Raw genomic sequence first — 228,821 nt, 5'->3', positions numbered from 1 at the left:
CCTCGTAGGAGACCCACGCGGGGTCCAGCAGGACGACCTCGTCGCCGTCCTGGACGAGCGCGCTGACGATCTCGTACAGCGCCTGCTTCGCGCCGGGAGTGACGATGATCTCGTCGGTGCCGTGATCCAGGCCGTCGTCCGCGAGCTTCTGCGAGATCGCTTCGCGTAGCTCGAGGATTCCTGCAGACGTGGTGTAGCCGGTGTGGCCGGCGTCCATCGCCTCCTGGCCGGCGTCGACGATGTTCTGTGGGGTCGGGAAATCTGGTTCGCCGACTGAGAGGTCGACGACGTCCGCGCCGTCGGCCTCGAGTTCGGTGGCCAGCGCGGAGATGGCGAGCGTTGCGGACGGTTCGACTCGGGTTACGCGGTCGGTGAATTCCATCGTCATCGTATCACTCGGGGCTCGGCAGTTCGGAAACGAGGTCGAGCGCGCCGTCGACGGCTTTCGCCGCGTTTTCGACGCGCTCGCGCGCTTCCGCGGCAGACATTCCGGGGCCCGTTACGCCGAGGGTAACGGGGGTATCACGCTCGAGACTGACGTCGGACAGCCGCTGGGCCGTCGCGTCGGAGATCACCTGATCGTGATCGGTGTCGCCGGTGATGACCGTGCCGACGACGACGACGGCGTCGATCTCCTCGAGACGAGCGAGGCGATCGGCAGCCAGCGGGGCGTCGTACGCGCCGGGAACGTGGACGGTGTCGTAAACCGCCGCGCCCGCGGCGTTCGCCGCCTCGAGAGCCGCCTCCTCCATCTGCTCGGTGATCGGGCGATTGAACTGCGCGACCACCAGTCCGAGCGTGGTCATACGCGAGCGGTAGAGAGGGTGAGTAAAAGAGGTACCGTTCTCCGCCGAACTCGCCGGATCGCTCGCGGCGGTTGGCTGGATCGCCTCCTCGTCTCGAGTTGGGCGTTTCACCGGGTCTCGAGGTCGAACTCTTCGATGGGGGTGGCCTCCTCGAACACCGTCGCGGTTGCATCGTACTCGTCGTCTATTTCTCCCATCTCGTCGGGAGGCGTCGTCTGTGCGGACTCGGTCGATCTTCTGACCTCCTCGGAAACGTCTCCGTGGATCCGATCGAACGAAAAGATGTTACCGGTTCCATCGTCAATCCGAACGAAAATCTCGTACGTTCCGCCAGAGCCCGTCCGCTCTAACTCGAGCATCGTCTCGAAGACGTCGTTCTCGCGTTCGACGTACCCGTCTACGACCGTTATCTCCGCACGACTCGAGTCAGCGAAACAACCGGCTGTTACACTCGCCGTCAGGACCGCCCCTGCCGAGAGAACGGATCGTCGATACACGCCAATAATTTCAGACCCACTGATATTGGTTCCATCGGTCTAGCACAGTTGTACTATCGCGCTCGAGGTTCGCGTCGAGATCGAGATTCGTTCCGTCGCCGTAGTCAATCTTGGCCGACAGTTCGTCGCACAGCCCGGGTGGTGAAATGTCATTAGTACCGATGGGATGTGACGTAGCCGAACTCTGCGTTGTAACAGTTCTACGACGCTCTCACGGTTACCGCAGCTATCGTGGAAGCGGAACGCTCCCAGAACGTGGTACTTTTCCTGGGGTATACATACGGACTGGACACTACTCGAGACCAATGAAACCGGTTCGATCTATCGTAGTGACGACCGAATCGACGGCCGGTCCCCGTCGCGAGGCACTCTTCCGAGCGTCGACGCACGGGTCGGATCTACCGAGCAGTACTCGTTCGATCCATCCGTTCAGGCTCGAGAGGCCAGTACGCGGTGCGTACTCGCGACATCCGGGTCGTTCGTTGCGCTCCCTCGACGAAGACGTGGGTGGGAACGTCCGACGGTTGCCCCCGTTGTCAGCGGTCTAAGCCGAAATGAAGGGGCGATCATCGACCGACAGTTCGAAAACGGGGCCGCTCGAGTCCGTCACCGACGGTCGACTCACCGTCGACCGGGAAGGGACGTGTACGGCGATCGACGACGGCGCACTCGCCACGTTCGACGAGACGCGCGGTGCACTCGTCGGTCGGGAGGTCTTTTCGCTGCTCTGTCGGCGACCGAACTCGGTCCGTCGAAAACTGAGAAACGCCATCGATGACGGCGTTCCGTCGTCGATCACCGTCCGAACGCCGAGTTCCGATCGTCCCGGCGCGGACGGGCGAACGGTTTACGGCTGGATCGTACCCGAGGAAACCGAGGCAACCGTGTTGTTAGTCGATCCGGAGACACGGAGGGAGAACGCGGAGACATCCTGCGAGGAGGATTCGACCGTCGATGGGCCTGACAAGCGAGGTCTGCTCGAGCAAACCGAGCGGCTCGCACGAACTGGCGGGTGGGAGTTCGACCTCGAGACGGAGCAACTGTTCTGGACGCGGGAGACGCGTCGAATTCACGGCGTCGACAAGCGGTACGAACCGACGCTCGAGGACGCACTCTCGTTTTACCATCCTGACGACCGTGACGCGATCGAAACCGCAGTCGAACGTGCGGTCGAACAGGGCGAGCGGTACGACCTCACCGCACGGATTCAGCCGTCGGCAGGCGAGTGGAAATGGGTTCGAACGATCGGCGAACCGGTGACCGTCAATGGAGAGCGGAACGTGATCAGAGGGGCGATTCGAGACGTCACGCCCGAAACGAAACTCGACAGGGATCTGGCGTTGCTTCGACGGGCAGTCGACAGTGCCCCGGTCGGGATCACGATCCGTGATGCGACTCGAGAGGGGGAACCGCTGGTCTACGCGAACGAGGCTTTCGCCGATCTTACGGGATACGACGTGGAGGAAGCGATCGGGCGAAGCTGTCGGTTCCTCCAGGGTGAGGGGACCGATCCGGAGACCGTGTCGGCGATCAGAGACGCACTCGACCAGAACGCCCCAATCAGGACCGAGATAAAAAACTATCGGGAGGACGGGAGCGCGTTCTGGAACCGTCTCACTATCGCCCCGATCGGTACTGACGACACCGTCACCCACTTCGTCGGCTTTCAGGAGGACGTTACGGAACGGAAGGAAACCGAACAGCGCCGCCGGCAGTTCGAGCGTGCGGTCGAACACGCGGGTCACGCGATCTACATCACTGATCGTGACGGCCACATCGAGTACGTCAACGACAGTTTCGTGGAGTTGACCGGGTACGAACGATCCGAGATCTACGGGAAAACACCGAACGTGCTCAACTCGGGCGATATGCCTCGATCGTACTTCGAACGTCTCTGGGAAACGATCCTCGCCGGAGAGACGTTCGAAGAACGGATCGTCGACGAGGGCAAGTCGGGCCATCGGTATCACGCACATCAGACGATCGCACCGCTTATCGACGAAGACGACGACGTGACGGGGTTCGTCGCGATACAGAGCGACATTACGGCCAAAATCGAACGCGAACAACGTATTGCAGTTCTCGATCGGGTGTTACGCCACAACATCAGAAACGACATGAACACCGTTCTCGGACACGCCGAAATGATCGCGGAGGAGACGTCTGGACCCCTCGCAGAGTCGGCCCGGACGATCGAAACGACTGCGCGCGACCTCGTGACCCTCGCAGAGAAAGAGCGTCGAGTCGCACAGTTACTCTCCGAAGAACCGGCGAGACACACGCGTCGGATAGCACCGCTCGTCGACGCTGCCGTCGAACGAATCGAATCGGCGTACCCCGATGCCGACGTTTCGGTCGTGACGGGACCATCCCCCGTCAGCGTCGTTGGCAGCGATCACCTCACCGATGCACTCGTCGAACTCCTCGAGAACGCGATCGTCCACGCCGAGTGTGATCGCCCCACCGTCGAGATCCAGGTCGAATCGAACGCCGACACGGTTACGATTTCGGTGATCGACGAGGGACCGGGCATTCCGACGACCGCCGAGGAACTGTTCTCGACGGAGATGCTCCCCGACTCGCTCTCTCACCAGGAGGGGATCGGGCTCTGGTTCGTACACTGGTTCGTCTCCCGCGCAGGCGGGTCACTCGAGTTCGACGACCACGAGTCGCGCGGCGCGGTCGTCTCGATCGAACTGCCGCGGGCGTAATCCACCGTCACGGATTTGTGACCAATTCTCGGTTGGTGCCTCTCGAAATCCGGATTCCCCCGTGTGTGACCCCTTCTCGAGGAGGAAGGGACTCTCCTCGAGTGTGTATTTGCGAATCCTTAAGCACAGCCGTCGTCAACCGCCGCGCAATGACTACGCTCGAGACGCCGGGACCGACGGTCGGGGTCGTCGGAGGCGGACAGCTCGGTCGAATGCTCGCGGAGGCTGCGTCACCGCTTGGCGTCGATCTGATCGTCCTCGACCCGACGCCGGACTGTCCGGCAGCGACGGTCGCTCGCGACCAGATCGTCGCCGACTTCGACGACGAGGATGGGATTCGAGAACTCGCCGACCGATCCGACGTCCTCACCTTCGAGATCGAACTGGCCGACCAGACCGTCCTCGAGCGCGTGGAGGCGGAGACCGGAACGCCGGTCCACCCGAAGCCGGCGACGCTCGAGACGATCCACGACAAGCTCGTCCAGAAACGCGAGCTCGCGGACGCTGGCGTTCCCGTCCCGCCGTTTCGCGGGGTCGAGAACGCCGACGATATCCGCGACGCCATCGACGACTACGGCGCGCCGGTGATGCTCAAGGCTCGCACGGGCGGCTACGACGGCCGCGGAAACGTTCCAGTCGAGTCGAAAGACGACGCCGACGCGGCCCTCGAGTCGGTCGCCGGCCCCGCGATGGTCGAGTCGTTCGTCGAGTTCGAACGCGAGGTATCGGTGATCGCGGTCAACGGCGTCGACGACGTCGCCACGTTTCCCCTGGGGGAGAACGTTCACGTCGACGAAATCCTGCGGGAGACGGTCGTCCCCGCTCGCTCGAGCGAGGCCGTCGAAAGGCGGGCGCTGGCCGTCGCGGAGGACGTTCTCTCCGTGATGGACGGCCGCGGTGTCTACGGTATCGAACTCTTCGAAACCACCGACGGAGACGTGTTGCTCAACGAGATCGCGCCGCGCCCGCACAACTCGGGTCACTGGACGATCGAGGGAGCCCAGAGCTCGCAGTTCGAGCAGCACGTCCGTGCCGTCCTCGGCTGGCCGCTCGGCTCGACCGAACTCCGCTCGCCGACGGCGCTCGCCAACCTGCTGGCGGACGTCGAGGAGAGTCGGGACGCACAGCTTCGAAACGTCGACCGCGTCCTCGAGACGCCCGGCGCACACCTCCACTGGTACGGCAAACGGGAGGCGCGTCCGGGCAGGAAGATGGGACACGTGACGGTGTCCGGACGCGACGAGAACACGGCCGTCGACGAGTTGCTGGAGACCGCCCGCGACCTCGAGGACGTCGTCACGTTCCGGGACTGACCGTCGCTTCGTATCGAACCCGACTCGCTTACGGTGCGCGTTCGCTTCGTTTACCGCCCATTGAAGTCACCTCCACGACCACCCTCGTGTATGAGCGACAGCGTTCGCGACCTGATCGATCGGTTGAACCGCGAAGCCGACCAGGATCGACCGTCCGAGGAGACACCCGACGTCGGCATCGTCATGGGCAGCGACTCGGACCTCGAGACGATGATGACGGGCGGAAAGCGCCGCGGCGCGTACGACGCCTTCGTCGACGAACTCGGCTTCGACGAGCAGACCGATTACGAAAATCCGCCCGACGAGCGATTCACCTTCGAGACGTACGTGACCTCGGCCCACCGGACGCCGGATCTCATGACCGCGTACGCCGAAACGGCAGAAGATCGCGGCCTCGAGGTGATCATCGCGGGTGCCGGCGGAAAGTCCGCGGATCTGCCGAACATGACGGCTTCGATCGCGTTCCCGCTGCCGATCATCGGCGTTCCCGTCCAGGAGAAGTCAGTCGACAGCGTGATCGGGATGCCGACGGGCGCGCCGATCGTCGCCGTCGACGCGGGCAAGTCGTTCAACGCGGCGCTGTCGGCGGCCCAGATTCTCGCCCGCCAGTACGACGAGGTTCGTGACAGACTCCTTGCCTACCACGAAGATCTTCGCGAAGCCGTGGGTACGGTCTCGAGGGATCTCCACGACGGCGGCACGGCTGCGTTTCAAGAACGCGAACGGTAATGGATTGATACTCCGTGTCGGGTGGGAAACACCGGTGCAGGTCGCCTATCTCGGCGGATGGCTCGACATCGCGTCTACTCCGTGTCAATACGGGACTTTCGTTCGGCACTGAAACCCCCGCTTGGCCTGCGTTTACCGGAAAAACGAACAATCAACCCTTATGTGGGTGCGGTTTGAACGTTCGGACGTTACGGAGATGAACGACTGGATAGCCATAGGGGCGTTGGCGTTCGTGGGGCTATTGATACCGCTCGGAATGATGGCGGTATCGTATCTCCTGCGGCCGAGCGTTCCAGAAACGAGCAAACGTGCCACCTACGAGAGTGGCGAGGTGCCGACCGGCGGGACGCGCATTCGGTTTAACATCCAGTACTACATGGTTGCGCTTCTGTTCGTCGTCTTCGATATCGAAACCGTCCTCCTGTTTCCGTGGGCGGTCGTGTATCTGGATGCGATCGAATCCGATGCCGTCTCGTTGCTCGAGATTCTCGGGCCGATGGTCGCGTTCGTCCTCATCCTGTTCGTCGGGCTCGCGTGGGCGTGGCGAAACGGCGCTGTACAGTGGGCACAGACGACTCGTCAGGTGGAGACAGAGAGTAACCGATCATGAGTAGCGACGAACCACGGCAAACGATCCACGGTAGCACCGCTCCGTCGACGGATACTCGCGAGGCGCGGATGGGCGAAGGCGTCGACGACCGGTTCAACTCGAAGCTTCGGGAGGCGTTCGGCACGTCGCCGTTCATCCTCACGAAGTTCGACCAGTTCATGAACTGGGTCCGCGGGAACTCGATGTTCATGCTGCAGTTCGGCATCGCCTGCTGTAGCATCGAGATGATCCACACGTACGCGATCAAACACGATGTCGACCGATACGGCGCGGGCGTTCCCCGCGCTTCCCCCCGCCAGGCCGACGTCATGATCGTTCCGGGAACGATCGTCTCGAAGTTCGGTCCCCGCATGAAGCGGGTCTACGATCAGATGCCCGAGCCCAAGTTCGTGGTCGGGATGGGATCGTGTACGATCTCTGGCGGCCCGTTCCAGGAGGGATACAACGTCGTCAAGGGCGCAGAGGAGATCATCCCGATCGACATTCACGTTCCGGGCTGTCCCCCTCGTCCCGAGGCGCTGATCTACGGCATCCTCAAACTGCAAGAGCGGATCCAGAACGGCGAATCCTCTCCCGTGGTGGTCAAACCGTACGAACTCGAGGAGTTCGGCGACCTCCCGGAGGACGAACTGGTACAGAAACTCGCGAGCGAAATCGACGAGGACGACCTCGTCATGCGATACAACTGGGCTGATTCGCCATGAGCACCGGAATCGAGACGCAGTCGGACGCCGAAACTGGCGAGGCCGAACTCGAGGCGTTGATCGGTGACCGCGCCCTCGCACGAGACGAACACCTCAACGCTCCAGGATTCGTCGTCAATCCCGACGACGTTCAGGACGTCCTGTTCGATCTGCGCGACGAGGCGGGCTACGACCACTGCTCCTGTGTCACCGCACAACAGTACGAGGACCGCTTCGAGACGATCTATCACCTCAAGAAGTACGCCGATCCGACCGACGAGGTCAGCATCGTCGTACCGACGCCGCTTTCCGATCCGGTGAGCAAAAGCGCCGAACCCGTCTACCGGACGGCCGACTGGCACGAGCGCGAGGCCTACGACCTCGTCGGAATCGGCTACGAGGGCCACCCCGATCTCCGCCGAATTCTGCTCCCGGAGACGTGGCAAGGTCACCCTCTGTCGGCCGATTACGACCAGGAGAAACCGCAGGTCGTCACACTCACCGAACACGCGAACCCGCTCGAGTCCGACCACAGAGATCCCGAGTCGGATACGATGTTCCTGAACGTCGGGCCCCACCACCCGGCGACTCACGGCGTCCTCCACGTCAAGACGGTCTTGGACGGGGAGACGATCGCCGACCTCGAGCCCGACATCGGCTACCTGCACCGCTGTGAAGAGCAGATGTGCCAGCAGGGAACCTACCGCCACCAGATCATGCCCTACCCCGACCGCTGGGACTACGTGTCGTCGGGGCTGCTCAACGAGTGGGCGTACGCGCGGGCGATCGAGGATCTCGCGGACATCGACGTCCCCGAGTACGCACAGATCGTCCGCACGCTCGGCGCGGAGCTGTGTCGGATCGCCTCGCACATGCTGGCACTCGGGACGTTCGCGCTGGACGTCTACGGGGAGTTCACCGCGACGTTCATGTACACGTTTCGCGACCGGGAGCTGGTCCAGGACATCCTGGAAGATCTGACCGGCCAGCGGATGATGTTCAACTACTTCCGCGTCGGCGGGGTTGCCTGGGACCTGCCCGAACCCCGCGAGGACTTTTTCGAGCAGACGCGGGACTTCCTCGACGAACTGCCGGCGAAAGTCGCGGAGTACAACGATCTGATCACGACCAACGAGATCTTCCAGACGCGGTGTATCGACACCGGCGTTCTCGAACCCGACGTCGCGAAAGACTACGGCTGTACGGGTCCCGTCGCTCGCGGCTCCGGTGTCGACTACGACCTCCGTCGAGACGACCCCTACGGCTACTACGAGAACCTGGAGTGGGACGTCGTTACGCGCGACGGCTGTGACAACTACGCTCGCGTCCTCTGTCGAATGGAGGAAGTCGAAGAGTCGGCAAAGATCGTCGAACAGTGTCTCGACCTGCTCGAGGACTGGCCGGAAGACGACCGCGAGGTACAGGCGAACGTTCCGCGGACGCTGAAGCCGGACGCGGATACGGAAACCTACCGCGCCGTCGAGGCAGCGAAGGGCGAACTCGGCATCTACATGCGCTCGGACGGAACGGACAAGCCGGCCCGGTTCAAGATCCGCAGCCCGTGCTTTTCGAACCTGCAAGCGTTAGGGGAGATGTCCGAAGGCGAGTACATTCCCGACCTGATCGCCTCGCTCGGTAGCCTCGACATCGTGCTCGGGGAGGTGGATCGATGAACGGGGCCGTCCCCCTACAAAACGGCGACACCGTGTTGTTGCCCGAGCGGATCGCGGATCTGACCGGTCTCGGGGAACTGGGCGTCGCCGGGGAGTTGCTCGCGGCGTTTCTCGGCGCGTTCATCATCGCCAATCTGATGTTGGCGATGACCGGCGTCGCCGGGCCGTGGGCGAAACGGAAGATTACCGCCGCTTTCACGGATCGAATCGCGGTTAACCACCTCGGTCCGGCCGGCATCTTCATCATCGTCGCCGACGCGGTCCGCCTTCTCTCGAAAGAAAACATCATTCCGGAGAACGCGGATCGCCCGGCGTACGACCTCGCCCCCATCGTCATCGCGGGCTCGGCGCTGCTCGGCTTCGCCGTGATCCCGATGGGAAGCGGCATCCACCTCGCAGATCCCGAGGTCGGTCTGGCGTTCGTCTTCGCTGTCGCCGGCATCGCCTCGATCGGCCTGATAATGGCCGGCTACGCGTCGGGCAACAAGTACTCGATGCTCGGTGGACTGCGCGCGGTCGCACAGAACATCGCCTACGAGATTCCGCTGGTCGTCACCGGGATGTCGGTCGTTCTCTTTGCGGGCTCACTGCGAATGAGCGAGATCGTTGCGGTCCAGACCGAGACGACGCTGTTTACGATTCCCGGCCTCGAGTGGGCGGTGCCGGCGTGGTTCGCGCTGGTCAACCCGTTCGCATTCGTGCTGTTCCTGATCGCGAACTTCGCCGAGGTCGGACGGAACCCATTCGACATGCCGGAAGCGCCGGCTGAGCTGATCGCCGGCTACCAGACCGAGTACTCCTCGGTCTACTTCGTGCTGGTCTACCTCGGCGAGTTCCTCCACATCTTCCTCGGCGGGGCGATCATCGCGACCATCTTCCTCGGCGGCCCGGCCGGACCCGGACCCGCTGAACTCGGAATCGTCTGGTTCCTGCTCAAGATCTGGGCGGTGTTCTTGCTCACCCAGTGGCTCCGCTCGGCGATTCCACGCGTCCGTATCGACCAGCTGATCGAGATCGGCTGGAAGGGACTGCTGGTTCTCTCCTTTGCGAATCTCGCTCTCACTGCGGCAATCGTAGGGGTGATCGCATGATCGGACTACTCAAATCCATGGCGACGACGATGAAACACGCACTGGACGGCTCGACGTTCACGGTCGAGTATCCCGAAACGGCACCGGACGTCTCCCCCCGATTCAGGGGCGTCCACAAGTTCAGCCAGGAACGGTGTATCTGGTGTCGCCAGTGTGAGAACGTCTGTCCGAACGATACGATTCAGATCGTGATGGACGACCAGCGAAACGGCGAACAGTACAACCTCCACATCGGACAGTGCATTTACTGTCGGCTCTGTGAAGAGGTGTGTCCGGTCGACGCCATTTTGCTCACGCAGAACTTCGAGTTTACGGCTGACACCAAACACGAGTTCGTCTACAACAAAGAACAGTTGAAATCGGTACCGTGGTACAAGGATATCGACCCGCTCGAGTCGCGCGAACCCGACCGGGGCGCGTGGATCGGGGAGGGTGAAGGGGAGGTCGACTACCAGTAACAATGTTGGATACGATCGCGTTCGCGCTGTTTGCGTTCGTGACGCTCACCAGCGCGCTGGGCGTGGTCCTCCTGAAGGACCCCTGGCACTCGGCGCTCATGCTCGGCGTTGCGTTACTGAGCGTCGCCGTCTTCTACGTGATGCTCGCGGCCGAGTTCGTCGCGATGATGCAGATCCTCGTCTACGTCGGCGGGGTGCTCATCCTCATCACGTTCGCGGTAATGCTGACCCAGCGTGAGGAACCGGAGACAGAGGCGGAGACGGACGAGGTGACTCGGACATGACGAACCGACCGGAACTCAGACTCGGCGGGGCGCTCGCACCCGGTATCCTCGCGGTCGTCCTGTTCGGACTCATGGCGATGATCGCTCTGAACACGGGCTTTTCGCCCGAGATGGAAGGCTTCGAGGGCGTCGACTCGATCACGGCCGAGATCGGCTACGCGATGTTCGATCTCGATGCGTTACAGTCGACCGAGGGCTCGATCCCCGACACCGAAGCCTTCCTCGCAGCGTTCTTGCTGATCGCCGTCACGCTCGATGCGGCACTCGACGCCTCGCTCGTCCTTGCCAAACGCGAGGAGGAGGGCGAACCGGTCACGCCGCTCGTGAGCCAGCGGCAGGGTCCCGGAGACGGAACCCGATCCGGTGCGGGCAGTTCCGACCGGACGACCGCCACCGACGGCGGCCGCGGGGACTCGAGCGACGATGCGGACGGGGCGGGCGAGACGGGAGGTGACACTCGATGACGGTCGCGATCGAGTACTACGTCCTGCTCTCGATGGCCCTGTTCTGCATCGGGCTGTTCGGCATCCTGACGCGTCGAAACGCACTGATGTTCCTGATGTCCGTCGAACTCATGTTGAACGCGGCGAACATCAATCTGATCGCGTTCGCGTTCTACCACGGCAACCTCACGGGGCAGGTGTTCGGCCTGTTCGTCATGGCGCTTGCCGCCGCAGAGGTCGCCGTCGGGCTCGGTATCATCCTGGTGTTGTACCGCAACTTCCGTGACGTCGACGTCACGGTTCCGACGACGATGAGGTGGTAAGATGGAAGGTGTATTCAACTACGCGCCGGCGATCGCGGTGTTCCCGCTCGTGGCGTTCGTCGTCGCCCTCGCCTTCGGCAACTACCTGCCGAAGAAGGGGGCCATTCCGGGCATCATCGCAACCGGAGGATCGTTGCTCCTCTCGGCGTTGATGCTCGCGGCGGTCGCGAGCGGCGAAGTGTATCACGAGACGCTGTACGAGTGGGCGATCGGCGACGCGACGAGCGCCACCGACGTCACGGGGATCGAGTTCACGTTCGGCATCCTGATCGATCCGCTGGCGGCGCTGATGCTCGTCATCGTTTCGCTGGTCGCATTCCTCGTCCACGTCTTCAGCCTCGGGTACATGAACGCCGAGGGCGAGACCGGGCTGCCGCGGTACTACGCCGGCCTCGGGCTCTTTACGTTCAGCATGCTCGCGTTCGTCTACGCGGACAACCTGCTGATGGCGTTTATGTTCTTCGAGCTCGTGGGCCTGTGTTCGTTCCTGTTGATCGGCTTCTGGTTCCGGACGAAATCCGCCCCGTCGGCGGCGAAGAAGGCGTTTCTCGTCACCCGGTTCGGTGACTACTTCTTCCTGGTCGGCGTCGTCGCCATCGCGGCGACGTTCGGAACGCTACAGTTTGCGGGCGACGACTCGTTCGTCGCCGCCGCACAGACTGCGATCGACGACGGCACGACCCTGTTCGGCTTCGACGCCCAGACGTGGGTGACGATCACGGGGCTGCTCGTGCTGGGCGGCGTGCTCGGCAAGTCCGCACAGTTCCCATTCCACACCTGGCTTCCCGACGCCATGGAAGGCCCGACCACCGTCTCCGCGCTCATTCACGCGGCGACGATGGTCGCGGCCGGCGTCTACCTCGTCGCCCGAATGTTCGGCTACTACGCGTTGAGCCCGACGGCGCTCGCGATCATCGCGTTCGTCGGCGGCTTCACCGCGCTCTTCGCCGCGACGATGGGCGTCGTCAAAGACGACATCAAGCAGGTGCTGGCGTACTCGACGATCAGCCAGTACGGCTATATGATGCTGGGACTGGGTGTCGGCGGCTACGTCGCCGGCGTCTTCCACCTGATGAACCACGCCTTCTTCAAGGCGCTTTTGTTCCTCGGGGCCGGTTCCGTCATCGTCCTCATGCACCACGAACAGGACATGTGGAAGATGGGCGGACTCAAGGAGAAAGCGCCCGTCACCTACTGGACCTTCCTCGCCGGTGCGCTCGCACTCGCGGGGATCATCCCGTTCTCTGGGTTCTGGTCCAAAGACGAAATTCTGTACGACGCGTTCATCGTCGGCCTCGAGGAGCCGATCATCCTCGCGGCGTACGCGATGGGGCTCGTCGCCGTCTTCTTCACCGGCTTCTACACGTTCCGGATGGTCTTTTTGACCTTCCACGGCGAACCGCGGTCGGACGCCGCCGAAGATCCGCATCCGATCGGCTGGTCGATCAAAGCGCCGCTCATCGTGCTGGGCGTTCTCGCCGTCGTCGCCGGAGCGGCTAACCTCGCACCGGTGTACAAGCTCACCGGGCTCGAGTTTACGTTCCTCGAGTCCTGGCTCGACGGCGAGTACGGCGCGATCGAAGGGGTCACGTACGGTGCGTACGCCGAGTTGGCCCACTACGACAGTGGCTTCATCGGAACCGAAGAGACGACCGTCCTGATCGCCGCCGGCCTCTCGTTGCTGCTCGCGTTCTCCGGCGCTGGGGCCGCCTGGAAACTGTACAACGTGCCCGAACCGGTCGTCTACCGGGATCGGCTCGGACGCATCGGCGACGTCGTCGAGGCGAACTACTACCAGGACGAGTACCAAGTCTGGCTCGCGGAGGGGCTTACGTTACCGCTGTCTCGAGCCGCTGACCGGTTCGATCAAACCGCGATCGACGGGGCCGTCGACGGTGTCTCGACCGCGAGTTTGTTCGGCAGTGATCGCATGAAACGACTGCAGACGGGTATCGTGACGAACTACGCGGCACTCATCGTGACCGGGTTCATCGTCTTACTGCTCGTCCTCGGCTACGCTGGAGGGTGGTTCATATGATGATCGAAGCACTGATCGGGGTCGCACTGATCGGCGCGCTCGTGACGTTTCTCGCGCCGAATCGCATCGCGGGCAAACTGGCGTTCGCGATCAGTCTGATCCCCGCGGCGCTGTCGCTGTGGATGTTCGCGACGTTCGACGGCAGCGGGAACGCCTTGCTGGGCGGCGAACTCGCCTTCGAATCCCAGGCGGAGTGGATTCAGTTCGGCGCGTACGCCATCTCGTGGTTCGTCGGGCTCGACGGGATTTCGCTGCCGCTGGTCGTGTTGACGACGATCCTCGTCTCGCTCGCGATCGTCAGCTCGTGGACGCCGATCGACGACCGCGAATCCCAGTTTTACGGACTCGTGTTGTTCATCGAGGCGAACCTGATCGGCGTCTTCGTGGCGCTTGATTTCTTCCTCTGGTTTATCTTCTGGGAGGCCGTCCTGATCCCGATGTATCTGTTGATCGGCATCTGGGGCGGTCCGCGTCGGAAGTACGCCGCGATCAAGTTCTTCGTCTACACGAACGTGGCGTCGCTTCTGATGTTCGGTGCCTTTATCGCGCTCGTCTTCGGTCTCGGCGACGCCGTCACGAGTTTCGCTCTGCCAGAGATCACGGCAGCGATGCTCGATGGGGGCCCCGACGGCTTCTTCGGGGTCGGCGGAACGACGCTCATGTCGGCGGTGTTCGTCGCGATGTTCATCGGGTTCGCGGTGAAGGTACCGGTGGTTCCGTTCCACACGTGGCTCCCCGACGCTCACGTCGAAGCGCCGACGCCGGCGTCGGTACTGTTGGCCGGCATTCTGTTGAAGATGGGGACCTACGCCCTGCTCAGATTCAACTTCACGATGTTCCCCACGGACGTCATCGAACCGTTCGTGGTTCCGATCGCGGTGATCGCGGTGATCAGCGTCATCTACGGCGCGATGCTCGCGCTGGCACAGACCGACCTGAAACGGATCGTCGCCTACTCCTCGGTGTCGTCGATGGGCTACGTTATTCTCGGCCTGATCGCGTTCACCCAGTTCGGCGTCGGGGGCGCGACGTTCCAGATGGTCAGTCACGGCCTCATCTCCGGACTGATGTTCATGGCCGTCGGCGTCATCTACAACGCGACCCACACCCGGATGGTCACCGACATGTCCGGGATGGCCGACCGAATGCCCGTCGCCGTCGGCATCCTCATCGCGGGCGCGTTCGGCTACATGGGTCTGCCGCTGATGAGCGGCTTCGCCGCGGAGTACTTCATCTTCTTCGGCGCGTTCGGCTCCGAGTTCCTCGAGTACGCGCCGATATTCACGGCGCTCGCGATGTTCGGCATCGTCGTCGTCGCTGGCTACCTGCTGTTTGCGATGCAGCGGGCCGTCTTCGGACCGTACAACTTAGAGACCGACTACGACGTCCGTCGGGCACCGCTTCACGACGTCGCGCCGATGTTCGTGTTGCTCGGACTGATCATCGCCCTAGGCGTCGCCCCCGACCTGATATTCGAGATGATAACCGACGCTGTCGATCCGATACTCGAGGGAGGTGAGCTATAATGGTACTCGTCGAGCTACCCGAGTGGGCCGCACTCGCACCGATGTTGCTCCTGGCCGGCACCGCGCTGGCGCTGTTCGTCATCGACAGCATCAGTCCGCGGTCGACGAACCGGACGATACTCGCCGGGACGGCGACCGCCGGCTCGCTTGCCGCACTCGCCGTCGCCGTCTGGTTCACCGCCGCCGGAGTCGGCGCGCCGGGGATGGACGGCTTCGGCGTCATCGAACTGTTCGACGGGCAGTTGATCGTCGACCAGATGGCGCTTTACTTCATGATCGTCGTCGCGGTCGTCACCGCACTCGTCTCGGTCGCGAGCTACGACTACATGGAGGGCCACGCCTACCAGGCCGAGTACTACTCGCTCGTCATGCTCGCGGCGACCGGGATGGCGACGATGGCCGCTGCGAACAGCCTCGTCACCATCTTCATCGCCCTCGAACTGGCGAGCCTGCCGTCGTACGCGCTCGTCTCGATCCTGAAGGACAACCGCGGCAGCGTCGAGGCCGGCCTGAAGTACTTCTTGGTCGGCGCGCTCTCGTCGGCGATCTTCGTCTACGGGATCTCGCTGGTCTACGGAGCGACCGGCTTCCTGCAACTCGACGCGATCGCGGTCGAACTCGAGGCGCTCGCGGCCGGCGACGGCGGCGACTTCGGCGGCTTGCTCGGCCTCGGCATCCTGATGTTGATCGGGGGCTTCGCGTTCAAGACCGCGAGCGTTCCGTTCCACTTCTGGGCCCCTGAAGCGTACGAGGGCGCGCCCGCTCCTATCAGCGCGTTCCTCTCGTCGGCCTCGAAGGCGGCCGGCTTCGTGATCGCGTTCCGCGTGTTCACGACCGCGTTCCCGCTCGACGTCACCACGGAACTCATCGGCGTCGACTGGACGGTCGCCTTCGTCATCCTCGCGGTCGTCACGATGACGGTCGGCAACTTCGCGGCCGCGACCCAGGACAACGTCAAACGCATGCTCGCGTACTCCTCGATCGGACACGCGGGCTACGCGCTAATCGGCCTCGCCGGCCTCGGCGCTGGCAGCGAGACCGTCATGGGTGCGGCGATGATGCACCTGCTCGTCTACGGCTTCATGAACACCGGCGCGTTCCTGTTCGTCGGACTGGCCGAACACTGGGGCGTCGGCAGGACGTTCGAGGACTACAACGGACTCGCGAAGCAAGCGCCGATCGCCTGCGCTGCGCTCGCGGTCTTCATGTTCAGTCTGGCCGGCATACCGCCCTTCGGCGGCTTCTTCAGCAAGTACTTCCTGTTTACCGGCGCGATCGAGGCCGGCTTGCTCGTCGTCGCCGCCGCGCTCGTCGTCAACAGCGCGCTCTCGCTTTATTACTACGCGCGGCTGGTCAAGGCCGTCTGGATCGACGATCCGGTCGTCGAACGCGACTCGCTGAGCCAGCCGACGGGGCTGTACGCGGCCATCGTCTTCGCCGCGGTGATGACGGTCGTCTTGCTCCCCGGTTTCGGTCCGGTCGTCGACACTGCACTGGACGCGGCGGCAGTCGTCGTCGCCTGATCCGTCCACGGAAACCCGGTAGTTTTTACCCGACGGGGTCGCAACCCGCGACACATGGTTTTCCGGCTCGTGCTCGGGTGTGGGACCGCGGGTCGCCACGTCGTCGAGCAGCTATCCGAGCGCGACGGGGCCGATCGGCTCCTGGTCATCACCGACGACGAGAGCGTCGTCGAAACGCTTCGTGATGAAAGCGTGCCCGCCCGACTCGACGACCCGACTGATCCGGCGGTCGTCGCGAACCTCGAGCGGCCGGACGTGATCGTCATCGGCGGGGATCGAACCGACCGCAATCGAACCGCACTCGAGGGAGCCAGAAGCCGATACCCGAACGCGTCGATCGTCGCGTTTCTGGGAGGGAATCCGACTGCCGGCGACCGTCGGGCGTTCGCTGACCTCGCGAATCACGTCGTCGACGCGGACAGTTCGATCGTCGACAACGTCCTCGAGGAGACTGCCCGACCGGCCGCCGAGACGACCATCGAACTCAGATCGCGCCTCGAGTCGATCGACGGTCGGCTGGCTGTGGTCATGCACGACAATCCGGACCCCGACGCGATCGCGAGCGCCGTCGCACTCACCAGGATCGCCGAATCGCTGGGCGTCGAGGCCGACGCCTGCTACTTCGGCGAGATATCCCACCAGGAAAATCGAGCGATGGTCAACTTACTCTCGCTCGATCTCCGGAACCTCGATCCCGACGCGTCCCTCGAAGCGTACGAAGCGTTCGCGCTGGTCGATCACTCGCGACCGGGGGTTAACGATCAACTCCCCGAGGACCTCTTCGTCGACGTCGTCATCGACCACCACCCGCCTCGAGGACCGGTTTCTGCCGCGTTCGTCGATCTGCGTGAACACGCCGGTGCGACCAGCACTGTGATGACCGAGTACGTCGATCGGATCGACCTGGCGTTCGATTCGACCACCGCAACCGCGTTACTGTACGGTATCAGGGTCGATACGAACGATTTCTCACGGGAAGTTTCACCGGCGGATTTCCGGGCAGCCTCGGTCCTCTGGCCCCACGTCGATACGGCCGTCCTCGAACAGATCGAACAGCCGACGATCGAGGGCGAAACGCTCGAGACGATCGCACGCGCGATCAAAAACCGAACGCAGGAGGGATCGATCGTCGTCGCGAGCGCCGGCCGAATCGCAAACCGCGACGCACTCCCGCAGGCTGCAGATCAGTTGCTCGCCATGGACGGCGTCGATACGACGCTCGTGTTCGGATTCAGAGACGAGATGGCGTTTCTCTCGGCCAGATCGCGAGCGAGCGACGTCGACCTCGGCGAGACGCTCCGAGACGCCTTCGACAGGATCGGGAGTGCGGGTGGCCACGCGGACATGGCCGGCGCACAGCTAAAGATCGGCATTCTCGGTGATATCGACGACGCAGACGAGGTCGAATCGATCGTCAGCGTCGTCGAAGAAGTGATCACGAACCGATTTTTCGAGGCCATCGAGACGCGACCCGGTGTTCCAGTCGGCGCGTACACCCAGACCAGCGAGTGGCTGTTTACACAACGGGAAAGCCCCGAGGGGAGCCCTTCGTTACGAACTGACTCGAGCGTAGACAGCGAGGAGTGATACGGATTGCTGTACCGATGTTCCGGCGAACCAAGCTGTCCGGGTCGCTGGTGTGCCGGAACTGACTTCCAGTAAACCGTATGAAACGGCCAGGTCCGCGAGCGGTCAACGTGAAAATCGGTTGCCATCGGCGGTGAAACTCGAGGGAGCGATCGGGGGCAGTCGGCATAGCAGTACTTTTGCGCGGGCGGCCGGTAGGATAGGCATGGACATCGCGTCGGACAGGAGGAAACCACAGGTCGAGGAGTATATGACTCGGGACGTGGTGACCGTCTCCCCCGATACCACCGTCGGGTCGGTCGCGACACGGATCGCCGAAAGCGAGGAACACAGTGGCTTTCCCGTCTGTGAACGTCGTCGCGTCGAGGGATTCGTCAGCGCCCGCGATCTGTTGCTCGCCGACGACGACGAACCCATCTTCAAAGTGATGACCACCGATCTGCTCGTCGCCCACCCCGATATGAAAGTAACCGACGCGGCGCGAGTCATTCTCCGATCCGGCATTCAGAAACTCCCCGTCGTCGACGATGCAGGCAATCTCGTCGGAATCATCTCTAACGCCGACGTCATTCGAAGCCAGATCGAACGTGCGACGCCCGAGAAAGTCGGCAAATTAAAGCAGACTCTCGAGGAGATCCACGAAATCGAACTCGCGGAGGAACGCCGGACCGTACCGCTCGCCGAACTCACGCCCACACAGGGGCGAGTGTACGCGGACGAACTCGAGGGTCGTCGATACGAACTCGAGCGCGGGCTGGCAGAGCCCCTGGTCGTTATCGATAACGCCGGGACGTTCTTGCTCGCGGACGGCCACCATCGCGTGCTCGCAGCCGATCGGCTCGGAATCGACGAGATGGACGCCTACGTCATCGTCATCGACCACGAAATCGAACTCGGGATGGCCAAAACGGCCGCAAAGGAGGGTCTCGAACGTATCCAGGACATCGAGGTCGTCGACTACGCGCGACATCCACTGGTACAGACGACAAAGCGCCTTCAGTCCGAAAGATGACGCCCCGACAGACGACAGGCAGCGTGGTTTGATATAGTAGCCACTGAACGTCATTGCACACCCGATCGCCAGACGAATCGGCGATCGGTGTGTACATCGTTTCATACGGTTTACTGTGAGTCGTTGCCGGCGCATCCGCGACCCGGGCGGCGGGTGCGGCGGTACACAGTCACAGTAATCCGTATCAGTTGTTATTACAGTGGGGCATCCGGCCGAGAAGGAACTCGGTCGAGTGACCGAAGAGACACAGGAACCGGGCGAGACGAGAGGTCTGCATACGCACTGGGCACGTCCCAGAACACACTCACCGTTACATAGTATTGTGAGCCATGTACGTGTATGGACAAAGATGACGTTCTCGTTCCACCAGATACGAGGGCTGCCCTTGATGCCCTCTCGTTGCTCTCGAAGAAGTGGGATCCGGTTGTACTGGTCGTTCTTCTGGAATCCGGGCCGCTCCGATTCAGTGAACTCGAGAGAACAATCCCTGGGATCTCACCGAATATGCTCACACAGACGCTCGAGTCGCTGTCGGAACACGGCCTCGTCGGGCGATCTGTCCTCAGCGAGTCACCGCTCAGGGTGACCTACGAGTTGACCGACGCTGGATACGAGATGCAACCCGTGTTCGATTCCCTCTCTCTGTGGGGGAACGAACACATCGATTCCGTCCAGCCGACGGTTGTTCTTGCCGACCGTGACCGTCGCCTGGTCGATCTCTACAGCGGATGGCTGCGCGACCGATTCGAGGTCATCGAAGTACGCGATCGGGAGCAACTCCAACGACGACTTCACGAAAACCCGGACGTCGTCGTTTTTGATACCGACCTGTGGGCAGATGAGCCTGCGATATTCGACGAACACTGCCCCGGGCCGACCCGGCGTATCGCTCTCGTCAGTGACCGTCCTGAACCGTCGCTCTGTGACTGGCCCGTCGACGATATTCTACGCAAGCTCCTTTCGAAAGACGTACTGATCACGGCAGTCGTCCGCCAAGTCGAACGGATCGGCCAAACACCTGCTGATCGGGATCGTGAAGCGATCGAATCGAAGCTCTCCCTGCTCGAATCGGAACACTCGAAACTGATCCTGGAGGACGATCCTCGAGTCGAAAACGCACACGCTAGACTGCGGGAGCTCGAAAGTAAGTCGGTTAGGGAAAGCTAAGTGGGGTACTACATTCACCCTAAGCAGAACGTTATTACACGCTGAATTTACTGCATAGTATGGTGATTTTGGGATGGAACACGTCCTGGCAACGATCGGACGTGTTCAACGTAATCGGGATTGTGGTGCTCTGTGGATTATTCCTCGTGGCTGGTGGTAGCGGTGTTGCGATTGCAGACGCCGACAGGGAGATAGCGACGGACCTCGCGGTGGCTGTGGACGGTGAACCGACGGCGGACGTCGAACTCGAGAGGGAGAAATCCTCGATCACCGGAGTGGTAGTCGACGGTGACGGGAAGTCGGTTTCGGGCGTGGAAGTCGGGATTGTTCATTTGGAGGATGATTTCTCCGAGACGACAACGACAGACGAACACGGTGAGTTCACCGTCGCCGTCCCCGAGGGCCGCCTCTCGGTCACCGCCGAGATGGATGGATATTTCGGCGATATAGCGGATGTCGACGTCTCGACTGGCGAGCAGAAAGCGGTCGAACTGGAGATTCACGCAATCGAGACAGGGACCGTCACCGGGCAGGTGACGACGGAGGACGGAGCCCCGATCTCGGATGCGGACGTCGAGGTGGTCGAACAGGTCGACGTTGGCCAACCAGATCCCGCCGAAGACGGGTTCACGACGACCACTTCGACCGACGAGAGCGGTGCGTTCGAGGTCGATGTGCCACCGGGCGCGTACAAAATAACCGTCGTGGCACTCGGGTACGACGACGGGTTCCGTCAGAATCTCGAGATCGGAGCAGGTGAACACGAGGACCTGGACTTCGAACTCTCGCCCGTACCGGTCCTCAGTGGTACGGTGACGGATTCAGAGACGGGCGACCCCATCGAAGGGGTCGAACTCGAATCACGATTGACGGGGAACAATCCGTTGTACACGGCCACGACGAACGCCGACGGCGAGTACTCGATCAACCTCCCTGAAGACACCCTGTCCACCGTGGAATTCGACGCTGACGGATACTTCACTAAACTCGTCGACGTCGACGAAGCACACGTCGGGGATGCTCCGACGATCGATGTTGAGCTCCATCCGGTGCCCGAAACCGGAACCGTCGAGGGGTACGTAACGACGGAAGACGGTACCCCCGTGTGGGGTGCGCAGGTCGTAGTGGCCGACAGCCAGATGCCGGGTGTGATAACCGACGAATCCGGCTGGTACGAACTCGAGGTCGAAACCGGGACGCACACGATCCAGGTCAACCACGAAAGTCCCGAGTTTCCCCAGACTGTCGAAGGCGTCGAAGTGACCGAAGGAGATACCACGAGGGTCGATATCGGCACAGACGATCCGGAACTGGAAGTCCTGGAGGTAGGCGGGTTGCCGGACGAACTCGAAACCGGAGAGAACGTCACGATCACTGCGACGGTCGAGAACGTCGGCGAGGCCGACGGCGAACTGGTCGTCCCACTCGAAGTCGACGGCGAGGTCGCCGATCACAGAACCGTCGACCTGGCTGTCGGTAACGAGACCGACGTCGAGTTCACACACGCGTTCGATTCGTCCGGTGAGTACGACGTCTCGGTGGGCGGGGTAGGTGCAGGCACCGTAACGGTCCTCGCGAGTGCGGACGTCACGATCTTCGGAGCCAGCGTGGATCGTTCGGAGCTACTCGTCGATGAGACGGCGACGATCACCGCGAACCTGTACAACAGCGGCGACGTCGATGGGACCCTGACGATCGAACTGCGTGCCGAGGGTGAACAGATCGGGGAAGAATCCATCGCGAACGAGACGTTCGACGACGTCGAACCCGGGATCACCCGCGACGCAGTCGAGTTCGAGTGGGATCTGGACGAGGAAGCGTTCGAGGTCGACAGCGATACCGTCACGCTGACGCTCAACGACCAGACCGTCGATACGCTCCCGCTCGAGCACTCGTTTACGGACATTCAGGTGATCGCGGCGTCGGCAGATGCAGAAGAGATCGTCCAGGACGAGACATTCTACGTGACCGGGAGCATCTACCAGGCGGGGACGATCGACGGGCCACAGGAGATCGCGCTGAACGCGACACACCAGGAGACCGAGGAGACGGTGCCGTTGACCACGACGGAGGAAATTTCGCTCACGCCGGGCTGGTACTACCTGGGCGGGCTAAATCTGTCCGCGTCGTTCGACGAGGAGATGGATCCGGGAACGTACGAACTCACCCTCGGTGACAGAAGCGCCGGCACGATCGAAGTGTCCGAAGCTTACTCGGACGTCCAGGTAATCGCGGCGTCGGCGGACGCAGAGGAGGTCGTCCAGAACGAGACCTTCCACGTGGTCGGCTCTATTTATCAGAACGGGACGACGGACGATCCACAGTCTCTGACGCTGAACGCGACGCACCAGGAGACCGAGGAGACGGTGCCGTTGAGCACGACGGAGGAGATCTCGCTCACGCCGGGCTGGTACTACCTGGGTGGGGTGAACGTCTCCGCGTCGTTCAACGAGGAGATGGAGCCGGGAACGTACGAACTCACGCTCGGTGACCGGGATGTCGGTGAGGTCGAGGTCCTCGAAGCCTACTCTGACCTCGAGGTGATCGCGGCGTCGGCGGACGCAGAGGAGGTCGTCCAGAACGAGACCTTCCACGTGGTCGGCTCTATTTATCAGAACGGGACGACGGACGATCCACAGCGTCTCGCGCTGAACGCGACGCCAGTCGGCGGTACCGACGGTGAGACGGAGACACTGAACTGGTCCGAGGAGACGGAACTGGGGCCGGGCTGGTACTACCTTGGTGGGGTGAACGTCTCCGCGTCGTTCGACGAGGAGATGGATCCGGGAACGTACGAACTCACGCTCGGTGACCGGGACGTCGGCGAGGTCGAGGTCCTCGAAGCCTACTCTGACCTCGAGGTGATCGCGGCGTCGGCGGACGCAGAAGAGGTCGTCCAGAACGAGACCTTCCACGTGGTCGGCTCCATCTACCAGAACGGGACGACGGACGATCCACAGACTCTCGCGCTGAACGCGACACACCAGGAAACCGAGAAGACTGAGACACTGAACTGGTCCGAGGAGACGGAACTGCGACCGGGCTGGTACCACCTGGGTGGAGTGAACGTCTCCGCATCGTTCGGCGAGGAGATGGAGCCGGGAACGTACGAACTCACGCTCGGTGACCGGGACGTCGGTGAGGTCGAGGTCCTCGAAGCCTACTCTGACCTCGAGGTGATCGCGGCGTCGGCGGACGCAGAGGAGGTCGTTCAGAACGAGACCTTCCACGTGGTCGGCTCCATCTACCAGAACGGGACGACGGACGATCCACAGCGTCTCGCGCTGAATGCGACGCCCGTGGGTGGTACCGACGGTGAGACGGAGACACTGAACTGGTCCGAGGAGACGGAACTGCGACCGGGCTGGTACCACCTGGGTGGAGTGAACGTCTCCGCGTCGTTCGACGAGGAGATGGATCCGGGAACGTACGAACTCACGCTCGGTGACCGGCACGTCGGGGAAATCGCGGTGATCGAAGCCTACTCGGATATTCAGGTGATCGCCGCCACTCCCTCCGAGATGAACGTCACGGAATCGGAGACTTTCCACGTGACCGGAAGCATCTACCAGAACGGGACGACCGACGGTCCGCAGGAAATCGCGCTGAACGCGACGCCCGTAGATGGCGAGGACGGCGAGACGGTGACCCTGAACGAGACCGAGGTGACGCTCGATCCGGGCTGGTACTACCTGGGTGGGGTGAACGTCTCCGCGTCGTTCGACGAGTTCGACCTCGGACCCGGGCGGTACGACCTCACTTTGGGCGGGCACGACGCTGGTACGATCGGCGTGGAGGAGTCGCCCTCCGACGTTCAGGTGATCGCAGCGTCGCTCTCGGAGATCGAAGTCGTCGAAGACGAGAATCTGAGCGTCGTCGGGAGCGTCTACCAGAACGGGACGGCAAACGGCGGCGACTGGACGGAGACCGTCCCGCTGACTGCGACGCCTACCGACGGGAACCGTGAACCGATGGAACTCGGAGCGCAGGAAGTCGACCTCGAGCCGGGTACGTACCACCTGGGTGCGATAAACATCTCATTCTCGATCGACGAGCCGGGCACCTACGATCTCGAGCTAGGCGGACACGACGCAGGAACGCTGGAGGTCCTCGAAGCGAAATCCGACATCCGTGTGATCGCGGCGTCGGCGGACGCGGAGGAGGTCGTTCAGGGCGATTCCTTCAACGTGGTCGGAAGCACCTACCAGAACGGGACGATCGAGGGTCCCCAGGAGATCGCACTGAACGCGACGCCCGTAGGCGGTTCTGCGGACGAGTCGGTGACGTTGACCACGACGGAGACGACGCTCGACCCAGGATTTTACCACCTGGGTGGGGTGAACGTGACGGCGGCGATCGACGAGGAGTTCCCCCCGGGAACGTACGAGTTGACGCTCGGCGACCGGAGCGTCGGTGAGGTCGAGGTGCTCGAGGCAGCCTCGGATATCACGGTGATCGCGGGGTCGGCAGACGTAGAGGAGGTCGTTCAGGGCGAATCCTTCAACGTGGTCGGAAGCACCTACCAGAACGGGACGATCGACGGACCCCAGGAGATCGCACTGAACGCGACGCACCAGGAGACTGAGGAGACGGTGGCGCTGAACGCGACGGAGGAGACGCTCACGCCGGGCTGGTACTACCTGGGTGGGCTAAACCTGTCCGCGACGATCGACGATGAGATGGATCCGGGAACGTACGACCTGGAACTCGGTGACCGGGACGTCGGTGAGATCGAGATCCTCGAAGCGAAATCCGACATCCGTGTGATCGCGGCGTCGGCTGACGCGGAGGAGGTCGTTCAGGGCGATTCCTTCCACGTAGTCGGAAGCACGTACCAGAACGGGACGATCGACGGACCCCAGGAGATCGCGCTGAATGCGACACGCCAGGGGACCGAGGAGACGCTGACGCTGAACGCGACGGAGGAGACGCTCACGCCGGGCTGGTACTACCTGGGTGGGCTAAATCTGTCCGCGACGATCGACGAGGAGATGGATCCGGGAACGTACGACCTGGAACTCGGTGACCGGGATGTCGGTGAGATCGAGGTCCTCGAAGCGGCCTCGGACGTCACGGTGATCGCGGCATCGGCGGACGCAGAAGACGTCGCACACGGTGAGACGTTTCACGTGGTCGGGAGCATCTACCAGAGTGGTACGATCGAAGGTCCCGACGAGGTCGCACTGACCGCGGTACACGACGATTCCGGTGAAACGGTGACGCTGAACACAGCAGAGGACGTCTCGCTTACGCCGGGCTGGTACCACCTGGGGGGGCTGAACGTATCCGCCGCGTTCGACTCCGACGCAGCTGGGACGTACGAACTCTTCCTCGGCGATCGAAACGCAGGAACGGTCACCGTCAGCGAACCCCAGGTCGAGGTCACTGCAGTCGACATCGAAGGAGCGAGCGCCGGCGTCGATCACGACCTCGAGTACGCGAGCGACGACCCGACCGTCTCCGTGACGGTCGACTCCGACCTCCCGATCGAGGAAGTCTACGTCTTCGTCGAGTCCCAGGAGACGACCTTCTTCCACGAGGTCGAAGCGACGCACGTCGCGGGCGAGGTGTGGTCGGCCGAGATTCCGATCGAGGGCGTCCTGGATGACGGTGCCTACGACGTCTCCGCACTCGCGATCGATGAGTTCGACACACCGGGTGAACTGGACGCCGACCGAACGCTCGTCGTCGACACCGAGGACCCGTCGTTGTCGGTCAGTATCGAGGACATCTCGAGTGAGGACGCGACGATCGTCGTCGAGAGCTCCGACCCACTCGAGGGGGTCCCCGACGTCGACGCGACGTTCGATGACGGAGGGGACGAGCCCACCGTGACGATGGATTCCGGTGGCATGGGTGGAACAACTTACACGGGGACCATCGAATTCGACGAGTCGGGTAACTACTCCATTACGGCCACCGGGACGGACCTGGCTGGAAACACCGCCGAGGACTCCACGTCGGCGGTCATCTTCACAGGCTTTTCGATCGCCGACGACGGGATCACGATCGACGCGACCGGGACGACGATCGAGTTCGACGTCGCCGACGATGCGGTGGTCTCCGACGAGTTGTTCCTCGCCTTCTCCGAGAGCGCCGTCGACGCGAACGTCGACGATAGCCACGTCGGTGTCGGATTCCTCTCCGCAGAGATGGACGACGTCCTTCACGACTACATGGACGACGGCACCGTAGCGGGCGCGACCATCTCGATGCCGATCGACGAAAGCGAACTCCCAGGGGACGCGGTTGCCGAAGACGTCAAACTCCAGTACTACGACGAGGTGAACGACGCCTGGGACCCCGTCGCCGGATCTGACGTCGATCGAGCCGGCGACGATCCGTTCGTCACTGCGACGGTCCCGCACTTCTCGACGTACGGCGCGGTGGTCCCGGACACGACTGATCCGGAACTCACCGTCGTCGAGAGCCCAGCTAACGGGGCTGTCTTCGATCCGGACACCGAAGGAGTCGACTTCGAGTTCACGTTCGAGGACCCGTACTCGGGAATCGATTCGAGCTCCGTGACGCTCGAGGTCGACGGCGTCGACCGCACCGAGGACTTCACGTACAACTCGTCGTGGCTCGAGGGAACGCTCGACGTCGAGGACGGCACCGCCTACGACGTGGTCCTCTCGGTCTCCGACGAGGCGGGCAACGAGGCGACCCACGAGGTGGACTTCGAGGTCGCATCATCATCGACCGGATCGCCCGGTGGCGGCAGTAATGGTGGGGGCAGTGGTGGCAGCGACGGCGGGTCATCTCCACCACCAGCAGATGATGATACGTCTCAAGTGGACGAGGATGAATCGCCTGTGTCCGATGACGACGGTGACGACTCGCCTGTGTCCGATGACGACGGTGACGACTCGTCTGTTTCGGACGACGACGATTCCGTCCGTGACGGCGCTTCTGCTCCCGGCGACGATTCCGCTACGAGCATCGACGAAACCGGACATGACGATGACAGCGAAACGCCGGGTGAGGGAGGCGATGATGTGGACGCAGATGGTGACTCGGACAGCGTTCCTGGCTTCGGAGTCGTCATCTCCATCTTCGTTGTGCTGCTTGCCGCTGTTCGGTTAGCGCATCACCCTAACAGAACGCGTTGACATCGACTCCCCGTGACATCAACTCCCGATTGATTCCACGCGTTCACGCGGAGGAGGTCAATCATTCATCCGACTCGAGTGAACGCTCGAGCGCCACCACAATCTCCGGACCAGGGGTCACCGAAATCGTCCCACCGAGCTGTTCGATCGCGGTCGTGGCGAGATACAGTCCGGTTCGCATTCGACGAGCGGCTTCCGGCGGCGTTCCCTGAGCGTTCAGGAACGCCTCTTGCCCGTCGGAGAGGGCGACTCCCTCTCCCTGGATCGTCACGGTGACGCTCTCGTCGTCGTCAGCGATGGCGACGTGTGGCCGAGGGTGTTCGTGGTCGTGGTGTCGGATGGCCTCGGCAAAGAGGTGCTCGAACACTGATCCCAGCATCGGCGTCGCGAGAACCGTCGCCTCGCTTTCCGTCCCGTCGACACTGAATTCGACGGTCGGATGTTCGCGCGTGAACCGGTCGACTTCCGCCTCGACGATGGCGTCGATCGACCTGCTCTCGAGGGCATCTTCGGCCCCCTGCTCGACGAGAGTCACGACGTCCGCGGCCGCATCGGTGAATTTGACGACGTTTTCGAGGGCGTCGTTTAAGGATTCGAACGCTTCGGTGTCGTCGGCGTCCATCTGTGTCCCGAGTTGGCCGGCCCGACCGACGGCGACGCTCATCTCGCGCTGGACGTCGTGACCGATGATCCGGTTGAGGAGCGCGAGTCGTCGGTTCGCCTCGACTAACTCGAGTTCGTGTTGCTTTCGCTGAATTGCATACCGGATCGCCCGCCCCACGAGTTCGCTTTCAACCTGCCCCTTGGCGATATAGTCCTGGGCACCAGCCTCGATCGTCTGTGTGCCGGCGACTGTCTCGTCGTGTGACGTCAGCGCGATGATCGGTACGGTCGGCGCGTGGCCAACCAGTGTGGCGATCGTATCGACTCCCCGACTGTCGGGAACCATGAGGTCAGAGAGCACGATGTCGACGGACGTCCGACCCAGGACGTCGACCGCCTCTTCGAGAGACACGGCGTGATGCCACTCTCCGACGTTTACGATCGCGTCCTGTCCGCGGGATTCGATCGCTCCGCTCCCGCGAACGACCCGTTCGACGAGCACTGCCTCGTCGGGATTGTCCTCGAGCAACAACACGTCGAGAGAGCTAGTTTCCGTCATCGTATCACCCGTGACGGCTGCGGGCAATCGGATGATGTCCCATCACGACTGTCCGGAGTCACCCCCAGACGTTTGGGGGAGAGGAACCTATCTCTTTCGACGACCGTCGGCGAGGACTCGGGTCTGGCCCTGATACCCACTCGCCTCTATGCGGTCACCGGTCCATCGCCTCACCCAGTCGATCACGTCGTGACGATTTCGAATCGCGCACCGCCATCGCGTCCGTCCTCGAGTGCGACGCGCCACCCGTGTGCTTTCACGACGTCACGGACGATGGCGAGACCGAACCCGGCTCCGTCGTCGCTCGTGGTGTGGCCACGCTCGAACACGAACGGGCGGATCGACTCCGGAATTCCCGCGCCGTCGTCCTCGACGAAGACGCCGAACGGATTCACGGTGGCGTTCCGTTCGTCTTCGTGAATTGACTCGTCTCCGTCCGGGGTCGAACAGCTCTCGGGACCGAGAGCTCCGACCCGAACGGTCACGGACCGATCGTTGTGGACGACGGCGTTACGAAAGAGGTTCTCGAAGACGTGGCGCAACCGATGGTAGTCGCCGTCGACCGTCCAGTCGGGCGGCAACTCACACTCGAGGGTCGACCCCTGTGTCGCCGTCGCGTCCCACGAATCCCTGGCGACGGAAGCAATCGATACCGGTTCGGTCTCGGTGATGGTCGTTCCCGCCCGGGCCATCGACAGAAACCGGTAGATCATCCGCTCCATGCGATCGAGGACGTCCTCGACCATCTGAACGTCCTCGGGGCGTCCCGACGTCCTGGCCAGTCGCGTGTAGTTTTTCGCCAATCCGAGTGGGTTCTGCAAGTCGTGGCTGATGAGGCCGACGAACTCGTCGAGACGCTGGTTCGTTCGCTCGAGTTCCCGCTCGCGCTCGTTGCGCTCGGTGACGTCACGGATACTGACGACGACTCCGCCGACGATATCGTTGTCGAGCAGGTCGACGGATCCTCCCTCGAGGCCGACCCAGGAGCCATCGCGGTGGCGACCTCGATACTCGAACCGCGTCTCCTCGGCGGGTCCCGTTCGGAGTTCGTCGAACGCGTCGATGGCACGCTGTCGATCCTCGTCGTGGACGAAGTCGAACACCGACTCACCGATAACGTCGGCAGGCTGGTAGCCGAGGACGGAGTGTACCGAGGGGCTTGCGTAGGTGATCTGACCGTCGCCAGTCACCACTATGACGACGTCGGTGACGTTCTCGATGAGCGCCTGGAATCGTCGCTCGGCCCGGCGCTGTTCGGTGACGTCTCTGAGCATCAACACCGCTCTCTCGGTTCGTTCGTCGCCGACGCTCGAGACGGTCGCGTCGACGATTGTCGTGCCACGAGAGATCGTTAGCTCGGTCCGTTCGCCGTCGAGCAGGGTGCCAGCTTCCGGGAGGACGGTCCGTATCGGCTCACCGATGGCGACGTCCTCGTCGACGATCGAACGGGCTGCAGCGTTGTAATCGACGACGCGCCGGTCGTCGTCGATCACGAGATAGCCGTCGCGCATCTCGTCGATGACTCGGTCGCGGGCGATCGGAACGAGGTCGAGCCACCGGTACCGGTAGAGGGCGATGGCGATGAGGATCCCCGTCGCACCAAACCCCCAGACCGAGTAGTTGACGCTGGTCACCTCGAGGAACGCGAAGACGTTCGCTGTCCCCGGGATGAGCGGTGCGAGTACAACCAGACGTGACTGTCTGTGATAAACGCCGCTCCCACGGGCGTTGACGTACTCGAGGAAAAAGAGGAAGATCCCCCCGGCCGAGAGCGACCAGTTCCAGAAGACGTAGAGCCAGTAGCCGGTGTTCTGGTATTCGACGACCGGGAGCAAGACCTCTGTATACTCCATCGGCTGGTGCATCCAGTGGTGGATCGGGTCCGTCCAGATCACGAGAAGCCAGAGACACGTGCCGAGGTAGATCAGGCCTATTCGATCCGGCCTGAGCCAGTCGGTGCGGCCCGTGTACGCAAGCGCGAAATGAAAGAGCCCCGTCGCCATGATTACGGCCCCCGAGTTGATCACGACCGACAGCGCGAACCCGATGGTAGGGTCGGTTTCGACGAGCAAGAACCCCTGCGGGATCGTCCACAACGCGATCCCGACGAGGAACGCGCCGAGGGGACGGACGTCCTGGTCCGACCGCGTCTCGAGAATCAGGGCGGCGAGTGCGAGGTTCAAGAGCCCGACGGAGACGAGAGAGGCCGCGTGAAGCGACGTGAACGCAAGAGGCACGACTCACAGAGGGAGCGTATTCGAGAAAAACGTTGTGGGGTGGTTTGACACCGTTCGGAGGGATTCGCGTTTAGCGCGAGGAGGATGTCACTCGTCACTCAGACGGACTATTGTACGTCGTTGCTGGTGGGTTCGCAGACGGATCGCGGTCTCGTCGGTACATCGTTTCAATAGACCGTATCACACGTCGCGATCGATAACGAACTGGGTGAACTCCCGAAGCTTTCGTGACGTCTCCGCATCGAAATCGAGCCCGTCGATCTCTTCGCGAGCCTGCGCTGCGAGTTCGAGGGCCCGTTCGCGGGCGTCCTCGATGCTCCCCGCCTCCTCGATGATCGACAGCGCTTCGAGCACTTCCTCGTCGGTGTTGGCGTTGGCCTCGAGAATCTCCTGGAGACGCTGGGCCCGATCCGGAGGACTCTCTTCGATGGCATGGATAACGAGCAACGTTTTCTTCCCCTCGCGGACGTCGTTTCCGAACTCCTTGCCGAACTCTCCGGCACGTCCAAGCGAGTTTTCGACGTCTAAAATATCGTCGCCGATCTGGAACGCGACCGCCGTCAGTTCGGCGTAGTTCGCAACGGCTTCCTCGACCTCGGGTGGTTGATCCGTGATTATCGCCGCCAGTCGAGCGACGATCCGTCCGAGGCAACCGGTCTTGCACGCACACATCTCGAGGTACTGGGCGGGGGTGACCCGCACCTCGTGTTCGTTGTGCCAGCAGATGTCCATTCCCTGACCGAGATGGGTGCGATTGAGTTCGTACATCAGCATCTCGTAGGCTGCCAGACGCTGCTCTGCCGGGAGGTCAGCCGGGTTCTCCGTCAGAATCTTCAACGGAAGGAAGTACATCGCGTTGCCAGCGTTCAGCGCGACGTCCTGTCCGTAGAGGTGATGGAGTGCCGGTTCGCCGCGGCGTATCGCAGCCTCGTCTTCCACGTCGTCGACGATGATCGTTCCGTTGTGAAGAATCTCGGGAATACACGCGTACGGCAAGTACTCCGCTGGATCCTCACCGAACCCCTCGACGAAGACGAGAAAGAGCACGGCCCGCCACCGTTTGCCGCCCCGGTCGAGCAAGTCCCAGAGCGGATCCGACAGTGCCCGCTGGATCCCATCCGGATCGTACTCGTAGGTCGGCTCGCCGAAAAACGACTCGAGGTATTCGGCGTCTATCTCCCGTGGAACGAGGTCGTCGATGGCCTCGTCTACGGCCGGCCGCCACTCGGCAAGCGTCTCCCGCATACCCGTCCCGAGAGGGAGCGAGGTAAAAAAGATTCAGTTATTCGTGTACGAAAACGTTAGGTGGGTTACGCTTAGCGGTCGGTCCGAAGCGACGCTTTCTCCTGGACGGTATAGTGACAAGTGAAATAATGTATACATCCATCGCCGATGCGACTGTCGATCAGGCGTGAGATGACGTGCAGTGGCTACTATAGTCCGTCTCACTCGAGGCGCTCTCGGTGTTCCTCGGCGAGGGTTCGAGATCGCTCGAGCGTGTGCGTTTCCGTCCATCGGACCCGGTCAGCGTCGCCGTAGGCGAGCGCCGTCTTCAGTTCGTCCCGGAGGACACCGTGATCGACCGCGAGCACGGTTCCAGATTCGTTTCCGAGTTCGTACGTCCCCGGCCGATCCGGCGCGCTCGCGACGGTGTCGCGATTCAGATCCCGCCAGGGTTTCTCGAGCGGCATCGATTACGCACCGTCCGTTCGGTCGGCGTCTCCCGACTTGCTCTCAGCACTCGGACCGTCTTCGCCGATCAGTTCGTAGGCGTGTTCGCTCATCTCGTCCTCGGCGAAGACGAACACTCGGCCGTCGACGACCGACGGCTCCGCCTCGACGCGAATCGAGTACGCTTCCGTCGACACCGTCACACCCGGAAACAGCACTTCCTCGTCGTCTCCGTCGAGCATTACGCGCCCGACGCCCGTCGTCTCGAGGATCCCGTCGTGTGTGTCCCGATCGTTGACGTAGGTCATGACGCCCTCGACGCCGTCAGGGTCGGTGACGAGAACGTGAACGTCCTTTCCCGGCGGCGTTCTGATCGATCGCTCGACCGGTTTCGGCGGACCGTGATAAAAGACATCCCGGCCGTCTAGATACTGGACGACGACGCCCCCCTCGACGAAGTCGACGCCGATCGTACTGGGTGCGACGTTGTTCCGTGTGCTCATAGGCCGATTTTCGGTCGCAGTCGGGAAAAACGGTCCGCTCTCGTCTGCACGAGGGGTGTCTGGTACAGGAACCCGTGGGGGTGAGACGCATCGAGACCGTCAGCCGTAAATACGCTCTCTGTGAGTGGTTTCGTATGGACGGCCGCGCCGTCGCTCCGGCAGCCGGGACGGTTCTCAACGCCCTCGCCACCGGGACTGGATCCGCGTTCGCGATCGACCTCGAGACGACCGCCACGGTCGAACTCACCGACGACGGGACGGTCGTCGGCGAAATCGAGGGGCAACCCGACGTAGACACGTCGCTCATCGAACGCTGCGTAGAACTGACGATCGACGAGTACGCCGGCATCGCAGGACTCGACGAAGCGACCATCGGCGCACACGTCAGAACCGAAAGCGAGGTTCCCCTGGCCGGCGGACTGAAAAGCTCCAGTGCGGCGGCCAACGCCACGGTGCTTGCAGCACTCGATGCCCTGGCAGTCGCCGACTCCGTCGACCGAATCACTGCCTGTCGACTCGGCGTCCGTGCCGCACGGGATGCGGGCGTGACGATCACCGGTTCGTTCGACGACGCCAGTGCGAGCATGCTCGGTGGCGTCACCGTCACCGACAATCGAACCGACGAACTGCTCGCCCGGGAGGAAGTCGATTGGTACGCGCTCGCGTACACGCCACCGGAACGCTCTTTCAGCGCCGACGCCGACGTCTCGGCGAGCAAACGGATTGCACCGATGGCCGAACTCGTCGAGGAACTCGCACTCGAGGGACGCTACGGCGAGGCGATGACGGTAAACGGTTTTGCGTTCTGTGGCGCACTCGGCTTTTCGACTGATCCAATGATCGAGGCGCTTCCGGACGTCGACGGCGTTTCGCTGTCGGGGACTGGACCGAGCTACGTCGCTATCGGCAACCGGGCGACGCTCGAGGAGGTCCAAGACCGGTGGAATGAACGCGACGGGTGGACGAAACTAGTTCGAACGCGAACGGACGGAACACGAACGATATGACTCGAGACGTAGATAAGACAGCAAACGATACGACGAATCGCACACCTGATGAGATGTCACTGGACCAGCTTCGCGAAGAGATCGAGGCGATCGATCAGGAGATCGTCGAACTGATCGCCCAGCGTACCTACGTCGCGGATACGATCGCCCAGGTCAAGGCCGAACACGATCTGCCGACCACGGACGAAAAACAGGAACAGCAGGTGATGGACCGTGCCGGACGCAACGCGAAGCAGTTCGACGTCGACGCGAATCTGGTGAAAGCCATCTTTCGACTCCTTATCGAACTGAACAAGGTCGAACAAAGGGATAGTAGATAACACTAAGCGAGTTTCTAATCGTCCGTAACGCTCAATAAGCGATTAGCAATCTTCCGGTTGCTGTTCAGTTGGTTCGTGTTGAACGGATTGAGCAGTAGACCGATCACCAGAACCAGCGGACACTACACGTGCGAATTGATCACTTAGAACCGGAACATGTATCGTAAATCTTGAAAAATAATAATACAATGCCTATAGATTCAGAGAGGCAGGGCGATATTTTACTGATGCTCTTTGCTGTACAGTTCACCCTACTTATCCTACTGGTTCCGTGGTTATGGCCACTTCTTCTCTTTCCGGTGCTTCTCACCCTACACGTAATGAAATCTGAGTATCACCGTCGATTAACCGAAGAAGAACTCCAGTAAGTCCTTCGCCTATACTGATCACAGCAGATGCGTCAGTCCAGTCCGAGACTCAGTTTCAACGCTTCGTCCACTGCCTCCATCGACTCTCTGTCGAGATTTCCAAGCACCGAGTGAATCCGTTTGTCGATGGAGACGACACGAATTTGATCGAGGCGAATCGAGGAATCTTTCTCGAACGGCGACTCCGCTGCTTCAACGAGAACCCCGAACGGATAGCCCCGATATATCCCCGTCGCAGGTGCAACGATAGTCATACTGTAGTAGCCACTGAACGTCATTGCACACCCGATCGCCAGACGGATCGGCGATCGGTGTGTACATCGTTTCAGTTGTTACTGTAGCATTTTTATTCCCAACATCGTTCTGGACGACTACCGCAGGACGAGTTTTCTTCACCTCGGAAGACCAGAGGTCTTCCGACGACTCATCGAAGTGGCTGTGGCACTTCGAGATCTCGTGCCCTTCCGCAGGATCGAGCCGAACGATAACACCGTCGCCGCGACGAATTTCCGAGTCCTCGCTCATTTATCCAGCTCGTTCCACGCCTCGTCCGATGGTTCGACCCACTCGTCCGCAAGTTCTTCCGCACTCTCATACGGATTACTGGAACTATTTACCGGCGCACCCGTCGGCCGGGTCGCGGGTGCGCCGGTAATGATTTACAGTAAACCGTATCAGAAGCCTCGCGGTACGCGGCAGCCAATTCATCTTCGTCGGGGCGATCAGATTCTACTTCGACGACAGCGACGGTTACACGCTTGTTCGCGTACTCCGTTCCGAGATAGATTCGACCTCGGTCATCGATCTCGTTAGTCGTGGGTCCCGAGCATCTACTTTCGTCATGTTACCGACTTGACCTACTGCTGAATGAGTTTTGGCCACTGATACCCACGACAGACATTTTCTGTGACTCGTACCATGGACTTCAACGAGTTAAACAAAGTTAAGCAGCGTGAAAATCGATAGCAGCAACCCTACCGAATTATTTCACTAGTACGACCGTACTTCGAGATCGGCGATACGGTTGAAATGGTTCGTGTTTCTCGTGACGATTGGCTCGTCGGTCAGAAGGGCAGTGGCCGCGATAATACAATCCTCCCGTTCGATCCGTTCGCCACCGATTATTAGTTCACCGGAGAGTTTTCCGGCTTTACGCATTACGGGCTGGTCGGCACTGACAACGTGCTTCGTTTCCAGCACGTCGAGGATACGCTCTCGTTTTGTTTCTGGTACGTGTGAACGGACGACACCTTCGTAGAGTTCGAGCACCGTTACAGAGGATACCTTCTGTGGTCGTGATTCCTTTTCAACGATGTCGAGAAGTCGTTTCGCGTTTTCATCTCCACGTAACAGGTCGATGATGAACGATGTATCCTGAATCATTCCGGCTTCTCGTTGCCAACAGCTTCGTCTAGCTCCGCTGTGAGGCGGTTACTCCGTCCTTTGGAGCGAGTGCGCCCCTCCTCGATAGCGCTTTCGAGGTCTCTGGCCTCTCCTTCAGAAAGGATACCTGCGACTTCGTTCCACGACCGTTCTCCTGCGAGACGTTTGACGGTTTCGCTGAAGCTTTCCCCCTCTTTCTTCCGAGCCTTCAGCCGCTCGTAGGCTTCTTCGTCGAGTGAAATCGTTTTCGTCGCCATTGTAGTACACAGTACTACATGTACACTTAAAAGCACTAGCGCGAAGCAAAATCGCTTGGGCACAGTGACCAACGTAGCAAAAAGCGATAACAGATACGAAACGTGGTAACGTGAGTCATAGACCTGAACAAAGTTGAGCAGCGCAGGAGTCGGTAACACGTGACGGAGATATTGCGACGCCATTCACCATCCCTTTCTCGCGGGCCGCAGCTTTCCCTTCTGCTTCGATGTCCGCACGAATACCGACGATGGACACATCACGTAACTCGCCTGCTGGCCCGTACTGCAGCGAGGGGTCGTCCGCAACCGAAGCGAGTTCGATTCTATCCTCGTACGTGACGATGTGGTACTTCTCGCCGTATTTTTCTCGTACGTCTTTGGAGATGTACAGCCTCCCTGTTCGTCCGTTTCTGCTGCTATAGACGTGACTACGGTTCTAAAAACGAAGCATCTCAGCGCACCTACTACGCTGGATGGACCGCTACGTCACCACTTCCGCGAACTGCAATGGAGTAGCCGGCGTACTCGAATTCGACCAGATCGACAGTTGGCTCACAACGGGATGTAAATAGCTTGTTCAATGCTTCCGGGTCGATAGCGTCGTAGAGTGGCGGCAAGTCGCCGACAGCAGAATCTTCGACCTCTGCAACAGCCGTAACAACGGCATACACCGGCGTGTTCTCGTCGTCGCGTCGCCATTCAGCCTCGTTGAGAACTGTCGTGTTAGTTGCAAAGTCAGGTTTCTTGATCTGCGTGCTACTCTTTGACATCGACTCGATATGCATCAGTTTGGTATAAAAGCCTTACCAAATCACGTGGGTTCTGGCATGATAGATGGTGTTGTTTGACAGAATAGGTCAGATATGTGGTGAGTGGTATATCCCATAATTTCTCGTTTAGAAGTATTTTTAGTACCTCTCTCCTGCATTCCACAGTAATTGATCGGGATATCGACTGGAGTTCCCACGGAAGCTACATCGTGGGGGACTGCCTCTCTGTCTGGGTTTTATATATCCCGTCGCCCCGCCGACCTGGTCGCGGGTGCGCCGGGAATGACGGACAGTACGGATCTCTCGAGGGGTTTCCATGGCTATTCCCAGCCAACTCAGTAACAGTGTGATGGATAAATAACACAACTTGTGGCTGATCCAGATGCGATCGTGCCCGTTTCAATCGAGTGAAAAACGCGTGAACTCTTGGTGGTCCCGCGACGGTTTGGTATAAACACCCCGGCGCTGTCGCTTGGATTCTACCCACGTGAAAGAAGGATGGGCGCTGCAGGCCTTCACCCCCACGCCTGCTGCCACTTTCGGGGTATCAACGGCTCCCGTCATCCTTGAATCTGCCTCCATCGCCGGTCAGCCTTTTCACGCTTTGATGCGCGGTCGTAGTGCTTATCGAGAACCTGCTCGGACGCATCGAGGCGATCGGAGACGATTCCCCGGTGAACGCCGTCGTTTCTGTACTTCGTGACGCGAGCCTTCCTCACGTCGTGAGGCGATCGGGATGACGGGCACTTACTCGCGGCATCGTGGGTCGCCGCTTCGCAGGTCGCAGGGTCTTCGTCGTGGGGACAGTCGATTCCGATGGCACAGGGGCGGCTCCACTTGTAGAGTGTATCTCGAATACAGGTCGGTGATGCACGTCCGAACCGAGTAGTGACGAGTGGCTGCCGGCCGCTGTCCTCCGTGATAGACTGTCTCGGACCTTCGATGTAATCTTGAAGCGCCTGAGCGACGCGCTCACTGACGCGATTGAACCGCTCTCCCTTCTCGTCGTTCTTCAGTGGAGTACCCGACTCCGGCCGGTGTACGTAGTCGACACCGGGTTTCCGCCCATCGAGGTCGCAATCCTGCAGATCAAGAGCACGGATTCCACCGATTCGGGCACCCGTATGCCACAGTAGCAGGAAGATCACGTGACTTCGACTCGCGTACTCGTACCGGTCGAGATACTCGAGAATCGGACCAACGCGTGAAGGGTCCATTTTGCTGTCGCTCACTTCCTCGCTGGGCGAAAGCGAAACGAGCGGGGCCTTCTCGTACAGATCCTCGGGAACGGCTTCGATTTGAGCACAGAACCGGAGGAACGCCCGAACCGTGGTCAACGCCGAATCGAGGGTTTTCGGGGCGATCGTCGCGTTCTGTCCCTTACTGTAGCCGCCCTCGCGACGCCAGACACGGAACTGGTAGAGGTCCCGGCCGTTCAGGTCGTTCATGTTGTCGATTCCGCCGTGTTCCCGACACCACTCCCGGAACGCCCGCAAGTGGCTCTTGTGAGAGGTTTGTGTCCACTCGGCTGAGTCGTCCTGCATGGAGTCGAGATACAATTCGATCGCTTCGGACGGTGGAATCGGCTGCAGGTCGCTCATCGTTCACCTCGAGCTTCCGAATCTCGCTCGCGCGCCTGCTCGTAGTGGACGGCGATCTCGGCGGCGCAAGTCTCGCAGACGTACCCTTCCGGGGTGATCGTCTCGGCGTCTCCGGTGCAGGACGGCGTGTCACACGCGCCGACGCGGGAGGGTTTGGAACTCATCGTCCCACCTCGAAGTTATTACTCTGATTACAGAATCCGGTACTCTTACCGTTGTGAAGCGTGCATTCGTGCATGGTCTCAGTGATTTGGGACCGCGGACTCACCGCGCGCGCCGCTTGGTGGAACTGGGGGCGTGCGCGGTTGCTGTCCGTCGGTGATTCGTATCGGTTGTCCCGGGGGGTATTAGTCTTGAGGGGACCGTTTCCGATATTTCCGATAACAGTGACAAGTGCTCGCGCAGCCCATTGCGCGGAGACGATTCGGCTCGACTGAGCGGGAGTTTTATCCCGCGCGTCTGTGTTGGCAAACATGCTTCTGTACCTTGGTTACGGAAGCTTCCCGCGGACCCGGTGACATCACCACCGGCCCGCTTCTCGTCAGGACCTACGACAGTCAGGTCCGCGTATAGCTTCCTTCTGGTGATAATGATGATACTATGTAATAAAGTTTGACCAAATATTTGGTCAGAGTGATCCACTATTTGTTCACTGGTCTGATTTATCGGTGATATTATACCAGTGATACGGGTATTCGCAAATGTGCGTTACCGCCCCCAATGGATGACAGATAGTGATGATACTATCTTGGAATTCTTGCGTGAAACAGGTGCAGCCTTCTCGAAACGAGGGATTCAGGTTAACTTTGAAAATCGGGGCGTCAAAGTTTCTTATTCGACGATCAAGAGACGGCTTGAACACTTGGAAAACGCTGACCTCATCGAATGTGTCGAAGAGAAAGGGGGGTACTACGAAATCACGGATCTCGGCAAACAGTATCTCGAGGGGGAGTTAGACGCGGAAGACCTCGAGCGGGACTGATTTCCGTTCGATACTGAGGTTTATTTACCATATCCTAGAGGTGATGCCTGGGTACTTCCCATGGCACTTAGCATACCAACGAAGTGGGTCCCGAACGGACTCAGACGAGACGATGGAATCGACCTGACAGACAGCCTGCTCGCGCCGCTTTTCGTCATCGCCACGATCTCGATGACCGGCCTGTTCGTCCTCGAGACGGGCACCCTCCCCTGGAACTGGTCGCTCGATGGCGTTCTCTGGAGCGCGCACGGCACCGAAATCACCTGGGCGTTCATCGTGACGATGGTCGTCATCGTCACCGCCTGGCTCACCAACGGCCAGGTGACGCGCAAGGAACTCACCGACATGGAGTTCGTCATCGTGTTGCTGATGTTCATTCTGAACATCCTGATCGCTCTCGTTCCCGCCGTGTCGGAGACGATCGCCGAACTGTGGTACTTCGGCGTTTTCATGGTGATGCTCAACGGGGCCGGCTTCTGGATTCTCGCGTACAAGTAAGGGGGATCGAATCATGCAAACACCACTATTCCACGGCAAGAGCGTCGAGTGGTACAGTTCCGTGATGACGGGATACATCGTCACCGGCTCGGCCGTCTCGATCGGCCTGACCGCGCTGATGGCGACGGGGGTGGTCTGAAGTGCCCGACAGTCTCTCGCGAGCGACGTACGACCTGTTCGCAGCGCTCGGCATTGCGACGGCTGGCGGCTGCGCTGGCTACGTTTCACTGGTTCTCGCGGGTGCGGCGGGGGTGATCTGAGTGCGGCCCATCCTGCCCACAGCCCACCGTCTCGGGACGGTGTTACTCGTCGTCCTGATGGTCGGCTCGCTCGTCGCACCAGCGGCGATGACACCGACCGCCGCAGACGACGGGAGCCTCACCGACGACACCGTACAGGAAGTCTGTGACTCCTCGGCGCGGTTCGTCTACGGCTACGCCTGCGGGGTCGCCGATCTCGATGACATCGACGACTCCCAGAGTACCGACAAAATCGAGGCGGACATCTGGTTGAACGCTCGCCAGACCGGCGAGTCGTGGGAGTCGACGGAAGTCCTGCTCGGCAACTACATGGAGGACACGCCGACGATCGCCTCGCTCGAGGCGCGTGATGCGATCGCGACCTCGTGGGAAGAGGGCGACGACGTCGACGAGGCCGATATTGCTGCGAAAGAGGCGATCAACGACTACTATAGTCAGTTGCAGATCCAGGTGATCGAAGAGGCGTCTGCTCACCAGCATGAACTCGCCTACCAGCAAAACCAATCCCGCGAAACAGACGATGTAAACGGTGATATGGTCCATCCCGCAGGCTCGCTTGGGTATTACGACGGGACACTCAAGGAGTTCTATTACACACACGAATCGGGGAATGCAACATATGACCTGCGCAACGGGACCGTCCACGAGTACGAGATGCCCGTGATGTACGGCTATATCGACGAACGTGACAACTCGTACAGTGATGATATTACGTGGACACCCGAACTTGGGGGGAACTACGACTCGCCTTCGTTCGAAATCGTCCACACCTCCAATAGTGTCGAATGGAACGGCAAGACAGTCACGCTGAATCAACCCGAATATAATCTCGAGAGTCGGGTTATGTACGACTTGTCCGATCCCGATGACAAACTCGACGAACTCCACGATCAGGCACAGGTCGCCGTCGAGAACTACGACGAACAGTTCGTCGACGACCTCTACACCGCACTTGATGAAGGCGAAATCGATCCCGAAGACGTCCGTGGCGCTGAAGGAACCGTCCGCTACATGTCTGGTGATTCGGACGTTACCGAAGAGCGCTTCCAGATCGCCCTTTCGTCGGTTCTCGGCCTCGAACACACTGAGTTCGATAGTACGATGGTCGTCTCCTACGACGGCTACACCGACATCGAGTACGAGTGGAACGAATCGGCTGAAACCCGCGAAGCGAACTACTCGAGTCACGTCTCAGAGACGTACAACGGGCTGTTGTTCGCTGGCGACGTTCCTGAGGGCGGATTCGAAGTGAACGAATCCTACCACACGGACGATCTCGACGGCACCCTGATGATGGTGACCGAGAACGAGTCGGTCTACTTCGAACACGGTGAGTTCACCATCGACGCGCTGTACGACTCGGCCGGTGATCCCGTCCAAAACGTCACCTGGGATCGGCCGTCCTACGACACCTACAACTCGAGTGAGTACGTCGAACTCATCGACGAAATTCAGGAGCTACACGACGAACTCGAAGACCGCGACGACGGTGGCGACGGGGTAACGCTTCCGGGCGTCGGCGACATCGAGGACGCACTCGGCGAGTACAGCGGTGTGATGGTCGGACTGGTCATCGTCGTCGGAGTTGTGTTCCTCGTCGTCGGGTTCGTGACTGACATCCTTCCGTGGACCTGATTCGTATGAAACGGATTTTTCTTGTTTCGATAGTCGTAGCCGTGGCGCTCGCGATGGGCATGGGCAGTATGGGCGCGGCAACCGCGATCGCCGACGATGGCACCGAGACGAACGAAACCGACGCCGGTGTAGTTGACCAGATCCGCGGCCTGCTCGAGGACGACCAGGAGGAACACGACGAAGACAACGAGAGCGAATCGGACGCCAGTGACTCGAGCAACCTACACTCGATTCTCGAGCGCACCGACGCCAAGAATGCGTCGTACCAGCAGGTCGAATCGGTCGACAATTGGGCGACCGACGAACAGCGCGACGAACTCACCGACGATGAACGCGAAGAACTCGAGGCGTGGTTAGCGGCCGCTCCCGATCCAGACGACCGGATTCCCGAGTACGTTCGGGAAATCGATTCGGAAACCTACATCACCGACTGGGAGTTCACCGACGGCCAGTTCGTCGTCCACATCTTCGCTCTCGAGTCGACGACGGTCACGATGGCCGAGAGCGCCGACTGGGAGGAAGGTAGCGGCGAGTATCGAACGATGGTCGAAGACGTCGACGAGGGGAATAACACGGTCTACGTGAACACCTTCGCCGGTGAGAACGACGGTGTGGCGCTGTCGTTCGCGACACCGCTCTCGATGGAAGAACAGCGCGGGCCGTACATCAGTACCGGTACGCAAGGCGAGCAAGACCCATTCCGCCACTTCGGCGGTACGAGCGGGCTGTTCTCTGGAGTCGTGATGACCACCGGACTGGCCGCTCTCGGCGCTGTCATCGTCGTTCGTGGCGAGGAAAGCGGGGTGGTCCAAGCGTGAGTGACGGTCTCAGCGGAACGTTCGGCTCCTGGTCGGACCGGCTGACGTACATCGCTGCCGAGGGCCAGCTCGTCGTCCTCGGGTTGCTCGTCTCGCTCGGTGCGGCGTTAGTCTGGATTCGTCCGTCAATTCCCGGCATTCCCCCGATCGCCTACGGCTGGCTGGCCGCGCTCTTGCTCCTGGGGCCGCCGCTGCTCGCCCTGTTCGTCACCGGCGCGCGCTGGCTCCGAAATAGACGGATGGTCGAAGTCTACCACATCAACGGCGTCACCGACGAGCGAGAGAAGTACTACGTCGAACCCGGTGTGTGGGACGAAAAGACCGTCGAGGGGCCGTCTCCGTACCGCTGCAACGATAACGAAGCGTTCGAAGTCCGCGAGTTCGACTGGCACGAAGACACCGAAACGCTCGTCGTCACTGGCTGTTTCTTCAGCCGACTCGCCGACAGCAAACTCACCACTGTCAAGGCCATGCTCGAGGACGTTCACGGCGACCTCATTCGAACGGCGATCGCCTACAATCGGCTCCGTGGGCGAATCTCGAAAATGGGCGTCGAGATCGAACGGGATTCGATCAACGCCCAGGCCGAGGCCGACGAACGGGGCTTGATGACGAAGAAAACCAGCGTGAAGGATCGATTCGAGGCAGCCGAAGACGACGCCGACGAGTGGTCCAGCGACGAAATCAAAGACGTCGGCGACTACGAACACGACTTCGATCCGACCGAGCCGATGGAACCGATCACGATGGACAGCGGCCAGCAGGCCGCGGCGACCGACGGAGGACACAATGAGTGAAGATTCTACAGCCGACCAGCAAGCACTATTCACGACTGCACAGGCGCGCGAGCACCAAGAAGGGTACAGCGACCGGGAGAACCGCGAGATTCACGATCACGGCGGGATCGTTCGGGACGAACACGTCTCGCGGGCGATGTCCATCCGATCGATTCACTACGATCCCCTCGAGTCCGACCGGCCGGACAAGATGCCCGGCCAGGCGAAAGACCTCGAGAAGCACCGCCAAATCCGGCTGGTCGAAGGAACTGAAACCTTCCGTAACGCGCTCGAGAACGGCGATATTCCCACAATCAAGCACATGGTCGGTGACTCGTCACAGCGGGCGGACGTGAGCGGACTGAAAGCGATCGGGAAGGTAGACGAACTGATTAACGGTCCGGCTCCGGTCGTGGTCGTACTCGGCGAGATGGGGGCCGGAAAGACCGATTTTGCCTGTCTGCTCGCCCAACGATGGCGAGCACTACACTCAGGGCAGTCGCTACTCGGGACGAATATCCAGAGTCTCGAAGAGAAAGACCGCTGGGTAGACGACGACGGCGACGTTCAAGACGGCTGGATTCCCGACTACGGCACCCTCATGGAGTGGGTCGAACAGGACGGCGATCCCCTCGAGCACAGCCAGCGGCCGAAGCTCTTCATCGGCGACGAGTTCTCGAGTGCAGCCAGCGGAACCGGCAAGCAGGGCTACGAAACCCGGCAGAAGATGGCTCCGCTCGTCTACAAGATCCGCAAGTACGGCGGGGCACTCATCTACATCGCTCACGGCGAGCGGTCTATCCATCCGATGCTGTGGCGCGTCGGCACGATCGTCAAGAAGGTGAGCAAGAAGAAAGCCGTCATCGCTGACTCGATTCGGAACGCCGAACTCGCCGACATTCACGGACAGGTCGAAGGCGTTCCGCCGACAGACTTCCGGTACAACACGAAAGAGGCGTCGGACTGGTCGTGGTCGGCTTACGGGGACGAAACCGACGATCTCGAGGCCGACGAAGCGGCGAAGATGACGGCGATCTGGACCGTGATCCGGTGCAAAGAGGAAGGCATGACGGATCGTGAAACCGCGAAATTTGTACCGTACAGCCACGGATGGGTCAATTCTCGGTGGAACGAATACCGGAACGACGGTCTGCACACTGAAACGCTTGGCAAGGTCGAAGAGGTAATCGGATGACTGCGACGGGGTGGTTAGCTGGTTACGGTTACACACCCCCCGTTAGTCTACAGCCCATCCGCCCATGCCCATCGCTCGCTTCCTTCGGAAGCCGAGCGACCGATGGGCGCTCGTCGAACCAGCCAGAGGAGTTGATATATATCGGCGCGCGTAGCGCGTGGTCTGCGTGAATCGCTCGAAGCGAGCCAACCATTTCGGGACGATCTGCGAAAAGCGGATGGCCAAGAAGCGGCGGTTCGAACTCGAGCGATCGTCGTGGCACGACGCTCGATTCCAAAACGGAACGCCGGTTGAGATTAAGAGCACCATGCTCGAGCACAGCGACGGCCAGCCGGGGAACTTCAAAGTCTATCGGGCCTATCATGATCGTCTCCTGCGGGCCGACGGCTGGTACTGTTTCGTCGTTTATCGGCCTCACGGGAGGTCTGGCTGTACGATTCTGAAAGACCAGATGTGCAAGGCCGAGAACCTGCCGCTGCTTCGCTGGCACGGTGGCGGGAAACATCGTGAGACTAAGCAAGCGAAGATAGCGATATCAGATATCTTTTAGCAAGAGTTCTACCCGTCAAGATAAGAGCGTCGAGTCACACGTGACAAATATTATATTGAATCCTTTCATTTGTTCTTAGAACAATGCGTAAGGGTTCAGAACCACACTCTGTAAAACTTGATTTGACAACATCTACTCAGGAAGGGTTTGAACTAAGATTCCGAACAACTGAGTCGTATCTTATTGAACTTTGTAAGCAAATCCGGCAAAGCGAGATAAATGGCAAGTACTGCGTCGCATTAGAATTCGAAAACACACATCCTGTTTCGTCTCGTGTCGACAACTATCTCACGGGCACTGATTATGATTCAATTGGCGTTACCAGTGTTGGTCCAGATGATCCTGCTCGGACAAACCAGGATCAAGTCACACTTTGCGTCTACTGTAATCAGAGCCAGCTTCACCAATTCGCATTGTTTAATCGCAGCAAGCTGGAATATCCAGTCACATTCACCAACACCCTCTCAGCCGAGAACGCAGAACAGTTCATTAAATCCGTATCTGGCCTGAGACCAGATGAGAGCGAGGAATTGACTCTGGATGATTTCTGAATCAGGTACAGAACAAAGCTAAGCTATGCTTCATCTCCTTTTTTCGTAACTGAAACCGCCGTTTCTACCTCAAAGGTAACTGCTCGAGTCGAGAGCGTTTCGGCGATCTCCCGGCGCTGCTCTCGAGTCAGGTCGTCCCGCTCGAGGACGTGGCGGGCTGCTCTGACGAGCTTGTCGACGTCTTCGCAAGCGAACGCAACGGCGTTCGATCGGTTGCAATCGTAGAACGTCGCGGCCTTCTCGATGGCGTCGTATCGCCATTCGTTGCCTTCGTCGGTTCGGATTCGAACCGATCCAGGCGTCTGGTTTCGGACCATGCTCGTGAACACGAGCCACAAATCCTAGATTTTTCCGGTCACTCAGTCAGTGGTCAGTTATAAAGACCGGAGCGGAAGGTGGCCCGATCGGGGCGGACACCCGGTCCATCACGGTGGAAACCAGCCGAATATGAACACGGCCGACTCGCGCTCGTGTTCATATTCGGGAAATCGATTCTTCGAACGTGCAACCCCTGGGGGTGATAGCAAAGTATTACAGTGGTAAAGAAGAAAATTATGGCTAAATAAAATTATTTGTGCTTTCAATTCACACTCTCAGTCATGCCTATTGTCACGATATTGACTGTGCTTGCGTTTCTAGTTGGTATAATTGGTGCTACTTTTGGAGGATACATGTATAAGTCCAGGAAAGCAGATGAAGAAAGGAAAGAAATGCTAGAGGAATTGGCAAAAGAGTTGAATAATTTGCATAGTCGAATGGAATGGATATATAATACGCTAAATGAACCGACCTCAAATGTAGATCTAAACTCCAATTTAAGCATGCTCTCTAGAGAGATGGTTGCGTATACCTTCTTCACAGAAGAACCTGCAAAGCTGAATATTGATGTTGGAAATTCCGATGAAAGAGTAGAGAGTGCGCAACAAGTCCTTAGAAAATATAAAGGAGAAAATTCTTGGTATGGAGTTAGGGTTGGACTAGAATCGACGAGCGAAAAGTTTGATACAAATTACAGATGGGGAATGAATGAGGGTATATATCGGGCTGCTAGAATTTATAAAAAGCTAGACGAGATCGATGAAGAATATATAGGTATTGCCGAATCCTTTGAACCAGGATTCCAAGATGATATTGAAACTACTACTGACAATATCATCCTTGGAACCCATGAAGAAATCATAGAAGCTTCTGAAGGACATGAAATTGACCCGCGCGCTTTGGACGGTATTGATGAGTTGAAAGGTACAATTTATTCAGACATAGTCCTCTACGATGGCATAGAAGATGACCTACAAAAGCTTAAAACCGAAATGGAAATGGTGGAAAAGGTTAGAAACAATATTCTTCAAGCAGCCTACTCCTAGTATCAAACTTCATATCTAATATGAATATAGTTCTATTTTAACTCATGTAGTTCAACTGGGGATCAGAATGGTGTATTGTTTAGCGTTTTCGTCTTGGCTACTCTGCGAAGGTTAGCGAATTTTCGTTCGCTGCCTGAGCTTGTGCGGAGGCAGGCGGTTGGTTTGTAACATTGGCCTTAGCCACACCCCCTAACCCGGAATCCGACCCCGTGGGTCGAATTCCGGGATGGGTGCGGCCGGGGCCGACCGTAGCGATAGCGAGGATCGGCCCCGGCCGCACGCACCGCGACCGGCCCAACCCGGGGTAATACAGGCGAAAACAGCCGAAAAGAAGTGTGGTCGGTAGCGTTGCCACTCACGAGGACCGCGCTACCGGGTGGTCCCGAAGCGGTTTTTCTTCCAGCGCGGCAGGTTCTCGCGTTCCTCGTCGAGGCGAGATCGCGTCGAACACCGTTCGCGAACCTCGCCTTTGTCGTAGGAGGCCCCGCTGAACGGCTGATCTTTCAGGTCCCGCCACCGGATCATGGTTCCGTCGGCGAGTTCCACCCGGATGTGGATGCCGTGATGGGTCCCGAAGCGGTCGCAGACAGCCGTGAACGCTTCGCGAGCGATTTCCTTCGCGTGGTCGCGGGTACGGGCCGTCACGCGGGGCTTCAACAGAGCGCGGCAGTCGTCGCGACTCCGATCAACTCCGGCGTCGTACCGACGTACGAACGCATCCAGCGCGTCGCTCGTGACGCCCTGGGACGCTTCCGCGACTTCCATCACCGTTGATCCGACTTCCCGCCGAAACTGTTCCTCGGCCGACCTGACGCGTTTCAGCATTTCCTGGGCCGCGTAGTCGCTCGTGATCGACAACTCTCCGTAAGTGTGCTCTATGAACCCCTCGAGTCGGTCGACGGCGCGAAGGACGGTATCGTAACAATATCCCGTCTCGCTGGCTGTCTCCTGGGGCGAGACCTCGCCACCGTCGGTGAGCAGCGTGTCGACGACTGCCCGGTCCGACGGGTTCATATCTCCCCACAGACGCATCACGGCCGCTTCCTGTTCGCTCTCGATTTTCGGAAGCGGACAGTCGACCATCTTTAGCGACCGCCGCTCGCGGTCGTCCGGATCGAAATACGCATCCTCGTGGTACTGCTCGCCGCCGGTTGCATCCAGGCCAGCCCATTCAAGCAGGTTCGCGAGCAGTTCCTCGAGCTCGCGTCGGAGATCGTGGCGGTCGAGTTCGTCGTCTTCCCGTTCCCAGTAGACGGTCCGATCCGTTGCGCTCGTCTGGTAGCCGACCTCGAGTTTCGGATGCCAGCCGTACTGGTCCGGATTGTACGTGTCGGGGTCTTTCATGTAGTAGTGCTTCGCCTCTTTCCCGATCTCGTGACCACGAATGATCTTTCTCGCCCGCCCATCGTCGACGACGGTCGTCACGTAGTCACCCGGCCGGTCGCGGTTGTCTTCGACGTGTTTCCGATACCCTGATCGGTCCGACTCGAGCAGCGAGTGAATCCGCGCAAGCGGGCCATCCGGGGCGTACACCGATCCCGACTCCGACCGCATGATTCGGACGTAGACTGCTGCGTCTCCGATGTTACTCGTGTGGTGGAACGTATCGAAGTACCGTCGCGGAATGCCGAACGCGGCAGCCGATTCGGCGAGCAGGTCCGGGTACCGCTCGAAGTCGATGTTCGACGCCTGCACCTGGGCGTCGATGTACGGCACACCGAGATCCATGTAGCCGTTCACGTCCGAAATCTTCCCCGTCCCGTCGTCTTGCTTCTTCATATCGGGCCACCGTGGTCGGAAGGTGATCGTTCCGCCTTTCACCCGGTGGCTCCGATCGGCGCGCTCCCCGTCGTCGGTCGCGTCTTCGCACACGAAGTAGATCCGATACAGGTAGGCCGTCTCGAGGCGGTAGGACGGATCTGACCACGGGAGTATGGGCTGGTCGTCGTAGTCGAGACACACTCGCCACGTTTCGCCGCCAGATTCGAACGTTCCGGTCGGCTTCCCGTTGGTCGCCCAGTCGTGATTTTTCCGAACGTCCGTGAGCGCGTAGTACGGCTTCAGCGCCTCACGCACGAGGTGAAAGTGCGCGTCGAACTCGTGGCACTGGAACCGAAGGAACTTCCGTGCGCTCACAGTAACCCCTCCCGTTCGGCGAAGCAGGCCGTACACAGCGGTACCGAATGCTGGAGTCGGGCCTTCACCTCGTAGCCGACGTACTCGCAGTCGACGCACTCCGACCACGTTTCCGAAACCGTTTCCGATAATTCATTCTCGTCGTCATCTTCCGGCGAGTCCCGCGGCTCGAGGCCGAAGGCAGTCAGGTCCGACATCGGTCATCGCCCCCGACTGTTCTCGGAATCTGTCCGCCGAACGAGATCGGCCCCGCACTCCGTACACCGGTAGCACTTCTCGCTCCAGGCGCCGCAAACCGGGCACGGCGTCACGGCCGCTCACCTCCTGACGGATCGACGGTCGTCGGATCGATGACGTGCGACCACGCGAGTTTTGCTACCTCGTCCTCTGACCGTGGGCCGCCGACGTCGTACCACCGCCCGGCGAGCAGTTCGTCCACGATCGTCGCCGGGACGACCGCCCGCGCCACCTGGGGAAGTCCCGGCCGCGGCAGGTAGACGACGAACAGGTACATCCCGCCCGCCTCGAGCAACCGCGAATGGGCCTCACGCTTGACGTAAAAGCGTCCGCGTGTCGATCCACTCCCGTTGCTCGTCTCTATCTGGCATCCTTTGATTTCGACCGGAATACCCGCTTCAACGACGACAATTCCGTAAAACGGTAGATTCTCGGCCGGTTCGAGAAGCGTCGTCGTTCGGGCATCATGCCAGGTTGCGGTCCGATCACCGACGAACTCGAGAGCATCGATGGACTGAATCAGGTGCGCTTCGAGCGCATCGCCGCTCGCTTTCGAACTCTCGAGAGCCGAGGTTCGGGAACTCACTGGCTCTCACCCCCGTCGGTGAGCATTGGCGGTTTGCGGACTGAACCCGTCCGGCGAAGCCGCCGCGAACAGCCCTTTGCGTGGCCCGCTTCGCCGTCTTTGTTTAGTAGACGGGTACAGCGCGCTTCACACTCCGGACAAACGAACTCGCGGGAGGTTCGGGGCTTCGGATGTGAACAGATCCGCCGATCGAGTTCGTCCCGATCGATCTCCCCGAGAAGGTCCTCGAGTGATTTCACGCCGACCACCCCTGATTTGCGCGGCAAACCGCCCGACGTGAAGGGGCCGCGGGTTGCTTCCGCCTTGTATTGGATTTAGACGGCAGATTAGAAGTGACCGAATCCGTCGAATTTCCGAATATCGAGGCCTCTACTGGGGAATTTAGTTTAGATCCAAAACGGGTGGGATCGGGATGGGCGCTGCAGGATTTGAACCCGCGACAACTTGGTCCGAAGCCAAGTACTCTGTCCAGACTGAGCTAAGCGCCCTCACTCATCCGTTTCCGTCGACTCCGTATAAGTCACTCGATTTCACCCTATTTCGACACCCGTCAGCACACGGCGCCGTCGACGGTGGCGTCGATTCCCACGAGCTGAAAATGACGGCCAAGGGTCTTTGTAGAGGGGATCCTTCGTACAGGTACACCATGACGGTGCACGATCTCCCCGTTCCAGAAGACGGCCAGTTCGAAGACGCACAGCTCGAGTTGCTTACCGACGACGACGAGGTCTGGACCGTCGTTCCCGTCGACGCCAGCGGTGACGAACGGGTGAGCAAGTGGCTTTCGATCGACGGCGACGCGCTCTGCGATCTCACTGAGTGGCGATAATCAGTCGGAAACCAGACGAGGGCGTTTTTTTGTCCGTCGGTTGTGCCCTCGAGATTCGTCGCGTATCGTACCGTTTAACCACCCGCGCTGAGCACTCTCGTTCGATGACAGTGGGGGAGACGGTTCGCGGGATGCTCGAGTTGACCCGGCCGGTGAACGTGATCGCTGCCAGCGTGTTGACGTTCATCGGTGCGTTCGTCGCCGGTGGGATCGCTCAGCATCCTCTCGAGGTAACGGCCGCGGTCGTCGCAACTGGGCTCGCGGTTGGTGCCGGGAACGCGATCAACGACTACTTCGACCGGGAGATCGACCGGATAAATCGACCGGAGCGGGCGATACCTCGGGGGGCCGTGACGCCGCGGATGGCTCTGGCATTCAGTATCGTTCTCTTCGGGCTGGCGGTGGTGCTTGCGCTTACGCTCCCGTGGCTAGCGGTCGCAATCGCCGGTGTGAATCTCGCTGCGCTCGTCGCGTACACCGAGTTTTTCAAGGGATTGCCCGGGCTCGGAAACGCGCTCGTCGCGTATCTCGTCGGGAGTACGTTTCTCTTTGGTGCAGCTGCTGTCGGTCGGATCGGGCCGGCGATCGTGCTGTTCGTCCTCGCGGCAATCGCGACCGTGACGCGGGAGATCATCAAAGACGTCGAAGATATCGATGGCGATCGGGAGGAGGGGCTGAACACGCTCCCGATCGCGATCGGCGAACAGAGAGCGCTTCAGATCGCCGGTGTATTGCTCGTCGTCGGGGTTCTTGCCAGTCCGATTCCGTTCGTTCTCGGTTATTTCGGTGTTGTGTACCTGGTCGTCGTGATTCCGGCCGACGCGATTATGCTGTATGCAGCAGTCGAAAGCTTCGACGATCCGTCCGCCGGTCAGTCGAAGCTCAAGTACGGAATGTTTCTCGCCTCGCTCGCGTTCATCGTCGGTCGAGCAGCCCTCGAATTCGGGGGCGGGTGATCCCGTCGGCCACATTCGCAGTCGAATGAAATTGACGTTGATTTACACCAAATCCATTCGGAATTACCAACCATAACAGGGTGTTAATCAAAAATACTATAAACTGGATGCGATATTTTTGTAGTAGACGTGAGCACAGATGGCGTGCTGGTTGTGGTCGTCAGCCAACTGTGGACGGATGTGAAACTGGCATGTATGACTTCGTAGATATCGTCCCGGATACCGAAATCGATCCCGGGACGAACGTTCTCGTCGCAGGCCCGCCGATGACTGGGAAGCGACGCATCGCGTTTGATATCCTGAGAACCGGTGCGATCCGGGGCGACGGATCCATCGTCGTCACGACCAAAGACAGCGCCGAAAAGGTCCTCGAGGAGTTTACCCAGGAAACGGACGTTTCGAACGAAAACGTAAGAGTCGTCGACTGTGTCACGAAACAACGCGGGATCGGGACCGTCGACGACGATCCCAAGATCAAGTACGCTTCGTCGCCCATCGACATGACGGGGATCGGAATCAAGCTCTCTGAATTTCTACAGGAGTTTTACGAGAATCGTGGGATCACCGAAAATCGGGTTCTCCTGCACTCGGTGTCGACGTTGCTCATGTACTCCGATCTCCAGACCGTGTTTCGGTTCCTGCACGTGTTCACCGGACGCATCCAGAGCGCCGACGCACTCGGGATCTACGTCATCGACTCGACCGCCCACGACGACCAGACGATGAACACGCTCAAGCAGTTGTTCGACGGTATCATCGAGGTCGAAAGCGGAGACGGCGACGAACCCGTGATTACGACGGCGGGTGCCTCGTTTTGAACGCGGTGATCGGCTACGTCGGCGAGACGATCACGTAATCGGTCGAACCCGGTTTTGAATCTGATACGACACTGCTGGCGAGAACGCCAGCGATGCCGATGGAACCGTTACCCGACCGGTTATCTGGGCTGTAGTAGTCAGGGGCATTCTCCGCCAGTCGTGGCGAAAGAGACTCAGCGCACGTTCACTCGAGTTATCGGATACCGTCCGAATCGAAAGTCACGGTGATCGACTGCAGGGACGAGCACAACTCCTGTCGGCGTGGAAACTCGCTTCGCACAACCGGTTTGGTGTGCTGCCCAGCATGGAGGTGGCGATTCCGAAAAGCACGAGCAGTATGAGACGATCCGTCGGTAGCCGATGAAGCGATCCGGCGTCAGCCGGTGAGAGGGTCTGTCGTCAGCCAGTACCGGCGGGACGGCGACCTGCTTTGCGATCCGACCGGTATCTCGGCACAGCAATCCGTCCGAGTGTCACTCGCCTTCGACGTACCGTTCGACCAGCGTTCGGCAGTTGCCGGGTGCAGATACGGTGAATCGGTCTCCGTTTCGAAATCTGACGTCGACGCTGTGCAGAGCCACCGGCCCGGGTTCGTTTGCATCGTTGTCGGTCGTCACCGTCTGGGGTAACTCGTGGACGTCCGTGAGGCGCTCTCGGTAGACGCCGTCTTCACTGATAATTCCGGCTTCCCACGAATTGACGACGGCGTAATCGAATTCGGGATGAGATCCCTCGAGGTGAACCCGATGGCAGTGATCGAAGGTGACGGTGATCCCGTTACGGGTGGTCATAGCTGTACTGGAGTCTCCATCGCCGGTGCTCATTTCGGTTTCCGGCCGCGTAGTCGTTGTCGTCGTGGTCCGTGTCTCGCTGTCGGTGTCGACGCCGAGATCGTCGAAGAACGTATCGAAATCGATGGCAGAGGCCGTGTCGTCGAACGGACCCTCGTCGAACGCGGCGGCGGTCGTGGTCGCTCCGACGCCGGCTATCCCGGTGCAGACGGTGGCAAGTATCGCTCGTCGTGTCCGAGTGTCGTCGGTACCCATGTTCGCCAGTCCCACGAGAGACAGCAAATACCCTCAGTTGCATCTCAGTGAGTGAAGCCGACAGGAGACGGGCTCGAGACGCCACAAAAGGACAGTTATCCGTCGTCGCCGTCGCCATCGTTTCCGCTCAGGTCGCGGGCGATACTGACGCTGCTTTGCATGATGTACGCGCCGAGGAAGGCACCGACGATGGCGGCGATTACGGCGGCCGTCGCGCGGATATACGGAAAGAATTCACCGCCGACAGGCGGCGCGGTCAGCCAGACGAAATACGCGGGAAACAACGCGGCGACCGCTAGCAGGATCGTAAACACCAGCATGAGAATGACTGTGGTGGCGTCTCTGTCGCTACTCGTCATCGGTTTCCTCGGTCGAGTTCGAGACGGTCGGAGACGTGACGAACCCAGTCGGTGCTTACCACTCGCGCGTGCGGTCTGGTATTCGTAACGTCGATCACTGTGGGTGAGGGGGTCGTAACGTCGATCACTGTGGGTGGGCGAACGGGTCGAGGGTCTCGCCGAACCGCCACATCGTCGATCGATTGGCGCTTTCCACTATCGGCGCTGTTTCCAACGCACTGATGGCGTCCGTCGGTGCGTTTACGAGCGGACGAGGCCACACTTCGCTGAACCACGGCCTCGCTGTTAGTAGTTTGGGACATGACAGCGGGTTCGTGACTCCGTAATCGTCGGAAACTTGACCGTGGATCGAGTACCGACTGCTATGACAATCGAATCCGACACGGACGTTCGTGACGTCCTGTCTCACGAGACCATCGCCGTCGTTGGCTGCTCGAGCACGCCGGGGAAGGCGGCCCACGATGTCCCCGCATACCTCCACGACCGGGGGTACGACGTGGTCCCGGTCAATCCGTTTGCCGACGAGATTTTCGAGCGATCGGCCCCCGATACGCTCGCGGCGGTCGAGGAGGAAATCGACGTCGTCTGTATCTTCCGACCCAGCGACGAGGTGGCCGGGATCGTCGACGAGGCGTTAGAACGCGAAGACGTTCGGGCGATCTGGACTCAACAGGGAATTCGGGACGACGAAGCGGCCGAACGCGCCGTAACGGACGGGCGAACGGTCGTTCAGGATCGCTGTATGAAAGTCGAACACAGACGACTCGTCGCCTGAGACGGATTGCTGTACCTGTGTACCTGAGACCGTGGGGCGGACCCGGTCTTCGGTAACGGCGTACAGTAAACCGTATGATACGGTTAGGGATCCAATTCGGATCCAGACCACCGACAGAGACTTACCCCCGAGAAGTGTACGTGGTATCGGTATCCATGTGTGACCGGTTCGGGAACTGTTCGAAAGACGGAACGTATCAACTCGTTCTCGAGAACCGGAGTACTGGAATGGAGGTCGTCGAGTATCACTGCAAAGCGCACCTGGTTTTGCGGGTCTGGGAAGTCGAACGGGACGACGTTCACGACGTCCTCGACGCACGATCGCTTTGCTCTTCTCAGCCATCGGAATCGACGTCTCCGCCGGCATCACCACCGGCGGTCGACACCCACTCGGACTCCGCTGAGCTAAACGAGTAGGGTCAGGAACTCCACTCTTCGAACTGTCTGTAGATGCCCTTCGAGAGGTACCGCTCGCTCGAGTCGGGAAACACCGTGACGACCGTATCGTGAGGAGCTTCGAGTTCTCCGTCGGCGATCGATCGGGCGACGCGTTTCGCGGCGACGCTCGCGGCACCGGCGCTGGAGGCGACGAGGTGTCCTTCCTCGCGTGCGAGCCGTCTGAGTTCCTCGTGGGCGTCCCGATCCGGTATCGAGTACACGGCGTCGACGCGCTCGGGATCGAACAGTTCGTTCGTGTCGATATCGTGGGTGCCGATCCCTTCGGTCTTGTACTCGCCTTCCTCGCGGTCTTTGTCGAGGAATTCACCGTACAGCGATCCGTCGGGTTCGACGGCACCGACGTGGGTCTCGTCGTCCCGTTCGAGCGCGTATCGAGCGAGTCCCATGAGCGTTCCGGCGGTTCCGCAACCGGCGACGATCGCACCGACCTCGTCGTCGAGTGCGTCGTAGATCTCCGGAGCGGTCGTACTGTAATGGGCCTCCGTGTTGAGCGGATTCGAGAACTGCTGTGGAACGACCGCGTCGTCGAGTTCTTCGGCGAGTTCGTGGGCGCGGTCGATGGCTCCGCCCATGCCGGCGTCGGTCGGCGTGTTGATGATCTCCGCGCCGAGTGCGTCCATCAGCTGTTGTTTTTCGACGCTGAACCGTTCGGGAACGACGAAGATCGCGTCAAGTCCGAGCTGTTCGGCGGCGATCGCGAGCCCGATTCCCGTGTTACCGGCGGTCGGTTCGATTACGGTCCCGCCGGCTGGAACGTCGCCGCGCTCGAGCATCCGTTCGAGCATGTATTGCCCGATCCGATCCTTCACGCTCGCGCCCGGGTTGAACGTCTCGAGTTTCGCGTAGATCCGGACGCCTTCGGGCCCGTCGTGGATCCGGACGAGCGGCGTCCGGCCGATCGTCTCGAGCACCGAGTCCAACGGTCGCTCGTGGGTCGTCATCGTGCTGGCAAATGTTGCCACCACTGTTAGGTCTTGCTGTTGTGACCGAGTGTCTCCACTCGAGGCGGACGAGGGGCGATACAGACCGTGACGAACCGAAACCGACCGTCACTCCGCGGCGGATTCGCTCGAACTGGGTTCGGCGTCTTCGGTGGCTGGATCGTCGTCTTCCGAGTCGGATTCAGTCGGATCGTCTGTGGATTCGTCGCTGCTCGGTTCGGCCGCCAGTTCGGCTTCGTCGATCGCTGCCTCGGCGAGGATTTCCTCGCCGTCGATGTCGTGTTCGTCGGCGATCGCGAGCAACAGCGCGCGCTGTTCGGAGATCTGATGATCCAACCGCTTGACGGTGTCGTGGGTGTCGTCCATCTCCTCTTCTAACCCGATGATACGCTGCTGGAGTTGCTGTACCTGCTTGTACATTGCCTCGGCCCGATCGGAGAGGCCCTGGATTTTCTTTGCCGTGCTGCCAAGTCCCATGTGTTCTGAATGTATCGAGCGCCTAATGGGCCTTTTCCTTCCACGGTAGTTCTCGGTGTACTGATTTCTCGTGGGATGTCGTGCAGTTGCTGACCAAACTGGACGGCCTCGAAGAGCCCCCATCAGAATCGGCCGAGACGTTCGAAACCGACGCATGCGGGTTCGACGATGGCCTCGAGGAAGGAGCCTGCTACGGATTGTTGTCAGTCGATTCCGACACGGCCAGGGCCGCGATCGCGTCGGTAGATCGGCACGGGACGAGCCCCTGGGGGATCCGGACCGATCGTCGGTCCGATCGGACACGAAAACCGACCACCGGACGGCAGGCCAACCGCCAAGAACGATAGCTCTCCAGGGTGAGGAAGTCTGTATGTCCGCCATGCGACGGACGACCGGGCTACAGCACCGGCGGATTTCGGGTGAGCGGCCGTGGTGAAACTGACGCGGCGTCTCGCGGTGTACGTGGGTTCGCTGTTCCTGTTGATCGGCATCTACACGCTCGCGTATCGGTGGGGTATGGCGACCTACGAGGGAGAGTCCCGAACCTGGTATCAGTCGCTCGAGATCGTCGTCCAGTCGATGACGACCACGGGGTACGGCCAGGACGCTCCGTGGGAGACGCGCTGGATGACCGCGCTGGTAATTCTGATACAGGTGACGGGGATCGCCTACATCGTCGTCGCTATCCCGCAGTTCGTCGTCCCGTGGCTCGAAACGCTCGTCGAACCCGCGCCGCCGACGGAGATCGATCACCTCGAGGACCACGTGATCGTCGTCGGCTACACGAACCTCTGTGATACCCTCGTCGGCGAACTCGAGGCCAGCGGGACCCCGTACGTGATTCTCGAAGGGGACGAGGATCGCGCTCGGACGCTCCACGAGGAAGGGTTCAGGGTGCTCTACGGCGATTCCGATTCCGAGAGTACGCTCGAGGCAGTCGACCTCTCCGACGCGCTAGCCGTCGTCATCGACGCGACGGAACGCGACCCCGTGAGGACGACGCTCACGATCGAAGCCCGAGACCCCGAGGCGACGGTGCTCGCACTCGTCGCGGATCCCGGAGACGCGAGATACTTTCGGTACGCCGGCGTCGACGAGGTGCTCTCGCCGAGACACGGCCTCGGCAAGGCGCTCGGCGATCGGCTTCGAGACGTCATCAGCCCCGATCTCGAGACGGTCGAACTGGGCGTGGAACTCGACGTCCGCGAATTTCCCGTCGAACCGGGTTTGGACCTCTTCGGCGAACCGATCGCCGCCTCCCGACGTCTCGAGCGGACCGGAGCGACGGTGCTCGGCGCGTGGGTTCGGGGTGACTTCGTCACGACGCTTTCCGAGGGCGTCACGGCCGACGAGAACACGTCGGTGCTCGTCGCCGGAACCGACGCGGAACTCGAGGCGGTCGCGAAACGAATCGGAACGACGGGCGTCCGATACAGGATGGCGAGTGGCCCCGTCGTGGTCCTCGGTGAGGGGCTTGTCGGTACGACGGCACGCGGGACGCTCGAGCGAGCCGACGTCGACACCGTCTCGGTCGGCCCCAACTCGGGAGAGGGGATCGACGTCGTCGGTAATTCGACCGACGAAAAGACGCTACTCGAGGCTGGAATCGACGAGGCTGAGGCGGTGATCGTCGCGCTCGAAGCCGACGACGATGCGATCCTCGCGACGCTTGCCGCTCGAGCCGTCGCCCCGGACGTCGAGATAATCGCCGGGGCGGTCAGCGGTGTGAGCGTGAACGCGCTCCGAACCGCCGGTGCGGATTACGTTCTCGCCTTACCCAACGTGGCTGGACGCATGCTCACGATGCGGATCTTCGAGTACGAGGTCATGACGCTCGAGGATCGATTGTACCTCGTCGAAGTCGACGCACCCGAACTCGTCGGCGAGGAGCTGTCGACGGCCGAACTCCGCCGAGAATCGGGCTGTCCCGTCGTCGCACTCGAGCGCCGAGGGGAACTGGAAACTGACGTCGACGGAACGGCCTTTCGAAGGGACGACCGGTTGCTCGTCGCGGGGACCGATCGCCAGCTCGATCGGTTCCGAGAACGGTTCGGAGGCGAGGGGCAAACGGAGTGATGCGTGTATCGTCGATCACGAGTGACGAACGGAGTGATGTGTGTAACGACGATCACGAGCGACGAACGGAGTGATCGGGTATGGACTAACCGGGTCTGTGTTGACGACCGGTGGCTACCGTCGCCCGCCACCGCTGGTTCGATCGGTGGACAGTCGCGTTTTTCGGACGGTGCCAAGGAAAATACGTGTACTCACCCTACGACCGAGTATGGGCGAGGAATCGGAGTTCGATCCTGAAGCGGCCGAAGAGCGCGAGATCGGCCGGGAGATGGTCGATCAGAGCACCGGCCTCGGCTCCGTCGCGGCACACCTCTACAGAGGCGAGATGGAACGAACCGTCGAGTGGCGCGGCCGTCTCGATACGACGACCAACTGGGCCGTCACGGTGATGGCGGCGATCGTCGCCTACGCGTTTTCGGGCGAAGTCTCACACGCCGTTATCCTCGCCGGCGCGATCATGGGCACCGTCTTCCTGTTCATCGAAGCGCGTCGATTCCGCGATTACGACATCTGGCGGTCGCGCGTTCGGGTTCTTCAGGAGAACCTCTTTGCGAACGCGCTCGACCCCTCTGGGGGTATCGAACACGACACCTGGCGAGCCGACCTCAGCGAGGATTACCGCGATCCGGTGCCAAAAATCAGCTATCGCGGGGCGTTCAGCCATCGGCTCAGGCGGGTTTATCTGCCGCTGATGACCGCCGTCCTGATCGGCTGGGTGTTCCACATCTGGGCGTTCAATCCCGACGAACCGTTCCTCGAGAGCGCCGGATTGCCCGGTGTGAGCGGAGTCGTCGTCGTCGCCGCAGTCGCCGTGTTCTACGTTACGCTCGTCGTCCTCGCCGTACCGCTCTCGGCGAAAGAGCGCGGGGAATCGGGCGAGGCAGAACACGGCGACCTCGAGTGATACGGTTTGCTGTACGTTATTCCCGGTGCAACCGCGTCCCGTCCTGCGGTTGCACCGGTAAACCGTTACAGCAATCCGTATGAGACCGATCGTCGCTTGCCCTCTCGGTACGTTCGCGACCCGCCCCGGCGAGCCGGAATTGTCGGACGATCGTCCGCGCGAGGGTGACGGGTCGGACGGCAGGCGTCTCGAGCCCCTGATGGAACCGAATCGGTGGCGGACCCTCGAGTCGTCGGTCGATTCTCGTCCGTTCAATTCCCCCGAAGACGAAAGGCCCTTAAGTTCCAGTCGCCTACGGGTAGATGGATAGGTCGGGCAGTTTGGCCCTGCTCACAACCCGCGCTACGGTCATCAGCGGGGACCGAACGCCGCGGGCGTCCGGTCAGACCGACCGGGGCCCCGGGAGCCAACGTGGAAGCCTCGTCCGTCGGGGACAGCGGTCCACGGTGGCCGTCCGCAGGGACGTCCCATCGTGGTTAGCCGGCGACAGCCCATCAGGCGCGGAAGCGAGCAGTGGACCGCCGGACACCTGTCGCTCGACGGGTCGCGGGGTGGAGAAGGCAACCGGGATTCCCCCGGTCGGAACGCCGGGCAATCGCGGCCTCCACACTCATACTTCATTCGTCGATAGAATCGAAGAGCTGCCGGTCCATGGGGTGGGCTCAACGACGATTACGGTCGCCAGTCGAATCGCTCCGGATCCCTGGCAGAGAGCGCCGTCCGAACCGCAGCAACGGTTTCCGGTACGTCGTGAACGCGGACAATGTCTACACCACGATCCGCGGCGAGCGCACTCGCCGCCACGGTCGCCTCGAGTCGGTCGTCCGACCCACAGCCGACGTGATCGAACATCGACTTGTGAGAGTGACCGACGAGGATCGGACAGCCGAGGGCACGAAACTCCTCGAGACGCCCCAGCATCTCGAAGCTCTCGCGGGCTGATTTGCCGAAGCCGAGGCCGGGATCGACGACGATCCGGTCGCGGTCGAGACCAGCTTTCTCCGCGAGCAAGATTCGCTCCGTTAGCTCGTCGATGACGTCCTCGACGACGTCGTCGTACGTGATTTTCCGGTCCGGAACGACGGGGGCGTCGATACTGTGCATCACCACGAGCACCGCGTCGTGTTCGGCGGCGACGAAGCGCATATCGGGGTCCTCGAGCCCCGAAACGTCGTTGACGATCTCTGCACCGGCCTCGAGGGCCGCCTCGGCGACTGCCGCTTTCCGGGTGTCGATCGAGATCGGAACGTCGAGGTCGGCGAGTGCCTCGACGACCGGAACGACGCGATCGATCTCCTCGTCGATCGAAACCGGCTCCGCACCGGGTCTGGTCGATTCGCCGCCGACGTCGAGGACGTCGACGCCGGCGTCGATCATCGCCTCGGCGCGAGAGACGGCTTCCGCGACGGAGTCGTACTCCCCTCCGTCGTGAAAGCTATCGGGGGTAACGTTCAGGATCCCCATCACAGCAGTGCGATCATGCCACGGGAGGGTTGAGTTCGGATCTGCGTCGTCGGAATCGATCTCGAGCGTCTCCCGTAGAATCCGGGCGGTCTCTCGAAGCCCGCTCCCGCGAGAGAGCGCTTCGGATTCGAGTCGCTCGACCAGTCGGCGAAACTGTGCGAGCGTCCCCATCAGGACCGCGTCGGTTCGTTCGCCACGGCTCCCTCCCGAGAGGACGCATTCGCCACCCAGCCGCTCGAGCTCTCGTTTCAACCGGCTGGCCTGGCGGTGGTGTACGTCCGTTTTGACGATCCGGTGGACGCCACTCCGCTCGATTCGATCGACGTCGGTCGAGTCCACATCTGCTCGCTCGAGTGTGTCACGGGCGTCGTCCAGATTGCGAATCCGTTTCGGAATTCCCGTCGCCGACCATCGCGATCGGGCCTCGGCGACGGCGAACAGGGAACCGGTGACGAGCACGCAGTCCTCACGGTCTGCTTCCTCGAGTGCGGTCGCGAGGGCGTCGGAAACGGACGGGTTCGTCCGGATCTCCCGGGAGCCAGCGTCCTCGAACACCCTCGCCAGAACGTCCGAATTCTCTGCGCGGTCGAGCGACGGTTCCGTCGCGATCAGCGAATCGGGCGTCGGTAACGCGGCGGCCATCCCGCAGATGTCCTTGTCGTGCATCGCCCCAAAAACCACACGGAGGTCGTCGTAGTCGTAGGTAGCGAGGGTCTCACCCAGTTGCTCACACGCGCCGGGGTTGTGTGCGCTGTCGAGGATCACGAGCGGATCGGTCCGCATCACTTCGAACCGGCCCGGCCAGTGGGCGTTTCGCAGACCGCGCGCGAGTTCCGCGTCGGTAACGGCGGCGACATGCCGCGAGAGGACGGCAGCGATACCGGCGTTTTCCGCCTGATGGGATCCCAGAAGTGGAATCGTTGCCTCGAGGCCCCAGTCGTCCCGGTCGATCGACACGGCGGCCTCTGTGTGATTCGTTCGCCCCTCGTAGCTCACCCGGACGTCCGGTCTCGTCCCCTCGGCGTCGATCGCGTCCGCACCGACGGTGACCACGTCGCCAGCGACGTCGCGGATCGCCTCGAGCGGCGGGCCGGAGACGCCGGTGACCAGCGGCGCATCCGCCGGCGCGACGTGTGCCTTGTCGCGCGCGATTTCCCGTTCGGTGTCGCCGATGATGCCCGTGTGTTCTAGGGTCACGCTCGTAACCGCGCTCGCGATCGGGTCGACGACGCTCGTCGCGTCGAATCGTCCGCCGATGCCGACCTCGAGGACGGCGACGTCGACGTCCTCGCGACCGAAGTGCCACAGCGCGAGACCGGTCATCGCCTCGAAGAACGTGGGCGATTCGCCCTCGGCCCCCCGTGCTCGCACGTACTCGTGGACGGAATCGACGTACTCACACAGCGCCGACTGGGGGATCTTCCGCCCGTCGACGCGGACCCGTTCGCGGACGTCCGTCAGGTGTGGGGAGGTGTACAGTCCGACGGAGAGTCCGGCTTCCCGGAGCGTGCGTTCGAGCATCCGGGCCGTACTCCCCTTTCCGTTCGAGCCGGCGATCTGCACGAAGTCGATCGACTCGTGAGGGTCCTCGAGGTGGGAGAGAAGCCGTTTCGTCGACTCCGTTCCCGGCTTCGGGCGGAATCGCCGCAGCCCAAAGAGAAACGCCGTCGCCTCGTGATACTCCATACGCGAATCACAGAGTGGGATCGCTTTAGGGTGTCGAACTCCGATCGGAACGACCGGTTCCCGGGATCAAACGGGCTCTTCGTCGGCGAATCGCCCCCCTTCCCATCCGCGCAAACGTGACCGGATTCCGGCCTCGAGAGCCCAGGCGACCGCGAGAACGATTGCGTACGGCCCGAACAGCAGGATGTGCACTGGGCTGTCGGTCGCGACGAACACCTCGACGGTCAGAAAGTACGGAACCAACACCGCAAACAGAACGGCGGGAGAGACGATTCCACGACCGAGCAGCGCCGCGAGCGGAACGCCGACGACGGCGGCGGTGACGGCGAAGACGGCGACCGACGCGACGGGCGGTCGAATCCCCGCTCTGAGAACCAGCAAAACGGTCGCGGCTCCGACGAGCGAACTCCCCCCGCCGACGAACCAGGCGAGGGTCGCTCTCGAGAGCGGAACGGTCGGAAGGTTCCGGAGCCGCTCCCCGCCGAGCCCGTAGCCCCGTCGGATTCCGAACTCGAGCAGCCCGGCGACCAGCACCAACGAGAGCCAGACGTACCACGTGTTGGCGTAACTGGCGACGTGGGTCGGCCCGTCGACGATGACGTAGCCGTCGAGGGTTCCCCACTCCGGATGCGGCGTCGTCAGTTCGACGGACGCCGTCCCGGCGAGGACTGCGAGGAATCCGATCGCCGGCGCAAACAATCGCGTGTGAGCGGAGACGAACAGCGCGAGGAAGCCGAGTGCGAACGCGGGCACCGCGATCCCGGCGACGGACTCGAGTGTCGGATACCCGCCGCGGGCGTACAGCGCGAGGACGACGGCGACGTTGAGGACGCCGCCTGCGAGACCGGCCGCGATCGAGAGCGGGGAGGGGCGGACCATACGAGGTGTAGGAGGTTGTCCTACCTGTGTCTTTTCCTACCAGTGGCCCTGTCACAGCAAACTTCGTGCGTCCGTCTATCCGGGTCTTGTCAAGACTCGCGTGCAAGATACAGTGTTCGTATTTCGCGTAGTTGAGGCGACCAAATCGGGAAATGGCTCGAAGCCAGTTCGTGGGAAAACCGGTGCTACTACTTTATTACCTTTCATGACCAGTATACGGGTAGTCAGACGTCTGAATTCACGTTCTCGATGGCAACAGCCGAGAAGGCGGATTTCCGTACGGACTGACGTTGGAGTGTTACCAGTATGACGACGTTTGAGCACGAAGTGTCGATCGAAACGCCCGTCGAATACAGTTTCGAGTGGGGACTGAACCCGGAAAACTGGCAGCGGTCGATGCCCGGGATGACGGACGTTGAGGTCCTCGGAGAGACCGATGAAGGGACGCGACACCGCACAACGTTCAAGATGCTCGGCCAGACATCCACGGACGAGTCGACGTTCATCGTAGTGGAGCCGAACGAGCACGCCTACTCGCGAATCGAGGGACCAGATATGTTCGGAGAGATGCACTACCGCTTCTCCGAAACACCCGACGGGAGTCTGGTCCGTTTCGAGGCCGAATTCGAGGACCCAGAATCGCTGGTCGAACGTGCTCTTCAGCCGGTCTTCAACCGCTATCTGGACCGACAGTTCCGAAATCACCTCCAGACGATGAAGGAGCTGGTCGAGGCCGAATACGCAGAGACTGAGGCTGTGATGAGTAGCTGATCGGTATCGAGCATAGTGTGGCCTTCGGTACGTGGTCCCGCTCTGATGGACTCGATCTCCTATGATTTCTTCCCAGACCATACCGGGTGGTGCTATAGTAACAACTGAAACGATGTGCACACCGATCGCCGATCAGTCCCGCGATCGGGTGTGGGATGACGTTCAGTGGCTACTATAGACACGCTAACCAATAGCTGGACCTCGTCGTATCCGCGAGAAAGCGATCGACAGTCTGGCGCGGGGCCGACGACCACCGAACTGAGCAAGTCGGAGCGACCGTCGTCAGTCGTCCGCCGGCGTCTCCGCGTCGCTCGGTTCGATGCCGACCTCGATCTCTGCGGCCGCCGCCTTGTACTCCGGAATCTTCGCTCGCTCGTCGAGTACGTCGTTGGTGAGCCGGTTTGCAGAGGCGGCTGCGAAGTGTGGCGTCGTCCAGATGACGCCCTCCTTGATGTCTTCGGTCACCTGTGCTTCGACGGTGATTTCACCGCGTCTGGACGTGATCGTGACCTCGTCACCGTCCTCGATACCGTACCGTTCGGCGTCGGCCGGGTGGACGTCGACGAAGTTCTCCGGAATCTGGCGGTTGAGCGTCGGCGACCGACGGCTCATCGTTCCGGTGTTGTAGTGTTCCTCGAGGCGGGCGGTCGTCAGGACGAGTGGGTACTCCTCGTCGGGAACCTCGTCCGGCGGCGTGTGGCTGACGCCTTCGATGTGGCCGAGCCCGCTTTCGGTGTCGAACTCGTCGGCGTAGAGGTACGAGTCGCCTTCGTCGCCCGGTTCATAGCAGGGCCAGTGGAGTCCCTCCTCACCCAGGGTGTCGTAGGTCATGCCGTGATAGATCGGACAGACCTCTCGCAGTTCCTCGAAAACCTCCTCGGGATCGTCGAACTCGAAGTTCTCGGGACCGAACAGTCGACACCCGACCTCAGAGAGGATCTCGAGGTCGTGTTTCGTGTTCTCGTGGACCTTGTCGACGCCGCGCATTCGCTGGACACGACGGTCGGTGTTCGTCACTGTTCCGTCGCGTTCCGCCCAGGTCGTCGCGGGCAGGACCACGTCGGCGTACTCCGCCGTCTCGGTCATGAAGATGTCCTGGACGACGATGAACTCGAGTTCCTGGATCCGCTCGGCGACGCTGTTGGCGTCGGGTTCGCTCATCACGGGGTTCTCGCCCATGACGTACAGCCCTTTGACCGAGTTGCCGAACTCGTGGGACACCTCGACGTTGGTCAGGCCCGGCTCGTCGGGCACCTCGAAGCCCCAGACGTCCTCGACGCTCTCTCTGGCCTCGTCGTCGTCGACCAACTGGTAGCCCGGCAACACGTTCGGCATCGCGCCGACGTCACAGGTTCCCTGGACGTTGTTCTGCCCGCGGAGTGGATTGACGCCCGTTCCGGGGCGACCGACGTTGCCGGTGATGAGTGCGAGGTTGATCTCGTTCTGGACGTTGTCGACGCCGCAGGCGTGCTGGCTCATCCCCATCCCGGTGAAGATGGCGGCGTTGTTGGCCATCGCGTACTTCTCGGCGGCCAGTTCGATCTCCTCGAGGGAAAGGCCACACTCCTCGGCGGCCGCTTCCTTGTCGAACTCCTCGAGGGTCTCTTTCAGGTGCTCGAAGCCTTCGGTCCGCTCCTCGATGAACTCCTCGTCGATCCATCCCGCTTCGGGCTCCTCCTCGTGTTTCTCGAGGATCGTCTTGATGACGGCGTTCAAAAGCGGGATGTCGGTTCCCGGTTTCAACTGGAGGTGCTGGTGACGGTCGGTGTCGTCGATCTGGAACGATCTGGTCGTCTTGTTGGCGTGGGGGTCGACCTGGATAACCGTCGCCCCCTCGAGTACCGCCTGACGGAAGTACTGACTGTTGGCGATCGGGTGTTGTTCGCCCGGATTCGCCCCCTGGATCCAGAACAGGTCGCATTCTTCCTCGAGGTCGGCCATACTGTTCGTCATCGCGCCCGCGCCCAGGCTGGTTCGAAGCGCCCAGACCGTCGAGGCGTGACACATCCGCGTACAGTTGTCGACGTTGTTCGTTCCGTAGCGACGGGCGATCTTCTGGAGGAGGTAGTTCTCCTCGTTCATCGTCTTCGAGGAGCCGAAAAAGCCCATCGCGTCCGGTTCGTAATCGTCGCGGATGCGCTCGAGTTCGTCGACGACGTACTCGTACGCTTCCTCCCAGGATGCCTCCCGGAACTCTCCGTCTTCTTTGATCAGCGGTTCCGTGAGCCGGTCCTCGTGGTCGACGACCTCCGTCGCGGCACCACCTTTGATACAGATCCGGCCTTCGTTGACCGGCGCATCTCCCCAGGGCATAAATCGAACGTCGCCCGGTTCCTCGCCCTGTTGGACCTGTATCCCACAGCCGACGCCACAGTACGGACAGATCGTCTTGACGGTGTCTTGTTCTTCACTTGACATTGTGCGTGATCCCCTCTGACTTAGATCGCATCGTGTGAGACCACTGCTTGCATGTGTATGAGTTTTTCTACCAAATTCGTGGTATATGTATGGAGATAGTAATGTCGATGTGAAATAATATTCTTAGTTCCGAGACTGGGGAGGGAACGTGACCGGTAACGGTAGCAATTCATCCCTGCTGTCGAACGCCGCTACTGGGTGGTGGGTGCCGTCAGGTTCGAGCGTCGACCAGAGAGAAACGCTCACCACGACCCGCATCGAACGACCACTCGATGGAACTGACGCGTTCGCTCGTCGAATCCGAAGCACGAAAGTACCGAAAAGAGGCCCCGCTAGCTCTCGTCGAGGAGGAGAACCTCGAGACGCTCCCCGGGGCGTTCGAGTCGGGCGAGTACGGCCGCCGCGACGCCGCCTGGATCGTCCGGTGGTACTACCGCCGGTTCCTAGGGAGGTATCCCGACGACGAACGGCGGGCGGCCGAAGACCGTTTCTGGGACAACGAGTTCGACGACGTCCGGGCCGCCATCGCCGACGTCGTCGACGCGACCGACGCGGCCGACGGGATCGACGCGCTGACCCGCCTCGAGGCCGTCGACGTTCCCGTCGCCTCCGGATTTCTCACCTTCGTCGACCCCGAGGAGTACGTCGTCGTCGGCCCTCGCGAGTGGGCGACGCTGTTCGAAGTCGGGGAACTCTCGCGGTCGTATCCGGACTCGCCGTCCGTCGAGGATTACGAGACGTACCTCGAGCGCTGTCGGTCGCTTGCCGAGCAGTTCGACTGCGACCTGTGGACGGTGTATCGAGCGCTCTGGCGGATCTCCGATCACGTCTCCGGTTCGGACGAGGTAGAGGACGGATCACCGACGACCGGGGGCTTTTGAGGGAGGGTCGACGAAGATCACGTATGTCCCTCGAGAACGGATCGAACGCCCGATCTGCCGTCGTTCTCGCTGGCGGACACTCGACGCGCTTTGGCGAAACGGACAAGGCAGTCGCCGATCTCGCCGGAACGCCGATGATCCGTCACGTCGTCGATCGAATCGCTCCGACCATCGACGACCTCGTCGTCAACTGTCGGGAGGACCAGGTTCCGGCGATCCGGGAGGCGCTCGCGGACGACGATCCGTCGTTCGAACCCGCTCCCGAGTCGAGGCTGTCGTTCGCGGTCGATCCGGTTCCCGACCGCGGACCGATGGCGGGGATCGCGACCGGCCTCGGAGAGGTCATGACGGAGTACGCCGTCGTCGTCGCGTGTGATATGCCGTTCGTCGACCCCGAGTTCGTCGAATTGCTCTTCGAACGGGCCGACGGCCACGACGGGGCTGTCCCGCAACTGGACGACCAGTGGTTCCAGACGACCCAGGCGGTGTATCGAGCCGAACCGATGGCAAACGCCTGCGAGCGAGCGCTCGAGCGGGACGAACGCAGGATCGTCGAACCCCTCTCGGAACTCGAGTACGTCGTCGTCCCGGAGGCAGAGGTCCGCGAACGGAGTTCACTCGAGACGTTCGAAAACTTCAACACCCGGGCGGAACTCGAAGCCGCAATCGATCGCCTCGAGGACGGCTCCAGTGGGACGTGACCCGTCCGAGGACGACGCCGGCGGGACGTGAGCCATCGTCGAAACCGCCTTCCTTCGCTGGCACGTCACCGCTCCCTCTCTGGCACGTCACCGACTCCTTCCTTAACACGTCACTGCTACTCTTCGAGCACGTCGACGACGGTCTCGTCGTCGATCATTCGACCGAGGACGACCCGCGAGACGGCTGGCGTCCGCTCGAGTAGGTCCGTTCCGATCTCGCGGGCGACGGCCAGGCGCTTCTCGTCATCGACCTTGTTGAGAAGCGGGATGACCGTCGCGCCGTCGGGGACGTCAGCCAGCCCGCCGCGCTCGCTCGCGAGTACGCGCGCAACGTCCTCGGGGCGGATCGTCTCACCTATCTCGAGTCCCGTGATCGCCGCCACCCGCTCCGGCCGGTGGACGAGGTCGGACGAGAGCGGGGAGCCGACGGCGGCGACGCTCGCGATCGGAACGACGGTGTCGACGCAGTCCGGAAGCTGCGGTTCGTGTTCGTCCGGTGCTTTGAACTCACGGGTCCGGGCCCCGTCGGCTTTGACGAGCACGAGATCCGCGACACCCGCCGCCTCGAGGTCACGGATAACCGCCGGCTCGTAGCCGACGTATCGATCCTCTCCTTCCCGCTCCGGAACGACGCCGGCCGGCCACGAGTTCGTCTCCTCGAGCGCCGCGACCGGATCTCCAGTCACGGTAACCGATTCGACGTGGGGATCGAAGATGGGGATTCGCACCGTCGCGGTGACGACCGCCCGCGTTCCTCGGTCGCCAGCGCGGGCTGCCAGCGTATACAGCGTCGTCTTCTTTCCTCCCGCACCCACGACTGCCACGACGCCGGATTCGGCTTCGAGCGCCTCGAGAACGTCCATACATTCGCTCTCGTCGGAGGGGGCTAATCGTTTGTGGGATCCGCCTCGAGCGACCCGTCGAATCCACCGGTGACACGATTTGCACGTACCCCCCGTACGGTCTCCAGTCCGTATCACGAACCTTATCATCGATCGCTGTCTCCGACCGTCTATGACCGACGCCCGCGGCGCGAATCTGCTCGCCCTGGGCTGTGACGCGCTCGACTCCACCACTGAACGGGCGCTCGAGGACCTCCTCGAGTACGCCGATCCCGATCTCGTCTACGTCGTCCGCGACGGTGCCGACGTCCGAGTCACCAGTCGCTTGCGGCGAGCGTTCGACGGTCCCGTCGTCGACCCTGACGGCCCCGCGACGTGTCACACGGTGAGCGTCTCGGGAGTCACGTTCGCCTTCGTCGACGCGATCGAACTCCTCGAGGACGCGATCGGCGAGCCAAAACCGTCGGCCGACGGCATCGACGACGGCGGCCGTAAGAGGAGCGCGGTTTCGACCGACACCGGGGACGATACCGAACCGTTTCCGACGGACGTCGACTACCTCGTCTGTGACGACCTCGAGCCGGTGACCGACCGCGTCACTCTCGAGGCCACGCTCGACGGTCGGGAGGCGATCGCCCGGTACCAGGCTCGTTCACGGGGGGAAACGGTGTTCTGTACCGGATCGTTGCCGGCGAGTTACGACTACGTCTGGCGCGACGTCGTCGACGGCGTACCGATTCGGCTTCCGGTCCGGGGACTGGGTCCGATCCGCCGTTCGGGAGCGGCCGAACTCGCCCGCCTCACCTGCGACGGGGCCGGATCGATCGCCGTTTCGTCCGTTCCCGGCGACCGCATCGGTCTCGGTGCGCTCGCTGGCGTCGGACCGGAGACGGCCGACCGCCTTCGGGACCGCGGGTACGACTCGAGGATGCACGTCGCCGAGGCTCCGATCGCCGACCTGCGTTCGATCGACGGGATCGGCGAGTCGACGGCCCGTCGAATCCGACGGAGCGCCCGCGCGATCGAGGAATCGTGCGTCGTCCGCCGGACTGACGAATCGGTGCCACCGGTCGACGGCAACCCGCTGTTCGTCGACATCGAAACCGACGGACTGCAGCCGACGATCGTCTGGCTGATCGGGGTCTACGATCCCGCCCGCGACAGGTACGTCGACTTCGTCGACACCGAGCTCTCGCGATCGAATCCGGGCACCGCGACGCGGGCGTTTCTCGAGTGGCTAGCCGCTGAGTACGACGACCCCGAACTCGTCGCCTGGAACGGCTACGGTTTCGACTTCGTCCACCTCGAGCGATTCGTCGCCCGCTACGCACCGGAGTACCGCGAGTTCTGGGCCGAGCGCGTATCGACGAACGACCCGTACGACTGGGCGATTCGGCGGGATCACGCGGTCTTGCCCGGGCGGACGAATCGACTCGAGGAGGTTGCGGCCGCGCTCGGGTACACGCGGGATATCGGTGTCGATGCGATCGACGGCCGAACGCTCGCAAAGCGGATTCGCCGACGCCTCGAGGGACCCGACGGGACCGAACCGACCGAGCCACACGGCGGATCGGGTTGTGCAACCGACCGGGAGATCGACTGGGAGAACGCTCGGAAGTACTGCGAGGCGGACGTTCGCGAACTGGCCGCAGTGTACGACGCGATCGCGAACGCAAAGCCGACGGCCGGAACCGACGGGATCGGACGGGCGACCGGCGACGCCGAGCGGACGGCCGGCGGGACATCGAATCGAACAGCCGACTCGACCGCCCAGACGGGACTCGGGGACTTCGAGCCGTGACCGGGAGACGAACTCGCGACCGGACCGTCCCCGACGGTGGAACGGATTCGTACTCGATGAATCTCGCACTCACCGGAGCCGAACTCGTCGACTCGTATCCGGCCGATCGGTACAGCGAACAGGTCCGCGAACGGATCACGCTCCCCGCTCGGTCGGCACGTCACGTTCCGGCGGGAGACGTCCTGCCCGCGGAACTGGCGTCGGCACTCGGCGTCGACCTCTGGAGCCACCAGGCCGAGGCGCTCCGCGCGCTCGAGGCCGGCGAGAACGTCTGCGTTTCGACCTCGACGTCGTCGGGCAAGAGCTACGTCTACGGCCTCGAGATCGCACGCCGATACCTCGAGGATCCGTCGGTGCGGGCACTGCTCGTCTACCCGACGAAGGCGCTCAGCCGGGATCAGGAGGGAGAACTGAACGAGCTGTTCCGAACGCTCGGCCTCGACGTCTCCGTCGGCGTCTACGACGGCGATACCGACGCCGAGGAGAAGTCACGGATTCGCGAGGACGCCAACGTCGTCATCACGAACGTCGCCGGGTTGAACCAGTACCTCGAGGGCCACCACCGCTGGGCCGAGTTTCACGCCGATTGTTCGCTCGTCGTCGTCGACGAGGCCCACTCGTGGACGGGAATCGCCGGTATGCACGCGGCGTGGATCCTCCGGCGAGCCAGGCGGGTGATCGACTGGTACGGCGGCGACCCCCGGTTCGTCCTGACGAGCGCGACTATCGGCAATCCGGGCGAGCACGCTCGAACCCTGGCCGGCGAGTCGGTGACGGTGATCGACGACGACGGATCGCCGCGGGGACGCCGCCATCTCCTGTTCTGGGATCCTCCGTCGGACGACGGCCGGCCGGGCGGAAGTGCCGTCGGTGACGAACGTGATGGGGACGGCTGGGCCTCGAGTGGCCGACCCGCGACCGTCGAGGCACCCGAACTCTGGGCTCACCTCTGTTCTCGAGGCGTTCCGTCCCTGCTGTTCTGTGACTCGCGAAAGGGAACCGAGCTCGCGATCGATCGTGCGACCGAGTTCCTCGATCGGTACTCGCCCGCCGAAAGCGGAGAGACGTCGCTCGCGTCGTACAACGCCGGCCACGGAAAGCGTTCCCGTCGGGAGACCGAGCGTCGACTCGAGGCCGGAACGCTCGACGGCGTCGCCACGACCAGCGCCCTCGAGGTCGGGATCGACGTCGGCCGCATCGACGGGACCGTCCTTCAGGGGTATCCCGGGAGCAGGGCGTCGTTCTGGCAGCGACTCGGGCGATCCGGGCGCGGCGAGCGAGAAACCATCTCGGCGTTCGTCCCCCGCCACGCGACGCTCGACCAGTACGTGCTCCGCCATCCGGAGTACGTCCTCGAGGGCGACCCCGAACGCGCGGTGGTCGACCTCGAGAACAATCCGGTCTACCTGCAACACGTCGTCTGTGCCGCCCAGGAACTGCCGCTGACTCGAGACGATGCCGAGCAGTTCGGCGGGACGAACCGACTCGAACGGGCCGTCGAGTACGGGCGGCGGATTGGCGACCTCGAGGGCGGACTCTCGGGTGGGGTCACATACACACACCGCGATCGTCCGCAAAACGAGGTCAGCATCTACGCCGAAGGAAGGGACACCTTCGACGTTCGGCTGGCCGGCGAGGAACGAATCGATCACGAACCGATCGGACGCGCCCGAGCGTATCGCGACTATCACGAGGGTGCGACGGTCTTGCACCGAGGCGATCGGTACGAGGTGTGTGACTTTCGGGAGGACCGACCGCAGCCGTACGTCGAACTCGAGGCCGCAGACGTCGATTACTACACCCAGTCCCAGCGCAGGGTTTCGATATACGACACCGAGGTACGCGACTCGAGACGGGTCGGTTCCTTCCGGCTCAACTGGGGATACGGAACCGTGACGGTTCGATACGACAGCTACACGAAACGGGCCGTCGACACCGGCGAAACGCTCGAGGCGGGGCTCGAAACCGGCGTCCCGCCCCTCGAGATGCGAACGCAACTGTGCTGGGCCGAAGTTCCACCGGCCGTCGAACGCGCGGTGACGAACGCTCACAGCGAGTACGTCAACGACGACTGTACGGAGCTTCCTCCACGGCTGCACGGCTACCTCGGCGGGATCCACGCGATCGAACACGCGATGATCGCCGTTTCCCCGCTCGAACTCACGGTCGATCCGGCGGACCTCGGCGGGTTGGCGACGAACCGACTGCCCGACCGACCGGATCGAAGCGGGTGGTTCGTCTACGACGGCGTCGACGGCGGCCTCGGATTCTCGCGGCGCATCTACGAGGAGTTCGAAGCGCTGGCACGTCGGGCTCGAGCGCTGATGACCGACTGCTCGTGTGGACGCGATGAGGGGTGTCCGGCGTGTCTGATGGATGCCCGCTGTGGGAACGACAACAGACCGCTTTACTCGCCAGCGGCGACCGACGTGATCGACGCACTGCTCGAAGATCCGGAGCAAGCGGCCGAAAAACGGCGGGCGGAGGGCGAACCTGTCGACGAGCGCCGTCCCCCGGCGTCGATCTCCTGAATATGGATCGATCACCTCGGGTAGCCCCAATCCCCTGGATCTGTGTCGATCTCACTCGGTAGACTCGAGTTCCGTCGGGTCGACCTCCCCCTCGAGGAACCGTTCGCCGAGGTCGGTGAGATCGTACAGGCCGGGGGCGTGCTTTCGAAGGAGTCCGCGTTTCGCGAGTTCGCGACATCGATACGCGGCATCCGGACCCCGGCAGATTCCGGCGTCATCGACGTGGTCCGGTGCAAAGACGTCCTCCGACCGCATCAACTCGAGGATGTCCTCGTCGGGAGGCGCCATCCAGTCAGCCGTCTCCTCGGACATGGTTTCGACTACCGATATCCGTTCGAGGAGGATGTGCGCTTCGGTTCGGTCGGGTGGATTAACTCGTACGGTTTACTGTCCGTCATTGTCGGCGCACCCGCGACCCGGGCGGCGGGTGCGCCGGGACATCGGTACAGTAATCGGTATCAGGACGGATGCTGATGGCTGATTTTCTCGGCGACCGTTCCGGGAACCTGGGTCCCGCAGTCTTTGCACTTCCACGTCCGGGCGGTCGTTCCCGGCTCCTTTCGCAGGTCCTGTTTGAACCGCAACACCGCGCCGCAGGTACAGGTGTGGGTCGCACGGGCCATAGCGAATCCATACGTGTGGGAACCGATAAATCGACCGCTGGCGACCTCAACCGCGTTGCGTTCGCAAGGCGAACAGCCGTTTTATCACGCGACGGACTCGGAGTCGATGGATTCGAAACGCCCCGACGTCCGACTGGACGACAGTCCGGACGAGGACGGAATCGTCACGCACAACGGAGACGAAAACGGAGACGACGGGGACGAGAACGGAATCCTCGAGTCTATCCGCGCCGTATTCGAACGGTAGGGACTACGAGGCGTCCTCGAGCAGTCCGAGTTCTTCGGCGATCAGATCGGCGATGCGGTCGGCGACGTCCGGATCGACTTCGGCGACGTCCGCCCCGTCGTGAAGCTGGTCGTTGTGCCGTTCGATCGAGTCTGCGAGCTCAGAGAGAGGAACGCGCGAGGAAGTCTCGCATTCGGAGCAGACGATCGGAACTCGCGGGTTTCCAGTGTCCGAATCGGAATTCATCGTCCTCGGAAGCTCCGGCACCGATCACCAAAAACGTACGTACTTCGACCGACGACGGGAAATCCCGAACACGTTCGAACACGCGATCTCCGGCTCGAGCCGGTAGCTCGTACGGCGAGATAAGTTTTCGAACGGCTAGCAGATTTTTTCGGACACTACCGACTACCTGTAACTGACGGGGCGACAGTCACGCAGGGGCTCCCCCGTCTACTCGAGAGCTCCATGGTACGGGCTTCGGGGAACAACCGTTCTCCCGTTTCGACTTTGTTCGTCGATGATCGACGTCGTTCGGTCTCTTTTCCCGCCCGGTGTCCGCGCGTAGACGACTACGATCGGCGTATCGCGAAGACGACGACGGTGAGTCCGGCCAGCGCGGCCAGAGCGCCGAAGCCGGTCGTTCGGTCGGTTTCGTCGGATACTGTTGGCTCGGATTCGTCGCTCTGATTGGACTCGACGTTTCCTTCGCTGGAGGGGGACTCAGCCCCGTCCGTGTCGTCCTCGACGTTCTCGTCACTCCTGTCGTCGTCAGTGGAATCGCGTTGTTCGTGGTCGCCTTCGTCGCCCTCGAGTTGCAAGACGACGACGGCCTGGCCGTGTGAGCCGTCGGGATGGTAGGTCCAGCCACCAGCGTCGTCGTAGGACGTCGCTGCCGCGTGTGGGTCGACGTCGGTATCCCAGGAATCGTGTGCTTGCTGGATGTATCCGACGACCTCGATCCTGTCGGCGTGTTCGCCTTCGAGTTCGATTTCGCCGTACTCGACCGTTTCGTCTTCCGGCAGGCCGTGCCACTCGAGACAGTGAGAGTCGAGGTAGCCGTCACCCTGTGGCAGGTCAGGATGGGTTCCGAACTGATCGGCATCCAGCGGACGATCGTAGTTGTCGGTCAACGGGTACTCGACGACGAACGGGTCGGCGTGAGTGTGCCACTCGAGTTCGTCTCCGGTTTCGATCGTCGCGGTCGTGTCGGGTACCGATTCACCGACGATGGGTTCACCGGCCTCGTTGAGGAGCGTCACGCAGAGCTTTCCGGACCCGTCGCCCTCGTAGGGAATCTGGTACTCGTCGCGTGGATTGGTGTAGCTGATCCAGCTTCCGTCCTCAGCTTCGGCCTCGAAGTACGCGTCGCCGGGTTCGGGGACCGATTCGACGTACGCCGGTTCCGAAACAGAACCGGCTGAGTCGTCCGGCGAGAACGAACTGGCGGAAACCGTCGACGTCTGGGCGGCGACGCCGGCGACGGCTCCGCTCGCGACGAGCAATCCGAGGACGATCGGAACGATCGATGCGGCCAGGGCGGCGCGTCGGCACCCGGACATGGTTACCACGCCCGCGCCGACGAAACGCGACGGTTTGTCCCCAGTAAACTCCGGTGGTAGCGGTGGTCGAACTGATCGTTTCGAAGCGTCGTTCGTGTACCGAAGCGACCGATCGGACGCTGTGACTGTCGTGGAGGCAAACAGATCATCTGGTCAATGTATCTGGGTCGCCCCTCTAAATATGCGCTACTTACCCGGAGTTAGGAGGGGCTTTCAGCCGGTTTAGCACATGGATGGAACAACGATACCGGTCCACGGGCGACTGACGAGATCGCTGTCATACTGTCGGACAGCATCAGTGAGACGGATTGCTGTACCGATTTACCGGCTCACCCGCCGCCCGGGTCGCGGGTGCACCGGCAATGACGGACAGTAACCCGTATGAAACGTCGGTCACGACTTCGCGGCCGTCGCCATCGGAGACGGCCGCAGGAGAGCGACCGATCGTCACATAGTTCTGTCGACAGTATCAGCCCACCCCGAATCGATTTCCCCCTCGAGAGAGTACGAATCACGATGCTCACTCGAACCGGAAGTCGCGATGGAGCTTCGGTTGGCGACGGATCGAACTCCGCCTCGGCCCAGTCGGTATCGTGGTTCCGATCACTCCTGCGGTTGCTCGTGTTCGCTGTCGGGGCAGCCGCCGTCGTATACGCCGTCTCTCGGTACCTCGAGCGCCGTGACGTCGACCACCGCCTCGAGGCCGTGAGCGAACGCGCGCCATCGCTCGAGAGCGTCCGCGATCGGACGAACGACGCGGTCCCCGACGAGTTCCGGACGATTCCGATCGACGGAGAGAGCGATGCGAGTGGAGACGACGAAACCGGGACCGTCGACGAGGAAACGAGTACCGACGATGACGAACGGTCCGCGTCCGGACCGGATGCCGACGAACGGATCGACGACGCGGAGACGAACGTCGACGTGGTCGAGGGGGAGCGCTCGCCGTCGGAAATCGAAGAGCGCGCCAGCGAAGAGCGAGCGCAACCGGGCGAGATGGCGATCGACGACGACGTCGCCGACGTGATCGACGAGGACGACGAAGAAACGAGCGAAGACGAGGAATAGCGTGGCCCTTATCCGCCGTTCGCCCTTACCACGAGTCGATGACCGAAGGGGACGTGGCGGCGTTTACTCGCCTCGGGTCGGCGGTTCGCGAGGCGCTCTCCGAACGCGGGTTCTCGACGCCGACGGCTCCACAACGGCTGGCGATCCCGCCGCTTGCGGCCCGCCAGAATACGCTCGTGATCGCGCCGACCGGGAGCGGCAAGACCGAGACGGCCATGCTTCCCGTCTTCGACCACCTCGTCGCCGACGACGGTCCGGCCGAGGGGTTCGGCGCACTCTACGTTACCCCGCTTCGAGCGCTCAACCGCGACATGCTCGAGCGCCTCGAGTGGTGGGGCGAGTACCTCGACCTCGAGGTCGCCGTCCGCCACGGCGATACGACCCAGTACGAACGCGGCAAGCAGGCCGAAGATCCCCCGGACGTCCTGATCACCACGCCGGAGACGCTCCAGGCGATGCTCACGGGCGACCGACTGCGAAGCGGACTCGAGGACGTTTCCCACGTCGTCGTCGACGAGGTCCACGAACTCGCGGCGTCGAAACGGGGCGCACAGCTTTCGATCGGCCTCGAGCGCCTCCGCGATCTCGCTGGGGAGTTCCAGCGGATCGGCCTCTCCGCGACCGTCGGCGAGCCGGCGGAAGTCGGGAAGTTCCTCACCGGCGGCCGACTGTGTGAGATCCGCGAGATCGACGTCGGGAGCAACGTCGACGTGAGCGTTCGGCGGCCCGCGGTTACCGACGAAGACGAAACCCTCGCCGGCACGTTGATGACCGAACCCGACACGGCGAGTCACGTCCGTCTGATTCGTGACCTCGTCGAGGACCACGAATCGACGCTCATCTTCGTCAACACGCGCCAGACCGCCGAGGCGCTCGGCTCGCGATTTACCGAACTCGACCTTCCGATCGGCGTCCACCACGGATCGCTCTCGAAGGAGGCCCGCATCGACGTGGAAGACCGGTTCAAATCGGGTGACCTGGACGGACTGCTCTGTACGTCCTCGATGGAACTCGGCATCGACGTCGGTCGGGTCGATCACGTGATCCAGTACAAGAGCCCACGGCAGGTGACCCGACTGCTCCAGCGCATCGGCCGCGCCGGCCACCGCCGGGACGAGGTCTCGAGCGGAACGATCGTCACGACTAACCCCGACGACACGTTCGAGGCGCTCGCGATCGCTCGCCGGGCCCGCGCGGGCGAGGTGGAACCAGCCGCGATCCACGAGGGGAGTCTGGACGTGGTCGCAAACCAGATTCCAGGGATCGTCCAGAGTCGCGGATCGAAGCACGTAAGCGACGTGTACGAGACGATCAGCCGAGCGTACCCGTTTCGCGACCTCTCCGAGGAGCGGTTTCGAAACGTCCTGTCGGAACTCCACCGAAACCGGATCGTCTGGTTCGACGAGGGCGAAGACCGCATCGAGACCAGCGGCAGCACGTGGCAGTACGTCTACTCGAACCTCTCGATGATCCCCGACGAAGAGACCTACGAGGTCCACGACATCGCCTCGAGTACGCAGATCGGAACCCTGGACGAGCGGTTCGTCGTCAACTTCGCACGACCCGGCGAGGTGTTCGTCCAGCGCGGCGAGATGTGGCGGATCGCGGAGATCGACGACGACGAAGCCAGGGTGAAAGTGAGTCCGATCGAAGACCCAGCGGGCGAAGTGCCGTCGTGGATCGGACAGGAGATCCCCGTCCCGGCGGCCGTCGCCGGGGAAGTCGGCGAGATTCGCGACGTCGCAGCTTCGCAACTCGAGGTCGGCGGCGACGCCGACGCAGTTGGACGAGAACTCACTACCCGTTATCCGGGCGACGAGCGGACGCTTGCCGACGCCTGCTCGCAACTCGAGCGCCAGCTCGAGGCCGACGCGCCGATGCCGACGGCCGACCGGCTCGTCCTCGAGCGCCAGGGTCGTTCCGTCGTCCTCAACGCCTGCTTCGGGCACATGGCCAACGAGACGCTCGGTCGAATCCTCTCCGCGCTACTGGGACAGCGGGCCGGCTCCTCCGTCGGCCTCGAGACGGATCCCTACCGGATCGAACTCGAAGTGCCGAATTCGATCGCGACGAGCGACGTCCTCGAGGTGCTCGAGGAGACCGATCCGGACCACGTCGAAGCCATCGTCGAACTCGGGCTCAAACGATCCGACGCGCTCGCGTTCCGTCTCTCGCAGGTGTCGGCGAAGTTCGGTGCGCTCAAGCGCTGGCAGGGGTCGGGACGACTCTCGAACGACCGGCTGCTGGCGGCGCTCGAGGACACGCCCATGTACGAAGAATCGATTCGCGAGGTGTTTCACGAGGATCTGGACGTCGAGCGTGCGAGTTCGATCCTCGATGGGATCCAGTCTGGGAATCTCGAGGTGGTTACGTATCGCGGCCGCACGGCGATCGGACAGGGTGGGCGCTCGTCGGGCAAGGAGCTTCTTGCTCCGGAAAACGCCGACGCGAGCGTCATCAGAACGGTCCGGGAACGGATTCAGAACGATCGCATCATCCTGCTCTGTACTCACTGCAGGGAGTGGAAAGCGAAAACGAAAGTGAAACGAGTCCAGGAGCAACCCGAGTGTCCCGAGTGCGAGTCGACTCGTATCGCGGCGTTGAACCCGTGGGCCGACGAGGTCGTCACGGCGGTTCGCGCCGAGGAGAAAGACGAGCAACAGGACGAGATGACCGAACGCGCGTTTCGGAACGCGAGTCTCGTCCAGAGCCACGGCAAGCAAGCCGTCGTCGCGATGGCCGCTCGAGGTGTCGGCCCGCACAACGCGGCCCAGATCATCAACAGACACCGGGAAGACGAATCGGCGTTCTACCGGGATATCCTCTCGAAAGAACGCGAGTACGCGCGGACGCAGTCGTTCTGGGATTGACTCGGACTATATGTGCGTCTGACACGAACTGCAAGAAGAATTATTAGACGAACCTGTGTCATCACCTGATACGTATGTCGTCGCACACCGTTCTCCTCGTCGAAGACAGCGATTTCATCACGCAACACGTAAGCGAGACGTTACAGTCGGAACACGAGTTCGAAATCGAAACGGCGACCTCGGCCGCCGAAACCCGGACCGCCCTCGAGGAGTCGGCGTTCGACTGCGTGGTGTCGACGTACGAACTGCCGGACGAGACGGGGATCGAACTCGCAGCGTCGATCGACGACGGTGAGGGGACGATGCCGTTCGTTCTCTTTACCGGCAATCCGCTCGAGCCGCTCGCCGAGGAGGCGATCGAGGCGGGCGTGACCGCGTTCGTCAGCAAGAGTAGCCGGGCGACCGGTGACATGAACGTCTTCGCAAACCGGATCCGTCTGGCCATCGCCGCCTGCGACTGATCCCCCGTCCCGGCCCCGGTCCGTAACGGCCATACGATTCGCGCACCTCCGTTCAGTATGAACCTCGCGCCGGGGGCCTGGAAGTACGCGATCGTTCCCCTGCTCGCCGCGCCGTTCGCGGTCATCATCAGCGTCACGGCCAGCATCGTCGCGCTCGCTCTCGCCGTGGGAGTCCTCGCCTTCTTTCGGGACCCGGAACGATCACCGCCACCGACCGGCGTCGTCTCGCCCGCGGACGGGACCGTATCGGTCCTGCGGGAGGAAGGCGACCGGGTCCGACTCGGCGTGTTCATGAACGTCTGGCACGTCCACGTCGTCCGCGCCCCCGTCGCAGCGAGCGTCGTCGACGTCGAACACGTCTCCGGGGCACACCGCCCCGCGTTTTCGAAAGATTCCGATCGCAACGAACGCGTTCACGTCCGCCTCGAGACCGACTCGCCGAATCTCCCCGCCCCGACCGAGCCGGGACACACAGCGGACGCCGATCCGGCAGAACCCGACGACGGGTCCGCCGATCCGGAAAAAACCGATGTGTCTACCGGTCACCACTCACGAGCGGACGTTCCCGACAGCGAGGCCGAAGTCACCCTCATCGCGGGGGCGTTCGCCCGTCGCATCCACCCTTACGTCGAGTCGGGCGACGAACTCGAGCGCGGCGAACGGATCGGTCACATCGCCTTCGGTAGCCGCGTCGACCTGCTCTTTCCCCCGTCGGTCGACCTCGAGGACGTGGCCGTCGAGCCCGGCGATTCGACGACGGCCGGAGAGACGGTCGTCCTCGAAGGCGATACACCGGGACTCGAGGTGGAAACGGTTGGATTCGATCGGGACCAGAGCGATTTCGACGGTTCGGCCGGGGACGACGAACCGGATGCGAACCACGAACCGTGACCGTGACGAACCGGAACTGAAATCGCCACGCCGTCGTCCTCACGGTGCATCGACGTTTTCACGCGCCGCCTCGAGGTGACGGCGTTTCACGACCACTTCGCCGGCTTTCGCGTTCGCCTCGTCGGGGTCGTACGCCGTCGCGACTTCGCGGATCGCTTTCATCGAGGCGTCTCTGACCAGCGCCTCGAGATCCGCTCCGGTGTACCCCTCGAGGTCGGCGGCGAGCGCGGCGAGGTCGACGTCGCCGGCGATCGGTTTCCCCCGGGTGTGGACCTCGAGGATCTTCTCCCGGGCCTCGCATTCGGGTTCGGGGACGAGAACGTGGGTGTCGAGTCGGCCCGGCCGGAGCAGTGCGGGATCGATGTGCTCTTTCCGATTCGTCGCGGCGAGAACGACGAGGTTCGGGTTTTCGCGCATTCCGTCCAGTTCCGTCAGGAGCTGCGAGACGACGCGTTCGGTGACTTCGTGGCCCTCGCCGCGTGCGGCCGTGATGGCGTCGATCTCGTCGAAGAAGACGATCGACGGCGCGGCCTGGCGTGCGCGTTCGAACACCTCGCGGATCGCCTTCTCGCTCTCGCCGACGTACCGATCGACGATTTCGGGGCCGTCGACGCGGACGAAGTTGACGTCGGTTTCGCCCGCCAGCGCTCGAGCGAGCAGCGTCTTGCCGGTCCCCGGCGGGCCGTACAGCAAGACACCCGACGGCGGCGCGGTGTTCGTCTCTTCGAACAGTTTGTCGTACGTAAGCGGCCACTCGACGGACTCGCGCAGCACCTGTTTGGCGTCCTCGAGTCCGCCGACGTCCGTAAAGTCCGTACTCGGCGATTCGGCGACGTACTCGCGCATCGCGGAGGGTTCGACGGACGCGAGCGCCTCGTCGAAGTGGCGTTTCGTGACGACCGGCTCTCTGTTCCACTCGGCGCGCTCGTCGCCGTCGGTCGGCCTGTCCCGAATGGCCGCCATCGCCGCTTCGCTCGCGACGGCGTCGAGGTCCGCGCCGACGAAGCCGTGGGTACGTCGGGCGATCGCGTCCACGCTCACTTCGTCGGCCAGTGGCATGCCGCGGGTGTGGACCTCGAGTATCTCTTTGCGACCGGTCGCGTCGGGGACGCCGATCTGGATCTCACGGTCGAACCGACCGCCCCGACGGAGGGCGGGATCGATCGAGTCGACGCGATTGGTCGCGCCGATGACGATCACCTCGCCGCGGCCGTCGAGCCCGTCCATAAGCGTCAGCAGCTGCCCGACGATTCGATTCTCGGCGTCACCCTCGCCGTCTCTCGTGCCCGCGATCGAGTCGATCTCGTCGAAGAAGACGATCGTCGGTGCGTTTTCGCGCGCGGTTTCGAACGTTCGCCGAAGTTGCTCTTCTGACTCGCCTTTGTACTTCGACATGATCTCCGGCCCGGAGATCGTCTCGAAGCGGGCGTCGACCTCGTTTGCGACCGCGCGGGCGATCAACGTCTTGCCGGTCCCCGGCGGCCCGTACAGCAAGACACCCGACGGCGGCTCGACACCCAGGCGCTGGAACAGTTCTGGCTCCGAGAGCGGCAACTCGATCATCTCCCGGACGAGCTCGAGTTCTTCGTCGAGTCCGCCGATGTCCTCGTAGGTGACGCCGGGAACCGACTCGGGGTCCAGGTCGCCGGCGTCGGTCGTGCCCGAGGATTCGACGGCGGAGCCGGTGGCGTCGGACTCGTCACCTCCGACACCGGACCCCGCCTCGGTACCGGCGTCGTCGAGGGGTGCTCCGCTCGGATCGACGACGCGAATCGTCGTCGTGCTCGTGATTCTGACGTCGCCGTCGGGATCCGTATCGACGACGCGAAACGGCTCCTGGTCGACGCCCTCGATCCGAATCTGTTCGCCGACCCGAACCGGTCGATTACGCAGTTTCTTGGTCGCCTCGCGCGTGGTGATCGCCTGTTGGCGATCCGAGAGCGCCGGCGGGGCGGTCAGCGTCACCCGCTCGGCTTCCCGTATCGCCGATTTGTCTTTCGTCCGAACGGTGACCGTATCGCCGATGTGGACCCCCGCGTTGGCGCGGGTATCCCCATCGATCTGGACGACGTTTTCGGGGACGGCCGAATCGGCCGGCCAGAGCTTCGCGACCGTCGTCGACTCGCCCTCGATGACGACGGTGTCGCCGCTCAAGACGCCGAGTTGTCGCCGTGCCGACTCCGGAATCCGGGCGACGCCACGCCCGGCGTCTCGTTTCTCCGCGGCGCGCACTGACAACAAAACGCCGGCTGAATCCGACCCACTCATACACGGTTCTTTCCGTCCTGTCGACTTGAGAATTACTCCTGGCACGCCATCGATCTCGCGTGGTGAGACGGGACGGAGACGCGCGCCGAACCCGCACCCTTTTGTCCGACCCCTTGGAACGAGTAGCCACATGAGCCGTGGCGCGTGGACCCCGGGAACCGCCCCTTCGATCGGGATCGCAACCGAGTGCGACGATGTCGATCTCGAGCCCGCCGATCTCGAGCCCGCACTCGCAGGTCGCGACGCGAGCGTCGTCTCCGGCACGCTCTCTACGGTCCTCGCGGCCACCCCCTCGGTGGTCGTCGCGGACGGCGAATCGAATCTCTCCGCCGTGACGAGAGCCGATCCCGGCGCTCCCGTCCTTCCCGTCGGCGACGTCCCCGGGATTCCGTCGGTGGACTCGGAGGACGTCACACGCGCCCTCGAGATGATCCTCGAAGGCGAGGCAATCGTCAGAACGCATCCGGTCCTCGGCGTCGAGACGCCGGGCGGGAACGACGAACGCGCCCTGTTCGACGTCAGCCTCGTGACCGCCGAACCTGCACAAATCTCCGAGTACGGCGTCTCGAGTCGCGACGAATCGATCGCCCAGTTTCGGGCTGACGGCGTCGTCGCGGCGACGCCCGCCGGCAGCCACGGGTACGCAAGCACCGTGGACGGTCCGTTGCTCTCCCCGTCTCTCGATGGCGTCGCAGTGGTGCCGATCGCGCCGTTCAAAACGCAGATCCACCGGTGGGTGCTTCCGGCCGACGACCTGGTGTTGTCGGTCGAACGGGACGCGGATCCCGTCGTGGTGTGCGTGGACGATCGGATCGTCGAACGGGTTCCGGCCGGCGATCACGTCTCGATCACCCCGAACGGCTCGCTCTCGACGTTTGCCGTCCCCGGAGAGGACTGATTAGTTCTGGCCGACAGTAGTAGTGGCGTTCCAAGCCAGAACTCACGAGCGAAATCATGCGGATGGTATCGATTTCGCTCGTCAGTCGACGTTTGGAACGGTACTAGCTGTTGTACGGTTCTTCGTCCCGGTGGTGGTCCGGATTCGCGTTCTCGAGGGCGTCGTTTTCCCGCTCGGTCGATTTGTGTTCGATGTCCTGTCTGCGTTGTTCCTCGTCCTGGCGCTCTCGTGCTTCTTTTTCCTCCTCGGTTAGCTCCTCGTCTTCTTCCTCGTCGGGATCGGTTTTCTCGCGTGCGAGTTCGACGTCGCGCCCGTGTTCGTCTTTTCCCGTCTCGGTTCGGTCGCCGGCGTCGTCGCTGTTGTCGGTCATGCTGATCCCGGTGGGAGGTATCGGAAGTCGCGGAAAAGGCGTTGGGCTTGCGACGGTCGGCCCGCTTCAGAAGCTCAGTTCGCTGCTGATACTGTCGGACAGCAGTCAATGAGACGTCGGTCGCGACTTCGAATAGTTCTGTTCGGCAGTGTGATGCTGCTCGCCAGTTACCAGGGCTCGCCCGAGGCGAGGTCGATCCGGCTGTCACCTTTCTCCGACGGGCAAACGTCTGCGAGCACACAGCCGTCACAATCCGGGTTTCGAGCGCTACAGGTAGCACGTCCGTGATCGATACAGAGGTGGGTAAACTGCTGCCAGTACCCCTCCGGAACGATCTCCATCAACTCCTGCTCGATCGCTTCGGGTCGCTCCTCCTCGGTTAGCCCCAGGCGACGCGAAAGACGCTGTACGTGTGTGTCGACGACGATCCCCTCGACGACGTCGTGGCCGTGCTGGAGAACCACGTTCGCCGTCTTCCGACCGACGCCCGAGAGATCGGTCAGCTCCGACATCGTATCCGGCACCTCGCCGTCGTGTTCCTCGACGATCGCCTCGCAGGCGCTGCGGATGTACGACGCCTTGTTGTTGTAGTAGGTGATCGAGTTTAGATCCTCCGCGAGTTCCTCCTGGGGCGCGTTCGCGTAGTCTTCCGGCCCGTCGTACTTCTCGAAGAGGTGTTCTGTCTCCGTGTTCACCCGCTCGTCCGTACACTGCGCCGAGAGAATCACCGCAATCAACAACTCGAGGCGGTTCGAGTACCGCAGCGAGATCGTCGAATCGGGGTACTCCTCCTCGAGGCGTTCGATGACGACCGCTGCCTGCGTCGACGCCGTATCCCGTGGCGTTCCCATAGGAGTGTCGTCGGAGCCACCCCGTTTGATACTGTCGGATAGCGGTCAGTGAGACGGCGGCTGCGTTTCCCCTCGATACCGACACGTTTCGCGTAGCGGTCGGCGCGATTCCCACTCTAACGACCGCTGTAACGCCTGCACCGACTTTGCACACCCATCACCGATCCGCCTGGCGAGCAGGTGTGTTCTGCCGTGCAGTGACTACGACACGTCCCCGCGCGGCTCTCGACCGTAGTAGTCGGGCGGTAACAAAGTCAGTAATGGCGAAGATACAGGTATGTCGAACAGTCCGGACGTGCTGTTTCTGATGCTCGATTCACTCCGCAAAGATCGCGTCTCGACGTACGAACACGACCGCGAGACGACGCCAGCACTCTCGACGCTCGCGACGTACGCGACGACCTACGAGAACGCGTTTACGCCGGCACCGTGGACCCTTCCCTCCCACGCGTCGATGTTCACGGGGTCGTTTCCGTCCGAACATGGGGTGACTAACGGCTTCTCGGACGGCATGAGCCGGCTCGAGCCCTCGCAATCGACGCTCGCCGAGGAGCTGTCTGCGGAAGGGTATCGAACCGCCGGGTTCTCGAACAACCCGTGGGTCGGCCAGCTATCGGGCCTGGACCGTGGCTTCGACGAGTTCGTCGAGTGGGACCTCGAGATCTCGAGTGAGATGGACGACGGAATCCATACCCGGCGCGACGAGCGCTACTCAAAGTATCACTCGATTCTCGGGAAAGCAGCGCGTCAGCCGGTGTTTCTGTTGAAGCGGCGCTTTTTCACCGATAGCCTCGTCGACCGGGCGAACCGGTGGCTCACGCGCCAGGCCGAAAATCCGGAGCCGACGTTTACGTTCATCAACCTGATGGAAGCCCACAGTCCGTATTTCCCGCCGAAACGGGCGTTCGAGGAATTGGGTCTCGAGGTTCCCGGTCCGCTCGAGCCCCGGATTCTGAACACGAAACTGCTGGCGTACGTGATGGGGAAGACGGATCTCGACGCGGAGACGCGGCGTCGGGTGATGGAGTACTACGACGCGAGCGTTCGATACCAGGACTCGAAAGTCGAGCAGTTGCTCGGGTTGCTCCAGACCGAAGGACTGTTCGACGACACGCTCGTCATCGTCTGTGCCGATCACGGCAAGACGCTCGGGGATTATCCACGAGACGAAAACCCGCCGCATTATCTCCGCGACATCAACCTCAACGTGCCGCTGTGGATCAAACGGCCGGGACAGTCCACCGGTGAGACGATAGAGGATCCGTTCGAACTCGTCTCGCTTTTCGACGTCGTTCGCGATGGCAATCCACCGTCGGGACGGTACACGCGCGATGTCGCAATCGCGGAGGACTTCGTCCCCCACGCCGGCCGGACGACCCCGGACGAGATCACCCGCTGGCGGGTCGCCGCGGACCAGGAGTTCAAATACGTTCGAAACGACGAGGATGAGGAACACCTCTACGATCGGGCCGACGACGTCAGCGTGTCGAGACCCGATCCAGATAGGCTCGAGGCGTGTGCACAACGGTTGTCCGAGCGGGTTCGCGGATTCGGTTCCGACCGGGACGAAACTGACGACGACGGATCGACACAGGCCGGCCACGAGATCGATGCGAGCGTCGAAGCCCAGTTGAAAGACCTCGGGTACATGTAAACATTCTATCATTGATAGACATGGGACTTCGATCGGTAGGTTGACCGATAGACCGGTCCGAACGCCTTATTTTCATCTGCAGACGAAGGTTGTCCCACATACCCGAGAATTAACAATGGCCGGCGGTAGCGAACGATCGATCGATGTACTCGCCCTCTCAGATCCGACGCGGTATTCAGCGTGGTCTCTCGGATCCCTCGTTTTTCGGTCAAGAGCTCAACCGTCTCTACCATCGGCGACTGTACCGTCGGGAGTGCAATCCGGATGGGGTGGACCTCCTCGCGGAAGACTGGGACACGCTGTTCATCCTCGACGCCTGTCGGTACGACATGTTCGAAAAGCAACACGGGCTACCCGGTCGTCTCGAGCGCCGACAGTCACGGGCATCTCACACGACGGAGTTCCTCCGCGCGAACTTCGACGGGAAGGTGGCGAGGGATACGGTCTACGTCACCGCGAGCCCGCAACTGTATCGCTGGCGTGAAGAAATCGACGTCGAGTTTCACGACGTGATCAACGTCTGGTACGAAGCGGGCTGGGACGAAACTCACGGCACGGTGATGCCCGAGACGATGGCCGACTACGTGCGTCGGGCAGCCGAACGCTATCCACGAAAGCGGATCGTCGGTCACTTTCTCCAGCCACACTACCCCTTCGTCGGGGCTGACGATCTGAACACGACGGCGTTTGGCGACGACGAGAACGCGCCGGACGTCTGGAACGCGCTCCGGACCGGCGACCTCGAGGCCTCGCCCGAAGAGGTGTGGGAAGCGTACAGGGAGAATCTGGATCTCGTGCTTCCAGTGATCCGATCGTTACTCTCCGAACTGGAGGGGCGAACGGTCGTCACGTCGGACCATGGAAACATGATCGGCGAGCGGCGATTCCCGATTCCGCTCAGCGAGTGGGGGCATCCGCCGGGTATCTACACGGACGAACTGGTTACGGTTCCCTGGCTCGTCTCGGAGAACGGGCCGCGACGGGACGTGGTGAGCGGATCGGTCGACTCGAGCGCCGAGCGGATCGCAGACGACGTCGTCGAGGATCGGCTTCGACAGCTCGGGTACGCCGACTGAAACCGGTTTCTGTGTCGAATTACCGGTGTGACACACCGGGTTCGCGGTCCATCCGACACGGGTTGACAGCAGGTCGTCCGGACTGACGGGCGAACGAGGTCTCGCCCGGTCGAACGGACTCCGTTCCCGACGGGGGGTTCGGGTAAGTGGGGGATAACAATGCCCTTCATCGGGGAGGATCCGGTAGGACTGTCGGTTTCAGGTGACTGTTCAATGAGCACGGAACCCCCACGAACTGTTATTATCGGACTCGATGCACTATCGTTCGACTACCTCGATCGGTTCGACCTGCCACACATTCAGTCGATCCGCGAGAAGGGAGTCGAGAGCGAACTGGATTCGACGTTTCCTCCCTGGACGGGAAGCGCCTGGCCCTCCGTCTACACCGGCGTCGGCCCGGATCACCACGGTGTCTTTTCTTTTTTCGACTTTGGAGACGCATATCCCGACGAGGCGGAGGTTATTTCGCGGGAAAACGTTCGATCTCCTGCGATCTGGGATTACCTCACCGCTCGTGACGTTCCATCTGCGGTCCTGAACGTGCCGGTCACACACCCTTCCGACTCGATTCGAGGGTCGATGATTCCGGGGTATCTCGCGCCGGAAGACGCCGATGGATCGCCACCCGGTATCAGGGAAGACCTCTCCGAGGAGCTCGGCGAACCCTACCGAATATACGGGGAAAACGAAGCGGACGGGGAGCCCTCGGTCGACGAACTGGTCTCGCTGATCGATCACCGTCGCCGGGCCGCCCGCGCCCTCCTCGAGCTCACTGACTGGCGATTCGCGTTCTTGCAGGTCCAGAAGACCGACACCGTCTTCCACACGTTCGACGAGGAGTCCGCGTTCAGACGCGCGTACGAGGCGGCAGACGAGTTCGTCGGAACGGTCCTCGAGACCGTCCCGGACGAGACGAACGTGATCGTCTGTTCGGATCACGGCATCGGCCGAACGGACGGCTACAACGTCTACGTCAACGAGGTCCTTCGCCGACGCGGACTCGTCGAGACGTGTTCCGACGGCAGAACGCCGACGCTCGGCGAGAGTAAGGGAGACCTCGGCGACGACGGGAAATCCACCGGCGAAAACGACGACAGTGCGTCGATTCGGCTGGTTTCGATGGCAGAATCCGCCCTCCGGGCCGTCGGGCTGTCCGCCGGCGACGCCTACCGGATGGTCCAGCGCGTCGGTGCGGACGGCGTCGTCGAACGACTCCTGCCGAAGGGAACGCAGGCGACACTCGGCGAGAACGTCGACTGGAAACGCTCGCGCGCCTACTGTCGCAGCGGTCCGGAACTCGGGGTCAGGATTAACCTCGAGGGACGGGACGCACACGGCGTCGTGGCACCTGACGAGTACGAAAGCGTTCGCTCCGAGATCGTCCGGACGCTCGAGGACCTTCGGGCACCCGACGGGACACCGGCGTTCGAGTGGGTCGAGCCACGAGAGGCGGTCTACGACGGACCGTACGCCGAGGACGCCTGCGACGTGTTGTTCGTACCGTCGGAGATGAACAACCTCGTTGCGACCAGCCTGCTCGGGTCGACGTTCGTCCCGATCGACAAACACAATCACAAACGTACCGGTGTGTTCATCGGTGCTGGACCGGGATTCGACGACTGCGAGGCCGATGCGATCGGACCGCTTACGCTCACCGATGTCGCACCGATCACGATGGCCCTGCTCGAACAACCCGTTCCGATACGGATGCAGGGAACCATTCCGCCTGGCCTCCTGGTCGAGGACCCGGACGTTTCCGAGTACGGCTCGCTCGGCCACGGCGGCCCCGAGGACGATGTGGGCGTACCCGATCCGGGGAAAAACGGTGGCGAAACGACCGAGAACGGTGACGTAGTCGATCGACTCGAGAACCTCGGCTACCTCTAATGGTCAACGAACGCGACGTCTCGAAACTGCTCTCGAGTGCGTTGCTCATCGGGGCCGGGCAGGTGTTTTACTCGGCCTCACAGCTGATCGAGCGAATCGTCGTCGCCCGCCTGTTGACGACCGACGCCTACGGCGAGGTCAGCATCGGGCTGGCGTTGCTCACGTTCGTGACGACGCTCGGCCTGGTCGGGGTCAGAGACGGCGTTCCGCGCTTTATGTCGCGATACGACGACGAGACGAACGAACGCGGGGCATGGGTGACGGGCGTCCTCATCGCGGGCGTCGCGACGGTCGTTCTGACGGCGATTTTGCTGTTCGGGACCGGATACCTCTCGGATCTTCTGTTCGACCGGCCCGACTCCGAACTGCTCGTTCTCCTGTTCGTACTGTGTATCCCCTTTACCGTCGGACTCGAACTCGCCGTCGCGGGGATCCGCGGTCGGGAGAACACGCTGTATCGAACGTACACGAGAGACCTCCTCTATCCTACCGCGCGATTGCTCTTTCTCGCCGGCTTTCTGCTGGCAGGATTCGGGATACACGCCGCAGCGATGGCGTACCTCGTCGGTGCAATTCTCTCGTGTGTACTCGCCTGTGTCCTCCTGAACCGACTCGTGTCGCTCGTCGGCGAGGTTCAACTTCACGTCCGTGAACTGCTCGTGTTCTCCGCGCCGCTCGTGTTCGCAACCGTCCTTTCGAACATGCTTACCCGGACGGACACGCTGATGCTCGGGTACTTCCGCCCCTCTCACGAAGTGGGACTCTACAGCGCCGCGTTCCCGCTCGCAAGCGGCATGCTGCTCGTCCTCTCCTCGTTCGGGTTCATGTACCTCCCGCTGGCGTCGCGTCTCGACGCGGACGACGAGCGCTCCGAAGTCGAATCGATCTACGAGTTGACGACGAAGTGGGTATTCATCATCACGTTCCCGCTTTTTCTCACGTTCGTCGTCTTTCCGGGGGACGTTCTGGACATCGTCTTCGGCGAGGGATACCGCGAGGCAGGCCTCGCGTTGTCGATCCTCGCGATCGGGTTTTTCACGAGCGCGATGTTCGGACGTAATCGCGAGACGCTCTCCGCACTCGGCTTTACAGCCGCGATCATGGCCGCAAACGGCCTCGCCTTTCTCGTCAACATCGTCCTGAACCTGATCCTCATTCCGCGGTACGGATATATGGGTGCTGCCGTGACGTCGATGCTCTCGTTCGTGACACTCAATCTGGTGGTGTACGCCATCTTGCGGCTGAAATACGGCATCAGCCCGTTTTCCAGGTGGTCCGCACGGACGTTCGTCGTCCTCCCGGCGATCCTGTTCCCGATCGCGTTCGTCCTGAAGGGGATGCTTACGCTGACGGTCCTGACGTTTCCGGTCTTTCTCGTCGGCATCGGCCTCGCTTCGGTAGTGATCGTCTCAGTTACGGGGTGTCTCCAGCCGGCAGATCGGATCCCGATCTCGCTGCTCGAGCAACGACTCGACGTCACGATCCCGTTCGTGCGGCGGTATCTTCCGGAGCCAGCGTGAGCGAACGCTCCCGTGCTCACGCACACCTCCGTCACTACTGTCGGACAGCAGTCGGTGAGGCGTCGGTCGCGATTTCGCGGCCGTCGCCATCGGAGACGGCTCTATAGAAACAATTACAACGGTTTAGACACCCATCGCCGATCGGTCTGTCGATCAGGTGTGCAGTGACGTGCAGTGGCGACTATAGAAGAAGGCAACCGATCGTCACACCGTTCTGTTCGACAGTAACGCCTCGAGCGTAGCGGACCGATTCCCGGCCGGAAACCGGACCGTTCGACGGCGAAATTACGTCCCTCCGGAGTCAGCGATCGGATACGATTCGTTACCAGATTCATAACAATGACTGAACGGAGTGCGTGACTGAACAGGGATATGAAAGCAATCGTCCTCGCTGGCGGCTACGCGACGCGGCTGTGGCCGATCACGAGACACCGGCCGAAGATGTTCCTCCCGGTCGGTGACGCGACGGTCATCGATCGAATATTCACCGAACTCGAGGCTGACGACCGCATCTCCGAGGTCTTCGTGAGTACGAACCGACGATTCGCAGATCACTTCCGTGAGCACCTCTCCTCGAGTCGGTACGAAAAGCTCACGCTCACGGTCGAGGAGACGACCGCCGAAACCGAGAAACTCGGCGTCGTCGGAGCGCTCTCCCAGCTCGTCGAGCGCGAGGGGATCGAAGAGGATACGGTCGTGATCGCCGGTGACAACCTGCTCAGTTTCGACGTCTCGGAGTTCGTCGATGCGTTCCAGAGCGGGACGTCGCCACTGCTTGCCGTCTACGACGTCGGGTCGGTCGACCGTGCCAGCTCCTACGGCGTCGTCGCCGTCGACGACGGCGAGGTAGCCGACTTTACTGAGAAACCAGCGAACCCGGAGAGTTCGCTCGTCTCCATCGCCTGCTATGGCTTTCCAGCGGAGGCGCTCTCGTTGCTCTCGACGTATCTCGAGGACGGAAACAATCCGGACGAACCCGGCTGGTTCGTCCAGTGGCTCCTCGAACGGGAGGCGATCCGAGCGTTCACCTTCGACGAGGCGTGGTTCGACATCGGGACGCCGGAGAGTTATCTCGACGCGGTCGCCTGGCACCTCGAGGGGGAGACTCGCGTGGCCGAGAGTGCGACCGTCGAAGGGACGACGATGGGCGAGAACGTCCACGTGATGAGCGGTGCGGAGGTGACCGACGCCTACCTCACGGAGTCGATCGTCTTTCCGAACGCGACGATCGACGACTGCGAGGTCCGGTCGTCGATCATCGACCGGGACACCGATCTCGACGGGCTCCAGTTCAACGGCGCGCTGGTCGGCGCTCATACGCAGATTTCTAACGGACCATGAACCGGAACGAGTCACCCCTGTCGGGATCACGTGTCGTGGTAACGGGCGGCGCCGGGTTCGTCGGGTCACACCTGGTCCGGACACTGCTCGAGGACTGTGCGGTCGTCGTCGCAGACGATCTCTCGAACGGTCGCCGCGAGTGGGTTCCGCCCGAAGCCGAGTTCGTCCACGCTGACCTGACGGACGCCGAGGACGTGGCCGACGTGATTACGGGCGACGTCGACGTCGTGTTCCACCTCGCGGCGAGCAAGTCCGTCGACACCGATCGACCGCGCGAACAGTTCGAGTCGAACGCCGCGATGACTCACAACGTACTCGAGCGCATGCGTGCCGTCGACGTCCCCGAGATCCTCTTTACGTCGTCGTCGACCGTCTACGGCGAAGCGCCCCGTCCGACGCCGGAGGACTACGCGCCCCTCGAGCCGATCAGCGCCTACGGGGCGAGCAAGCTCGCCGACGAGGCGCTCCTCTCGGTGTACGCGAACTCCTACGACGTAACCGCCAGGATCGTCCGATTTGCGAACGTCGTCGGGCCGCGGTTGCGCGGCGCCGTGATCCCGGATTTCATCGACAAACTGCGCGCGGATCCGACGTCGTTGCGGATCCTCGGCGACGGCCGTCAGGAGAAGTCCTACCTCCACGTCGACGACTGCGTCGACGCGATGTGTTACGTGCTCGAACACGCCGAGGGGCCGGTGGCGACGTTCAACCTCGGGACGCGGACGACGACGTCCGTCACCCGGATCGCGGACGTCGTCAGCGACGCGATGGGCCTCGACCCCGACTACGAGTACACTGGCGGCGAGCGGGGCTGGACCGGTGACGTCCCGAAGATGCGTCTGTCGATCGAGAAACTCGCAGCGCTGGGCTGGGAGCCCGAGCGGTCGAGCGAAGCCGCCGTCGAGGCGGCGACCGGACAGTTGCTCGCGGAGATGCCCCGGCGGACGACGACCGCCCGATGAGACGACCTGCGATCAGCCGGGGAATACGTAGCCGTCGCCTGTCGTCCGGTCGCGCGTGGTGATCCGAGCGCAACCGCGGCATAACAAACACCTCGAGACGCGTTCGGACGGGTATGTCCGCGGATTCGACACGGGTGCTCATCGTAGGCACCTACGGCGGCGGCGGCGTCCACCAGTACGTCGAGGAACAACACCGGCGGCTGAGCGATCGGGTATCGGTCTCGAGTTACGACATGGAAATGGCGCCGGCCGGAAGCGGCGTCGGCTGGTTCGTCTACTCGGTACTGCTCGCCCTGTGGGCGGCGATAAGGTTCCCGTTTCGAAGGCGACCGGACCTCGTCCACGTTCACACTTCACATCGGTTCTCGTTCTACCGATCGTCGTTTTACGTGCTGTTCGCCGCGTACGTCTGGAATCGGCCGGTCGTCGTTCACGTCCACGGCTCGTCGTTCGACGAGTTCGTCACGACCGAATCCCGCGTTCTCGCACGCTACCAGTCGCTCGTCTTCGACGCGAGCGAGCGCGTCGTCGTCCTCTCGGCGTACTGGCGGGACGTGGTCTCGACGCGAACCGACGAGGAGTCGATCCACGTCCTTCCCAACGCCGTCGAACCGTCCTCGTACGATCCCGAGTTCGAAGTCGATCTCCCACGGCTGGTGTTCGTCTCGAACATGATCGAGCGCAAGGGCGTCGCGGAACTCGTCGAGGCGATCGACCGACTCGAGTCGACCGTCGACCGGCCGTTCGAGGTACACTTCGCCGGCAAGGGGCCGCTGTCGTCGTCGGTTTCGGATCTCGCCGACGCCCACGAAAACGTCATCTATCACGGTTACGTCTCTGAGGAGCGAAAGCGAGAACTACTGAGCGAGGGATCGATCTACGTCCTCCCGACGTACGCCGAAGGCCTCCCGATCGCAATGCTAGAGGGGATGGCCGGCGGAAACGCGATCGTGTCGACGGACGTCGGGAGCATTCCCGAAGTGATCGACGACGAGCACGGAAGACTGGTCGAACCGGGCGACGTCGACGAACTTCACGACGCGCTCCAGTCGCTCGTGGAGTCACCGGAACGAGTCGAGCAGATGGGACGGCAAAACCGAACGCAGATCGAAGAACAGTACTCATGGGAGGAGATTACCGACGAACTGCTCGAGGTGTACAGTCGAGAGCTTCCCGAACTTCGGGCCCACCGGGCTGACAGATCCACGGACGCAGCCGTCTAAGACGGACCGCTGTCGGCCAGTTCCGGACGGGTTCGTGCCGAACGAATCTCCGTTCGAGTGACCACGCTCGAGAGCCCTCGGGTCGTCGCCTCGGACCGCATCGGTGAGGTAACCGTTTCAACGATTACTATAGCGAACGGGATCGATCTCCGTCTCCTCGAAGACGGTTGTATGTGGGGGTTTATTCGAAGAGACTTTCGGGATCGACTTCGGTACCGTTGACGCGGACGGACGGTCCGTCCTCGACCTCGAGGGAGGTCAACTGCCCCGAGAATCGGAAGCCATCGGCACCGCCGCGAACGAAGCCTTCGACCGTTCCGCCGTCGATCTCGCCGCCAGTGCCGTACTCCGAGAAGTCCTCACTGTGATCGACGTCACCGTCGACGCTAAACTGGTAGTTCGATCGTTCGGAACGACCCTCACCGTCGATCACCAGGACGTTGGGAAGTCGACTCTCGCCGTCGTCTTCCGAGTCGCCGAACTCGTCCGGATCGATCTCCTCGCCGTCGAGACGAACGGTCGCGCTCCCGTCGATCGCGAGATCGGTCAGTTCGCCGGTAAAGCTGAAACCGTCCGTGCCGCCACGGACGAATCCCTCGACGACACCGCCGTCGATATCGCCGCCGATGCCGTACGTCGAGAGTTCCTCGCTGTGGTCGACCTCGCCGTCGACTGCGAACTCATACTCAGTGCGGGCGGAACTGCCGTTGCCGTCGATCTCGAGACCGTGCTCTGTCTCTTCGTTTTCGTCGTCTTCCGAGTCGCCGAACTCGTCCGGATCGATCTCCTCGCCGTCGAGGCGAACGATCGCGCTTCCGTCGATCGCGAGATCGGTCAGTTCGCCGGTAAAGCTGAAACCGTCCGTGCCGCCACGGACGAATCCCTCGACGACACCGCCGTCGATCTCGCCACCGATGCCGTACGTCGAGAGTTCCTCGCTGTGGTCGACGTCACCGTCGACTGCGAACTCATACTCCGTACGGGCGGAACTGCCGTTGCCGTCGATCTCGAGTCCGTGCTCGAGACCGTCGTCTTCATTTCCCGAATCGTCCTCCTCGTCGCCGATGTCGTCGGGATCGATCTCGACACCGTTGACGCGGACGACCGGTCCCTCCTCGACCGAGAGCGCGACCACTTCGCCGTCGAACCGGAAGCCGTCCGCGCCGCCGCGAACGAAGCCTTCGACCGTTCCGCCGTCGATTTCGCCGCCGGTGCCGTACTCCGAGTGGTACTCGCTGTGGTCGATCTCGCCGTCGACCGCGAACTGGTAGTTCGCGCGTTCGGAACTGCCGTTACCGTCGATAACGATCGTATTTCCGAGTCGTGGTTCCTCGTCCTCGTTCCCGGAGTCGCCATCATCCCGGTTCTCGAAGGACGGATTCGGATAGTCGTGGGCCTGGTCCCAGTCGAAGCTGCAACCCCGACTGCTCGTGTTGATCGCACCGTCCGAGAGGTCGGAACTGGCACAGACGTCTTCGACGGTCGAGTAGTTTCCACCCCGTGCGGCGACGGTCGCACCCGAACCGTTCTCCGTGTCGAAGACGAGGTTTCGAAGGTGGACCGATCCGTGGTTGTTCCAGCCGACGCCGGGGACGTCCCGCTGGTCGAGCAGGAACTGACAGTCCTCGACCTGAATCCAGTTGTTGTCGAGGAACCTGATCGCACCCGTCGAGTTCGGAATGTTTTGGACGACGAACGAGCAATCCCGGACGTAGCCTCCGTTGGATGCCCGACCGCGATTGTCGGCGGTGATCGCGCCGGCGTTTGCGTTTCCTCGTCCGCCTGCGTGTGTCGTATCGTCACGTGAGACGTCGAGATAGAACGTACAGTTCGTGACGACTTCGTTGCTCCCGCCCAGGCGGATACTACTGACGTTGTTGTTCGCGAACACGCAGTTGTCGATCTCCATCTCCCCTGGCATACGCGTGTAAATGCCGTTGTTGGGGAACCCGGAAATGACGGAGTTTCTAACGGTCAGCTTGCCCGATCGCGAACACCAGATCCCGATCCTGGACTGGCCGCCGTTGTACTGCGAGATGTTCCCGTTGTTGTAGGCGACGATTCCGTCGAGCAACACCTCGCCGCTCGAGGACTCGGCACCGACGTTGAACATGTTCGTCTGTGACTGGTTCCACGTTCGTGGCCCGTCGCTTGCGACCGTAATGTTACGAAACTCCGCCCGTCGGTTGACGATACAGCGGAACCCGGTCGCCGGGCGGCCGCTCGAGTCGAACGTGAGGTTTGCGAAGAAGACGTTCTCGCCCGACGTGTTCAGTACGTAGTCGTTTTTCGTGCCGTGTCCCCGCCTTCCGGGAACCATGATCGTCACGTCGCCGTCGCCGCGGATTCCCCAGTTGCGACGGGAGAACGACAGCGTTCGGTTCCACTCGTACGTTCCCTCCGGAACGACCAGTAGTTCGCCGCCGCTCGCGTTCGCGACGTACGCCGAGAGGTCTTCCCCCTCGGAAATCGAAAGTCGTCGTTCGGACATCTGGCCGAGGTCTGCGACTTCGGGATCGTTGGATACGGCCCCGCCGCTCGAGGCGGCAGCCGATGCGCTCGTGGCGAAGGCCGCTCCCGCGGCGGTCCCCGCCCACTTGAGATACGATCGTCGTCGAAGTAGAGTGTCGTTATGGTCTTGTTCGGCCGAGTCAGCGTCTGTTGCGGCAATATTATCGTCATCCAGCGTCGGTTGATCGCGTGCCATGCTTTCGAGTAATTCAAGCATACCGGTATAAACTTTCTGTTAAAACACTCCTAATATATCCAGAATATAATGTTTTCATGAGGAAATAGTGGAACTATATTCTATTTTCAACAGGGAAAATATACATTCATGAAATTATGAATATCGTCGAAGTGGTCGCCGTCTCGCGATTTCGAGTCGTTGAGGTAATCGTCAGGTTCCCTGATATCGATATCCTGTAGATCAGTTCACCTTATCTATCAAAAGAAAAGAAAGGGGAGTCTCATTACAATGATCGGCCTGTACGTCCGAGAATCGTGACTCTCTGAACACGTAGACGGTCAGACGGTGGTTTACAAAACCCGAACCGGCCGTGAGGAAGTACAAACGGAACCAGCGGATTCGAACCACCATGAAACTCCAAACGATTCACAACGGGCGGGTCCTCGCGACGGCCGGCCGATCGATCTATCTCGAGGGTGAAGGGGACGGAGCCACGAACGTCGGTCGTCTTCCCGCACCCGCTGGAAGCGGCATCGACTTTCGATTGAAGACCACCCCACCCTTCCGGTCGCTCGTGACTACCCTCACCGGGCGCTTTCCGGCGGTGAACGTCTGGTCGGTCGGGGAGACCCTGCTGGCCAGTGCGGATCGCTGGCTGTTTCGATCGACCGACGACGGCCGAACGTGGTCCGTCGTTCGGACGTTGCCAGCGTCCTCAGCACCGATGGGCGTCCTTCCGAGCGCCGTTTGCGTCGCGGACGGATCGATCTACCTGGGCGAGTATCCCCTCGACGGTCGGACGACTCCCCGAATCCTCGAGTCAGATGACGGAGCCGAGTGGTCGACGGTCACCGCACTGGATGGCGTCCGCCACGTCCACGCGGTTCAGACGGATCCGTACACTGGCGACATCTGGGTAACGACCGGCGACGCCGACGCAGAATGTCGAATCGGACGGCTTCGAGACGGTCAGTTCGAAGCGGTCGGTAGCGGAGATCAGTCGTGGCGGGCCGTCGAGCTCGCGTTTACACCGTCATCGGTTCTCTGGGGTGTCGACAGCGTCTACGAAGCAACCAAGCCGATCCAAAAGCTGTCCCGGAACCAGTTCGACGCCGCCGATCCGCGCCCGGAAACGGTCCACGAGGTCTCGAGTTCGGTCTACTACGCCGAGACGCTCCGCGTCGACGGCGACCGCTGGGTGCTGTTCTCGACGTCGAAGGAGGCGGGAACCGACAGCACCGGCCCCGATTCCCAGACGGTCCACTCCGACCGAGCGGCCGTTGTCGCCGCCTCCTCGGCGTCGGAGTTCACCGACTGGCACGAACTCGCCGCGTACCGGAAGCGAACGACGCCAGTCGATCGCTGGAATCCGGGCTCCGCCGTTCCGATGGCCAACGCCTACGTCTTTCTCGCGGCGGACCCGTCTCGAGGCGTACTCCTCAACCCGTACAACACCGACCGGGACGACGGGACGATTCAACTGGTTCCCCACAGGCAACTCTCGAAATTGACTCGAGACTCGAGCGCTCGAGACTCGAGTGGGCGGTTGCCCTCATTCCAGGCGGTTTAGCTGAAGATGAGGGCGCTAAGCCCCCGTACTCAAGGAGCGAACGGAGTAACACGAAGTGAGCGAGTAGGGCGGGGATACAGTGCCCGCACGAGTCTCTATCACACTGATCAGAACTTTCAACTAACACCAACCGATAGTAGAAAGCAAGTCGCATGGAGTACAGTCCACGATACCGACTCTTCCCCACGATCGAGCAGCGTGAGAGTCTCGACTGGACTCGTGACATCGTGCGACAACTTAGGAGTGGTTCACTCCGAAGACACGCCTGTGAAGACTGCGACCGCTGTGGACACTCGTTGTGTGTCTGCAAGTCGCGTTTGTCGAGGGAACCTCGACAGGCTGTCAGACGCAGTCTGACAACGTCGTTGAAACAGGAAACCCCTGCCTCAAGGAAGCCGCACCAGCGGCTGAGTAGGCAAGGGTAGTTCACTACCGTTCCACGCGTCGACTGTTGAGGGAAATGGGACCCCACCGCAGATTTTCGCTCAACCGTTCTGGGTTGGAACGCCACTGAACAGCCATCGAACGGTAGCACACATCGATCGGGCAGTCACAGCAGGTTCCGAACCGGATCGGACGATTACAGATAGCGTAGGCGAAAGCCCACGGCTGGAGCCGTATGGAGGATGTCAAGCGTCGGTCGTCACGCGGTACGTGGTCACCTCTCCGTTCGAGTGAACTCGATCGAGGTTGCGGTGGTTGTCGAGGGAGTCGAAGTCGTGCTCGGAGTAATGCAGCCCCTGATATGCGACGAGTTCTCGATCACGATCGACCTGTGAGACGACCAGGTACCGATCTGTGCCGTAGTAGTCAGCCGGCCCGTCTTCGAACGTCTCCGGTGTGACGGTCGCGTGAGTGCTCGTACGCGTCTCAGCTGCAAAAATGGCATCCGAAAACCGGTCAGGGGCGCGTCCGAAGCCGGCGAACTCGATACCGTCGTCCGCGTTCGCGAATGCCGTCTCGTAGCCGTGCATCTGCGTTTCGGAGACGTGGTGGGATTGGCCGTAGGTGTACGGCGAAGCGAACAACGCCGCCGTCGAGGTAACGATCAAGATGGCAAAGAAGGCGACGGCGACGGTCCGAACCGCACTCGGAGAGATCACTGCAGAGAGCGAACGGATCGATTCGTGGAGTGCGATCGAGGCGAGGATCACCGCGAACACCATCATCAACCCGAACACTCGGAAGTACATCTCGCTCGTCACGCTGACGAAGTAGACGACGAACAGCCCGGTGAGGCCGGCCAGCCCCGTCGCGAGATAAACGGTCGTCGCCGCTACGTCCGGAAACCGCGCCGGTCGACCCGCCAAAAACGCGGTGGTGATTACGGCCATCGCGAGCAACGTTACGACCAGATGCGGGAAGAAGAGCTTGAGAAACGCCTCGGTCAGACTCGCACCGATCGCCGAGAGCGACCCGCCCTGTGCGGCGATCGACGTTCCAGCCTCGCCCGATCCGGTGAGGAGGTACTCGACCGCCGACGAGACCGCCCGGCCGGCGAATCCGGAGAAGAATCCGTGATTTGCCGACCAGAGCAGGAAGATCCCGAATACGAACAGAGTCAGCCCGTAGAGTCGCTGGTGATCGGCGATCCGGCGAACCGTCGTCCTTCGGGAGACGAGCGGAATGCGGGGGACGAAAAACTGCAAGGCGCAGATAGCGAGACAGACCACGAGCATGTGTGCGACGTACTGAGGATGGTAGACGACGGCCGCGACGGCCACGATCGCCACGAGAAACGGAATCCCCATCGACCGTCCCTCCTCGGCCGTCACGTATTTCAGGAGCACGAAGACGAACAGCGCGAACAGCAGGATCGTCTGCGTCATCGCGTGTGGATGCATGAACGTCGACACCGACGTCACCGGAAGGAGCAAGAACGCACCGAACGTCGCGATCGCGACAGCGAGCGAATCCGGGACGAGCGTGGCGACGCTGAGCGGGACGAAGACAACGAACGCGAGCGTCGAGAGGAGCACGACGAGCAACAGCGCGTGCCTGATCGGGATGCCGACGATCGAGTTGATAAACACCGAGAGGGTGTGAATACCCGGATAGAGGAGGCTAAATGGCGAAATCGATCCGTCGGCGATACCCCGTGCCCACCCGAGGTGGGTCATCGCATCGTGGTGGCCAAAGAAGTGATAGCCACGGATGATCGGCAAGCCTGCGAGGACCGTCATTGCGGTCCCACCCAGAACGAGAGCACTCGAGCGTGACCACGATCCATCGTCGGACGTGGGGGCAAACGCCACCGAAAGCGAGACGCTCATCGCGAGCGCCAGTCCCACCCAGACCAGTGACGGAGTCATCGTGTAAATCGACAGTTCGTACCCGGTCGCGGGCGAGGCGTGTGCAACCAGCGCGCTGACGGTAATCGACAAGAATCCAACCGAGAGCGCCAGTTTACGGTACGGTTCGTCGGAAGCCGCAGCGTGAGAGGCCATTCGAAGCTATCGCGTCGGTTGTCCGATATCGGTCCTTGTTATTCACCAGTTGCCGAAGGTAAGTACGATAATACTTCCATCCGATCCCAACCTTTTTGCTATTCGGTAACACGCTGAGAGACGGCCGAACCGAGATGCACTCTCGAGTTCCCGTTTCGTCCGGGCCGAGATTCGATAGTCACGACTGAAACGATTGCACACCGATTGCACCGTCCGCGGTTGTCGCTTGTTTCACTCGCTCACGGGTCACTGCGTTCCCCGTTCGCCGTTCCGCGGTTCTCGCTCACTTCGTTCGCTCACGGGTCGTTCCTCCCCGTTCGCTGTTGCGCGGTTCTCGCTCACTTCGTTCCGCTCACGGGTCGTTCCTCCCCGTTCGCTGTTGCGCGGTTCTCGCTCACTTCGTTCCGCTCACGGGTCGTTCCTCCCCGTTCGCTGTTCCGCGGTTCTCGCTCACTTCGTTCGTTCCGAACCGCGTACGCTCCGAACCGCGTACGCTCCGAACCGCGTACGCTCCGAACCGCGTACGCTCCGAACCGCGCTACCTCCGTGTGGCCAGCTCTAAACCGACGTCAATGGCGACGACAGAGACGGCTGATACGGATTGCTGTCTCGACGTGTCCGTGGGACCGATAGAACGGAAGCGACCGCTTTCCTGTGAAACGCTATTTCAGGCGTTACTCACCGTCGGTCGTTGCGTCATCGTCGGTGATCTCCGTCCAGAAGTAGGTGTACCGATACGCGTCGGCGGTCGTCGGCGCGTCGGGGACCTCACCCTCGTACAACAGGACGACGATTCGAACGTCGCCGTCGGAGGCGACCGGGGTGACGCTCTGGTCGCCGTGAACCGTCTCGCCATCGCTTACGGTTGTTTCGATTCGGTCTAACTCGTGGCGTTCGACGATTTCCCCGTCGTTGATCCACTGCTCCTGGACGACTGCCGTGTACTCGGTCTCCTCACCCTCCTGATTTTCGATACCGATCACGAACTCCATCGATTCGTCGGGTTCGACCTGTGAGGGGCCGTCTGCGACGAGATCACCCGAGTCGTCTTCGGTTAGAACCTGAAGGCTCGAGTACTGCTCGCCGTCCTGTGGAGAGACCAGGGCGTATCCGACCGTCGTCAGCGCGAGAAGCATACTGACCACCAACACTACGTTGATGGCGGTGTGAAACGTGGTTCTGGTGTCGAAGATTGCCGCGTAGACCGTACTCGCGCTTCGGGTAAGACTGAACTGGTATCGGTCTTCGACCGGGACGCGCGATCGCCGTATCGCGGCGATCGAGACGGTCGAAAGCGCGTACACGCACACTACGGTGACGGCGACCGGCGTCGAAAACTCCCAGGAGAAAGCGGCGATCACCAGTCCGAGAAGCGGGAGCACCGCCAGACTGAGACCGAACGCGAGCGCCACGCGCTCGAGGACGGTCACGCTGTTCCGGCTGAGACGTAAGGATCCATTCTGAGTCGGACTGTGATTTCGGTTCGGCGGCGCGCGTGGAAACAGTGCGGAGACGGTCGCATATCCCGGAACGAACAGTAAGAGGGGAAAGCCGACGATTACCCGAACGAACGGGGAACCCGTGTCTAACACGGTCAAAACGAGGAAAGAAACGGTGACGAACGCGGCGACCCCGCCCAGATCGGTCGGCACTTGAGCGGCGAGCTGTTTGCTTCCCTGTCGGACAGTCGTCAACGGCTGAAACGGTTGGGTCGAGCGATCTTTCATCTATACGCTAGGTATCGATTCCTCGATCGTTCAGGACATAGTTACTCATCGCATAACTCACACGTTGGGGTAGAAGCGGGGGTCGACACCGGAATCTCCGGTTTAGGGTGACCACCAGTGCCATCCCAAACCCGAACTGACGAGCGAAATCCTGCGGTGTGGGCCGATCTCGCTCGTCAGCCGGCGGTTGGAACGGTACTAGTGACCGCTTGCTGATCTGCTCGAGCCGCCGACTGCGTGCGTTCCGAACCGTTGGAGAGAGTAACCAGCAGGAGCCGTCCGCCCGACCCGGCGGAAACTGGGCGCTTACAAAGGGGCTCCAAACCGACTCGACCAGTATGAGCCGCCGAGCGACCGACACTGTCGGAAGCATCGACCGGGAGACGATAGTTCGCCCCATCGAACGTCCCCCACAGACGACCGTACAACAGACCGACACCGACCGACAGCGGTCGACGGGTGAGGGGGCGCGACGATGAGCATCGACGTTCGACGCGCGACCGAGGACGACTTAGCGGAGTGGAACGAGTACGTCAGACGCTCGGCTCAGGGCACGATGTGTCACGAAATCGAAGCGCTTCGGGTCCAGGCCGAGCACGCGAACGCGACTCTTCACCCATTGGTCGGATTCAAAGGCCAGGAACCGGTCGGAATCTTTCCCGTCTTCGAGATCAGAAAGCAGTTCGTGACGACCGTGTTCTCGCCGCCGCCACACCTTCGCGTGCCGTATCTCGGCCCGGCGTTACTGGATCATCAGTCTCCAAAACGACGCAAGCGCGAACGGCGACGCCAACGGTTCATGGACGGCTGTTTCGAGTGGATCGACGACGAGTTGAACCCGAAGTACGGTCACGTCCGAACGGCGACGGCGTTCGATGACGCGCGCCCGTTCACGTGGCACGGATACGATGCGAACCCGGAGTACACCTACACGGTCGATCTCACCCTCCCGGAAGACGATCTCCTGATGACCTTCAGCAGCGACGCACGGAGTAACGTTCGAAACACCGACGAAGAGGCCTACGAGGTCGGCGTCGGCGGATCGGAGGAGATCCGGCTGATCCACGAACAGGTCTCGAACCGATACGAGTCCCAGGGGATCGGATTCGACGTTCCCCTCGAGTTCGTCCTCGACCTCGCCGACCGATCCGAGAACGGACACGTCCGCCCGTACACGCTGTGCGTCGACGACGAGTTCGTCGGCGGCATCCTCGCGCTCGAGTACGGCGGGCGGACCGGCCGGTGGATGGGCGGCGTCCGAACCGACGCCGACGTCGACGTGCCGACGAACGATTTGCTCGACTGGGCGATCATGAAAGACGGGATCGAATCCGGCCTCGAGACGTACGATCTGGTCGGTGCCGACACCCGCCGAATCAACCGGTACAAGGCGAAGTTCAACCCCGACCTGCGAACCTACTACAGCCTCGAGTACGGCTCGTGGGGAATGCGTACAGCCGCATCGGTGTACGATAGCGTGAAATAACACCTGCCGCGTTTTGATAGGGTGTATCGTAGCCGATCGGAAATTCCAAAGCCGGCCTTCCACGGTGTGTCCCGTTTTCGTGCGGAACCGATGAACTCCTCCGATACTCCCTATGGGCTAACCCGTTCGACACACCACCTGCTTTGACCTCTCGCGGAGTGGATAGGGTTCAACGAACGTTTCGAAGGGAACGGAAGCTGGCTCGAAAAGACCACCGGGCGGTTCGAAGGGACGACTATCCGGTCCGAAGGGACGACCAGCCGGTCCGAAGGCATCGGATTCCCTGTATTAACAGCGTCCATAACCAAGGGACGGGACGGTGCAGTCGTCGTCGATGAACGACGGATCTTCCCTCCGGACGCTGCTCGTCGGTATCGACGCCGCGTGCGACCGGGTCCTCGCACCCCTGTTCGAAGACGACGAGGTCCCGACGCTCGAGTCGATCTACCGGAACGGAACGAGCGGATCACTCGAATCGCAGATCCCGCCGTGGACCGCATCGGCGTGGCCCTCGCTCTACACCGGCATGAACCCCGGGAAACACGGCGTGTTCGGATTTCTCTCGTTCGACGGATACGACTGGGACGTCGTGAACTCGAGTGACGTCCACGAGCGAACGCTGTGGGAGTTACTCGACGACCACGGATTCACGAGTGTCGTCGTCAACGTGCCGGTGACCCATCCCCCACGGGAGTTCGACGGAGCGGTGATCCCCGGCTACACCGCACCCGAAAATCCCGACTGCCACCCCGACGGATTGCTCGCGGACGTTCGAGATGCGATCGGAGAGTACCGCGTGTACCCGGACAAAGACGCCGGCGATCTCGGCCAAGCTTACTCTGATTGCGTGCGCATGCGCGGGGAAAGCTTCCAGTACCTCGCAGATCGGTTCGATCCGGACTTCGGCTTTCTCGAGTTTCAGGCGACCGACTCGATCTTTCACGAAGAGCCGGAAAACGACGCCGCGATTCGGACGATCTACCGCGAACTCGACCGCCAACTCGATTCGATCCTCGAAGCACACGAGCCGGAAAACGTCATCGTCGTCAGCGATCACGGAATGGGACCGTACGACGGAACGGAGTTTCGCGTCAACGAGTTCCTTCGCGGAGAGGGCCACGTCGAAACCAAACGCGGCGGCGAGGGCATGCCGACGTGGGCGACGGTCCGGGACGACAACCTGAAACGGGGTATCGATGCCGACGAGTACGAGCCGGGGCTCGCCGAGCGAACGATGGCGAGTGCTGCGAAAGTCGGCCTCACGAGCCAGCGAATCGGTGCCGTCCTCGAACGCCTCGGACTCGACGAGTTCGTCGCAACGCGTGCGCCGGCGAGCGTCGTCGGTGCTGGATCCGACCAGGTCGATTTTCCGAACTCCGCGGTGTACGTCCGTTCCCGGATCGAACTCGGGGTCCGCATCAACCTCGAGGGGCGCGATCCCGATGGCGTCGTTCCGGCTGCGGAATACGAGACCGTCCGCGTGCAACTCATCGACGCACTTCGGTCGGTCAGAACGCCCGACGGCGACCCCGTTTTCGAGGAGGTTCGACCACGTGAGGAGTACTTCCACGGCCCCGAAAGCGACCGCGCCGTCGACGTCGTGACGGTTCCCGCGGATTTCGATCACTTTCTGTCGGCGACGCTTCGAGGCGAACGGTTTGGCCCTCCGTCGGAGCCGTGGAACCACAAACTCCAGGGGACGTTCGCGGCCTGCGGCACGGACGTCGATCACGCTGCCGGCCTCGGCGATGCACACCTCTTCGACGTCACACCCACGGTCCTGGCTACGTTCGGCGTGCCCGTCGACGAGCGGATGGACGGCTCCCCGCTTCCGTGCGTCGAATCGCCCGGAACGCAATCGTACCCGCGGTTCGACGGGATCTCGTCGACCGATACGGCCGACGAGGGAGTAGAACGGCGACTGGCGGATCTGGGCTACCTCGAGTGACGAGGGTGTCAGACCGAAACACAGATTTACGGTCGCGAAACAGTATGGGGTGGATGCTCCTGTGTGTCGACCACGGGCACCGGTCCGATCCGTTCGCTGACGGAGGGACCCGGACTGCTTGTCCACGGGGACCTTTCTCACCGTCACCGATCGAGCGCGGGTTACGGGACGAGGTGACGCTGCCGTGACCGACGTCGCAATCGAGGATGCAGTCGCCGCGTATCTCCAGCGGAAAGCCGTCGGCGATCCCACCGGCTCCGGCGCTGGAGCGTACGCGGCGAACGCCGAGTCGATTCTCCGTCGGTTTACCGGGTGGATCGAGCGCGAACACGGGATCGTTTCCCTGTTCGCCCTCCAGCCCCGACATCTCCGTTCGTACGCCGTAGAACTTCGCGAGCGAACCAGCCGCGGAGAGTACACCCCGTCGACTGCACGGACCTACTTCGCCGTCGTTCGGGCGTTTCTCTCCTGGTGTGTCAGGGGCGGGATCATCGCCGACAATCCGGCAGCAACGAAGACTGCCGAGTCCGCACTACCGTCCGGCAACTCGGAAACCGACGACGCCGGCTGGTCGGTAGACCAGCGCCGCCGTCTCGAGACCTACGTCCGGGAACGCGCCCTCGAGGCGACGCTCGGTTCGGCCGACGAAGACGAACGTCTCCGTCGCCTTCGCGAGTACGCGCTCGTCGCCGTCCTCGCACACTCTGGCGCACGCGGGGCCGAACTGTTTCGCGTCCCGGAGGACGACCGGCGAACGGGCGCGACGTGGGACGACGTCGATTTCTACACGGGAACGATTCGAGTGCTCGGAAAGTCCCAGCGTCTCGAGGACGTCACAATGTTCGCGCGGGCCAGAACGCCGCTCCGACGGTATCGAGTCGTCCTCGATCCGCCGACGAACGACTGGCCGCTGTTCCCGACCCGTCACGCCCCGTCGATCGCCCGCCACGTTCGCGAACGTCTCGGCGAGCGCGGCCACGACGACGACGAAATCGATACGCTCCTCGACGGGCGAACGGCGACCGAACTCGCCCGCGACCGAGCGATCGCGCCGCCGGCGATCACGACAGAAGGAGCACGGTCCGTTCTCAAGCGCCTCTGTGCCGACGCGGGCATCGACGTCGACGGCGTCTACCTGAGTTCGCGGGACGGTCCGACAGACGGTGATCGATTCCGACGGGAGGCGACCGGCTCCCAGCCAGCCCTGCGAACGCCTGGCGAACGGGCTCTCGCCGTTCCGGTGAATCGACCGATCGTCGTGGACTCGAGTGACCCGGGCGGATCCGATACGGGTTCCGAGACGAACTGATCGCCGACGAGCTTTTCCCCATAAGTATCGACGCCAGTCCGGATCAGCCGACGAGCAGCCAGAGGATCACCGTCAGTACGATCGTCAACACGAGGACGGTGGTGCCGATGCTCATCCGCAGATGAATCCTCGAGGGGCGGCCGCCATCTGCGGGCTGGCGCTCCTCGACGTCGACGATCGGGAGCCGGCGTGCGGCTTCGTCGGCCGCGATCGCCGGGTTGTTTCCGATCCAGTAGCAGCGTTTGACGAAGCCGACGACGGCGCTGTCGACGGCGGCGTACAGTTCGGTGACCGACAGCATCGAGATGCGACCGACGTAGTACGTCGCCGGGTTGACGATCAGCGCGGGGTCGGAGTAGTCGATCTTCGAGAGCGGTTTGCGGATGAGTTTGAAGCCGACGGCGGAGACGGCGATCAAGATCGCGGCGTCGGTCAGGTGACCGGCGCTGTAGGGATTGAGCGCCGTGTCCATCTCGGTTACCGTGACGCCGTCGACCAGTGGCAACAGGTCCGCGAACACCGGCCACCCGATCGCCGGCAGGCCGAGGACGACGCAGGCTCCGCCGACGGAGAGCATCGCCACCGTCTGTCCGGTCGTCGCGTCCGTGACCGTGTACTCGGCGGGACCGTGCAGGAACACGTAGTAGCCGAGCTTGATGAACGAGAGGAAGGTTCCGATCGCGCCGATGAACAGCAGCCAGTAAAGCGCCTGGTACTCGGGCCCGCCGTAGTAGCCCGGATCCGCCGCGTCTAACACCATTCCCTTGCTGATGAAGCCGCTGAAGCCGGGAACGGCGGTGATCGAGAGCGCGCCGATGGCGAACGCGATCGCCGTCAGCGGCATCTCGCGCCAGAGCCCGCCGAGCTTGTAGAGGTCGTTTTCGCCCGTGCGGTAGATGACGACCCCGACGGCCATGAACAGCAGGCTCTTGTACAGCACGTTGTTGAAGAGGTGTCCCATCGCGCCGGCGACGCCGATCGCCGTGCCGATTCCGATCCCGGCGACCATGTAGCCGAGCTGGGCCTGGATGTGGTAGGACAGCAGCGCGCGCATGTCGTGCTGGAGCAGCGCGAAGATCACGCCGTAGACGGCCATCGCGCCGCCCATGTACGCCAGGTACAGGTGACCGTCCGGAATCGCGCGAAAGAGCACGTACGCGCTCGTCTTCGTCGTGAAGGCCGCGAGGAACACCGACGCGGCGAAGTGCGGTCGCGGGTAGGTGTCGGGAAGCCAGGTGTGGAAGCCGACGAACGCGACGTTGACGCCGATACCGAGCACGGCCAGCAACAGCGGCAGGCCGTCGGCCATGCCGACCGTCTCGCCCGCCTCCGTCACCATCGCGAACGAGCCGGTGACGGCGTACTGGGCGATCACCGCGAACAGCACCAGGCTGCCGCCGATGCCGTGGGCGATGGCGTACCGGTAGCCCGCCCGCACCGCGTCGCCGCCGTGGTGCCAGACCAGCAGCGTGCTCGTCAGCGCCATGATCTCCCACATGAACACGAGGACGAGCCAGTCGCCCGCGAAGGCCGCGCCGAGCGCCGACGCGACGTACGCCAGCGCGAACGCCGCCATCACCCGCGGCGCGTCGCTCGAGTAGGCGTAGATCACGCCGAATGTGCCGAGGAACGCAAGCCCGCCGCCGACCATTCGGGTGAACTCGTCGACGTAGAACGGCTGGATGTCGGCAAATCCGAGGAACGTCGTCGTGAGGTGTGCGCCCTCGGGCGCGAACAGCGCGACGGCGACGACGGACGCGAGCGAGAGCGCTCCGGCCGCGTAGCCGAGCGCCCTCGGTAACACGAGCACGAGCAGCGCCGCCGCGAAGACGAGCAGCGGCGGGTAGGCGTACGTTAGCAGGTCAGGTTCGATCATTCGTCGATCACCTCCATAGCCTCGGCCAGCGAGAGGCCGCCCAGTTCGTCGAAGGAGTCGACGCCGAAGACACTCTCGACGATGTAGATCACGAGTTCGAGGAAGACGGCGTAGTCGGGGACGACGCCGAGCGTAACCGCGCCCGTCGCGATGACGGCGATCGGAACGATCATGAGCCAGGTGCTCTCGGAAAACGGCGATCGGCGCTCCCAGCCGCCGGCAGGCGGCCCGCCGTGGTGGTGGTCGCCGTGATCGTGGTGTCCGTCGGCGTGATCCCCGTGGCCGTCGTGACCGCCCGGAACGTCAGCATCGCTCGGATACTGATCGACGGCGTACTCGTACCCCTCGTCGTCCGTTTCGTCCTCGAGAGGCGTGCCGGCCCCCTTCGCTTCCGTGTCTCCCTCGTCGTCGTCGACCGGACGGGGCTGTCCGCCGGGGGCGTGTTCGTCGTCATCGTCGGCGGGATTCCCGCCGTCGGTCGCGACCGCGCCGTCGTCAGCGACGTACGACTCCCGCTTTCCGCCCGGCGGGAACTCGAGTAGCGGCTTGGCGTCGTGGCGCTCCTCGCTCTCGAAGAACGCGGTGTAGACGACCGGCCAGAGGTAGGCGATGTTGAGAACGCCGGAAACGATCAACGCGGCGGCGAAGATCCAGTAGCCGCCGCCGACGGTGCCGGAACCGATCAGCATGTAGAACTTGCTGACGAAGCCGGCGATCAGCGGCATCCCCGCCATCCCGGCCGCGCCGATGGCGAACGCCGACATCGTCAGCGGCATCCGCTTTCCGATGCCGGCCATCTCGCTGACGTAGTCGGTGTGTGTCTCGACGTGGACCGCCCCCGCACAGAAGAACAGGGTGAGCTTGCCGAACGCGTGTGCGGGGATGTGAAACAGCGCCCCGAGGATGGCGTAGGGGTGAAGCAGCGACAGCCCGAGCACGATGTACGACAGCTGTGCAGTCGTCGAGAACGCGAGCCGACGCTTGAGGTGGTCCTTTCGCAACGCGATAATGCTCGCCGCGGTGAGGGTGAACGCAGCGAGTATCGCCACCGGAACGTTCAGCCCGACCTCGCCGACGCCCGGCACCGACAGCGGCAGGTCGTGGATGAGCCCGGGTCCGAACACCTCGAGTATCACCCGCGCGACGCCGAACGCGCCGGACTTGACGACGGCCACGGCGTGGAGCAGCCCGGAGACGGGCGTCGGCGCGACCATCGCGTCGGCAAGCCAGGAGTGAAGCGGCATCACGGCGGCTTTGACGCCGAAGCCGGCGATCAGGAGGAAGAAGGCGGCCTGTGCGAAGACCGGCTCGGCCGCGGCCGCCTCCGCGAGCAGTTCGATGCCGCCGGTTTCGAACGCGAGGGTGCCCTCGCCCGCGGGATCGACGCCGCTGGTGAGCCAGTAGACGAGAACGGTGCCGGCGAGCAGGAAGACTCCGCCGCCGAAGAACGTGTAGGCGAGGTACTTCCGGCCGGCGATGCGCGCCTCGTCGTCTTCGTTGTGGGCGACCAGCGGGTAGGTGACCAGCGACAGCAGTTCGTAGAAGATGAAGATCGTCACCAGGTTGCCCGCGAAGGCGATTCCCAGCGCCGTCGAGAGGCTGGCGGCGAACGAGGCGAAAAATCGGGTCTGGGCGTGTTCGTCCAGCCCGCGCATGTAGCCCGCGGCGTAAAACGAGGTGAAGATCCAGAGGAAGCTCGCGAGCATCGCAAAGAGCATCCCGAGCGGATCGGCGCGCAGGACGAAGTCGACCCCCGCGAGGAACTCGACGCCCAGCGAGTCGGCGAGACTCCACTCGTAGACGGTGCCGTCCATGACGCCGGGCAGCATGCTCGCGACGATTCCGAACTTGACCAGCGCGGCCAGCACCGACCAGCCTTCGCGGACGTTCGGGTAGCGATACGACGCGACGATCAGAAACACCGCGACGGCCGAGACGAGAACGGCGGCCAGCGGCAGGACGGATTCTTCTGCCATCAGTTGAACACCTCCGAGACGAACGGCTTGAGCAGGTCGCCGAACGCACCGCCGGCGAAGCCGAGAACGACCGCAGTGACCGCGACGGTGACGAGGACGGCGAGCATTCCGAACGAGACCGCACCGGGCGATCCACGGCGGTCAGCGTCCGCGAGTCGCCCGCCGTCTCCGGCGACCGCGGGAGTTTCGTCGGCGTCGCCGTCACCGCCATCGGTCGCGACCGCGTCCGGCGCGTGGGGCGACTCGAGCGTCGACGCCGGTGTGAAGTACATCTTCTCGAGCAATCTGGCGGCGTACGCCAGGGTGAGCATTGTGCTGAGGAAGATGACGCCGGCGACGAGCCAGGACTCGGCCTGGACGGCGCCGACGGCGATGTACCACTTGCCGATGAAGCCGATCGACGGCGGGATGCCGACCAGCGCGATCAGGAGAACGGCCATTCCGGCGGCGGTAACCGGTCGCTCACCGGCGAGGCCGGCGTACTGGTCGACGGTCCGCGCACCGTAGCCGAGCGCGACGATACCGGCCGCGACGAACAGCCCGGCTTTCATCATCCCGTGACCGATCAGGTGGACGATCGCACCGAGGAGCGCGACCTCCGTGACGAGGCCGTAGGCTGCGACGATGAGGCCGAACTGCGAGACCGACGAGTACGCGAGCATCCGTTTGACGTCGAGCTGGATCACGGCGAGCGTGCTGCCCGCAACGACGCTTACGGCACCCACCGTCACGACGATCTCGGTCAGGTACGGCGTGGCCGTCAGGAACTCGGGGCCGAAGACGGTGAACATCACGCGCCCGAGCGCGTACGCGGAGACGGTCGAGACGAGGGCGGCGATCAGCGGCGTCACGCCGTCCGGTGCGTGCTGGTAGGCGTCGGGCTGCCAGGTGTGCAGCGGCCACTGGGCGACCTTCAGCGCGAAGCCGACGAACATGAACGCGAACGCGGCCCGAAGCAGCGTCGGTTCGCCCTCGGCGGCCATCAGCTCCGGAACGAGATCGCCGAGAACCACCATGTTCAACGCGCCGGTCGCCATGAACAGGAAGCCGACGCCGATCAGGTAAAGCGACGCGCCGACGGTGCCCAAGATGAGGTACTTCAGGGCCGCGACCGCGGACTCGGGGCCGTCGCCGCTCGAGATCATCGCATAGGTTCCCAGCCCGACGATCTCGAGGAAGACGAACATGTTGAAGACGTCTCCGGTCATCGTGAGCCCGAGCAATCCGCCGGTCAACAGCAGGTACCCCGCGTAGAACGTGTTCCCGCGGGGGCCGCCGACGCGGGTGTACGCGAGCAGCCCGGCCGCGGTGGCGGCGACGAGCAGGGCGATCAGCGCGGAGAACTCGTCGGCGACGAGTTCGATGCCGATACCCTGGGGCTCCCCCCAGCCGCCGAGGACGTGAACGACGGGGCCAGTCGCGTAGACGTCGGCCGCGAGGTACGCCGTCGCCGCGAACATCCCGGCGGTCGTGATCGCCGTGACCGACCACCCAGTCCGGTCGAATCGGAGTCCAAGGACGATCGGGACGGTCGCCATGAGGATCGGCACGGCGATCAACAGCGCCGGCAGCAACTCGACGCTACTCATCGGCACGCACCTCCCGAAGAGTGTCCTCGCGGAGGGTTCCGTACTCCGCGTAGATGCGGACGATGAGCGCGAGCCCCACGGCGGTCAGCGCGATCCCGACGACGATGGCGGTCAGCACGATGACGTGTGGGAGCGGGCTGGCCATCGCAATCTCGCCGGGGTTCGGGTCGGCCGGGACGATCGGTGCCCGCCCACCCTCGACGAAGGCGACCGCGACGAAAAACAGGAAGATCGCGGTCTGGAAGAGGTTGACACCGATCAGCTTCTTTACGAGGTTCTCGTTGGCGATCATCATGTACAGCCCGATCCCGAGCAGGACGAACATGAGCGCGTAGGCGTACCGGGACGCCAGCAGTTCAATCATCCTCGGTCACCTCCGTCTGATAACTCTCTTCGCCGCGGCCGTCGGGCGTAAAGCCCGCGGCCGTCGCGAAAAAGAGCGTGATGACAACGCCGGCGACGATCAGCGCGACGCCGCCGACCTCGATCGCCTCCATCCCCCAGTAGTGGGCGATGCCGAACGTCTCGACGAACGCGTCGTACTCGAGGAAGTTCCCGCCGAGTGCGATCGTCGCGAGACCGGTGCCGATGAAAATGGCGACGCCGGCGGTGACCAGCCCGACGACGAACGAGTTCTTCAGCCACCGGCGAGTGGGTTCGATGCCGAACGCGAACGCGAGCATCAGGACGGTGACGCCGATGATCGCGCCGCCCTGAAAGCTCCCGCCGGGGGTGTCGGCTCCGTGGAGACTCATGAACATGCCGTAGGTGAGCGTAAACGGCGCGATGATCCTGACCGACGTCATGATCACCTGACTCTCGGTGTAGGTGTCGTCGTACGTATCGGTGCGGGACATTACGTGAACACCTCCCGTTTCAACACGAGTAAGACCGCGATGCCGGCGGCGAAGACCACGACCGCCTCGCCGAAGGTGTCGAACCCTCGGTAGGACGCCAGCACGGCCGAGACGGCGTTCTGCGCGCCGGTGTCCGCGTACGTTTCCTGGACGTAGTAGACCGACGGCGTCGTCTCGAGTGCCTCCCAGCCCCAGACCGGCGCGTTCGGATCGCCGACGGCGTACATGTCCCCGAGCAGGGTAAAGAGGACGAGCACGAACGCGCCGACGGCGACGACCGCCGGCAGGTGAATCCGCTCGAAGAGTCGGTCGGTCGGCGGCCGAGACGTGCGCGCGATGGTCAACAGCAACAGGATGGTGGTGACGCCGGCTCCGATGGCCGCCTCGGTCATCGCCACGTCAGGTGCGAGCAAGAACGTGTAGAGAATCGCCATTCCCAGACTGTACGCGCCGAAGACGACGATCGCCGAGAGGACGTCCCTGAACAGCGCCGTCGCCAGCGCCGCGAGCAGGATGAACACCACGAGGGCGTAGGCGAACGCGCTCACGCGGTCTCACCCCCGTCGACGTCGGAACCGCCGTCGTCGTCGCTCGAGTTCCGGTCGGTCGACGCGGTGCTCGGCTCTCGGGTGTCGCCGTCCGCCGCCGAATCGGCGGTCACCGGTTCGATCCCGGTTTCGGCTGCCGAGCGGGCGATCGCGTGTGCAGCCGTCGGGTTCGTGATGAACACGAAAAACAGCAGCAATACGGTGTAGACCGAAGCTTGCTGCCAGCCGAGCGCCAGCGCGACGGCCGCGAGCGCGAGGCCCGCTCCCAGCGTGTCCGTCTGGGAGGCGGTGTGAGCGCGGGCGTAGATGTCCGGCAGGCGGATCACGCCGACCGCCGAGACGAACGTGAAGAACAGCCCGGCGACGACGAGGACGACGATCGCCCAGAAGCGCGCGGCCTCGATCACAGCACACCACCCCGTTCGACGGTGAACTTCGAGATGGCGACGGCCATCAGGAAGTTGAGCAGGGCGTAGATCAACGCGACGTCGAGAAACCACGGCTCGTCGAGTCCTGCCGCGAGCAATGCGAGAATGACGACCGTGTTCGTGCCGAGGACGTTCACCGCGAGCAGTCGATCCTGGGTCGTCGGGCCGGCGACTGCCCGGTAGAACATCATGATCGCGAGGACGACGAACAGCGCGGCCGCGAGCAGGAAGATCTCTTCGATCGAGACGCTCGACGGAATCACAGTTCGTCACCTCCGACGATCTCGGCGTCACCGCGTTCGCGCGGCGACGGAATTCTGGCAGACGTGCGCCCGTGGAAGACGAAGCGGACAGCGCGCTCGAGTGCGCCGTCGAAGAGGTCCTCGCGGGCCGACGGGATCAGCGTGTGAACGATCAGCCGCTGGTCGTTAGCCCTGACGGTGAGCGTCCCGGGCGTGAGCGTGATGCTATTTGCGAGCGCGAGTAGGGGCAGTCCGCTCCTGACGCGGGCGTTTACTCGCGTCACGACGGGTTCGATCGGCATCGACGGGCGCAAGATGACGAACGAAATCGCGACGTTCGCTTTGACGATCTCCCAGATCAGGTAGGGAACGTAGAACGCGAAGCGAATCGTTCGCACCGGCGAACCGATCCGGTGTAGCGGGAACGAAAATGTGACGTTCGCAAGCGAGAACGAGACGATTCCAGCAACAGCAACGCCGGTAACGAGGTCGAACCAGTAGGTCGGATCGCCCAGTACGAGATAGAAGCCAAAGGAGATCCAGAACAGCGCGAAGTATCGATCGAACCGTTCGGTTCCTTCCCCGACGAGTCGCTCGTGTCGGGCCGGGCGCTCGACCGCCGCCTCGTCGTAGGGAATCCCCGCCGACTCGAGTTCGTGCTCGAGCGGTTGCAGGATCGACGACGTCACACCGGGGTGATACTCCGGGTCGAGAACGACCCGGTCGAGGTCGTGATCGTCGGTGTACTCCTCGAAGATGTCGGCGTAATCCCGCGGGCCGAACAGGTATCTCTCGGTGCCGAGAACGGCCGTTTCGACCGTTACGTCCGCGCTCCCGGCGTCTTCCGTGACCCAGCGTCTGGCTTTCGAGAGGAGCTGTTTCGCTTCTTCGACTTGTTGTTTACCCTCCGGTACCTCGGCGTCGTAGGGCAACGCCACGACCAGGTGAACCTCGAGGGAGTCCGCGTCCTCGAGTCCCGACTGGACGGCGTAGCCGACAGTCTGCCGGACGGTCACCGTCTCAGACAGCGGAACGAGCGTTCGGTCAGCCACCACGGAAGGTCCCTCCGGGTGGGCGTCGTCGGTTACTCATGGCTCTGGTTGATAGTCGATTCAAGCGGTAGCCGTAGGAAAACGATTTCGTTATCCGCCAGCGCTAGCATTTTTTCGGCCTGCCCCGATTCCGGTGATAGTTTTTGGTCGCGACGTCGGTGAACGGTTGCGGGATGTCAAAATCGACCGGGAGAGACGGCGGTGAAAACGGTCGAGTCGTGATCGATCACCACCATCGGTCGGCGAAACCCGTCTCGCTTCGAGACGTTTACCTTCGTTCCGTCCTCACCGTCGCGTGATGACGCTTTACTCGCGGGTCCGGCCGCTCGCGTTCAAACTCCCGCCCGAACGGGCTCACACCCTCGGGAAGCAAGCGCTCAGAGGGGTTCAGGCGACGTATCCGACGCGCGCGCTCGTTTCCTATGCCTACCAGTACGACCATCCCGCCCTCGAGGTCGACCTGTTCGGTACGACCTTCCCGAACCCTGTCGGCGTCGCGGCCGGCTTCGACAAGAACGCGGAAGTGACCCACGCGCTCGAGGCGCTCGGTTTCGGCTTCGTCGAAATCGGGACGGTGACGCCGTACTCACAGACGGGAAACGACCGTCCCCGACTGTTCAGGCTCCGTGAGGATCGGGCGATGGTCAACCGAATGGGATTCAACGGCCACGGAATGGATCGCGTCAAGTCCCGCCTCGAGCGCGATGGCGTTCCCGGATTCCCACTCGGCGTCAACGTCGGCAAGATGAACACCTCGACCGAGGGCGAGGCGATCGAAGACTACCGACGCGTCTTCGACCGTCTCTCGCCGTTCGCGGATTACGTCGTCGTGAACGTCTCCTGTCCGAACACGCCGGAGAAGTTCGACGAATCCTCACCCGACCACCTCAGAGCGATCTTCGAAACCCTGGAAGAGGAAAACGACACCGGGAGACCAATCCTGGTGAAGATCGGACCGGACTCGCCCGAGGAGTCGATCCTCGACCTCGTCGATATCGTCACCGAGTTCGACGTCGACGGCATCGTCGCGACGAACACGACGACCGAACGCGACGGTCTCGAGTCACCAAATCGGGAGGAGTGGGGAGGGCTGAGCGGCGAACCGCTCGCGGATCGTTCGACCGCGCTCGTCCGAACGCTCGCCGAGTACACCGACGGGGAGTTGCCGATCGTCGGCGTCGGCGGCGTCGACTCGGCCGAGCGCGCTTACGAGAAGATCCGCGCGGGTGCGTCGCTCGTCCAGTTGTACACCGGCTTCGTCTACGAGGGGCCGTCGACTGCAAAGCAAATCAATCGAGGGTTGGTCGACCTGCTCGAGCGAGACGGGTTTTCGTCAGTCGAGGACGCGGTCGGTGCGGACCTCGAGTGAGTTCGATCGATCGTACGGCCCACTGTGGCAGACGATTCGGGACGGGTCGGTCACTCGAGACGGTGAGCATTGGCGGCGGTACCACTCGAGGCAGTGGGTGTCGATGAACGTGTTACTCGAGACGGTGAGTATCGACGACGGCATCACTCGAGATGGTACGTATCGACGGATCGGATCGCGTAGCGAGCCGAGAGTAACGCGATCGGAACCGCGAGAAGACCGGTCACGATCGTTCCGGTGACGGCGACGACGAGCCGTGGCTGCTCGAGTGTCGATGCGATCGCGCCGCCGACGAGCGAACTGTGTCCGAGAAGCAGCGGTATCGATACGAGCGCGATAAGCACCGAGTAAACGCCGAAGGCGAGCGTACTCGGAACGATCGCCTTGGTGCTTCGGGAGACGCTGATAGCTTCGAACCTGGGGAAAAGGGCACCGATGCCGGTTGCGATCGGGCCGGCACAGACGATCAGAACGAAGACGCCGACCGCGAGTGATCCGGTCGTTGCGAGACCATGCGGGCTGAGCACGCCAAGCCCCACTGTAAGCGGGACGGCGACCGGGCCGATCAGTAACGCGCCGGCGAGGGCGTGACCCGCCACGAGTGCGCGACCGGGGGCCGGACAGGTGAGCGTCGCCGGGAGGACTGCGCCCTCGTTCCCGATCACGTTGAGCGTGAAGAGAACGCCTGTGATCCAGGCGCTAGTGAGTGCGATCCACAGCGGGAACGAACTGCCGACCGTCCCGGTTTGAATCACGGACAGGACCGGGTTGAGGAGGAAGATAAGCGGGTAGAGTACGAACGACAGCGCGATCGGTGCGCGTTTCGCTCGCTTCCAGTCCGCCACCACGACGCCGACGACCGAACGGGGAAATACGGTTTCGAGACGCGACTCACCGGTTCCGGTCGATTCAGCGGTGGAACTCACCTCGTGTTCGACGGACACGCCATCCGCGTACCACAGCCATTCGACGAGTCGAACGAGCGCGGCCGGGCCAACTACGAGGAACGCTGCGCTGGCGAGAACGGCACCGCCCGCTCGAGCGACCGACACCTCTGCGGTCGTCCCGATCAACGCCAGATCGCCGTACCAGCCGACCGGCGTGGATTCGAGAAGCCAGAAAATCGGCTCGAGAACGGCGACGAAGTTCTGCGTGACGATCACTCCGAAGTACGCGACCCCGAGAAGAACGACGAAGAGGGTTCGCAACCTGGTCAACAGCTTCGAACGGACGCCCGTGTTTCTGACCGCGAGTGCGAGCAGATACCCCGTCGTCAGTGCGGTTGCGAACGCAAGCGCGAGTGCGAGAAACGACAGCGGCGCTGCCAGAAGTGACCGGGCACCCGCGGCGAACGCAAGCGATGCGAGGACGCTAAACGCCGCTGCCGGCCCACCCCAGAGCAGAAGATCCGAGTAGACGATCCCGCCGAGCAACTCACGGTGAGAGACGGTCGTGAGCATCCCATCGAGGCGGTCGGGACGTAACGTCGTCGAGTACGCGCGGTACCCACCGAACCCCGCGACGAGTACCCATGCGTAAATCAGGACGAGACGCCCCCACGTGATCGGCGTCTCGAGGTGTCCGGACGCGAGTTGCGAGCCGAAGAAAAACGCCCCGATCAGTCCGGCAAACGCCATCGGAACGAGGAATATCGCGAGGATGACGAACGTGATCAGTTGCGTCGTGTCCTCCTGGACGGCTCGCCACTGGCGTCGAAATTCGGTCCGACCGATCGCGTCGACGCGTCGCCACTCCGTCATGGTCACTCCGCGGGCCGCGCGTTGTGGGTCCCGTGATCGGTCGTGACCGCGAGGAAAACGTCCTCGAGCGTCGAGTCCGCCTCGCTTTCGATCTGGCGGGTCAGTTCGTCGGGATCGCCTTCGGTCACGACGCGGCCGTCGGAGAGAACGCCGACGGTGTCGGCGAGTTCCTCGACGACGGGGAGGATGTGTGTCGAGAGGAATATCGTGTGTCCTCGATCGGCCATCTCTGCGATCGCGTCCGTGACCGTGCGGGCGGCCCGTGGATCGAGACCGCTCGTCGGTTCGTCGAGAAAGACGACCTCGGGTTCGTGCAACAACGCCTGAATCAGTCCGACCTTCTGGCGCATCCCTTTCGAGTAGTCGTCGATTCGTTTGCCCGCATCTCCGGTCAGCCCGAAGCGGTCGAGCCACGACTCGATCCGCCCGTTCGCTCGCTCGGCGGGGATGTCACGTAACCGAGCGACGTACTCGAGTTGTTCTCGGCCGGTGAGTTCGTCGAAGACGGGGGGATCTTCGGGGAGATAGCCGATCGAGCCCCGAACGGCGTCGCGGTTGCGTACGGGGTTGCCCGCGATCCACGCCTCGCCCGAAGTCGGCCGCGTGAGCGTCGTGAGCATGCGCATCGTCGTCGTCTTTCCGGCCCCGTTCGGACCGAGAAAGCCGTAAACGGTACCGGATTTCACGGCGAGATCGACGCCGTCGACGGCGACGGACGTACCGAAGCGTTTCGTCAGGCCATCGGCGTCGATCGCGAGTGTCGGGGAGGGCATCGTACGTATCGAGTTCGAGGTCACCCCACACTAATGTTTGGTTATCCGACACTGACGAAAACGGACGGTCGGCGTCTCGTGCGGATTGCTATCACCGGTTATCGGAGCGACCGCCGGGCGGCACTCGGCCCCCAGAAATGACTGACGGTCGACACCAGACCCACGTAAATGACTGACAGTAGCCGTATCAGTCGACGTCGACTCGAGTTCCGTATCCCGATTCGCCGACGAGTTCGCCGTCGTCGTAGACGATCTCGCCTCTGACGACCGTCGTCTTCGCTTTGCCGGTAAACGATTCCCCTTCGAACGGAGTGACTCGACTCTTCGAGTGGAGATCGTGGCGGTCCTTGAGGGTCCACGCTTCGGATGGGTCGACGATCGTGAAGTCGGCGTCCGTCCCGATCCGAAGCGACCCCTTCTGAGGATACATCCCCCAGATCTGGGCCGGCCGCCGTGAGTGACGTCGAACCCACTCCTCGAGGGTTAGTCGTCCCTGATCGACGAACGAGAGCATCGCGGGAACTTCGGTCTCGAGGCCGACGAACCCCGAAATCGCCTCCCAGGTGTTCCCGAACGGGTCGTCGACTTTCTTCTCCTCGTCGGTGTGCGGTGCGTGGTCGGTCGCGATGCAGTCGATCGCGCCGTCGTCGATGCCGACTTGCCAGAGTTTCTCCCGTTCGTCGGCGTCGCGGATCGGCGGTTGGATTCGGGCGACGTTGCCCTTCTCGCGTACGACGTCCTCGGTAAACCACAGGTAGTGGGGTGTCGTCTCGGCCGTCACGTCGACGCCGCGTTCTTTCCCCCGAGCGACGGCTTCCGCGGCCGATCCCGAGGAAACGTGAAACATGTGGATCTTCACCCCGGTCTCCTCCGCGAAGGTGACCATCCGCTCGACGGCCTCCCGTTCGGCGATAACCGGCCTCGAGTGGGAGTGATCGATTGGATCGTTTCGTCCCTCAGACTGGAACCGCTTGGTGTACTGATCGATGATCTCGCCGTTTTCCTCGTGAAACCCGAGCCGTTTGCCCGTCTCGCGGATTTTCCCCATCGCCTCCAGGATTTCACCGTCGTTCGGCGGCGGGACGTCCCCGACCGTCGAGCCGAGGAAGATCTTGTACCCCAGTGCGCCTGCGTCGTCGATATCGGGAATAAGATCGAGATTCTCGCTCGTGACGACGGCATAGCTCTGGAAGTCCACGTGAGCCGACGCCTCGCCGCGCTCGAACTTCGTCTCGAGGTGCTCGGGCCGATCGATGACGGGATCCGTGTTCGGCATCCCGACGACGGTGGTCACCCCGCCGGCCGCCGCGGCCCGCGTGGCCGACTCCCAGTCTTCTTTGTACTCGAGTCCGGGTTCGCGATTGTGGATGTGACAGTCGACGATCCCGGGAACGAGAACCCCTCCGTTCGCGTCGAACGCGCGATCCGCGTCGGGGAGTCGGTCGCTTCGACCGATGGCGACGATCGTTCCGTCCTCGACTGCAACCCCCGAATCGGGTGAACGGCCCTCGGGTGTGACGACGGTACAGTTTTGCACGACGAGATCGACGGTCATTGCCGTTGCGTTGCCGAGGGGCGTGCATATACCTTCTGTTGACACCATTCCGTTCGATTTCACCCGCCCAGGTTCGGTCGCGTGCTATCCATCCGTTTGCACTCTCCACAGGTACACGCTACACGGCAATAGACATCTCATACTAAACGGATGGAGTGTGTTGTGGTCGGTGATGGACTCGCCAGCGATTCGCGACAGGACGGTGCTCGTCACCGGCGGTGCAGGATTCATCGGAAGCCATCTCGTCGACGCGCTCGTTTCGGACAACGACGTCCGGGTGCTCGACGACTTCTCGACCGGCGATCGGGATCGGGTCCCGGACGGGGCGACGCTGATCGAGGGAGACCTCGCCGATCCGGAGACGCTCGAGCGAGCGATGGCCGGCGTCGACCTCGTCTTTCATCAGGCCGCGATCGTCAGCGTCACCGAAAGCGTCGACGACCCGCGACGGAGCCACGAAACCAATCTCGAGGCGAGCCTTCGATTGCTCGAACGGGCGCGCGTGGAGGACGCCCGGGTCGTCGTCGCCTCGAGTGCAGCGATCTACGGCCATCCCGACGAACTCCCGGTGACGGAGTCGGCGTCGACGAATCCGACGTCACCGTACGGCGTCCAGAAACTCGCACTCGACCAGTACACCCGTCTCTACGCGGACCTGTACGGGCTTCCCACCGTCGCCTTGCGGTATTTCAACGTCTACGGCCCACGGCAGCGCGGGCCCTACAGCGGGGTCATTTCGACGTTCCTCGAGCAGGCCCGGGCAGACGAGCCGATTACGATCGAAGGCGACGGAGAACAGACGCGCGACTTCGTCCACGTGAGTGACGTCGTTCGGGCGAACCTGCGGGCGGCTACGACGGATTCGGTGGGCAGCGCGTACAACGTCGGAACTGGCGATCGAACGTCGATTCAATCGCTCGCCGAAACCGTCCGCGATGCCGTCGGTTCGTCGTCGTCGATCGTCCACCGGGACCCGCGGCCCGGCGACATCAGACACAGCGGTGCAGACGTCTCGAAAGCCGAGCGCGAACTCGGTTTCGAGTCCCGCATCGGGCTCGAGACCGGGATCGAAGCGCTCGTCGACGGGGCAGATCTCTCGTCTCGAAGGGTCAGTTCGATCGTCGAGTCACACTCGGAAGGGGCCTGACCGGGTTTCAGACCGAAACGAAGTCTCCGCCGGAAATGAGACCCAGCATCTATAGTAGCCACTGGAAGTCACTGCACACCTGATCGCACGAGGTGTACGCGGTTCGGAGCGAGTGGAACGAGCGAGAACCGCGGAATGGCGAACGGGGAACGCAGTGACCCGTGAACGAGTGGAACGAGCGAGAACCGCGGAATGGCGAGCGGGGAACGACGTGACCCGTGAGCAAGTGTAACGAACGAGAACCGCGATATAGCGAACGGGGAACGCAGTGACCCCTGAGCTGTGCGATCGGTGTGTAAATAGTTCCAGTTGTTACTATATTCCTCTGATAAAAGCTCTCCGGCAGAATCGCCCGATGTGACATCGGATTTCAGTGACGTGGCGGTCCAACGCGCACCCACATCTCCGGATAAAGTCCGGCAACCATCCCGGGGGAACCACCTCGTTTCAACTGAACGGATACTCACCTTACTCCCGTCAATAGCCCGCGAACCTTCTGTTGAAATGCGAGACAGGTTTTTGTAGGTGAAAGATAACTATCGGCGTCCGGCGTTTTGTTCACTGGTATGATCGACAGCCTCATCGTATTCGCCATCAGCCTTCTGATCGGCGCGATCGGCATCTACGCCGGCGCGAAAGTGATCGTCGACGCCGAAGATTACACGTACGCGATCATCACCGCGCTGATCGGTGCGATCGTCTGGGGGGTCGTCGGATTCTTCTTCGGCTGGATCCCGCTGCTCGGGCCGCTTCTCGTCTTCGTCGCGTATTTGGCGGTGATCAACGCTCGATATCCCGGCGGATGGGTCGACGCGGCAGCGATCACTATCGTCGCCTGGCTGTCCGTTCTCGTCGTCCTGTACGTCCTCGCGTTCCTGGGCGTGACAGGATTCGACGCCGTCGGGGTCCCTGGCATCTAACGGGCCGACACCAGTGGTGTCGCCCGCCGCCGGACGGATGCCCCTGACTGAAGCAGTCACTGGTAGACGTTCACCGTCTAATACAGTCTTACTGCGTAAACCCGGATAGAATCCGGGCTAGTTGTATCGAACGTCTGGACGAGTTTATTCGACTCGTTCGAGAACTCTTTTTCGCCACGATGGGATCGGAGTGCTGACGCTCTCCAACCGGGCGCGGTTCGTCGGATTCCCGGACTATCAATAATAACTGATATACAGATGAACCAAAACAGTACATGATCAATAAAAAATGCTTAGGTGATGGCCATCGTTCGCACAGTATCGACTGATCGAGTCGGATTCACGTAGATGCTATGAACATCCACTCCAGAGCGCAAATGTACACGGCTGCGGTCGCAATATCGGCGGGCCGCCCGGTCGTACCCGCCCTCGAGAGCGGTCAGTGGCTCGTTCACGGTACGTGGGCCCCCCTGGTTGCTGGAGGGCGTTCTCATCTCGCAGCGATCGCCGGGATCGTCGGGCTCGTTTTACTCGGCTGCGGCCTCGTAATCCGAAATCGACTCGAGGAACGCCGATCGCTCGGAAACATCGGCGAGACATCTCGCGACGAGTTCATGACCGATCGAGAGAGAGTACAGAAACTCGTCAGCGAAAACGGCGGCCGAATGAAACAGTCGAAGATCGTCGACTCCGTCGACTGGTCGAAAGCGAAGGTCAGTCGACTGTTGGCCGAACTCGAGGAAGACGAGCAGATCACGAAGCTCCGCCTCGGTCGAGAGAATCTCGTCTGTTTGCCGGATCACGAGCCGACGGCCTCAAAGTCGCCGGAACAGCCGAAAAGCGAGTAGGTGCGACGGCCGTAATGAAGCTTTGCTCGGCGCTAATACCTCATAGAGACTGCGGGGCGGTCCATAGTATTTCCTTTCTCCCCGAAATCGTTGCGCCGGTTTATGCGCTAAAACGGCGTTGACCCAATGCCTTCACGGCAACACATGAACGCACGCAAGAAGCTACTCGTAGTACTCACTGCGCTGATGATGGTGAGCTCGGGCGGGGCGATGGCTGTCGGTGCAGCACCGGCGACAGCCGTCGACGAGCACGATGCTGACGCCAGTGACGAACTCGGCGATGAAGAATCGCTAACCGTTACAATCGAACACGCGACGATTTACGTCGTCCACGACGTGGATGACGTCCCGGACGACGCTGACGAACTCGAGGAGGACGATGATCTCGAGGACGATGCCGTTGACGACGACGAGAACGGCGTTGACGACGCTGACGACGACGAACTCGACGACGAGAACGGTGTTGACGACGCTGACGACGCCGTTGATGACGACGAAAACGGTGTCGACGATGCTGACGACGCCGTTGACGATGACGAGAACGGTGTCGACGACGCCGACGACGACGAAAACGGCGTTGACGACGCTGACGACGACGAACTCGACGATGACGCCGTCGACGATGACTGGACCGTAATAGAGATGGAGGACGTCAGTCTCGACGTTACCATCGATCAGGCGACCGTCATGAACCTCGACGACCACGAACTCGAGGATGACGGCGTTGACGACGCTGACGACGACGCCGTTGACGACGAAAACGGTGTCGACGATGCTGACGACGACGAACTCGACGATGACGAGAACGGTGTCGACGATGAAGAACTCGAGGACGACGGCGTCGATGAAAACGATCATACGGAGGTCACGATAGACCAGGCAACGATCTTCGTCGTACTCGAGGACGACGACGAACTCGAGGACGACGACGAACTCGAGGACGACGTTGACGACGCCCTAGACGATGACGAGAACGGCGTCGACGATGCCGACGACGACGCCCTAGACGATGATGAGAACGGTGTCGACGATGCCGACGACGACGAACTCGACGACGACAACGGCGTCGACGACGCTGACGACGACGTCCTCGACGATGATGAGAACGGTGTCGACGATGCCGACGATGACGAACTCGACGACAACGGTGTCGACGACGACATGGAGGATGAGATGGACGTCGCCTTCGGTCAGGCGACGATCTTCGTCCTCGTCGATGGAATAGACGACGAACTCGAGGACGACGACGAACTCGACGACGACAACGGTGTCGACGACGCCGACGACGGTCTAGACGATGATGAGAACGGTGTCGACGACGCTGACGACGACGCCCTCGACGATGACGAAAACGGTGTCGACGACGCTGATGACGGACTCGACGACGAGAACGGTGTCGACGACGCCGACGACGACGCCATAGACGAAAACGGCGTTGACGATGAACACAGTCAGGTTACGATCGACCAGGCAACGATCTTCGTCGTCCACCAACTCGAAGACGTTCACGAGGAAGAGATCCCAGAGGATGACGACGAACTCGACGACGACAACGGTGTCGACGACGCTGACGACGATGCCCTCGACGACGACAACGGCGTCGACGACGCTGACGACGATGCCCTCGACGATGAGGACGTTGGGGAAGACGACGAATCGGTGACCGACGCGGAACGAATCGAAGTCACCATCGAACAGGCTAACATCTTCGTCCTGGAAGAATCACCCGACGAACCGGTTGAAGAGGAACCGGTCGACGATGAAGAACCGGTTGAAGAGGAACCGGTCGACGATGAAGAACCGGTTGAAGAGGAACCGGTCGATGAGGAAGAACCGATGTCGTTCACTGTGGACGCTCTCGAGGCACCTCAGACCGCGGAGGTCGGTGAGACGATTACCGTGACGGCCACGGTAACGAATCCTGGCGAGACTGAAGACACCCAGGACGTCCAGTTCCGACTGGAAGGTGACCTCCTCGCGTCACAGGAAGTAACGCTCGATGCGGGTGAAACCGACGACGTCGTATTCGACGTCGAGACAGACGGACTCGAAGCCGGTGAGTACATCCACATGGTGCTCACCGACGAGTTCGGAGAGGTCGCGATCCTCGAATTGACCGACGAACCGGTTGACGAGGAACCGGTTGAAGAGGAAGAACCGGTTGACGAGGAACCGGTTGACGAGGAACCGGTCGATGAGGAACCGGTCGATGAGGAACCGGTTGACGAGGAACCGGTCGATGAGGAACCGGTTGAAGAGGAAGAACCCATCGATGACGAACCAGTCGACGAGGAAGAGCCTGACGAGGCCGACGAACCACAGCCGGCACACGTGACCTTCAGCGACCAGACCACTGACGGCCAGACCGTCGTGGTCGACGAAGTCACGATGGCCAGCGGTGGATTCGTCGCGATCCACGACAGCAGTCTCCTCGTGGGCAACGTTCTCGGAAGCGTTATCGGCTCATCCGAGTACCTCGAGGCAGGTACCCACGAGAACGTCGAGATAACGCTCGACGAACCGCTCGAGGAAGACGAGACGCTGATCGCGATGCCACACCGCGACACCAACGACAATCAGGAGTTCGACTTCGTCGAAAGCGAGGGTGAAGCCGACGGCCCGTACGAATTCGCTGGTGAACCGATCACTGACGAGGCGGTCGTAACCCTCGAAGCGGCTGACGAACCGGAACAAGAGGAGGAACCCACTGAAGACGACACCGACGCTGCTGACGACGAAAACGGTGATGCGGCAGAGCCGATGATCGGCTCAGCCGCCTAACGCTACTACGTCCAACGGACGGATCCCTTTTCGCGGTCAACTCAACAGTCGATAGAGACTGCTCGCAGCAATTACGAGCAACACGATGACACTCGAGAGGACGGGATCCAGAGCCGAGAGAAGGGGTAACTGGATGCCAGAAAGCGCGATGACGGAGAGGCCCAGGACGGAGATGACGAGGTGAAGCTGAAGGCTTTTCGAGCGATCGGTACTGTGACCGTCGGTGTACGTGAGGACGTCCTCGAAATTCGCACCCGGTTCGATCGTTTTTGCTTCCGAATCGTATTCGATGACGGCGTCTTCTTCGAGCTGTGGGAGATGTGTCTGTTGTAAGGAGACGTACACGCTCTTGTAGAGATTGTTCGGGACGGACGACGAGTCCGATTCGTTCGTTGCGATCTCGGTGGCAACGTCCGAGACGTCGACTTGACCCGTCTCCTGTGCGAGTAACTGGACGATCGCCCTGCGTCGATCGTTACCGAGGATGTGAAAGACCTCGCTTTCTGCAAGCGAATCTGATCGGCTCGTCTGGACGGACATCATCAAGAGGAGAGTGAAAGACCGTTATCGGGGGGCTGTCCATCATCGACCTTCATACACGTCTGTCGTTTCACCAACCACCGACTTTAAGCTCTGGCATTTTTGCTGACACTTGCAGGAGAAATAATACTCGGCGTTCGTTCTACGCACGTACCGGTTACCAAAAAGCGTCGAAGTTAGCGCGGTTCCTCGCCCGGGAGGTGTCCACCGGATTGCATCTCCCGATACGTCGTACAGGACGGGCAACCGTGAACGATATCGCCGTTGTCACCGAACACTCGGGCGAACTGTTGGGTTACGTGCGTACCGCAGTTCCGACAGCGTGCACCTGCAGTCGACGATTCCATCGGGCGCCAGTTTTGCTGTGAGGATCTCATGATTCTGGGGGTGGCGAAGTTCTCGGACGGCCCCGGAACGACGCGAGTGTTTTCCGGGTGTCGTCCGACCTCAGTACGACCGAGGGGGTCAGATGTGGATAAAGGACATAGACCGTTCACCCGTCGAACCCCCGGAATCGGTGAGAAACGTCCAATTTCTCCCAGCGTCACAGCCGTTTGAAGCGGTTTGGCGGCGGTTTCGGAGATCGGCGCTCGACGGATCTCAACGCGAGTTCAGATAAGTTGGTTCGTATTCGGTCTCAAAAGGGAAGATTGCCCACGCAATTTGCCGAGCGAAATCTGGAATTTCGTCGGTCAAACGCGAAGTTTCACGAGATAATGAGGATCCTTCGAATAGATAGGTCCATCGTTATAAAATACCATCATCGCTTACCGAACGTGTCGCTGGAACGCAATGGTGTCAACAACGATCGCGACCCCACGACCCGCTCATCTCGCACTGGAACCTCTCGTAGTTGAGGGCGAATCGAGTCATCCATCCGAGAGAGGATACAACAACAACAATGTCTACGAAAGCGAGTAATACACAGCCAGAAACGACCGCCGACCCAGCAGCTCAACTCGACGTGCTCGGAGACACGTGTGCTCGGACGATACTCGTCGCGACGAGTAACGGACCGAAAACTGCAAAAGAACTCACCGAACGAACCGAAAGTTCGTCGGCGACCGTCTATCGACGAATCAACAATTTACTCGAGAGCGATCTCCTGGCCGAGTGTATTCGGTTCGAAGACGACGGCTCTCACACGACTGCCTACGAGGCGACGGTCGAACAGCTCGCCGTCCGAATCGATTCGGGAGGGATACGCGTTTCGCTGTCCCGTACCGACGATTGATATCTCTCGAGATCGCTGCCCAAACTCCACTTTGGGGTATCCGCCGATGGCGACGGGCAAAATCCGACCACCCGATCCAGTGGGTTACAGGTCGCCGACGGAAACGCAACGTCGATTTCGGCGACTGCCGTCTAACGTGGCGAGAATCGGGGCGTCCTGATGGTGTGTGGGGCGCTGACGACGTCTCACTCGAGTCTCGATATCGACGTTCGCCGAACCGTGAGTGTCTCGAGAACGGTCAATTTCGTTCTCAAAACAATCCCTGAAAGAAGTCCTAACAGGTCTGTATGATACGGATAACAAATATCTACTCAGTGGAACGGTCACTGTGATTGAGCAATGCACGATCTGACCGGCTTCCAGCGAGACCTGCTGTACGTTATCGCGGGCGCAGATCGACCGTCGGGCCAAACTGTCAAAGACGAAGTCGAGAAGTACTACAGCTCCGAGATAAATCACGGACGGCTGTATCCGAACCTGGATACGCTCGTCAACAAGGAGTTAGTCGAGAAGGGCCAACTCGACAGACGGACGAACTACTACGCGATTACGGACACAGGCAGACAGCGGATCGACGAACGCCGCGAGTGGGAAGAACAGTACGTCGAGTTCTGATCGGCATCCAGTACGAATCGACACCCGTTCTATAGTAGCCACTGCAAGTCACTGCACACCCGATCGCACGAGGGGGGTTCGGTTCGGAGCGTACGCGGTTCGGAGCGTACGCGGTTCGGAGCGAACGAAGTGAGCGAGAACCGCGGAACGGCGAACGGGGAGGAACGACCAGTGAGCGAACGAAGTGAGCGAGAACCGCGGAACGCCGATCGGCGACCGTTGGGAGCCGTGAGCGAGTGGACACGAGTGAGAACCGCGATGATGCGAACGGGGAACGCAGTGACCTGTGAGCTGTGCGACCAGTGTATAAATAGTTGCAGCCGTTACTATCGGCTGTTCCGTCCTGACGAGTCGAGATATCGAACGTGGGTCCTACGTCAGATCCGACGCAGAGCCGTCCGTCCGCACAGAGCCGTCGGAACGACTCGATAACTCGGTCATAACAAAGCCGCGGTGGGTGAAAGTGCGCTACCGAGAATGGTACGGAGATTGTTCGCTGATGGCCAGATTGCAGTGAGAAAGACCGTGGTGACTCGTCGATGAGTTTTCGAACACGGACGCGAACTCGACTCGGATACCTGCTGTCGTACCCGTTCGATCTCGCAGTCGTCTCGATCGTCACGGTACTGGCTTACGTCGTCGTCACGACGTTGCCGGAAGGGAGCCTTCCTGGGCTATTTCTGACCGTTCCGTTCGCGCTGTTCTTGCCCGGCTACGCCCTCGTGTCGGTGCTGTTTCCGGCAACCGAGCGAACGGCTCGCGAAACGGCACGAAGCGAGATGGAGACTCGCCCGGGAGGAATCGACGTCGCCGAACGACTCGGGCTGTCGTTTGCGCTGTCGATCGTGATCGTTCCGCTCGTCGTCCTCAGCCTGTCGGTGACCGAGTGGGGGCTGGGAACCCAGTCGATCGCGGCCGGACTGGGCCTGATCATCGTCGCCCTCGCGCAACTGGGGGCGATTCGACGACTTCGGACGCCGGAGTCGGAACGGTTTACCGTTTCGCCGGTCGCAACGATCGTCGGGTTACAGAGAGAAGACGGTGCGCTGGCGACGGCGTCGTCGACGTTACTCGTCGTCGCGATCGGGACGGCTATCGCGGCGTTGCTCGTCGCGTTTCTCCTGCCCGCGTCGGCGGGTGGATTCACCGAACTCGCCCTCTACTCGGAGAACGAAGACGGCGATCTGGTCGCCGGCGACATTCCGAACGAGGTCGGGCCCGGCGAGTCGGTTCCGGTAACGATCTCGCTCGAGAACCAGGAAGGAGAGCGGATGGAGTATACGGTCGTTGTCCAACAGCAGGTACTCGAAGACGACGTAGTCGTCGACAGGACCGACTTACAGGAGATAGAAGCGGACGTCTCGGACGGCGGAACCGTCACCAGTGACCAACAGATTACGCCAACTACCGGACCGGGGGAGACGGTTCGGATCAGCGTTCTCCTCTACGAGGGTGATGCGCCGGTATCGCCGACGAACGAGAACGCCGACGAGGACGTCTACTTCTGGGTCACGACGACTGCCGACGAGACACCCGAGGAGGGGTGACCTCGGATAAACTATCAGTGTGTGACTCGTTGCAGGTGTTGCCACAGCCACTGTTGGTCAGTGTGCACTCGCTCACGACGGCCGTGTGATCGGGTGGGCAGTAGCCAGGTTCAGACGACGTTTCGTTGTGGCGGTACCGAATGCTGTGACGGCGGCGGCCGCGAGCTGATTGTGTACGGAAGGCAGTGGTCGGACTCGACGATTCTACTCTCGACGAACTGTGATACGGATTGCTGTACCGATGTACCAGTACACCCGCGACCCGGGTTGCAGGTGCGCCGGAAATGACGGACAGTCCACCGTATGAACCGACCAGTTCGGAGAGAAGAAAGCGGCAGTCTGAACTCCGAGAGAGTCGACGATGAGGGGAACCGGTGAATACTGTCAGCTCGTACGCCCGAGTGGAAAGTCGAGGTCGGGCCGACGCGAGACGTGCTGTACGAACGCAATCGCGAAGACGACGACGGATACGGTGAGTGCGACGATCAGCGCGGCCGCCGCCGACTGACCGATCGCGAGCCACGCCATCGCAAACGCAGCCACTCCGACCGTCGATACAGCGAGGTACAGACGGTGCCACGGTTTCTCACTCCCCAGGTTTCGATCGAGATACGGTTCGAACACGTCCTCGCTTGGAAGCAGTTTGATCGTGTGAGCGTCCGGATCCCAGTCGACGATTCCGTGGTCCTCGAGCATCGGCAGGTGCGTCTGGTACAGCGAGATGTACACTCGCCGGCGCTGGGTTCGGGTGACTTCATCCGGGGGGACGTCGTTTTCCCACGCTGCGACTCGTTCGACGAGTGCCGTGAGGTCGCAGGTGCCGCCCTGGCGTTTCAGGAACTGGACCGTCCGTCTCCGTCGAGCGTTACTGAACACGTCGAACAACTCTGCCTGAGAGAGTTCGTGTTTAGACATGGATGCCCTCGCGTTCCCGAGTTGGATACCGATCGGGTGTAGTCGGATACCTCACAGCGTGTTGTGCCACACCCTCACCCTTTACTATCGCACGACTACCCGGTCGAAATCGAAATGTACCGGTTAGCGGGCGTGAAAGACGACTAATCCAACGTTTCTCTGACCGTGAACGTCGGAAACACGCGTGCCCGAACGGGAGGACCGCCGCCAGTATCGATACGGGTCATGTCGGTCATCGACGCTGTAGTTCGTGGCTACGAACCCGTCAAGGCGGGGATAACAAAACCTCGTTACCGGCTGTATCAGTACGATTCCCACCCGGGTATCGAGTATCCGATGACACAGCGACACCGACCACGACGACTACGAGTCCAACTACGGGCGGTTACCCCTCCCTCGAGTCACTCGGTAGACGACGGAGGTGAACCGTGACTGGCGAACTCGTCCAGGGCGACGACTGTACGATCGACGACGGGGCGACGGTCGGCTACGGCGAGTTCGACGAGCCGGCCCGGATCGGGCGGAACGCAACGATCAGGTCCGGATCGATCGTCTACGCCGACGTGACGATCGGGAACGACTTCTCGACGGGCCACGACGTCCTGGTTCGAGAGGGAACCCGAATCGGCGACGACGTACTCGTCGGGACCAAGACGGTTATCGACGGACAGACGACGATCGGCTCACACGTGAGCCTCCAGACGAACGTCTACGTCCCGACCGAGACGACGATCGGGAGTAACGTCTTCGTCGGCCCCGGTGCAGTCCTGACGAACGACGAATATCCCGTCCGGAGCGACGCGGATCTTGACGGACCGACGATCGAAGACGGGGCGTCGATCGGGGCAAACGCCACGCTGTTGCCCGGCGTTACTGTCGGCGAAAACGCGTTCGTCGCCGCCGGTGCCCTCGTTACCGAGGACGTCCCCGCCGACACCCTCGCGCTCGGATCGCCTGCGAGAACACAGCCGTTACCGGAGCCCCTCGACGGGCCGAACGAAATCGCATGAGCAACACGATCGACACCGAACACGACATCGACATCTCGATCGCTGATCCGGAGATCAGCTCCGACGCGCTGGACCGGATCGAATCGACACTCGAGCACGGTATGCTCGCCGACGGTCCCGAAGTCAGGGCGTTCGAATCGGAATTCGCCGCCTACTGCCGGGCCGACGACGCCGTCGCGACCTCGAACGGGACGACGGCCCTTCACGCCGCACTCGAGGCGTTCGGCGTCGAAGACGGTGACGCTGTCGTCACCTCGCCGTTCTCGTTCGTCGCGAGCGCCAACGCGATTCGCCTCGCGGGAGCGACGCCGGTGTTTGCCGACGTCGACCTCGAGACGTACACGCTCGACCCGAACGCCGTCGAACGGGTTCTCGAGGAACGTGACGACGTCGTCGGGATTCTGCCGGTTCACCTCTACGGGCTAGCAGCCGACATGCCGGCCCTGTGTGACCTCGCCGACGACCACGACCTCTTCGTCCTCGAGGACGCCTGTCAGGCACACGGGGCGGAGATCCAGGGAGAGCGTGTCGGTAGCCTCGGCGACGCCGCCTGCTTCTCGTTTTATCCGACGAAAAACATGACGACGGGAGAAGGCGGCATCGTAACCACGGACCGTGAGGACGTCGCCGAACGGGCCGCGAGCTACGTCAACCACGGCAGAGCCGAGAACGGAACGGGCGATTACGAACACGTTCGTCTCGGGCACAACTACCGGATGACGAGTCTCGCCGCAGCCATCGGACGGACACAGATCGAGCGGCTGCCCGAGTTCAACGAGAGACGTCGGGAAAACGCGGCCTACTACGACGACCGGCTCGAACCGTTGGCGCTCGAGACGCCGGCCGAACCGAGCGGCTATCGACACGTCTACCACCAGTATACGGTTCGGACCGACGACCGGGACGCCCTCGCCGACGATCTCGACGCCCGGAACGTCGACACCGCCGTCTACTACGAAACACCGATTCACCGACAGCCGGCCTATGAGACGGTCAGCACGGCCGCGGCACAGCTTCCACGAGCGGAGCGTGCCGCCGAAACCGTGCTCTCGTTGCCCGTCCATCCGAACCTCACGGAACGGAAACGACGTACCGTCGTCGAAGCAGTCGCCGATTCAATCGAGTCCCAATGAGTCCGGAACGTACGATGACGACGTCGAGGCCGATTCGCGTCGGCGTCGTCGGCGTCGGAGCGATGGGAGAGAACCACGCGCGCGTCTACAGCGAACTCCGCGACGTCGATCTGGTCGGCGTGGCCGATCACGATCCGGACGTCGCGAGACGCGTCGCCACCGAATACGGAACGGAAGCGCTCGAGATGGAACGACTGCTCGAGCGCTGTGACGCCGTGACGGTCGCCGTCCCGACTCACGCCCACTACGAGACCGTCTCTCGGTGTCTCGAGAGCGGGGTTCACGTCCTGGTCGAGAAACCGATCGCAGAGACGGTCGAGCAGGGCCGAAAGATGGCGACACTGGCTCGAACCGCCGGTCTCGTCCTTCAGGTCGGCCACATCGAGCGGTTCAACCCGGCGGTCCAGACCGTAAGCGAGTTGATCGACGATCTGGACGTGATCAGTCTCGAGGCCGAACGACTCGGCCCGCCGATCGATCGGACGGCACCGGGAAACGTCGTCTTCGACCTGATGGTCCACGACGTCGACATCGTCGCCTCGTTGCTCGACGACGATCCCGAATCGATATCGGCGATGGGGACCGACGACGGACGGTACGCCACCACGACGATGAGCTTTGGAGACGTCGTCGCGACGGTGACGGCGAGCCGTGTCACGCAAAAGAAAGTGAGAAAGCTAACCGTTACGGCTCGAGAGTGTCTCGTCGAGGTCGATTACCTCGAACAGTCGGTCCTGATCCACCGCGACTCGTATCCGGAGTACCTCGTCGACGACGGACAGCGCCGATACCGCCACGAGAGCGTCGTCGAGCGCCCACGGGTCGACAACGGCGAGCCGTTGCGCCACGAACTCGAGTCGTTCGTCGAGGCCGTCAGAACCGGCTCGGAGCCGACCGTGACGGCCGAAGACGCGATCGACGCGCTCGAGACTGTAAAGCGAATCGACGCGCTCGTCTCCGGCGAGAAACCCCGTCGAGGACGGGAGGTGGAGATTCGATGACCGACTCCCTCGGACTGTACGGCGCCGAGCGTTCCGAACGCCGACAGCGAGAGTTGCTGACCGGCGGGGAGATCCCCGTCGCCGTCTACGGACTCGGAAAGATGGGGCTCCCGCTGGCCGGCGTCTACGCCGAGACGACGGGGAACGTGATCGGCGTCGACGTCGATCCGGTCGTCGTCGAGACGGTATCGAGCGGCCGAAGTCACGTCGTCGGCGAACCGGGACTCGACGAACTCGTCGCCGAACAGGTCGAAAGCGGACGCCTCGAGGCGACCACCGACGGTCCCGCGGCAGCCGATCGGGCTCGGATCCACGTCGTGATCGTCCCGACGCTGCTCACGGACGACTTCGAACCCGATCTCTCGACGATCGGTGCGGTGGCCGACGACGTGGCGGCCGGTCTGAGCCCCGGCGATCTGGTGATCGCCGAGTCGACGCTGCCGCCGGGAACGTGTCGAGACGTCCTCGAGCCCCATCTGGCGGCCGAAAGCGACCTCGAGCCCGACGAGTTCGGGCTGGCGTTTTGTCCCGAGCGGACGTCCTCCGGAACCGCGCTGCGGGACATCCGTGGTCAGTATCCCAAGGTCGTCGGCGGCGTCGACGACGAGAGTACGCGAGCCGCGGCCGTCGTCTACGACGAACTCTCGGCGAACGAGGTTCACCCCGTCTCGGACGCGACCACCGCGGAGGCGGTCAAGGTGTTCGAAGGGATCTACCGGGACGTCAACATCGCACTGGCGAACGAACTCGGATTGCTCGCCGACGAACTCGGCGTCTCGGTCCGCGAAGCGATCGAGACGGCGAACGACCTGCCGATGTGCCAGCTTCACGACCCCGGTCCGGGCGTCGGCGGACACTGTATCCCGTACTACCCACACTTCGTCCTCGCGGGAGTGGAGACGCCGATGGACGTAGTTCGAACCGCTCGCGAGGTCAACGACGGTATGCCCGGGGCCGTCGCCGGGAGAGTCGAAGACGAACTCGAGGCGACCGGCCGCGACCGTTCGGACGCGTCAGTTCTGGTTCTCGGGCTCACCTATCGAGCCGGCGTCGAGGAAACCAGAGCGTCGCCCGCTCTCGACCTCGTCGACGAACTCGAGGAGCGAGAGATAGCGGTCGCAGGTGTCGACCCCCTCGTCGATCCGGGGGAGTACGGCGTTCGGGCCGTCGACATCGAAGCGATCGACGAGGAGTCGTTCGATGCCGCCGTCCTCGTGACGGCACACGAGGAGTTCGAGGGGATCCAGTGGGACGCCCTCGAGCCGACCGTCGTCGTCGACACCCGGGACACGCTGGACCTCGAGGAGACCCACCACCGCGTCTACACGCTTGCCGGCTCCCGTACCGGACGTCGGCCGAACGCAGATCTCGCGGCCGAAACCGGGGTTGCCGTCGGGCCTGAAGGGCCGGAATCGACGATGAACGCGTCCGGATCGGCCGACGTCCGAAAGACGGACGGAGGGAACGATGTATAACGGAAAGACCGTCGGCGTGGTCGTCACGGCCTACGACGAGGAGGCGTTCGTCGGACGAGTCATCGAGACCGTTCCGGAGTTCGTCGACCGGATTTACGCCGTCGACGACGCCTCCCCCGACGGGAGCTGGGAGGTCATCCAGCGAGTCGCCTCCCGGATCAACGAAACGGTGGAACCGGAGCGGGCGATAACCGACGGTGGCGACGGTCGTCGAGTCGTTCCGATCCGCCACGAGGAAAACCGCGGGTACGGCGCGGCGGTCAAGACCGGATACGAACACGCTGCCGACGACGGGATGGACGTCGTCGCGGTTATGAACGGCGACGGGCAGATGGATCCCGATATCCTCGACCGGATCATCGATCCCATCGCCACCGGTGAAGCCGACTACGCCAAGGGCAACCGGCTGCTTTCGCCCGAGGACCGTGAGGGGATGTCCACGTTTCGCTTCGTCGGGAATGCGATGCTCACCGGTCTCTCGAAGTTCGCCTCGGGCTACTGGACGATCGGTGATCCCCAGAACGGCTACACCGCGATCTCTCGTGAAACGATCGACCGGCTGGACCTCGAGGCGATCACGGATCAGTACGGCTTTCTCAACCACATCCTCACCCACCTGAACCTGCACGGCTGTCGCGTCGCTGACGTCTCGATGTCGGCGGTCTACGGCGACGAGGAGAGCAGCATCAAGTACGTCCCGTTCGTCCGGTACGTTTCGTTGCTGTTGCTCAGCAGCTTCCTGGGACGGCTCAAGCGTCGATACGTCCTCGAGGGCTTTCATCCGAGCGTCGTCTTCTACGGCGCTGGGGCATCCGGAATGGCCGGCGGTGCCCTCGGGCTCCTCGAGGCACTTCGCCGAAGCGTCCGGGGCTCGGACGGCTTTACCGGCGCGCTCGTCGCTTTCGTCGCGCTCCTGCTCGGGTTCGTCTCGCTCGGCATCGCGATTTCGATGGACGCCGAAGAGAGCGAACCGCTCGAGGTGACCTACTACGAGTACACCGACGATGGTGTCGGCGAGGGATCGCCGACCGATAGGGCCATCCAGTCCAACGAGTGGACCGATTAGTATCGTTTCTCGGTATGGCTGCTCGTGTGGCAGGATCGAATACGTTCATCAGTTCATACGGATTGCTGTCACTGTTTCCCGGAGGCCGCGGGACTGCGCCCGGTCTACGGTAACGACGTACAGTAAACCGTATGAAACGCCACGGGCCGCTTCGAGAGCCGTTTTACGTGTTCGACCCTGATACCCGACGATGGCAGAATTCGCGGTCGAAGACGGCACGCTCTGGTACGAGACGACGGGCGATGGACGCCCCCTCGTCTTCGTCCACGGCGGCTGGTTGAGCGGGCGAGCGTGGCAGACGCAGGTCGAGTACTTCGCGGACGAGTACCGGATCGTCACGCTCGACGTTCGCGGACACGGGCGAACGGGCGAGACCGATCGCGACCGGTACTCGATCGAACTCTTCGCCGACGATCTGGAGGCGCTGTGTGGCTCGCTCGAACTCGAGTCCCCGGTCCTCTATGGCCTCTCGCTCGGTTCGATGGTAGTCCAGGAGTACCTCTCCCGTCACCCGGATCGTGCCGCGGGGGCAGTTCTGGCCGGCGCGATCAGGTCGATGCCCCCGACGTGGATCTCGCCGGGCGTGAAACCGTTCCTCTCGCCGATGCCGGCCCTGGCGTCGTCACTCGCCGTCGCCGGGCCGACCGCGACGTTTCGGGCGATGCTCCAGTCGGTCCGGGCGACGACCGGCGACCGGTGGCTGTCGGTCGACTCGGACGTCCGCTCGGAGACGATCGACGCCGTCGGCGACGTCTCCACGTCGGAGTTCAGAAAGGTTTTCGGAGCGCTCTATCGGTACGATCCCCCCGATCTCGAGGGAGTGACGACGCCGACGCTCGTCGTTTACGGGGACCGGGAAGCCCCGGCGGTCAGGCAGCAGGGCGACCAGATCGCAATGGCGGTCGACGACGGCCGCTACCTCGTCCTCGAGGAGGCGGGACACCTCGTCAATCAGGATCGGCCAGCGGCGTTCAACGCCGCCACAGCCGCATTCCTCGAGGAACTCGACGGGACGGACGCGACCGATCGCTCGATCCCGACGTAGCCGCCGGCCACGTCGTCGCCCCTGCTGGGGAAGACGGGAGTCTCGACCAGTTCGACCGAACCAACGTGCTTTGGCACTGCCACCAAGAGCGTCGCTGCGGTAGTACACACAGACAGGCCGCCCCGTCAACCCCACAACGATGAGCAGTAACTCCTCCGATTCAGAGACCGCTAACACGAGTACGCACTGGTCGACCGTATCGAAACACGTCGTCAACAGCTACCTCGAGGCGAACAACGCCGTTCTGGCGGCGATGGGGTTCGACCTCGCAGACGAACCTGACGGTGATAGTTCGACCGCGGACGATCCGTCGGTCGCGGAACTCTCCGTCGGCGACGAGGACTGGCAGATGCAGCGGTCGACCGACGTGTACGACGACCTCGGCGTCGGCGATTACGTCCGTTTTACCAAATCGATCGACCAATCGGACGTTTCGGCGTTCGCGACAGCGACCGGCGACACCAATCGGCTTCACCTCGACGAGGAGTTCGCCGCCGACACGCGTTTCGGCGGCCGGATCGCCCACGGCACGCTCGTTGCGGGAACGATAAGCGCCGCACTCGCCCGATTCCCCGGCCTGACGATCTACCTCTCACAGGACCTCGAGTTCCACGCGCCGGTCGAAATCGGCGACACCGTAACCGCCGACTGCCGAATCGTCGAGCAGGTCGGCGAGGACCGCTACCGACTCGAAACCACGGTGTACGCCGACCACGACGAGGACCGGAAACTGATCGACGGCGAAGCCGTCGTCATCATCGAGGAACTCGAGGAGTAATACTGTCGGGCAGAAGTCAGTGGGGTCTCGAATTCACGGCCGTCGCCATCGGTGACGGTCGAAGGAGGCGACCGATCGTCGAATAGTTCTGTCCGATAGTATAAGGTGTTCGTCGCGAGGAGTCCTCGAGAGGCGGATTCGCTGGTTCACGACGCCGGAGAGGAGGTCTCGTTCGATGAAGATACAACAGTGTCAGTCGCACCCAGACCGACGTGAGAAATACTTAAAAACACGGCGGCTATTCCCGACGGAGAGGAGGGTATCTATCCATTCATTTTCCTCCACTGCCTATGTGGTGTTGTGACATAGCATATGACGGCACTCGAACCCCATCGCATGGACGAGACGGAAATCCACGAATTCATGAAAGACCACGGATACGGTGTCCTTTCGCTCGCGGACGAATCGGTTGCACACGGCGTGCCAGTTTCGTTCGGATACCATGAAGACGAAGGGCTGTTTCTCTGTCTGCATCGGTTCGATGAAGAGAGCACGAAACACGAGTTCATCGAACGGACGTCGAAAGCCTCTCTGACGGTCATCGATACCGAATCTCGAGAGAGCTGGGGAAGCGTCGTCGTCACCGGAACGTTGAGCGAGTTCGAGACCTTGACCCCGAGTGAATTAACCGAGAAGTACGTGGCAGGTAAGCGAATGCAGGACAATGCGTGGTTCCCCTCGTTCGACGTCTCCGAGGACGACGACGTCGACTCGACGATGTTCGCCTTCTCAATCGACGACATAACGGGACTGAAAGGCACGGGCGGGTGACGCCGCCACCGCGCCGGTCCGATAACTCGGACGGACAGCAGACCGTATCAGGCGCGAGAAAACGCAAAAACGAAAGGAGGAGTTACTCCTTACCGAACATCTGGCGCATCATCGGATGCATCTCCATCATCTGCTCTTCTGCGATCTCCTCGTACAGCTTGTACGTAATGGAGACGGCCAGCAGCAGACCGGTCCCGGTAACGCCGCCGACGGTGCCGAGCATGTTCGCCCAGACGGCGAGCAACCCGACGAGCGCGCCGCCGATGACGGTCACTTGCGGAATGTACCGCTCCATGACCTTCTCGATGACGCCGACGTTCTGGCGGAAGCCGGGGATCTGCATGCCGGAGTTCTGGATCTGCTGGGCGGTCGCCTCCGGACCCATGTTCGTCGTTTCGACCCAGAAGATAGCGAAGATCGCACCGCCGATCACCATGAACGTGAGGTCGACGGAGACGCGGATCATCACCATCCACGCTTGCTGGGCGACTTCACCCGTCCACCACATCCAGTCGCCCGGCGAGTAGATGGGCGCGGTGTAGTAGAAAAAGCCGCTGACGGGCTGGCCCTGACTGTCGTAGACGCCGAGCCACGGGAGTTCGTTCCCGAAGATCGCGATCGTCGACGCATCTCCAGTCTGGCGGTTCAGGATCTGACCGATGAACTGAATGTTCGCCTGCAGCGCGCGAACGAGGATCATCGGCAGGACGCTCGCGTAGATGAGCTTCACCGGGAAGCGACCGCGAGCACCCTTGACGCGGGCGTGACTGAGCGGGATCTCCACGCGGACGGACTCCGCGTAGACGACGATCCCGAAGATCAAAAGCGTCGTCAGGAGCGCGATGATCTGCCCACCGTCGCTCATGAGCAACGTCGATAACCCGTCTCCAGCGACCAGTGAACCGATTTCCATCTCGCCCGTGAGGATGAGATACCAGTTGTAGAAGAACCCACCCTCCGCTGGCTGGATGAATCCGGTCACGAGACGCTGGCTCACGCCGGCGATGATGAACAGGCCGATACCGCTACCGACCCCCCATTTACTGACGACCTCGTCCATATACAGGATGAGGACGCCGCCGATGAAGATCTGGGTGAACATCAACACCTGGACCTGCGTCTGGTCGAAGGTGAATCCGCCCAGCGTGAGCGACTGCTGGGCTGGCAGGAAGCCGCCGGCGAACACCATTGGAAGCGCGGTCAACGCCGTCATGACGATGACGAGCAGCTTCTGCAGACCCTGGTAGAGCACCTGGTCCCGAGGGTCGTCCGTGTCGAGTCCGAGCAGGTTCGCACCGCCGAGCAACTGCATGACGATGCTGGCCGTGACGATCGGACCGATACCGACCTGCAACAGCGAGCCGTGCTCACCGGCGAGGATCGCACGGAACTCGCCGAAGAGGTCGGTCGCGCCTTCGGCACCTCCCAGCAGGGCGATGTTCGTCAGGAAGAAGTACAACACGAGGATACCGGCCGTCCAGGCCAGCTTGCGCTTGAAGGGAACGTGTCCCTCCGGACGCTGGACTGCCGGTATCCGCGTCAAGACCGGTTCGGCGGCTTCCTTCCATCCCATCTTTTTACTCCTCGTCCTGTTCGGCTTCGTCGTCGGCTTCCTCCTGGGCTCGCTCCGAGAGCACCGCCTCGCCGCCAGCCGCCTCGAGTTTCTCGCGGGCAGCGTCGGAGAAGGCGTCGGCCGTCACCGCAAGCTGATTGCGGACCTGACCGGAGCCGAGGACCTTGACGACGTCCGCTTCGTGTCCGTCCTCGACGACGTCTCGAGCGTCGAGTTCGTAGCCGCCGTCGGTCTCGTCGGCGAGGTCGTCGGCGACGTAGAGGATGGCGTCCTCGTCGAGCTTCTGGACGTCGATCTCCAGTACCTCGTCGCGAATGTCGTGCGGTCGTTTGAAGCCGTGTTTGCCCTTCGGTTCGTAGTTGTGAAACTCGTGTTTGCTGCGCCCGGCACGGCCACGGCCACCGCGATGGCCCGCACCTCGTCGGTTCTTGTGGGTACCACCGCCGTGCGTCCGCGATCCACGCTGGCGTCGTTTTTTGCTCGTCATGGTTATCGCATCGATTCTAGCAGGTCGTTAATCTGCGCTGTTGTATGCTTTCCGAGTTGGCCTCCCTCGACGGTCGGCTTCTTGATACCTCTGTGGCCGCCTCGAGGCGGGTGCAGTCGAAGCGTCGGCGACAGCCCCTCCTCGCGAAGCGTCGTCTCCTCGGCGAGCAGCGCCTCGGCGAGTTCGGCGAAGTCGTCGTACTCGGTGTTCTCCCCGAGCCACTCCTCGTCGACGTCGGACTGGTCGCCCTCGAGAGGCTCTGCACGCTTTGCAAGCAGCGTCTCGAGTACGTCGGCGTCGGGTTCGCCGTGGGCGACGTAGTCGTTGACCTTGTCGACCATCCCGGCGTAGGTGTCTGTCTCCGGGACGAGCGCACAGTGATTGACACTGTGGATGTTGAGCATCTTCAGGGTGTCCTGTACGTCCTGTTGACGGTTCACCTCGCCACGAACCTGTACGACGGCCTTCATTGATCGGCCACCTCGGCTTCGTCACGGCTCGAGCCGCGAGACTGTGGGTGTCGCGACTGCGAGGCGTTCTCGAGTGCGTTGAACGTCGCCTTCGCGAGGTTGACGGTCGTTCGGGTGTTGCCGTGGCTCTTGGTCCAGGCGTTCTCGAGGCCGGCGAGTTCGAGGACGGCCCGGACGGTGTCGCTGGCTGCGAGTCCGAGACCCTCGGGTGCGGGGATGACTTCGACCTCGACGGAGCCGGCTTTCCCCTTCGTTCGGCGGGTCAGGGAGTGTGGCCGGTCCGATCGGTCCTCCCAGGAGCCCGACCCGCGGGGCACCTGAATCATGTTTAGCTTCGCGATACCGATCGCCTTCTGGATGGCGGAGCCGACCTGGTCGTCTCGGCCTTCCGCGTAGCCGACGTAGCCGTCGCGGTTGCCCACCACGACCACACATCGGAACTTCACGCGGCGTCCGGAGTCGGTCATACGCTGGACCATGTTGATGTCCAGCACTTCGTCGTCCAGTCCGGGAAGGAGCTGGTCGACGAGTTCGGGTTCCTTGAGCGGGAGTCCCGAGTTGAGGGCGGCCTCCATCGTGTCGATTTCGCCCTCCTGGACCTTCCGGCCGAGACGGGTGACCGGCTGCCAGCCGTCGTCGTTGTAATCGTTTGCGCTCATTCTAGGATCGCCTCTCGTACGTCGTCGAAGTGTTCTGGAAGGTCAGCCGCGTCGAACTCGCCGCTGTACAGCGGCTCGTCTAACTGTTCTGCGTACTCGGCGATGTGTTCGCCGCGGGTACGCGACCAGTCTGCGAGCACGCTGTCGTTGTGCGGAATCTCGAGGCCGGCGTCGATCGCTCCTTCCTGTACTGCGAACACTTTGTTTCCGGGCGTCGCCGTGTTGAGGCCGATGTCGAGGACCGCCTCCTCGATGCCGGCCTCGACGGCTCGCGTTCCGGCGAGCAGCCCCGTGAGATAGGCGGCGGAGATGTTGCCCGTGGGGGCATCCCAGCCGTACTCCTCGAGGTCGCCCGAGTGTGCGCTTGCAAGTGTCTCATCGCCCTGTGGGCCGGGGGAGATCAGCTGCGCCGTAGTGTGCTTGTTGCTCTTGCGAGCAACGAGGCGGGGCTTACCCGATTTCAGCAGGCGCAACCTCTGGTGGTAGTCCGTCCGGACCTCACGGCGACGACGCATCGGTACCTTGTATCGTGGTCCTGTCGCCATTATTGGTCACCGTAGGTGTCGTCGATATAGTTCAACAGGTACCGGACGCTCCGGAACTCCCCACCGCCAGCTTTCTTGTAGAGCTCGCGGTACTGCGTGGGCGTGAGTTCGCCCTTGTCTCGGAGTTCACGCAGCTTCCGTCGCTGTGCACGAATCTTGCTCTGCCACTCCTCTTTCTCGTTCTGGCGTGCGCCTTTCTTCCCGCGGCGCTTGCCCGGTCCCTTCTGGTGACCGTAGGCACGCTTTTTGTTCCGTTCGCGTGCACGGCCCCGAGAGTTGCCCGAGGCGTCTTCGGCCTGAATGAGGCCCTCGTCGACGAGTTCGCGGATCTCGTCGCGCGTGATGGCCTCGGCGATGTCCGCCTGGGCGTTGGGGTCGAGCCAGATGCGATTTTTCCCGACGTCTAGCACGTCGGCTGCGAGTCGCTTCTGTGCGGAGAGATCAGTCATCTGATTCCACCTCCACTTCTTCGTACGTCGGATTCAGGACGCGAACGCCCTGATCTTCTGCGAGTTCCTCGATGCGTTCGCGCTTTCGCGCGCCGACCGAGGAGGCGATTCGAACCGCCTCGTGGTCGCCGTCGACGCCCTCGAGGTCGTCCGTGTTCTCGACGTAGACTTCCTCGAAGCCGCTTGGATGACGGCCGCGAACGGCTTCGGGGGTACGGTATCCGGCACCGACTTTCGGGCCCTTGCCCTTGACGCCTTTACGCTGTTTCGAGAGTTGTCCGCGGGGCCGACGCCACGATTCGGGCGTCCGCTTTTTCATGTGGTAGTCCTGACGGTTGAACTGCGGCTTGCCCTCGCTCTTGCGGCGGTCGAGGAGACGCTGTTCCTCGTCGGAGAGTTCCGGCGTCTTCTCGACCAGTCCGCGCGGCTGCAGTTCGGTCTCGACGTCCTCGTCGACCGCTTCTTCGGGCTCTGCACCCTCGTCTTCGATCTCGGCTTCGGTCTCTTCTGAGACCTCGAGATCGCCGACGTCGGCTTTGATACGGGCCGCGAGTGCGTTACCGATACCGTCGGCTTCGGCCAGGTCGTCCTGATCGGCTTCCTTGACGTCCTCGATGGACTCGAAGCCTGCATCGCGCAGCGCGTCGGCTTTGCTCGCGCCGACGCCGCTTATGTCCTCGAGTTCCTGTGGGCCGTCGTCGGCCGCCGACTCTTCAGTCTCTGGTTCGTCGTCTGCCATCTATCAGGCACCTCCTTTGGCGGGCTTTTCGGTGATGTAGACCCCGTCCTGGAAGACGCGGGTGTCCTTGCCGCTGACTCGCGTCAGCTGTTCGATGTCCGCCGCCGTCTGGCCGACGTCCTCTTTGTTCGGTCCGGAGAGGACGACGACTTCGCCGTCGACGGAGACGTCGGTGTCACCGTGGATAGTCGTACGTCGCGGTGCCTTCTCGCCGAGGAAGTTCTCGATGACGACCTCGTCGCCTTCGGCGCGGACCTGCATCGGGAAGTGAGAGTAGAAGACTTCCATCTTGTACTCCCACCCCTCGGTCACGCCGCGGAAGGCGTTCTCGACGTGGCTCTCGAACGTGCCGACGGTCGCGTTCGTCTTCGCGTCCTCGGCGTCGCTTTCGATGACCACGGTGTCGTCTTCCACGTCGACGGTCACGTCGGGGTACCAGAGACGCCGCGAAACGGTGCCTTCGGGTCCGTCGACGGTCACGTCGAGGTGATCGATCTCGACGGTTACGTTGTCGGGGATTTCCAGTTCGACTCGCATGGTTAGTAGACGTATGCGATCACCTGACCCCCGATACCCTGCTCTCGCGCCTCGTAGTGGCTCATGATGCCACTGCTCGTCGTGACGACGAGCGTACCGAAGTCTCGAGCCGGGAGAAATCGCTTCTCCCACTTCTCGAAGTCGTCGGCACCGGCGCTGTAGCGGGGTTTGACGGGGCCACAGGCGTTGATCGCTCCTTTCAGTTCGATCTCGAAGAGACCGGCTTTACCGTCGTCGACGTACTCGAAGCCGTCGATGTACCCGCGGTCGTAGAAGACCTCGAGTACGCTGCCGATCTCGTTCGAGGCGGGCGTTACCTCGTGGCTCAAATGGCCGACGCTCTCGGCGTTGTCGAGCCCCGAGAGCGCGTTGCTGAGTGGATCGTTTCCGGTCATGTTATCGGTACTTCTTGAATCCCATGTCGCGGGCGATCTCGCGGAAACACTGTCGACAGAGGTTGATGTCGTACTTGCCGACCAGCCCCTGTTTACGGCCACAGCGCTGGCAGGTCGCTTCCTGCCCGGTGCGCTTTGCCGCGTGCTCGCCCGTACTGTCGTTTTCGTGTTCGCTTTCACTCATCCTCGGACTCCTCTACAGTGACGTCGAAGTTCGCCTCGAGGAACGCGATGGCGTCCTCGGGGGAGAGTCGGTGATTGGACGGAATCGACCGCGTCGCCTTGTCGCGTTTGGCGATGCGATAGCCCGGACGAACCAGGTTCACGGTGACGTCCAGTCCGTAGATCCCGACGTTCGGGTCGTACTCCTGGCTCGGGAACGCGGTGTGTTCGGCGACGCCGAAACTGAAGTTCCCCGTATCGTCGAACTGCTTCGACGAGATGTCCGCCAGTGGCAGGGCCGTCTCGAGGAATTCGTGAGCGTCATCCCCGCGCAGGGTGACTTTCGTCCCGATCGGATCGCCCTGGCGAATACCGAAGTCGGGTTCGGTCTTTTTCGCCTGGGTACGGACGCTCTGCTGTTCGGTGATCTCCTCGATGATGTCCTCGGCTTTGCCGAGTTCGCGACCACCCTGACCGACGCCCATGTGGACGACGACCTTCTCGACGCGCGGTTCCCGCATCTCGTGGAACTCGCCGGCCTCTGCTTCGCTCATTCGTCGTCACCTCCGTCGCTCGCGGTTTCACCGCTCGCATCTTCCGACGACGAGTCGTCGTCAGTGAAGTTCTCGTCGATGACGACGACGTACTCTTCGACGGTTTCGAACTCGTCGTCGTCCGTAGAGACGGTGACGGTGTTCGAGCCGCTGCCGGGTGTGACGTCGATCGTCTCGACCTCGCCGATCTTGCCGCCGTGGTTTCCACGGATGGCGGTGACGAGTGCACCCTCCTCGTAGGGGAAGTGTGCGACGATCGATTTGTCGTCGTTGTCGACGACGATCGAGTCGTTGGCGCTGTACTCGTCTTCGTCTATGAGGACGTTCGTCCCGTCGTGAAGCGTCAACTGCGTGTCGCCACCCGGAACCTGCTGTTTGCCGTCGATCTTTCCGAGGCGACTGCCGGCAGCGTCTTCGTCGATCTCAGTCAGCGCGAGCCGACCGCCCTCGTCGGGGAAGACGCGGTAGTACTCCTCACGACCGGGGAACGCGAGGATGTCGAAGATACCGATCGGACGCTGTTCGTCGTTGATCGGTTGCCCGTTGACGAGGATCGAATCCTCGGAGAGGGCGTATCGCGCTTCCTTTTTCGAGTCGACGTAGCCGAGCACGTCCCGCAGCAAGACGACGAGCGGGACGCCGTCTTCGCCGTGGGGGCCGGCTCCGGCCTTTACCGTGAAGACCTCGGTCTTGCGTTCGACCGGCCAGGACTTCGGAACTGAGAGTCGTTTCTGGTGTTTCGTCATTCGCTATCACCTTCGAGTCGTGTCTCGCGACGCTCGTCCGAGAGGTCGAGTTCCGTGATTCGAACGTTCGATGCGTCGAGGGGTCGTGGCACTTCTTCGCCGTCGGCCGTCTCGACCGTCACGTCCTCGACGTGAATTACGCCATCTTCGAGGATCACACGCAGGACCTCGCCTTCGTCGCCGGCGTGGTCGCCACGCATGACTTCGACGGTGTCGCCCGCGTTGACGCGGGTTCGACGCATGTCGTACTCCTCGCGGAGATCGTCGGAGAGCGTCGCGTGAAGCTGCTTGCCTCGCTGGTGCAGCGGTGCACGCTCCGTCTGCGTTCGCTGTTTGTGTGGTTGTTTACTCATTGTCTATACGATCATCGTCGCGGTACTTGCGATTGCTCCGAAGCGTTCTGCGACTTCGCGGGCGATCGGCCCCTTGATCTCCGTTCCGCGGGGCTCTTCGTTCTCGTCGATGATGACCGCCGCGTTGTCCTCGAACTTGAGTCGCGTCCCGTCCGGTCGGCGGATCGACTTCCGCTGGCGGACGACGACGGCCTCGAGAACCTGACGGCGCATCTCCGGGGTCCCTTTGGTGACCGAGACGGTCACCTTGTCACCGAGTCCCGCCTTCGGCTGGCGGTTCTTGGTGCCGTGGTAGCCCGAGACGCTGATGACCTTGAGTTCGCGCGCACCGGTGTTGTCGGCACACGTGACCAGCGACCCTTTCTTGAGTCCCTGGGTGACGTCGGCTTTCATCGCCTCCATCACTGCTCACCCTCGGTCGCCGCTGTGAGGTCCTCGTCCGAAAGCTCCGGCTCGGGTTCGGCCTGGCCGGTGAGTTCGGCGATGTCCTCTGCGGTCGCTTCTTCGGTTACTTCGACGACCACGTGCGATTTCGTCTTCGACAGTGGTCGGGTCTCTGCGATCTTGACCGTATCGCCGAGCGAGAGCCCCTCGAGTACGCCCGGTACGTGTGCCGGGATACGCGAGCGACGTTTCATGTAGCGGTCGTACTTCGGGACCGCTACGTCGTACTCTCGTTCGACGACTACGGTCTTGTCCATGTCCGTCGAGACGACGGTTCCCTCGAGGATCTGACCTCGGACGGGAAGCTCGCCGTAGAACGGACACTTCTCGTAGTCGTATTCCTCCGGGTTCTCTGGTTCCGGAGGGGTTTCAACGTCTAGTCCTATTGCCATGGTGAATCACCATTCGTTTCCGTGCGTCGGGCGGGTCGTGAGAGCAGCCGCGATCCATCGACCGTAACGTAGGCCACGTCCTCGCCAGCACATTCTGATTCGAACGGCACGTCGCCGGTCGCATCAGGTTGAGTGTCGGCCAGTTTGGACGCGGTCCCCGGTGACTTCTCGTCCCCGGCGGCGTCATCTGTGATCGCGAATTCGAACACCGAGCCCGATTTCGGCACCATGACGACCCGAGAGTCGCCGTCGACTCGAATTTCTATCGAGAGCGTGTTCGTCGTCTCGATGACGACGCGTCCCTCGAGACCCACGCGCGTCTCGTCGTCGCTGTCGACGACTCGCACGGGCAGGCCGTTGAGTTCGTGTCGCGGGAGCGTCTCGGGTGTCAGTGCCATCGTTCTCTTATTCGTCGTCGAAATCGCCTTCTTCTTGCTGAATCGTCTTGATCCGCGCGATGGTCCGACCGAGTTCGCCGATGCGACCCGGATTCTCCGGGGCACCACCGGCTGCGAGGACGGATTTTGCGTTCAGCAGCTCCGTCTCGAGTTCCTCGAGTTCTTCCTCGCGCTCGGCAGCCGTCATGTCACGGATCTCCTCGACGTGGATGATCGCCATCAGGCGTCACCTCCCTCGTCTTCCTCGGCTTCCATCTCTTCGACGAGTTCTTCCGCCTCGGCTTCGACGTCCTCCTCGAGTTCCTCGAGGTCTTCCTCGACGTCCTCGTCGGTCGGGACGTCGACGTCGTCGAACTCTTCGTCTTCATCTTCGTCGCCCTCGAGTTCTTCCTCGATGACCTCTTCGTCGCCCTCGAGTTCTTCCTCGATGACCTCTTCGACGACCTCTTCGTCGAGCTCCTCGCCCTCGTCGGCGGCTGTCTCGACGGCTTCGTCAGCCGGTGCCTCGAGCCCCTCCGCGGCGGCCTCGGCTTCCTCGGGCTCTCCCTCGAGCAGTTCCTCGACGCCCTCGGCCTCGTTGGCCTCGACTGCGTCCGGAACGACTTCCTCGGGATCGAGATCCTCGTGGATGCGGAAGTCGTCGGGGAGTTCGGCGTTCGGCGGAATGATCTTCACCGTGACGCCGATCGTTCCGAGTTTCATGACGGCGACGCCCTGTCCGTGGTCGACGATTTCCTCCGCAGGTTCACCGTTGTGCTTGATGTAGCCGCGGTTGAACTTCTCGACGCGCGAGCGTGCACCCGTGACCTTCCCCGAGAGGACGATCTCCGCACCGAGTGCGCCGGCTTCCATGATCCGGTCGATCGTGGTGTGACCGGCCTTCCGGAAGTACCAGCCGCGCTCTAACGCGTTGGCCAGTCGGTCGGCGACGATCCGTGCGTTCAGATCAGGCTCGTCGACCTCCTGGACGTCGATCTGGGGATCCTCGAGGTTGAACCGCTCTTCGAGTGCGGTCGTCACCTTCCGGATGTTCTCGCCACCTTTGCCGATGACCATCCCCGGCTTCTCGGCCTTGAGAACGATCTGGGTTCCCATCGGCGTCTTGGCGACGTCCATACCACCGTAGCCCGCACGGCCGAGTTCTTCGCTGAAGAACTCGTCTATCTGGGACCGTTGCAGGCCGTTTTCGATGAACTGGTGTTCGTCAGCCATTAGCTATCATCCTCCGTAGATTCGTCCGAGGAGCCGGACTCCTCGCTGACGACGATCTCGACGTCGACCTCCGGCGTGTTCCAGGCCGATGCCCGTCCCATCGCGCGGGGTTTGCGACCGACCGACTCGCCGACCTTGTGGGCGGCGACGTGGACGATCTCCATCGACGCACCGTCGAACCCCTGATGGTCCGCGTTCGCCGCGACGTTCTCGAGCAGTTCGAGGAACTCACCCGAGACCTTCTCGGGGTAGCGGCCGGCGTCCCAGCCGTCGATGTCGGATCGGTGTCCGGCACCGCTGTTGTGGGACTTGAACGGAACCGACTGCTCCCCGTCGATGACGTCCTGAAGGTACGACTGCGCATCTTCGACGGTCCGTCCCTTCAGTTCGCGTGCGATTTCCTTGCTGTGCTTGTGGCTCATGTGACGCTCCCGAAGCATCGCTTTCGCGGTGGAATCGGGATCCGCGTCGACTGAGTAGTTGATTCCCATGCGTGGATCACTTCAGTGGGACGAACTTCGAGGATCGAGTCGCACCGATCCCGGCCTGTCCGTGTTCGACGGACGTGCGGGTCAGCTGGAACTCGCCGAGATAGTGTCCGATCATCTCGGGTTCGACGCGAACGCGCTCGAAGGCCTGACCGTTGTACACTTCGAACGTCAGTCCGACGAACTCCGGCAGGATCGGCATATCCCGCAGGTGCGTTCGGATCGGCGCGTTCGCCGTCTCTTCCTCGCCTTTCTCGCGGGCCTTCTCGAGAAGCTTCTGCTTCTCGACGGAGAGACCGCGTTCGATACTTCGCCGCTTGCGTGCGGGCAACAGTTCCGCGACGTCCTCGAGATCCAGTTCCTGCAACTCCTCGAGCGTGTGACCGCGATAGGTGAACTCCTCACCTTCGCGGCCGGTTCGGTACTCCTGGCTCATTTGTTTCCACCTCGGCCGGTTCGGCGCGAGGAAATGTCACCGACTTTGCGTCCCGGCGGGGCGTCCCGCGAGACGGATTTCGGCTTTCCGGGGTGCTGTCGGCCGCCGCCACCGAACGGGTGGTCGACGGCGTTCATCGCGACACCGCGGACGCGGGGCCACTTGGTCCCGCGGGCTTTCATCTTGTGATACTTGTTGCCGGCTTTGACCATCGGCTTCTCCGTCCGTCCGCCGCCAGCGACGACGCCGATCGTGGCGCGACACTGCGGATCGAGACGCTTGACCTCACCGCTTGGGAGCTGGACGACAGCCGCGTTGCGGTCGTGGGTGATCAGGTCAGCGTTCGTCCCGGACGCACGGGCGAACTTGCCGCCGTCGCCCGGACTCGATTCGACGTTACAGACCGGAACCCCTTCCGGGATTTCGGCCAGCGGAAGCGTGTTGCCGGGTTTGATCTCGGCGGAGACGCCGACCTGGATCTCCTCCCCGACGGTGATGCCTTCGGGAACGAGTATGAGTCGCTGATCGCCGTCGTCGAATTCGACGGCGGCGATCGGTGCGGACCGCGCCGGGTCGTGTTCGATGTCGACCACCGTTCCACGGACGACGTCGTCCGCTTCTTTCTTGTGATCGAGTTTCGCCTTGTATCGGTGCGACGGGGCGCGGAACGTCGACGAACCGCGACCGCGTCGTTGTCCGAGAATTCTCCGTCCCATCGTCAGAACACCCCGATTCGGGAGGCGACTTCCTGTGCGTCGTCGTCCTCGGAGAGTCGAACTGTGGCTTTCTTCTTGCCCTTCATCGTTAGCTGGGTGTTTACGTCGTCGACCGAAACCGCAAAGCGGTCCTCGACCGCGTCACGAATCTCGGGTTTGGTCGCGTCCGGATTGACGACGAACTGGAGCTTGTTCTCGAAGTCCATGTCGTTCATCGCCTTCTCCGTCACGAGCGGGTGTTCGATGATCGAACTCATCGGTCGGCCACCTCCTCGAGTGCGCTTTCGGTCCAGACGGTGAGTCGTCCCGGGTGTGCACCGGGCGCGAGATCCTCCGCGTTGACCTCTGCGGCGGTCGCGACGTCGGCACCGGCGAGATTCCGGGCCGCACGCGACGGGCCGGACTCGCTCGAGGTAACGAAGAGGATAGACGCCGGCGTCTTGTACTTGCGACCGCGAGTCGTTCCGCGACCGGCACGAACGCTTCGCCCGTCCTCCGCGCGTTCGACGTCGCCCTCGAGACCGACGGCCTCGAGGAACTCGACGACTTCCTTCGTCTTCTCCAGATCTTCGAACTCGTCTGCGACGACGACCGGAACGTTTGCGTCGTCGTCGAACTCGTGACCGCGCTCGGCGACGAGTTCGGCGTCGGTCGTCGCGGCGATCGCGCTTCGGATCGCCAGTTTCTTCTCTTTCGTGTTGATCGATTCGGACCAGTCTTTCTCGGCTTTCGGCGGGTGGGCTTTCCGTCCCTTGACGGCCTGTGGAACGCGACGAGCGCGTCCGTCCTGTCGTGGGACGTGAGCCATCCCCCGACCGCTACCGAGTGACTCGGCCGGCGTTCGCTTGCCGGCGAACTCGTCGGCACCGTAGTCCTGTTTTCTGTTTGCCTGGGCGACGCGAACGGCGCGGGCGATCAGGTCCGGGCGGTAGGTCGTCTCGAAGACCGCCGGAAGCTCGACCGAGCCCGCGTCCGAGCCGTCCAGGTCGTATACTGTTGTATCCATATGCTATCAGCCCTGGTTGGATGCGGTGGAGACGTACCGGACCTCAGGATCGAGGCGCGGCTGGTCTCCGGGTCGAATCGCCGGGCGGAAGCGTACGAGACGCTTCTGGGGCCCGGGGAGCGAACCCTTGATCAGCGCGTGCGGTCCGTCGACTTCGCCGTAGTTGACGAAGCCGCCGTCGACCGTCGCGTCGGCACCGTCGCCGATGTCGACGAGGCGCTTGTTCAGTTCAGTTCGCTGGTGGTAGCCGGTCTGTCCCTGCTGGGGAACCGTCGAGCGAACCCGGGACGGGTTCCACGGACCGAGGTTCCCGATGCGGCGGCGCCATCCCTGCCGGGCGTGTTTGCCCTTGCGCTTCTGGACGCCCCAGCGCTTGACGGGACCCTGGGTTCCTTTTCCTTTCGTGACGCCGCTTGCGTCGACGTACTCGCCGGCGCGGAACACGTCGTTCATGACGTGTTCGCCGCCGTCTTCTGCGACGAGTTCGAGTGCGTAGTCGACGCGCTCGTCGACGGAACCGCCGCCGACGCGAGTTTCCATGACGTCCGGCTTCTTCTTGGGCACCGAGGGAACGTCGCCGGGAACCGTGTGCGTGATGACGCGAACGTCGTCGACGCGTCCCTCCTCGAGGAGGCCCCGAAGTTCGTCTTCGGCAGCGTCGGTGTCGTACTCGTCACCGGGGAGGTCGAGGACGCGGCCGAGTTCGGGAACGAACTCGTCGGTCCAGACCTCGGTTATCGGCTTTTTCCCGTACGGTGTATCTTCGTACGCTCGCAGGGCGACCGCGCGCATTGGCGGCGTCTCCACGATCGTCACGGGGACGGTCTCTTCCATCCCCTCGGTCGGCGAGTTCGCTGCGTCGTCGACCATGACGGCGTGGGTCATGCCGGCCTTGTAGCCTGCAAAACCCTGAAGCGTCGGCTGTCCTTCGTCGTCCGGCCACGAGTTAAAGCGTGGGACCTCGCTGGTCGCACGCGTTCGTGGGCCGAACCCGAGTGAGCCTTTGCGTGGTGCGTTTTTCTGTGGCATTCTATCACGCTCTCAGTGAGAGGGGAGCGAGCGTGGCGAACAGAGCCTCCTCCGTTCGAACCACCTCGCTCCCTTGATCCGGAACCGTGTTCAGCCAGAGGTCGAACCCCGAATCGTCCGTGGGTTCGACTCCGTCGCTGTCGCCGTCGTCGGCGACTGCTGACGCCTCGATTCCGAGGATGTCCGGCAGCCCTCTCTCGGGCGCGCCGAACGCCACGGTCGTTCCGTCGCCTTCGATGCGTCCGGCCAGCGTCTCGAGTCTCCCGACGGTGAGTTCCTCACCGAATCGGGAGGCTGCGATGCAGACGCCGGCGTCCTCACGGCCGAGTGCTGCCGAAAGGTCCGTCCACTCGACTGAGAGCCCCGGAAGGGGCTCGTCTGCGAGCTTCGCCCGGACCGGTCGTCGCGAAGAGATCCTGACGGTCACGCGCTCACCCTCGACGACCTCCATTTCTGGAGGGACGTTGAGGGTGATCGGGTGTTGCAAGCCGCAATTGACCCGGACGCGTTGATCAGGTCCGACCTCGGTCACGATCCCTTGTCTTGACGACCCCGAACCGTTCGATTCGGAGCCGGTCTGTGCCACGGCGCGGAGCGGCGGCAGGATGCCCGCGTACTCCAGTTCGTCCCGCATGCCCCACACCTCATTTCTGAGGTAGGGGGGCGTTGCGGCGTACCGGAAGACGGTGTGTACGAACCCGCCGTCGAACCGCCCCGTTTCGCCTTCCCGATCCGGGTAGACGAGCAGACGGTCGACCCGAAAGATCGTCGCCGCGCGGGCGACGTATCCGAGTTTGCGAGTTGCCTCGCGTTTGTCCTCGGCTTCCCGGGTCAGTGACGACGGAACGAGTACGCTGACGGTCATGCCGAAACGCTTCGGCGCCGCGTCACTAGACTGTAGCGATGTGTTGCCGATAGGGTCTTAAAAGGATAGCGGATTCGATTGCGGCTGTGACCCCTTCACACCCCCGAATTCGTGCTGAACGTCAACACATTCACGACCAGGGAACTGTCGTGGCACTGACTTCAGCGAGTCGCCCCGAGCGATCTGTCCCTCCGAGGTGTACTCGCCCGTCCGCAATCCGAACCACGTGTGGACGTGTGCATGCGCTACTCTCTCGAGGCAGTGGCGATTCGCAACTCTTATACATCCGTCCCGGAGTAGGATAAAGTGCAACAGGGCGCTGGTAGTGTAGTGGTATCACGTGACCTTGCCATGGTCACAACCTGGGTTCAAATCCCAGCCAGCGCATTTTCACTGGACAACAACGACGAGCGAAGCGAGTCGTCTGTCCAGTGAAAATCGTTCTCGGATTTGAACGAGAGAAGTCGCAGCCTGCGAGCGAACGAAGTGAGCGAGCAGGACCGTCTTCGCGTTATTCAAATCCCAGCCAGCGCACTTCTACGACGAACAACTTCGACGAGCACCGCGTAGCGTGTGCTCGTCATCCGTGAGTCGAGAAGATCCACTGGATTTGAATCAGACTGCGGTTCTGCGAGCGGAGCGAGCAGGTTCTCAGGCACTGTTCAAATCCCAGCCAGCGCACTTCTACGACGAACAACTTCGACGAGCGGCCCGTAAACCGTGCTCGAGTGTGACCGTTCTGGCCGAATCGAAAGCCGACGGTCGGACCTGCATCCCGTGATTGGCGCTCGTCGGCGGGCCCAGGAATCCCGTGGCTGTCGTTCGTCGGTGGGCCAAGGAAACTCGAGTGCCGGGGGCGAGAACACGTCTCCTGCGTTTCCCCGTCTTCTTACGTCTCCGACGTTTCCCCATCGGCTTGTGAGTCTCGGTCGTCTCCGTCCCCGGATCGCTCGAGCGTCCGCTCGCGGACGGTCATCCCCTTACGCCCGAGGTGCTGGAGCTGGCGCCGGGCGAAATCCTCCTCGCGGCTGCCGCGAGTTGCGAGCACGTAGACGAGCGCGCCGCCGGCCGGCCGCATCGTTCGACCCGCTCGCTGGGTTCCTTGTCGACGCGAGCCGCCGAGCCCCGAGGCGACGATAGCGAGGTCGGCGGTCGGGAGGTCGATCCCCTCGTCACCGACGCGGGAGACGACCAGCAGGTCGCGTTCGTCACGTCTGAACTCCTCGAGCAGCCGACGGCGCTCGTGGTGTGGCGTCTCGCCGCTGAGGAAGGGGACGTCGAGCGCGGCGGCGACGTCCCGACCCTGCTCGAGGTAGTCGACGAAGACGAGCGCTTTCGAATCCGGATGCGACGAGAGCAGATACCGGATCTCGTCGACCTTGCCGCGGTTGCGTGCGGCGATGCGGTACTTCTCGCGGCCCTCGGCGGAGGTGTAGGTGTTTCGCTGCTCGTCGTCGCCCCACGGGACGTACCTGATCTCGAGTTCCGGTTCTGCGACGAAGCCGGCGTCGAACAGTGCCTGCCAGTCGGTGCCGATCGGCGGACCGACGAGCGTGAATATCTCGGTCTGGCGGTCGTCTTCCCGGATCGGCGACGCCGACAGGCCGAGACGGTGACGAGACTGGAGGTGCGTACTCCGCCGGTAGACGTCCGAGGGAACGTGCTGGCACTCGTCGAAGATCACCAGCCCCCACTCGCGGTCGTCGAACAGCGACCGGTGGCGGTCCATGCCCGCGATCTGGTAGGTCGCGATCGTCACCGGCCGGACGTTCTTCTGACCGCCGTGATACTGGCCGATCTGGCTCGGCTCGAGGGAGGTGTACTCCGCGACGGCGTCGGCCCACTGGCGGGCGAGGTCGCGACTCGGCACGAGGACGAGCGTCTCCCCTTCGACGTGGGCCATCGCGCCCATCGCCGCGACGGTCTTGCCGCTGCCGGGCGGGCCGACGAAGACGCCCTCGCCGGCCTCCGCGAAGCGGTCGACCCACGTCTGCTGGTACTCACGCAGGGAAACCTGGAGGTCGACCGACAGCGACTCGCCGGTCTCGAGGTCGCGGTGGTCCTGGACGGGGTAGCCGGCCTCGTAGAGCAAGCGTTTGATGGCCGCCTCCGACCCCTCCCGGACCCAGTCTTCGGACTCGGAGATCGGCGCGTGAACGTGTTCCTCGTCGAGTTTCTGCCGGGCGACGTTGCCCATCACCTCCGGACTTTTCGCCTCGAGAACGGTGTAGCCGTCCTCGTGCGTTCGCAGTCGGAACTGGTGGGCGCGGTCCCACTGACTGTGGACCCACTCCTCGAGTTCCTCGGAGCGCTGGCCGAGCGCCTGGCGCATCGTCCGCGCGAGCGCGTCGAAGGAGTCGTGGGGTGCCTGCCAGACGTCCTCGGGACGGACGACGTACCGGTATCCGTCCTCACCATTTGCGTCCGCGAGGTGGGCGAACTGCGCCAGTTGCGCGCGGGTGAACTGATCCGGTCGGTCGACGACGATCTCCCGCCGTTTCGGGAAGATCACCACGCGCTCGCGATCGGTCAGGTCCTCGAGTTCGCTCGGATACCAGACGACGGGGTCCGTCGACACCGAGAGCCGCTCGAGGTCACCCTGCTTGGCGAGTGTCTCGAGTTGCTCGCTGACGGCTTCGTGGGGCTGCTCGAGGGTTCGTGCGACCGCGCCGGCGGTGAGAACCGGTCGTCCCTCCCGCTGGCAGGCCTCGTGAAACTCCGCGAGCGTAATTCCGTCGGTCTCGAATTCGTCTTCGGTCGAACTGTCGCTTCCGTCGGATTCGGAACCGCTGGAAGTTCCACCTGAAGAGGCGTCGTGCGGGGAACGATCGTTGGTCACTGCGCGGAGGTACCGTCGGCGGCAGTAAACAGATTTCGCTCGCGAACGCACGCTTTCGTTTGCGGACCCGGTCACCGTGGCACGGACCGGAACCCGGCCGTCGTGGGCCGACTCGTTCGTCCGACAGCCCCGTCGGAGAATTCCAGCAGGTGTGAAATTGCCACTGCGGTTAAGTACTCGTTGTCGAATTTCAGGGTATGTCGACTGTCTCATCAGGACTCGACGATTCCGACGGCCGGACGACGTCGATTCGGTCGCAATACGAATCGATGCTGTGGAGCGCGATGGATCGGGTTGGCGTCGCCGAGAGCCTCGAGCGAAAGATCATGGCGGCGGTCGTCCTCCAGTTCCTCTCGACGCTCGCGGTGTTCGCGTTGCCGCTGATCTTCCTCGGACCGTGGGAGGCACTCGCGGTCTTTCCGGTGGAACAGATCGCCCTGACGGCTGTCGTCTTCGGTCTCGCGCTCGTCGCGTTCGTCAACACGTTTCTGATCGCGCGGCGAGACGTGATCGATCCGATTCGAGTCACTCGAAAGACGGCCGACCGGATCGCCGACGGACAGCTCGACGATCGACCGTCTCGAACCGACCAGAGCGACGAAATCGGTGATCTCCAGCGTTCGTTCGGGTCGATGCACGAGTATCTGACGACGGTGGCAGCGCAGGCGGACGCGCTCGCTCGAGAGGAGTTCGATGCCGACGTCCTAGAGGAGCCGGTTCCCGGCGAGTTCGGTCGCTCGCTCTCGGAGATGCAGACCGCTCTCCAGAGCCGGATCGACGAACTCGAGGAGAGCCGCGAACGGATCGAACGCCAGCGCGAGCGAGTCGAACAGCGAAACGCGGCGCTCGAAGCGGACGCCGAGCGGATCCGCGAGGTACTGGGGCGGTGTGCCGACGGCGATTTCACCCACCGGGTGGAAGTCGAGAGCGGCCACGAATCGATGCGGGAGATCGCGTCGGGATTAAACGGGATGCTCGACGACGTCGAAGGGACGCTTCGGACCGTACAGACGCTCGCGAACGAGGTCGACGAGGTCGGCCGGGAGGTGTCGACGAGCGTCGATCAGATCGAACAGGCGAGTGCCGACGTCAGCCGTTCGGCCGAGGAAATTTCGGTTGCGACGGACGAGCAAAACGACCGCTTCGAAGAGGTTCTCGGCGAGATGAGTGACCTCTCGGCGACGGTCGAGGAGATCGCGTCGACGGCCGATGGCGTCGCCGACGTCTCCAAAGAAGCCGCCGAACGGGCCCAGTTCGGCCGGGAAACTGCAAGCGAGGCGGTGGAAGAACTCGACCGGATCGAACGTCGCTCCGATGCAATCGTCGACCGGATCGAGGCGCTCGACGACGAGTTGTCGGAGATCGGTGAGATCGTCGAACTGATCGATCGGATCGCCGAGGAGACGAACCTGCTGGCGGTCAACGCCTCCGTCGAAGCGGCCCGGGCGGGCGAAGACGGGAAACGGTTCACCGTCGTTGCAAACGAGGTCAAATCGCTCGCCGAGGAGACGAGCGACGCGACCGGAGACGTCGACGCGATGGTGGGGAACGTCCAGGCGTCGGCCCGGGAGGCGCTGGACGAGATCCGGACGATGCAACGCGACGTCGTCGACGGCGTCGAGACGATCGAGGAGAGTCTCGCGGTCCTCTCGGAAATCGACGATCGCGTGCAGGAAGCGAACGAAGGGGTTCAGTCGATCAACGAGGCGACGGACGAACAGGCCCGCTCGAGTCAGCAGGTCGTAACGATGGTCGACGATGCGACCGCCCAGAGCGAACGGACGCTGACGGAGACGAGCAGCGTAGCGGCCGCCGTCGAAGAACAGACGGCGACGATCGCCGATATTTCGGACGCGACGCGGTCGTTATCCGAAAGTGCGACCGAACTGAGCGGTCAACTCGAGGCGTTCACCGTCGAACACTGATACGGATTACTGTAACTGTGTGCCGGCGCGACCGGGAGCAGTCCCACGGTCGCACCGGTAACGACGTACAGTAAACCGTATGATACGAAGCTGGTTCGACCGATCGAATTCCGTGGAACGGTCCAACACTATATGCCGGTCGAGGCCGTACCCGTTCGTATGTTCCGTGCGATCCTGCCGGAAGGTCAGATCGTCTGTGAGCGGTACGATCACGCAGAGAAGGGACTCGAGTTGTACGACGAGGACGACGAGTTCATCGCGTTCGTTCCCTACGCGAACCTCCACGCGCTGGTCAACGAGGAGGTATACGGGGGCGACGAGCGGTCGATCATGTAGTCGCCGTCTGATCGATCGCCTCGAGTTGTTCGCGGTACCTGTTGCGGACGGTAACGACGGTCGTCTGAGCGGTTTCGGCGACCGCGCGCTGGGGAATCGTTTCCTCACAGAGCAAGCCCGCGGCGTAGATCGCGGCGGCAGCGAACCCAGTCGGTGATTTCCCCGAGTGCAGTCCCTGTTCGGTCGTCTGGTCGATGATCTCGATGGCTTTCGACTCGACGCCCTTGTCGACGTCGAGTTCGGAGCAAAACCGGGGAACGAACTGACGCGGGTTCGTCGGTTCCAGATTGATGTTCAGTTCGTCCGCGATGTATCGGTACGTCCGGCCGATTTCGCGTTGATCGACGCGTGAAACTGACGTTACCTCCTCGAGACTCCGCGGAATGTCCTCCTTTCGACAGGCCGTGTAGAGGGCGCTGGTCGCGACGCCTTCGATCGACCGCCCACGGATCAGATCCTGTTCGAGGGCTCTGCGGTAGATGACGCTCGCCGTTTCTTTGACCGGACTCGGCACGCCGAGGGCGCTGACCATCCGATCGATCTCCGAGAGGGCGTACTTGAGGTTTCGTTCGCCGGCGTTTTTCGTCCGAATCCGTTCCTGCCAGATTCGGAGCCGGTGTATCTGGCCGTGTTTCTCGGCCGACATCGAGTGACCGTTCGCGTCCTTGTTCCGCCAGTCGATCGTCGTCGTCAACCCGCGGTCGTGCATCGATTGCGTAAGCGGCGCACCGACGCGCGAGAGTTCGTCGTGTTCCTGCGCGTTGAACGCTCGCCACTCGGGGCCGTAATCGATCGGGTCCGAGGTCAGAACGAGACCACACTCCTTGCAGACGCGCTCACCGCGGTCGGGATCGTGGACGATCGTGTCAGTTTCACAATCGGGACACAGTTCGGCATCCGCTCGCTGGGTCTCACTTTTGGTATGGTCGATGATGGACTGTGTCATCAGTAGCGGACGAAACCCTGCAGAGACTGTAAGGGGTTCACATGGTTTCGCGGGAAACAGCGACTTACTTCCTCATTGTCGACTTTCGAAGAGAGAAAGAAGACGAACGACACGGAGTCCCACCCGCCTGCTCGAGGCGGTCAGTTTTCGTGTCGTGACCGTGTCCCATCGGTCGTGACCGGACGAAGCGACGACCGGACCGACGGCGCGTCCCGTCGATCGCTTCGACCAAGATGTCGAATGGCAACACACCACATTAATCATCACTATTGTTCGAAGAGTATCGCTCGATAAATCACGACTTCATTGCGTAAACGTCGATTGCCCCCCCGAACCGACGCCCGAATTTATGTCGCTGCAGTCGAACGTTCTGTATCACTGCCGTGTTTCAGACGCATATATCAGCCGCCGTCGTCGATTCGATTTTCGACTCCCTGCGGTACGTACGCAGCGGATACTGTGGAGCAATCGACCGATACCAGCGACTGTCGGAGACCTCCTGTAACGGAGCCGGCTGGTGGGGCCGACCGACGCGCCGCTCCCTCACCCGAAGTCGTTCCGTATCTCCTTTGCAGCGGGTGCGAAACGTGACCGTGTTTAAGAGAGTCACTGTTGGTGTACAACTTGGTGTGTCAATCGTGATTGCGAACCGCCGTTCGAGAGTAAAGCGGCCCCCACGAACCCGAGAGTTTGGTGGTGGTTTCACCCACCGAAACCGCTGCAAACGTGGTCGAAGTAGGTGGCCGCCTTCCGGAGGGCAGAGATAATGTCGTCGATCGATACGTCGCTCCCCGACGAAATTTCCTCTTCAGTCTCCGATTCCGACGGTGACGACGGGCTCTCGAAGGACGTCATTTTCGAACTCCTGAAGAATCGTCGACGACGAGAAGTTCTGGCCTACCTGCTCGAGGCAGAGGAGACCGTTACGCTCGGTGAACTCGCCGAACAGATCGCCGCCTGGGAGAACGACACGGAAGTGAACGCGCTCAGTTCCGACCAGCGCAAGCGCGTATACGTCGCGCTGTACCAGACTCACTTGCCCAAGATGGACGACGCCGGAATCGTCGAATACGATCAGGACCGAGGCCTGATTTCACTCGCGGACAACGCGGACCTCCTGATGATGTATCTGGACACCGACTCTCACCATCAGGATCGGTGGGATCGGTGGTACGGTGTATGTAGCGTCGCGGGTGCAGCGGTCGTCGCCGGCGCGTTTTTCGGCGTTCCGCTGCTTTCGGCGCTTCCGTTCGCCGCGGTCGCCGGGAGTGTCGTTCTCGCCTTCTTCGCGTTGTCGGTCGTCCACACCGTCAGAAACCGTCGGCTCGAGCGGTCGGTCAACGGCAGACTCTCCCGGATCGATTGATCGGTCACAGCCCCCGCCTGGAGAAGTTTACACCACACTCTCAGATATTGTTTAGCTTCGTCTGGCAGCTATAAAAGTCGTTCGTGAATACGAGAAGGACTTTTATTTACCCCGCCCGTAGTGTCGCGTGGCTCCCGGTGACCGTCATCCAGTACCGGAACAGTTCGCGTGCCAGCTTGCTGTTCTCGGCGCGGGAGCCACTTTTACTCGGAGAGTCGACCGGCCGTTTGTCGGCTGATCCCGACCGGTGTTATCGAGTACGGGATATCAGACGGATTATGCTAAACCATTACCGGTGGAACCGCAACCCGTCTTCGGTCTCACCGGGACGTCGCTACAGTAGACCGTATCACTGGCCGCGAGCGTTGTACTGAACGTCGACTGCCGCGTTACCGGCCAGCTTGAACGATTCGATGTCGCCCTCGAACCAGTAGGCGTCGAGCCAGTTCGCGACGCTCCCGCGGACCGCTCGCCCTTCCTCGATGACGTCTTCGTCGTCGATCGACGCGTCGCGATAGTCGGATTTCACGACCGTGCCACTCACCTCGAAGGAGTACGTGCTGGGCCCGTCGGCGTGAGTTCCGTCGATGACGAGCGCGTGTGGGAGGAGTTCGTGATCTCCGTACTCGCTCGGATCGATCTCCTCGCCGTCGACGAACACGGCCGCTTCGCCGTCCGTGAACGTCACGTCGGTTACTGCACCCGAAAAGCGAAACCGCTGGGTGGAATCGGTAACCGAACTCTGGACCGTCGATCCGGAAATCGTCGTCGCCTCTTCCGTCGGATCGTCGGTCGACTCGAGTTCGATCGAACCGTCGACCGTGATCTCGTAACTCGTCGGCGCGCCGCGGCCGTCGGTTTCGAGAACGTGTGGCAGGTCCTCGCCGTACTCGTCCGGATCGATCTCCTCGCCGTTTACCGTTACCGTCGCCGGTCCGTCGACGGTCAGTTCGGTCAGGTCTCCGCTGAACCGGAACGCGTCTTTCCAGTCCGCGACGACACCGTGGACCGACCGTCCCTCGATTACGTCCTCCGGATCGATCGAGGCACCCTCTTCGTTCGACTTCTCGACGTCCCCGGTCACGTCGAACTCGTAGCGGGTCACGTCGGACGGATCGCCGTCGACGATCACGAGGTTGGGAAGCGTCGGTTCGTCGTCCGCGGAACTGTCCTCGTCGGCCGGTTCTGTGTCTTCGTCGTCCGGTGCGGAACTCGAGGTGCCCGAGGCGGCCGCCTCGGCGGACGTCGGAACCCCGTCCGGAACGGAGAGATCCGGCGAACTCGAGACGCTCGAACGACTGAGTCCGCCGCCCTGAACGGAACCGCGAATGCCGCCGCCGTTCATTCGGGCGCGCCCGCTACCCCGGAGAACCATCGAGTAGGGGTAGCCACCGCTCGCAAACTCCGAGTTTTCGATCGTCACGGTTCCGCCGGGCCAGACCCAGACGGGGCGTCCGGCATCCTCGACGTAACCACCCCAGCCGGGTCCGTAATCAGTGTTGTCGTTGTAAGCGACGCAGTTCGTAATCGCATCGTTCCCGCCTGCGACCCGGTAGGTGCTCACCCCGTTGTTCTTCCCGTAACAGTGTTCGAAGCGGGCCGAACCGCCGGACGCGGTATTCGAACAGTAAAAGCCGTTGTTCGGCCACCCCTGGACGTTGCAATACCGGAAGGTGACGTCACACGATGCGTCCCGGTGATAGAAGACTGCACCCGGTCCGTGAACGAAACTCTCTCCTTCCTTCGTCGATCCGTCCCCGAGGTAGACGTTTTCTACCAGTACGTCGCCGCTCGAGGCCGTAATCGAGATCATAAAGCCGTCGCCGCGGTGGAGCCCCTTGAATCCGATGTTCCGGATCACGGAGTTACCCCCCTCGACGAGCAACAGGACGCTGTTTCCGTTGGTGAGATCGAACAGTTTGTTTTCGTACGTCTCGCCCCGCCCGATCCTGATCACTTGCCCGCGTGCCGTGATTTCTTCGTACTCTTCGCCGGCGTTTGCCATCCCCGAAAGCGCCGCGGATGCAGTCGTTACGCCAGCCAGCTTCATGTACGATCGACGGTGGAGTAATCCAGTATTATCACCGTCTTCCGTCGTGTCATCGTCGTCGCGGACCGAACGCTCCTCGTCCAGTACCGAATGTTCGCGTGCCATGCAATGCGAGTAATATGGGACTACTCGCATAAACTTTCCCCATAACGTTCCATAAAATTTACTGACTATACTTTTCACACGACTATTTGTTTAGAAACGCATATACGAAATGGACGGGAAATTTGAGCCCGAATCGGCGGACTCGAGCGGAGTAATAATCGATTACCCGCACGTGGCGTCTTACCGCACTGCCAAAACCGTCGGTAATACGCTATTACCCAGGATAGTATAGTAGCCACTGGAAGTCACTGCACACCTGATCGCACGAGGTGTACGCGGTTCGGAGCGAGTGGAACGAGCGAGAACCGCGGAATGGCGAGCGGGGAACGACGTGACCCGCGATATAGCGAACGGGGAACGCAGTGACCCGTGAGCTGTGCGATCAGTGTGTAAATAGTTCCAGTTGTTACTATAGCCCACTCGAATCCGAGAGCCGTCTCGAAGAGAGTGAAATCGAACTCGAGAACCGGGACCCATCGAGGTGGTCGTCCCGGCGGAACTGGTCGACGGACGAGTGAGACGATCGTCGGAAAACGTTGTGATCGCCGGCAAAACTGCATCAGCCGGAAAAATAGGCGTGTCTGCCGGAGGGGATCGCGTCAGCGGGTGGAGGGTCGCGTCAGCGGGTGGAGGACTGCGTCAGCGGGTGGAAGGTCGCGTAAGTGGGTGGAGGACCGTATCAGAGAATCGAACAGACGCTCAGTTCTCGACGCCAGCCGCTGCGTCTTCGGCCGACGTCGGAACGCCGCGTGGAATGTAAGCGTCCGGGGACGTTCCGACGTCGTCCTCGAGTTGGACGTTCGAACCGGCGTGTTCACCGATGCCAGCGGTCTCGTCGTAGTCGGTGTCGCTGACGACGACGGTCGTTCCCTGGCCGTTCGCGCCGGCGTCGATTGCGACGTTTTGGCCGTTCATCTCGAGCTGGCAGTTCTCGACTTCCACCGTTCCCGGTGCCCACGCCCAGATCCCCCGACCCTGGTACCCCTCGTCGTCGACGTAGACACAGGAGTTGGTCACTTTGCTCCCTTCGGTCGCGAGACGGAAGTGAGAGACGTAACAGTTCGCGGCGAAACTGTTGTCGATGTGGATCGTCCCGCCGCCGGCGTTTCCAGGGGCGGAGGCGTAGATCGCGTTGTCCGCGAAGCCCTGGATGTTGACGTTCTCGAAGTCGATGTGACCGGCGTGGTCGGGATCGACCCAGAACGCGGTCTGACCGTGGCCGGACGAACTCCCGTTGCGGCTGTCGGAGCCGTCGCCGAGGTAGACGTTCTCGACCGTACTCGAACCGCCGCTATCGGAGACGCCGAACGTCGCGGAACCGGTTCCCGACGTGTTCTCGCCACGGAAACCGACGTTTCGGATCGTCCAGTCGCTTCCGTGGGCGGTGATCACGACGTCCTGGCCGGTCGTCATGTCGATCAGTTTGTTCTCCCAGGTCTCACCGGAATCGATAGTAATGGTCTGATTCTCGGCTTCGATGACCTCGTAGTCGTCCGTGGCCGCGGCCGTGCCTGCAACACCGAGTGACGTCGCTGCGGTCGCAACTGCGGCGAACGAGCGAACGTAGTTACGTCGGCTTAATCGTGTGTTACGGCCTGTAGTCGGAGCGGATTCCGTCTCGGACGTACGGGGATTCTGCGCCATACACTCGGGTAACGAGGGCTTACACTCATAAACTTTTCTTTGCCGATATAGATTAAATTTACTGATTTTGTTCGTATCGGTTGTGGATTGATCACATTTTATGAGAGAAACGTCACTGAATCAAGAACGAATTCGGCGAGCGTACTGGTACCTGTACGAGGAGATTTACCGAGTAATTCCGTATTTCCTGAGAAGAGACGTCCTGCGCCGGGGAGTCACCGGGAGAAATCCTCGCCTAATCGCGGACGGTCCTCGCCTAATCGTGAACGCGGGTCAGAGAAACATCGGCTTACACGTCGAGTGAGAGGGATTATCGTAGCCAACCGAAGGTCGTGAGCCCCGTCCTCGGCAGTACCTCCTGGTTATCCGGCGGAAAGCTATGAACTTCTACGAGAATCCCTATGAGCTACCAGGAGTCTTGCTCGGCGAACGTGATCGTCCAGTTCGAGCGATCGGTCACCGCTCGGCCGCCGACCGTCCACTCGTGACCGCCGTCGTCTTCGATCGGGTAGGTCACCTGTGTCGTCGGAAGCGTCACTCGAGAGTGCGGCAGTCGTCGATCCGAACGAAATCCGAACCGTCGAAGCAGACTCGAGGGAATCGCCCGCCCGCTCGCGGCGAGGAGGGCTGCGTCGCGGTGGTTCTCGACGACGCGGTCGACGATAGCGCGGAGACCATCCCGACGATCTGTCGTCTCATCCAGCGGGACGACGTCGGTCAGACACGTTATCCGTGACCCATCGTCGACGCTCGTTCCGACGACCACCCCGGCGATGGGCCGTCCGCCACGACTCGCGAGGTAGGCGTCGTACGACCAGCGGGGATTGTCGAACCGCCACCCGTAGAACGTCTCGTCTCGGTTCGCGTGGATCGTTCCCGGAGTTTCCCGGTCGGAGAGTTCGACGAACTGTTCGATCGGGACATCGTCGAAGCGATGTACCGTGACGTCCGTCGGCGGGTCGGCGAGTCGGTCACACGCCGTTCGGTAGCCGTAGGCGAGCGGACGAGCGAGCGACGAAAGCGCCGCCAGGCGATGGTCGTCGTCGACCATCGACTCCGGTTGTTGAACCCGATAAAACGTTGGGACCTCCTGGACGGTCCGCCAGCCGTGTTTGAGACTTCCCGAAAGCGTCGCCTCGTTTGGAAAGTTGAAAAACAGCGCTGGTTTGCGGTTCCTGTAGTGGTCTTTCACTCGCTCCGTGGTTCGAGAGTACAGCCCGTTTCGCCGGTGGTCCGGGTGAACCATCACGTCCGCGGGCTGCAGGCCGAGTTTCGTCGTCGACCCGACGCTGAGCTCGAGCGCGAAACACGGCTTCGCGCCGACGACCTGACTCTCGTACGTCGCAACGATCATCGGGACGTGGTCTATGTACGGGTTCGCCTCGTACTTCCAGTGAAACCACTCGTCGTCTCGTTCGCCGAGGACGAGGTCGTACAACTCGAGAAACCCGTCTCTGTCGTCCGGACGATACGGCCGGACCACGTACGGGTCGTCGGTACGTGAGGATGGCTCGTCACCGCTTGCCGAAGCGGTTTCGTCGTCGATCGTTCGGTCATCCGGTCGCGGTTTTTCCTCCGGAACAGTGTGTTCTGTTGCCATACTGGGTGTCGTCAATCGTCCTGTGGGTTTCCGTCGGTCACTCCGACGCGGTTCGAGTCGCTTTCCCTCTGATCCGACTGCGCCGACGGTTCCGTGTCGACGAGTTCCCGCCGATGCTCGTCCAGAAGTGGGGCTCGATCGCCCGGAGACGGCGGCGTTTTCGCCATTTTGATCGGCGTGCCGGCGATCGTCACCGTATCATCGGCGTTCGGGAGTTCCGCCTCGACGAGCATCTCCCGCTGTCGAGCGTGTTCACAGTCGTAGATGTCGGTGACGTCCTGAACGGGGCCGCAGGGAACCGCACCGTTTAACGTCTCGAGAACCGACTCGACCGACAGCGATCGAACCCAGTCGGCGATCCCCTCCTGGAGCCGATCTCGGTTCTCGAGGCGATCCGTGGCGGTCGGGTAATCGACGGCCCACTCCGGCCGGTCCATCCGCTCACACAGGTTTTGCCAGTGGCGATCGGTGAGCGCCGCGATGACGACGTATCCGTCGGCAGCCTCGAAGGCGTTGTACGGAAACAGGGTCGGATGGGCGTTCCCCCGACGGGTCGGGGTCTCTCCGGTATAGGAGTGCTGGTAGACTGCCCGCTCGGCGAGGCTGATCATCGCGTCGTACATCGCCGTGTCGACGAACTGACCGACGCCGGTCCTGTCGCGATAGTGCAACGCCCCGAGAATGTTGACCGCGTGGAGTGTCCCGGTGAAGATATCGCCGACGCCGAAGCCGACTTTCGTCGGCGGACCGTCTTTCTGACCGGTGTGGTGCATGACGCCACCGAGCGCTTGCGCGACGAGATCGAACGCCGGTTCGTCCTGTTTCGGACTCGAGCCAGTCCGCGGATCGCCGAATCCACGCATCGAAGCGTAGATGATCTGTGGGTTGATCTCGGCCAGTCGCTCGTACTCGAGACCGAACTTTTCCATCGTTCCGGCCCGATAGTTCTCGACGACGACGTCGGCCGTCTCGACGAGCGATCGGAACTCCTCCCGGTCGCCCTCTTTCGTGAGGTCGAGTTCCAGGCTTCGCTTCCCGCGGTTGATGCTCTGGAAGTAGCCGCCGAAGCTGTCGTCGTCCTCGTGAAACGGCGGCGTCTCCCGCACGAAATCGCCGCCCGGTGGTTCGACTTTCACCACGTCGGCACCCATGTCGGCTAACAACATGGTACAGTACGGTCCGCCGAGGACCCTCGTCAGATCCAGCACACACACGTCGTCGAGGGCAGACATTGTCGTATCGGCCTCGAAGGCAGTTCTCGGCTTTGTTATGCAGGCTGTTTTCTACTCGTCGGCGTCTTCCTCGTCGCTAGCGATGGCATACATCTCGAACTCGTCGTTCGAGATCACCTTGTTCACGGTCGGTTCCGAGTCCAGTCCCTCGAGTGACTCGGCGCTGTAGTGTAGCTCCTGATAGACGTCGATTTCTCTCGTGACGTCGTAGTCGGTGACGATCAGGTAGTAGTCGAAGCCGTGATACGCTCCGGTGTAGTTCCCCGTTTCGAGCGCGTCCGGATCGGCTTCCCCGGTCGCGACCGTCGCGCCACTGAGCGTCTCCTCGCCCTCGAGACCGTTGAGTCCGTGATCGTACCGGAACGGATCGTATCCCAGGCCGGCGTGGGGGTAGTCTTCGGCACCGTGTTCGAGCGCGGATTCGTAGCCGCTGAACTGCTGGTCGGTCACGTGCTGGCCGGGATTGTAGATGATCGGCGAGGCGTACACCGTCATCAGTCCGAGGACCAGGAGGGCCCCCAGTGCGACCGACGCGACGGTGGTCGCGCCCGACCTCGTGATCACTCTCGAGGCACCGCCGACGAGATGAGCGACCGCGATACCCGCGAGGATCGTCAGGATGACGAAGATGAATCCGACTTGCCGGAACGCCATCGTGGGGGTCCCGACGAAATAGATCAGGAAGATACCGCCAAGCGGAACCAGCGCCAGCGCGAAGTACGTGACGAACGTCGACGCCTCGCGGTCGAGTCTGGTCAATCCGAGCCAGGTCGCCAGAACGAACAGTCCAACGATGACCGCGATAACGGCGGCATCCAGGAACATCGCGACGAACAGTTCGCCGAGGCTGCCGCCGATTTCGGTGAGCGAGGAGCCACGCTGGTCGACCTCGGCCCCCGCGCCGACGTCCGCAGTGACCATTCCCTCGAGCAGGCCGACGGCCGCAGTTCGAAACCGTTCGTTCGATACCGTCCAGATCGCAAACAGCGCGCCGAGGACGACCGTGTGTGCGTACGTCGTCGGCTGTTTCACGACCGGGTGGTCGTCGAACCGCCACCGTGCGAGAAATTGTATGCACGCGATCGCGCCGACGAGGACGACGACGTTGATCATCTGCTGGGGATGAACGAGCAACAGCGCGATCCCGGAGAGGTAGATGAGAAGGCTGAACGGCGAAACGCCGAACGGGAGCCGTTCGATCGTCGACCGGCGTCGGAGATACGCGACGAGCGCGAAGACGACGACCGGAACCAGAAACAACGCGTTGGAGTTCGTGTGCACACCCATGTGCGTCGCGACGTTATTGATCGGCAACACCATCCACGAGACGATCGCTGCGACTCCGACGGCCGCCGGATTTCCGGTGATATCCCGGACGGTCAGCGGCACGAATATCACGAACGGGATGAACAGGACGACGACGGTCAGGAGCAGTGCCCGCTCTATCGGGATCCCAGCGAGAAAGTGGAGCGCGGTTCCGAGCGTGTGAACGCCGGGGTATATCAACTCGAGGGGGGCCAACTGTCCGTCGACGATGTCTCTCGTCCAGCCGAGGTGTGTAAGCGCATCACCCATTCCCGAAAACCGGTAGTTTCTGATCGCCGGGAGACCCACGATGGACGTGACGGTCGTTCCACCGAGAGCCATCCCGAGCGTTTGCGAGCGGCCGCGGCAGGCGAGTGCCGCCACGACGCTAATCGCGAGCGCGAGTCCGAAGAAGGCCCACACAGCGGTCGGCGTCGCGGAGTAGACGGATGCTTCGTACGACGTCGCCGGATTTGCTCGCGCAACCAGCAATCCGAGTGCGAGCGCAAAGAATCCGAGAGCGAACGCGACGTTCGATTCGGTGCGTCTCATACAGTCTCACTCCCAATATCGGCGGCTCTCGTATCGATACACATATCTCGACCGCCCCATCATCGGACCTGAGGTTTGTTATACTGGTCTTATACTGTCGCCTGCCAGACAGCGCAACAGCACCGAAAACGCCCGTCCGCCGATCCAGAACCGGGACGGTGGATCGGACGCTCACTCGAAAGCCGTCGACACGCAACGCGTCCTGTGGGCGTCGCGTACGGCTTCCTGATGCCCAGACGGCGCCAGAAAAACGGGGCAGTTCGAGACGCAGTTTCAGTTTTCGCTTTGCCAAGCGGTATGTTCGCCATACATCGACGCCGTTTCATCCACATCCGAACGGTATCGTCGTACAGACTACTTTCGGGTCGAACGGTCGATCAACGATTCACCCCGTTTTTGTACTGCGGCGTGATCTTCCGGGCCGACGGTCACTTCCATGTCATCGATCACTATCGAACGGATCTCCGCGAAGGGAACGACGCTCGAGTGTGAAATTCGTCCGTCCGCCGACCTGGAGCGGTTTTTCTCGGGCGAACCGTTCAGAACCGACTACGACCGCTCGATCGAGGGGGTTCCCGAAGGGGTGCTCGTGATTCCCGTTCTCGCGAACGTCTGTCCCCTCGCGTGGGCGAACGGGGCCGACGTCTACGTCGACGAGGTGGACGCCGAGTTCGCACGCGCGCTCGAAGACGTCAAGGCGTCGTTGCTCGAGATGTACGACTTCCTCGAAGGCGGTATTCTATACGCGCGCGAGACGATCGATCCGGACCCGGCTTCCGGGAGCCAGGTCACGGACGGTCCCCGATCGATCGACGGAGACGCCAAAGCTGACCCCGGTAGCGACAGCGCCCTCCTCTTTACCGGCGGCGTCGACTCGACCTGTTCGTACGTCCGCCACCGCGAGGAGTCGCCGACGCTCGTGAGTATCCGCGGCTGGACGATTACGACCGAGTCGGCCGACGACGCGAAGTGGGACGACCTTCGCGGTCGCGTCACCTCGTTCGCCGACGAGCGCGGCCTCGAGACGGCGTTCGTCGAGTCCAATGTCCTCTCGGCGCTCGATCATCCGATGATACTCGCACACTACAAACGGTTCGTCGACGGCGCCTGGTACAGCTCCGTCGGTCACGGACTCGGTCTGCTCGGCCTCTGTGCCCCGATGGCGTACGCACGAGGGATTTCGAACCTGTACGTCGGCGCGACCCACTGGGAGGGGATCGACCTCGAGTGGGGGTCTCGACCCGACATCGACGACTACGTTCGCTGGGCCGGTACCCGGTGTCATCACGACGCCTACGACCTGACGAGACAGGAGCGCCTCGACGTCATCGCAGAGTACGTCGAAAGCGAGGCCCCGAGGCTCGAGCTACAGACCTGTAACCGGCGAATGGACGGCAACTGCGGCGACTGCGAGAAGTGTTACCGAACCGCCGTTGGGCTCCGTCTCTCGGGACTCGAGCCGACGGCACACGGCTACCCTTTCTCCCCGGAGAACTACGATCGGATCCGGAGCGCACTCGAGGGCGGCGAGTGGGTCCTCGGGGAGGACGAACGGTACATGTGGGCGGACATCCGCGACCGGGTTCGGAAGACGACGCCGGAATCACCCGAGGAACGTGCGTTTTTCGAGTGGCTGCTCGCGGTCGACCTCGAGGACCTCGTCTCCGAGGCGCACCCGCCTCTCACCGACCGATTGCTTCGCGCGGGGGCAAGAAACGTTCCGAATCGTCTCTACAACGTCACCTACCCGGCGGTGAAGGCGATGAAAACGCGGCTCGAGGAGAGGCGACTCGCACGGTAGAGCGCACGCGGTTCGGAGCGCACGCGGTTCGGAGCGCACGCGGTTCGGAGCGCACGCGGTTCGGAGCGCACGCGGTTCGGAGCGAATGAAACGAGCGAGAACCGCGGGATGGCGAACGGGGAACGTAGTGACCCGTGAGCCGAACGAAGTGGGCGAGAACCGCGGATAGTGCACTCGAGGTGGAATCGTTTTAGTTGGTACGGTACTGACTCCCGGTGACCGTTCGCGACGCAGCGGATCACCAGCGTGCGCCCGCTACTCTTCTTCGATATCCACTTCGATCGGTCGCGTATCGTCGTCGTCGTCCCGATCGCTCCCGACGGGGATCTTCGTCCGGAGGTCCGACGCGAACGACTGGACCTGATCGACCAGCGTCTGAACCTCCTCTTCGAACTGTTCGACCGACCGCTCGACGTAGTGAACCCGGCGGGATGGAATCCGGCGGACGATGTCGTGGCCCTCGTCGTCCTCGTCGGTCTTGATAATCCAGTGGTCCTGAAAGTACGCGACGTGTTCGTTCGGGACCGTCTTTCGGACCGTTCCCTCGTCCGGTTCCTCGTAGACGATCGTCGCCTCACCGAGGTCTCGCTCGAGTTCGAGATCTTCGTCGACCATGGCCGAGGTTGGCGAGCGGGAAGGGTAGTTCCCCTGCTTGCAAACCTCGAGTTATTCCATGTAACCCAGCCCCTTCAGGCGGTTTTCGACGTCGCTGAAGTCCTCTTCGACCTCGTCGCCTCGTTTCCGGCTCGAGACGTCGCTGCGTCTGACTTTCGTTCGGGATGGCGTCGCGTCGTTGCGAAACGCGTCGAACAACACGCGACCGTCGGCGTTTTCGGGGACCGGTTCGCCGATGCCGTGTAAAAGCGTCGGGGCGACGTCAACGACGCGAGCGCCCCGTAACGTCGCACCGGCGTCGATCGTCGGACCGTGACAGAGGATGATGCCGTCTTTCCGGTGGCTTGCAGCGTACGTTCCGGTATCGCCGAACGGTTCGTCGGTGATGGCGTTACGGCAGTCGTAGCCGTCGATTCCGTTAACGACGAGATCCGGCGAGCCGTCGTCCGTCGGAAACAGTTCGTCGCCGTCTTCGATCGTAATCAACTGGGTTCCGTCTCCGTCGGTGACCGATTCGAAGACGTCGACGAGTTCGGATTTGACGTCCGGTACGTCCACCGGTTCGACGACGCCGTTTTCGAAGCGCTCGCTGTCGTTGATGTAACAGTTGCCCGCTCCGTGGACGAACGCGACGGTCTCGTCGTAGTCGACGTCATAGAGGGCGTGATCGCCGGGGAGCTGTTCGGCGACCGAATCGATGAGTCCCCGGGGCAGCGTCGAGACGATCATTTCTTCGGAGATTCCCACCCGTTCCAAGACGTTCGTGATTCGGTCGCGGGAGATACCCAGACTCGCGAGAGCCCCCCTCGTTCCCTCGTCGTCGCGCCTGACGAGATACCCCTCCCGTTCCAGAATGTGGTTGACGAAGATCAGTTCGTCGATCGGCCCAAACCCGTGATCGGAGACGACGTAGAGGTCGGCATCGTGTCGGTCGGTGTACTCCATTACTTCACCGAGCAGGTCGTCGAGTTTCCGGTAGTGTTCGAGGAGTCGGTCCATCTCCCAGGTGAGGTGTTGAAAACGGTCGGGAGCCGTGTAAACGAAGAAAAACAGCTGCCAGTCGTCTCCGGCGCGTTCCATTTGCATGCGCATCAACTCGCGACGGTTCGTGAGCATCTCGTCGACCGCCTCTTCGAAGGCGTCGAGTCGACCGGCGTACTCCGGATAATCCAGGCTGATTCGATAGTCGGGAATCCGTGACTCGATCTCGTCGCCGAGATCGGGTGGATGGGTAAACTCGCGCTCGGTTGAGGGTGTCATCATCCCCGAAACCATCGTCCCGTCGATCTCGTTGACCGGGTACGTCATCGGAACGTTACCGACGTGTGCCGGGGATAGCTGTTCCCAGAGCGTCGGTTGCTTCAGGTCTCGACTCGTGTACATCTCGTGGGTGTACTCCGGGGATAGGTTCTGGAAGCCGTAGATGCCGTGTTTGTCGGGCCAGACGCCCGTCGCGATCGACGGCCACGCCAGCGGAGTCGTCGGCGGACTCGTGCTGACGAGCGGGCCCGAGGCCCCCTCCTCTCGCATTCGGGCGAAGTTGGGGAGTTCACCCTCGTCGCTCCACTGTTCGAGAAGCCTCCACGGCACACCGTCGAGTCCGAGGACGAACGCTCGTTCGGACGTGGGAGTAGATCCGCTCATGATTGTACTGAGAACGCCTGCTGTCGTGGAGGTGGCCGGATGTCCGCTTTGTTATAGGGAGTGTTCACACTCCTTTCGATCCAGCGCAACGCTGTTCGGTCGCCTTACCGTTGGCAGCCCCGAGTATCCGTTCGCTCTGGGAGTTCACTCGAGTGATACGAACCGACGGCTGAACCGGGCGATTCGAACCGTCCGCGAAAACGATCGGTACGAACCGCCGGCGAAAACGGAAGAGATCACCCCAGGACGGGCAACGCCACCCTCACCACCGATCGGTCTGATCGGAGCGGGCATCAGTCTGATCGGGGTGGACACCGGTATGCTCGAGAACGGGATCGACGACAGCACGTGGCAACTCGTGAAACCGAGGCACGATTCGCGTCGGAGGCGGGACGAAAGAGCCGATTCGAACGGCACGGACAAAGGGCCGATTCGAACGGAACGATCGAAGGCGTACGTGACGACGAACGCGGGACGAACGCGGAAAAGCGATCATTAACAAAACGACCCGCTCACACCAGTACCGGTATGACCGTACGTCGTGGTGGGCGCGATGGGTAGCGTCGTCATTTCGCTCGATGCCGAACTCGGGTGGGGGTTTCACGACCTCGAGTCCCCGCCAGACGACCGGGTCGAGGCCGGTCGACGCGGCTGGTCGACCATGCTCGAACTGCTCGACACCTACGACGTCCCAGCTACCTGGGCGGTCGTCGGTCACCTGATGCTCGAGTCGTGTGACGGTCGCCACGACGACCATCCGGCTCCGGAGGGGTGGTTCGATCGCGAACGATCCGAGTGGCGCCACCGCGAGGACCTCCGGTTCGCCCCGGATCTCGTGACGGACCTCCTCGAGTCCGACGTCGACCACGAGTTCGCCAGTCACTCCTTTTCACACGTTCTGTTCGGCGATCCGAAGACGGACCGGAACCTCGCTGCCGCCGAACTCGAGCGAAGCGCGTCGATCGCCGCCGACTGGGGCCTCTCGGTCGATTCGTTCGTCTATCCGCGAAACGACGTGGACCACCGCGACGTGCTCGCAGAATACGGAGTCAGATGCTATCGGGGTAGATCACCGACCGGCGACGGCGTCCGCGGACTGTTCGATTCGATGGTCCGTGACCGGTCGCTGCTCGTCGAGCCGTCGGTCGACGAATACGGGCTGGTGAACGTGCCCGCATCGGCGTTTCTGTTCGGGTTCGAGGGGCCCGCACGGACGGTCGCGGAGACGGTCTGGCGCGACCCGATGGTGGTCCAGGCCCGTCGCGGGATCGACGAGGCGATCGAGAAAAACGGCGTCTGTCACCTGTGGCTCCACCCGAACAACCTCGTCGACGATCGGGACGACGAACGGATGCGGTCGATCCTCGAGTACATCGATCGACGGCGGACGGAAGCGGGCCTCACCGTCGAGACGATGGGAGAACTCGCCCGGCGAACCCTGGCGGATGGGGGGAACGACAGTGGACCGAGATCGGTCAGGGCTCCGTCGTCCGACGGGTAATATGCTAACAGCTGTAACGATTTGCACACCCATCGCCGATCTATCCGGCGATCAGGTGTGGGATGACGTGCAGTGGCTACTATACTGTCTCGCGGAACGACGGCGTCCGAGCGCTGTATCTCGCTCTTACTATCAGAAATGCGAGTTCCTCATCAGCAGATAGAACCTCGTTTTCGGCCACCTATGGGCCGATATCTCAGAAAAGTAGATGTACAATGGTAGATGCAGCGGCGGTGCAGGCTGTACGACGACGATAACAAAGCCCGACGCGGCCCCCCCTCTTGGACAGATGAATACGGCACTTCTCGGACAGTGGACGAACTCGAGTTCGCTCTCCGTGGGCGTTCTCGGGGTTGGAAACATCGGAATGGTACATCTGAAATCCGCACTCGCTATGCCAGGCGTCGACGTCCCCGCAGCGGCCGACGCGCGACCGGAAAATCGGACGCGGGCGGAACGTACCGGCGTCTCTCGAACGTACGACGATTACGCGACGCTCCTCGAGTCGGAGGACCTCGACGCGGCTATCGTCGCGCTGCCGCCGTTTTTACACGCCGACGCCGTCGAACAAGCCGCCGCGGCCGGCGTCGACGTCTTCGTCGAGAAACCCTTCGCCCGTTCGACCGAAGAAGCCGACCGAATGCTCGAGGCTGCCGACGATGCGGGAATCGCCGTCGGCGTCGATCACACGCTCCGATACCAGCCAGACGTGGTCGGTGTCAAGGAGACCTACGAGGACGGCAGCGTCGGCCACGTTCCGTACGCGACGATCACGCGACTCAACGACGGGCCGCTCGGTCGTCCTCCCGTCACGCAAACGCCTCCCGAGTGGCCCCTCGACTCCGAGGCGGCCGGCGGCGGTTCGCTGCTCGAACTCGGCATTCACTGTTTCGACGTTCTCGAGTGGCTGTTCGGCGATCTGGAGGTCCAAAGCGCAACCATCGGCGAAACGCTCGAATTACCGGTCGAAGACGCCGCAACCGTCCTCATTCACGCCCCCGAAACCGAGACGACGATCACGCTCCACTGTGGCTCCTACCAGTGGGAACAGCTTCCCGAGGTCAACACCCGACTCCGTCTCGAGGGCGTGACGGGAACGATCAGCAACGAGGAGTACCTGCCGGAGAACTTCTATGCGAGCGCGGCGAAATCGGCGCTCGCGAACGTCGCGAGTCGGGTAACCGGAACCGATTCCGACGTCTTCGGGCCGACGTTTTACCTCCAGGCACACTACGACGCGCTGGCCGATTTCGTCGACGCGGTTCGCAACGACGAACGGCCGCCCGTCGCCGGCGAAGACGGGAAACGCGCACTCGAGTTCGCCGAGACGGCCTACGAGACGGCAATTCGATCCGATCAGGATGAGGAGACAGTGCCCGAGGTGACGCTATGACCGAAGAGCCCGTTCGCGGAGCGATCGTCGGAGAGAACGGTCGCGATGGAAACTGGAACCCAGACATCGACTCGCGGATGGCGGCGTTCGAGTCGCCGATCGAAGCCGTTCTCGGCCCGGCGCTCGAATCCCTTCCGAACGAAGAGCGGATCGCCATCGTCCCCGACGTCCACTACCCGTTTCACCCATCGACGGGAATGGTAACCGACCCCGCTCTCGTCGGCACGATCGTTTCTACCCTCGAGTCGCACCTCGATGCCGACGTCGACGTCGTCGCCGAAACCGACGGGATCGACGTCGACCGGGCAGCGACGTATCTTGGATATCCGTCACTCCTCGAGCGCTTTGGGGCGGAGTTCGTCGGACTCGACGACGGAGACGCACGAACGACCGAACTGTGCGATATCGACGGACGATCGGTCTCGGTTTCGGTACCGACGCGTCTCCTCGAGCGCACCGTCGTCGTCGTTCCGACTCTCAGGCCGACGGAATCGAAGACGGTTGCGGGCGGAATGCGGACGCTCGCGGCGACCGCGGAATCGACGGCCGATCCGGCGGCGACGACCGTCGCGTCCACGACGGTTCTCGATCCGTTCCTCTCCGTTCTCGACGCGACGATCGCCTACGGCGGCGAGCCCCACGCGGCGAACGCCGTCTTTTCCGGCCCGGTCTCGCCGGTCGACGCCCTCGCCGGCTCCCTTCTCGGGTGTCCGACCGAGAAAGACCGAGCGCTCTCGCTCGCGCTCGAGGATCGCGACGATCCGATCAGTATCGAGCGCGTCGGCCGCGGTCGCCACCACCTGGACCTCGACGCGCTCCGCGAGCGCCTCTCGGGGGGCGAGTTGCCGCCGTCCGGAGCCACCCACCCCGCCGTGACGACGGCGTATCGCCTCTACGCGGCGATCGGTCGCGACGCCGTCCCGCCACAACTCGAGGAGGGGCGGTAATGTCGGCGGGAACGGCGGCCGTTACCGGTGCGACGGGGTTTCTCGGAACCCACCTCTGTGAGCGCCTGCTCGAGGAGGGGTGGGACGTCCGCGGTCTTAGCCGCCCGAGCTCCGACCGAGACGGGCTCGAGGACGTCGACTGGTACGTCGGCGACGTTCTCGAGGAGGAGACACTTCGACCGCTCGTCGACGGGGTAGACGCCGCGTTCCACCTCGCGGGTGTCGGTCTCTGGAGTGCCGGTCCCGAAACAGTCGAACGGGTCAACCGCGACGGAACGGCCACGCTGCTTTCGGCCTGTCGCGACGCGGACGTCGGCCGCCTGATCTTCGCGAGCACGGCCGGAACGCGACGGACGAACGGGACGAAACGGTTCGCCGACGAATCCGACGTCGCCGAGCCGATCGGTGCCTACCAGTCCTCGAAGGCGGCGGCCGAACGACTCGTCGATCGATACGCCGAAACCGACGGCGACGCCGTTACCGTTCACCCGACCTCGATCTTCGGCCCGGGTGACGACTCGTTTACCCCCCAGCTACTCGCGATGGGTCTCGAGCCGACGATGCCGGCGTACCTCCCTGGTGGCTTGAGTATCGTCGGCGTCTCGGACGTCGTCGACGGCGTGCTCGGCGCATACCACGACGGCACGAGCGGAGAACACTACATCCTCGGTGGCGAAAACCTCACCTACGATCGGGCGGCCTCCCGCGTCGCCGACCACGCAGACGGCTCTCCCGCTCGCGTCCCCGTCCCATCGACTGCGATCCACGCCGCCGGCCCGGTCGCCGAAGCCGTCGGGGCGGTCACCGACAGACAGGTGTTCCCGTTCGACCGACAGATGGCGCGCCTCGCGACCCAGAAACTGTTCTACAGTTCGGAGAAAGCCCACGATGAGCTGGGATACGAGTACGAACCGCTCGAGGCCCACCTGCCGGAGACGGTGGCGTGGTACCGAGAGCAAAACGCGTAGAACCCGACCCGTTCATACGGATTACTGTAACTGTGTACCGGCGCACCCGCGACCCGGGCGGCGGGTGCGCCGGCAATGACGTACAGAAAACCGTATCAGACGACCCGTTCGTACACTTCGATCATCCGTGAGGTCGTGCGGTCGATACTGATCTCTCGTGCGGCCTCCCTGCCGTTCGATCGCTCACCGCACTCGAGGATCGTCCGGAGCCCCTCGATCAATTTTTCGTCGTCGCTCGCGACGACGGACGGCGAGACGCCCTCGAGCCGGTCGCTGACGTCGCCGACGTCGGTGGAGACGACCGGGAGGTTACAGGCGAGCGCTTCTTTCACCGAGTTCGGCGAGCCCTCGCTGTCGGAGGTCAACAACAGCGCGTCGGCGGCGTTCATGTAGTCGGGGACCGCGTCGTGGTCGACGCCGTAGACGGTGTGAAGCCGGACCGGCCGGTCGACCAGCCCGTTGACGGCGTTGACGATCCGTCGTGCGCGCGGGTAGTTCTTCACCGTCCGTTTGGGCGTGTACGGGAACAGTACCTGATACTCGTCGTCGCTCCAGCCGACCGCCTCGCGCGCTCGAGACTGTGATCCGGGCTGGAACTTCTCGAGGTCGACGCCGTCGGGGACGACCGTACAGTCGCGCCCGAGGTACCGGCGCATCTCCTCGGACATGACGACGACCTCGTCACAAAGCGGCGCACACGCCCGGCTGATCGGTTCGACGGGGCCGTAAAGATCCGACCCCCACAGCGAGAGTACGACCGGTTTTCGAAGCTGTGCGACCGCCATCGGTGCCGTCAGCCCGTAGTGGGCGTGGACCAGGTCGTACCCGTTGGCCGATTCGCGAACGACCGACGGAAGGAATCGGAGGTAGTCCGTCGGGCCCCTCGAGTGACCCGCGCGGCCGTCGCCGGAGACGGACAGCGTCGAAAACGAGACGCCTCGGCGCTCCATGATCCGCATCTGCTCGTTCATGAACGGCGCATCGTCGTTCGTCGTGAGCGCGAGCACGTGCATTCGGTTCGACTTGTCGAACCCACCGACGAGGCTTCGTTATCCATCCCTTTTTCCGACAGGTTCGCTCGTTCGGAATAGGGTGGCCCCGGTAGCGACGGTGGTCCGTTTCCGGACGGTTCTCGTTCGTTTGTACGTGTACGATTACAAAGCGCACGCGGAGGCAATCGCCACCGATGCGGATTCTCGTCTTCGCTAACACGCCCGCACACGTTCACCTGTATCGCCACGCCGTCGACAGGCTCGAGAGCGCGGGCCACGACGTCCTCGTGCTGACGAGGGAGTACGCCTGTACGACCGACTTACTCGACTTTTTCGGACTTCCCTATCGTCGGTACGGCAGGCACGATACGACCGCTCCGTCGAAACCCCAACTCGCACGGGAGCTCGCGGAACAGGCCGGCCGAATCGTCACGGAGAGCGTCCGATTTCGGCCCGACGTAATCTTCGGGCGGGGGCCGTACGCCGCACTGGCAGGAACGGTTACTCGAACGCCGGTCGTACTGGTCCTCGACGACGAACCCGGCGACTTCAACCACACCGTCTCGCGGCCGTTCGCCGACTGTATCATCTCGCCCGCGGTCACCCGTCGCGACCTCGGCGACGCACACTACACCTTCGACGGGTTCAAAGAGTGTGCGTATCTCCACCCCGAGGTGTTCGAACCCGACGAGGCGGTTCGGGAGTACCTCGGCGTCGATCCCGAAGAGCCGTACGCATTGGTGCGGTTCAACGCCCTCGACGCGCTTCACGACGCCGGACTCGAGGGGTTCACGCGAGACCAGCGGCGGGATCTGCTGGAGCGCCTCGGCGAGCGGGCGACGGTGTTCGTCTCGGACGAAGGCGGCGAGATGGACCTACAAGACCTCCCGGCTCGCCAGTACGACCTCCATCCGGCGTTGATCCACGACGCGATGGCCGAAGCGTCGTTACTCGTCGCGGACACGGGAACGATGGTCAACGAGGCCGCGCTCCTCGGAACGCCCGCGTTGCGCTTCCGTGGGACTGACGACCACGAATACGGAGAATTTCGAGAACTCGAGCGCGTGGGGATCGCCGAACAGTTCGACGAGTACGACGCGGTCCGCGATCGGTCGCTCGAACTGGTCGGCGATCCGAGCGCGTCAGAGCGCTGGGAGCGACGACGACGCGAGTACGTCGGTGACCTGGTGAATCTAACCGAGTTGCTGGTCGACGTGGCGGAAGCCGGCGGCTCCCTCGAGCGAGTGGATCCATCGGTTCGACGGTCGTTACATCCTCAGCCCCGGGTCGGTACATCGAACCGCGGCTCGTCGGCCTCCGATTGATACTGTCGGACAGAACTATTTGAATATCGGTCGCCCCCTGCGGCCGTCTCCAGTGGCGACGGCCGGAATTCGCGACTCACTGACTTCTGTCCGACAGTATGACCACACGAATCGGTTCATACGGATTGCTGTAACTGTGTGCCAGCACACCCGACGCCCGAGTCGCGGGTGCGCCGACAACGACGTACAGCAAACCGTACGATGCCGGTCGATCGCCGGCGGTTTCTTGCGATCGGCCGGTAACCACTCTGACAGACCGATCAGGTGTTAGGATACGACGAGAGGATCGTCCGATGAGTCCCCAACAGGTGCTCGATGCCAGCTATTACGACAAAGAAAATTAACGCGAACAGTACTACTCCCAGCACTCCGATACTGCCTGAAAAAATCAAACCGACCTGCTCCCCCTGAAGACGAGCAACTGAATAGATTACAATTTCCAACCCCAGGAGAACTCCCGTGAACGCAGCGACGACGTTCCCCGCAACCACCGTTACTCGAGAGCCCCCGATATCGTCGACTCCAGGCGGCTTGTCGCTCTGTCGCTGAACGCCTTCCCACAGCGATTCACTACGGTCGGTGCCTCGAGTGTGAGCCCTCCACCCGACACCGTCAGCATCGGCGCTGGTGGTCGACTGCGTGGCACCACCATCCGACGAAGTCCCCGATATCCCGTGTTTGTCGTAGCGGTTTTTTCGATCGGGATCGCCAAGAACGTCGTAGGCCTCTTTGACCTGCATAAACAGCTGGCCGGCGTTTGGGTGATCGGATTGATCGGGATGAGTCTCCTTTACTTTCTCTCGATATGCTCGCTTGATCTCTTCTTGTGACGCATCCCGATCGACCCCGAGAATATCGTAGTATTTCACGTGTCGAACACCCGCGCGTGTCGTGCTTCGTGGCACCCACGACACAACGTCCGTAGATTCTCGGGTTCATCACTCCCACCAGCACTGCGGGGCACCTGATGATCCACGTGTAACTCGGCACTCCCGTTCGGACCGCCGCCGGTTCCGCAGTTTCGACAGTAGAATCCATCCCGGTGGCGAACCAGATGAGCGCGTGTCCCCCAATCCTCGGGTAGCGGTCTCGTCTCACCGCGCATTTTTTCAGAGACGGGGGCTCGACCAGGGAGGAACGGAAAGACCTGCGTCGCCGTTGGCCACATCGAGGCCCGGAGATAGAGCGCTCGTCGATTCCGGTTCGAAACGAACGTGAGTTTCCGCAATTCGGAGATCATCACCGCGGCTCTTCCCATCGGGCTCAGGTATCTAAACCGCCACGCAAAGCGTAAGGCGTTGATCAACGCCACGAAAAAGAACAGCGGGACCATCGCCCCCCATAAAACACCTCGAAAGCCGAGTTGAGTTGGCTTACTCACGGTCGTCTTTCGTGGAGTCGGTGCCAGATCTGCCTCGAGTGGACGGCTGGCCATATCTCCACCCGAAAGAACGTCTACTGCAGTTTCGACGAGTTCGGTATCGATACTACACGAGTCGAGCAGCTCTTCGCCGTCGGTTCGTTCTAGAAAAGCGCTGAGGCTGTCTCTAATGTCTTCTCTGGGAGTAACCACAGTGGGAAGCATGACGCCCATTCGGGCGAGTACCCCTACTGCAGTCGTCCTCTCTTTGTCTTCTTCGCTTTCTCGAACAACGCAGAAGAGATATTCTGTCGTGTGTCCGAACGCCTGCGGGTACCACCGTGCGAGGTTGTAGATAACGGTAAGGGAAGCACATCTAACTGCAACAGATTCGTCATCTAACCGTGAGACGATACCGGGGACCTGCTCTCGAAGTTGAGCCGGGTAGTGGCCCGACTATCCGTCTTTAGCTAAGCGAGAAACCACGTGACAGCGCCGGCTTATCGAGGCATCTTTTCGAGAGGAATGAGGAGGCGACGAGTGTGCACAACGAAGCCTCCTCATCTCGGATTATGCGTCGGCTCACTACATTGTTTCCCTCCGAGTTCCTCGAAGAGCACGCCGAGGAACTCGGCGTGGTCGAACGTGACCGCAAGCTCCAGATTCCCGCCTTCGTCTGGGCATTCGTGTTCGGCTTCGCCGCAGGCGAAAGCCGAACACTCGCTGGCTTCAGACGCAGCTACAACTCCACTGCCGACGAGACAATCTCTCCCGGCGGCTTCTATCACCGGTTGACGCCGTCTCTCGCAGAGTACTTCCGCGACCTCGTCGAGCGTGGCCTCGACGAGGTCGCTGTCCCTGACACTGTTGACGCCGATATCGACCGATTCAGGGATGTGATGATCGCTGATGGAACCGTCGAAGCTCCACCTGCTCCATAATGCCACTGAGCAGACGATAGAACGTCTCGACGTGACTGACGAGAAAACGCACGACAGCACGTTGTTTAACACAGGATCGTGGCTCGAAGATCGGCTCGTTCTGTTCGACCGAGCCTACTTCAAGTACCGCCGCTTCGCGTTGATCGATGAGAACGACGGCTACTTCGTGAGTCGGCTGAAAGAGAGCGCAAATCCGGTCGTAACGGAGGAATTACGGGAATGGCGCGGGCGCGCCATTCCCTTGGAAGGTGAGAAGATCCACAATGTTGTGGATGATCTGCACCGCGAGTACATCGACGTGGAAGTCGAAGCCGAGTTCGACCGAAGACCGTACGGAGGAACGCAGTCACGCGATACAAAGCGGTTTCGCGTCGTCGGCGTCCGCAAAGAGGACGCCGACGACTACCACCTGTACATCACGAATCTCCCGAGAGAAGAGTTCCTGCCGTCGGATCTAGGGACGATCTATCGGTGTCGGTGGGAGGTGGAGTTGCTATTCCGTGAGTTGAAGACGCAGTACGAACTGGACGAGTTCGACACGACAAAGAAGCATGTTGTCGAAATTCTGCTGTACGCGGCGTTGCTGTCACTGCTCGTGAGTCGTGAATTGCTCGATCTGGTCACCGAACAGGCGGACGATGAGATCGTGTTTCCGCCGGAACGCTGGGCGGCGACCTTCCGGTCGCACGCCCAGCTCATCCTCCACGAACTTGGCGAATATCTTGGCTACTCGCCGCCACCGCTGCTCGACCGACTGATCGACGATGCACAGAAGATCCACCAGCAACGGCCAGTGTTACAAGAGACGCTCGCTACCGCTACGCAACCGAGGTGTGAGTCTTAGCTAAAGACGAATAGTGGCCCGACAATTTGATCGCGATGTCCAGTGCACCGTATCGGATCTGGGGGTCCTCGTGGACCAGCCACGTCTCGAGGCGGTCGATGTACTGTAGCCCAACTGAGGGGTCACGTGCAACCTCCTGTTGAACTCGTTCGACGACAGTTTTTTTGGACGTGCTCATTCACAGTGTCAGAAAGTAGCCACCAATAAAATCATTCTGGCCCAATTCGCCACACTGGGTGTTGGGATTTCTGTATCAACCACTCCCAGCGTGTGGTATAACCGTACCACGCATACAGCAATAACTGAACGAGTTACGGTGGGGGTCAAATTTATTTACTTCGTGACACAAATCCCCAACGATGAATCGTCCTTACCCGGTTCGGAGCGACTGGTCTTGCTCCACACCTAGATATCAATGTGGAGATATTACCCGCCCATCTGGGCTGTCGATCACCGTCAGTACCTCGAGCGGGAACGGGGGTCGAGTTCGTCTCGGACACGTCCTAGCGCCGTTTCGGTCGCACCGACGGCCGAGAGGTAGCCGACGCCGACCGTCGACTTCAGCGCTTTCGCTGCCCGGCCGGTGACGACCGCGGGTCCGACCTGTGCGACGGCGTCGTCGCCGACGCTGACCAGCCAGCCCGGCGAGTGGAAACTGAACGACGCCATTCGAGGGTCGAAGGCGTCCGTTCCCTTCCGTTGGGCGTCGACGACACGGGCCACGTTGGTTGACGCCGTCCGGGCCTGGCGGACGGCCGCCTGCGCGCTCGCCGGAACCGGTTCGCCGTCGGCGTCGACCACTCTGGCAGCGTCTCCGAGGGCGAACGTTCGCTCGTCGAGTCTGAGATCACCCCGGACCGTCGGCCGGTCCCCGTCGAAGGCGTCCGATCCCCTGATACCGCCGGTCCAGACGAACTGATCGGCCGAGAGCGATTCGCCGCTCTCGAGGGTAACCGTCTCCGCGTCGGCCTCTCGAACGGTCGCCCCGGTCCGGACCTCGACGCCTGCGTTCGCCAGCGAGCGTTCGACCGCCTGCCCAAAATTCGCCGGAAACGTCGGCGCGACGGTATCGAACTGCTCGAGGACCGTAATCCTCGCTCCGGCGTTGCGCTCGGTGGCGAGCGCTGCCAACTCGCCGGCGACCTGGATTCCCGAGAGGCCGGCACCGCCGACCACGATCCGGGCGTCGTCGTTCCCGAGGACCTCGAGCGCGCGGTTTCGAATCCTGAACGCATCGGCGAGGCGTTTGAGCGGGGTCGCGTGCTCGCGAACACCCTCGAGCCCGTAGAACGCGGTTCGAGCCCCGAGACAGATGGCAGCGACGTCGTAGGAGAGCGTTCCCCCCGACAGCGAAATCGTCCGATCGTCCCGATCGACCGATTCGACGCGACCGACGCGAACGCTCGCCCGGTCGAGCACCTCCGGCAGCGCGACAGTTATCTCCTCGGCGACTTCCGGCCGTCGGATCACCCGGTGCAGTTCGTGCTGGACGAGGTGATCCGGCGACCGATCGACGACCGTGATATCGACTTCGGCGGGAAGGGTACGCTCGAGCAATCGGGTCGTCGTCAGTCCAGCGTACCCCGCTCCGAGGACGACGACGTGCATACTTCCACTTACTCGCTCGAGGAATATATACTGTCGGACGACACAGGCGACGCTCCTCACACGCCACACCAGCCCCGATTCGACGGATGCGACAGAACTGGCGGATCTGGCGGACGCGCTATTCGGCCCACGTGCGACTCGTGGGCCGCTGCGGCGAGCAATCTCCGACGACTCGGTTCCGAACCGAACGTCTCAGGTCGATCCGAACCCAATCTTCGTCAACGCGTTCACTGCTATGATCGACGAGACAGCCATCGACGACCGACTCGAGCGTGCCCGTGACCGACTCGCGGCGCGAGGAATCGACGCGCTCGTCTGCTTTCCGAGTTCGAACATGTACTACCTGTCGGGGTTCGAGGACGAGCCGATGGAACGCCACCTGTTTCTGTTCGTCTCGCCCGACCGCGCGCTGTTTCTCGCTCCCGAGATGTACGACCACCAGATCCGTGATGAATCACCGATCGACGACGTCCGGACGTGGAGTGACGACGAGGACCCGACGGCGTTGCTCGCGTCGATCGGCGACGAACTCGACCTCGCGGGCGGTCAGTTGCTGGTCGACGACCGTATGTGGGCGCTGTTCACCCAGGACCTCCGGAAAACGTTCCCAGACGCGTCTTTCGGCCTGGCGAGTGCGGTCCTCGAGGACCTGCGTCTGCGGAAGGACGACGCCGAACTCGAGGCGCTTCGCGAGGCGGCCCGGATTTCCGACGCCGTGAGCGAGTCCGTTCGCGAACTGGGTCCGGACGCCGTCGGGCTGACCGAACGCGAACTCGCACGCGAGATCGGGCGACGTCTCGAGGAGGCCGGCGGCGACGGAGTCTCCTTCGAGACCGTCGTCGGCTCCGGACCGAACGGAGCCCGTCCGCACCACCGCCACGGCGAGCGGACGATCGAGTCCGGTGATCCCGTCGTTCTGGATTTCGGTACCTGGACCGCAGGGTATCCCGGCGACCAGACCAGAACCGTCGTCTTCGACGGCGACCCGCCCGCGGAGTTCGAGGACGTCCACGACGCCGTTCTGGCTGCCCAGCAGGCGGCGATCGACGCGGTCGAACCCGGCATCGAAGCCCGAGAGGTCGACCGGGCGGCTCGTGAATTGCTCGAGAAGCGGGGCTACGGCGATCGGTTCGTCCATCGAACCGGCCACGGCGTCGGCCTCGACGTCCACGAACCGCCGTATATCACGAGCGAAAACGACCGAAAAATCGAGCCCGGCATGGTGTTCAGCGTCGAACCCGGCGTCTACCTCGAGGGCGAGTTTGGTGTGAGGATCGAAGATCTGGTCGTCGTCACCGACGACGGTTGTGAGCGGCTAAACGACTCGCCGCGGACGTGGCGGCCCCTCGACGCCGATTCGTAGAACCCGGCCGACGGCCCCGGAGCCGATCGTCGTCGGCGACGCGGCGAGTCGGTCCCGGCCGACGATCGCGGAAAACCCGATCGCGTCCGCGGATCGATTCTGCAGATGATGGGGGCTCGTACATGATCGTTCGTAAGCTGGTCGCCTCCTTCGAATTATATCTGGGTTTTCGGAGAAATATTTAGCATTCGGCCGCATTCTCTATCTCGAACGTGAACTCTTTTCACCAGTTGGTTAGTAGCGTTCGTAATGGGCCAAGAACTGGAAACGAACAGAGATCTATCTGAGAGTTCCGTGTTGCGGGATCGGTTTACCTCCGAGGAAATTTTCGAACGCGTCATCGTAGATGCGGACGAAGAGATTTCACGGAGCTTCCGGGAACTCTTTTTCAGTGGTCTTGCAGCGGGTTTTGCGATCACGTTGACAGTGCTACTGTACGCGTCGATGACCGACGCAGCGGGTGGAATTCCGATAATCGGTGCGTTGCTGTACCCCATCGGGTTCGTGTATATCATCCTGGGGAATTATCAGCTGTACACCGAGAATACGCTTCCCCCCGTCGCCCTCGTTATCGAACGCATGGCGAGCGTTCCGGCGATGCTGGGAATGTGGACCGTCGTCCTTCTGGGTAACCTTCTCGGGGGCGCGATAGGAGCAGCCGCGTTATCGTACGGCGGGGTTTTCTCTCCGGACGTCGCCCAAACGGCGACGGAGATCGGCATGGCCGGGATCAACACGGAATGGATGGCTCTGTTTTTCAAGGCTGCGTTCGCGGGATTGATCGTGGCCGGGGTCGTCTGGCTGGATTTCGGCGTCCAGAACGCGACGGCACGATTCCTTCTCGTTTACATGGCGTTTCTGGCGATTCCGCTCGGTAACTTGTTCCACGTCGTCGTCGCGAGTACCGAAGTCGTCTATCTCGTCCTCGAAGGACAGGTCGGCCTCGTCCACGGCGCGTACAACTTCGCCTTTCCCGTCTTGCTCGGAAACACGTTCGGCGGCGTGTTGCTCGTTACTATCGTGAACTACTTCCAGACGCCGACGTTCATCCAGGAGGACCCGAGCCGCCGTCTCGGATTTCGGGAGTGGCTGTTCACCTGGAACACGGGACGGGAGAAAGAGGAACTCGAGCAGATGCTCGAAGACTGATCTTCGAACGCGTCCGATACTTCGGCGCGATCGGAACGGTGACGTTCTACCCCTGAACGGCAGGGCCGAACCGGACAGAACTCCCTTATTCTCCCCTTAGACCGCTGTTTGGGGAGATGCTAGAACAGGTGGTCGTCCTCCTCGAGCAATCGGGCAGGGCCGCCGACGCTCCAGGTGGTCGTCGAAACCCCACACTCGGAGATCTCTTCTTCGACGCGTTCGGCGTGTTTCTCGGTGGTGTTGACGTAGACGCTCGCTCCCGTGTCCGTCGAGAAGTAGACCGGGATGTCCTCTTGCTCGCGGAGTTCGCGCACGCGGTTGAAGATGGCGAGCGTCGCGGGCTGCCAGTAGACCCAGCCCGAGGGACCGGTCATCGTCGTCGCCGCGAGCGAGAGTGAGTCCTGCTCGGCGAGTCCGAACGCGCGATCGAAGTCGTCGCTACGTAATGCGTCGCGCATCTCGACGATCTGGTCGTGGATGTGGGCGTTTCGGGCCTGGAACATGTGGCTGTCTGTGGCCTCCTCGTGGGCGTCTTCGGTCTCCTTGTGGTACGGAACGAGGCCAACGACGATCTTCAGATCCTCGTGGAGGTTCGTCGGAACGCGTCGTGACTGACAGTCGTCGTCGTTCAATCCGGCGTCGAGTTGCGAGAACGCACCCGTCACCGACCTGGCGGCCGACGCCGAGCCGACGCGGGCGATCGTCGAAATCTCGGGCAGCGAGAGGTCCAGGTCGGCCGCCTCCGCGAGCGCCATCGCCGCAGCCGCGAATCCCGACGACGACGAGCCGAGTCCGACGTTTGACGGGAAACTGTTCTCGCTCTCGAGGCGGACGGGATACACCGTGTGCGCGGCGTCCGATAGCGAGCGAGCCTTCTCGACGACAGCTTCCACCCGCTCGGCGGCACGACCCTCGAGTTCTTCGCCGTCTACGACGAACGTGTCGTCGTCGTAGTCCATCGAGAATTCGACGGTGGTCCGGGTGTGACTCGGTGCCGTACAGAGGCTGATGCTGTCGTGGTAGGGAAGTCGCTCGATATCGTCGCGCATCCCGTGGTACTTGACCAGCCCCTGGATCGGGTGGGCCATCGCGGTCGCTTTCATACCCCCACACGTGAGTGACGGCCGCTTAAAGGTCACGGCATCTGTTCCGGACGGTCACCACTTCACCGACGGGTTCACGACCGCACATACGAGCATCGACGATTCCAGTAGCTGGAATGTACTCGAGTGACTGGACACGAACTCGACACGGGAAAATCTCTTAGGCGCTCATCAGGGCTGGGAGGTTTCGTAGGCTTGCTCGACGTTCGCAAGCAGCCGGTGGATCGGGAGGGTGATCCCTGCCTGGCGGGCGGCGATTGCGAGCGGCATTGCGACGATTCCGATCACAATGCACAGTTGGTACAGTGCGAACAGTGTCGCGTGGTACGCGCGGGTTATCATCAGCGTTCAGCCGTGCTCAGACGGAGGGAGTATATAAGCTTTCTTGAATCACAGTTAGTATAATGGTTGTTGATTATCGATCGGGTCGACGCAGTCTTGCGATTCAACCTGGCTTTTAGGGAGCACAACTCAGGGTGTACTCGAGCCTGGATCCGGCTATGCAGGTGGGAATCGACTCCGACAATTCTCGTAACTTATGACCATTATTCGATTCACGTGCGCACTGCGGCGCGTTCACGAGTCGTGGTTCGGATCGTCTCGCGATCGGTGTGTGCATTGTCCGTCCGGCAGTACGAGTCGGCGATCCGGGAGTCGAACCGCAAAGCAGGAAACCCCCCGGGCCGACGAGGTTGTATGGGAAACTATCTCGTCGCGATGGAAGCAGCGTGGCTCGTTCGTGACGTCGAAGAGATCGACGACGCGATCGGCGTCGCCGTCAGCGAAGCGGGGAAACGACTCAACAGCGAAGGCATGGACTACGTCGAAGTCGAGGTCGGAGCGACAGGCTGTCCGGCGTGTGGCGAACCGTTTGACTCCGCGTTCGTCGCGGCCGACACCGCACTCGTCGGACTCGGACTCGAGATGGAGGTCTTCAACGCCGACGGCGAGGAACACGCCTCTCGGATCGCAAAGAGCGAAGTCGGTGGCGCGTTACGAGACGTGCCGCTGTCCGTTCTCGAGATCATCGAAGTACCCGACGAGTAACCCTCCCGTCCGGAATCCGGGTCACCGAAGCGGAGCGTCCACCCAAAACACTTTCTATAACCCGTGGTTATTGACGTGTATGGAGCTCCCGACCCCAGCGGATCTTCGCCAGCGCCGCACCGAACTCGGGCTCACGCAGAGCGAACTCGCCGAGAAAGCTGACGTCTCGCAGCCACTTATCGCCCGCATCGAAGGCGGGGACGTCGATCCACGTCTCTCTACGCTTCGGCGAATCGTCAACGCCCTCGAGAAGGCCGAAAGCGACGTCGTCCGGGCCGAAGATCTGATGAACGAAGCCGTCGTCAGCGTCTCGCCCGGCGAGGCCGTAAGCGAGGCTGCACAAAAGATGGAGGCGGAAGCCTACTCTCAACTGGCGGTTATTCAGGACGGCATTCCGGTCGGCTCGATCAGCCAGAGCGACCTCGTGCAACTGGATTCCGAGGCTCGGGACGAACCCATCGAGGAGCACATGAGCGAAAGCTTCCCGACCGTCTCGAAAGACGCGACGCTGGACGAAATCGGAAACCTCCTCGAACACTACAAGGCCGTGATGATTACCGAAGCCGGCGACACCGTCGGGATCATTACCGAGGCGGACATCGCGAGTCGCTTTTCCTGATACCGACGTTCCGCACGGTCACCGATCGAAATCCGCGGAACGAACGGTCACCGATCGAAACCCGCGATTCCCAAGTACGACCGACCTGTTACAGCGGTAGCGAAGCGAACGCCCACCCGTGACGGTTCTCACGCCGTCTCGAGATCCGGGCGAGGCGCGTTCTCGTATTTGACCATCTTCTCCGGTTTATCGGAAATCGTCTCGTACATCCGCTGTAACGTTTCCTCCGCCGCGAGCAGGTTGTGATCGTCGAGAAACGTCCGCCCGTCGTCGGTCAGTCGGTAGAATTTCCACGGGTATCCCTGCCGCCGTTCGTCGTCCGGGAGCGTCACTTCCTCGACGATGCCGGCGTCGATCAGTTTCTGAACGTGTTTGTACACCGTCGCCTCGCTTACGCTCGGATTCAACTGCTCGAGTTCGTACATCGAGGGCAGCCCTTCGGGGTGTTGAAGCAGGTTACTGATCAGTGCGAACCGCGTCTCCTGGGTGATGAAGTGGACGAGTTCGCGCGTTTGCCCACCGTCGTCGGTCCCCAGACTGGTACTCATGTGGTCACCTACGGAGTGGAGTCACAAGTAATTTACTCTGGAGTATACCACTCTTGAGTCAACCGCCGGGGAACTCGAGCCGTTGCCATCGACTATCGTAAATGGAAACGACTCGGAAACTTCTATTTCCCGGACGCGAGAACGTCGGGGTATGACTGATACGGAGCCCTCCAGTGGGGACGACTCCCTTCCGAGTGTGGCCGACCGCATCGAGAGAGCGGATCTCACGCTCGCCGACAACGAGGAGATACTACACGCGGTCGGGGAGTTGACGTCCATCTTCGAACACGATCGGACGTACTTCGTCCTCGGAAACTACGATCAGGAACCAATCTGCAGACTGAACCTGGTCGTCGATCGATTGAACCGCCGGTCGGACTCCTACGCATTTCGCATGGTCGACATTCGTGGTGAGTGGGACAACGGGATTCAGAAGTTCTGTCTCGTCGCCGACCTCGTTACCCACATCGTCGGCGTCGCGGAGAAAGAGCCAAGCGACTTTCTCGTCGAGCAGGGACTTCTCGTGGGCACTGAGGAGTACTTCTCGAAGAGCTACGTCCTGAAACGCGAGTACGAAGAGGAGTCGCGACCGTTCGGCTGGATGCAAGACGGCGTGTTCGACCTCATGGAGGAAGAGGGGCGATTGTATCGATGGGAGACCGAATCCGATCTCGTCGAGGCAACTGACGACGTCCCCTGATACGGTTTACTGTAAATCATTACCGGAGCGACCGGGCGCTGTCCCGCGGTCGCTCCGGTACACAGTTACAGTAATCCGTATGATACGGTCCGCTGGCTGGAAGCACCGGCGCACCCGCGACCCGTCTGCGGCCGGTCGGTACATCGGAGCAGTCGGCAGTAAGGCGAACGGTTCCGTGCTCACAGTGACTGTCGAAACCGACACTCCGGACAGTACATCTCCCCGTTTTTGACGAGAAAGTGGCTTCGGCCACAGCGGTTGCAGGGACAACCGATCGAAACGTCGGCTTCCCGGGCGACACCCCGAAGCGTGTTCTGTAATCGCGCCATCCGGGCTTCCGCCGAATCGAGGCGGGTTTCGACCCGCTCGAGACGAGCACGTGTCGACGGTTGACGACGATTTCTGGGGGGAATTGGCGGTGCCATACCGTAGATAGCCGGCCAAACGACAAAACCACATACGTATCTCAGCGGTCAGGAAGGTCCCTGAATTCGACCGGACTGGAACCGACACCTGCACGACCGAACGTCACCGCTACGTTCAGGTCGGCATCTTTCCAGCCGGTCCGGTGAACGGATCCCGCTCGAGTTCGATTCGGATCACCGTCTCGGAACCGGCCGTGGTCGGAGTGTCCGCTAGCAATATACCCCCTATTATTTCCGTCTCGGGCCCGTCGATACCATCGTTCGATGGAGTACGTCCAGTGACAGCACGTGACAAGAGTAGGGAGAAAGCCGCCGGCGCGTGTGACAACTGCGGCGAACTCTTTACCGTTTGGGTTCACGACGACGGAACCGTTCGTCCGATCAGTCCACACAACGCCTGTTCGTGCGACGATCCCGAACTCAGGGCCGTAGACGAAACGAGTTTGTGATAGACGTCGAGAACCTGGGGGCAGCATCAAGCGCGCCCCTGTAAATTACTGTGAGTGGTTACCGGAGCGACCGGGCGCAGTCCCGCGGTCGCTCCGGTACACAGGTACAGCAATCCGTATGGATCAGCCGCGAAAGGCAACCACTTCTCGGTCGAGGGTTTCTCACTTTCGAGGTTGGATGGGCGGACGCTATAGCCCGAACGACTCGAGAAGCAGTTCCTCGTTCGTTTCACCGTGAACGTACGTCGGACCGCCGAGGACGTCGATGGTCACTTTCGCGGGCGCGAACAGATCCGCAGGGACCTCCTCGAACTGCCACTCGAGATCGTCGAACACCTCGCCGAACGGCCGGCCGTGTTCGTCGGCGGCCGTCGACGGGACGGCGTCGAAGCAGTCGTCGTCCTCCCGAACGGTGAGGTGGGCGGTTCCACCGTAGGCGATCGCATCGTTCGTCCGTGCGATCGCCGTCCGTTCGTCGCCCGGCACCGGTGGGACTGGCCCGTGACCGGTCGCCGAGACGATGTCGAGGGGGTCGTACCCGAGTTCTGCCAGCCGGAACGTCGCGAGTTCGGCGACTCGAGCCGCGTTCGTGATGCTGCCGACGAGACTCGCCGCAGAGTACGGAAGCAAGAAGACGCTGCTCGTTTCGACCTCCGCGAGCGTCGCAACCTGTTCTGCGACCGCTTCGGTCGGTTCCTCCTCGGTTTCGACGGCGAGTGCGGTCAGATCGAACGCATCGGTGTATCCGACGCGCCTGAACTCCGTCTCCTGGGCGACGAGCGCCCGTGCGGGCCCGCTGCCCAACCCCTCGAAGTCCTCGGTTGTCAGTTCCCACCCTGCCTTCTGCGAACAGAGCAACGAGAGTGCAGGCTGGTCGGTCGAGAGGCTGACGAACGGGATCGGTACGTCTCCGATCTCGTCGAGTTCGTAACTCGGCGTCGCCATCCCGGCAGTCTGGATCTCCGTTAAGAGCATTCCGGCTTCGATCCCGCCGTCGAATTCGAGACCGAAGTCGAGAACCGTCGCGTCGTTTGCGAGGTCGTACCCGCCGACGTTCAACTCCTCGGCGTACTCGAGTGCCTCGTCGACCAGTTCGATCGCCATCCGGTTGAGACTCTCCATGGCTCACGCTTCAGGCTCCGGCGTAAAACAGTTTGTCAGTCCGTGTCTGACGGCCGTCGGACCAAGAGTCCGCCGGCCGAGCTATCGCAGCAACCGCTAGGCCGAATATCCCGCGTCTTCGATCGTTCCGGCGATCGTCTTCCCGTCGACCAGCCCTCCGTCGTGTTCGACCCGCACCTCGTTGGCCTCGTGGTTCGCCGTCGCCGACGACACGCCTTCGAGCGCCTCCAAGGCGTCGGTGACGGTATCCTCACATCCCTCACACGCCATGTCGGTCACTTCGATCGTGGTCTGCTCCATACTCGGCGGTACTTGGCTGCCACAGTTGAGTGTTCTGTTCGAAGAACTCGCGTCTACAGGCGGAGCAGGCCGAGTGCCTCGGAGCCGTACGGAAATCTAGGATTTCCGTGACTGAGCGGAGCGAAGCTCCGTGAGGTCCGCGAGACTGCCGGTCTCGCTTGATGACGAGAGGCCGAAGGCGTCTCGAACCACTTGACCCCAAGGCGGTTCGCGTGTACTGTCGGACAGTACTACTCCCGATCGCTCGTCGGTGACCGCCCGAGTTCCGCCTCGACGGCGTCGACTTTCTCCGCCGCAGACGTTTCCACCGTCCGTTTGTCGTCGATCTTCAGGACCGTACTCACGCGGTCGCCGTCGACCGCCTCGTGAGCCGCTTGCGCGGCCGCGAACAGTTCGTCAACGTCGTCCGTCTCGATCACCGTCCCCATCGGATTCGTCTCGTAGGCGACGTCGTACTCCTCGAGTGCGTCGACCGCTTTCGCGATTTCGCCCGCCATGCTGTCTTCGATCACCGGTGCAACGCTCAATAGTGCAACGACCGTCATACTCGACACCACGTTGAGGAGCACCCTAAAGACGGGCCACGAATGTGTGTCGTTTTCGTTCGTCGTGCTCGTGTGTATCGGCTGGAACCCCTGCGTACACGATGACCGCCGTTGATCGACTCGAGGACGAGAAAAAACCGTAGAATCTTACCTCGATCGGGCGACGTCGCTCGTCTCCGAGGGCGGGTAGATGATGACGTCTCCGTTCGCGTAGACGAAGACCTCGTGTTCGAGGGCGGTGAACGCGACGTGACCCCCGGTTCGTTCGGTTCCGTCAGCCTTCCGACTGAAGAGTCGGTCGAGGGCGTCGGGGTCGACGCTGTCGTAGAGCGAGAACTCGCCCTGCGAGACGTCGGTTTCGACGATCTCCGCGAGCGCGTGGACGATCGTGGTCGTTATCGTCGCGGTACCGTCGCTGTCGTGGTGGAAGACGTAGCGGTCGTTAGGTTGGTCATACTGTAGCTCACTCGAGTCGTGGGTGGGAGAACGTTCCGTTTGCATGTCGATCCTCTGGCGTTCGATCGTCAGCTGTTCGTACAATATCGCAGTATAAAAACCAACCGCAACGTGAAACGGTTTTCGTTCGTGAACTAATAGCTGGGTTGACGGTCGATATTTGAAATAGGTGGCCCGGATTCGACAGTCACAGCCGTTCGACCGCCGAACCGTCGTTCCGTCGAACGACCAGTGGCCCCTCGTCGACTCCCGTTCGCCGCGTCGTCGGAGCGGGAAACCGGTCGTTATCCCTCGGCGTTCCCGATTACCTCCGCATAATTCCACGGTTCCCACGCATTCTACACACCCACGGTTCCCTTTGTTGCCCACACGTCTCTCGAGCGGTGGTTCCTCCAACTGGGAACTGTCTCTCCCCATTAAGTGAAGCGGCGACGAGTGAGAGCTATGAGCACGTACAGCGAAATCGTGTTTCCGACCGACGGAAGCGACGGCTCGACGGCTGCGTTCGAACACGCACTGACGCAAGCGCGTCTCCACGACGCTCGACTTCACGTCCTCTACGTCGTCGATACGACGTACGCCGGCGTCGGGTCGATGGAGACGGCGATCGCCGCCATGCGAGAACAGGGCGAAGCCACGGCCAACGAACTCGTCGGGCGCGCGGAGGCCGACGGCATCGACGCCGTCGCGGCGATCGAGGAGGGCGATCCCTACGAGGAAATCGTCGAATACGCCGACTCTGACGTCGACCTGATCGTGATGGGGACGCACGGGAGAAGCGGGATCGACAGGTACCTCCTCGGGAGCGTCACCGAGAAGGTCGTGCGAACCGCCGACGCACCCGTGCTGACCGTCCGAACCCAGCCGTAATTCGGCGGCAAACCGGAGTGTCGCCCCTCGAGACCGCGCCTCTACGGCCGGGGCAGGCCGAGACGGTTTACGGGGTGTACCGACCGGCACCATATCGTTGGCGAACTATCAAGACCCTGCTCGAGGAACACCCACAGAGCGTGTTCCCCGAGACCATCGAAACCGACTCCCTCGTGCTCGAGAGGCTGTCGCCGGAGTACGTCGACGCCCTCGAGTTGTACGAACTGTTCGCGCGAAGCCGCGACGACGTTTCGGCGGTCTTCGAGTACGTCCCGCAGGACCCGTACTCGTCGGTCAAAGACGCCCACAATCAGTTGGCGGAGGCGGAAGCATCCTGGGACGACGGCGAAACCGCTCAGTACGCCGTTCGTACGGTAGACGGCGACCTCGCGTGATACACCGGATTGATTCCGGAGTGGGACCGCCGGATGGCCAGAATCGGGTTCATCCTGGGACGGCCCTACTGGGGTCGAGGGTACGCGGGCGAGTGCGCCGACGCGTTGACCGCGGTCGCGTTCGACCACCTCGACCTCGAGGTGGTGGCGATCGACCACGCGGAGGGGAACGAGCGATCGAAGCGAACGATCGAATCGTTCGTCGACGAGGTCGGGGGTTCGTACGACGGGCTGTTGCGCAACTGGCTCGCGATCGACGGCGACGTCGCCGACCACCACCGGTATACGATCGGCAAGGAGGAGTATCGGCGAGCGACCGAAAGCTGAACCGAGTCAGCCAGTCGTCACTACTCGAAGCGATCGTCGGGCCTGTTCTCGAGGGCTTCCTGAGAGTCGCGGAGCATCGACTCCGCCTCGGCGCATCGTCGGTTCTTGGGCGACATGATCGGCTCGCCCGTTCCCTCGATGCGTTCTTCGGGATCTTCGACCGCGATCCACTCGCGGACGCGGGACACCAGTCGGCGGAGCATATTCGTATCAAACGTCTGGCGAGATAAATAGATTGGTGATGGTCACTCGCCGTACGCGATCGACGAGAGCGTCGCCCGCTCCGCGTGAGTCGTGTCCTGCCGGCTGAACTGGACGACGATCGGTTCATTCGATTCGACGACGATCCCGTAGTCCTCACCCAGCGGCGGCGCGTAGGGGTCGATCAGGTCGTTGATCCGAACGTGGCGAACGCGTCTGGGAGCGACGGTGAGCGGATACGGGCCCGCCTCGCGGCCGTCCGCGTAGTACAGCAGTATCTCGAGGATCGCCATCTCCGTGCCGGCGTTTAACAGACAGAGTCTGTCGTGGCTGACCATCTCCGGCTCGGGGCCGGTACTATCCACGGGCACGTGCCCGCCCGGAATCTGCCAGCGCTCTTTTCCGATCGGTCGGCCCGTCTCGTCGTCCGTCACGATTCTTCGCCCTCGGTTTTGCCCGCATCCGCCGCCGTCCCGCCGTTCGGTACCTCGCCCAGCAGCTCCACGACGTAGTCGGTCGTGAACACCCCTTCCGGATCCAGTTCGCGTCGGAACGACTGGAACCGGTCCCACTCCGGATACAGTTCCTCGAGTTCGGGTGCACGGAGGCTGTGTCGCTTCCCCCAGTGTGGGCGGCCGTCGTACTCCCGAAAGAGTGGCTCCATGTCCTCGAAGTACTCCCAGTACTCGAGTTCAGCGTTCTGAATGCACGAGATCGTCATCGTCTCGCGTTCGTACTCGGTCGAGAGGTAGCTGTCGTCGGCCCCGACGGTCCGGACGAGCACTCGCCAGCCGACGTCGCTTCGCCAGCGATCCCTGATCCGGTCTCGGGCCCTGAGAACGCACTCCTTCGCTACTTCTCGGGGAACGGCGTACTCCATCTCCTCGAACTTCCTGCCGATCTCGTTGTGCGCGGGGATCACCTGGTGTGACCACCCCGTTTCGTCTTCGACGAGCGTCGCGTACTCGAGTTCGGAGTCGTCCGTCCCGCCGCCGGGTGCGTTGAGCAGTCGGAGTTTGACCTCGTCCGACCGGGGATACCAGTAGAAGTCGAAGTTGCGGTTCTCCTCGATCAGGTCGTCGAGGTGGTCCCAGAAGTCTTCGAAGCGAGCGCAGTACTCCCGGCGTCTGAGCTTGTACGTCCGAAGCAGGTCGAGGCGGATCTCGGTGAAGATACCGAGGGTGCCGAGGGAAACCCGGACGGCGTCGAGCAACTCGGGGTCGTCTTCGGCGTCGAACTCGCGAATCTCACCGGTTCCCGTGACCATTCGCCCGCCGACTAACGACCCCGCGAGGTTCTCGAATCCGGCTCCCGTCCCGTGGGTTCCGGTACCGCACGCGCCGGCGACGGTCTGCATCGTGACGTCCCCGAGGTTCTCCATCGCGAGGTTTCGCTCGTGGAGTTCGATACCCGCCTCCCCGAGGGTCGTGCCGCCCCGAATCGTGGCCTCGTTCGCCTCGGAATCGTGAGAGACGACGCCGGTCATGTTCTCGAGCGAGACGACCACGCCGTCGGTCTCGACGACCGGCGTCCACGAGTGGCCCGCACCAGCCACGCGGACGGTTTCGCCCGTCTCGGCGCAGTGGCGAACGACCGACTGCAGTTCGGACTCGCGCTCCGGTTTGACGACTCGATCCGGTTCGAACGAGATGCCACCGGACCAGTTCGTCCACTCCTCGGGCGACTCCTCGTCGAGTTGTTCCTGGCTCATCGCCACACCCTCGAGGGGACGTCGCGGACGTTCGTCGGCGTTGGATCGTAACCCCCGTGTCGTACCACCGGGATTCGTACGTCGATCACGTTCACTCACCTGTGCCGACGTCCACGAACGGCCGGATAACGTATCGCCCTGTACGCTCAAGCGGGCCCCGATCGGTCGGTGGGGTGTTCGTACTGCCGGCCGGCAGTCAGTGGTGCGGATCGGCGTACCGATGGACCAACAGGACTGTAACCCGTCTTCGGGACCGTCTCTGGAGACGTATCGGTTTCTAGATCTTTTCGATCTCCGGATAGATTTCTCACCACTTTCTCTTGCGGTCGACCACCGTTGCGAACGATTTAACTCGATAACGGAGATGTGTTCGGTATCGATGGAGTATCTCGTCTGGGCAGTGGTGGGACTGTTGGCGTACTCACTCGTCGCCCCTCTGGCTAGTTCCGCCACTCAGGACGTCCCGCCGACACCAGCCCTGTTTCTCTCGACGGCGGTATTTCTCGCCATCGCCGGTGTGGTACTCGTCGTCGCCGGGACGGGCGAGTGGTCGTACGTGGTATCGAGAGACGCCCGTTACGTGTACGTCGCTGGGGTGTTTCTCACGGTTGGAATACTCGGCTACACCGCGGCACTCGAGGCTGGCCCCGTAAGCGTCGTCGTCCCGATTTACGGGATGTTCATCGTCGGAAGTTCGGCTATCGGGATACTCTTTCTCGGCGAGTCGGTGACGGCCACCCGAGTCGCGGGAATCTGCTGCGCGATGATCGCGATCTACCTGAGTGCGGAGGGGGCGTGATGGCGCGACGCTATCTCGTCCTTTCGGTGATCGCGTTCGGTGCCTACAGCCTCGTCGCTCCGCTGTTGAAAATCGCGATGGAGACGATTCCGAGTACGATGGCAGTCTTCCTCTCGAACGTCGTCATGTTCTCGTTGCTCGCAGCGGCATTGGTATACGCGCGGACGTCACCGATTCCCTACCTCACCCACCCGAAACTCCCCCACATCATCGCGTGGGGCGTCGTGTTAGCTATCGGGCTGTTAGCGTACTACCGGGCGCTTGCTCTGGGTCCGATAAGTGTCGTGGTTCCGATCTACGGACTGTTTATCGCCGTCAGTTCGGGGATCGGCGTCGTCGCGTTCGGCGAGTCGGTCACGAGGAGAAAAATCGCCGGTGTTGGCATGGCGATACTGGCGATCGTGTTAATGTCGATCTGAAAGACGTCCGTCTGCCCGCCGTTCGAGGCGGACGGTATCGGCTATAGTAACAACGGTACACGCCTATTCGACGAGACGTGTGATCTCCTCATCGAGTCGCTCGTAAAGATCCTCCGCCCGATTCTCGTCTTCCGGCGCGAGCGACTCGAGCGGCGGTCGCACCCGACCGCCGTGGAGCCCTGCCAGCTCGAGACCCTTCTTTACGGCAGGCACGCTGACCGCGCCGGGTATGTCGTTGTCGTGGCCGCTTCCATCTCGGAACTGCTGGTAGGGCAAACAGATGCTTCGGAGCGTGCGCGCCCGGTCCCAGTCTCCGCTCTCGAGCGCGTCGAACAGTTCGAGGCCGATTTCCGGCCGGAAGTTACTAACGCCCGCGGAGAACCCCTCGACCCCTTCGGCCCAGAACGACACCGCGTACGGTTCTGCGAGGCCGTCGACCCAGACCACGTCGTCGCTCCCCGCTTCGACCCCGGCCCCGAGCGTGACCGGATCCGCGAGCGCGTACTTGATGCCGGCGACGCCGTCGATTCGCGTGAGTTCCGCGAGGTACTCCACGGAAGGGGAGAACCCGCGGACGTACGGCACCAGCGGAGCGTCGGTAATCGCCTCGAGTTGGCGGTAGTACGCGAGCAATCCCCGTTCGTGGAGGTACGTGTGATCCGGCGGCATGATCATCATCGCATCGACGCCGACTTCGTCGTAGGCCGCGACGAGGTGCCGGGCGTTGGCCGTGGAGCCGCCGACGCCGGCGAGTACGCAGGCGTCGTCCGGCAAGGCGTCGACGCTCGTCTCGACGACGGCGATCCGCTCGTCCTGAGAGAGCGAGTGGTACTCGCTGATGTTCGCGGCCGCGAGGAACGTCCGAATCCCCTCTCGGTACAGTGCCCGGGCGTTCTCCTCGAGTTTCTCGTGTTCGATCTCCAGGTCGGCGTCGAACGGCGTCAGGAGCCCGACCGCGACCCCGCGAAGACGATCCTGCACCTGCTCGACTGAGGAGGACATGGTGGTGGGGTCCACCCTCGGTCGAATAAATCTCCGCGTTGCAAGCTGCTGACCGCAGACCGGTTCCAGACGGGGACAGATCGGGCATGTAACCGGGTTCAGTCAGCAGTCCCGAGCGGAACGCTGCATGGGCGGGGCCAAGAACGGTGGGTCTCGAGCCGGTAGGTCCCGGTATGTCCGAGGTGTACTACAACTACGTCGACGGCGACTGGGTCGAGTCGGAAACGGGTGACACGTTCGAGGTGGTAAACCCCGCGGATACGACCGACGTGATCGGGGGGTTTCAGCGCTCGAGCAGCGACGACGCGACGGCGGCGGTCGAAGCAGCGGCCGACGCGGCGGACGAGTGGGCCGACGTACCGGGAACGGAACGCGGTTCGATCCTCACCGAGGCGGCCCGCCACATGGCCGATCGGACGGACGAACTTACGGAGACGCTGACCCGCGAGGAGGGCAAGACCCTCACGGAGGCGGGCGCGGAGGTCCAGCGCGCCGTCGACATCTTCGAGTACTACGGCCAGAAGGCGGTGGACTTCGGCGGCGAGGTGAAACAGCCCGGATCGCGGGACGCGAACCTCTACACGGTCGAGGAGCCGATGGGCGTCGCCGGACTCGTGACGCCGTGGAACTATCCCGTCGCGATCCCGGCCTGGAAGAGCGCGCCGGCGCTTGCGACCGGGAATACGGTCGTCCTCAAACCCGCGAACGGCGCGCCGAACGTCTTCCGGAAGGTCGTCGAGTGCCTCGACGAGGCGGGAATTCCGGACGGCGTCGTAAACTACCTGACCGGGCCCGGGAGCGATGTCGGCGGGACCATCGTCGATCACGACGACGTCGACGTCGTCTCGTTTACGGGCAGCCGCAGTGTCGGGGAGATGATACACGAACAGGCCGGCGCGAACCAGAAGCGCGTCCAGACCGAGATGGGGTCGAAAAACACCACCGTCGTAATGCCGAGTGCCGACCTCGAGGAAGCGGCCGAAATCGTGGGCGCGGGTGCGTTCGGCGTCACGGGCCAGGCCTGTACGGGTACCGAACGCGTCGCCGTCCACCAGGACGTCCACGACGAATTCCTCGAAGAGTTGATCGCGTACGCCGACGGCCTGGAGATCGGACCCGGTCTCGAGGACCCGGACATGGGCCCACACTTCGACCGGGACCACCTCGAGGGAACCCTCGAGTACGTCGAGCGGGGACGCGACGCGGACGGAACGCTCGCGTACGGCGGCGAAGCGCTCGAGGGGGGCGAGTACGACGACGGCCACTTCGTCGAACCGACGATCTTCACCGACGTCGACTCCGACGCGGCCATCATGCAAGAGGAGATATTCGGCCCGTTCGTCGGCGTGATGTCAGCGACCGATTTCGAGGAAGCCGTCGAACTCGTCAACGACGTCGAGTTCGGGCTCTCGACGAGTATCGTAACGCGCGATCACGCGGAGGCGAACCGCTTTCGGGATGCCGTCGACTTCGGTATCGTCAAGATCAACGAGAAGACGACCGGACTCCAGTACTACGTCCCCTTCGGTGGAATGAATGCCTCCTCTTCGGAGACGTTCCGCGAGCAGGGCGACGCCGCGATCGACTTCTACACGATCACCAAGACGGTGTACGAGAACTACGGCCGACGCTGATGGGATCGGAGGAAAGCCGTTGCCGCCTCTCCGGCCGGCGTGGAAACGGTTTCGGTCGTTGCTGTAGGGCCGCAATCGGACTCCACGACCGACGCGCGCTCGAGTCCGACGGATTCAATCCTCCCACTCTCGATCGGGCGCGACCGAGTCGATAGTCCCGCGGAGGTAGCCGATCGTGTACCCGCGCCCGCGGTGTCGCCAGTCGGAGTCGCCTTCCATCTGCGGGACGTGATCGGGGATGACGACGCCGTCGTATCCGACGTCGTAGAGGGTTCGGACGACCTCGGGTGTGTCGAAGTTCCCCTCGTCGACGAACGTCTCGTGGAACTTCGGAACCGTGCCGACGACGTCTCGAAAGTGGACGAAGACGATCTCGTCGCGGGCTGCAAACGTACGGATCACCTCGGTGACGTCCTCGCCCATCTGCGAGAAACAGCCGAGACAGAGTTTCAGCCCGTGGCTATCGCTCGGGACGAGGTCCATCGCCTTCTCGAAGTTCTCGACGCTGCGACAGAGCCGCGGAATTCCGCACATCGACTCGAGTACGGGCGGATCGACGGGGTGTAACGCGAGGTCGACGCCAGCCGCTTCGGCGACCGGCAGTACCGTCTCGAGGAACCGCTCGAAGTTCTCCCAGAACTCCGCCTCGGTGTACTCGCGATCGAGACCGGGAGCGAGTTCGTCCGGGCTCTCGAGTTCGTCGTAGTTGAACCCGGTTCCGACGGCTCCGCCGCGGAGTTCGACCGGGTTCGTCCGCATCGGGACGACGCCGCGCGGGTTCCACTGGTAGCCGAGAATCGGGACGTCCGCCGCGCCGAGGTTCTCGACGAGCGTCGTGATCTGCTCGAGGGCCTCCCGGGCACCCTCGCGGCCGAACATGATGTCTCCGTACAGCGCGTGCGGGAGCGAGTGAATTCCCGCCAGTCGAAGGTCGGCGGCCTCTGCGTGGTCGCGAGCGGTCTCCAGTTGCTCGACCGTGGGAATGGCGTCTCGGCCCACCTCGAGGGTGACGTCCGCCTCGCGGTCGTTGAACTCGTCGGGCTCCTCGTCGACGTTGGCGTGGTCGATGAAGATGTCCGTCGCCCCGAGCTGGCGGATGTACCGCAATCGGGGTCTCGACAGCGACCGGGTTCGGACGCCGACCCGGATATCAGCGGCGTTCATGTGACCACCTCTCACAGCGAGAGTTTCGGACCGAGTCACTAAACGGTGCTGCAGGGATACTGCGGGTTCGGAGGTGAAATCCGGTGGGAGAATTATACGTCCCTGCGTTGGACGGTTGCGCATGGACCGATCGCCGAACCTCGCGAACTACGAGGGACTCAGCGACGTGTTCGAGTGGGACAGCATCTACGCGGACGCAGACTGGGACGCACCGGATACGATCAACGTCGCCCACGAGGTCTGCGATCGCCACGCGACGAACCGCGGGACGGTCGCCCTGTTTTTCGTCGGGCGCGACGGTCACCGCGAGCGGATCACGTTCTGGGAGCTGACACAGCGATCGAACCAGTTTGCGAACGTACTCGACGAACTCGGTCTGGCGGACGGCGACCGCGTGTTCGCCTGTATGCCGCGGGTGCCCGAACAGTACGTCGCGCTGCTCGGGACGCTCAAAGCCGGCTACGTCTTCGGTGGAATCGACGAACAGTACGACGCCGATCGAATCGCTTATCGACTGAACGACAGCGATGCACGCGTCGTGATCACGACTCCATCACACCGTCCCACCGTCGCGACGGCGCTCGAGGACGTCGAGTCGGTGGAAGACGTAATCGTCGTCAGCGACGACGGAACCGGCATTCGCCGCGAGGACGTCAGTTACTACGCGGCGATGGAAACCGCTCCCCTCGAGTACGAAACCGCGAAGACCGAGGGATCAGACCCCGCGCTCCTGTACTACACGAGCGGCGCGACCGGTCCGGCCAAGGGGGTCGTCCACGGTCACCGCTGGATCGTCGGAATCGCCGCCGCCCAGCTGTACGCGGGTGATCTCGATCAACACCAGACGGACCTGTACTGGGGGACGGGCGGCCTCGGGTGGCTGACCGCGCCGGTGAACACGCTCGGCGTCTGGTTCTGGGGCCACTCGCTTCTCGTCAACGAAGCCGGCTTCGATCCCGACGCGTGGATCGAACTCATAGAAGAGTTTCCCATCTCGGTCATGTTCAGCGTGCCGGCGATCTACCGTCGGCTCCGCGATCACGATCGCCGGCTCGCGGACGTCGACGTCGACATTTACCGGGCATTGAGCACGGGCGAGCCGCTCGAGGCGGAGCTCGTCGAGTGGGGCGAGAACGCCCTCGGCGTCCCGATCCACGACACGTACGGCCAGGCCGAGACCGGGAACATGATCATCAACACCTACCCTTCGATCGAGACGCGACCGGGGAGCATGGGGAAACCACTGCCTGGCGTCGAATGCGCCGTCGTCGACTCCGAAACCGGCGACCGTCTCGAGCCGAACGAGACGGGCGAGATCGCCGTCCGAAACACGTTTCCGTCGTTCTTTCTCGGCTACTGGAACGATCCCGACCGGACCGACGACTCGTTCGTCGACGACTGGTATCTGACGGGGGATCTGGCGCGCGTCGACGAGGACGGCTACTTCTGGTTTCAGGGCCGCGCCGACGACGTGATACTCAGCGGCGGCTCCCGGATCGGCCCGTTCTCGATCGAGCGGGAACTGGCCGATCACGGTTCGGTCAGGGAGGTCGCCGCGGTTCCGACGCCGCACCCGGATCGGAATCAGGCGGTGAAAGCGTTCGTCGTCGTCCGCGACTCGGCCGACCCGTCCGACGAACTCGCGGACGAGATCGTTTCCAACGCCACGCAAGCGCTCTCGAATCGAGAGGTTCCCGAGTCCATCGAGTTCCGCGACTCGTTGCCGAGAACCGAAACCGGCCAGATCCGACGCGACGAATTGCGGGAGGACGGGTGAGAGAAACCACTCTCGTTCGAGCATCGGGACGCCGACCGGCCGATCGGTCGACCGGCCAGTAGCAAGAACCCGATTCCGTCGACGGAAGTAGCCGATTTCCGAATTAGCCGATTTCCGCCACCGTCGCCGCGTCGGGTTCGAAAGTCTCGACGTCTTCGACTGCCTCGACGCCGACGCCGGCCTCGAGTTCGCGTCTGGCGAGCGCGTCGTCGGCACCCGCGTCGTTTCTCTCGAGTGCGTCGTCGGCACCGACGTTGTCTCTCTCGAGTGCGATGCTGGCCTGGAGTTCGACCGTCGTCGCGTTCAACCCGGGGGAAACCTGTCGGACGGACGGGTTCGACACCGCGTTTACGGCCTCGATTCGCTCGACTACGCACACGGCACCGTCGGCGAGGCTGCCGGTCGCGCCGAGGGGGACGCGAACGGCCAGCGTCGCGACGACGCGGACACCTGGTTCGTTCATGAGGTCCCCGCCGAGAGTCGAACTCGGCGTTCGGACTCGAATCGAGTCCGCGTGGTAGCCAGTAACCACGGGGATTGCGTGGTCGTCGCTGGCCGGACGGTACCGAACGTCGTGGGCTCGGACGCGTGGGGAACGGTGAAGAGCCCGAAAACGAAGCGGGAACCGCCCGGCCGAAGACGACTTATGCGGCGCGGACGGTTCCGGTTTCGACCGACGACGGTCCCGAACTCCAGCCGGGATGCCGTCCACGACCACCGTCTCCGCCGTCGACCTCGATGGACATAGCGGGGGAGAGACCCACCTCGAGGCGATAGCCGGCTGCGAGGTGAGCGGTCGGTGGAATCGTGATCATCGGTCGACGAACCTACGTCAACGGTTTTGCTCCATTGACATAATCGTTTCTCCGGTGTGCCCACCCGTGTCACGGGCCGGTACGCTCGAGCGAAACGGGGGTGTATGTGCGTTTTTGCGGTCCCACGCGTACGCTGTGTCTCGGTCGATTGCCACGACCGATCGCGGGCCAATATTCAAGGTACCCGGTTCGAACTCTTGTAGCATGAACGAAGCGACCGTACTCGAGGTGAGGTTGCGGTGAGCGACCAGCGCCAGATTCTCGTCGGCGAGGACGACGACGGGACGGACCTATACCTCCCAGTCGTCGAGTTGTTGACCGGACGCGGTTTCGTCACCGGCAAGTCGGGGTCGGGGAAGTCGAATACCGCCTCCGTCATCGCCGAGGAACTGCTCGAGTCCGGGTTCCCCTTGCTCATCGTCGACACCGACGGGGAGTACTACGGGCTGAAAGAGGAGTACGAGATGCTCCACGCGGGTGCAGACGAGGAGTGTGACATCCAGATCGGACCTGAACACGCCGAACAGATGGCGACGCTCGCACTCGAGGAGAACGTCCCGGTGATCCTCGACGTCTCCGGATATCTCGACGAGGAGGTCGCGAACGAACTCATCCGAGAGATCGCACGCCAGCTGTTCGTCAAGGAGAAGAAACTCAAGAAACCGTTCTTGCTCGTCGTCGAGGAAGTCCACGAGTACATCCCCGAGGGCGGCGGCGTCGGCGAGACGGGAAAACTCCTGATCAAGATCGGCAAGCGCGGCCGAAAGCACGGACTGGGCATCCTCGGCATCAGCCAGCGGCCCGCCGACGTCAAGAAAGACTTCATCACGCAGGCGAACTGGCTCGTCTGGCATCGGCTCACCTGGGAGAACGACACGAACGTCGTCGGCCGGATCATCGACACCGAGTACGCCGAACTCGTCTCCGACCTGAACGACGGGCAGGCGTTCGTCCAGACCGACTGGAACGAAGCCGACGTGCGGAAGGTCCAGTTCCGGCGCAAGCGGACGTTCGACGCGGGCGCGACGCCGGGACTCGATGACTTCGAACGACCCGAACTCAAATCCGTCTCGGACGCGCTCGTCGGCGACCTCCAGGAGATCTCCGAACGAAAGGAGCGCAAACAGGATCGCATTCACGAACTCGAGAACGAACTCGAGAAGAAGGAAAAACGGATCGAGACTCTGGAGGACGAACTCGAGTCCGCTCGCGACGTCTCGAACGCGGCGAAGCAGATGGCCGACGCGTTGAGCAATCCGTCGACGGTCCAGTCGAAACTCCCCGCCGGCGACGAGGAACTTCGGCGACTCCACGACGAACTCGTCGAACTGGAGAACGAGCGCGACGAACTCGAGTCGAAACTGGCCGACCGCGAGGCGGAACTCGACGACCGCGAGGAGCGTATCGAAACCCTCGAGTCCGAACTCGAGTCCCGGTCCGACCTGATCCGGCGGCTTCGGGCCGAAACGGATCGGCTGCGAACCCGCGTCGACGAACTCGAACGCCGTGGAGCCGACGAGCCGAACGACGGGACGGACGAACCGGCCGAGGACGGCGTCGACGATGGTGGGACGGGAGACACGAATTCGGACGGAGCGGTCGGTGAAACAGCCGGCACGGATCAGTCGGGAGAACGACCCGGTGACGCCGAGGAGGAGCCGATCGTTCACGGCGACGGGAAGGAGTTCGAATTCGGCTACGTGAGCGTCGACGATCCCGAAAGCCGCTCTCGAATCGTCGTCGCGAACGACCGCCGGGAGTTTTCGGAGTACTTCGAGACGGCTGGCATCGCCGAACAGGTCGAGCGGGCGAGCGAACGGTCGCGGTGCTCGACGGAGACTGCTGCCCACGTGCTGGCGATACTCGCTCGAGAGGGGGCCAGCGAAGTCGAACCGCTCGCGGCCCGTGTCGATCGGTCGACGGTCGCCGTCCAGAGCCTGCTCTCGGAGTTACGAAGTGAATCGATCCTCGACAGAACCGGCACGCGCCGGTACGGGTTGGCCGACGACGTGCGGTCGAAGCTGACGCTGCTCGCGGGAAACGACTGATGCGTTCGACGACGCGATCCATCCGGAACGGATCCCGGACGGATTACTGTCCGAGCTCGGTGGCGTGTTCGTCGATCGCCACAGGGTCGATCTGCTGGTGAACCGGGAGCGTGACGATCGACCGCGAGAGTCGCCTCGTGGTTTCGTAGCTCGGGTCATCGAGGACGGTCGGCGACAGCCGCGGCCAGGTGTGAACGCCGTCGATCCCGCACGCTTCGAGTTCCGCGAGGAACGACTCGGCATCGATCGCCCGAACTGGAAGCACCTGCGGGCAGATCCCGTCCGGAAGCGACTCGTAGAGGAGTTCGACGTCGTCGCGTCCCTCGAGGTGGTCTCGCCACGCCCGGTAGTTCTCCCGCCGGGCGGAGCGGATCTCCCCTGGATCGGCGTCCTCGAGGACGTACATCGAGAGTTTCGACATCGGCTGTTTACTACGTTCGTATCGCTCTCGCTGCCCGCCGACCGCCGGCGATTCACCGCGTCCGGCGACGAGGGCGTCGATCGACTGTCGAATCGCCCCATTCGTTCCGAACAGGTCGTCGACGATGGACGTGGCGACGAATCGACAGTCCCTCGACCCGATCCCGTCTCGAACCCCCGCGAGTGACGAGGGCTCGTACCGATCGATTACCGAATCGTCGGATCGGTACAGAACTGCTCCGTCGGGGATCGGGAGCATCTTCCAGAGGCTCGTAATGCCGAGGTGGCCCCGCGTTCCGAGCAGCGTCCCGCGGTCGACGCTGAACGGTGCGTGAGCGTTGTCGTCGACGTGATAACAGTCGTACTCCGAGACGAGTGAGACGAACTCCTCGAGTCCGGGCTGTGGGAAGCCGAAGTAGTTGACAGAAACGGCGGCGACGGTGTCGTCGTCGATCCGCCGTTCGAGGTCTGCGAGGTCGGGAGCGAGCGAGGGTTCGACGCGGTAGTATCGAACCTCGAGACCGAGTTCGACGAGCGGTTCGGCGACGGCATCGGGGAGATACGCCGGAAGAACGACGTTTTCTCCCGGTTCGACGAGTCCGGCGAGTCCGTCTCGAAGCGCGACTTTCCCCGAGCCGTAGTAGGTAAATTCGCGGGCGTACCGGTCGAGAAACGGTTCGACTCCGACAGGTCGTTGATCCGAGAGCGTGGAGACGAACAACGACGGAGTTCCGTTGATCATCGATCGGACCCCCTCCACAGTTTCGTAACCATCACCTGATGCATCCCACCAAACATTCGTCGAAAACGACCTTAGTGATGCGGAGAATACACTCCTCGAGATGGGTGAAACTGACCCTTACACCCCGATCGCTTCTCGTTACCGTCCGTACTGAAACGATTCGTAGGGCGGTCGTACCGCTTCCGTGTGAATTGCTGACAGAGACGATCAATGGTTGCGATCCAGTCACAGTGCCACCAGTGACGTACCGATCCTGCAGTTGCCGTACGGTCAGGTTGTTCTCGAGTTCCAGTAACTCCGATAGGCACCGGGGAATCGCCACCGTGCCGATCGGAATGCTCGTGAAGACTGGGCTTACAGGCCCAAAGTACTCGCATAACAAAGCACGGACGGACGAATCGGTCGCCCATGACGGAACAGACCGACGAGACCGACCTTCGCCTCCTCGTGGTCGGCATCGACGCCGGCTGCCTGCCGGTGTTGGAGCCGCTTTTCGAATCCGGCGAGGTCCCGACCCTCGAACGACTGTTCGACGGCGGCGTCACCGGGGCACTCGAGTCTCAGATTCCACCGTGGACGGCGAGTGCGTGGCCCACGATGGTTACCGGGAAAAACCCCGGCAAACACGGCGTTTACGACTTTCTCTCGTTCGACGGCTACGACTGGAACGTCGTGAACGCGACGCACGTTCGCGCTCGCCCGATCTGGAAACTCCTCAGCGAACACGGGTTCAGGAGCGTCGTCGTCAATCTGCCGGTTACGCACCCTCCACGCGAGTTCGACGGTGCGTTGATTCCTGGAATGACGGCTCCCGAGGACCCGGAGTGCCATCCGGAAGGGATACTCGATGACGTAAAGATCGCCTGCGGAGACTACCACGTCTATCCACAGAGCACGCCGGCTCCCGATCGATCGATCGAGGGATATGAACTGACGATCGAACGCCGTGGAGGGGCGTTTCGATACCTCTGTCGACGGATGAAGCCCGATTTCGGTTTTCTCCAGTTCCAACTGACCGACAGCGTCTTCCACGAACGTCCCGGCGACAGGGAGGCGATCGAAGCCGTCTACCGCGCGGTCGACCACGAAATCGCCGAAACGATCGAAGAGACGGATCCGGACAACGTTCTCGTCGTCAGCGATCACGGGATTGGACGGGTTTCCGGCACGGAGTTTCGGATCAACGAATACCTGCGCGAGAAGGGGTATCTGTCCGGACAGAGTGGCGGCGATGGAATGCCCGACTGGTCACGCGCGTGGGAGAACGACCTCCTCGAGGGGGAAGACGCCGGCGAACACGAGGAAAGCGCCCTCGAGCGAGTCATGAACGTGGCTGCGCGCGCCGGGATCACGACACAGCGGGTCGCGGGTGCGCTCGATCGAGTGGGTCTGAAAGAACCGATCGGGAGACGGATCCCCAACGACATGATTCGAGCGGCGTCCGAACAGGTGGACTTCTCGAACTCACGAGTCTACATGCGCTCGAAGAGTGAACTCGGAGTCCGGATCAACCTCGAGGGTCGCGAACCCGACGGCACCGTTTCGCCGTCGGAGTACGAGGACGTTCGCGAGGAGGTGATCGAAGCGCTATCGAGCGTTCGAACTCCCGCCGGCGAACCCGTATTCGAGTCGGTCGAACCCCGTGAATCGTTCTTCGAGGGGCCGTACGTGGAAGACGCTCCGGACGTCGTAACGGTGCCGGCGGCGTTCGACAACGCGGTCGTCGCCGACCTCGGGGTCGAGCAATTCGGCGAACCGATGGAGCCCTGGAACCACAAACGAACCGGAGTCATCGCCACGAACGGGCCGGCGTTCGATCAGCGAGCGTCGCTCGAGGAAGCGACGATTCTCGACGTCGCGCCGACGATCTGTTCGCTGTTCGACGTCCCGGTCGACTCCGCGTTCGACGGGGAAGCGCTTTCGGTCGTCGAGGGAAGCGCCGAGATGGAGTATCCGACGTACGAACCGACGTCGATTACGGCGACGGACGATCGCGCCGTCGAAGATCGACTCTCCGATCTGGGGTATCTATGAGCATCGACATCACGGTCTTCAACCCGCGGACCGAGGCCGAAGAGTGGAACCGGTACGTCGAGCGATCGGACGGAACGAACCCGTTCTTTCGAGCCGAAGCTCTTCGGTTGCAGGCCGACGATACGGGAACCAGACCACATCTACTGGCCGGGTTCAAAGGTCAGGAGGCCGTCGGACTCTTTCCCGTCTTCGAGTACGAGAAAGGCCCCATCACGGGTGCGTTCTCTCCCGCACCTCGGTCGTGGTCGTGTTATCTCGGGCCGGCGACGCTCAACCTCGACAAACTCAAACAGCGTAAAGCCGATCGTCGCGTTTCCCGATTTCTCGAGGGCTGTCTGGAGTGGATCGACGAGGAAATCTCACCGCACTACTGCAAGTTCGTCGCAGCCGAGTTCGACGACGTTCGTCCGTTCGTCTGGAACGAGTACGACGTCACACCCGGCTACACCTACGTCGTCGACCTCGAGGGAAGCGAGGACGATCTGATCAACCGCTTCAGCAGCGACGCCCGCAGTAACGTTCGAAACGCCGACGAAGAAACGTACGTCGTCGAGGAGGGCGACGGCGCGGACGTCGAACGGATCGTCGAACAGGTCGCAAATCGCTACGAGAATCAGGGACGGACGTTCCACCTGAGTGAGGAGTTCGCCCGCTCGGCGTATGAAACGTTACCCGACGGAGCGGTTCGACCGTACGTCTGTCGCGTCGATGGCGAGTTTCTGGGTGGGATCCTCGTGGTCGAATCCGAGACGACTCGCTACCGGTGGCAGGGAGGAGTCAAACCCGACGTCGAGGTCGATCTCCCGATTAACGATCTACTCGACTGGCACGTGATGCGTGACGGTCTCCGGGACGGTCTCGAGCGATACGACCTGGTCGGTGCGGGCGTACCGAGTATCAACCGGTACAAAGCGAAGTTCAATCCGCGCCTCGAGACGCACTACGAGATAACCGGCGGGACGTTCGGAATCGACTTCGTCATCGATCAGTACCGGAAGATACAGTGAGTTGGGACAGCAAACCGTCTCATACGGTTTACTGCAAGCCATTTCCGAAGCAACCGCGGGACGGCGTCCGGTCGTTCCGGTAACCAGTTACGGCAATCCGTATCAGTCCTCGATCCAGTACTTCGACTGACGAGCATCCTCGAGGTGGACTCGACTGTCGATCAGGTCGCCGTCCTCGAGTTTGCCGAGAGCGTATCTGACCGTGCGCGAGCACAGTCGCGATTCCGTGACGATCTCTTCCTGGGTCATCGATCCTTCGTACTCGAGAACCTTGTAGACGAGTTTCGCACTGGGTGAGAGGTCGCCGATCGAACCAGCGTGGGTACCGTCGTCGACTTCGCGATCGTGGTCGGTTGCGCTCATATGAAGGATTCGTCGAACAGTACGATCGATCCCTACATAGTCGGTGTCGACAGTTCATCGATATAGGGACATGCTACCGATCGTGTCTTTCATCCGGTCTGGTGTGAGAGTTCCCGGCACAACCGCAATCGGGTCGCAGTTGTCCGACAGATCGTTACGATATGACAGCCGGTGAACTATAGTGGCTACTGAACGTCGATACACACCCGATCGCACGACGGTCTGGGCGGTTTGGAGTGTCCGCAATTTAGAGCGTACGCGGTTCGGAGCGTACGCGGTTCGGAGCGAACGGAGTGAGCGAGAACCGCGGAACAGCGAACGGGGAACGAAGTGACCCGTGAGCGAACGGAGTGAGCGAGAACCGCGGAACAGCGAACGGGGAACGAAGTGACCCGTGAGCGAGTGGAACGAGCGAGAACCGCGAATAGTGCGATCAGTGTGGAAATCGTTTCAGCTGGTACTATATTCCCACATCGCTCGCACTCGAGGGGCGTGGTTTTCGAGCCGAGAAGACGCACCGACGCCGCTGGCGAATCGGTGGCTGGAATCTCAGTGGGCGGGCTGGGGGCCGTCGCTTTCGTGCGTTCGTCGCTCGAGGCTGCGACGAAGCGCTACCGAGCTTCTTTGGGTATGAAATCCGAAGTTTTCATCTCGCGGTACGTCGAGCAGTCGGGACAGGCGTGTACGACGTCGCGGTTGTCGCCGAACACGCGAGCGAATTGTCGGGTAACCTGGTTTCCACAGTTGACACATTGCGGGGCACTGGTCTGGTGTCCGGACGTCATCGGCGTCCACTTCGCATCGGTTGGTTCCGTCGACATCAACAGCCCGTAGCCACAGAACGGTATTTACTATAGACCGCATAACTCACTTCGTTTCGGTTAGTCTCGGATTTCACGGGCGATTATCAGGAATTCGTGAGGATTCAGATATCGTGTCATTCACGGCCTCACGTTCTCGAAATGGGATATTTCTGGCCGGAAACGAAACGTTTTGAGGGCGTGATTCAGTGTGGATTCGGAGTTGCGCTGTTGGTTGCAATCTCCACACTCGATTTTTCAACGAGCGGCGTCTGTAACCCAACTGATCGACCGTCAACGCGTGCCGGCGACCGATTTTTCAGATCGGTTTCACGAGCGGGCTCGGTAGCAACGGTATATTTATCCGGGGAATCGTCCTACACAAAGTCATGAAAGCTGTCGTCCTCACCGCGGGTGAGGGTACACGGATTCGACCGCTCTCCGCATCAGTACCGAAACCGATGCTGCCCGTCGCGGACCGCCCGCTGGCCGCTCACACCGTCGACGCGGCCGTCGACGCCGGCGCGGACGAAATCGTCCTCGTCGTCGGATACGAAAGCGAGACGGTCAGATCGTACTTCGGGTCGAGCTACCGGGGTGTCCCCGTCCGATACGCCCTCCAGACGGAACAGGCGGGAACCGCACACGCGGTCAACGTCGCTCGAGATTATCTCGATGGCCGATTCGCCGTTCTCAACGGTGACAACCTCTACGAACCGGCTGCAATCGAGCGACTCTTCGAGGCCTGTCCTGCCGTCTGTGCCGTCGAAGTCGATTCTCCACAGCACTACGGCGTTCTCACCACGACCGACGGAGCGGTCAGCGATATCGTCGAGAAACCGGACGACCCGCCGACGAACCTCGCCAATGCGGGTGCGTACGCGTTCCCGGCCGAGGCCCGAGAGTGGCTCGAGGTCCCGGCGAGCGAACGCGGTGAACACGAGATTACGGACGTCCTCGGCCGTGTTATCGACGAGTTCACCGTCACACCGATCACTACCGATCGGTGGATGGACGTCGGCCGCCCCTGGGAGCTCCTCGAGGCGAACGAGTGGAAACTCGAGACACTCGAGCCCCGGATCGACGGCGACGTAAGCGACGCTGCGTTCCTCGACGGAAACGTGGTAATCGAGGAAGGTGCAACGGTGAAACCGGGAGTGGTTATCGAGGGGCCAACGCTGGTTCGTTCGGGGGCCACCGTCGGCCCGAACGCCTACGTCCGCGGTGCGACGTTGATCGGCGAAGACGCCAAAGTCGGCCACGCAGTGGAGGTGAAAAACAGCGTCCTCTCGCCGAATGCAACCGTAGGTCACCTCTCGTACGTCGGTGACAGCGTCCTCGGACGGAACGTCAACTTCGGGGCCGGAACGACCGTTGCGAACCTCAGACACGACGACGGCGACGTTCAGTTTACCGTCAAAGGCGAACGCGTCTCTACCGGTCGACGAAAGTTCGGCGTGGTCGCGGGTGACGATGTCAAAACCGGAATCAACACGAGTCTCACGCCCGGCCTGAAACTCGATACCGGGGCGACGACCCGCTCCGGCGAGGTCGTCGAGCGGGATCGGTAAGTCCTTTTTGCTGGCGAGTTCGACCCATCCCGGACAACCGCTCCCGTAGCTATCAAGTGTGGGGTTTATATGTAAGCGAGCGGCTAGTTCACTCGGAGGGTGTCGATCGGTATCACACCTACTCGATCACTGTATCCCCTCCAGATTCCGACGTTTCCGAGTGCGGGTCGAAGTCACCGAAGCTGACCGGACGTGCGGCTACGGGGGTGGCCTCGCGTCCCCCTGGCTTCGAAGACTCGTACTCGATCGGGACGGGTACTATTCGACGGTGACGCTCTTGGCGAGATTCCGAGGTTTGTCGATCGGGCGATCCAGCAAACGTGCCGCGTGATAGGATACGAGTTGGAGCTGGACGTTTGCGAACAATCCGGCGAGAGTGGGATCGGTTTCGGGAATCTCGAGGTGGGCGTCTGCAATGTCGACCGCCCGGTGACCGGCGGGACACACGGCGACGATCGGCGCTCCACGAGTCTGTGCCTCCTCGGCGTTTTTCAGCGTTTTCTCGTCTTCGACGCCCGTGAACACCGCAAAGAGGGGAGTATCCGGCGTCACCAGCGCGAGCGGTCCGTGTTTCAGTTCACCCGAGGCGAACCCTTCGGCGTGGTTGTACGTGATCTCTTTGAACTTCAGGGCACCCTCGAGTGCGACCGGGAATCCGAGGCCACGGCCGATGAAGAAGTACGACTGGGATCCGTCGTACTGCCTGGCGATCGACTCCGCATCGGACGAGGTGATGAGATCGTCGATCGCGTCGGGCATTCGATCGAGACCGAAGACGAGCGAATCGGGGTCTGTAGGCCGAGTATCGCACACGTCGGCGCCGATACGGTGGGCCAACAGGGCCAGCATCACCGCCTGGGAAGAGAACGTCTTCGTCGCCGCGACGCCTATTTCCGGGCCGGCCCGTATGAACAGCGTCTCGTCGGCGACGCGTGCGGCAGTCGATCCGACCACGTTGGTCAGAGCCAGCGTCTTCGCGCCTTCGGCGTTCGCCAGTCGAAGCGCGTTCAGCGTATCCGCCGTCTCTCCGCTCTGTGACACCGCGATCACGAGCGTCTCCTCGTCGATCGGTGGCGTCGCGACGCTGTACTCGTTCGCGAGCAACGCCCTCGCCCGGACGCCAGCCCTGTTCAACGCGAGCGAGCCGTACAGCGCTGCGTGATAGGACGTTCCACAGGCGATGAGCTGGACCGACTCGATCCCGTCGAACACTCCCGGATCGAGTTCATCGAGTGTTATCCGCCCGTTTTCGGGATCCGTCCGCCCCTCGATCGTCTGGGCGAGCGAAACAGGTTGCTCGTGAATCTCCTTGAGCATGAAGTGGTCGTACTCACCTTTCCCCGTCTGTTCGGGATCCCACTCGACCGTCTCCGGTTCACGAACGAGGGGGTTTCCATCGAGATCGGTGAACTCGATCTCCTCCTTGTCGACGACGACGACGTCGCCATCCTCGAGGAACACGACGGTGTCGGTGTACTCGAGGAACGCGGGCACGTCACTCGCGAGGAAAAACTGGTCGTCCCGGACGCCGACGACCAGCGGAGAGCCCTTTCGAGCAGCGTACAGGACGTGTTCGCCGGAAAACATCGCGGTAACGGCGTAGCTCCCCTCGAGTTCGTCGACCGCTCGACGGAACGCGGTCTCGTTGCTCAGTCCGGCATCGAGATGCGACTGGATGAGATGCGGTATAACCTCGGTGTCTGTGTCGCTCGTGAACTCGTAGCCCTGTTCTTGCAACGACGCTTTGAGTTCCGCGTAGTTTTCGATGATTCCGTTGTGAACGACGGCGACGTCTTCCGTTCCGTCCGTGTGTGGATGGGCGTTCTCGTCGGTCGGCGGTCCGTGGGTGCTCCAGCGGGTGTGTCCGATTCCAACCGCGCCATCGAGTGAGACGCCGTCTATCGAGGCTTTGAGGTCGTCGACCTTGCCGGATCGTTTCTGGACGTCGATTCCGGAGCCGTTCTGGACGGCCACGCCGGCCGAATCGTATCCGCGATACTCGAGGTTCTCGAGGCCGGTCAACAGCGTCTCGAGGGCATCACCGTCACCGACGTGACCGATAATTCCACACATCAGCGGGCCACCTCGTCGGCCCCCTTCGAAACCGCGTCGTTCGCTTTAGTCGGACGTCCCATCTCGTACATGATCGGATCACAGGCAGTCCGAACCCATTACTATAGACGGGCTACTGGTCGGCGGTATCCCACCGTAGTTCGTCCCTGAACCGTCGAGACGATCGTCCTCTTCGATTCGTTTTCGATTCGGTTCGCGCAGCTCATCCCAAACGACCGTCCGATTCTCACTCCGTTTCGGTCACGATTTGTGTCGAACGAGCAGTCGATCGTCAGTATGTCTATCGAACAGCCAAAAACCGATTCAGTACGCCGTCCCGAACGCCGAGTATTCTCCGATGAACCATCGGTAGGGGACGAAACGCCGTCGGGCCCAATCGTTCGTCGATCCCGAAGGACGGTTATCTCCGATCCGACAAGCTTTCAGACGGTTCTCTACGGGAAGATACGATTTTGTATGGGTCCTGCCCGAAGCCCGACGCTTTATTACCTCGCGCTTCGTTCCCTTCCGATAATCACAACCTTTCGGAGTGAAATTCGACATAGGCGGTAAAATTGACCGGAAGTTTCACGACGAACCGTCGACGAACCGGGAACGGAGATCACCAACGAAATGATTCTTCCAGCGGTGACGAGCGTCCTCGAAGTTCCGCTCGAGGAGCCAGTACTGGTGTTTACGATCGCGATGGCGATTTTCCTGGTCGGCCCGCTGCTCATCAAGCGGCTGGGACAACCTGGTATCGTCGGGATCGTCGTATTCGGAGCGATAATCGGCCCCGGTGCTCTCGAACTCGTTTCTCACTCAGATGCGATCGTCCTCCTCGGCGAAGTCGGGTTAATCTATCTGTTGTTTACCGTCGGTCTCGAACTCGACATCCGTGGATTCAAGGAGGCACCGGAGAACGCGGCGTTGTTCGGACTCACGAGCTTTCTGTTACCGTTTACCGTCGGAACTGTCGCGATGCACACCATCCTCGGACTCGACCTCTTTCCGGCACTTCTCCTGTCGTCGGTGTTTGCCTCACACACCCTGCTCGCGTATCCGATCGTCAACCGGCTCGGGGTGACGAAAAATCGGGCCGTTACCGCTGTGTTCGGTGGAATTCTCTTTACCGACACCCTCGCACTGGTCGTGCTCGCAATCGTCACCGGAGCCGCCGAAGGTGATCTCACCGTCTGGCTGTTCGCACGCGTTCTCCTGGCACTGATAATTCTGTTCGGCAGCGTCTGGCTCGTGTTACCCCGGGGATCCCGGTGGTTCTTCCAGAACTTCAGCGAGGAGAGTTACTTCGAGTTCCTGTTCGTGATGGTCGCGATTTTCGGCGCTGCCAGTCTGGCCGAACTGCTCCAGCTGGATCCGATCCTCGGCGCGTTCGTCGCCGGAATCGCGGTCAATCAGCTCATCCCACAGGGTGGAACGCTGATAAATCGCATCGAGTTCGTCGGCAACGCCTTCTTCATCCCCTTTTTCCTGTTACACGTCGGGATGCTCGTCGACCCGAGCGTCATCCTCGACGGGCTGGCGACGCTTCAGATCGCAGCGGCGATAATCGCAATTATGTTCGTGACCAAAGCCGGTGCCGCGTGGCTCGTCGCGAAGATCCAGGGGTACACCCCGCTGGAACGAAACGTCATCTTCGGTCTCTCGACGGGACAGGCCGCCGCCGCGCTGGCTATCACACTCGTCGGGTACGACGCTGGGTTGTTCGGGGAAGCCATCCTCAACGCCGTTGTCTTGATGTTGCTCGTCACCGCGCTCGCGAGCCCGTGGCTGACCGAACGCGCCGCGACGAAACTCGCCCTCGAGCGCGACGTCGAAGAGGGCGACGACGATACCGACGATCCGAACATCCTGTTACCGCTGTCGCACACCGCCGAACTCCAGCAGCGTCTTCTGGATCTCGCGTTCGTAATCAAGGGAGGTCGCGGAACAGAACCGGTCAACGTGATCACAGTCGTCCAGCCGAGTAGGCAGAAAGCGACTGAGCGGCGGATCGCCGATGTTCAAGTCGATCTCGAGAACATCGCGGCGACAGGCAGCGCAGCAGAGATCCCGATCGAGACCGAAACCCGAATCAATCACAACGTCGCTTCCGGCATCGTCCAGGGAGCAATCGAGGTGCAAGCCAACCAGGTAATCATGGGGTGGGACGCCGCCGAGAGCTTCCGTCACAGGATTTTCGGGAGCATCATCGATCAAGTCCTGGATCGAACCAACCTCCCCGTCCTCATCTCACGGCTCGGCCACCCCATCAACACCACCCGGCGGATCTTCGTCGTCGTCCCGATCGGAGCCGACCACCACGAAGGGTTCTACGAGGCAGTCCACCTCGTCAAGCGGATCGCCTCGGGGGTCGGTGCCGAACTGAACGTCATCGTCGTCGAAGGCTCTTCTCACCAGTTCGAACACCTGTTCGAACTCGTCGAAGAGGACGTCCCCGCCGAATTCGACTCGATCGACGACTGGGGGGCACTGTTGCCGGGGCTCGAGTCTCGAAGTGACGAAGACGACCTCATCATCGCCATTTCGCCACGTCGCGGCGACGTCGGCTGGCACTCAGAACTCGAGGACCTGCCGAGCCGACTCGCCGAATTGCCCCCCGCATCGTTCATCACGATCCACCCACGTCAGGGCGAACCGGACTACGATAGACAGTATCTTCGCCTGAAGTAGCTGACTCCGAAACGCGTTGGCCCCAGGAGCCGGACGAATTTTCGCCCCGCTGTACGTAACGAACGATCCGGTAGTATTATGCTCGATTACCCCCTGTTGAATCGGTAGGTATGGATGAATACGAAGAGTCCGAGCGTCAACAGCGGATACCCGACGGCGTGAACGGCACCGGCGTGAACGACGACGCCGTCAAAGCTCGCGAGAACGAGCACATCGGGCAGCTGTCGTTCGAATCCGGCCTCACGACGAACGAACTCGTCTCACAACTCGACTCGATGAGAGACGAGGACGACTGATACGAATTCCTGTCCCGATTTGCCGGCTTCGGTATCTGCCCAGAACTACTCGGGGGTGTGGGTTTTCAGCGGTCTCCGTCGTGACGTGCGCCAGACCGCATCAACTGGTTCTACCTCGCTTAATCTCTCCCTCCATCGCCAACCACGTCATCCGATCACAGCGTAGCGGACGAACCGCCACTGTTTTACCCATCAGTGTCGCAGTTCATCTATGGGTTTTGGTAGCTACGACGAGTCCGAACAACAACAGCAAACGACAGACAACGAGGAGGTCGATGCTGTCAACGTCCACGAAAACGACCACGATGGCCAGCTCTCGTTCGAATCCGATCTCTCCACGAACGAGCTCGTCTCCCAACTCGATGCGATGAAAGACGGAGACGAGGACGACTGATACGGATTGCCGTAACTGGTTACCGGGCCAACCGGGTACCGTCCCACGGTCGATTCGGGAATGACTGACAGCAGTCCGCATGATACGGCGTACTGTCCCGAGGAGTGCCGTACCGATGTACCGGCCGCAGATGGGGCGCGCGGTCGCAGGGTACTGGCGGACACAGATCGTACGAGTTCGGTATCCGTCGCCGTAGCCCGTTCGATTACTTTCGCCCGCTGACGCTCGAGACCTGATCCCTATCTTTCTGCAAGGAGAGGGTCCTACCGTTTGCCACAAGAATGCGGTCACACGCAGCGACTCGATGTATTATTCGACGGGGTGAACGATTCCCGGCTCACGGATTCCAACGGTACGGTCAGGACGTTGCCAGCCGGATCCTTTTGCCTCTTCAGAATCTGTCCTCTGTATGGCAACGAGAGCGAACCTCGAGTGCCCCGTTTGCCACGACGAAATCGGGTACGGGGAACAACTCGTTGGACACCTGTTAGACGAACATTCGAAGAAAAAACTGGCCGAATTCATTGCAACTGAAACAGTATCCATGGAAGAAAACGATATCTCCGAATAAACGCGGTCCGGTTTCGCGTCCTAGGATTCGATCGGCGTAGCTGGGCGCGTTCGATCGGTCGTAGAGGAAATTGCATACGAGTCGACCGGTAGTGTCACTCGAGGATTCACCGCTCATGAGGACCCACCTCTCTCGACCGCCTTACGAACCTCGGCGTCGACCGCCTGGTTGGCTGGATGGCTGACCGACGTTCCACTCGAGACGCCGTACAGTTCGCTCACGGGGACGAATACCGACTGACACATCGGTCTCATCCCCGAGGCGATCGAGTGCTGTCTCGAGATCAAGAATCGGGGTCGACACCGGCGGTAGAGCCTCAGTTCAGACGTCGGTAGCTATCGCACTCGCCTCAACGGCGAGCGGGGTCGAAGTCGTCACCAGAGACTCGGCCGACCGACCGGTGACGTGAGCGCCGCAGTGGAGACACTTCGAGCCGGCGGGGTGTGTGAATAATTCCGCCGACATCACGGCCACCTCCAAACGCCACTGACGGCACTCTCAGGTGTTTGGGAAGCCTGGGGATGAACAAGTAGTAAATTTCGAGTGGGACCGCCGAGCGCAGCAACTCGCTTTTTGCGTACTGTTTGCTGATTTGAATCTCATTCTGAAACCTCCTTCTCGCCCAAAAACGACCGACGTGACTGCATTCGCCGGATCGGATCAGGATGGTCGTAGTGCTCCCGGATGACCTCAGGGGTCGCGTTCACTCGTTCGGCGACGACTTCGGGGGGCCAGCCCTGGTCACGCATGTGCGTGATCGCACCAGTTCGGATCGGGTGCGGGGACCGGCTCGAGGGGCAACTTGCCTCGCGGCCGTGGTTCAGTGCTTCACAGGATCGTTCGTCGCGGTCGTGCGGACACTTCCCCCAGCGGCATGGCTGGGTCATGATGTAGATTTCCCGCCGAACGCTGGATTTCGACACTCTCGCGTTCTTGCCCTTCTCGGTCGTGAACAACGGTCGTCGGTCGTCCTCGTCGACTCGTTCGACCCGTCGAACGTCGATGTACTCCTGAATCCGGTCAGCGACCTCTTGTGCCAGTGCAGCGGGACGCTCACCCGCCCGCTTGTTTTTCAGCGGCGTTGTCTCCCGGTGACGGAAGTACACAAACGGGAGTTCGACGTTCTCGAGGGCTTCGTGGTCAATGTCGTTCTGATGGCGAAGGCGCTCGAGGTCGGCCTGCTCAAAAAAGCAGTCACCGAGATCGAGCCCACGTAGCCCACCGAGACGACACCCGGTGTGCCACATCAGTTCGAACATCGCGTGACGACGTGAGGCGCGTTCGTACCGGTTGAGCTTCCCGCGAATTCGCTTTGCGCGTTCGGCTGTTAGCAGCTCGTCGTTGACTCGATCGGAGATCCCCACCGAGGGGACCTCGATCTTCGCCGGAAGGTCGCCATTGACAGCGTCGACCTGGGCACAGAACCGAATGAATCGCTTGAGCGTGCCGATCTGGGTCTTCAGAGTCGCGGGTGCGAGTCCTTCGCTACGGCGCTCAGAATCGTACCGGAAGATGTCGCGGCTCGTGAGATCATTGAGGTTGTCAACGCCTTCCTTCGCGCACCACTCCACGAACGGCTTCATCCGGTAGTCGTAGCTCTGAATCGTCTCGTCGGACCGGTTGGCCGAGAGGCGATCAAGCCACATCTCGAGGGCCTCCTGCGGCTCGAGGGGAACCAGATCGTCGCTCACTCCGATCCCTCCTCGAGGGCGTCGGCGATTCGCTCCAGGTCGGCGGCGATGGCCTCGAATCGTTCGGCCATCACGATCTCCGGCGGGTCCTCCGGAGTATGGAACTCGTATCGTCTCATGCTTGACCACCGCCAGCCTCGAGATCGTGCTCGCGAACCTGTTCGTACTCGACGGCGATCTTCGCCGCACAGGATTCGCAGACGTATCCGTTCGGTGTGTTCGTCTCGGCGTCGCCGTCGCACGTCGGCGTATCACAGCCGCCAACGCGGGCGGGTTCGGAACTCATCGTTCCACCCCGAAGCTATTACTCCCGTTACAGAATCCGGTACTCTTACCGTGAATGCGTGTTTCGTATGGCATGGTCTCACCCTTGTGGGACCGCGGACTCACCGTGCGCACCACTGTGTAGGAGCGGGGGTGCGCGCGGTTGCTGTCCGTCGGTGGTTCGTTACGTCTCTGGCCGTCCCTCTTAGCTACTGCCGTGTGGTTTCCGAATTTCCGATAATATTGGATTTCCTGAATTTCAGGTCCGAGAAGGTTTCTGCATCCCGTTTGGTGATTTCCGATACTGTTTCCGTTACTTCTCGAGGCGGCCGTAGGCCGTGGGCCGTGGGCGATACTGTGCGGTCGATCGGGGACTTTTTGCCCCGTAGCATCGTGCGATTGCATGCTTCCGTACCTTGGATACGGGAGCCAGGCGGGCCGGTGCCCCAACACCGGGTCCGCGTTTCTCTCGAGGACCCGGCCGGACAGCGGCGGGTCCGTCTGGCTTCCGTTGACATGATCGTGGAACGGAGGGTATTTAGAACTAATGCATTGAACAATGCACTACAGAGAACCAAACCATGCTAAAAGTACATCGTACCGAGCAACCTAACACGGTGTTCTGTGTGTTGACGATCGAATGCGAAGGCCACGGGTGGACTGGATGACACGAGCTGATGATTCGATCCTCGAGTTCCTACTGAACGAGGGAAACCAGCCGATTGTCGCAAACCCGTCCACAGTCGAAGCCAATATCGATTACAAGATCTCCCACGTCAGACGCCGACTTCGGGAACTACAAAGACAAGGGCTTCTCGAATACTATGACGAAGATCGTGGTCTCTATCGAATAAGTGAGAAAGGTCGATCCTACCTCGAGGGAGAACTCGAGGCGGCAGATTTAGAACGAGACGAGTGACCCAGCAGCTCTTCATCGAACTGTTCCAAGAGAGCGTGACGCGTCGGCAGAAATGACGATGTCGCGTTCCTGTAAACTCACTCCGCCTCTGGCGACGTCGTTGATAAGATCCGCGAGCGCACTCAGATAGGTCCTATTTCGATCTTCCCTGATCGTGAGCGTCTGTTTTTCGTCGTGTTCTATGGCTCGATTCTCGAGGTACGCGTAGACGAACGTCTCGCGGACTGCCTCAGGAGCACCGTCGAGATAGGGGGGAAGATCGAGGTGCTGGTCCGACTTTGGCCCCACAGGTGCACCGAGTGCCGCGAGCGTCCGGCCGAGGACCGTACTGTGTTCCGCCGGGCGAACTTCGTCGCCGTGATCTCCGCGATCGTCGACGACTTCGTACTCGATTCCAGCGAGTTCGAATGCATCGAATACGTGTGAGTCTCCCTCTCGGTGATTGAGTGCGAAACTGGGTTGGTAGTATTGAACCGCTATCGAGCCACCCGAAAATACGTTCGCGACGAGAGTGTTTAGCCCAGCAAAGACGGGATCTCCGTACGAACACTCGAGCCAGCCATAGTCGTGTGCGATCTCGATTCCGCGGACAGGATCCGGTTTGCCACCGTCGTCGATCCAGGTCCGTAGTCGGCTTCTCGGGAGCTTGAGGGCGCTCGCAGTTGCTGCCGACCCGACATCGTGTTTCGATGCGTATCTCGTCGCATCACGATACTGTTGAACGATCTCCCACGAGTTTTCGTAGTACCCGCCATCGTAGGTTTCCGCGAGTGCTTTTTCGGTCAAAACCGAATTAGCATTGGTCATAGGGAAGTCTTGAGATGGAATTGTGAAAGAGGTGACGATGGATTAGATTCTTTCGGAAAATCGCCGTACTGCATCGGTTCAATCGGGTGCTGTAACCCGTCTGGAGAGCCTTGATTATCACATCTGAAACCGATATTAGACAGTTAATTTTGAGAGAATATACACTATCGGGTAATTATATATACCCCGCAACCACTGGTAACTACCAGCACCGAACTCGACGGTAAAAGGGCGCGCCGGGTTGTGGTTGGACCCCCAATCCCCAAGCGCGACGTGTTATCCATACACGTCAAACGGCATAACCCTTCTGACCGTTTGGGTGCTGGATATACAATGGATGCAAAACTAATCCAAAGCAAACTCGTGGGAGACGAACAGGAACGGGCAGTGTCACCAGTCATCGGAGTTATACTGATGGTCGCCATCACAGTCATTCTCGCGGCTGTGATAGCTGCGTTCGTACTCGACCTCGGTGGGAGTGTTGGTCAGGAGGCACAGGCAGGTGTGACAATTGAAGTGGATGAAAGTGCAGAAGAGGTTCACGTCGAAATTACGTCGTTGGGGAATTCAGATCATGTTAACCTGAGTGGGGATGTGGTAGAGAATGAAGACAACATCTCAGAAATGGTAGTTGGTGATACTATAACCATGAGCGTTAGTGGAGGACCCCATGATTATCTTGATGAAGAAAATGGAACTGTGACTGCTGTCGCAGTCATCGAAGAGTCCGACACACAAACACAGGTCGGGAGTGAAAGTTACACCTTCGGATAAATAATCCCCCTATACCTGCTTATTTTACCCACATGAATAGATTCACGTATAGACAAAACAGCCGGGCTATCTCTCCTGTTGTTGGCGTCATTCTCG

The 228,821-nt window shown here is 62.0% G+C and carries 222 protein-coding genes, 2 tRNA genes, 1 other RNA gene and 6 pseudogenes (2 of these 231 only partly in view); 114 read left to right on the top strand and 117 right to left on the bottom strand.

Annotated features, from left to right (window positions below):
• From EA473_RS04065 to EA473_RS04055, 3 genes are all read right to left on the bottom strand, one after another.
• Positions 1-388, bottom strand: the start of a protein-coding gene (locus EA473_RS04065) for a pyridoxal phosphate-dependent aminotransferase (protein ID WP_124194387.1). 761 nt of this gene lie to the left of the window's left edge; 388 of the gene's 1,149 nt are visible here — the first part of the coding sequence; it begins with the start codon at positions 386-388; the stop codon falls past the left edge of the window.
• Positions 389-392: 4 nt separating this feature from the next.
• A complete protein-coding gene (ribH, locus tag EA473_RS04060) occupies positions 393-806 on the bottom strand; it encodes a 6,7-dimethyl-8-ribityllumazine synthase (protein ID WP_124194386.1) in 414 nt (137 codons plus the stop codon).
• A 107-nt stretch (positions 807-913) separates the two neighbouring features.
• On the bottom strand, positions 914-1,303 hold the full coding sequence (locus EA473_RS04055; RefSeq protein ID WP_124194385.1) for a hypothetical protein: 390 nt from the start codon (positions 1,301-1,303) through the stop codon (positions 914-916).
• 554 nt (positions 1,304-1,857) lie between these two features.
• On the opposite strand from EA473_RS04055, the gene EA473_RS04050 reads away from it, so the two are divergent.
• The 18 genes from EA473_RS04050 (at position 1,858) to EA473_RS03965 (ending at position 27,586) form a co-directional block, all read left to right on the top strand.
• On the top strand, positions 1,858-4,014 hold the full coding sequence (locus EA473_RS04050; RefSeq protein WP_124194384.1) for a PAS domain S-box protein: 2,157 nt from the start codon (positions 1,858-1,860) through the stop codon (positions 4,012-4,014).
• Between the two features lie 149 nt (positions 4,015-4,163).
• A complete protein-coding gene (locus tag EA473_RS04045) occupies positions 4,164-5,327 on the top strand; it encodes a 5-(carboxyamino)imidazole ribonucleotide synthase (RefSeq protein ID WP_124194383.1) in 1,164 nt (387 codons plus the stop codon).
• A 90-nt stretch (positions 5,328-5,417) separates the two neighbouring features.
• Positions 5,418-6,056, top strand: coding sequence for an AIR carboxylase family protein (locus EA473_RS04040; protein WP_124194382.1), 639 nt, complete (start codon positions 5,418-5,420; stop codon positions 6,054-6,056).
• 196 nt (positions 6,057-6,252) lie between these two features.
• Positions 6,253-6,666 (top strand): NADH-quinone oxidoreductase subunit A, encoded by a 414-nt coding sequence (locus EA473_RS04035; RefSeq protein WP_124194381.1) that lies wholly within the window; start codon positions 6,253-6,255, stop codon positions 6,664-6,666.
• Positions 6,663-7,370 carry an NADH-quinone oxidoreductase subunit B gene (locus EA473_RS04030; RefSeq protein ID WP_124194380.1) on the top strand — a complete coding sequence of 236 codons (708 nt, stop codon included), beginning with the start codon at positions 6,663-6,665 and terminating at the stop codon, positions 7,368-7,370. The genes EA473_RS04035 and EA473_RS04030 overlap by 4 nt, the downstream gene beginning before the upstream one ends.
• Positions 7,367-9,022, top strand: coding sequence for an NADH-quinone oxidoreductase subunit D (locus EA473_RS04025; protein WP_124194379.1), 1,656 nt, complete (start codon positions 7,367-7,369; stop codon positions 9,020-9,022). The genes EA473_RS04030 and EA473_RS04025 overlap by 4 nt, the downstream gene beginning before the upstream one ends.
• A complete protein-coding gene (locus EA473_RS04020; protein ID WP_124194378.1) occupies positions 9,019-10,113 on the top strand; it encodes a complex I subunit 1/NuoH family protein in 1,095 nt (364 codons plus the stop codon). Before EA473_RS04025 ends, EA473_RS04020 begins: the two co-directional genes overlap by 4 nt.
• Positions 10,110-10,571: a NuoI/complex I 23 kDa subunit family protein gene (locus EA473_RS04015; RefSeq protein WP_124194377.1), complete on the top strand. Its 462-nt coding sequence runs from the start codon at positions 10,110-10,112 to the stop codon at positions 10,569-10,571. The genes EA473_RS04020 and EA473_RS04015 overlap by 4 nt, the downstream gene beginning before the upstream one ends.
• A gap of 2 nt (positions 10,572-10,573) precedes the next feature.
• Complete coding sequence (locus tag EA473_RS04010; RefSeq protein ID WP_124194376.1) at positions 10,574-10,855, top strand: NADH-quinone oxidoreductase subunit J; 282 nt, start codon at positions 10,574-10,576, stop codon at positions 10,853-10,855.
• The gene (locus EA473_RS04005; protein WP_124194375.1) at positions 10,852-11,319 is read left to right on the top strand and encodes a hypothetical protein; all 468 of its coding nucleotides are present in this window, start codon (positions 10,852-10,854) and stop codon (positions 11,317-11,319) included. The genes EA473_RS04010 and EA473_RS04005 overlap by 4 nt, the downstream gene beginning before the upstream one ends.
• The gene (gene nuoK, locus EA473_RS04000; protein ID WP_124194374.1) at positions 11,316-11,621 is read left to right on the top strand and encodes an NADH-quinone oxidoreductase subunit NuoK; all 306 of its coding nucleotides are present in this window, start codon (positions 11,316-11,318) and stop codon (positions 11,619-11,621) included. Before EA473_RS04005 ends, nuoK begins: the two co-directional genes overlap by 4 nt.
• A gap of 1 nt (position 11,622) precedes the next feature.
• Positions 11,623-13,659, top strand: coding sequence for an NADH-quinone oxidoreductase subunit L (nuoL, locus tag EA473_RS03995; protein WP_124194373.1), 2,037 nt, complete (start codon positions 11,623-11,625; stop codon positions 13,657-13,659).
• Entirely contained in the window at positions 13,656-15,185 is a 1,530-nt protein-coding gene (locus EA473_RS03990) for a complex I subunit 4 family protein (RefSeq protein WP_124194372.1), read from the top strand. Before nuoL ends, EA473_RS03990 begins: the two co-directional genes overlap by 4 nt.
• Positions 15,185-16,708 (top strand): NADH-quinone oxidoreductase subunit N, encoded by a 1,524-nt coding sequence (locus tag EA473_RS03985; protein WP_124194371.1) that lies wholly within the window; start codon positions 15,185-15,187, stop codon positions 16,706-16,708. The genes EA473_RS03990 and EA473_RS03985 overlap by 1 nt, the downstream gene beginning before the upstream one ends.
• 54 nt (positions 16,709-16,762) lie before the next feature.
• Positions 16,763-18,295 carry a DHH family phosphoesterase gene (locus tag EA473_RS03980; RefSeq protein ID WP_124194370.1) on the top strand — a complete coding sequence of 511 codons (1,533 nt, stop codon included), beginning with the start codon at positions 16,763-16,765 and terminating at the stop codon, positions 18,293-18,295.
• A gap of 205 nt (positions 18,296-18,500) precedes the next feature.
• Complete coding sequence (locus tag EA473_RS03975) at positions 18,501-19,307, top strand: CBS pair associated ParBc domain-containing protein (protein ID WP_124194369.1); 807 nt, start codon at positions 18,501-18,503, stop codon at positions 19,305-19,307.
• 339 nt (positions 19,308-19,646) lie between these two features.
• Positions 19,647-20,474: a winged helix-turn-helix transcriptional regulator gene (locus tag EA473_RS03970; protein WP_124194368.1), complete on the top strand. Its 828-nt coding sequence runs from the start codon at positions 19,647-19,649 to the stop codon at positions 20,472-20,474.
• A 59-nt stretch (positions 20,475-20,533) separates the two neighbouring features.
• Entirely contained in the window at positions 20,534-27,586 is a 7,053-nt protein-coding gene (locus EA473_RS03965) for a carboxypeptidase regulatory-like domain-containing protein (protein WP_124194367.1), read from the top strand.
• Positions 27,587-27,647: 61 nt separating this feature from the next.
• On the opposite strand, the gene EA473_RS03960 is transcribed toward EA473_RS03965, so the two are convergent.
• From EA473_RS03960 to EA473_RS03940, 5 genes are all read right to left on the bottom strand, one after another.
• Positions 27,648-28,748: an ATP-binding response regulator gene (locus EA473_RS03960; RefSeq protein WP_124194366.1), complete on the bottom strand. Its 1,101-nt coding sequence runs from the start codon at positions 28,746-28,748 to the stop codon at positions 27,648-27,650.
• A gap of 182 nt (positions 28,749-28,930) precedes the next feature.
• Positions 28,931-30,985, bottom strand: coding sequence for a sensor histidine kinase (locus EA473_RS03955; protein ID WP_124194365.1), 2,055 nt, complete (start codon positions 30,983-30,985; stop codon positions 28,931-28,933).
• Between the two features lie 180 nt (positions 30,986-31,165).
• Positions 31,166-32,230, bottom strand: a complete 1,065-nt coding sequence (locus EA473_RS03950) for a polyprenyl synthetase family protein (RefSeq protein ID WP_124194364.1) — start codon at positions 32,228-32,230, stop codon at positions 31,166-31,168.
• Positions 32,231-32,430: 200 nt separating this feature from the next.
• Positions 32,431-32,676 (bottom strand): DUF7508 domain-containing protein, encoded by a 246-nt coding sequence (locus tag EA473_RS03945; protein WP_124194363.1) that lies wholly within the window; start codon positions 32,674-32,676, stop codon positions 32,431-32,433.
• A gap of 3 nt (positions 32,677-32,679) precedes the next feature.
• Entirely contained in the window at positions 32,680-33,159 is a 480-nt protein-coding gene (locus EA473_RS03940) for a DUF5796 family protein (protein WP_124194362.1), read from the bottom strand.
• Between the two features lie 134 nt (positions 33,160-33,293).
• Between EA473_RS03940 and EA473_RS03935 the strand changes: the two genes are divergently transcribed.
• Both EA473_RS03935 and EA473_RS03930 read left to right on the top strand, forming a co-directional pair.
• Entirely contained in the window at positions 33,294-34,166 is an 873-nt protein-coding gene (locus EA473_RS03935) for a shikimate kinase (protein WP_124194361.1), read from the top strand.
• Complete coding sequence (locus tag EA473_RS03930) at positions 34,163-34,486, top strand: chorismate mutase (RefSeq protein WP_124194360.1); 324 nt, start codon at positions 34,163-34,165, stop codon at positions 34,484-34,486. The genes EA473_RS03935 and EA473_RS03930 overlap by 4 nt, the downstream gene beginning before the upstream one ends.
• A 400-nt stretch (positions 34,487-34,886) precedes the next feature.
• Here the strand turns inward: EA473_RS03930 and EA473_RS03920 are convergent.
• The 7 genes and pseudogenes from EA473_RS03920 to EA473_RS22140 all read right to left on the bottom strand — a co-directional run bounded on the left by EA473_RS03920 (position 34,887) and on the right by EA473_RS22140 (position 39,029).
• Positions 34,887-35,379, bottom strand: a pseudogene (locus EA473_RS03920) (type II toxin-antitoxin system PemK/MazF family toxin).
• Positions 35,376-35,697, bottom strand: a pseudogene (locus EA473_RS23185) (hypothetical protein). Before EA473_RS23185 ends, EA473_RS03920 begins: the two co-directional pseudogenes overlap by 4 nt.
• Before the next feature lie 147 nt (positions 35,698-35,844).
• The gene (locus EA473_RS03910) at positions 35,845-36,237 is read right to left on the bottom strand and encodes a type II toxin-antitoxin system VapC family toxin (RefSeq protein WP_124194358.1); all 393 of its coding nucleotides are present in this window, start codon (positions 36,235-36,237) and stop codon (positions 35,845-35,847) included.
• Complete coding sequence (locus tag EA473_RS03905) at positions 36,234-36,494, bottom strand: antitoxin VapB family protein (protein ID WP_124194357.1); 261 nt, start codon at positions 36,492-36,494, stop codon at positions 36,234-36,236. The genes EA473_RS03910 and EA473_RS03905 overlap by 4 nt, the downstream gene beginning before the upstream one ends.
• A gap of 464 nt (positions 36,495-36,958) precedes the next feature.
• A complete protein-coding gene (locus EA473_RS03895) occupies positions 36,959-37,264 on the bottom strand; it encodes a HalOD1 output domain-containing protein (protein ID WP_165875196.1) in 306 nt (101 codons plus the stop codon).
• A gap of 560 nt (positions 37,265-37,824) precedes the next feature.
• Positions 37,825-38,865 carry a tyrosine-type recombinase/integrase gene (locus EA473_RS03890; RefSeq protein WP_124194356.1) on the bottom strand — a complete coding sequence of 347 codons (1,041 nt, stop codon included), beginning with the start codon at positions 38,863-38,865 and terminating at the stop codon, positions 37,825-37,827.
• On the bottom strand, positions 38,862-39,029 hold the full coding sequence (locus EA473_RS22140; protein ID WP_165875195.1) for a hypothetical protein: 168 nt from the start codon (positions 39,027-39,029) through the stop codon (positions 38,862-38,864). The genes EA473_RS03890 and EA473_RS22140 overlap by 4 nt, the downstream gene beginning before the upstream one ends.
• A gap of 560 nt (positions 39,030-39,589) precedes the next feature.
• Between EA473_RS22140 and EA473_RS03885 the strand changes: the two genes are divergently transcribed.
• The 8 genes from EA473_RS03885 (at position 39,590) to EA473_RS03855 (ending at position 45,579) form a co-directional block, all read left to right on the top strand.
• Entirely contained in the window at positions 39,590-39,847 is a 258-nt protein-coding gene (locus EA473_RS03885) for a winged-helix domain-containing protein (RefSeq protein ID WP_124194355.1), read from the top strand.
• 60 nt (positions 39,848-39,907) lie between these two features.
• Positions 39,908-40,345: a hypothetical protein gene (locus EA473_RS03880; protein WP_124194354.1), complete on the top strand. Its 438-nt coding sequence runs from the start codon at positions 39,908-39,910 to the stop codon at positions 40,343-40,345.
• A gap of 13 nt (positions 40,346-40,358) precedes the next feature.
• Positions 40,359-40,484 carry a hypothetical protein gene (locus EA473_RS23000; protein WP_279387621.1) on the top strand — a complete coding sequence of 42 codons (126 nt, stop codon included), beginning with the start codon at positions 40,359-40,361 and terminating at the stop codon, positions 40,482-40,484.
• Between the two features lie 121 nt (positions 40,485-40,605).
• A complete protein-coding gene (locus tag EA473_RS03875; RefSeq protein WP_124194353.1) occupies positions 40,606-42,240 on the top strand; it encodes a hypothetical protein in 1,635 nt (544 codons plus the stop codon).
• Between the two features lie 41 nt (positions 42,241-42,281).
• A complete protein-coding gene (locus tag EA473_RS03870; RefSeq protein ID WP_207890137.1) occupies positions 42,282-43,058 on the top strand; it encodes a hypothetical protein in 777 nt (258 codons plus the stop codon).
• Entirely contained in the window at positions 43,055-43,855 is an 801-nt protein-coding gene (locus EA473_RS03865) for a hypothetical protein (RefSeq protein ID WP_124194351.1), read from the top strand. Before EA473_RS03870 ends, EA473_RS03865 begins: the two co-directional genes overlap by 4 nt.
• Entirely contained in the window at positions 43,848-45,029 is a 1,182-nt protein-coding gene (locus tag EA473_RS03860; protein WP_124194350.1) for a hypothetical protein, read from the top strand. Before EA473_RS03865 ends, EA473_RS03860 begins: the two co-directional genes overlap by 8 nt.
• 166 nt (positions 45,030-45,195) lie before the next feature.
• A complete protein-coding gene (locus EA473_RS03855) occupies positions 45,196-45,579 on the top strand; it encodes a hypothetical protein (RefSeq protein ID WP_124194349.1) in 384 nt (127 codons plus the stop codon).
• 574 nt (positions 45,580-46,153) lie between these two features.
• Here EA473_RS03855 and EA473_RS03850 read toward each other — a convergent pair.
• A complete protein-coding gene (locus EA473_RS03850; RefSeq protein WP_124194348.1) occupies positions 46,154-46,447 on the bottom strand; it encodes a DUF7692 domain-containing protein in 294 nt (97 codons plus the stop codon).
• 282 nt (positions 46,448-46,729) lie between these two features.
• On the opposite strand from EA473_RS03850, the gene EA473_RS03845 reads away from it, so the two are divergent.
• A complete protein-coding gene (locus EA473_RS03845) occupies positions 46,730-47,494 on the top strand; it encodes a hypothetical protein (RefSeq protein WP_124194347.1) in 765 nt (254 codons plus the stop codon).
• Between the two features lie 369 nt (positions 47,495-47,863).
• Here EA473_RS03845 and EA473_RS03840 read toward each other — a convergent pair whose 3' ends face one another.
• From EA473_RS03840 to EA473_RS03820, 5 genes are all read right to left on the bottom strand, one after another.
• Positions 47,864-49,630: a DUF7845 domain-containing protein gene (locus EA473_RS03840; protein WP_124194346.1), complete on the bottom strand. Its 1,767-nt coding sequence runs from the start codon at positions 49,628-49,630 to the stop codon at positions 47,864-47,866.
• Positions 49,627-49,827, bottom strand: coding sequence for a hypothetical protein (locus tag EA473_RS03835; RefSeq protein WP_124178448.1), 201 nt, complete (start codon positions 49,825-49,827; stop codon positions 49,627-49,629). The genes EA473_RS03840 and EA473_RS03835 overlap by 4 nt, the downstream gene beginning before the upstream one ends.
• Before the next feature lie 110 nt (positions 49,828-49,937).
• Entirely contained in the window at positions 49,938-50,453 is a 516-nt protein-coding gene (locus EA473_RS03830; RefSeq protein WP_124194345.1) for a hypothetical protein, read from the bottom strand.
• Positions 50,450-50,692 (bottom strand): hypothetical protein, encoded by a 243-nt coding sequence (locus tag EA473_RS03825; protein ID WP_124194344.1) that lies wholly within the window; start codon positions 50,690-50,692, stop codon positions 50,450-50,452. Before EA473_RS03825 ends, EA473_RS03830 begins: the two co-directional genes overlap by 4 nt.
• A 174-nt stretch (positions 50,693-50,866) precedes the next feature.
• Positions 50,867-50,941, bottom strand: a tRNA-Arg gene (locus tag EA473_RS03820).
• Between the two features lie 158 nt (positions 50,942-51,099).
• Here EA473_RS03820 and EA473_RS03815 point away from each other — a divergent pair.
• The 3 genes from EA473_RS03815 to EA473_RS03805 all read left to right on the top strand — a co-directional run bounded on the left by EA473_RS03815 (position 51,100) and on the right by EA473_RS03805 (position 53,056).
• Positions 51,100-51,282: a DUF7511 domain-containing protein gene (locus EA473_RS03815; RefSeq protein WP_124194343.1), complete on the top strand. Its 183-nt coding sequence runs from the start codon at positions 51,100-51,102 to the stop codon at positions 51,280-51,282.
• Positions 51,283-51,386: 104 nt separating this feature from the next.
• On the top strand, positions 51,387-52,238 hold the full coding sequence (locus EA473_RS03810; protein WP_124194342.1) for a geranylgeranylglycerol-phosphate geranylgeranyltransferase: 852 nt from the start codon (positions 51,387-51,389) through the stop codon (positions 52,236-52,238).
• Positions 52,239-52,429: 191 nt separating this feature from the next.
• Complete coding sequence (locus EA473_RS03805) at positions 52,430-53,056, top strand: RAD55 family ATPase (protein ID WP_124194341.1); 627 nt, start codon at positions 52,430-52,432, stop codon at positions 53,054-53,056.
• A 473-nt stretch (positions 53,057-53,529) separates the two neighbouring features.
• Here EA473_RS03805 and EA473_RS03800 read toward each other — a convergent pair whose 3' ends face one another.
• Both EA473_RS03800 and EA473_RS03795 read right to left on the bottom strand, forming a co-directional pair.
• Positions 53,530-54,102: a hypothetical protein gene (locus EA473_RS03800; protein WP_124194340.1), complete on the bottom strand. Its 573-nt coding sequence runs from the start codon at positions 54,100-54,102 to the stop codon at positions 53,530-53,532.
• 95 nt (positions 54,103-54,197) lie between these two features.
• Positions 54,198-54,461 (bottom strand): hypothetical protein, encoded by a 264-nt coding sequence (locus tag EA473_RS03795; RefSeq protein ID WP_124194339.1) that lies wholly within the window; start codon positions 54,459-54,461, stop codon positions 54,198-54,200.
• A gap of 364 nt (positions 54,462-54,825) precedes the next feature.
• Here EA473_RS03795 and EA473_RS03790 point away from each other — a divergent pair, with 364 nt between their 5' ends.
• Both EA473_RS03790 and EA473_RS03785 read left to right on the top strand, forming a co-directional pair.
• Positions 54,826-55,236, top strand: a complete 411-nt coding sequence (locus EA473_RS03790; RefSeq protein WP_124194338.1) for a CoA-binding protein — start codon at positions 54,826-54,828, stop codon at positions 55,234-55,236.
• Between the two features lie 155 nt (positions 55,237-55,391).
• A pseudogene (locus EA473_RS03785) lies at positions 55,392-55,571 on the top strand (hypothetical protein); the annotation flags it as partial.
• 83 nt (positions 55,572-55,654) lie between these two features.
• Here EA473_RS03785 and EA473_RS03780 read toward each other — a convergent pair.
• Together EA473_RS03780 and EA473_RS03775 are read right to left on the bottom strand one after the other, a co-directional pair.
• A complete protein-coding gene (locus EA473_RS03780) occupies positions 55,655-56,635 on the bottom strand; it encodes a PLP-dependent cysteine synthase family protein (protein ID WP_124194336.1) in 981 nt (326 codons plus the stop codon).
• Between the two features lie 108 nt (positions 56,636-56,743).
• A complete protein-coding gene (locus EA473_RS03775) occupies positions 56,744-57,112 on the bottom strand; it encodes a DUF5798 family protein (RefSeq protein WP_124194335.1) in 369 nt (122 codons plus the stop codon).
• Positions 57,113-57,192: 80 nt separating this feature from the next.
• On the opposite strand from EA473_RS03775, the gene EA473_RS03770 reads away from it, so the two are divergent.
• The 4 genes from EA473_RS03770 to ffs all read left to right on the top strand — a co-directional run bounded on the left by EA473_RS03770 (position 57,193) and on the right by ffs (position 60,703).
• Entirely contained in the window at positions 57,193-57,459 is a 267-nt protein-coding gene (locus tag EA473_RS03770; RefSeq protein WP_124194334.1) for a hypothetical protein, read from the top strand.
• A gap of 85 nt (positions 57,460-57,544) precedes the next feature.
• Entirely contained in the window at positions 57,545-59,188 is a 1,644-nt protein-coding gene (locus EA473_RS03765) for a potassium channel family protein (RefSeq protein WP_341538982.1), read from the top strand.
• Between the two features lie 208 nt (positions 59,189-59,396).
• The gene (locus EA473_RS03760; RefSeq protein WP_124194332.1) at positions 59,397-60,092 is read left to right on the top strand and encodes a DUF2270 domain-containing protein; all 696 of its coding nucleotides are present in this window, start codon (positions 59,397-59,399) and stop codon (positions 60,090-60,092) included.
• A gap of 299 nt (positions 60,093-60,391) precedes the next feature.
• An RNA gene (gene ffs, locus EA473_RS03755) (signal recognition particle sRNA) lies at positions 60,392-60,703 on the top strand.
• A 61-nt stretch (positions 60,704-60,764) separates the two neighbouring features.
• Here the strand turns inward: ffs and folP are convergent.
• Complete coding sequence (gene folP, locus EA473_RS03750) at positions 60,765-63,242, bottom strand: dihydropteroate synthase (RefSeq protein WP_124194331.1); 2,478 nt, start codon at positions 63,240-63,242, stop codon at positions 60,765-60,767.
• A gap of 66 nt (positions 63,243-63,308) precedes the next feature.
• The gene (locus EA473_RS03745; protein ID WP_124194330.1) at positions 63,309-64,121 is read right to left on the bottom strand and encodes a hypothetical protein; all 813 of its coding nucleotides are present in this window, start codon (positions 64,119-64,121) and stop codon (positions 63,309-63,311) included.
• A 306-nt stretch (positions 64,122-64,427) separates the two neighbouring features.
• On the opposite strand from EA473_RS03745, the gene EA473_RS03740 reads away from it, so the two are divergent.
• Positions 64,428-64,892 (top strand): SRPBCC family protein, encoded by a 465-nt coding sequence (locus EA473_RS03740; RefSeq protein ID WP_124194329.1) that lies wholly within the window; start codon positions 64,428-64,430, stop codon positions 64,890-64,892.
• A 282-nt stretch (positions 64,893-65,174) separates the two neighbouring features.
• On the opposite strand, the gene fdhF is transcribed toward EA473_RS03740, so the two are convergent.
• Positions 65,175-67,310: a formate dehydrogenase subunit alpha gene (gene fdhF / locus EA473_RS03735; protein ID WP_124194328.1), complete on the bottom strand. Its 2,136-nt coding sequence runs from the start codon at positions 67,308-67,310 to the stop codon at positions 65,175-65,177.
• Between the two features lie 272 nt (positions 67,311-67,582).
• Between fdhF and EA473_RS03730 the strand changes: the two genes are divergently transcribed.
• A complete protein-coding gene (locus EA473_RS03730; RefSeq protein ID WP_124194327.1) occupies positions 67,583-68,191 on the top strand; it encodes a hypothetical protein in 609 nt (202 codons plus the stop codon).
• 23 nt (positions 68,192-68,214) lie between these two features.
• Entirely contained in the window at positions 68,215-68,892 is a 678-nt protein-coding gene (locus EA473_RS03725; protein ID WP_124194326.1) for a molybdenum cofactor guanylyltransferase, read from the top strand.
• Positions 68,893-69,008: 116 nt separating this feature from the next.
• Here the strand turns inward: EA473_RS03725 and yqeC are convergent, their stop codons facing one another.
• Positions 69,009-69,755, bottom strand: a complete 747-nt coding sequence (gene yqeC / locus EA473_RS03720) for a selenium cofactor biosynthesis protein YqeC (RefSeq protein WP_124194325.1) — start codon at positions 69,753-69,755, stop codon at positions 69,009-69,011.
• Positions 69,756-69,906: 151 nt separating this feature from the next.
• Between yqeC and EA473_RS03715 the strand changes: the two genes are divergently transcribed.
• Both EA473_RS03715 and EA473_RS03710 read left to right on the top strand, forming a co-directional pair.
• Positions 69,907-71,535 (top strand): ribonuclease H-like domain-containing protein, encoded by a 1,629-nt coding sequence (locus EA473_RS03715; protein WP_124194324.1) that lies wholly within the window; start codon positions 69,907-69,909, stop codon positions 71,533-71,535.
• 56 nt (positions 71,536-71,591) lie between these two features.
• Entirely contained in the window at positions 71,592-74,066 is a 2,475-nt protein-coding gene (locus tag EA473_RS03710; RefSeq protein WP_124194448.1) for a DEAD/DEAH box helicase, read from the top strand.
• Positions 74,067-74,117: 51 nt separating this feature from the next.
• Here the strand turns inward: EA473_RS03710 and EA473_RS03705 are convergent, their stop codons facing one another.
• Both EA473_RS03705 and EA473_RS22135 read right to left on the bottom strand, forming a co-directional pair.
• A complete protein-coding gene (locus tag EA473_RS03705; RefSeq protein ID WP_124194323.1) occupies positions 74,118-74,378 on the bottom strand; it encodes a hypothetical protein in 261 nt (86 codons plus the stop codon).
• 146 nt (positions 74,379-74,524) lie between these two features.
• Positions 74,525-74,689, bottom strand: coding sequence for a hypothetical protein (locus EA473_RS22135; RefSeq protein WP_165875194.1), 165 nt, complete (start codon positions 74,687-74,689; stop codon positions 74,525-74,527).
• Between the two features lie 55 nt (positions 74,690-74,744).
• On the opposite strand from EA473_RS22135, the gene EA473_RS03700 reads away from it, so the two are divergent.
• Positions 74,745-74,936 (top strand): hypothetical protein, encoded by a 192-nt coding sequence (locus EA473_RS03700; RefSeq protein ID WP_124194322.1) that lies wholly within the window; start codon positions 74,745-74,747, stop codon positions 74,934-74,936.
• A gap of 3 nt (positions 74,937-74,939) precedes the next feature.
• On the opposite strand, the gene EA473_RS03695 is transcribed toward EA473_RS03700, so the two are convergent.
• Both EA473_RS03695 and EA473_RS03690 read right to left on the bottom strand, forming a co-directional pair.
• A complete protein-coding gene (locus EA473_RS03695) occupies positions 74,940-75,161 on the bottom strand; it encodes a hypothetical protein (RefSeq protein ID WP_124194321.1) in 222 nt (73 codons plus the stop codon).
• 326 nt (positions 75,162-75,487) lie between these two features.
• Positions 75,488-76,477, bottom strand: coding sequence for a PGF-CTERM sorting domain-containing protein (locus EA473_RS03690; RefSeq protein ID WP_124194320.1), 990 nt, complete (start codon positions 76,475-76,477; stop codon positions 75,488-75,490).
• A 516-nt stretch (positions 76,478-76,993) separates the two neighbouring features.
• On the opposite strand from EA473_RS03690, the gene EA473_RS03685 reads away from it, so the two are divergent.
• The 4 genes from EA473_RS03685 to EA473_RS03670 all read left to right on the top strand — a co-directional run bounded on the left by EA473_RS03685 (position 76,994) and on the right by EA473_RS03670 (position 81,767).
• Positions 76,994-77,545 carry a hypothetical protein gene (locus EA473_RS03685; RefSeq protein ID WP_124194319.1) on the top strand — a complete coding sequence of 184 codons (552 nt, stop codon included), beginning with the start codon at positions 76,994-76,996 and terminating at the stop codon, positions 77,543-77,545.
• Between the two features lie 38 nt (positions 77,546-77,583).
• On the top strand, positions 77,584-80,415 hold the full coding sequence (locus EA473_RS03680) for a DEAD/DEAH box helicase (RefSeq protein WP_124194318.1): 2,832 nt from the start codon (positions 77,584-77,586) through the stop codon (positions 80,413-80,415).
• A 74-nt stretch (positions 80,416-80,489) separates the two neighbouring features.
• Entirely contained in the window at positions 80,490-80,876 is a 387-nt protein-coding gene (locus tag EA473_RS03675; RefSeq protein ID WP_124194317.1) for a response regulator, read from the top strand.
• Between the two features lie 57 nt (positions 80,877-80,933).
• Positions 80,934-81,767: a protein sorting system archaetidylserine decarboxylase gene (locus EA473_RS03670; protein WP_124194316.1), complete on the top strand. Its 834-nt coding sequence runs from the start codon at positions 80,934-80,936 to the stop codon at positions 81,765-81,767.
• Between the two features lie 39 nt (positions 81,768-81,806).
• Here EA473_RS03670 and EA473_RS03665 read toward each other — a convergent pair whose 3' ends face one another.
• The gene (locus tag EA473_RS03665) at positions 81,807-84,035 is read right to left on the bottom strand and encodes an AAA family ATPase (RefSeq protein WP_124194315.1); all 2,229 of its coding nucleotides are present in this window, start codon (positions 84,033-84,035) and stop codon (positions 81,807-81,809) included.
• Between the two features lie 130 nt (positions 84,036-84,165).
• On the opposite strand from EA473_RS03665, the gene EA473_RS03660 reads away from it, so the two are divergent.
• Positions 84,166-84,933, top strand: coding sequence for an NAD(+)/NADH kinase (locus EA473_RS03660; RefSeq protein ID WP_124194314.1), 768 nt, complete (start codon positions 84,166-84,168; stop codon positions 84,931-84,933).
• Positions 84,934-85,036: 103 nt separating this feature from the next.
• Here the strand turns inward: EA473_RS03660 and EA473_RS03655 are convergent, their stop codons facing one another.
• Positions 85,037-85,303: a hypothetical protein gene (locus EA473_RS03655; protein ID WP_124194313.1), complete on the bottom strand. Its 267-nt coding sequence runs from the start codon at positions 85,301-85,303 to the stop codon at positions 85,037-85,039.
• A gap of 167 nt (positions 85,304-85,470) precedes the next feature.
• Entirely contained in the window at positions 85,471-86,154 is a 684-nt protein-coding gene (gene nth / locus EA473_RS03650; RefSeq protein WP_124194312.1) for an endonuclease III, read from the bottom strand.
• A gap of 277 nt (positions 86,155-86,431) precedes the next feature.
• Between nth and EA473_RS03645 the strand changes: the two genes are divergently transcribed.
• From EA473_RS03645 to EA473_RS03615, 7 genes are all read left to right on the top strand, one after another.
• Positions 86,432-87,808, top strand: coding sequence for a sulfatase (locus EA473_RS03645; RefSeq protein ID WP_124194311.1), 1,377 nt, complete (start codon positions 86,432-86,434; stop codon positions 87,806-87,808).
• A gap of 143 nt (positions 87,809-87,951) precedes the next feature.
• The gene (locus EA473_RS03640) at positions 87,952-88,884 is read left to right on the top strand and encodes a hypothetical protein (RefSeq protein ID WP_124194310.1); all 933 of its coding nucleotides are present in this window, start codon (positions 87,952-87,954) and stop codon (positions 88,882-88,884) included.
• A 213-nt stretch (positions 88,885-89,097) separates the two neighbouring features.
• Positions 89,098-90,771, top strand: coding sequence for an alkaline phosphatase family protein (locus EA473_RS03635; protein ID WP_124194309.1), 1,674 nt, complete (start codon positions 89,098-89,100; stop codon positions 90,769-90,771).
• Positions 90,771-92,291, top strand: coding sequence for a flippase (locus EA473_RS03630; protein WP_124194308.1), 1,521 nt, complete (start codon positions 90,771-90,773; stop codon positions 92,289-92,291). Before EA473_RS03635 ends, EA473_RS03630 begins: the two co-directional genes overlap by 1 nt.
• Before the next feature lie 372 nt (positions 92,292-92,663).
• Positions 92,664-93,632 carry a sugar phosphate nucleotidyltransferase gene (locus tag EA473_RS03625; RefSeq protein ID WP_124194307.1) on the top strand — a complete coding sequence of 323 codons (969 nt, stop codon included), beginning with the start codon at positions 92,664-92,666 and terminating at the stop codon, positions 93,630-93,632.
• Complete coding sequence (locus tag EA473_RS03620; protein WP_124194306.1) at positions 93,629-94,594, top strand: NAD-dependent epimerase/dehydratase family protein; 966 nt, start codon at positions 93,629-93,631, stop codon at positions 94,592-94,594. The genes EA473_RS03625 and EA473_RS03620 overlap by 4 nt, the downstream gene beginning before the upstream one ends.
• 80 nt (positions 94,595-94,674) lie before the next feature.
• Entirely contained in the window at positions 94,675-95,817 is a 1,143-nt protein-coding gene (locus EA473_RS03615; RefSeq protein ID WP_279387629.1) for a glycosyltransferase family 4 protein, read from the top strand.
• Positions 95,818-95,998: 181 nt separating this feature from the next.
• On the opposite strand, the gene EA473_RS03610 is transcribed toward EA473_RS03615, so the two are convergent.
• The gene (locus EA473_RS03610; protein WP_243645181.1) at positions 95,999-98,524 is read right to left on the bottom strand and encodes a right-handed parallel beta-helix repeat-containing protein; all 2,526 of its coding nucleotides are present in this window, start codon (positions 98,522-98,524) and stop codon (positions 95,999-96,001) included.
• Positions 98,525-98,915: 391 nt separating this feature from the next.
• On the opposite strand from EA473_RS03610, the gene EA473_RS03605 reads away from it, so the two are divergent.
• Entirely contained in the window at positions 98,916-100,076 is a 1,161-nt protein-coding gene (locus EA473_RS03605) for a glycosyl hydrolase (RefSeq protein ID WP_124194304.1), read from the top strand.
• 629 nt (positions 100,077-100,705) lie between these two features.
• Here the strand turns inward: EA473_RS03605 and EA473_RS03595 are convergent.
• Together EA473_RS03595 and EA473_RS03585 are read right to left on the bottom strand one after the other, a co-directional pair.
• Positions 100,706-102,523 carry an MFS transporter gene (locus EA473_RS03595; RefSeq protein WP_124194302.1) on the bottom strand — a complete coding sequence of 606 codons (1,818 nt, stop codon included), beginning with the start codon at positions 102,521-102,523 and terminating at the stop codon, positions 100,706-100,708.
• A 674-nt stretch (positions 102,524-103,197) separates the two neighbouring features.
• Positions 103,198-104,250 carry a DUF1616 domain-containing protein gene (locus EA473_RS03585; RefSeq protein WP_124194301.1) on the bottom strand — a complete coding sequence of 351 codons (1,053 nt, stop codon included), beginning with the start codon at positions 104,248-104,250 and terminating at the stop codon, positions 103,198-103,200.
• A 338-nt stretch (positions 104,251-104,588) separates the two neighbouring features.
• Between EA473_RS03585 and EA473_RS22130 the strand changes: the two genes are divergently transcribed.
• The 4 genes from EA473_RS22130 (at position 104,589) to EA473_RS03570 (ending at position 108,993) form a co-directional block, all read left to right on the top strand.
• A complete protein-coding gene (locus EA473_RS22130) occupies positions 104,589-104,729 on the top strand; it encodes a hypothetical protein (protein WP_165875193.1) in 141 nt (46 codons plus the stop codon).
• On the top strand, positions 104,726-105,736 hold the full coding sequence (locus tag EA473_RS03580) for a lipid II:glycine glycyltransferase FemX (protein WP_124194300.1): 1,011 nt from the start codon (positions 104,726-104,728) through the stop codon (positions 105,734-105,736). Before EA473_RS22130 ends, EA473_RS03580 begins: the two co-directional genes overlap by 4 nt.
• Before the next feature lie 334 nt (positions 105,737-106,070).
• The gene (locus EA473_RS03575) at positions 106,071-107,684 is read left to right on the top strand and encodes an alkaline phosphatase family protein (RefSeq protein WP_124194299.1); all 1,614 of its coding nucleotides are present in this window, start codon (positions 106,071-106,073) and stop codon (positions 107,682-107,684) included.
• Positions 107,685-107,868: 184 nt separating this feature from the next.
• Positions 107,869-108,993, top strand: a complete 1,125-nt coding sequence (locus tag EA473_RS03570) for a tyrosine-type recombinase/integrase (protein ID WP_124194298.1) — start codon at positions 107,869-107,871, stop codon at positions 108,991-108,993.
• Between the two features lie 43 nt (positions 108,994-109,036).
• On the opposite strand, the gene EA473_RS03565 is transcribed toward EA473_RS03570, so the two are convergent.
• The 9 genes from EA473_RS03565 to EA473_RS03525 all read right to left on the bottom strand — a co-directional run bounded on the left by EA473_RS03565 (position 109,037) and on the right by EA473_RS03525 (position 117,564).
• A complete protein-coding gene (locus tag EA473_RS03565) occupies positions 109,037-110,869 on the bottom strand; it encodes a Na(+)/H(+) antiporter subunit D (protein WP_124194297.1) in 1,833 nt (610 codons plus the stop codon).
• Positions 110,866-112,845, bottom strand: a complete 1,980-nt coding sequence (locus EA473_RS03560) for a proton-conducting transporter transmembrane domain-containing protein (protein WP_124194296.1) — start codon at positions 112,843-112,845, stop codon at positions 110,866-110,868. The genes EA473_RS03565 and EA473_RS03560 overlap by 4 nt, the downstream gene beginning before the upstream one ends.
• Positions 112,845-114,434 (bottom strand): proton-conducting transporter transmembrane domain-containing protein, encoded by a 1,590-nt coding sequence (locus EA473_RS03555; protein ID WP_124194295.1) that lies wholly within the window; start codon positions 114,432-114,434, stop codon positions 112,845-112,847. Before EA473_RS03555 ends, EA473_RS03560 begins: the two co-directional genes overlap by 1 nt.
• Positions 114,427-114,798: a cation:proton antiporter subunit C gene (locus EA473_RS03550; protein ID WP_124194294.1), complete on the bottom strand. Its 372-nt coding sequence runs from the start codon at positions 114,796-114,798 to the stop codon at positions 114,427-114,429. The genes EA473_RS03555 and EA473_RS03550 overlap by 8 nt, the downstream gene beginning before the upstream one ends.
• Entirely contained in the window at positions 114,791-115,291 is a 501-nt protein-coding gene (locus tag EA473_RS03545; RefSeq protein WP_124194293.1) for an MnhB domain-containing protein, read from the bottom strand. The genes EA473_RS03550 and EA473_RS03545 overlap by 8 nt, the downstream gene beginning before the upstream one ends.
• Positions 115,291-115,839, bottom strand: a complete 549-nt coding sequence (locus tag EA473_RS03540; RefSeq protein ID WP_124194292.1) for a DUF4040 domain-containing protein — start codon at positions 115,837-115,839, stop codon at positions 115,291-115,293. The genes EA473_RS03545 and EA473_RS03540 overlap by 1 nt, the downstream gene beginning before the upstream one ends.
• A complete protein-coding gene (mnhG, locus tag EA473_RS03535; protein ID WP_124194291.1) occupies positions 115,836-116,246 on the bottom strand; it encodes a monovalent cation/H(+) antiporter subunit G in 411 nt (136 codons plus the stop codon). Before mnhG ends, EA473_RS03540 begins: the two co-directional genes overlap by 4 nt.
• Positions 116,243-116,458 (bottom strand): cation:proton antiporter, encoded by a 216-nt coding sequence (locus EA473_RS03530; RefSeq protein ID WP_394341294.1) that lies wholly within the window; start codon positions 116,456-116,458, stop codon positions 116,243-116,245. Before EA473_RS03530 ends, mnhG begins: the two co-directional genes overlap by 4 nt.
• Before the next feature lie 68 nt (positions 116,459-116,526).
• Complete coding sequence (locus tag EA473_RS03525; RefSeq protein ID WP_124194289.1) at positions 116,527-117,564, bottom strand: monovalent cation/H+ antiporter subunit E; 1,038 nt, start codon at positions 117,562-117,564, stop codon at positions 116,527-116,529.
• 170 nt (positions 117,565-117,734) lie between these two features.
• Here EA473_RS03525 and EA473_RS22995 point away from each other — a divergent pair, with 170 nt between their 5' ends.
• Positions 117,735-117,860, top strand: a complete 126-nt coding sequence (locus EA473_RS22995) for a hypothetical protein (RefSeq protein WP_279387617.1) — start codon at positions 117,735-117,737, stop codon at positions 117,858-117,860.
• A complete protein-coding gene (locus tag EA473_RS03520) occupies positions 117,860-118,930 on the top strand; it encodes a quinone-dependent dihydroorotate dehydrogenase (RefSeq protein ID WP_124194288.1) in 1,071 nt (356 codons plus the stop codon). The genes EA473_RS22995 and EA473_RS03520 overlap by 1 nt, the downstream gene beginning before the upstream one ends.
• Before the next feature lie 143 nt (positions 118,931-119,073).
• On the opposite strand, the gene EA473_RS03515 is transcribed toward EA473_RS03520, so the two are convergent.
• The 3 genes from EA473_RS03515 to allB form a co-directional block, all read right to left on the bottom strand.
• Positions 119,074-120,690, bottom strand: a complete 1,617-nt coding sequence (locus EA473_RS03515) for a hypothetical protein (RefSeq protein WP_124194287.1) — start codon at positions 120,688-120,690, stop codon at positions 119,074-119,076.
• Between the two features lie 2 nt (positions 120,691-120,692).
• Positions 120,693-121,463: an ABC transporter ATP-binding protein gene (locus EA473_RS03510; protein WP_124194286.1), complete on the bottom strand. Its 771-nt coding sequence runs from the start codon at positions 121,461-121,463 to the stop codon at positions 120,693-120,695.
• A gap of 187 nt (positions 121,464-121,650) precedes the next feature.
• Positions 121,651-123,018, bottom strand: coding sequence for an allantoinase AllB (gene allB, locus EA473_RS03505; RefSeq protein WP_124194285.1), 1,368 nt, complete (start codon positions 123,016-123,018; stop codon positions 121,651-121,653).
• A 172-nt stretch (positions 123,019-123,190) separates the two neighbouring features.
• On the opposite strand from allB, the gene EA473_RS03500 reads away from it, so the two are divergent.
• The 5 genes and pseudogenes from EA473_RS03500 to EA473_RS23350 form a co-directional block, all read left to right on the top strand.
• On the top strand, positions 123,191-124,165 hold the full coding sequence (locus EA473_RS03500; protein WP_124194284.1) for an NAD-dependent epimerase/dehydratase family protein: 975 nt from the start codon (positions 123,191-123,193) through the stop codon (positions 124,163-124,165).
• A 566-nt stretch (positions 124,166-124,731) separates the two neighbouring features.
• A complete protein-coding gene (locus EA473_RS03495; RefSeq protein WP_124194283.1) occupies positions 124,732-125,085 on the top strand; it encodes a hypothetical protein in 354 nt (117 codons plus the stop codon).
• 377 nt (positions 125,086-125,462) lie between these two features.
• The gene (locus tag EA473_RS03490; protein WP_243645180.1) at positions 125,463-125,933 is read left to right on the top strand and encodes a helix-turn-helix transcriptional regulator; all 471 of its coding nucleotides are present in this window, start codon (positions 125,463-125,465) and stop codon (positions 125,931-125,933) included.
• A gap of 126 nt (positions 125,934-126,059) precedes the next feature.
• Positions 126,060-128,024, top strand: a pseudogene (locus EA473_RS23150) (CARDB domain-containing protein); the annotation flags it as partial.
• A gap of 21 nt (positions 128,025-128,045) precedes the next feature.
• Positions 128,046-128,672, top strand: a pseudogene (locus EA473_RS23350) (DUF7282 domain-containing protein); the annotation flags it as partial.
• Positions 128,673-128,750: 78 nt separating this feature from the next.
• Here EA473_RS23350 and EA473_RS03470 read toward each other — a convergent pair.
• Both EA473_RS03470 and EA473_RS23345 read right to left on the bottom strand, forming a co-directional pair.
• The gene (locus EA473_RS03470; protein WP_124194282.1) at positions 128,751-129,254 is read right to left on the bottom strand and encodes a DUF7344 domain-containing protein; all 504 of its coding nucleotides are present in this window, start codon (positions 129,252-129,254) and stop codon (positions 128,751-128,753) included.
• Between the two features lie 176 nt (positions 129,255-129,430).
• The gene (locus EA473_RS23345; RefSeq protein ID WP_449289209.1) at positions 129,431-129,601 is read right to left on the bottom strand and encodes a DUF7563 family protein; all 171 of its coding nucleotides are present in this window, start codon (positions 129,599-129,601) and stop codon (positions 129,431-129,433) included.
• Between the two features lie 554 nt (positions 129,602-130,155).
• Here EA473_RS23345 and EA473_RS03465 point away from each other — a divergent pair.
• The 3 genes from EA473_RS03465 (at position 130,156) to EA473_RS03455 (ending at position 132,650) form a co-directional block, all read left to right on the top strand.
• Positions 130,156-130,488, top strand: coding sequence for a helix-turn-helix domain-containing protein (locus tag EA473_RS03465; RefSeq protein ID WP_124194281.1), 333 nt, complete (start codon positions 130,156-130,158; stop codon positions 130,486-130,488).
• A gap of 339 nt (positions 130,489-130,827) precedes the next feature.
• Positions 130,828-131,103: a PadR family transcriptional regulator gene (locus EA473_RS03460; RefSeq protein WP_124194280.1), complete on the top strand. Its 276-nt coding sequence runs from the start codon at positions 130,828-130,830 to the stop codon at positions 131,101-131,103.
• 539 nt (positions 131,104-131,642) lie between these two features.
• Entirely contained in the window at positions 131,643-132,650 is a 1,008-nt protein-coding gene (locus EA473_RS03455) for a DUF1616 domain-containing protein (protein ID WP_124194279.1), read from the top strand.
• 384 nt (positions 132,651-133,034) lie between these two features.
• Here the strand turns inward: EA473_RS03455 and EA473_RS03450 are convergent, their stop codons facing one another.
• A complete protein-coding gene (locus EA473_RS03450; RefSeq protein WP_124194278.1) occupies positions 133,035-133,565 on the bottom strand; it encodes a DUF7344 domain-containing protein in 531 nt (176 codons plus the stop codon).
• Between the two features lie 428 nt (positions 133,566-133,993).
• Between EA473_RS03450 and EA473_RS03445 the strand changes: the two genes are divergently transcribed.
• From EA473_RS03445 to EA473_RS03410, 8 genes are all read left to right on the top strand, one after another.
• Entirely contained in the window at positions 133,994-134,575 is a 582-nt protein-coding gene (locus EA473_RS03445) for an acyltransferase (RefSeq protein ID WP_124194277.1), read from the top strand.
• Positions 134,572-135,708 carry a DegT/DnrJ/EryC1/StrS family aminotransferase gene (locus tag EA473_RS03440; protein ID WP_124194276.1) on the top strand — a complete coding sequence of 379 codons (1,137 nt, stop codon included), beginning with the start codon at positions 134,572-134,574 and terminating at the stop codon, positions 135,706-135,708. The genes EA473_RS03445 and EA473_RS03440 overlap by 4 nt, the downstream gene beginning before the upstream one ends.
• Complete coding sequence (locus EA473_RS03435; protein ID WP_124194275.1) at positions 135,705-136,709, top strand: Gfo/Idh/MocA family protein; 1,005 nt, start codon at positions 135,705-135,707, stop codon at positions 136,707-136,709. The genes EA473_RS03440 and EA473_RS03435 overlap by 4 nt, the downstream gene beginning before the upstream one ends.
• Positions 136,706-138,184, top strand: a complete 1,479-nt coding sequence (locus EA473_RS03430; RefSeq protein ID WP_124194274.1) for a nucleotide sugar dehydrogenase — start codon at positions 136,706-136,708, stop codon at positions 138,182-138,184. Before EA473_RS03435 ends, EA473_RS03430 begins: the two co-directional genes overlap by 4 nt.
• On the top strand, positions 138,177-139,250 hold the full coding sequence (locus tag EA473_RS03425; RefSeq protein ID WP_124194273.1) for a glycosyltransferase family 2 protein: 1,074 nt from the start codon (positions 138,177-138,179) through the stop codon (positions 139,248-139,250). The genes EA473_RS03430 and EA473_RS03425 overlap by 8 nt, the downstream gene beginning before the upstream one ends.
• Positions 139,251-139,440: 190 nt before the next feature.
• The gene (locus EA473_RS03420) at positions 139,441-140,295 is read left to right on the top strand and encodes an alpha/beta fold hydrolase (RefSeq protein ID WP_124194272.1); all 855 of its coding nucleotides are present in this window, start codon (positions 139,441-139,443) and stop codon (positions 140,293-140,295) included.
• Between the two features lie 139 nt (positions 140,296-140,434).
• Positions 140,435-141,073 carry a MaoC family dehydratase gene (locus EA473_RS03415; RefSeq protein ID WP_124194271.1) on the top strand — a complete coding sequence of 213 codons (639 nt, stop codon included), beginning with the start codon at positions 140,435-140,437 and terminating at the stop codon, positions 141,071-141,073.
• 312 nt (positions 141,074-141,385) lie between these two features.
• On the top strand, positions 141,386-141,844 hold the full coding sequence (locus EA473_RS03410) for a pyridoxamine 5'-phosphate oxidase family protein (protein ID WP_124194270.1): 459 nt from the start codon (positions 141,386-141,388) through the stop codon (positions 141,842-141,844).
• 82 nt (positions 141,845-141,926) lie between these two features.
• Here the strand turns inward: EA473_RS03410 and secY are convergent, their stop codons facing one another.
• From secY to EA473_RS03285, 25 genes are read right to left on the bottom strand one after another with little or no spacing between them, the layout of a single operon-like run.
• A complete protein-coding gene (gene secY, locus EA473_RS03405; protein WP_124194269.1) occupies positions 141,927-143,417 on the bottom strand; it encodes a preprotein translocase subunit SecY in 1,491 nt (496 codons plus the stop codon).
• 4 nt (positions 143,418-143,421) lie between these two features.
• Positions 143,422-143,904: an uL15m family ribosomal protein gene (locus tag EA473_RS03400; protein WP_124194268.1), complete on the bottom strand. Its 483-nt coding sequence runs from the start codon at positions 143,902-143,904 to the stop codon at positions 143,422-143,424.
• 2 nt (positions 143,905-143,906) lie between these two features.
• Positions 143,907-144,374: a 50S ribosomal protein L30 gene (locus EA473_RS03395; protein WP_124194267.1), complete on the bottom strand. Its 468-nt coding sequence runs from the start codon at positions 144,372-144,374 to the stop codon at positions 143,907-143,909.
• Positions 144,371-145,033: a 30S ribosomal protein S5 gene (locus tag EA473_RS03390; protein WP_124194266.1), complete on the bottom strand. Its 663-nt coding sequence runs from the start codon at positions 145,031-145,033 to the stop codon at positions 144,371-144,373. Before EA473_RS03390 ends, EA473_RS03395 begins: the two co-directional genes overlap by 4 nt.
• Positions 145,030-145,578, bottom strand: a complete 549-nt coding sequence (locus tag EA473_RS03385; RefSeq protein WP_124194265.1) for a 50S ribosomal protein L18 — start codon at positions 145,576-145,578, stop codon at positions 145,030-145,032. The genes EA473_RS03390 and EA473_RS03385 overlap by 4 nt, the downstream gene beginning before the upstream one ends.
• Positions 145,578-146,027: a 50S ribosomal protein L19e gene (locus EA473_RS03380; RefSeq protein ID WP_124194264.1), complete on the bottom strand. Its 450-nt coding sequence runs from the start codon at positions 146,025-146,027 to the stop codon at positions 145,578-145,580. Before EA473_RS03380 ends, EA473_RS03385 begins: the two co-directional genes overlap by 1 nt.
• Positions 146,020-146,766 carry a 50S ribosomal protein L32e gene (locus EA473_RS03375; RefSeq protein ID WP_124194263.1) on the bottom strand — a complete coding sequence of 249 codons (747 nt, stop codon included), beginning with the start codon at positions 146,764-146,766 and terminating at the stop codon, positions 146,020-146,022. The genes EA473_RS03380 and EA473_RS03375 overlap by 8 nt, the downstream gene beginning before the upstream one ends.
• Positions 146,767-146,769: 3 nt before the next feature.
• The gene (locus EA473_RS03370) at positions 146,770-147,303 is read right to left on the bottom strand and encodes a 50S ribosomal protein L6 (protein ID WP_124194262.1); all 534 of its coding nucleotides are present in this window, start codon (positions 147,301-147,303) and stop codon (positions 146,770-146,772) included.
• Positions 147,304-147,305: 2 nt separating this feature from the next.
• Positions 147,306-147,698, bottom strand: a complete 393-nt coding sequence (locus EA473_RS03365) for a 30S ribosomal protein S8 (protein WP_124194261.1) — start codon at positions 147,696-147,698, stop codon at positions 147,306-147,308.
• A gap of 1 nt (position 147,699) precedes the next feature.
• Positions 147,700-147,882, bottom strand: coding sequence for a 30S ribosomal protein S14 (locus EA473_RS03360; RefSeq protein ID WP_124194260.1), 183 nt, complete (start codon positions 147,880-147,882; stop codon positions 147,700-147,702).
• Positions 147,875-148,414, bottom strand: a complete 540-nt coding sequence (locus EA473_RS03355; protein WP_124194259.1) for a 50S ribosomal protein L5 — start codon at positions 148,412-148,414, stop codon at positions 147,875-147,877. Before EA473_RS03355 ends, EA473_RS03360 begins: the two co-directional genes overlap by 8 nt.
• Positions 148,411-149,160, bottom strand: a complete 750-nt coding sequence (locus EA473_RS03350) for a 30S ribosomal protein S4e (RefSeq protein WP_124194258.1) — start codon at positions 149,158-149,160, stop codon at positions 148,411-148,413. Before EA473_RS03350 ends, EA473_RS03355 begins: the two co-directional genes overlap by 4 nt.
• Positions 149,157-149,513, bottom strand: coding sequence for a 50S ribosomal protein L24 (rplX, locus tag EA473_RS03345; protein ID WP_124194257.1), 357 nt, complete (start codon positions 149,511-149,513; stop codon positions 149,157-149,159). The genes EA473_RS03350 and rplX overlap by 4 nt, the downstream gene beginning before the upstream one ends.
• Before the next feature lie 3 nt (positions 149,514-149,516).
• On the bottom strand, positions 149,517-149,915 hold the full coding sequence (locus tag EA473_RS03340) for a 50S ribosomal protein L14 (protein ID WP_124191586.1): 399 nt from the start codon (positions 149,913-149,915) through the stop codon (positions 149,517-149,519).
• On the bottom strand, positions 149,915-150,349 hold the full coding sequence (locus EA473_RS03335; protein WP_124194256.1) for a 30S ribosomal protein S17: 435 nt from the start codon (positions 150,347-150,349) through the stop codon (positions 149,915-149,917). Before EA473_RS03335 ends, EA473_RS03340 begins: the two co-directional genes overlap by 1 nt.
• Positions 150,340-150,747, bottom strand: a complete 408-nt coding sequence (locus EA473_RS03330; RefSeq protein ID WP_124194255.1) for a ribonuclease P protein component 1 — start codon at positions 150,745-150,747, stop codon at positions 150,340-150,342. Before EA473_RS03330 ends, EA473_RS03335 begins: the two co-directional genes overlap by 10 nt.
• 7 nt (positions 150,748-150,754) lie before the next feature.
• Entirely contained in the window at positions 150,755-150,967 is a 213-nt protein-coding gene (rpmC, locus tag EA473_RS03325; protein ID WP_124194254.1) for a 50S ribosomal protein L29, read from the bottom strand.
• Positions 150,967-151,959 carry a 30S ribosomal protein S3 gene (locus tag EA473_RS03320; protein WP_124194253.1) on the bottom strand — a complete coding sequence of 331 codons (993 nt, stop codon included), beginning with the start codon at positions 151,957-151,959 and terminating at the stop codon, positions 150,967-150,969. Before EA473_RS03320 ends, rpmC begins: the two co-directional genes overlap by 1 nt.
• On the bottom strand, positions 151,959-152,450 hold the full coding sequence (locus EA473_RS03315; RefSeq protein ID WP_124194252.1) for a 50S ribosomal protein L22: 492 nt from the start codon (positions 152,448-152,450) through the stop codon (positions 151,959-151,961). Before EA473_RS03315 ends, EA473_RS03320 begins: the two co-directional genes overlap by 1 nt.
• Positions 152,451-152,457: 7 nt before the next feature.
• Positions 152,458-152,883, bottom strand: a complete 426-nt coding sequence (locus EA473_RS03310; RefSeq protein WP_124194251.1) for a 30S ribosomal protein S19 — start codon at positions 152,881-152,883, stop codon at positions 152,458-152,460.
• Complete coding sequence (locus EA473_RS03305; RefSeq protein WP_124194250.1) at positions 152,880-153,599, bottom strand: 50S ribosomal protein L2; 720 nt, start codon at positions 153,597-153,599, stop codon at positions 152,880-152,882. Before EA473_RS03305 ends, EA473_RS03310 begins: the two co-directional genes overlap by 4 nt.
• A 2-nt stretch (positions 153,600-153,601) precedes the next feature.
• Entirely contained in the window at positions 153,602-153,856 is a 255-nt protein-coding gene (locus tag EA473_RS03300) for a 50S ribosomal protein L23 (protein WP_124194249.1), read from the bottom strand.
• On the bottom strand, positions 153,853-154,605 hold the full coding sequence (gene rpl4p, locus EA473_RS03295) for a 50S ribosomal protein L4 (protein WP_124194248.1): 753 nt from the start codon (positions 154,603-154,605) through the stop codon (positions 153,853-153,855). Before rpl4p ends, EA473_RS03300 begins: the two co-directional genes overlap by 4 nt.
• 6 nt (positions 154,606-154,611) lie before the next feature.
• Positions 154,612-155,634, bottom strand: coding sequence for a 50S ribosomal protein L3 (locus EA473_RS03290; protein ID WP_124194247.1), 1,023 nt, complete (start codon positions 155,632-155,634; stop codon positions 154,612-154,614).
• A gap of 4 nt (positions 155,635-155,638) precedes the next feature.
• The gene (locus EA473_RS03285) at positions 155,639-156,499 is read right to left on the bottom strand and encodes a putative RNA uridine N3 methyltransferase (RefSeq protein ID WP_124194246.1); all 861 of its coding nucleotides are present in this window, start codon (positions 156,497-156,499) and stop codon (positions 155,639-155,641) included.
• Positions 156,500-156,815: 316 nt separating this feature from the next.
• Between EA473_RS03285 and EA473_RS03280 the strand changes: the two genes are divergently transcribed.
• A tRNA-Gly gene (locus EA473_RS03280) sits at positions 156,816-156,886 on the top strand.
• A 502-nt stretch (positions 156,887-157,388) separates the two neighbouring features.
• On the opposite strand, the gene EA473_RS03275 is transcribed toward EA473_RS03280, so the two are convergent.
• The gene (locus tag EA473_RS03275; RefSeq protein WP_124194245.1) at positions 157,389-159,338 is read right to left on the bottom strand and encodes a DEAD/DEAH box helicase; all 1,950 of its coding nucleotides are present in this window, start codon (positions 159,336-159,338) and stop codon (positions 157,389-157,391) included.
• A 197-nt stretch (positions 159,339-159,535) separates the two neighbouring features.
• Here EA473_RS03275 and EA473_RS03270 point away from each other — a divergent pair, with 197 nt between their 5' ends.
• Together EA473_RS03270 and EA473_RS22125 are read left to right on the top strand one after the other, a co-directional pair.
• The gene (locus EA473_RS03270; protein ID WP_124194244.1) at positions 159,536-161,263 is read left to right on the top strand and encodes a methyl-accepting chemotaxis protein; all 1,728 of its coding nucleotides are present in this window, start codon (positions 159,536-159,538) and stop codon (positions 161,261-161,263) included.
• Positions 161,264-161,422: 159 nt separating this feature from the next.
• Positions 161,423-161,599, top strand: a complete 177-nt coding sequence (locus tag EA473_RS22125; RefSeq protein ID WP_165875192.1) for a hypothetical protein — start codon at positions 161,423-161,425, stop codon at positions 161,597-161,599.
• Here the strand turns inward: EA473_RS22125 and EA473_RS03265 are convergent.
• Positions 161,592-162,545: a transcription initiation factor IIB gene (locus EA473_RS03265; protein ID WP_124194243.1), complete on the bottom strand. Its 954-nt coding sequence runs from the start codon at positions 162,543-162,545 to the stop codon at positions 161,592-161,594. The genes EA473_RS22125 and EA473_RS03265 overlap by 8 nt on opposite strands.
• A 766-nt stretch (positions 162,546-163,311) precedes the next feature.
• Between EA473_RS03265 and EA473_RS03260 the strand changes: the two genes are divergently transcribed.
• Positions 163,312-163,911, top strand: a complete 600-nt coding sequence (locus EA473_RS03260; protein ID WP_124194242.1) for a DUF7344 domain-containing protein — start codon at positions 163,312-163,314, stop codon at positions 163,909-163,911.
• Between the two features lie 349 nt (positions 163,912-164,260).
• On the opposite strand, the gene EA473_RS03255 is transcribed toward EA473_RS03260, so the two are convergent.
• The 5 genes from EA473_RS03255 to EA473_RS03235 all read right to left on the bottom strand — a co-directional run bounded on the left by EA473_RS03255 (position 164,261) and on the right by EA473_RS03235 (position 172,399).
• On the bottom strand, positions 164,261-166,066 hold the full coding sequence (locus EA473_RS03255) for a hypothetical protein (RefSeq protein ID WP_124194241.1): 1,806 nt from the start codon (positions 166,064-166,066) through the stop codon (positions 164,261-164,263).
• Between the two features lie 699 nt (positions 166,067-166,765).
• Positions 166,766-167,710, bottom strand: coding sequence for a hypothetical protein (locus tag EA473_RS03250; RefSeq protein WP_124194240.1), 945 nt, complete (start codon positions 167,708-167,710; stop codon positions 166,766-166,768).
• A 406-nt stretch (positions 167,711-168,116) separates the two neighbouring features.
• A complete protein-coding gene (locus EA473_RS03245; RefSeq protein ID WP_124194239.1) occupies positions 168,117-169,310 on the bottom strand; it encodes a GNAT family N-acetyltransferase in 1,194 nt (397 codons plus the stop codon).
• An 11-nt stretch (positions 169,311-169,321) separates the two neighbouring features.
• Positions 169,322-170,542 (bottom strand): succinyl-CoA:mesaconate CoA-transferase, encoded by a 1,221-nt coding sequence (mct, locus tag EA473_RS03240; RefSeq protein WP_124194238.1) that lies wholly within the window; start codon positions 170,540-170,542, stop codon positions 169,322-169,324.
• A 51-nt stretch (positions 170,543-170,593) separates the two neighbouring features.
• Positions 170,594-172,399, bottom strand: coding sequence for a hypothetical protein (locus EA473_RS03235; protein WP_124194237.1), 1,806 nt, complete (start codon positions 172,397-172,399; stop codon positions 170,594-170,596).
• A gap of 436 nt (positions 172,400-172,835) precedes the next feature.
• On the opposite strand from EA473_RS03235, the gene EA473_RS03230 reads away from it, so the two are divergent.
• On the top strand, positions 172,836-174,200 hold the full coding sequence (locus tag EA473_RS03230; RefSeq protein WP_124194236.1) for a hypothetical protein: 1,365 nt from the start codon (positions 172,836-172,838) through the stop codon (positions 174,198-174,200).
• A gap of 255 nt (positions 174,201-174,455) precedes the next feature.
• Here EA473_RS03230 and EA473_RS03225 read toward each other — a convergent pair whose 3' ends face one another.
• Together EA473_RS03225 and EA473_RS03220 are read right to left on the bottom strand one after the other, a co-directional pair.
• Complete coding sequence (locus EA473_RS03225) at positions 174,456-174,815, bottom strand: hypothetical protein (protein ID WP_124194235.1); 360 nt, start codon at positions 174,813-174,815, stop codon at positions 174,456-174,458.
• A 51-nt stretch (positions 174,816-174,866) separates the two neighbouring features.
• Entirely contained in the window at positions 174,867-176,459 is a 1,593-nt protein-coding gene (locus EA473_RS03220; protein WP_124194234.1) for an alkaline phosphatase family protein, read from the bottom strand.
• A 553-nt stretch (positions 176,460-177,012) separates the two neighbouring features.
• Between EA473_RS03220 and EA473_RS03215 the strand changes: the two genes are divergently transcribed.
• The 4 genes from EA473_RS03215 (at position 177,013) to EA473_RS03200 (ending at position 181,268) form a co-directional block, all read left to right on the top strand.
• Positions 177,013-177,960: a polysaccharide deacetylase family protein gene (locus tag EA473_RS03215; protein ID WP_124194233.1), complete on the top strand. Its 948-nt coding sequence runs from the start codon at positions 177,013-177,015 to the stop codon at positions 177,958-177,960.
• Between the two features lie 289 nt (positions 177,961-178,249).
• The gene (locus EA473_RS03210) at positions 178,250-179,353 is read left to right on the top strand and encodes a Gfo/Idh/MocA family protein (RefSeq protein WP_124194232.1); all 1,104 of its coding nucleotides are present in this window, start codon (positions 178,250-178,252) and stop codon (positions 179,351-179,353) included.
• Positions 179,350-180,300, top strand: a complete 951-nt coding sequence (locus tag EA473_RS03205) for a DUF362 domain-containing protein (protein WP_124194231.1) — start codon at positions 179,350-179,352, stop codon at positions 180,298-180,300. Before EA473_RS03210 ends, EA473_RS03205 begins: the two co-directional genes overlap by 4 nt.
• Complete coding sequence (locus tag EA473_RS03200; protein ID WP_124194230.1) at positions 180,300-181,268, top strand: NAD-dependent epimerase/dehydratase family protein; 969 nt, start codon at positions 180,300-180,302, stop codon at positions 181,266-181,268. The genes EA473_RS03205 and EA473_RS03200 overlap by 1 nt, the downstream gene beginning before the upstream one ends.
• A 95-nt stretch (positions 181,269-181,363) precedes the next feature.
• On the opposite strand, the gene EA473_RS03195 is transcribed toward EA473_RS03200, so the two are convergent.
• The gene (locus tag EA473_RS03195; protein ID WP_124194229.1) at positions 181,364-182,281 is read right to left on the bottom strand and encodes a glycosyltransferase family 4 protein; all 918 of its coding nucleotides are present in this window, start codon (positions 182,279-182,281) and stop codon (positions 181,364-181,366) included.
• Between the two features lie 173 nt (positions 182,282-182,454).
• On the opposite strand from EA473_RS03195, the gene EA473_RS03190 reads away from it, so the two are divergent.
• Positions 182,455-183,585 (top strand): DUF354 domain-containing protein, encoded by a 1,131-nt coding sequence (locus EA473_RS03190; protein WP_124194228.1) that lies wholly within the window; start codon positions 182,455-182,457, stop codon positions 183,583-183,585.
• A gap of 260 nt (positions 183,586-183,845) precedes the next feature.
• Here the strand turns inward: EA473_RS03190 and EA473_RS03185 are convergent, their stop codons facing one another.
• Together EA473_RS03185 and EA473_RS23180 are read right to left on the bottom strand one after the other, a co-directional pair.
• A complete protein-coding gene (locus EA473_RS03185; RefSeq protein WP_165875191.1) occupies positions 183,846-184,454 on the bottom strand; it encodes a J domain-containing protein in 609 nt (202 codons plus the stop codon).
• Positions 184,451-184,690 (bottom strand): HNH endonuclease, encoded by a 240-nt coding sequence (locus EA473_RS23180; protein WP_394341293.1) that lies wholly within the window; start codon positions 184,688-184,690, stop codon positions 184,451-184,453. The genes EA473_RS03185 and EA473_RS23180 overlap by 4 nt, the downstream gene beginning before the upstream one ends.
• 827 nt (positions 184,691-185,517) lie before the next feature.
• On the opposite strand from EA473_RS23180, the pseudogene EA473_RS03175 reads away from it, so the two are divergent.
• A pseudogene (locus EA473_RS03175) lies at positions 185,518-186,730 on the top strand (IS4 family transposase).
• Positions 186,731-187,186: 456 nt separating this feature from the next.
• On the opposite strand, the gene EA473_RS03170 reads toward EA473_RS03175, so the two are convergent.
• Positions 187,187-188,338 (bottom strand): NAD(P)/FAD-dependent oxidoreductase, encoded by a 1,152-nt coding sequence (locus EA473_RS03170; RefSeq protein ID WP_124194225.1) that lies wholly within the window; start codon positions 188,336-188,338, stop codon positions 187,187-187,189.
• Between the two features lie 235 nt (positions 188,339-188,573).
• On the opposite strand from EA473_RS03170, the gene EA473_RS03165 reads away from it, so the two are divergent.
• Both EA473_RS03165 and EA473_RS03160 read left to right on the top strand, forming a co-directional pair.
• Positions 188,574-189,701 (top strand): M24 family metallopeptidase, encoded by a 1,128-nt coding sequence (locus tag EA473_RS03165; protein WP_124194224.1) that lies wholly within the window; start codon positions 188,574-188,576, stop codon positions 189,699-189,701.
• 249 nt (positions 189,702-189,950) lie between these two features.
• Positions 189,951-190,850 (top strand): formate/nitrite transporter family protein, encoded by a 900-nt coding sequence (locus EA473_RS03160; protein WP_124194223.1) that lies wholly within the window; start codon positions 189,951-189,953, stop codon positions 190,848-190,850.
• A 119-nt stretch (positions 190,851-190,969) separates the two neighbouring features.
• Here EA473_RS03160 and mvaD read toward each other — a convergent pair whose 3' ends face one another.
• Positions 190,970-191,953 (bottom strand): phosphomevalonate decarboxylase MvaD, encoded by a 984-nt coding sequence (mvaD, locus tag EA473_RS03155; RefSeq protein ID WP_124194222.1) that lies wholly within the window; start codon positions 191,951-191,953, stop codon positions 190,970-190,972.
• Between the two features lie 171 nt (positions 191,954-192,124).
• The gene (locus EA473_RS22120) at positions 192,125-192,295 is read right to left on the bottom strand and encodes a hypothetical protein (RefSeq protein WP_165875189.1); all 171 of its coding nucleotides are present in this window, start codon (positions 192,293-192,295) and stop codon (positions 192,125-192,127) included.
• 354 nt (positions 192,296-192,649) lie between these two features.
• On the opposite strand from EA473_RS22120, the gene EA473_RS03150 reads away from it, so the two are divergent.
• Both EA473_RS03150 and EA473_RS03145 read left to right on the top strand, forming a co-directional pair.
• The gene (locus tag EA473_RS03150) at positions 192,650-193,000 is read left to right on the top strand and encodes a DUF555 domain-containing protein (RefSeq protein ID WP_124194221.1); all 351 of its coding nucleotides are present in this window, start codon (positions 192,650-192,652) and stop codon (positions 192,998-193,000) included.
• A gap of 79 nt (positions 193,001-193,079) precedes the next feature.
• Positions 193,080-193,619, top strand: a complete 540-nt coding sequence (locus tag EA473_RS03145; protein WP_124194220.1) for a CBS domain-containing protein — start codon at positions 193,080-193,082, stop codon at positions 193,617-193,619.
• A gap of 128 nt (positions 193,620-193,747) precedes the next feature.
• Here the strand turns inward: EA473_RS03145 and EA473_RS03140 are convergent, their stop codons facing one another.
• On the bottom strand, positions 193,748-194,167 hold the full coding sequence (locus EA473_RS03140) for a winged helix-turn-helix domain-containing protein (RefSeq protein ID WP_124194219.1): 420 nt from the start codon (positions 194,165-194,167) through the stop codon (positions 193,748-193,750).
• 151 nt (positions 194,168-194,318) lie between these two features.
• Between EA473_RS03140 and EA473_RS03135 the strand changes: the two genes are divergently transcribed.
• Positions 194,319-194,867: a hypothetical protein gene (locus EA473_RS03135; protein ID WP_124194218.1), complete on the top strand. Its 549-nt coding sequence runs from the start codon at positions 194,319-194,321 to the stop codon at positions 194,865-194,867.
• 179 nt (positions 194,868-195,046) lie between these two features.
• Here the strand turns inward: EA473_RS03135 and EA473_RS03130 are convergent, their stop codons facing one another.
• Positions 195,047-195,292 (bottom strand): hypothetical protein, encoded by a 246-nt coding sequence (locus EA473_RS03130; protein WP_124194217.1) that lies wholly within the window; start codon positions 195,290-195,292, stop codon positions 195,047-195,049.
• A gap of 278 nt (positions 195,293-195,570) precedes the next feature.
• Between EA473_RS03130 and EA473_RS22115 the strand changes: the two genes are divergently transcribed.
• Entirely contained in the window at positions 195,571-195,741 is a 171-nt protein-coding gene (locus tag EA473_RS22115; protein ID WP_165875188.1) for a hypothetical protein, read from the top strand.
• Between the two features lie 189 nt (positions 195,742-195,930).
• On the opposite strand, the gene mch is transcribed toward EA473_RS22115, so the two are convergent.
• The 4 genes from mch to EA473_RS03110 form a co-directional block, all read right to left on the bottom strand.
• Complete coding sequence (mch, locus tag EA473_RS03125; protein ID WP_124194216.1) at positions 195,931-196,863, bottom strand: methenyltetrahydromethanopterin cyclohydrolase; 933 nt, start codon at positions 196,861-196,863, stop codon at positions 195,931-195,933.
• Positions 196,864-196,959: 96 nt separating this feature from the next.
• Positions 196,960-197,163, bottom strand: a complete 204-nt coding sequence (locus tag EA473_RS03120) for a heavy-metal-associated domain-containing protein (protein ID WP_124194215.1) — start codon at positions 197,161-197,163, stop codon at positions 196,960-196,962.
• A gap of 230 nt (positions 197,164-197,393) precedes the next feature.
• Positions 197,394-197,708: an MTH1187 family thiamine-binding protein gene (locus EA473_RS03115; RefSeq protein WP_124194214.1), complete on the bottom strand. Its 315-nt coding sequence runs from the start codon at positions 197,706-197,708 to the stop codon at positions 197,394-197,396.
• Positions 197,709-197,855: 147 nt separating this feature from the next.
• Complete coding sequence (locus EA473_RS03110) at positions 197,856-198,209, bottom strand: HalOD1 output domain-containing protein (RefSeq protein WP_124194213.1); 354 nt, start codon at positions 198,207-198,209, stop codon at positions 197,856-197,858.
• Positions 198,210-198,608: 399 nt separating this feature from the next.
• Between EA473_RS03110 and EA473_RS03105 the strand changes: the two genes are divergently transcribed.
• From EA473_RS03105 to EA473_RS22680, 3 genes are all read left to right on the top strand, one after another.
• On the top strand, positions 198,609-199,034 hold the full coding sequence (locus tag EA473_RS03105) for a universal stress protein (protein ID WP_124194212.1): 426 nt from the start codon (positions 198,609-198,611) through the stop codon (positions 199,032-199,034).
• Between the two features lie 140 nt (positions 199,035-199,174).
• Positions 199,175-199,429: a GNAT family N-acetyltransferase gene (locus EA473_RS22685; RefSeq protein WP_243645179.1), complete on the top strand. Its 255-nt coding sequence runs from the start codon at positions 199,175-199,177 to the stop codon at positions 199,427-199,429.
• A gap of 9 nt (positions 199,430-199,438) precedes the next feature.
• Positions 199,439-199,756, top strand: coding sequence for a GNAT family N-acetyltransferase (locus EA473_RS22680; RefSeq protein ID WP_279387616.1), 318 nt, complete (start codon positions 199,439-199,441; stop codon positions 199,754-199,756).
• A gap of 20 nt (positions 199,757-199,776) precedes the next feature.
• On the opposite strand, the gene EA473_RS03095 is transcribed toward EA473_RS22680, so the two are convergent.
• From EA473_RS03095 to EA473_RS03085, 3 genes are read right to left on the bottom strand one after another with little or no spacing between them, the layout of a single operon-like run.
• Positions 199,777-199,959, bottom strand: a complete 183-nt coding sequence (locus EA473_RS03095; protein ID WP_124194211.1) for a hypothetical protein — start codon at positions 199,957-199,959, stop codon at positions 199,777-199,779.
• 42 nt (positions 199,960-200,001) lie between these two features.
• Positions 200,002-200,391, bottom strand: a complete 390-nt coding sequence (locus tag EA473_RS03090; protein WP_124194210.1) for a sensory rhodopsin transducer — start codon at positions 200,389-200,391, stop codon at positions 200,002-200,004.
• Entirely contained in the window at positions 200,388-201,668 is a 1,281-nt protein-coding gene (locus EA473_RS03085; RefSeq protein WP_124194209.1) for a D-arabinono-1,4-lactone oxidase, read from the bottom strand. The genes EA473_RS03090 and EA473_RS03085 overlap by 4 nt, the downstream gene beginning before the upstream one ends.
• A 379-nt stretch (positions 201,669-202,047) precedes the next feature.
• Here EA473_RS03085 and EA473_RS03080 point away from each other — a divergent pair, with 379 nt between their 5' ends.
• Both EA473_RS03080 and EA473_RS03075 read left to right on the top strand, forming a co-directional pair.
• Positions 202,048-202,467 carry an EamA family transporter gene (locus tag EA473_RS03080; RefSeq protein ID WP_124194208.1) on the top strand — a complete coding sequence of 140 codons (420 nt, stop codon included), beginning with the start codon at positions 202,048-202,050 and terminating at the stop codon, positions 202,465-202,467.
• Positions 202,467-202,886: an EamA family transporter gene (locus tag EA473_RS03075; protein ID WP_124194207.1), complete on the top strand. Its 420-nt coding sequence runs from the start codon at positions 202,467-202,469 to the stop codon at positions 202,884-202,886. Before EA473_RS03080 ends, EA473_RS03075 begins: the two co-directional genes overlap by 1 nt.
• Positions 202,887-202,949: 63 nt before the next feature.
• Here the strand turns inward: EA473_RS03075 and EA473_RS03070 are convergent, their stop codons facing one another.
• Positions 202,950-203,888, bottom strand: coding sequence for a dihydrodipicolinate synthase family protein (locus EA473_RS03070; RefSeq protein WP_124194206.1), 939 nt, complete (start codon positions 203,886-203,888; stop codon positions 202,950-202,952).
• 173 nt (positions 203,889-204,061) lie between these two features.
• Between EA473_RS03070 and xacF the strand changes: the two genes are divergently transcribed.
• Positions 204,062-205,522 carry a 2,5-dioxovalerate dehydrogenase gene (gene xacF / locus EA473_RS03065; protein WP_124194205.1) on the top strand — a complete coding sequence of 487 codons (1,461 nt, stop codon included), beginning with the start codon at positions 204,062-204,064 and terminating at the stop codon, positions 205,520-205,522.
• Between the two features lie 114 nt (positions 205,523-205,636).
• Here the strand turns inward: xacF and EA473_RS03060 are convergent, their stop codons facing one another.
• Positions 205,637-206,686: a mannonate dehydratase gene (locus tag EA473_RS03060; RefSeq protein ID WP_124194204.1), complete on the bottom strand. Its 1,050-nt coding sequence runs from the start codon at positions 206,684-206,686 to the stop codon at positions 205,637-205,639.
• 121 nt (positions 206,687-206,807) lie between these two features.
• Here EA473_RS03060 and EA473_RS03055 point away from each other — a divergent pair, with 121 nt between their 5' ends.
• Complete coding sequence (locus EA473_RS03055) at positions 206,808-208,463, top strand: acyl-CoA synthetase (protein ID WP_124194203.1); 1,656 nt, start codon at positions 206,808-206,810, stop codon at positions 208,461-208,463.
• A gap of 103 nt (positions 208,464-208,566) precedes the next feature.
• On the opposite strand, the gene EA473_RS03050 is transcribed toward EA473_RS03055, so the two are convergent.
• Both EA473_RS03050 and EA473_RS22110 read right to left on the bottom strand, forming a co-directional pair.
• Positions 208,567-208,926, bottom strand: coding sequence for a hypothetical protein (locus tag EA473_RS03050; protein WP_124194202.1), 360 nt, complete (start codon positions 208,924-208,926; stop codon positions 208,567-208,569).
• A gap of 181 nt (positions 208,927-209,107) precedes the next feature.
• Positions 209,108-209,278, bottom strand: coding sequence for a hypothetical protein (locus tag EA473_RS22110; protein WP_165875187.1), 171 nt, complete (start codon positions 209,276-209,278; stop codon positions 209,108-209,110).
• 239 nt (positions 209,279-209,517) lie between these two features.
• On the opposite strand from EA473_RS22110, the gene EA473_RS03045 reads away from it, so the two are divergent.
• On the top strand, positions 209,518-211,326 hold the full coding sequence (locus tag EA473_RS03045) for a helicase HerA domain-containing protein (RefSeq protein WP_124194201.1): 1,809 nt from the start codon (positions 209,518-209,520) through the stop codon (positions 211,324-211,326).
• A gap of 43 nt (positions 211,327-211,369) precedes the next feature.
• Here EA473_RS03045 and EA473_RS03040 read toward each other — a convergent pair whose 3' ends face one another.
• Positions 211,370-212,488 carry a DegT/DnrJ/EryC1/StrS family aminotransferase gene (locus EA473_RS03040; protein WP_124194200.1) on the bottom strand — a complete coding sequence of 373 codons (1,119 nt, stop codon included), beginning with the start codon at positions 212,486-212,488 and terminating at the stop codon, positions 211,370-211,372.
• Positions 212,489-212,896: 408 nt separating this feature from the next.
• Between EA473_RS03040 and EA473_RS03035 the strand changes: the two genes are divergently transcribed.
• Positions 212,897-214,522: an alkaline phosphatase family protein gene (locus EA473_RS03035; RefSeq protein WP_124194199.1), complete on the top strand. Its 1,626-nt coding sequence runs from the start codon at positions 212,897-212,899 to the stop codon at positions 214,520-214,522.
• Positions 214,519-215,529 (top strand): lipid II:glycine glycyltransferase FemX, encoded by a 1,011-nt coding sequence (locus tag EA473_RS03030; RefSeq protein ID WP_124194198.1) that lies wholly within the window; start codon positions 214,519-214,521, stop codon positions 215,527-215,529. The genes EA473_RS03035 and EA473_RS03030 overlap by 4 nt, the downstream gene beginning before the upstream one ends.
• A 102-nt stretch (positions 215,530-215,631) precedes the next feature.
• On the opposite strand, the gene EA473_RS03025 is transcribed toward EA473_RS03030, so the two are convergent.
• Both EA473_RS03025 and EA473_RS22675 read right to left on the bottom strand, forming a co-directional pair.
• Complete coding sequence (locus EA473_RS03025) at positions 215,632-215,892, bottom strand: helix-turn-helix domain-containing protein (protein WP_124194197.1); 261 nt, start codon at positions 215,890-215,892, stop codon at positions 215,632-215,634.
• A gap of 611 nt (positions 215,893-216,503) precedes the next feature.
• Positions 216,504-216,713 (bottom strand): DUF7563 family protein, encoded by a 210-nt coding sequence (locus EA473_RS22675; protein WP_124194196.1) that lies wholly within the window; start codon positions 216,711-216,713, stop codon positions 216,504-216,506.
• Between the two features lie 368 nt (positions 216,714-217,081).
• Between EA473_RS22675 and glmU the strand changes: the two genes are divergently transcribed.
• The gene (glmU, locus tag EA473_RS03015; protein WP_124194195.1) at positions 217,082-218,263 is read left to right on the top strand and encodes a bifunctional sugar-1-phosphate nucleotidylyltransferase/acetyltransferase; all 1,182 of its coding nucleotides are present in this window, start codon (positions 217,082-217,084) and stop codon (positions 218,261-218,263) included.
• A 258-nt stretch (positions 218,264-218,521) separates the two neighbouring features.
• Here the strand turns inward: glmU and glmS are convergent, their stop codons facing one another.
• Entirely contained in the window at positions 218,522-220,336 is a 1,815-nt protein-coding gene (gene glmS, locus EA473_RS03010) for a glutamine--fructose-6-phosphate transaminase (isomerizing) (RefSeq protein WP_124194194.1), read from the bottom strand.
• A gap of 612 nt (positions 220,337-220,948) precedes the next feature.
• Here glmS and EA473_RS03005 point away from each other — a divergent pair.
• The 4 genes from EA473_RS03005 to EA473_RS22105 all read left to right on the top strand — a co-directional run bounded on the left by EA473_RS03005 (position 220,949) and on the right by EA473_RS22105 (position 224,270).
• The gene (locus EA473_RS03005) at positions 220,949-223,009 is read left to right on the top strand and encodes a cation:proton antiporter (protein WP_124194193.1); all 2,061 of its coding nucleotides are present in this window, start codon (positions 220,949-220,951) and stop codon (positions 223,007-223,009) included.
• 110 nt (positions 223,010-223,119) lie between these two features.
• Positions 223,120-223,305 (top strand): DUF5786 family protein, encoded by a 186-nt coding sequence (locus EA473_RS03000; protein WP_124194192.1) that lies wholly within the window; start codon positions 223,120-223,122, stop codon positions 223,303-223,305.
• 211 nt (positions 223,306-223,516) lie between these two features.
• The gene (locus EA473_RS02995; protein ID WP_124194191.1) at positions 223,517-223,699 is read left to right on the top strand and encodes a DUF5786 family protein; all 183 of its coding nucleotides are present in this window, start codon (positions 223,517-223,519) and stop codon (positions 223,697-223,699) included.
• A gap of 409 nt (positions 223,700-224,108) precedes the next feature.
• Entirely contained in the window at positions 224,109-224,270 is a 162-nt protein-coding gene (locus EA473_RS22105; RefSeq protein ID WP_165875186.1) for a hypothetical protein, read from the top strand.
• Between the two features lie 113 nt (positions 224,271-224,383).
• Here EA473_RS22105 and EA473_RS22990 read toward each other — a convergent pair whose 3' ends face one another.
• The 5 genes from EA473_RS22990 to EA473_RS22095 all read right to left on the bottom strand — a co-directional run bounded on the left by EA473_RS22990 (position 224,384) and on the right by EA473_RS22095 (position 226,247).
• Positions 224,384-224,515, bottom strand: coding sequence for a hypothetical protein (locus tag EA473_RS22990; RefSeq protein WP_279387615.1), 132 nt, complete (start codon positions 224,513-224,515; stop codon positions 224,384-224,386).
• A gap of 76 nt (positions 224,516-224,591) precedes the next feature.
• On the bottom strand, positions 224,592-224,735 hold the full coding sequence (locus tag EA473_RS22100; protein ID WP_165875185.1) for a hypothetical protein: 144 nt from the start codon (positions 224,733-224,735) through the stop codon (positions 224,592-224,594).
• Positions 224,736-224,869: 134 nt separating this feature from the next.
• Positions 224,870-225,961 (bottom strand): tyrosine-type recombinase/integrase, encoded by a 1,092-nt coding sequence (locus EA473_RS02990; RefSeq protein ID WP_124194190.1) that lies wholly within the window; start codon positions 225,959-225,961, stop codon positions 224,870-224,872.
• Complete coding sequence (locus EA473_RS22985) at positions 225,958-226,080, bottom strand: hypothetical protein (protein ID WP_279387613.1); 123 nt, start codon at positions 226,078-226,080, stop codon at positions 225,958-225,960. Before EA473_RS22985 ends, EA473_RS02990 begins: the two co-directional genes overlap by 4 nt.
• Positions 226,077-226,247: a hypothetical protein gene (locus tag EA473_RS22095; RefSeq protein ID WP_165875184.1), complete on the bottom strand. Its 171-nt coding sequence runs from the start codon at positions 226,245-226,247 to the stop codon at positions 226,077-226,079. Before EA473_RS22095 ends, EA473_RS22985 begins: the two co-directional genes overlap by 4 nt.
• Positions 226,248-226,865: 618 nt before the next feature.
• Here EA473_RS22095 and EA473_RS22670 point away from each other — a divergent pair.
• Positions 226,866-227,144 carry an ArsR family transcriptional regulator gene (locus EA473_RS22670; RefSeq protein WP_124194189.1) on the top strand — a complete coding sequence of 93 codons (279 nt, stop codon included), beginning with the start codon at positions 226,866-226,868 and terminating at the stop codon, positions 227,142-227,144.
• Positions 227,145-227,156: 12 nt separating this feature from the next.
• Here the strand turns inward: EA473_RS22670 and EA473_RS02980 are convergent, their stop codons facing one another.
• Positions 227,157-227,951, bottom strand: coding sequence for a hypothetical protein (locus EA473_RS02980; RefSeq protein ID WP_124194188.1), 795 nt, complete (start codon positions 227,949-227,951; stop codon positions 227,157-227,159).
• Between the two features lie 333 nt (positions 227,952-228,284).
• Between EA473_RS02980 and EA473_RS02975 the strand changes: the two genes are divergently transcribed.
• Both EA473_RS02975 and EA473_RS02970 read left to right on the top strand, forming a co-directional pair.
• Complete coding sequence (locus tag EA473_RS02975) at positions 228,285-228,725, top strand: type IV pilin (RefSeq protein WP_124194187.1); 441 nt, start codon at positions 228,285-228,287, stop codon at positions 228,723-228,725.
• Positions 228,726-228,757: 32 nt separating this feature from the next.
• Positions 228,758-228,821, top strand: the beginning of a protein-coding gene (locus EA473_RS02970) for a type IV pilin (RefSeq protein ID WP_124194186.1). 374 nt of this gene lie beyond the right edge of the window; the window shows 64 of its 438 coding nt (coding positions 1-64); its start codon is at positions 228,758-228,760; the stop codon falls past the right edge of the window.

The organism is Natrarchaeobius chitinivorans, from assembly GCF_003841505.1.
Classification (GTDB): Archaea; Halobacteriota; Halobacteria; order Halobacteriales; family Natrialbaceae; genus Natrarchaeobius; species Natrarchaeobius chitinivorans.
This window is presented reverse-complemented; position numbering and strand designations above follow the sequence as displayed.

Excerpts from the sequence above, each read along its gene's own strand:
- EA473_RS03140 (WP_124194219.1), bottom strand. The coding sequence starts at position 194,167 with ATGAGTACCAGTCTGGGGACCGACGACGGTGGGCAAACGCGCGAACTC.
- EA473_RS03265 (WP_124194243.1), bottom strand. The coding sequence starts at position 162,545 with ATGACACAGTCCATCATCGACCATACCAAAAGTGAGACCCAGCGAGCG.
- EA473_RS03690 (WP_124194320.1), bottom strand. The coding sequence starts at position 76,477 with ATGTCCGGGTGCCGACGCGCCGCCCTGGCCGCATCGATCGTTCCGATC.
- EA473_RS03760 (WP_124194332.1), top strand. The coding sequence starts at position 59,397 with ATGGGCGAGGAATCGGAGTTCGATCCTGAAGCGGCCGAAGAGCGCGAG.
- EA473_RS03985 (WP_124194371.1), top strand. The coding sequence starts at position 15,185 with ATGGTACTCGTCGAGCTACCCGAGTGGGCCGCACTCGCACCGATGTTG.
- EA473_RS03250 (WP_124194240.1), bottom strand. The coding sequence starts at position 167,710 with ATGGCGCAGAATCCCCGTACGTCCGAGACGGAATCCGCTCCGACTACA.
- EA473_RS03305 (WP_124194250.1), bottom strand. The coding sequence starts at position 153,599 with ATGGGACGGAGAATTCTCGGACAACGACGCGGTCGCGGTTCGTCGACG.
- EA473_RS03515 (WP_124194287.1), bottom strand. The coding sequence starts at position 120,690 with ATGACGGAGTGGCGACGCGTCGACGCGATCGGTCGGACCGAATTTCGA.
- EA473_RS03070 (WP_124194206.1), bottom strand. The coding sequence starts at position 203,888 with ATGTCCTCCTCAGTCGAGCAGGTGCAGGATCGTCTTCGCGGGGTCGCG.
- secY (WP_124194269.1), bottom strand. The coding sequence starts at position 143,417 with ATGGGATGGAAGGAAGCCGCCGAACCGGTCTTGACGCGGATACCGGCA.
- EA473_RS03555 (WP_124194295.1), bottom strand. The coding sequence starts at position 114,434 with ATGAGTAGCGTCGAGTTGCTGCCGGCGCTGTTGATCGCCGTGCCGATC.
- EA473_RS04010 (WP_124194376.1), top strand. The coding sequence starts at position 10,574 with ATGTTGGATACGATCGCGTTCGCGCTGTTTGCGTTCGTGACGCTCACC.
- EA473_RS03805 (WP_124194341.1), top strand. The coding sequence starts at position 52,430 with ATGTATGACTTCGTAGATATCGTCCCGGATACCGAAATCGATCCCGGG.
- mch (WP_124194216.1), bottom strand. The coding sequence starts at position 196,863 with ATGGAGAGTCTCAACCGGATGGCGATCGAACTGGTCGACGAGGCACTC.
- EA473_RS03425 (WP_124194273.1), top strand. The coding sequence starts at position 138,177 with ATGTATAACGGAAAGACCGTCGGCGTGGTCGTCACGGCCTACGACGAG.
- EA473_RS03110 (WP_124194213.1), bottom strand. The coding sequence starts at position 198,209 with ATGCAAACGGAACGTTCTCCCACCCACGACTCGAGTGAGCTACAGTAT.
- EA473_RS22990 (WP_279387615.1), bottom strand. The coding sequence starts at position 224,515 with ATGTGTCAGTCGGTATTCGTCCCCGTGAGCGAACTGTACGGCGTCTCG.
- EA473_RS03415 (WP_124194271.1), top strand. The coding sequence starts at position 140,435 with ATGAGCAGTAACTCCTCCGATTCAGAGACCGCTAACACGAGTACGCAC.
- EA473_RS02995 (WP_124194191.1), top strand. The coding sequence starts at position 223,517 with ATGGGTTTTGGTAGCTACGACGAGTCCGAACAACAACAGCAAACGACA.
- EA473_RS03080 (WP_124194208.1), top strand. The coding sequence starts at position 202,048 with ATGGAGTATCTCGTCTGGGCAGTGGTGGGACTGTTGGCGTACTCACTC.
- folP (WP_124194331.1), bottom strand. The coding sequence starts at position 63,242 with ATGGAGTATCACGAGGCGACGGCGTTTCTCTTTGGGCTGCGGCGATTC.
- EA473_RS03675 (WP_124194317.1), top strand. The coding sequence starts at position 80,490 with ATGTCGTCGCACACCGTTCTCCTCGTCGAAGACAGCGATTTCATCACG.
- EA473_RS03530 (WP_394341294.1), bottom strand. The coding sequence starts at position 116,458 with ATGATGTTCTACCGGGCAGTCGCCGGCCCGACGACCCAGGATCGACTG.
- EA473_RS03455 (WP_124194279.1), top strand. The coding sequence starts at position 131,643 with ATGAGTTTTCGAACACGGACGCGAACTCGACTCGGATACCTGCTGTCG.
- rpl4p (WP_124194248.1), bottom strand. The coding sequence starts at position 154,605 with ATGGATACAACAGTATACGACCTGGACGGCTCGGACGCGGGCTCGGTC.
- EA473_RS04045 (WP_124194383.1), top strand. The coding sequence starts at position 4,164 with ATGACTACGCTCGAGACGCCGGGACCGACGGTCGGGGTCGTCGGAGGC.
- EA473_RS22135 (WP_165875194.1), bottom strand. The coding sequence starts at position 74,689 with ATGGCCCGTGCGACCCACACCTGTACCTGCGGCGCGGTGTTGCGGTTC.
- EA473_RS04030 (WP_124194380.1), top strand. The coding sequence starts at position 6,663 with ATGAGTAGCGACGAACCACGGCAAACGATCCACGGTAGCACCGCTCCG.
- EA473_RS03120 (WP_124194215.1), bottom strand. The coding sequence starts at position 197,163 with ATGGAGCAGACCACGATCGAAGTGACCGACATGGCGTGTGAGGGATGT.
- EA473_RS03980 (WP_124194370.1), top strand. The coding sequence starts at position 16,763 with ATGGTTTTCCGGCTCGTGCTCGGGTGTGGGACCGCGGGTCGCCACGTC.
- EA473_RS04050 (WP_124194384.1), top strand. The coding sequence starts at position 1,858 with ATGAAGGGGCGATCATCGACCGACAGTTCGAAAACGGGGCCGCTCGAG.
- EA473_RS03885 (WP_124194355.1), top strand. The coding sequence starts at position 39,590 with ATGACAGATAGTGATGATACTATCTTGGAATTCTTGCGTGAAACAGGT.
- nth (WP_124194312.1), bottom strand. The coding sequence starts at position 86,154 with ATGGGAACGCCACGGGATACGGCGTCGACGCAGGCAGCGGTCGTCATC.
- EA473_RS03200 (WP_124194230.1), top strand. The coding sequence starts at position 180,300 with ATGTCGGCGGGAACGGCGGCCGTTACCGGTGCGACGGGGTTTCTCGGA.
- EA473_RS22140 (WP_165875195.1), bottom strand. The coding sequence starts at position 39,029 with ATGAGTTCCAAACCCTCCCGCGTCGGCGCGTGTGACACGCCGTCCTGC.
- EA473_RS22120 (WP_165875189.1), bottom strand. The coding sequence starts at position 192,295 with ATGATAACCCGCGCGTACCACGCGACACTGTTCGCACTGTACCAACTG.
- EA473_RS03190 (WP_124194228.1), top strand. The coding sequence starts at position 182,455 with ATGCGGATTCTCGTCTTCGCTAACACGCCCGCACACGTTCACCTGTAT.
- EA473_RS03605 (WP_124194304.1), top strand. The coding sequence starts at position 98,916 with ATGAAACTCCAAACGATTCACAACGGGCGGGTCCTCGCGACGGCCGGC.
- EA473_RS03730 (WP_124194327.1), top strand. The coding sequence starts at position 67,583 with ATGGAACTGACGCGTTCGCTCGTCGAATCCGAAGCACGAAAGTACCGA.
- EA473_RS22105 (WP_165875186.1), top strand. The coding sequence starts at position 224,109 with ATGGCAACGAGAGCGAACCTCGAGTGCCCCGTTTGCCACGACGAAATC.
- glmU (WP_124194195.1), top strand. The coding sequence starts at position 217,082 with ATGAAAGCTGTCGTCCTCACCGCGGGTGAGGGTACACGGATTCGACCG.
- EA473_RS03660 (WP_124194314.1), top strand. The coding sequence starts at position 84,166 with ATGAGCCGTGGCGCGTGGACCCCGGGAACCGCCCCTTCGATCGGGATC.
- EA473_RS03260 (WP_124194242.1), top strand. The coding sequence starts at position 163,312 with ATGTCGTCGATCGATACGTCGCTCCCCGACGAAATTTCCTCTTCAGTC.
- EA473_RS03560 (WP_124194296.1), bottom strand. The coding sequence starts at position 112,845 with ATGGCAGAAGAATCCGTCCTGCCGCTGGCCGCCGTTCTCGTCTCGGCC.
- EA473_RS03510 (WP_124194286.1), bottom strand. The coding sequence starts at position 121,463 with ATGCCCTCCCCGACACTCGCGATCGACGCCGATGGCCTGACGAAACGC.
- EA473_RS03960 (WP_124194366.1), bottom strand. The coding sequence starts at position 28,748 with ATGACGGAAACTAGCTCTCTCGACGTGTTGTTGCTCGAGGACAATCCC.
- EA473_RS03850 (WP_124194348.1), bottom strand. The coding sequence starts at position 46,447 with ATGGTCCGAAACCAGACGCCTGGATCGGTTCGAATCCGAACCGACGAA.
- EA473_RS03620 (WP_124194306.1), top strand. The coding sequence starts at position 93,629 with ATGAACCGGAACGAGTCACCCCTGTCGGGATCACGTGTCGTGGTAACG.
- EA473_RS03580 (WP_124194300.1), top strand. The coding sequence starts at position 104,726 with ATGAGCATCGACGTTCGACGCGCGACCGAGGACGACTTAGCGGAGTGG.
- EA473_RS03975 (WP_124194369.1), top strand. The coding sequence starts at position 18,501 with ATGGACATCGCGTCGGACAGGAGGAAACCACAGGTCGAGGAGTATATG.
- EA473_RS03595 (WP_124194302.1), bottom strand. The coding sequence starts at position 102,523 with ATGGCCTCTCACGCTGCGGCTTCCGACGAACCGTACCGTAAACTGGCG.
- EA473_RS04005 (WP_124194375.1), top strand. The coding sequence starts at position 10,852 with ATGACGAACCGACCGGAACTCAGACTCGGCGGGGCGCTCGCACCCGGT.
- EA473_RS03430 (WP_124194274.1), top strand. The coding sequence starts at position 136,706 with ATGACCGACTCCCTCGGACTGTACGGCGCCGAGCGTTCCGAACGCCGA.
- EA473_RS22670 (WP_124194189.1), top strand. The coding sequence starts at position 226,866 with ATGCGAAGGCCACGGGTGGACTGGATGACACGAGCTGATGATTCGATC.
- EA473_RS03375 (WP_124194263.1), bottom strand. The coding sequence starts at position 146,766 with ATGGCAGACGACGAACCAGAGACTGAAGAGTCGGCGGCCGACGACGGC.
- EA473_RS03255 (WP_124194241.1), bottom strand. The coding sequence starts at position 166,066 with ATGGCACGCGAACATTCGGTACTGGACGAGGAGCGTTCGGTCCGCGAC.
- EA473_RS03835 (WP_124178448.1), bottom strand. The coding sequence starts at position 49,827 with ATGTCGGACCTGACTGCCTTCGGCCTCGAGCCGCGGGACTCGCCGGAA.
- EA473_RS03895 (WP_165875196.1), bottom strand. The coding sequence starts at position 37,264 with ATGTCAAAGAGTAGCACGCAGATCAAGAAACCTGACTTTGCAACTAAC.
- EA473_RS23180 (WP_394341293.1), bottom strand. The coding sequence starts at position 184,690 with ATGCGCGGTGAGACGAGACCGCTACCCGAGGATTGGGGGACACGCGCT.
- EA473_RS03965 (WP_124194367.1), top strand. The coding sequence starts at position 20,534 with ATGGTGATTTTGGGATGGAACACGTCCTGGCAACGATCGGACGTGTTC.
- EA473_RS03890 (WP_124194356.1), bottom strand. The coding sequence starts at position 38,865 with ATGAGCGACCTGCAGCCGATTCCACCGTCCGAAGCGATCGAATTGTAT.
- EA473_RS03380 (WP_124194264.1), bottom strand. The coding sequence starts at position 146,027 with ATGACTGATCTCTCCGCACAGAAGCGACTCGCAGCCGACGTGCTAGAC.
- EA473_RS03160 (WP_124194223.1), top strand. The coding sequence starts at position 189,951 with ATGGGCCAAGAACTGGAAACGAACAGAGATCTATCTGAGAGTTCCGTG.
- EA473_RS03970 (WP_124194368.1), top strand. The coding sequence starts at position 19,647 with ATGGACAAAGATGACGTTCTCGTTCCACCAGATACGAGGGCTGCCCTT.
- EA473_RS03420 (WP_124194272.1), top strand. The coding sequence starts at position 139,441 with ATGGCAGAATTCGCGGTCGAAGACGGCACGCTCTGGTACGAGACGACG.
- EA473_RS03030 (WP_124194198.1), top strand. The coding sequence starts at position 214,519 with ATGAGCATCGACATCACGGTCTTCAACCCGCGGACCGAGGCCGAAGAG.
- EA473_RS03990 (WP_124194372.1), top strand. The coding sequence starts at position 13,656 with ATGATGATCGAAGCACTGATCGGGGTCGCACTGATCGGCGCGCTCGTG.
- EA473_RS03670 (WP_124194316.1), top strand. The coding sequence starts at position 80,934 with ATGAACCTCGCGCCGGGGGCCTGGAAGTACGCGATCGTTCCCCTGCTC.
- EA473_RS03465 (WP_124194281.1), top strand. The coding sequence starts at position 130,156 with ATGTCTACGAAAGCGAGTAATACACAGCCAGAAACGACCGCCGACCCA.
- EA473_RS03880 (WP_124194354.1), top strand. The coding sequence starts at position 39,908 with ATGGCACTTAGCATACCAACGAAGTGGGTCCCGAACGGACTCAGACGA.
- EA473_RS03040 (WP_124194200.1), bottom strand. The coding sequence starts at position 212,488 with ATGATCAACGGAACTCCGTCGTTGTTCGTCTCCACGCTCTCGGATCAA.
- EA473_RS03495 (WP_124194283.1), top strand. The coding sequence starts at position 124,732 with ATGATCGACAGCCTCATCGTATTCGCCATCAGCCTTCTGATCGGCGCG.
- EA473_RS03640 (WP_124194310.1), top strand. The coding sequence starts at position 87,952 with ATGTACTCGCCCTCTCAGATCCGACGCGGTATTCAGCGTGGTCTCTCG.
- EA473_RS03680 (WP_124194318.1), top strand. The coding sequence starts at position 77,584 with ATGACCGAAGGGGACGTGGCGGCGTTTACTCGCCTCGGGTCGGCGGTT.
- nuoL (WP_124194373.1), top strand. The coding sequence starts at position 11,623 with ATGGAAGGTGTATTCAACTACGCGCCGGCGATCGCGGTGTTCCCGCTC.
- EA473_RS04020 (WP_124194378.1), top strand. The coding sequence starts at position 9,019 with ATGAACGGGGCCGTCCCCCTACAAAACGGCGACACCGTGTTGTTGCCC.
- EA473_RS03490 (WP_243645180.1), top strand. The coding sequence starts at position 125,463 with ATGTACACGGCTGCGGTCGCAATATCGGCGGGCCGCCCGGTCGTACCC.
- EA473_RS03565 (WP_124194297.1), bottom strand. The coding sequence starts at position 110,869 with ATGATCGAACCTGACCTGCTAACGTACGCCTACCCGCCGCTGCTCGTC.
- EA473_RS03085 (WP_124194209.1), bottom strand. The coding sequence starts at position 201,668 with ATGAGCCAGGAACAACTCGACGAGGAGTCGCCCGAGGAGTGGACGAAC.
- EA473_RS03150 (WP_124194221.1), top strand. The coding sequence starts at position 192,650 with ATGGGAAACTATCTCGTCGCGATGGAAGCAGCGTGGCTCGTTCGTGAC.
- EA473_RS04025 (WP_124194379.1), top strand. The coding sequence starts at position 7,367 with ATGAGCACCGGAATCGAGACGCAGTCGGACGCCGAAACTGGCGAGGCC.
- yqeC (WP_124194325.1), bottom strand. The coding sequence starts at position 69,755 with ATGGACGTTCTCGAGGCGCTCGAAGCCGAATCCGGCGTCGTGGCAGTC.
- EA473_RS03395 (WP_124194267.1), bottom strand. The coding sequence starts at position 144,374 with ATGAAGGCCGTCGTACAGGTTCGTGGCGAGGTGAACCGTCAACAGGAC.
- EA473_RS03000 (WP_124194192.1), top strand. The coding sequence starts at position 223,120 with ATGGATGAATACGAAGAGTCCGAGCGTCAACAGCGGATACCCGACGGC.
- EA473_RS03220 (WP_124194234.1), bottom strand. The coding sequence starts at position 176,459 with ATGAGCGGATCTACTCCCACGTCCGAACGAGCGTTCGTCCTCGGACTC.
- EA473_RS04015 (WP_124194377.1), top strand. The coding sequence starts at position 10,110 with ATGATCGGACTACTCAAATCCATGGCGACGACGATGAAACACGCACTG.
- EA473_RS03050 (WP_124194202.1), bottom strand. The coding sequence starts at position 208,926 with ATGAACGAACCAGGTGTCCGCGTCGTCGCGACGCTGGCCGTTCGCGTC.
- EA473_RS03245 (WP_124194239.1), bottom strand. The coding sequence starts at position 169,310 with ATGGCAACAGAACACACTGTTCCGGAGGAAAAACCGCGACCGGATGAC.
- EA473_RS03795 (WP_124194339.1), bottom strand. The coding sequence starts at position 54,461 with ATGACGAGTAGCGACAGAGACGCCACCACAGTCATTCTCATGCTGGTG.
- EA473_RS03095 (WP_124194211.1), bottom strand. The coding sequence starts at position 199,959 with ATGCTCCGCCGACTGGTGTCCCGCGTCCGCGAGTGGATCGCGGTCGAA.
- EA473_RS03290 (WP_124194247.1), bottom strand. The coding sequence starts at position 155,634 with ATGCCACAGAAAAACGCACCACGCAAAGGCTCACTCGGGTTCGGCCCA.
- EA473_RS03695 (WP_124194321.1), bottom strand. The coding sequence starts at position 75,161 with ATGAATTCCGATTCGGACACTGGAAACCCGCGAGTTCCGATCGTCTGC.
- rpmC (WP_124194254.1), bottom strand. The coding sequence starts at position 150,967 with ATGGCGATCATCCACGTCGAGGAGATCCGTGACATGACGGCTGCCGAG.
- EA473_RS22675 (WP_124194196.1), bottom strand. The coding sequence starts at position 216,713 with ATGTCGACGGAACCAACCGATGCGAAGTGGACGCCGATGACGTCCGGA.
- EA473_RS02975 (WP_124194187.1), top strand. The coding sequence starts at position 228,285 with ATGGATGCAAAACTAATCCAAAGCAAACTCGTGGGAGACGAACAGGAA.
- EA473_RS03390 (WP_124194266.1), bottom strand. The coding sequence starts at position 145,033 with ATGAGCGCAAACGATTACAACGACGACGGCTGGCAGCCGGTCACCCGT.
- EA473_RS03385 (WP_124194265.1), bottom strand. The coding sequence starts at position 145,578 with ATGGCGACAGGACCACGATACAAGGTACCGATGCGTCGTCGCCGTGAG.
- EA473_RS03940 (WP_124194362.1), bottom strand. The coding sequence starts at position 33,159 with ATGAGCACACGGAACAACGTCGCACCCAGTACGATCGGCGTCGACTTC.
- EA473_RS03365 (WP_124194261.1), bottom strand. The coding sequence starts at position 147,698 with ATGACCGGAAACGATCCACTCAGCAACGCGCTCTCGGGGCTCGACAAC.
- EA473_RS03215 (WP_124194233.1), top strand. The coding sequence starts at position 177,013 with ATGGGTAGCGTCGTCATTTCGCTCGATGCCGAACTCGGGTGGGGGTTT.
- EA473_RS03360 (WP_124194260.1), bottom strand. The coding sequence starts at position 147,882 with ATGAGTGAAAGCGAACACGAAAACGACAGTACGGGCGAGCACGCGGCA.
- EA473_RS03725 (WP_124194326.1), top strand. The coding sequence starts at position 68,215 with ATGTCCCTCGAGAACGGATCGAACGCCCGATCTGCCGTCGTTCTCGCT.
- EA473_RS03715 (WP_124194324.1), top strand. The coding sequence starts at position 69,907 with ATGACCGACGCCCGCGGCGCGAATCTGCTCGCCCTGGGCTGTGACGCG.
- EA473_RS03625 (WP_124194307.1), top strand. The coding sequence starts at position 92,664 with ATGAAAGCAATCGTCCTCGCTGGCGGCTACGCGACGCGGCTGTGGCCG.
- EA473_RS03170 (WP_124194225.1), bottom strand. The coding sequence starts at position 188,338 with ATGCACGTCGTCGTCCTCGGAGCGGGGTACGCTGGACTGACGACGACC.
- mct (WP_124194238.1), bottom strand. The coding sequence starts at position 170,542 with ATGTCTGCCCTCGACGACGTGTGTGTGCTGGATCTGACGAGGGTCCTC.
- EA473_RS03315 (WP_124194252.1), bottom strand. The coding sequence starts at position 152,450 with ATGGGAATCAACTACTCAGTCGACGCGGATCCCGATTCCACCGCGAAA.
- allB (WP_124194285.1), bottom strand. The coding sequence starts at position 123,018 with ATGACCGTCGATCTCGTCGTGCAAAACTGTACCGTCGTCACACCCGAG.
- EA473_RS22995 (WP_279387617.1), top strand. The coding sequence starts at position 117,735 with ATGTCAAAATCGACCGGGAGAGACGGCGGTGAAAACGGTCGAGTCGTG.
- EA473_RS03545 (WP_124194293.1), bottom strand. The coding sequence starts at position 115,291 with ATGTCCCGCACCGATACGTACGACGACACCTACACCGAGAGTCAGGTG.
- EA473_RS03115 (WP_124194214.1), bottom strand. The coding sequence starts at position 197,708 with ATGACGGTCGTTGCACTATTGAGCGTTGCACCGGTGATCGAAGACAGC.
- EA473_RS03270 (WP_124194244.1), top strand. The coding sequence starts at position 159,536 with ATGTCGACTGTCTCATCAGGACTCGACGATTCCGACGGCCGGACGACG.
- EA473_RS03815 (WP_124194343.1), top strand. The coding sequence starts at position 51,100 with ATGACGGTGCACGATCTCCCCGTTCCAGAAGACGGCCAGTTCGAAGAC.
- EA473_RS03810 (WP_124194342.1), top strand. The coding sequence starts at position 51,387 with ATGACAGTGGGGGAGACGGTTCGCGGGATGCTCGAGTTGACCCGGCCG.
- EA473_RS03945 (WP_124194363.1), bottom strand. The coding sequence starts at position 32,676 with ATGCCGCTCGAGAAACCCTGGCGGGATCTGAATCGCGACACCGTCGCG.
- EA473_RS23345 (WP_449289209.1), bottom strand. The coding sequence starts at position 129,601 with ATGGAATCGTCGACTGCAGGTGCACGCTGTCGGAACTGCGGTACGCAC.
- EA473_RS03075 (WP_124194207.1), top strand. The coding sequence starts at position 202,467 with ATGGCGCGACGCTATCTCGTCCTTTCGGTGATCGCGTTCGGTGCCTAC.
- EA473_RS03310 (WP_124194251.1), bottom strand. The coding sequence starts at position 152,883 with ATGAGCCAGGAGTACCGAACCGGCCGCGAAGGTGAGGAGTTCACCTAT.
- EA473_RS03645 (WP_124194311.1), top strand. The coding sequence starts at position 86,432 with ATGTCGAACAGTCCGGACGTGCTGTTTCTGATGCTCGATTCACTCCGC.
- xacF (WP_124194205.1), top strand. The coding sequence starts at position 204,062 with ATGTCCGAGGTGTACTACAACTACGTCGACGGCGACTGGGTCGAGTCG.
- EA473_RS03800 (WP_124194340.1), bottom strand. The coding sequence starts at position 54,102 with ATGGGTACCGACGACACTCGGACACGACGAGCGATACTTGCCACCGTC.
- EA473_RS22095 (WP_165875184.1), bottom strand. The coding sequence starts at position 226,247 with ATGAGTTCCGAACCCGCCCGCGTTGGCGGCTGTGATACGCCGACGTGC.
- EA473_RS03205 (WP_124194231.1), top strand. The coding sequence starts at position 179,350 with ATGACCGAAGAGCCCGTTCGCGGAGCGATCGTCGGAGAGAACGGTCGC.
- EA473_RS03440 (WP_124194276.1), top strand. The coding sequence starts at position 134,572 with ATGAGCAACACGATCGACACCGAACACGACATCGACATCTCGATCGCT.
- EA473_RS04035 (WP_124194381.1), top strand. The coding sequence starts at position 6,253 with ATGAACGACTGGATAGCCATAGGGGCGTTGGCGTTCGTGGGGCTATTG.
- EA473_RS02980 (WP_124194188.1), bottom strand. The coding sequence starts at position 227,951 with ATGACCAATGCTAATTCGGTTTTGACCGAAAAAGCACTCGCGGAAACC.
- EA473_RS03630 (WP_124194308.1), top strand. The coding sequence starts at position 90,771 with ATGGTCAACGAACGCGACGTCTCGAAACTGCTCTCGAGTGCGTTGCTC.
- EA473_RS23000 (WP_279387621.1), top strand. The coding sequence starts at position 40,359 with ATGCAAACACCACTATTCCACGGCAAGAGCGTCGAGTGGTACAGTTCC.
- EA473_RS03470 (WP_124194282.1), bottom strand. The coding sequence starts at position 129,254 with ATGTCCGTCCAGACGAGCCGATCAGATTCGCTTGCAGAAAGCGAGGTC.
- EA473_RS03575 (WP_124194299.1), top strand. The coding sequence starts at position 106,071 with ATGAACGACGGATCTTCCCTCCGGACGCTGCTCGTCGGTATCGACGCC.
- EA473_RS22100 (WP_165875185.1), bottom strand. The coding sequence starts at position 224,735 with ATGTCGGCGGAATTATTCACACACCCCGCCGGCTCGAAGTGTCTCCAC.
- EA473_RS03585 (WP_124194301.1), bottom strand. The coding sequence starts at position 104,250 with ATGAAAGATCGCTCGACCCAACCGTTTCAGCCGTTGACGACTGTCCGA.
- ribH (WP_124194386.1), bottom strand. The coding sequence starts at position 806 with ATGACCACGCTCGGACTGGTGGTCGCGCAGTTCAATCGCCCGATCACC.
- EA473_RS03775 (WP_124194335.1), bottom strand. The coding sequence starts at position 57,112 with ATGGGACTTGGCAGCACGGCAAAGAAAATCCAGGGCCTCTCCGATCGG.
- EA473_RS03355 (WP_124194259.1), bottom strand. The coding sequence starts at position 148,414 with ATGAGCGAAGCAGAGGCCGGCGAGTTCCACGAGATGCGGGAACCGCGC.
- EA473_RS03210 (WP_124194232.1), top strand. The coding sequence starts at position 178,250 with ATGAATACGGCACTTCTCGGACAGTGGACGAACTCGAGTTCGCTCTCC.
- EA473_RS03910 (WP_124194358.1), bottom strand. The coding sequence starts at position 36,237 with ATGATTCAGGATACATCGTTCATCATCGACCTGTTACGTGGAGATGAA.
- EA473_RS03145 (WP_124194220.1), top strand. The coding sequence starts at position 193,080 with ATGGAGCTCCCGACCCCAGCGGATCTTCGCCAGCGCCGCACCGAACTC.
- EA473_RS03005 (WP_124194193.1), top strand. The coding sequence starts at position 220,949 with ATGATTCTTCCAGCGGTGACGAGCGTCCTCGAAGTTCCGCTCGAGGAG.
- EA473_RS03320 (WP_124194253.1), bottom strand. The coding sequence starts at position 151,959 with ATGGCTGACGAACACCAGTTCATCGAAAACGGCCTGCAACGGTCCCAG.
- EA473_RS22125 (WP_165875192.1), top strand. The coding sequence starts at position 161,423 with ATGTTCCGTGCGATCCTGCCGGAAGGTCAGATCGTCTGTGAGCGGTAC.
- EA473_RS03705 (WP_124194323.1), bottom strand. The coding sequence starts at position 74,378 with ATGTCCGAGGAGACGGCTGACTGGATGGCGCCTCCCGACGAGGACATC.
- EA473_RS03655 (WP_124194313.1), bottom strand. The coding sequence starts at position 85,303 with ATGACCGACAACAGCGACGACGCCGGCGACCGAACCGAGACGGGAAAA.
- EA473_RS03410 (WP_124194270.1), top strand. The coding sequence starts at position 141,386 with ATGACGGCACTCGAACCCCATCGCATGGACGAGACGGAAATCCACGAA.
- EA473_RS03340 (WP_124191586.1), bottom strand. The coding sequence starts at position 149,915 with ATGGAGGCGATGAAAGCCGACGTCACCCAGGGACTCAAGAAAGGGTCG.
- EA473_RS03935 (WP_124194361.1), top strand. The coding sequence starts at position 33,294 with ATGGACGGCCGCGCCGTCGCTCCGGCAGCCGGGACGGTTCTCAACGCC.
- EA473_RS03235 (WP_124194237.1), bottom strand. The coding sequence starts at position 172,399 with ATGAGACGCACCGAATCGAACGTCGCGTTCGCTCTCGGATTCTTTGCG.
- EA473_RS03055 (WP_124194203.1), top strand. The coding sequence starts at position 206,808 with ATGGACCGATCGCCGAACCTCGCGAACTACGAGGGACTCAGCGACGTG.
- EA473_RS03450 (WP_124194278.1), bottom strand. The coding sequence starts at position 133,565 with ATGTCTAAACACGAACTCTCTCAGGCAGAGTTGTTCGACGTGTTCAGT.
- EA473_RS03195 (WP_124194229.1), bottom strand. The coding sequence starts at position 182,281 with ATGCACGTGCTCGCGCTCACGACGAACGACGATGCGCCGTTCATGAAC.
- EA473_RS03225 (WP_124194235.1), bottom strand. The coding sequence starts at position 174,815 with ATGGTCGACGAAGATCTCGAACTCGAGCGAGACCTCGGTGAGGCGACG.
- EA473_RS03105 (WP_124194212.1), top strand. The coding sequence starts at position 198,609 with ATGAGCACGTACAGCGAAATCGTGTTTCCGACCGACGGAAGCGACGGC.
- EA473_RS03550 (WP_124194294.1), bottom strand. The coding sequence starts at position 114,798 with ATGATTGAACTGCTGGCGTCCCGGTACGCCTACGCGCTCATGTTCGTC.
- EA473_RS22985 (WP_279387613.1), bottom strand. The coding sequence starts at position 226,080 with ATGAGACGATACGAGTTCCATACTCCGGAGGACCCGCCGGAGATCGTG.
- EA473_RS03845 (WP_124194347.1), top strand. The coding sequence starts at position 46,730 with ATGCCTATTGTCACGATATTGACTGTGCTTGCGTTTCTAGTTGGTATA.
- EA473_RS03230 (WP_124194236.1), top strand. The coding sequence starts at position 172,836 with ATGTCATCGATCACTATCGAACGGATCTCCGCGAAGGGAACGACGCTC.
- EA473_RS03930 (WP_124194360.1), top strand. The coding sequence starts at position 34,163 with ATGACTCGAGACGTAGATAAGACAGCAAACGATACGACGAATCGCACA.
- EA473_RS03950 (WP_124194364.1), bottom strand. The coding sequence starts at position 32,230 with ATGCGGGAGACGCTTGCCGAGTGGCGGCCGGCCGTAGACGAGGCCATC.
- EA473_RS03130 (WP_124194217.1), bottom strand. The coding sequence starts at position 195,292 with ATGGCACCGCCAATTCCCCCCAGAAATCGTCGTCAACCGTCGACACGT.
- EA473_RS03400 (WP_124194268.1), bottom strand. The coding sequence starts at position 143,904 with ATGACGAGCAAAAAACGACGCCAGCGTGGATCGCGGACGCACGGCGGT.
- EA473_RS03500 (WP_124194284.1), top strand. The coding sequence starts at position 123,191 with ATGGACTCGCCAGCGATTCGCGACAGGACGGTGCTCGTCACCGGCGGT.
- EA473_RS03460 (WP_124194280.1), top strand. The coding sequence starts at position 130,828 with ATGCACGATCTGACCGGCTTCCAGCGAGACCTGCTGTACGTTATCGCG.
- EA473_RS03285 (WP_124194246.1), bottom strand. The coding sequence starts at position 156,499 with ATGACCGTCAGCGTACTCGTTCCGTCGTCACTGACCCGGGAAGCCGAG.
- EA473_RS03780 (WP_124194336.1), bottom strand. The coding sequence starts at position 56,635 with ATGACGACCCACGAGCGACCGTTGGACTCGGTGCTCGAGACGATCGGC.
- EA473_RS03165 (WP_124194224.1), top strand. The coding sequence starts at position 188,574 with ATGATCGACGAGACAGCCATCGACGACCGACTCGAGCGTGCCCGTGAC.
- EA473_RS04040 (WP_124194382.1), top strand. The coding sequence starts at position 5,418 with ATGAGCGACAGCGTTCGCGACCTGATCGATCGGTTGAACCGCGAAGCC.
- EA473_RS03330 (WP_124194255.1), bottom strand. The coding sequence starts at position 150,747 with ATGGCACTGACACCCGAGACGCTCCCGCGACACGAACTCAACGGCCTG.
- EA473_RS03135 (WP_124194218.1), top strand. The coding sequence starts at position 194,319 with ATGACTGATACGGAGCCCTCCAGTGGGGACGACTCCCTTCCGAGTGTG.
- EA473_RS03350 (WP_124194258.1), bottom strand. The coding sequence starts at position 149,160 with ATGACGAAACACCAGAAACGACTCTCAGTTCCGAAGTCCTGGCCGGTC.
- EA473_RS03300 (WP_124194249.1), bottom strand. The coding sequence starts at position 153,856 with ATGAGTTCGATCATCGAACACCCGCTCGTGACGGAGAAGGCGATGAAC.
- fdhF (WP_124194328.1), bottom strand. The coding sequence starts at position 67,310 with ATGTCAAGTGAAGAACAAGACACCGTCAAGACGATCTGTCCGTACTGT.
- EA473_RS03370 (WP_124194262.1), bottom strand. The coding sequence starts at position 147,303 with ATGCGAGTCGAACTGGAAATCCCCGACAACGTAACCGTCGAGATCGAT.
- EA473_RS22130 (WP_165875193.1), top strand. The coding sequence starts at position 104,589 with ATGAGCCGCCGAGCGACCGACACTGTCGGAAGCATCGACCGGGAGACG.
- EA473_RS22110 (WP_165875187.1), bottom strand. The coding sequence starts at position 209,278 with ATGATCACGATTCCACCGACCGCTCACCTCGCAGCCGGCTATCGCCTC.
- rplX (WP_124194257.1), bottom strand. The coding sequence starts at position 149,513 with ATGAGTAAACAACCACACAAACAGCGAACGCAGACGGAGCGTGCACCG.
- EA473_RS03435 (WP_124194275.1), top strand. The coding sequence starts at position 135,705 with ATGAGTCCGGAACGTACGATGACGACGTCGAGGCCGATTCGCGTCGGC.
- EA473_RS03665 (WP_124194315.1), bottom strand. The coding sequence starts at position 84,035 with ATGAGTGGGTCGGATTCAGCCGGCGTTTTGTTGTCAGTGCGCGCCGCG.
- EA473_RS03635 (WP_124194309.1), top strand. The coding sequence starts at position 89,098 with ATGAGCACGGAACCCCCACGAACTGTTATTATCGGACTCGATGCACTA.
- EA473_RS03610 (WP_243645181.1), bottom strand. The coding sequence starts at position 98,524 with ATGGCACGCGATCAACCGACGCTGGATGACGATAATATTGCCGCAACA.
- nuoK (WP_124194374.1), top strand. The coding sequence starts at position 11,316 with ATGACGGTCGCGATCGAGTACTACGTCCTGCTCTCGATGGCCCTGTTC.
- EA473_RS03745 (WP_124194330.1), bottom strand. The coding sequence starts at position 64,121 with ATGGTCCGCCCCTCCCCGCTCTCGATCGCGGCCGGTCTCGCAGGCGGC.
- EA473_RS03740 (WP_124194329.1), top strand. The coding sequence starts at position 64,428 with ATGACGACGTTTGAGCACGAAGTGTCGATCGAAACGCCCGTCGAATAC.
- EA473_RS03685 (WP_124194319.1), top strand. The coding sequence starts at position 76,994 with ATGCTCACTCGAACCGGAAGTCGCGATGGAGCTTCGGTTGGCGACGGA.
- EA473_RS03860 (WP_124194350.1), top strand. The coding sequence starts at position 43,848 with ATGAGTGAAGATTCTACAGCCGACCAGCAAGCACTATTCACGACTGCA.
- EA473_RS03035 (WP_124194199.1), top strand. The coding sequence starts at position 212,897 with ATGACGGAACAGACCGACGAGACCGACCTTCGCCTCCTCGTGGTCGGC.
- EA473_RS03790 (WP_124194338.1), top strand. The coding sequence starts at position 54,826 with ATGACAATCGAATCCGACACGGACGTTCGTGACGTCCTGTCTCACGAG.
- mvaD (WP_124194222.1), bottom strand. The coding sequence starts at position 191,953 with ATGAAAGCGACCGCGATGGCCCACCCGATCCAGGGGCTGGTCAAGTAC.
- EA473_RS03060 (WP_124194204.1), bottom strand. The coding sequence starts at position 206,686 with ATGAACGCCGCTGATATCCGGGTCGGCGTCCGAACCCGGTCGCTGTCG.
- glmS (WP_124194194.1), bottom strand. The coding sequence starts at position 220,336 with ATGTGTGGAATTATCGGTCACGTCGGTGACGGTGATGCCCTCGAGACG.
- EA473_RS03025 (WP_124194197.1), bottom strand. The coding sequence starts at position 215,892 with ATGAGCGCAACCGACCACGATCGCGAAGTCGACGACGGTACCCACGCT.
- EA473_RS03905 (WP_124194357.1), bottom strand. The coding sequence starts at position 36,494 with ATGGCGACGAAAACGATTTCACTCGACGAAGAAGCCTACGAGCGGCTG.
- EA473_RS03520 (WP_124194288.1), top strand. The coding sequence starts at position 117,860 with ATGACGCTTTACTCGCGGGTCCGGCCGCTCGCGTTCAAACTCCCGCCC.
- EA473_RS03710 (WP_124194448.1), top strand. The coding sequence starts at position 71,592 with ATGAATCTCGCACTCACCGGAGCCGAACTCGTCGACTCGTATCCGGCC.
- EA473_RS03335 (WP_124194256.1), bottom strand. The coding sequence starts at position 150,349 with ATGGCAATAGGACTAGACGTTGAAACCCCTCCGGAACCAGAGAACCCG.